Genomic DNA, 188,686 nt, shown 5'->3' on the forward strand with positions numbered 1-188,686 from the left:
GCTGCAGCGCTGGGGTTCAGTCATGTTCCAGTTCACGCCCTTGAGCTGGGCATATCACCGTGAGTTTCTATAGGTGTTTGCCGGTGGGATAGCTCGGTGACCTCGGCACCTCGCACTTCTCCGACGACCAGCCTGTCGGGACGCATCCGAAGGGCCTGACGCACCAGGTCCCGAAGCGTCACCCGCCCGGCACCCTCCTGATTCGCAGGGCGCGATTCGAGGCGCACCACGTGCGGGTGGTCCGGCCGGAGCTCGGCCGAGTCCTCAGCAAGCACGATGCGCTCCCGCTCCCCCACCACGCCGAGCATGCTGGACAGGAGCGTCGTCTTCCCTGCCCCCGTCCCGCCACTGATCAGGTACGAGACCCGGGCCTCCACCAGGGCCCGCAACACCCGGTCGCCACCCGGCGGCACCGTCCCTGCCGCGACCAGTTCCCCCAGCGAGAAGGCCCTCGGCCGGACCACCCGGAGCGACAGGCAGGTCGACCCGACCGAGACCGGCGGCAGCACGGCATGCATCCGGGTCCCGTCCGGGAGCCGGGCGTCCACCCAGGGCCTGGCATCGTCCAGACGCCGCCCCGCGACGGCTGCCAGCCGCTGCGCCAGCCTGCGGACCGCCGCCGCGTCCACGAAGGTCACCGCGGTGAGTTCGAGCCCGCGCCCCCGGTCCACCCACACCCGGTCGGGCGCGGACACCAGCACATCCGTGACCGCCGGATCGGCGAGCAGCGGCTCCAGCACGCCGCTCCCGATCAGCTCACCACGCAACTCATCGGCAACGTCCAGCACTTCGGCGTCCCCGAGCAGCCTTCCCTGCGCTCTCAGCGCGGCCGCCACCCCCGCCGGAGTCGGCGCCGCACCACTCTGCGCCAGCCTCTGCCGTACCGCGTCGAGCAGCTCCTCGGTCATGAGGCACCCCCCATGACCTGACCCCGGGCCGCTTCGCCGGCAAGTGCTCGGTCCCAGAAGGCCGAACAGAACCTGGCCAACGGCCCACGCGGGCTGCCACCAGGCGGCTCCCCCGTGTCCTGCTCGGCCAGCAGCCCTGGCTCCAGGGGGAGTTCACCAACGAGCGGCAACCCCATGGCCTGCGCCACCCATTGGTCGTCGAGCCCGGAGGCGTACGGTCCTCGTGCCACGACACGGAGGTCCCCCAGAACCATTCCGGCCATCGATGCCACCCGTTTCGCCGCCGCGACCGCCCGCAGTTCTCCGGGCACCACCAGGAGCCCGAGGTCCAGCTGCGCCAGAGCCTCGGCCACGGCCTCGTCGACGCGTCGCGGTAGATCCACAACCACCACTCCGCCGAGCCGGCGCGCGGCACCGAGGACTGCTTGCATGGCCTGCGGCGGGATAACCACCCAGTCGTCACGGCCCCAGCTGAGCACCCGCAGCCCGTGCAGGGCGGGCAACGACTCCTCCAGCGCACCGCCACCGACCCGCCCCTTGGAATGGGCGAAATCCGGCCACCGCATGCCCTCGGCCCGCTCGCCGCCCAGGAGCACGTCAATGCCACCGCCCAAGGGATCGCCGTCGATCAGCATCGTCCGCCGTCCGGACCTCGCCGCGGTCACCGCCAGCGCGCAAGCCAGCGTCGACGCTCCGGAACCACCCCTGCCACCGATCACCCCGACGGTCAGCGCGGGCCGGCCGACGCCCTCAGCCGCATTGGCGATCTGATCGACCAGCCAGTTCTCCGCATCGGGCAGACGCAGTACGTACTCGGCCCCGATCTCCACGGCCCTGCGCCACACGTCGGGAGCATCCTGATCCCGGCCGACGAGCATCACCCCGCGCCTGCGGGCCGCCCCGCGGCACCGGACCGCCGCGTCGTCCCCCACGAGGACCATGGGAGCCTGCTCCCATCCCCCTCTGCGATCGGGCATCGTGTGATGGACCTCGGGCTCCGCTCCGGCGGCTGCGCAGAGCCTCAGCAGATCGTCGAGCAGTTCCACATCCTCGGTCACAATCAACGGTCCGCCCTGCCGGGCCTCGCCGGTCGGCAGACCGTCCCGCGCACTGGATTCAGCCACGATCTCCGCCCCCTTCTTCACTCACCTTCACCGCGGTTCGCGGTGATCTCGGAGCCTTCCGAGAACAGTGATTCCGGAACCCGTGGACTTCACGGGTGGAATCACGGTGCAGCGCTTCGGAAAATCGTGTGGATCTTGCTCAAAAACTGTGGACGACTCCGCCGTTGTGAATAACTCCGTCGCCCGAACCGGCGACTTCCAGGAGGAACCCTTCCGTGACGCACCGTGACGGTGCATGCTGATCGGAGTCACTCACACACGCAGGCCATGAGGGCCGAAAAGGAGGAGAAATGCGTCATTCCGAGCAGCAGAACCGAGCCCGGACATGCGACGACCCCCGCCGGGGGGGAGAGCGGGGGTCGTCCCCACGGCCGACTCGGGGGGGGGGGGGGAGGAGTCGGACCGGGTTAGCACGGTCGCGAACGATCCGTGACTTCCATGGTGTACCCGAGAGCCTTCTCAGGCAAACCCACGCGCTGGGGTTTACGCCGAATGGTGGGCCCCTATGCTCTGCCTTGTGGAAAACCGCTTCTTGCCCCGCACAGCCGCCTTCTTCGACCTGGACAAGACGGTCATTGCGAAGTCATCGACGCTGACCTTCAGCAAGTCCTTCTACCAAGGCGGGCTGATCAACCGCCGCGCCGTACTGCGCACTGCGTACGCACAGTTCGTGTTCCTTGCGGGGGGTGCAGATCACGACCAGATGGAGCGGATGCGTGAATATCTCTCGTCGCTCTGCAAGGGCTGGAACGTGCAGCAGGTGAAGGAAATTGTTGCCGAGACCCTGCACGACCTGATCGACCCGATCATCTACGACGAAGCAGCGACCCTCATCGAGGAACATCACACCGCCGGACGCGACGTGGTCATCGTGTCGACCTCCGGGGCCGAGGTGGTGGAGCCGATCGGTGAACTGCTGGGCGCCGACCGCGTCGTCGCCACCCGCATGGTCGTCGGCGACGACGGATGCTTCACCGGGGAGGTGGAGTACTACGCGTACGGACCGACGAAGGCCGAGGCCATCAGGGCCCTCGCCATGTCCGAGGGCTACGACCTCACCCGCTGCTATGCATACAGCGACTCGGCCACCGATGTACCCATGCTGGAATCGGTCGGCCACCCGCACGCCGTCAATCCGGACCGCGCGTTGCGGCGCGAGGCAACCCTGCGGGAATGGCCGATTCTCGTCTTCAACCGCCCGGTCCGCCTCAAGCAACGCCTGCCCACACTCTCGATGCCGCCACGGCCGGCGCTGATGGCCGCCGCCGCGGTGGGCGCAGCAGCCCTCACAGCCGGGGTCGTCTGGTACACCGCCCGGCGTCGAGCCACCACAATGCCGACCCTGCCCGTTTAGACCAACTCGTCCGTAATTGAAGCTAAAAGTAAAGAAGTGCGGCCAGCACTTCCGCTCCACCAGCCCCTGGAGTACAAAGGACTCAACGGCCCGCGAGACCAAGGACATCCGGGAGGATGACCTGTAACGCAGAGAAGGCCCCACGGACCGCGCATGAAAGCCGGGCACCCACGCGACGTCGACCCGTCGATTACGGGCCAGCCGCACCAGGAACGGGCAAAGTACCCGGCCTGATGGGCATATATCGAGGACGCTTGGTAACTGGGCGGACATGCCAGCGGCGGTACCGCATTCGGTACCGCCGCAACCCTTGCCACCCTGGCGCCGAGCGCCCCGTACCGCACCGGGCGCGGCGCACCAAGCCCGGAACAAGACGCCACCGGCCGAGAGGCCTACCACCGCGGAACCCGCCGTCGTGGGACATGCGCGGTCGCGCGGCCTGTCGGTCGCGGCGCTTACCGGCAGTGGGACCGCCGAGCGTGAGGCGATGCCCGCCGACACCGAGCAGCTGTCAACAACGCCGGGAACAGGTCGCCGCCAGGATCCCGGGCCACCCACCCCGGGCCGCCTCCGTGCTGCGCCAGGCCTATGCGGCTCCCCGCTGAAGCGCCTCGCACACGGCTGTCGATTCCCGGACACCCAGTTCCACCGACCGCCCGCAGTGCGTGATCCAGGCGGCCATACCCTCCGGCGTTCCCGTCAGGTATCCCTCGAAGGCGGCGACGTAAGCAGCCCGCCCCTGCTCGGCGTGACCGACCTCGGCCGGGCAGATCGACTTCGGGTCGAGCCCGCTCCCGATCAGCACGATCCGCTCGGCAGTCCGCGCGACCAGGCCGTTGTACGAACCGAACGGGCGCAGCGCGAGCAGCTCGCCGTGCACGACGGCAGCCGTCACCAACGCGGGCGCCGCACTCCCCGAAAGAATGAGCCCACTGAGCCCTTCGAGCCGCCCCGCAACCTCGCCGGCGCTCGGCAGCGGCGCCTCGATCAGAGGCTCATCCACCGGTTCGTCCGCCAGCCGGGGCCGCCCCACCGCGTCCTCGGGTGCCGCACCGCCGGCCGCTACCAGGTGAAGTCGCGCGAGGACCCGCAGAGGCGACTGCCTCCAGATGGAGAGGAGCTGGCCCGCTTCGGCCGTCAGGCGCAGGGCCGCACCGATCACGTGCGCCTCACCGTCGCCACTGAAGTCGGTACGGCAGCGCACCTCCTCGAGATTCCAGTCGGCACCCGAGAGCGCAGCCGACCCGCGGGCGCCCCGCAGGGCCGCCTCAGCGGTCACCTCGTTGCTTCGACGCCGCATGACACGGTGCCCGTAGACCCGGTCGACAGCCTTGCGTACAGAGTCCACCGCATCGGTCACCCCTGGCAGGGCACCCAGAGCGGCGAGCGGGTCCGAGGAAGTCGTACTCATAAGTAGCGAGGCTACGCGCCCCTTGTGCGCCAACCGGACCGGAGTGGTGTTCTTCACGAACTTCGACAGCGCAACGCAATCATGCCGCTACCCTAGGTGAACATGAAGATCGCTTTCGTAGGGAAGGGCGGCAGCGGCAAGACCACGCTGTCCTCGCTCTTCATCCGCCACCTTGCCGCCAATGAGGCTCACGTCGTCGCGGTGGACGCCGACATCAACCAGCATCTCGGGGCCGCACTCGGCCTCGACGAACACCAAGCGGCGGCAATGCCCGCCATGGGAGCGCAGCTGCCGCTGATCAAGGAGTATCTGCGCGGCAGCAATCCCCGCATCGCCTCCGCCGAGACGATGATCAAGACAACGCCGCCGGGCGAGGGGTCCCGGCTGCTTCGGGTGTGCGAGGACAACCCCGTGTACGACGCCTGTGCGCGCACCGTCGCACTCGATGACGGGGACATCCGGCTGATGGTCACCGGGCCGTTCACCGAATCGGACCTGGGGGTGGCCTGCTACCACTCGAAGGTCGGTGCGGTCGAGCTCTGCCTCAACCACCTCGTCGACGGACCCGAGGAGTACGTGGTGGTCGACATGACCGCCGGTTCGGACTCCTTCGCCTCCGGTATGTTCACCCGCTTCGACATGACGTTCCTGGTCGCCGAGCCGACCCGCAAGGGCGTCTCGGTCTACCGCCAGTACAAGGAGTACGCACAGGACTTCGGCGTAGCGCTGAAGGTGGTCGGCAACAAGGTGCAGGGAGAGGACGACCTGGAGTTCCTGCGCGCCGAGGTCGGCGAGGATCTGCTGGTCACTGTCGGCCATTCCGACTGGGTGCGGGCCATGGAGAAGGGCCGCCCTGCCCGCTTCGAGCTGCTGGAGGCGGACAACCGGATGGCCCTGCAGGCCCTGCAGAACGCCGCAGAGGACTCGTACGGGCAGCGTGACTGGGAGCGCTACACGCGCCAGATGGTCCACTTCCACCTGAGGAACGCGGAAAGCTGGGGCAACGAGAAGACGGGGGCCGACCTGGCAGCCCAGATCGACCCCGCGTTCGTACTCGACGAGCGGTTCGCGCGGGCCGGGGCCGCCCAGCCCGCCTGAGCGGCTCCCCCTCCAGCACCTGCCCCTTTCCCGCCCCGAAGCGGCGGTCCTTGGGAGGCCCCGGAAGCGGGTCACCAAGGACCGGGCCTGGACGGGGCACCCCGGGCTACCGTCGGCGCGCTTCGCGGCGCCCTCGGCGCCCCGGACGCCCGCCGACCCTGGAGCGCATGCCGACTGGGCCGGGCCCGGGCCGGGAGCATTTCCGGGCCCGGCCATGAGCCGGACTCCTGGGGCAGGCCATGGGCCGGACACTCCCGGGGCAGACCCTGAAGCAGACGCCATTCAGGGCAGGCACCGGACCGGCCGCCGGATCCCGTCAAGGGGCCCGGCGGCCGAGTGGCCGGCCACAACCGGTGCCGTGCCCGGGGCGGCTCTCCATGAGCGGTCTAGCGCCGTGGCAGGCAACGCTTGCCCCCGTCGCGGCACTAGCGGTCGGCCTGCTTCCCTGCAGACCCGGCAGGCTCCTTCGCCTCGGCCTGTCCCTGCCCCTGCTCCTGCTCCTGCCCCTGTCCCTCGCTCTTGACCGGGCTCGCGGCCCCGCCGAGGAAGGATGCCCAGCCGGCCTTCGGCGCCTTGCCGACCTTCAGCGTGCCGAGTCTGGCAAGCGTGGCCGGGTCCTGAGCGTCCAGCCAGTCCGCGAGCTGCCTGAAGGACACGCACCGCACACCCTCCTTGGTGCACACAGTGGCGATCGTCTCCTCGATGGCGCGCATGTACGTGCCACCGTTCCAGGACTCGAAGTGGTTGCCGATGATCAGCGGGGCACGGTTCCCGTCGTAGGAGCGGTCGAAGGCCTGGATCAGACCGTCGCGCATCTGATCCCCCCAGTACTCGTGCTGGTCCGGATCGCCCTGTGTCGTGCCGGACTGGTTGAACATGAAGTTGTAGTCCATCGACAGGGTTTCGAACTCACGCCCAGGCACCGGGACAAGCTGCATCGAGAGGTCCCAGATGCCGTCCTTCTTCTTCGGCCAGACCTGGTCGTTTACTCCGCTGGAGTCGTAGCGGAAGCCCATCGAGCGCGCTGCCGCGACCATGTTCTTCTGCCCTTCCAGACAGGGGGTCCGGCCGCCGATCAGCTCCTTGTCGTAGTCGAAGGGCAGTGACTTCTCGTCCTTGAGGTCCGGATCATTGCTCTTCCATCCCTTCACGAACGACTTGGCCTGACGGATCTCGCTCTTCCACTCGTCCACCGACCAGGTCCCGACGCCACCGTCCTTGCCGCAGAAGTGACCGTTGAAGTGAGTGCCGATCTCGTTGCCGTCCAGCCAGGCACCACGGATCTGGTCCAGGGTGTCCCTGATGCCTTCGGTGTCGTTGAAGCCGATGTCGGAACTGCCCGCGTTGTGCTTGGGCGGGTCGTAGAGCTCACGCTGCGTCTCCGGCAGCAGGTACACGCCGCTGAGGAAGTACGTCATGCTCGCGCGGTACTTCTTGCCCACCTCGCGGAAGTGCGAGAAGAGCCGCTGGCTGTCCTCTCCGGCCCCGTCCCAGGAGAACACCACGAATTGCGGTGGCTTCTGACCGGGCGCCAGACGGCGTACGGCCGGCTGCTTCGGCTGGGCGCCCGTGAAAGCGGTCGACCCGTCGCCGATGACACGGACCGCGCTCCTGGGAGCTGCCTCGGCCGCCTTCTTCTTCGCCCCCGCGGCGCCGTTCGCGGCACCGGGTCCGGAGTTGTTCGGGCCGGAGCCCGCCCCGGAGCAGCCCGCCACTCCCGCGACCAGCGCAACGGCCATGACACCCAAGGCGAACCTCTTCGCGGCGGCCATCATCCGCCCACCCTCTTCCTCGCAGGAATCTTGCGCTGACGTGCCGAGACGGCCCGGTCAAAGTCGCACGCACTGCACAAAAATTCGGGCGACAGGCCGCATGAAAAGCTGCCTATTCACTAGAACGGGTGCTTCAATGGCCCATTTGCCCTTAATCCTGGACACGCATCTTTACTCTCCATTACGATCTGTTTACCGAGAGTTGAGATATCCCGCCGCTGCACGCCGTGACCCACGGCCGCGTCCCCACGTTCCGCGACCGCGCTGCCCCGGAGGAGACGGGAAACATGTCTGCCTGCGTCCCCACTCGTCATGACCACTCATCCCGCAGTTCGCGCCCTCCCCGGTCCTCGGGAGTCAAGCGACCGCACAGCCCGCCACCGCCGCACCGCGGCGGACGATTCCGTATCGCGGGCGCCGACCTGTCCGCATCGATCACCGTCTTTCTGCTCGCCATCCCCATGTCGCTCGGCCTGGCCGTCGCCATGGACGCGCCACTGGAAGCAGGCCTCATCTCCGCCGCAGTCGGCGGCATCGTCGCCGGTCTGCTCGGCGGAACCCCTCTGCAGGTCTCCGGTCCGTCCGCCGGACTGACCGTGGTGACAGCCGAGTTGATCCAGATCTACGGCTGGCGCACCACCTGCGCGATCACCATCGGTGCAGGTCTTCTTCAGATCGTGCTGGGCTCCCTGCGGGCCGCGCGCAGCGCACTGGCCGTCAGCCCCGCCATCGTCCACGGGACGCTCGCCGGCATCGGTGTGGCGATCGCGCTCGCCCAGCTGCACATCGTGCTCGGCGGCTCACCGGAGAGCTCCGCCGTCTCCAACGCCCTGCATCTGCCGGCCCAGTTGGAGCAGGCAGGCCCGGCAGCGCCGTTGATCGGCGGGCTCACCGTCGCCATCCTGGTGCTCTGGCCCCGGATCCCGGGACGCACCGGACGGAACATGCGGCGGATTCCGGCAGCCTTGGCCTCAGTCGCGATGGCGACTGCGGTGGCCGCTCTCGCAGCCCCTTCCATCGCCCGGGTCGACCTGCCGTCCTGGCGCTCGCACGCCCTGCCGGAAATGCCCCAGGGGCCGTTGCTCGGCCTTGCCACGGCCGTGTTCACGATGATGCTGGTCGCCAGCCTGGAATCCCTGCTCGCCGCCGTCGCGGTGGACAAGCTGGCTGCGGACCGGAGCCGCGAGCAGTCGGCCGGGCCCGCCGTCGGAACGGCCGACATCCGGCTGCCCGGCGAACTCGCTGCCGGAACCAACGCAACCCCGCCCGGCGAGCTCTCCGTCGGAAGCGATGAAACCCCGCCCGGCAAGCTCTCTGCGGGAAGCGAAGAAACCCCGCTCCGCAAGCTCTCCGCCGGAAGCAACGGAACCCCGCCCGGCGAAGCCGCGGCCGATGGCGCGGATGAGTCCCCCGCTGCGGCCGCACCCCCGGTCAAACGCTCCGATCTCGATCGCGAGCTCCGCGCGCAGGGCATCGCCAACACTGTCTCCGGTCTGCTCGGCGGGCTGGCGGTCTCCGGTGGCGCGGTGCGCAGTTCGGCGAATGTGCGGGCCGGAGCGACCGGGCGCGCGTCCACAGTGCTGCACGGCGTCTGGGTCCTCCTGGCCACCGGGTTCCTGGTCACCGCGCTGGAATGGATCCCGCTCGCCGCCCTCGGTGCGCTCGTGATGGTGGTCGGCATCCAGATGGTCAACTTCGCACACATCCGCAATGTCCACAGGCATCGGGAATTCCTGGTGTACGGCGCGACGATCACCGGGGTACTGCTCTTCGGCGTGCTCAAGGGCGTGGCGATCGGGATTGCCGTGGCGGTGGCCGTCGCCCTGCAGCGGCTGGCCCGGACACGGATTACCGCTTCCGAACACAATGGACAGCATCTGGTCGTGGTGCGGGGCCAGTTGACGTTCCTGGCGGTGCCCCGCCTCAGCAGAGCGCTGGGCCAGCTGCCCCAGGACGCGGACGTGGTAGTCGAGTTGGACGGCTTCTTCATGGATCACGCGGCATATGAACTGATCCATGACTGGAGCAACGCCCATGCCGCTCACGGTGGCCGGGTTGCCTTCGCCGGCCGTTCCGGGGGCAGGATCGCCGAGCCCGCCTCTGCGGCGCACTCCTGCTGCCGCCCCTGGACGCCCTGGCGCAACCACCACTGCCACGACGGACCCGAGCACGTACCCGTCGCCGCCGCGGGTAGCAGCGCGCGCCCCCGTACGAGCACGGAGCCGAGCACGCCGACGCCGGCAACTGAGGCTGGGGCCGCCGCCGCGGCGGCGCCTTCCGCTGCGGCCACGACTGCGGCTGGGCCCAAGACCAGTCCCGTCCACTTCACACCCGGAGCACCCGAAGCACCCGAAGCACCCGAAGCAGCATCGCCGGCCTCGCGGCCGAACCGCTCCGTACCGGATACGGGTGAGGCTCAGCCCGGCCCTCTCCTCGCCCCGGAAGCACCCGGCCACGCAGACGGAGACACCCGCCCCTCACCGGATCGCGTCGGCCACTTCGCGCCCGACCACCGGCCCGCGCGCCCGCTCCCGACCGGCAGCCAACGGCTGGTCAGCGGCCTCAGCTCGTTCCAGCGCAACACGGCCCCGCTGGTCCGCGAGGAGCTGGCAAGACTGGCGAGGGAGGGGCAGCGTCCCTCTCAGCTGTTCATCACCTGCGCGGACTCCCGGCTGGTTACGAGCATGATCACGGCGAGCGGCCCCGGCGATCTGTTCACCGTCCGCAACATCGGCAATCTCGTTCCACCGTCCGACTCCGAGACCGGTGACCACTCGGTCGGTGCGGCCATCGAGTACGCAGTGGACGTGCTGGGGGTCGAGTCCATCACCATCTGCGGGCACTCCGGCTGCGGTGCGATGAACGCGCTGCTCAGCACCAGGCCGGAGGGCTCCGAGACGGCGCTCTGGCGCTGGCTGCGGCACGGACTCCCCAGCCTGGAGCGGATGGCCTCGCGCGACCGGGCTTGGGCCCGGATCTCGGGCCGGATGCCCGCCGATGCGGTGGAGCAGCTCTGCCTCACCAACATCGTCCAGCAACTGGACCATCTACGAGCGCACGCATCCGTGGCACGTCGCCTCGCCGAAGGCACCCTCCAGCTCCATGGCATGTACTTCCACGTGGCCGAGGCACAGTCGTATCTGCTGACCGAGGGCACGGGTGCCGGCAACGGGGTGGACAAGGTCTTCGACCCCATCAGCCCGTCCCACTCATCCCCGCCACCATCCCCATCCCTGTCCTCGTCCCTGCCCCCGTCCCCGTCCCCGTCATCTGCATCCTCGCCGCCGTCCGAGTCGGCCGGGGCGTCCGAGTCGGCGGGTTCAACGCCTCCGCCCACCGATCCGGCCGAGTTGGCGCGTACGGGCGCCTGAACCACTTGGCCCCCAGGTCCGTGAGACCTTGTGGTCCCGCTTCCGCACACCAGCACCCCCGCACACCGACACACCGGCACACCGGCACTCACCCACGCACCACGTGGCCGCGTGCGTCACGTGGCCCGCATACGTCACGTGGCCCGCGTGCACCGCGTGCGCCACGTGCGTCATGTGCGCCACCACCCCGCAGCGGAAGCGGGATCATGTCTCCATACACGAAGACACAGGTCTAAACCAATTCCCGGCAGGCACTTGTCACCCGGCCCCTGGCCTGATGAGCTATGCCCCGGGACACAACGGACACCCTGGGACTGGGAGATGTCGTGAGCAACGAAAGCTTGGCCAATCTGCTTCGTGAGGAGCGGCGGTTCGCACCGCCTGCCGATCTGGCCGCGAACGCCAACGTCACCGCGGAGGCGTACGAGCAGGCCAAGGCGGACCGGCTGGGCTTCTGGGCCGAGCAGGCCCGCCGCCTGACCTGGGCCACCGAGCCGACCGAGACGCTCGACTGGAGCAACCCGCCCTTCGCGAAGTGGTTCGCGGACGGCGAGCTCAACGTCGCGTACAACTGCGTGGACCGTCACGTCGAGGCGGGTAACGGCGACCGGGTCGCCATCCACTTCGAGGGCGAGCCCGGCGACAGCCGTGCCATCACCTACGCGGAGCTGAAGGACGAGGTCTCCCGCGCGGCGAACGCGCTGACCGAGCTCGGTGTCGGCAAGGGCGACCGCGTCGCCGTCTACCTGCCGATGATCCCCGAGGCCGCCGTCGCGATGCTGGCCTGCGCCCGCATCGGTGCCGCGCACTCGGTCGTCTTCGGCGGCTTCTCCGCCGACGCCATCGCCGCCCGCATCCAGGACGCGGACGCGAAGGTCGTCATCACCTCCGACGGCGGCTACCGCCGCGGCAAGCCCTCCGCGCTCAAGCCCGCGGTCGACGACGCCGTCTCCCGTATCGACAGCGTCGAGCACGTCCTCGTCGTCCGCCGCACCGGCCAGGACACCGCGTGGACCGAAGGACGCGACGTCTGGTGGCACGAGATCACCGCGCGCCAGTCCGCCGAGCACACCCCCGAGGCGTTCGAGGCCGAGCAGCCCCTGTTCATCCTCTACACCTCGGGCACCACCGGGAAGCCCAAGGGCATCCTGCACACCTCCGGCGGCTACCTCACGCAGGCCGCCTACACGCACCACGCGGTCTTCGACCTCAAGCCCGAGACCGATGTCTACTGGTGCACCGCCGACATCGGCTGGGTCACCGGCCACTCCTACATCGTCTACGGCCCGCTGGCCAACGGCGCGACGCAGGTCATGTACGAGGGCACGCCCGACACCCCGCACCAGGGACGCTTCTGGGAGATCGTCCAGAAGTACGGCGTCACGATCCTCTACACCGCACCGACCGCGATCCGCACGTTCATGAAGTGGGGTGACGACATCCCCGCCAAGTTCGACCTGAGCAGTCTCCGCGTCCTGGGCTCGGTCGGTGAGCCGATCAACCCCGAGGCGTGGATGTGGTATCGCAAGCACATCGGTGCCGACAAGTGCCCCATCGTCGACACCTGGTGGCAGACCGAGACCGGCGCGATGATGATCTCGCCGCTCCCCGGAGTCACCGAGACCAAGCCCGGCAGCGCCCAGCGCGCCCTGCCCGGCATCAGCGCCACCGTCGTCGACGACGAAGCACGTGAGGTCCCGGACGGCGGAGGCGGCTACCTCGTCCTCACCGAGCCGTGGCCCTCCATGCTGCGCACCATCTGGCGCGACGACCAGCGGTTCCTCGACACCTACTGGTCGCGCTTCGAAGGCAAGTACTTCGCGGGCGACGGCGCCAAGAAGGACGAGGACGGCGACATCTGGCTGCTGGGCCGCGTCGACGACGTCATGCTCGTATCCGGGCACAACATCTCGACCACCGAGGTCGAGTCCGCACTCGTGTCGCACCCGGCCGTCGCCGAGGCGGCCGTGGTCGGCGCCGCCGACGAGACCACCGGCCAGGCCATCGTCGCCTTCGTCATCCTGCGCGGTACCGCCACCGCCTCCGACGACCTGGTCGCGGAACTGCGCAACCACGTCGGAACCACTCTCGGCCCCATCGCCAAGCCCAAGCGCATCATGCCGGTCGCCGAACTCCCCAAGACCCGCTCCGGCAAGATCATGCGACGCCTCCTCCGAGACGTCGCGGAGAACCGCGCCCTCGGCGACGTCACCACGCTCACCGACTCATCGGTCATGGATCTCATCCAGACCCAGCTGCCGCAGTCCTCCTCCGAGGACTGATCCCCGGCCCGGACCCCAGGGACCACCAGGGACCAAGGCCCAGAAGCCCACAAGCCCACAGGCCCGGGCCCCCAGGCCCTCAGAAGCAGCGCACGCCCCGAAGGGCATCCGGCTGACGCGCCGGATGCCCTTCGGGCATTTAAGGTGACGATCACCGGTCACCGCCCCGCACGCCCCGGGTACAGTGGCAGCTGATCAATAAAACGATAAGAAATCTCCACAGGGTGTGCCGGGAAGTCTGGTCGGCAAGTGCATCAGCCATGCCGTCGCTGCCGTACCGACCCGGAGGTTTCCCCCCGTGGCCACGCCCGCCCCCGTGCCCCCCTCCCCCCGCCGCACCTTCCTGGGCCGCCTGCCGCTCCCCGAGCGGAACTACCTCACCGACGCCCTGCGCACCGAGACGGTCGGCGGAGTCATACTCCTGGTCGCCGCCGTGGCAGCCCTCGTCTGGGCGAACACCTTCGGGTCGAGCTACTCGCGTGTCAGCCACTTCCACTTCGGGCCCGGGGCACTCGGCCTCCATCTGTCCGTGGCGCACTGGGCGGCCGACGGGCTGCTCGCCGTCTTCTTCTTCGTCGCGGGCGTCGAACTCAAACGCGAACTCGTCGCGGGCGAACTGCGCGACCCCAAGGCCGCCGCGCTCCCGGTCGTCGCCGCCCTGTGCGGCATGGCGGTACCGGCGGTCGTCTACACGCTGGTGAACGTGATCGGCGACGGTTCCACCGGCGGCTGGGCCGTCCCCACGGCCACCGACATCGCCTTCGCGCTCGCCGTCCTCGCGGTCATCGGCACCTCGCTGCCCGCCGCGCTCCGCGCGTTCCTGCTGACCCTCGCCGTGGTCGACGACCTCTTCGCGATCCTGATCATCGCGGTCTTCTTCACCGAGAACATCGACTTCGTCGCACTGATCGGCGCCTTCGCCGGCCTCGTCGTCTTCTACTTCCTGCTGCGGTTCGACGTCCGCGGCTGGTACGTCTACGTACCGCTCGCCCTGGTCATCTGGGGGCTGATGTACAACAGCGGCATCCACGCCACCATCGCCGGTGTCGCCATGGGCCTGATGCTGCGCTGCACCCGCCGCGAGGGCGAGGAGCACTCACCCGGAGAACGCATCGAGCACCTGGTGCGCCCGCTGTCGGCCGGTCTCGCCGTGCCGCTGTTCGCGCTCTTCTCCGCCGGGGTCTCCCTCTCCGGGGGCGCTCTGGCCGGCGTGTTCACCCGGCCCGAGACACTCGGCGTCGTCCTGGGACTGGTCGTCGGCAAGACGATCGGCATCTTCGGCGGTACGTGGCTGGCGACCCGGTTCACCAAGGCGGAGCTGAACAAGGACCTGGCCTGGGCCGATGTCTTCGCGGTCGCCGCACTCGCCGGCATCGGCTTCACCGTCTCGCTCCTGATCGGAGAGCTCGCCTTCGTCGGCGACGACGACATGATCAACGAGATCAAGGCATCGGTTCTCATCGGTTCCGTGATTGCCGCCGTACTCTCCGGTGTACTGCTCAAACTGCGGGTACGCAGATACCGAGCGCTGTACGACGCGGAGGAACTCGACGAGGACGCGTCCGGGATTCCGGACATCTACGAACAGGACGATCCGGAGTACCACCTGCGGATGGCGGCGCTCTACGAGAAGAAGGCAGCCGAGCACCGCCGCCTTGCCCGAGTGGCGGGGGCAGCGAGCAGCAAGCCGGACAGTCCGGCATGATCTGACATCGGATGTGTTGAACAGGAGAGGGAGTCAGGGATGAGCGACCCCGGCAATTACGCGGGCAGCGCCGACCGCAGTCTCGGCCAGCTGGTCGCCTCGGCGACGGCCGAACTGTCGGCGCTGGTGCACGACGAGATTGCCCTGGCCAAGGCCGAGGTGCGACAGGACGTCAAGCGTGGCGTCATCGGCAGCGTGGCGTTCATCGTCACGGGCGTGCTGATTCTGTTCGCGATCCCGGTGCTGAGCTTCGCGGCCGCGTACGGAATCCACAACCTGGGACTCGGTCTCGCCTGGTCGTTCCTGATCGTGGGCGGTGCGTTCATCCTGCTGGGGATCCTGCTCGCGCTCTTCGGCTACGCCAAGTTCAAGAAGGTCAAGCCGCCGGAGAAGTCCATCGCCTCGGCGAAGCAGACAGCCGCCGTCCTTCAGGGTGTCAAGCCGCACCCGCGTGCGAGCGTCGGCGCGGACGCGATCCTGCCGATGGGCGGCAGCACACTTGCGGACAAGGCCATCGAGAACCGTCCGGTCCAGGACAAGGCGTCTGCTGTGGCACGCTCGTCCACATGACGGTCCCCGATTCCAGCGCATTTCGCCCTGTGGGCCCGGAAGGCCGGGCGGGCCACGAGAAGCCGGCCGGCCCGGCGGGCCACACCCCCGGCCCGGCCGCCGGTGGTCAACCACCCGCGTCCGCTTCCGGTGGCCCCGTCCGGCTCGACGGCCCCTGGACCCACCGGGACGTCGCGGCCAACGGCGCCCGCTTCCACATCGCCGAAATGGGCGAAGGACCGCTGGTCCTGCTCCTGCACGGATTCCCGCAGTTCTGGTGGACCTGGCGCCACCAGCTTCCGGCACTCGCCGACGCGGGCTTCCGCGCGGTCGCGATGGACCTGCGCGGAGTCGGCGGGAGCGACCGGACGCCCCGCGGTTACGACCCCGCGAACCTGGCGCTCGACATCACGGGCGTCATCCGCTCACTCGGCGAACCGGATGCCGCGCTCGTCGGTCACGACATGGGCGGCTACCTGGCCTGGACGGCCGCGGTGATGCGCCCCAAGCTGGTGCGCCGGCTGGTGGTCTCCTCGATGCCGCACCCGCGTCGGTGGCGCTCCTCGATGCTCTCCGACTTCGCCCAGTCCCGCGCGGGCTCGTACATCTGGGGCTTCCAGCGGCCGTGGGTACCGGAGCGTCAGCTCGTGGCGGACGACGCGGCGTTGGTGGGACGGCTGATCCACGAGTGGGCGGGCCCGGGGACCGCGGAGTTCCCGGACGACGCGGCGGTGGGCGTGTACCGGCGTGCCATGTCCATCCCGTCGACCGCGCACTGCTCGATCGAGCCCTACCGCTGGATGGTGCGCTCGCTCGCCCGGCCGGACGGCATCCAGTTCAACCGGCGCATGAAGCGGCCGGTGCGGGTGCCGACGCTGCATCTGCACGGTTCACTCGATCCGGCGGTCCGCACCCGGAGTTCGGCGGGGTCGGGCGAGTACGTCGAGGCACCGTACCGTTGGCGACTTTTCGACGGTCTGGGCCACTTCCCCCATGAGGAGGATCCGGCCGGGTTCTCGGCCGAACTCATCAACTGGCTCAAGGATTCCGAGCCCGACCGCTAGCCGGCGGGGCACGCATGTCCGACGAACGGCCACTTGCCTGCCGCATAGGCCAATTGGCTGGCGGATGGGCGGTTACCGACCATGTGTCAGGGGCAGACGTCCGAGTATGGGCTGGACGCACGACTTCGGTGACGCAGCACGCAATCGTCGCTCGACCGCCACGGCGGCACCGGGCACTCATGAGGGGGGCGGCCCCACGGGCCGGGTGCACACTATGCATGTCCTGCATGATCCCCGGCTCGGCATTCCACGTATCCTCCGCCGCCGGGCCCGCTGGGTCTCGGCGCGGCTGCGCCACCCGCGCGGATGATCCGCGGTCCCGCCACCCCGCAGGCGGCGGGACCTTCGCCCCACGCTCCTAAAGCGCGCACCCCTGGCTGTCGACCTCCTGGTTGGCGCTACGGCCCTGCGTGATGTCCTGGCGGATCTCGTCTGCCGTGAGGGCGTAACCGGTGTCGGGGTCGTCGAGCGATTTGGCGAAGACGACTCCGTACACCTTGCCCTCGGGCGTCAGCAGCGGGCCGCCGGAGTTGCCCTGCCGGACCGTCGTGTAGAGCGAGTAGACATCGCGTCGGACGGTACCGCGGTGGTAGATGTCGGGCCCGTTCGCGTCGATACGGGCCCGGACACGCGCGGAGCGCACGTCGTACGAGCCGTTCTCCGGGAACCCCGCGACGATCGCGCTGTTCCCGGTCGCGGCGTCGTGGTCGGTGTCGGTGAACTGCAGCGGCGTCGCGTCGAGATCCGGCACGTCCAGTACGGCGATGTCGCGCTGCCAGTCGTAGAGGACGACCTTCGCGTCGTACAGCCGTCCCTGGCCGCCGATCTGCACGGTCGGTTCGTCGACGCCGCCGACGACGTGGGCGTTGGTCATCACCCGGCGGTCGGAGAAGACGAACCCGGTGCCTTCGAGGACCTTGCCGCAACTCGGGGCCGTACCGACGACCTTGACGATCGACTCCTTGGCGCGGGCCGCCACGGGGCTGCCGGCCAGAGCCGGATCGGGGGCCCTGACCTCGGTGATGGGCTCGTTGGCGAACGGGCTGAAGACCTGCGGGAAGCCGTTCTGTGCGAGGACCGAGGAGAAGTCCGTGAACCAGGTGGAGGCCTGGGGCGGCATCACCCGGGAGACGCCGAGCAGGACGGAGGAGTTACGGACCTCCTTGCCCAGCGTCGGCAGGGACGTGCCTGCCAGCGCGGAGCCGATCAGCCAGGCCACCAGCAGCATCGCGACGACGTTGACGAGAGAGCCGCCGGTCGCGTCGAGGGCGCGCGCGGGCGACCACGTGATGTACCGGCGGAGCTTGTTCCCCAGATGGGTGGTGAAGGCCTGGCCCACCGACGCGCACACGATCACGATCACGACCGCGACGATGGCCGCGGTCGACGAGACCTCCGAGCCGTCCGTCACCTGGTCCCACAGGACGGGGAGCAGATAGACGGCGACGAGACCGCCGCCCAGGAACCCGATCACCGACAGAATGCCGACGACGAACCCCTGGCGGTAGCCGATGACCGCGAACCATACGGCGCCGGCCAGCAGCAGGATGTCCAGCACGTTCACCGTCTATTGCCTCGCAGATTCGTCACCGGGCCCGTACGTCTCCCCGTGACCGGGAGGCCCGGCGGCGGAGCACGGAAGCCAGCCTGTCATGCGCGCCAGTCGAGCGGCACCTGCTTGGCCCTGTCCCAGGGGCGCTCCCAGCCTGCGAAGTGCAGAATCCGGTCGATCACCCCGGCCGTGAACCCCCAGACGAGTGCGGATTCGACCAGGAATGCCGGGCCGCGGTGGCCGCTGGGGTGGCGCGTGGTCACCCGGTTGGCCGGATCCGTGAGATCCGCCACGGGCACCGTGAAGACCCGGGCCGTCTCGGCCGGATCGACGACCCCCACCGGGCTGGGAGAACGCCACCAGCCGAGGACGGGAGTCACCACGAATCTGCTCACGGGGATGTAGAGCCGGGGCAGCACGCCGAAGATCTGCACGCCGTGCGGATCGAGGCCGGTCTCCTCCTCCGCCTCGCGCAACGCGGCACGCAGCGGTCCCGTCGTCTCCTGGTCACCGTCGGCCGGATCCAGCGAGCCGCCGGGGAAGGAGGGCTGGCCCGGATGGGACCGCAGGCTTCCGGCGCGCTCCATCAGCAGCAGTTCCGGCCCGTGTGCGCCCTCGCCGAACAGGACGAGCACCGCGGACTGCCGTCCGGCACCGCTCGCGGGCGGCAGGAAGCGGCTGAGCTGCTGCGGCTCGATGGTCCGCGCGGCTCTGGCGACGGGATCCAGCCACTCGGGCAGGCCCTCGGTCGTGACGTCGATCGCGGCGTCGTCGCGGTCGTCGGCGGCGTCCTGCGCGGCGGCGGCCGCGTCCGTGCTGTCCGTGCTGTGCGTGCTGCGCGTGCTGTGTTCATGCGTCCTCATAGGCACCCCTCGTTTCACAACGCCTGTCCTCACGCATTTCGTTCCGGCGCGCCTCGCCGGGTCAGCCCGTGCCCAGCGCGGGGGCGGGGCTGCCCGGGTAGTCCGACGGCGGTTTCAGCCGCTGGCCCGGCTGACCGCCCATCTCGTACTTCAGCAGCTTCCTGGCCTTCTCGGGGTCCGTCTCGCCTTCCCCGTACGAAGGACAGAGCGGGGCGACCGGACAGGCGCCGCAGGCGGGACGGCGGGCGTGGCAGACACGGCGGCCGTGGAAGACGACGCGGTGGGAGAGCATCGTCCATTCGCTCTTGGGGAAGATCGTCGCGATCTCCGCCTCGACCTTCTCCGGATCCTCCTGCTCGGTCCACTTCCAGCGGCGGACCAGCCGGCCGAAGTGCGTGTCGACGGTGATGCCGGGTACGCCGAAGGCATTGCCGAGAACGACGTTGGCCGTCTTGCGGCCGACGCCGGGCAGGGTCACCAGATCGGCCAGACGTCCAGGCACCTCGCCGCCGAAACGGTCCCGGAGAGCGACGGAGAGCCCTATGAGCGACTTCGTCTTGGCCCGGAAGAAGCCCGTCGGCCGGATGATCTCCTCCATCTCCTCCGGCACGGCCATCGCCATGTCCTCCGGAGTCGGGTACTTCGCGAACAGCGCCGGTGTCGTCTGGTTCACCCTCAGGTCCGTCGTCTGCGCCGACAGCACGGTGGCCACCAGCAGCTCGAACGGCGACTCGAAGTCCAGTTCCGGATGTGCGTACGGATACGTCTCCGCCAGGACACGGTTGATCTTCCGCGCCCGCCGCACCATCGCCAGGCGCGACTCCGGCTTCCCCGGCTTCGCGGCCGCCTTCACCACCGGTCCGGCCGCGGGCTTACGGACCTTGCTCTCTGCCATGCCCGAAGGCTACGCCGAAGGGACGAAGCCACGGGGCCGGTTCTCGCCGGGGCTCTTCGGGTCTCCCCACGTCCCGCGGGGCGCGAACCGGGCGCGAACGGGGCGCGAACCGGGCCGCACACGCTTCAGTGCTGGTGATCCCCGCCGTGCTCCGCGGAAGCGGAAGCCGAGGCCGAAGCCGAAGCCGACAGCGAAGCAGCCGGGGAAGCCGGGTCGGCGGGCGTGGCCTCGTCCGCCGGGCGGTCGGCGGCGGTGACCGTGAAGGCCGCGGTACGGACCACACCCTCGTGCCGGAAGTCCAGGAAGAGGCGGTAGCCGCCCCGGCTCGGCGCGGTGGTGGTGAAGGTGATGTCCGGGCCCGGCGCGGTGTCGCCGTCGCCGGGCTCTCCGTCGGGGTGGACGTGCAGATAGGCGAGGTCACCGGCCCTCAGAGCGACCAGGTGCCCGTACGCGCCGAGATAGGGCTGGAGATCGGTGACGGGCCTGCCGTCCTTCGCCACGGCCAGGCCGAGCCGCGTGGAGCGGCCCGGGATCAGGTCGCCGGTCAGGGTGACGCGGTAGCCGTCGACGGTGACGGTGCGTCCTGTACTGGCCGGCGGTACGGGGCGCAGGTCGCCGGCGGCGTGCAGGTCGGCGCCGAGGGTGAGGCCCTGCGAGGTGCCGGCCGGGGTGAAGTCGGCGAAGACGCGGTACTCACCGGCGGCGGGCAGGGCGGCGGAAGTCCGCCAGGTGCCGTCGGCGGCGCGGGTGGGATGCAGGTGCTGGAACGTGGAGAGGTCGCGCGGGGCGAGGATGAGGTGCAACTCCTTGCCGTGCGCGGTCCGGTAGGCGGTGACGGGCCTGCCGTCCGGGCCGAGGATCCGGAAGCGCAGGTCGGCTGGGGCGCCGGCGGTGACGTAGGGGTCGCCGAGGCTGAGCGTGTAACCGCCTTCGGAGATCTGCAGGCCCCCGGGCAGCGGGCCGTCGCCGCCCGGAGAAGCCTGGTCCGAGGGCGTGGGGGCGGAGGCATGCCCCGCGTGGGCGGCGGTGGCCGGCTTCGGGGACGAGCCGCCGGTGGCGTGACCGATCCCGTACGAGGCGCCGAAGACGGTGGCGAGACCGGCGGTGAAGGCGGTGATCTTCAGGGCGGTGTTCATGGGCGGACTCCTCGGCGGACAGGGCGGGAGAGGGAACCTGCGGGATTCCGGACCCGCGCCAGCAGTACATACCCCCTAGGGGTATGAGTCAACCTCGATAGAGATACTGGGAGGGGGTATACGTTCCAGGCTGCCGCTCCCGAGGGGGCGGACCTCGCGGCCCGCGCCTCCCACCTCACGGAGGACCCGCGCACCAACCCCTTCGCGCACCCTGAAGCCCTGTTCGCCCACAGCGGAATCAGGGCTCGCCGACACCCGGTCAGCCGCCTCGGCCTGCGCTCTCACCGGCGGTTCGCTCACCCGTCCGGCCCAGCGTCCCGCCCCGGCATCCGCCCCGCTCGGGGGAGAGCCGCCCCCAATCGGCCCCCTGCCGTACGCTCCGGGACGCGCGTGCGTCAAACTGGTTTGTGATTGATCGCACTGTTTTACCGTCCGGCATGATGGGGACCACGGTTCCCTGAACAGGCCGACAAGGAGAGAACTCGTGGACGACGTTCTGCGGCGCGCCCCGCTTTTCGCGGCGCTCGATGACGAGCAGGCCGCGGAGCTCCGCGCCTCGATGAGTGAGGTGACCCTCGCGCGCGGCGACGCGCTGTTCCACGAGGGTGACCCGGGCGACCGCCTCTATGTGGTCACCGAGGGCAAGGTGAAGCTCCACCGCACCTCCCCCGACGGGCGCGAGAACATGCTGGCGGTCCTCGGCCCCGGCGAACTGATCGGTGAGCTGTCGCTCTTCGACCCGGGCCCGCGTACCGCCACCGCGACCGCGCTGACCGAGGTCAAGCTCCTCGGCCTCGGCCACGGCGACCTTCAGCCCTGGCTGAACGTACGCCCCGAGGTGGCCACCGCCCTGCTGCGCGCCGTCGCCCGGCGCCTGCGCAAGACCAACGACCAGATGTCCGACCTGGTCTTCTCCGACGTGCCGGGCCGTGTCGCCCGCGCCCTCCTCGACCTGTCGCGCCGCTTCGGCGTCCAGTCGGAGGAAGGCATCCACGTCGTGCACGACCTGACGCAGGAGGAGCTGGCCCAGCTGGTCGGCGCATCCCGCGAGACGGTCAACAAGGCCCTCGCCGACTTCGCCGGCCGCGGCTGGCTGCGGCTGGAGGCCCGTGCGGTGATCCTGCTGGACGTGGAGCGGCTGGCCAAGCGGTCCCGCTGACCCGTCGTCGTACGCAACGCCCGAGGGGCCCCGCCGACACCGGCGGGGCCCCTCGCGTACATGGCGGGGCGGGCCCCTCACGTACACGGCGGGGCCCCTCGCGTACGTGCCCGGGGTGGGCCGTCAGATCAGTCCGTGCTCCCGCAGGTACTCCAGCTGCGCCCGTACCGACAGCTCCGCCGCGGGCCACAGGGACCGGTCCACGTCCGCGTACACGTGGGCCACGACCTGGGACGACGTCAGATACCCGGCCTCCACCGCCGTCTCCACCTGGGCCAGGCGGTGTGCGCGGTGCGCCAGGTAGAACTCGACCGCGCCCTGGGCGTCGTCCAGCACCGGGCCGTGGCCGGGCAGCACCGTGTTCACCCCGTCGTCGACCGTCAGCGAACGCAGCCGCCGCAGCGAGTCGAGGTAGTCCCCCAACCGCCCGTCCGGGTGCGCCACCAGCGTCGTCCCGCGCCCGAGGATCGTGTCGCCCGTCAGCACCGCACGGTCGGCGGGCAGATGGAAGGAGAGCGAGTCCGCGGTGTGGCCCGGGGTCGGCACCACGTACATCTCCAGCCCGCCGGTCGTGATCACGTCCCCCGTGCCCAGGCCCTCGTCGCCGAGCCGGAGTTCCGGGTCCAGGGCCCGCACCTTCGTCCGGGTCAGCTCGGCGAACCGGGCCGCCCCCTCCGCGTGGTCGGGGTGCCCGTGGGTGAGGAGCGTGAGGGCGATCCGCCGGCCCGCGCGCTCGGCCGTGTCGATGACCGCCCGCAGATGGGCGTCGTCCAGCGGGCCCGGGTCGATGACGACGGCGAGGTCCGAGTCGGGCTCGGCGACGATCCAGGTGTTGGTGCCGTCCAGCGTCATCGCCGACCCGTTCGGCGCGAGGACGTTGACCGCACGGGCCGTGGCGGGGCCGGACAGCACCCCGCCGCGCGGCTGTCCGGGCAGCGCTGCCGCCTCGCTCATGCGGAACCACCGCCCGTACCGCTCCCGCCGCCCGCCGGGACGTGTTTGGTGAACTCCTCGTGCCCCGGCCAGCTCAGCACCAGCTCTCCGCCCTCCAGGCGGGCCTGTGCGAGCACGGGGGCGAGATCCTGGTCCGATGCCGCCTCCAACGCCTGCGCGGCGGTGGCGTACGGCCTGAGCGCACGCAGCGTGGCGACCGTCGGCGGCATCATCAGCAGCTCGCCCCGGTCGTATCCGTCGGCCGCCTCGCCCGGGCCGATCCACACCGTGCGGTCGGCCTCCGTCGAGGCGTTGCGGGTGCGCTGGCCGGCCGGGAGCGCGGCGACGAAGAACCAGGTGTCGTAGCGGCGCGGTTCGAACTCCGGAGTGATCCAGCGCGCCCAGGCGCCGAGCAGGTCCGAGCGCAGCACCAGCCCGCGCCGGTCGAGGAACTCCGCGAACGACAGTTCCCGCGCGACCAGCGCCTCGCGGTCGGCCTCCCAGTCCGCGCCGGTGGTGTCCGTGACGACCGTGCCCGCGGTCGGGCCCGCGAGCAGGACACCCGCCTCCTCGTACGTCTCGCGGACCGCGGCGCACACGATCGCCTGGGCCTCGGCCGTCGTGCCGACGCCGAGCCGTTTCGCCCAGTCCTCCAGCGCGGGTCCGGCCCAGCCGACGAGCCGGTCGTCGTCGCGCGGGTCGACCCCGCCACCCGGATAGGCGTACGCACCTCCGGCAAAGGCCATCGAGGTACGCCGGCGCAGCATGTGGACCGTGGGACCGCCCCCGGTACCCGCGGCGGAGTCCCGGAGCAGCATCACGGTGGCGGCCCGCCTGGGGGTCGCCGCCGTCAGTTCGCCTGCGGCGAGGGCCCGGATCCGGTCGGGCCATTCCGGTGGGTACCACTGACCATTGGACATGGCCGGAGGCTATCCGGAACCGGCACGATGTTCGAGGGCGCGGTGATCCGTACATGCCCCGTACACAGATGATCCCGCCCGGTCGTCACGACCGGACGGGATCCACGCACAGCCGGCTTCCGCACGCCGGCGGGGGTACGGCTCAGGCTCCGCTCTCAGCCGGCTTCCGAACGCCCACTGAGGTACGGCTCAGGCTCCGGTCAGCTCGACCTGGACCTCGACCTCGACCGGTGCGTCCAGCGGCAGCACGGCCACGCCGACGGCGCTGCGGGCGTGCACGCCCCTGTCGCCGAGCACCGCGCCGAGCAGTTCGCTCGCGCCGTTGATCACGGCGGGCTGGCCGGTGAAGTCCGTGGCCGAGGCGACGAACCCGACGACCTTCACCACCCGGGCGATCCGGTCCAGGTCACCCGCGACCGACTTCACGGCGGCCAGCGCGTTGAGCGCGCAGGTCTTCGCCAGCTCCTTCGCCTCGTCCGGCGTGACTTCCGCGCCGACCTTGCCGGTGACGGCGAGCTTGCCGTCCACCATCGGCAGCTGGCCCGAGGTGTACACGTACACCCCGGACTGCACGGCGGGCTGGTACGAGGCGAGCGGCGGTACGACGTCCGGCAGGGCAAGGCCGAGTTCGGCGAGCTTCGCCTCGACGGCGCCCGCCATCAGGCCTTCTCCCGCTTGAGGTAGGCCACGAGCTGCTCGGGGTTGTTCGGGCCGGGAACGACCTGGACCAGCTCCCAGCCGTCCTCGCCCCAGGTGTCCAGAATCTGCTTGGTCGCGTGCACGAGAAGGGGCACGGTCGCGTATTCCCACTTGGTCATGGCCCGACTGTAATGCCTGGCCGGTCCACGGGACGCCCAGCCTCGTGCGTAGCCTGCGGCGCGACTGGTTAGGCTCGAATACGTGAGCAGGTTCCAGGTCGTCAGCGGCAAGGGCGGTACCGGTAAGACCACGGTCGCCGCCGCCCTCGCGCTCGCCCTCGCGACCGAGGGCAGGCGCACCCTCCTCGTCGAGGTCGAGGGCAGACAGGGCATCGCCCAGCTCTTCGAGGCGGACTCCCTCCCCTACGAGGAGCGCAAGATCGCCGTCGCGCCGGGCGGCGGCGAGGTGTACGCACTGGCGATCGACGCCGAGCGCGCCCTCCTCGACTACCTCCAGATGTTCTACAAGCTCGGCAGCGCGGGCCGGGCCCTGAAGAAGCTCGGCGCGATCGACTTCGCCACCACCATCGCGCCCGGCGTCCGGGACGTCCTGCTGACGGGCAAGGCGTGCGAGGCGGTGCGGCGCAAGGACAAGCAGAACCGGTTCGTCTACGACTACGTGATCATGGACGCCCCGCCGACCGGCCGGATCACCCGTTTCCTCAACGTGAACGACGAGGTGGCGGGGCTGGCCCGGATCGGCCCGATACACAATCAGGCGCAGGCCGTGATGAGGGTGCTGAAGTCCCCCGAGACCGCGGTGCACCTGGTGACCCTCCTGGAGGAGATGCCGGTCCAGGAGACCGCCGACGGCATCACGGAACTGCGGGCCGCCGAACTGCCGGTGGGCCGGGTCATCGTGAACATGGTGCGCCCGCACCTGCTGGACGAGGACGCGCTGCGCACGGCCGCGGGCGGGCGGCGCAAGGAGATCGCCAAGACCCTCACCCGGGCGGGTGTGACCGGCTCCGCGGGGCTCGTACGCCCGCTGGTCGAGCAGGCGGCAGAGCACGCCCAGCGGGTGGAGCTGGAGCGTGAGCAGCGCGCCGTGCTGACGGGGCTGGGACTGCCGGCGTACGAACTCCCGCTGATCGGCGAGGGCGTGGACCCGGCCGGGCTGTACGAGCTGGCGGTGGAGCTGCGCAAGCAGGGCGTGGGCGAAGGGGCGGCGGAACAAGGGGTGGGTTCATGACATCGGAAACGGCCGCCGGTACGGAGGCGGGTCCCGCGACGGACACCGGCACGGGCTCCGCCCCGGCCCCTGCCCTGGACACCGACGCCCTGCTCGACGACCCGGACATCAGGATCGTGGTGTGCTGCGGCTCGGGCGGCGTCGGCAAGACGACGACGGCGGCGGCCCTCGGCGTACGGGCGGCCGAGCGCGGCCGCAAGGTCGTCGTCCTGACCATCGACCCCGCGCGTCGGCTGGCCCAGTCCATGGGCATCGACTCGCTGGACAACATTCCCCGCCGGGTGAAGGGCGTCGGGTCCGGGGGCGCCGGCGAACTGCACGCCATGATGCTCGACATGAAGCGGACCTTCGACGAGATCGTCGAGGCGCATGCGGACGGGGAGCGGGCCCGGGCGATCCTGGAGAACCCCTTCTACCAGTCCCTGTCGGCCGGCTTCGCCGGCACGCAGGAGTACATGGCGATGGAGAAGCTCGGCCAGCTGCGGGCCCGCGACGAATGGGACCTGATCGTCGTCGACACCCCGCCGTCACGGTCCGCCCTGGATTTCCTGGACGCGCCGAAGCGGCTGGGCTCGTTCCTGGACGGGAAGTTCATCAAGCTGCTGATGGCCCCGGCGAAGATGGGCGGCCGGGCCGGAATGAAGTTCCTCAACGTGGGCATGTCGATGATGACGGGAACGCTGGGCAAGCTGCTCGGTGGCCAGTTCCTGCGGGACGTGCAGACCTTCGTCGCAGCGATGGACACCATGTTCGGCGGATTCCGCACCCGCGCCGACGCCACGTACAGACTCCTCCAGGCGCCGGGCACGGCGTTCCTCGTCGTCGCGACCCCGGAGCGGGACGCGCTCCGCGAGGCGGCGTACTTCGTGGAGCGGCTGGCCGCGGAGGACATGCCGCTGGCCGGCCTGGTGCTCAACCGGGTGCACGGCAGTGACGCCGCGCGGCTCTCCGCGGAGCGCGCGCTGGCCGCCGCAGAAAATCTTGATGCCGACGGCATTGTGGATCAGGGGGCCGGGAAGGCTGGACTTCGTGAGCCCGCCGAATCCCCCGCGGCCGGTTCCGCACCGCCGCCGGACACCGCAGGAGCCGCCACCCCCGAACCGTCCGAGCACGCCTCGGAGCACGATCCCGCCGACATCCCGGACGCCGAAGCGGACACCCGTACCGACGCGGCGACGGACACACCAGCCAAAGACGTGGTGACCACCGACGCCGTGACCGTCGAGCAGCTGACGGCCGGCCTGCTGCGCCTGCATGCCGAACGGATGCAGGTGGTCGCGCGCGAACAGCACACACGCGACCGCTTCACCGCGCTGCATCCCGAGGTGGCCGTGACCGCGGTGGCCGCGCTGCCCGGAGATGTCCATGACCTCGCAGGGCTGCGAGCCATCGGGGACCGGCTCGCGGCCGGTTCCGCCTCGGCCGGAGCTGCGTAGCCTCCCCGTCGTCCGTCCTGCCGCCCGGGGCTATCCCACGGCGGCGAACGTCTCGTGCAGTTCGTCGTCCTCCAGCCCGATCGCCACGGGCAGGATGCCCGTGGACCGCTCGTACTCGCTGCGCGCGGTCTCCAGCAGCCGGCGCCAGGACGTGACCGTCGGGCGCCGGCGCAGCAGTGCGCGGCGCTCCCGCTCGGTCATTCCGCCCCACACGCCGAATTCGACGCGATTGTCGAGCGCATCGGCAAGGCATTCGGTCCGCACCGGACATCCGGTGCACACCGCCTTGGCCCTGTTCTGCGCTGCCCCTTGTACGAACAGTTCATCCGGATCGGTAGTGCGGCAGGCTGCCTGCGCACTCCAGTCGGTTACCCAGCCCATCCCGGCGCCGTCCTCTCCCGAATCGAGGCTCCCCCACGGCGGCAGCGGCATATTCACCGCTGCCAGTTGAGGACGTTACGGAAGGTGGCGACAGCACAACACCCCCTTCGGGCCCAATCTTGAATGGCCCGAACGGACTATGCGTATGCGGCAGATCACCCAGGGGAGTGAGGCGAGGACATGCGCGACTATCCCGACAGAATCGGGATAGACCACCTGAGCCATAACGGACGATCGATGACACACGAGGCGATTTCGGGGGCGCCTGAACTCGTGGCCGGGTCACGCACAGGGTCATGCAGGGGGGTTGATACAAAACCGGACTGCTGTGACAGTTGAGAGCAGCTTAGGCCAAGGCATATACGTGTGTCCGGCGAATGAGAACGTAGGCTGCCCCCATGCCAAAGAAGCGCTCGGGCGGGGGTCTCACGACGACCCAGCAGGCCGCCAAGTTCCTCGGTGTCGCCGCACTCTCCGGAGTGGTCCTGGCGGGCATCGCGCTGCCGGCCGCCGGAGCACTGGGTCTCGCCGCCAAGGGAACGGTCGACGGATTCGACGAGATCCCGGCCAATCTGAAGACTCCGCCGCTGAGCCAGCGCACCACGATCCTCGACAACCAGGGCGGTCAGATCGCCACGGTATACTCACGGGACCGCACCGTCGTGCCGCTGACGAAGATCTCCCCGTACATGCAGAAGGCGATCATCGCGATCGAGGACGCCCGCTTCTACGAGCACGGCGCGGTCGACCTCAAGGGCATCCTGCGTGCGATGAACCGCAACGTACAGGCGGGCGGGACCGCGCAGGGCGCGTCGACCCTCACCCAGCAGTACGTGAAGAACGTCTTCGTCGAGGAGGCCGGCGACGACCCGACGAAGGTCGCCCAGGCCACCCAGCAGACGCTGGGCCGCAAGGTCCAGGAGCTGAAGTACGCGATCCAGGTCGAGGAAGAACTCGGCAAGAAGAAGATCCTGGAGAACTACCTCAACATCACCTTCTTCGGGCAGCAGGCGTACGGCGTCGAGGCGGCCTCCCAGCGGTACTTCTCCAAGTCGGCGAAGGACCTCAAGCTGGAGGAGGCGGCGATGCTGGCCGGCATCGTGCAGTCGCCCAGCCGCTACGACCCCGTCAACGACAAGGAAGAGGCGACCAAGCGTCGCAACACCGTCATCCAGCGAATGGCCGACGTCAAGGACATCTCGCAGGAGGAGGCGGACAAGGCCAAGGCCACCCCGATCCAGCTGAAGGTGAAGCGGCCGAAGAACGGCTGCATCACCGCGGTCAGCGGGTCCGGTTTCTTCTGCGACTACGTACGCCAGATCGTCACGAGCGACCCGGCCTTCGGCAAGACCTCGAAGGACCGCGCCAAGCTCTGGGCGACCGGCGGACTCACCATCAAGACGACCCTGGACCCGCGTTCCCAGGCCGCCTCCAACGAGGCGGCGACCTCCCGGGTCAACGAGACCGACAAGGTCGCGGCCTCGGTCGTCCAGGTGCAGCCCGGTACCGGCCAGATCCTGGCGATGGCCCAGTCCCGTCCCTACGGACTGGACGCGTCCAAGCACCAGACCGTGCTGAACCTCTCCGTCGACCACAGGATGGGCGGCAGCTACGCCGGCTTCCAGGTCGGATCGACCTTCAAGCCGATCACCGCGGCGGCCGCGCTGGAGAAGGGCATCAGTCCGGCGCAGAGCTTCACCACGCCCCACGAGATCTCCCTGCCCGGCGAGAGCTTCCGCACCTGTGAGAACCAGCCGGCGGACGACAAGCCGTGGGAGGTGGGGAACGAGCTCGAGACGGAGAAGGGCATGTTCGACATGACCAGCGCGCTGGGCAAGTCGATCAACACCTACTTCGCGAAGCTGGAGCAGAAGACCGGCCTCTGCGAGACGCTCGCCATGGCGAAGAAGGTCGGCTACAACCGCGGCGACAACAAGCCGCTGTGGCAGGTCGCCAACACCACGCTCGGCGGCCAGGAGTCGACCCCGCTGGCGATGGCCTCGGTCTACGCGACGTTCGCCAACCGGGGCACGTACTGCTCCCCGATCGCGGTCCTCTCGGTGACCAAGCCGGACGGCAAGCAGATCGACGTACCGAAGTCGTCGTGCGACCGGGCCATGAGCGAGCACACGGCCGACACCATCAACCAGATGCTCAAGGGCGTCGTCGCGGACGGCACCGGCAAGTCGGCCGGTCTCAGCGACCGTGACAACGCGGGCAAGACCGGTACGACCGACGAGCGCATCAACGCCTGGTTCGTCGGCTACACGCCGAACCTGTCCACGGCGGTGTGGGTCGGCAGCGACGGGGCCCACCAGATCCCGATGAGCAATATCACCATCGGCGGCCAGTACTACGAGGACGTCTGCGGTGGCTGTCTGCCCGGTCCCATCTGGAAGACGGCGATGACGGGCTCCCTCGACGCCTCCGAGACCCCGGCCTTCAACCCGGTCAACGTGCCGCGGGCGAAGCCGAAGGAGGACAAGGACAAGAAGGACAAGAAGAAGCCGGGCGAGGGCGAGGGCGACGACAAGCCCGGCGACGACAGCCCCTTCCCCGGCATCAGCATCCCGCCGGGCCTGTCCGGCGGGAACGACGGCAACGGCCGCGGCCAGAACGACGGCGGGACGAACGGCCCCTGACCCGGCCGGTCCCCGCGCACGGCGGACATGAAGGTGGGGCGCTCCCGGTCCGGGAGCGCCCCACCTTCATGTCCGCCCGCCGCCGGCCTCGCGGCCTTCCAGCCGTTCGGTCCTTCGGCCTCGCGTGGCTCAGCCCGCGAGGAGCTTCTTCACCGTGGCGGCCACCCGGCCGCCCTCGGCGCGGCCCGCCACCTTCGGGTTCACGATCTTCATCACGGCACCCATCGCACGCGGCCCCTCGGCCCCGGCGGCCTTCGCCTCGTCGACGGCGGACGTCACGATCGCGGTCAGCTCGTCGTCGCTCAGCTGCTGCGGGAGGTAGGCGTCGAGCAGCTCGCCCTCCCTCTTCTCCCGCTCGGCCTGCTCGGTCCGGCCGCCCTTGGCGAAGGCCTCGGCCGCCTCGCGGCGCTTCTTGGCCTCCTTGGCGATCACCTTCTGCACCTCGTCGTCGGAGAGTTCGCGGGCCGTCTTGCCGCCGACCTCCTCCTTGGTGATCGCCGTGAGGGTCAGCCGGAGCGTGGACGAAGTCAGCTCGTCGCGCGCCTTCATGGCCGTGGTGAGGTCTTCCTTGAGCTTGGACTTGAGCGTGGTCATGGGGTGATTGTGGCAGGTGCGGGGTGCCCGCCGCCCGCCGGTTTTCCCGTGGACACGCACCGTCTGCGACGATGGGCGCATGCGCGCACGCTACGGAGTACCCCTGAAAATCACGGCGGTCACCGCCGCGGCCGGCGCCGCCGGTCTCGCCTACGCGGCCGGATTCGAGGCCCGCTCCTTCCGTCTGCGAAGGGTCACGATCCCGGTACTCCCGCACGGAGCACGCCCGTTGCGCGTCCTTCAGGTCTCCGACGTCCACATGGTCAGCGGCCAGCGCAAGAAGCGCGCCTGGCTGCAGTCCCTGGCCGGGCTGCGCCCCGACTTCGTGGTGAACACCGGTGACAACCTCTCCGACCCGGAGGCCGTACCGGAACTGCTCGACGCGCTGGGCCCGCTGATGGAGTACCCGGGTGTGTACGTGTTCGGGTCCAACGACTACTACGGCCCCAAGCTCCGCAACCCCGCCCGCTACCTCTTCGAGAAGGCCGCGGGCAAACACGGCCTCAACGGCAACGCCCCCGCCGTGGGCGTCGTCCACAACCCGTGGGAACCGATGCGCGACGCCTTCGACGAGGCGGGCTGGCTGAACCTCTCCAACACCCGGGGCCGGCTGAAGCTCGACGGCCTGGAGCTGGCCTTCACGGGCCTGGACGACCCGCACATCAAGCGCGACCGCTACGCGGAGGTCTCCGGCGGCCCCGAGACGGGCGCCGACCTCTCCATCGGCGTCGTCCACGCCCCCTACCTGCGCTCGCTCGACGCCTTCACCGCGGACGGCTACCCCCTGATCCTGGCCGGCCACACCCACGGCGGCCAGCTCTGCATCCCCTTCTACGGCGCCCTGGTAACCAACTGCGACCTGGACACGGACCGGGTGAAGGGCCTCTCCAGCCACACGGCCGGCGGCCACCGCTCCTACCTCCACGTCTCGGCGGGATGCGGCACCAACCGCTACACCCCGGTCCGCTTCGCCTGCCCGCCCGAGGCGACCCTGCTGACCCTCACGGCACGAGACATGTGACCGCGGGTGCCCGGCCGCTGACCGTCGGCACCCGCGCGATCGCCGCAAAAAGCGGATTTCGTCTCCGGGCGCCGGTGGGCTAAAGTAATCGATGTCGCCGGGAGACCGGCGGCGATCGGGGTGTAGCGCAGCTTGGCAGCGCGCTTCGTTCGGGACGAAGAGGTCGTGGGTTCAAATCCCGCCACCCCGACAGCTGAAACACCAGGTCAGGGGCCTGATCCACTTAGTGGATCAGGCCCCTGAGTGGTTTCCGGGGCCCTCTTGGGAGCCGTTTGGGAGCCAAGTACGGGGAGGCGGCTCCCAAGGCCCCGGCGCTGGAGGGGGCAGCCACCGCGCAGCAAGACGTTCAGACTCCCCTGTCTCGAAGGGGTCGCGCTGAGCGGGCCCTCGACAGAGAATGCAGTACGGTCGCGCTCATACGGGTAGGCACAGAGAGGAGGGTTCATGTCGTACGAACCGAAGCTCGCAGCGGCGCTGTCCGGCGCGACGATGGCCCAGCTCTCTCACTGGCGTCACGCCTCAGGCGCAGGAGGCGCAGTCCTCGTCCCAGAGATCTCGGCTATACGGCCCATCCTGTACTCCTTCCGAGATGTCGTTGCACTGCGAACCTGCGTGCGCCTCCGGCAGGAGACCTCGCTGCAGCGGATCCGTCGCGCAGTGGACTCCCTCAGGGACGATCTGGGCGAGCGAGAGCACCTCTCGGCCTACCAGCTCGTCACCGACGGGGGCACGGTGTATCTGGCCGATCCTGACCATGCCGTCGACCTGATCGGCCGCAAGGGTGGCAAAAGCAACCTCGTCATCCACCAGCTCGTCGATGTCCTAGCCCCGTTCTACCGGAACGGCCGACACATTCCCGACCTGCTGTCCCCCCGCCCAGATGTCGCCGTGGATCCATCCGTACGCGGCGGTGAGCCGGTAATCCGTGGCACTCGCGTCCCCGCAGCCGAGGTCGCGGCCCTAATCCGAGATGGAATTCCTCCGGAGCAGATCGCCGACTTCTTCCCCGGGGTCAGTGCCGGAGCAGCACTTGAAGCAACCGACTTCACCGATTACGTCGACAGCTACACCGGAACGCCCACCGGTGCAGGCGCAGGTGCGAGCCGAGGCGCCGCTTGAAGCTGCTGCTCGACGAGAACGTGCCGCGTCCTATGGCCGATATCGTCCGCATCCTCCTCAAGGCTCATGACGTCCTACACGTGCATGACCTGCCCGGATGGGCTGGCACCAAAGACATCGAGCTGTTCGAGAAGGCCCGCGCTGAAGGCTTCGACGCAGTCCTCACCAACGACACCAAACAGATGAGCCGGCACCTTGAAGTCGCGGCGATCGCCGCATCCGGGCTCCATCGGATCGAGTACCGCCAGAACAACAAGCACGGCGGGCTGGTCGGCCTCGGCTCGGCCATCGCCACGGTTTGCGCGGGTCTCCCCCACGCTCTGGCCGAGCTATCGGTCTCAGACGGCCAACGTCTGGTCTCCCTCACCTCTGTCGACCCAACTCGCGCCACCCGTGTCCGCACCGTCGATCCTCAGGTGGACGCACCCAAATTCTGGCCCACGGGCTGACCCGCAACGGCTGTTCCGACCGCGCCGCAACCTCCAAGTTTCAGACGGTGCCGTGCTCACGCGAAACCGGCCTTCGCAGCCTCGAGAACCTTCTTGTTCGGGCTGGAGAAAATGGCGTAGATGTTGTCGACCGCAGCGGTCGAGCGAAGCGTCAGTCGCGTGCGTCCCGACTGAGCGCCCGGGACGACCGTGATCGTGAGCTCGCCCCAGGTGGGGAACTTTCTGTACGTGCCCGTCACCTGCCCGAGGTCTGCGAGTGTCCGCACGTCCTTGAACCCTGCGGCAATGAGGCCCTGTTCGCAACGGGTAAGCCACCCCTCGCGCTGCCCGGCGACCACGAGGACCTCCTCCATGCTCTTACGGATAGCCACGTGACTCCTCCAGAGGGCGGAACATTCATTCGACTCAGCGGAGCATGACAGTTTCGAAGCTCGCGTGGGCTTCCTTCTGTGAGCGGTACGCGCAGCTGAGCCGAGTGTCTGGAGGGGGACCGCCACGTACGCTCTGGGTGTCCGGCGCACCGCGCCGGGCGCACGAGGGGGGCACCGTGGATCATCTGTTCACTGTCAACGGCCGGACGGCCACGCCGATATCGCGTACCGGGCTCGCCGCCGAGGGCCTGCTGGAGCGGCAGCATCTCCAGGAGTGGGTGATCGCCCATCCCCAGGTGCTCGGGGAGTCGGTGCTCGTGATCACCGCGGAGTACGACCGGTGGGCCGACACCGATGGGGTTCCGGCCCGTGACCGGCTGGACGTGCTCGGGTTGGATGCGACCGGGCGCCTCGTCGTAGTCGAGCTGAAGCGGGGGACGGCCGACCGGGACGTTCACCTACAGGCGATCACCTACGCCGCCCTGGTGTCCCGGTTCGACCTCGACACCCTCACCCAGGCGCACCGTGGCTTCCTGTTGCGCAGGGGGCAGGCCCTCGACATCGACGCGTGCAGGCAGCGGCTGCTCGACCACGTGGACGGGGAGTGGAGCCCGGAACTGCTCCAACGGCCCCGGCAGGTGATCATCGCCGCCGACTTCCCCAAGCAGGTCACCCACTCCGTGGTCTGGCTGTCGGAGATGGGCATCGACATCGACCTCGTCCAGGTCGGCCTGTGGCGGGTTGAGGGCAGCCTCGTCGCCGGGTTCACCAAGGTCTACCCGACCCCGGAGGTCGAGGAGTTCACGCTCACCCCGGCCCGGGTCGAAGGCGAGGCGGCGGCCAAGAAGCTGCAGGAGCGCTCGCGTTCACGCAACGCCGTCCATGTGCTCATCGGTGCGGGTCTGCTGCCTGACGGGACCAGGCTGCTGATGACACCGCGCCACGGCGTGACGGATGCCATCCGCACCGAGATTCGGTCATGGGTGGCGCAGGACACCGCCCGAGGTGTCGCCACCTGGGCCAATGACACTGCCAAGCCACTGGTCTGGGACGCTGACGGAGTCTCCTACTCCCCTACCGGGCTCGCCAACCACATCTTCACGAGCGTGACCGGACGCAGCGTGGACGGCATACAGGGAACGACGTGGTGGGACGTGGACACCACGCAGGTGCCCGCCGACATCGACCCCGAAGCATGGGCCACGCTGGCAGGATCCGACCTCACCGCTCTGGCCAGGCAGCTCAGCGGCACCCGCAAGGACTGGACCGGGCTGCACACTCTGCTGGGCGGAGTCCCGAGCGGACGGTGGACCACTTACGGGGACCTGGCGGCGGTGGTCGGGAGCCACGCCGTCCCCATAGGCCAGCACCTCAGCACCTGCGGCCGATGTCCCAACCCCTGGCGCGTCCTCACGGCTGCGGGGAAGGTCAGCTCCGGCTTCCGATGGCCTGATCCCTCTCGCACGGACAGTGCCCTGTCCGTGCTGGTTGGGGAAGGCGTGCGCTTCGACGGAGGCACCGCCGACCCGGACCAGCGCCTGCGCGAGGACGAGCTCCGGCAACTCCTCGACGGCTGAGAGCCCTATGCGGCCCTCAGCCCGCCGTGATCGGGGCCCGCCTCAGGCCCCCGCGCCCCCGAAGCGCTCGCGATAGGACTCCAGGTCGTCTTCCGTGATCTTCGCGAACAGGACCGGCGGCACCGTGAACGGCGTACCGGCCGGGACCGCGGCCAGGGACGTGGCCTGCTCGGCGGTCACCCAGGTCACGGTGTCGGCGGGCAGGGCGAAGGCACCGCGCATGGCGGCGGCCGAGGCCGGGATGAACGGCTCGGAGACGATCGCGTAGAGGTGGATGAGGTTCATCGCCGTACGCAGGGTCAGGGCCGCACCCTCCGGGTCGGTCTTGATCTCCAGCCAGGGGGCCTTCTCCTCCAGGTAGGAGTTGCCCGCCGACCACAGGGCCCGCAACGCCGCCCCAGCCTTGCGGTACTGGAGAGCCTCCATGTGCTCCTCGTACTCAGCCAGCAGCCGCGCGATCTCCTCGCCCAGCCGTGCCTCCGCCTCGCCGGCCGCATTGCCCGCAGGGACGTCGTCCCCGAAGCGCTTGCGGGAGAAGGACAGCACCCGGTTGACGAAGTTGCCCAGAGTGTCGGCCAGGTCCTTGTTGACCGTGGCGGCGAAGTGCTCCCAAGTGAAGGAGGAATCGTCGGACTCGGGGGCGTTGGCGATCAGGAAGTAGCGCCAGTAGTCGGCCGGCAGCATCTCCAGAGCGGCGTCGGTGAAGACGCCCCGCTTCTGGGAGGTGGAGAACTTGCCGCCGTAGTACGTGAGCCAGTTGAAGCCCTTGACGACGTCGACCTTCTTCCACGGCTCGCGGACACCGAGCTCCGTGGCCGGGAACATCACCGTGTGGAACGGGACGTTGTCCTTGGCCATGAACTGGGTGTAGCGCACGGTGTCGTCGGCCTCGTACCACCACGACTTCCAGTCGCGGGTCGCCCCATCCGGGCCGGCGTCCGACCACTCCTTCGTCGCACCGATGTACTCGATCGGGGCGTCGAACCAGACGTAGAAGACCTTGCCCTCGGCCGCGAGCTCCGGCCAGGTGTCGGAAGGAACCGGGACGCCCCAGTCCAGGTCACGGGTAATCGCCCGGTCGTGCAGGCCCTCGGTGAGCCACTTGCGGGCGATGGAGGAGGACAGCTGCGGCCACTGCTCCTCGTGCCGCGCGACCCACGCCTCGACCTCATGCTGAAGCTTGGACTGGAGCAGGAACAGGTGCTTGGTCTCGCGGACCTCCAGCTCCGTGGAGCCACTGATCGCCGAACGGGGGTTCAGCAGGTCGGTCGGGTCGAGGACGCGAGTGCAGTTCTCGCACTGGTCGCCGCGGGCCTTGTCGTAGCCGCAGTGCGGGCAGGTGCCCTCGACATACCGGTCCGGCAGAAAACGGCCGTCGACCGGCGAGTACACCTGGCGGATCGCACGTTCCTCGATGAAGCCGTTCTTGTGCAACTGGCGCGCGAAGTGCTGCGTGATCTCGACGTTCTGCTGCGAAGAGCTGCGTCCGAAGTAGTCGAAGGCCAGCTGGAAGCCGTCGTACACGGCCTTCTGCGCGTCGTGGGCCTGCGCGCAGAACTCCGCCACCGACAGTCCAGCCGCCTTTGCCGCCAGCTCGGCCGGTGTCCCATGTTCATCGGTGGCGCAGATGTACAGGACGTCGTGACCGCGCTGGCGGAGGTACCGGGAGTACACATCCGCCGGAAGCATCGACCCGACCATGTTGCCCAGGTGCTTGATCCCGTTGATGTAGGGAAGCGCGCTGGTTACCAGGTGTCGAGCCATCCTTGGATGCTCCATTTCATACGGCGCCGGTGACAGTGCCACGGCGGGCCCAGGTCGGGAGGGTGCAGCAGGTGCGACCGCTCAGGTCGCTCAACCGAGTCACGCGTAGTGAGGTCGGCTCTGCAAGCCGTCGCAATCGTATGGCAGCCGGGTGCTTTCCCGGCGACCGTTTTATCCCTCGGCCAGGCCCGTACGGAAACGCGCTCGGCCGTCCGAGACAGGCGGCCAAGCGAGTCTCGGACGGCCGAGGCGGTCCTCATATTAGGGCCCGTATGTCCGTGGTTGCGCACCCCTTGTCCTCATGCGAGACCGAAGGGTGATTCATATGATCCGAGAAGCCTCTTCCAGCAGGCCAGGCGCTCCGGACCGGCGCCACCCTGCGAACAGCGAAGTCCGGGTGCCTCTCACCGCCCAGACTTCGCCGGTCTGCGCTACCGGCGTACACGCAGGAGGGCGTCGAGCACGTGCACGGGCGACGTGGGACTCATCGCCAAGCGGGCAGCGAGTGCGACCTCCCACTGCTCGGTCAGGCCGAGCATGAGGCGCTTGCGCATGCCAGGGGTGACGTGGGCGTAGCGCGCCGAGACGGAGCCGTCGATGTGTCCCATGCGCTGGTCCATGAGGACCTTCTCTGTGCCGAGGTCCTCCATCACGGTCCTATGGGTGTGGCGCAGTCCGTGAGGGGTGAGGCCCTTGGCAATCGGGAGCCAGCAGGCGTCGGCCCGTTGGCCGGCGCCGCGCCCTCGCGCGGGGACTCCTGGCCACGGTTCGCCGAGTAGCGGCACGGGTCGTGGCTCCTGCGGGGCCTTCTTCGGATACCAGCCCGATACCGCTGGGGTGAACAGCCACGTTGCGAAACCGTTCCTGCGCCAGTGGGCCGCAGGCTCCACCACTGCGCCACCTCGTACGAACCCGAGGTCCGTGATGGCCTCCTCCACCCGTATTCGCGTCGACTCGGCGACGCGATCGCGGTGGTTGAGGACGTTGGACACCGTCCCCGTGGAGACTTCGGCACGGCGGGCAACGTCGACGAGTTTCGCACCGTGGTGGCCGCCTGTACGAGCCGTGCCCTGCCTGCGGAAGACGTAGGTCCTACCGTGGCAGGGGCAGGGCGTCGGCTTCGTGCGGGCGATGTGATTGGCGACCAGGGCGGACAGCCAGTCCATCGAGTCGAGGGTGCGATAGCTGTCGTCCTTGGGCGGGCAGCGCACCATTTCGCCCGAGTCGAGCTCGTACAACTGCCACTCGACACGGACGGAGCCAGGCCGAGCGAACTCGGTCTCCAGGCCGACTATTTCGCCCCAGCGCATGCCGGTGTATCCCTTGAGGACGACGGCGACGAACTCATCATCTCGGCCGGACAGCAGTGCTGCTCGTTCGGCGATCAACAGGATGCCGAGCGGATCGGTGACGACCTTCTCCGGGCCTCGGTCACGGGAGCGGCCCGCGCGCTTGCCCCGCCCACGTCGCCTGGTTGCCGGGTTCGACGTGATCAGCCCTTCGTCGATCGCGTCCTCGTAGATCAGGTGGAACGTCGAGCGCCAGGTCTTGACGCTGGAGGCCGCGTACAGGGCCCTTTCCTTCTTCTCCCACCGGTCGACGTCCGAGCGCAGGATGCCGGCGAGCGCTTGGTCCCCGAAGTCGGGAAGCAGGTGTTCCTCGATGTGGCGCTTGTAGTTCTGCATCGTCGATGCGGCCAGGTCCTGGGTGTCGTACCAGCGGCTCGCGTACTCGCCGAAGGTCTCCTGGCCGAGTGCCGGGTCACGCCAGTCGCCGCGCCGGTACTTGTTCTCGGCCTCGCTCGCGGCGCGCTGAGCCTCGCCCTTGGTGGCGAACTTGATCGCCTTGCCGCCCTCGTCGACGACCGTGAGGTGCTTCCCAGGTGCGGTCTTGTACCGGCCACGCCAGTAGTTCGCACGCTTCTCCGCGAAACCCACGCTCCTCCTCTCCCTTGGTACGCGGTCGTGTCAGGCGACGGTGTTGAACTGGCTTTGCCTGGCGCGGACCGGAGGCCGGGCCCGCAGGCGGGTTGTGGGCGCGGCACGCTGGGCCGTGTTTGCCTGCTGGGCGTCAGCCTTGGCGGCGGTCCGAGCTGTGGCGGGCTGGTGTGCCCGTGCGGGCCGTTCTTCGTGGAGGCGGATGATCTCTGCGAGGTGTTCTGCGGTGAAGCGGTACGCGCGGCCGACCCGCGTGAAGGGGATCAGCCGCCGGCGGGCCCTGTCCTTGACCCACCAGGCAGAGCAGCCGAGAACGGCAGCGATGTCCTCGGGACGGTAGAGGCGGGGCGGCGCTACTCCGGTGCCTGGCTGCTCAGCCATGCGAGATCGCCTCCTTCGCGGTACGGAGGCGGAATGGCAACAGGGCAGGGGGAATGGCCTCTCGGCGCAAGGAGGTTCCTTCTCTGGCGCGGCCGTGCGGAGACGGGTACGCCGGTCTTGGTGGTTCAGGTACGGGCGGGGTGATGCGCGTAGCGGCTGCCGGGTGTTGGCCCACCCGGGGAGCACTGTTGGGGCTCGTTCCGCTAACTCGTCTCGGCGAGCAGGGCGAGCGGGGAGAGGCCGAGAGCGGCGGCGATGGCGACGAGGTCGTCGACATCGCAGCGGCGCTGTCTGCATTCGATGCGGGACAGCATCGTGATGGTCATGGGTCGGCCGAGCGCGGTGACCCGTTCGGCCAGCTGGCGCTGGGCGAATCCGCGTGCTGTGCGGGCACGGGTAATGGCGCGGGCGGTCAGCACGCCGGCCGGGCCAATTCCCAAGGGGCTTTCAGGCATGGGTCAGTTGTAGCTCTGCATTGCCGGTTTGGGTAACCGGCGATGTGCTGCTATGTTGCGCATCTTTTTTGTCAGATCTGGTCCCCAGGCTCTTTGCGAGCGGCGCAACATAGACCGGAATTGGCGGATGACCAAATCACCTGATGCCCTCATGCTGGTAGCACCTACGTGGTGCTCGACGTGGGCACCTTGCATCGCGCGCTCACCAGCGCCGTCCACGGATTCACTTGCCAACTGCCCCATTTATGCAACTTCTTGGTCAACCGGCGATTCGGGTCTACCGTTTTAAGGAGGCCGCGCACGACACGTTCGCCGAGAGCTGTTTGCTTTCCCGGCGGAATGCTGGACTTGTGCGGGGAAGATGTGGCTGTCTTGGCCATGCGCCCGGAAACCCCTGCGGCTCCGAGCACATGAAGAAGCCCCCGGCGGGCCAACGCCGGGGGCCAAGAAGTCCCTACCGATATCGCCCGTACCTGAACGATCAAGACGGTGGCGGTCATAACGCCACCGGGTGAGGAACTGTGCATGCCCCAACAAGCTACTGCCTTCGTGGCCGTAGTCGCATCCCCGTCGCCGAACTCGCCTGCTCGGCCCACGAAGGCGGGGCGATAGACATGGCGCGGATACGCACCATCAAGCCGGAAGCCTTCATCTCCGAGTCGCTCGCCGCGGTGAGCGTCCATGCCGAGCGGACCTTCTTCGGCCTGCTTACGCAGGCGGACGACCATGGCCGCTTCCGCGACCAGGCCGCCGTCATCGCCGGCGCCCTGTGGTCCCTGCGCCCCGAGCACGGCCCGCTGGAGGTCGAGGACGACCTCACGCAGCTCGACAGTGCGGGTCTGATCTGCCGGTACGAAGGCGACGACGGCAAGCGGTACCTGCACATCGTCACCTGGGCCCATCACCAGAAGATCAACCGGCCCAGCGGCAGCCGCTGCCCGGCCTGCCCGCGCCACCAGGGCAGCCGGTCGGACGAGACGGCCCCGCCCGTTCACGGAGCCCTCCATGAACAGGCCGTGAGCCCTCGCGGTGGACACCCTGATGCGTCACGCGGACGCAGCGAGCCCTCCGTGAACCGGGAAGCCGCAGGTCAGGGCAATTTCAGTGAGCCCTCACCGCAACGCTGGGAGACTGCGGTGAGGACTCAGGGTCCGGATCTAGGACCTAGGATCCTGGATCTAGGATCACCTCCGGTGGGGAGCGCAAGCGCCCCCACGCCCCCTGCCGTCTCGGGTTCGGTCTCGGCCAAGGATCTGGTCGCCGAGCACGTCGCCGCATGCCAGTACCGCCCGCCCAGCGACGTCCTCGGCCACCTCGGCAAGGTGGTCAGCAAACTGCTCGGCGAGGGGTTGTACCCCGACCACATCAGGGCCGGGATGGACCGCATGCGTAGCAAGGGGCTGTCCGCTGGGCTGCTGCCGAGCCTGGTCGACGAGGCCATGAACGCTCCACGGGCAGCTGCCGCCCCGCACCGGGCATGGACCAATCCGGCGCCCGCTGACGTCGAGGCGGCCTACGGGGGTCAGCTGTGACCACAGCCACCACCAGCCGGGAGCCGCAGCGCATGAACACCCTCGCCGCCCGCCTCGGCACGATCCTCGCCGAACGGGGCATCGATCCAACTACGTCACCTGCCGAGGCTCCTTCGGAACGGGTGACCGCGCTGGAACTGGCCGCGGCCCGCATCCCGCCCCGTTACCGCCACGCGCTCGCCGGCCACCAGCAGGTTGCCGCCTGGGTCGACGAGGTGGCCCTCGCCGCCCGGCCCGGCCCGAGCGGCACCCGGGGCATCGCACTCGGACCGTCCCTTCTGATCGCCGGGCCCACCGGCACCGGCAAGACGCACCAGGCGTACGGCGCGGTGCGCTCGCTGCTGACCGCCGGGGTACGGCTGCGGTGGGAGGCGGCCACCACGGCCGACCTGTACGCCCGCTTGCGCCCACGTCCCGGCCACGACGCCGAGCGCGACCTCGCCACCCTCAGCAGCTGCCCGCTGCTGATCCTGGACGACCTCGGCGCAGCCAAGCAGTCGGAGTGGACCGAGGAGATCACGTACCGGCTGATCAACCGCCGCTACACCGACCTGCTCCCCACCCTCCTCACGACCAATCTGCCGACCTCCGCGCTCCGTGACGCCGTCGGCGACCGCGTCGCCTCCCGTCTCGCCGAGATGACCACCACCGTCGTCCTCACCGGCGCCGACCGCAGACGCCAGCTCTCCGCCTGACCGCACGGCGCCGCCCCTCACCAGCTCACCTTCACCACACCGCCCGCCCGCGCCCACGCCTGCCCACACGGCGCGGCGGGCCCTTTGGAGACCCCTGCATGACGGAACTTGCCATGCCCGCACTCGGGTACTGGAACGCGATACCTATCGCGCTCGCCGCTCTCCTGGCCGCTCTCCTGGCCATCGGCACAGTGCTGCTGGTCAGGTGGCTGATCTACCGACACGCTCCCCTAAACCACGCCAAGCGACAGTCCGGAACGCCCGCGGTCAGGGTCGCCGCACTGGCCGCGGTCGGATGTACCGCCTACAGCGCCGACACCAGCTGGAGGTTCGCCGCCGACTACCTCGACATGAGCGGCACCACCGAGCGCACCGCGATGTTCGCCGCCGCGGAACTCGCCCTCTTCGCCTCGGCCCTGCTGGCGCGGCAGAACCTGCACGGCCCCAAGCAAGCACCCGGCCTGCCCGGCGTCCTGACCTGGGTGATCACCGCTGTACAGGTGATCCCCGCGTACGCCGAGTCGGGTGTGGTCGGCGGCACGGTGCGGGCCTTCGTGGGACCGGTCATGGCCGCACTGCTCTGGCACCAGGCCATGGGCATCGAACTGCGCATCCGCACGCCCGAGGCGGCCTCCCACAGCCTCCTCGCCCGGATAGGTCGCGAAGCACGCGAACGCGGCCTCTCGCGCCTTGGGGTCGCCGAACACGATCGTGACGCCGCGCAGATCAGCCGCGACCGTGCCACCCGCAGGGCCGTCGCCCTGGCCGCGCACCTTGCGGAGCGAACCCCGAAGCAGCGCGCCGGCTGGCGAGGCCGGCGAACCGCGCGACGGCTTTCCCGCGCCGTCGCCCAAGCCTCTGTGGGAAGCGACCAGTGCCAGCGCGACGTGCTGCTGCACCAGCTTGCCGTCCGCCGTCACGCGACAGCGCTCGCCACGATCGAACTGCCATCGCCTTGGACCGCCTTTACCCCGAGCGAAGACACCCTGCGCCATGTCGAGACGACTCCCCCGCGCAGCCGGTCAGGTGCAGGTTTCGCCTTGACGAGCGAGGAAGCCACGGAACACGCCGACTCCAACCTTCGCCTTGAGTCCCTGCCTCCTCGATCCGTGCAGAACCAACTTCCCCTGCACGATTCGGTCCCCAACCTCGAGACCACCGAGCCGTCCCCCGAGGACGACGTCCCCACGACGCAACGCTACGGACGTCCTCCCGGTGCCGAAATGGACGAACTCCTCGCGATCGGCCGCGCGGCCATCGCCATGCACGGAACAGCCACCCGCGCCGTACTACGGAACGCCATCCGCATGGCCGAACTCCCCATCTCCGAGGACCGGCTCACCGAACTCAAGGCCCTCCTGGCCTCAGAGCAGGGTTCCGAGACCGCCGTCCCCACGGGCTGACCGGATATCCGGTCAGCCCTGAACGCCGCACGGGGGCCGTGGACCAGCAACCCCGTCTGGTCCACGGCCCCGCCCCCTTCGCGCCGCTTGACCAGGCACGCACGGCCCTCCCCTACAGCTCTGCGCTCGAACCAGCGGGAGTCGGGGCTGCTGCCCGTACGTCGACCTGGTCCGCCGCCGTCCCCCCTCAACCAGGAGCTGCTCTCCATGCAGGATTCGTGCACCAACAGCCCAGAGCATCAGAACGTGAACCGAGCCACGCCAGCCCAAAGCGCAGCAAGTTGTCGGGTAAGGAGTCCTTACCCGGCGTCCGCCCCAGGGGAGGCGGAGGCTTCCGGCGCCGAGGCGGCACCGGAATCGGGCGGCCCGGGGGTGCCGACCGAGGTAGGGACCAGCGCCCCGTCGCCGCTCGTCCCGCACAAGCCCGCGCCGCGCCGTCGACTGCGTGATCGACAGCTGCGCAAGCGCCGCGTCCACCCTCGCTACAACGACCACGAGTTCGACCTCGTCCAGCGCGCTGCCGCCGTCAGTCAGATGGCACCCGGCGGCTACGTCGCCGAGAGCTCGCTGGCCGCCGCACGCGCCGACGACCCCACTGCGGCCGTGGCCGACTACCGCGCCACCGTAAAGGCGCTGCTCGCCGCCAACGGGCAGCTCGGCCAGGTCGGCAACAACCTCAACCAGCTCACCGGACACCTGAACAAGGACGGTGACATGCCCGCAGCCGACACCGTCCTGCGGATCCTCCACCGCGTCGAGGCATCCGTTCAAGCGCTGGATGGTGCCGTCGCCCGGGTGATGGAGGGGCGGTGAGACGGTGATACCCAAGATCATCCTCGGTCAGGGCGGCACCCGCGGTCTAATCCGCTACCTCTTCGGCAAGGGGCAGGCCAACGAGCACGTCGATCCACACCTGGTGGCGTCCTGGAACGACTTCGCCCCCGACCCTGGCCGCAGCCCGCATCGCGACCCCAAAGAGGTGGAGAGGCAGCTCGCCACCCAGCTCGACCAGCCCGTGCGGATGCTGGGCGAACGCGCACCGCAAACCACCTTTTGGCACTGCCCCATCCGCGCCGCCCCCGAAGACCCGAACCTCACCGACGCTCAATGGGCGGACATCGCCCGCAGGATCGTGGCCGCCGCCGGCATCGCCCCCGGCGACGACGAGAACGCATGCCGGTGGGTGGCCGTGCGCCACGCGGACGATCACATCCACATCGCCGCCACCCTGGTGCGCCAGGACGGCCGCCGTCCCCAGCGCGACCATGACAAACGGGCTGTGCAGAAGGAAGCCCGGCAGATCGAAGTCGACTACGGGCTTCGGCGGTTGAAAGCGGGCGATGGCACCGCCGCCAAGCGGCCGACCAGCAAGGAACTCTTCAAGGCCAAGCGCCTGGGCCAGGACACCACGGCCCGCGAAGTCCTCCGCATACGTGTGCGCAGGGCGGTCGCCGCCGCAGGTGACGAGGCAGAGTTCTTCACGCTGCTGGAGGCGACTGGCGTGACCGTGCGCCTCAATCGTGCGCCGTCCGGCGACGCACTCGGCTGCAACTTCGCGCTGCCCGGCAACACCAACGAGAACGGCGAACCCGTCTGGTTCGCAGGATCCACCCTGTCCCCCGACCTCTCCCTGCCCCGGATCCGCGAACGTCTCACCACCACCAGCCCTGAACCGGTCACCGTCCGGCCGCGCAACCCGTGGCACCAAGCCACCTCCGCCACCGACCGCATTCCCCACCACCTCTCCGCCGACGACGACCACGCCGCCCAAGGCCAGCTGGTGGCTCTCGGTGCGGCACTCGACCTGTTGCCCATTACCGCACCGACCGCAGCCAGGGCCGAACTGCAACAGGCCGCCGTCCTCTTCGAGCGCGCCACCCGCTCCCGCATCACCGCCGACCTCGACAGCACCCGGGTCCTTCGCCGCAGCATCCAAGCGATCTGGCGCGACCGCCCCCAGGACAAAGACGGTGCCGGGTTCGCCATGCTCCTGGACGCCGCATTCACCGCGGTGGCCTTCGCCGCCCACTGGCACCGCACTCGCCAACACGCCCAGCAAGCAGAGGCCGCCGAGCGGACCCTCCTGCACCTGCGGGCCGCCTACGAACAGGTCGCCGAGCCAGTCCTGGCCGGCCTCGCGCGACGCGCCCCCGCACAGCAGACGAAACACCGCCTCGCCCACCACCTCCAGCAGGCAGTACCGGAGTACGCCGAGCGCATCCTCAACGACCCCGCCTGGGACGCGCTCGCCACCGTCCTGGCCGAAGCAGAAACAACAGGACACAACGCGGCCACCATCCTCAGCCAGGCACTGAGCCAGCGCACCCTGGAGGACGCCCACAACCCCGCCCGAGCACTGACCTGGCGCATACGCCGCCTCAGCCAGCGCCACACACCCAGCCCCCGCGCCCAGGCGGCCAGGGCCCGCAGCGCCACACAACGCTCCGGTGTCCCAGCCCGTTCGCCGGCCGCAACCCCTCCCCCGCAGCGGTCACCGGATCGGCGGCGCTGACCGACAAGCGGGGCAACATAGCCGACGATCGCCGGTTAGCCAAACCGGCGATCGTCCGGAGAGTTGATGCCTCAACCCCCTCTCCGGAAGGACCCCCTGTATGGCCCAGACCGACATCCGACCCCGCGTAATCGTTCTCATCACCGACCTAGACGTCTCCCGCGGCGACGAGCCCGATCGGCTTTTCCATCACGATGGGCGCCCGTTCACCACTGCCGAATGCAATCTGATCACCACCTGCACCCCGGCGGAGATGGACATCGCAGTCGCGTACATGCGGTCGATGGGCGACTGGATGAGTGAACCCCAGACGGTACAAAAGGCCCTCATCGGCCTGTACATGAAGTACGCATACCAAGTCCCCGATGGCTTCTCGGGCAGCGTCTACGACCTGATGACTGACGAGGACTACGCGAAGTTCGAGCGCCTGGTCGAGATCTTCAAGGCCGACGATGCCTTCGAAGACCGCGCCGGACACGAACAGAACTGACCGGCTACACGCCAACGGGCGGCGCTTCAGGGCTCCGTCCGTCGCACAGCCCCCGCAGGGCCACCCGTCAATCTACGTGAACCCTGGCCCCGCACATGCCCGCAGGCCCGGCCGGAAACACCGGCCGGGCCTGCGGCATGCACACACGAACTCAAGTAGTCACACGAGCCGTCGCCACTGCCTTCCCGAGGTGGACATCGACCAGCGCGGAGCAGGACCTACCGACCGGGAGGCCCTGCTTCATAGCGCGGAGTACTGCTCAACTAGCCGGGGCACCCAAGAGCCGGTCCCGCGTGCTCTCCGGCAGCACCCGGCGGAGTACCGGTGCGGTGGAGCTGAGCGAGGAGGCGAACGCGGCAGCAAGGCTGTGGGGCACGCTGGCACTGAACGATGCGGCCCACAAATATCCGGCGTGCACACCGAGTTCAGCCCATGCCTGCCAACCTGTTGCACCTGGTTCTTCCGCCTTGACGCTAAGGGCGCGGGGATCGGCGTCCTGAATGAGCGGTGGGACCTCACCGAAGCTGAGACGGGAAGTGAAGGTGGGGTGCATCGCCACCGAGTCGGGCTGGTCCGCGTCACGGAGCCAGCCGTGCTCCGCGACAACGTCCATAACGAGCTCGGGATCCATGAGCGCCGTAGTGGGCTGTTCGTCGGCGTCGAGCGCGAGGAGAAAGTCGGAGAGGACCTCACCAGGGATGCCGGTGGTGAAGTAGGCCGACCAGCTCGCAAGCGGGCTATCTGGGCACCCCCGGGCGGAAATCTGCCACGCGATCGGCAGTTCACCCAGGTGAAATGGCTCATCCGGCAGCACCCATTGGGCCCATCGGAGGGTGTCGGGGCTGATATGGAGGACCGTGCTGCGCACAACCTGTCGGTCCTCCGGTGCCTCGTTCGGCTCCTGCCTTCCGCGGACGATCACGAGGCTCGTCCAGCCGAGGCCGGCGAGCGTGTCAGCGACAGCATCGTAAAGACGTCCGTCATCGCCGGCCAGGTGCCGGGGCCGACCCAGTACGCAGGCAGGGCACCCCGTTTCGGGGTCGACGGGTCAAGCAGAGGGTCGGGATACAGGAGCGCCTCCAAGGGCTGGGTGCGGGTGTACGTTCCGCCAGCAACGCGGCGAGGGCGGCGCGGCAGCGGACGGGAGCCTGCGGTTCAGAGCTACGGCTACCTCGAGCGGCAGGCGCCCGAGCCAGCTGGCGGCATCTCGCTCTCAGCCAGACAGACGAGCGGAGCAACCGCGGCTAGTGGGAGCCGTGGGCACGCCGACCATCTCTCTGACCTGGGCTTCTGGAAGGTCATCTACGTTGGCATCCCTCTGCACCCGTTGGCCAGTCTTTCGCGACTCCTTCTTGTCTGCCCCCGGCGAACTGGGACGCGCGCGACGCTCCTACGTCGCCCAAAGCGCCGCATAGAAGCCGTCAACACCAGCCACGCCCCTCGGTGGGGCAGCAACGTGAGCCGCGTCAAATGTCATCGCCGACCGAGGCATGGCCACGACCTGAGACCACTCGCCGCCTTCTCGGCCGCAGGCACATGCCCTCCGACCTAGGGCATGCCAAATGCAGCGGCAGCCGACCCCCGGGGGCCAGCCTTGCCGGATCCCCGAAGAAACCCCGTGCGCACGACAAGCAGAGTGCTGAATAGTTACTGCATGGATGCGATCGAGGCTGCGCGGGCCGTTGTAGAGGAACACCACCCTGACGCTCGGGCTGCGTTTCTGGGAGGCAGTGTCTTGACGGGCCGCCGCACGGCGATGTCGGACCTCGACATCGTGGTGCTCCTCCACGGATCCCCGGCGCCGTATCGGGCAAGCCTCCGGCACGGTGAGTGGCCGGTGGAGATGTTCGTGCACACCGAAACGACGTGGCACGCGTTCGTCGAGCGGGAAGTACGCAATCGCCGGTCCCCGCTGCTCTGGATGTGTGCCGACGGACTGCTGCTCTTCGACGCCGATGGTGTCGGGACGCACCTCGCAGCGGAGGCCAGCAAGCTGACTGCCGCGGGACCGCCCACGGTGTCGGCTGAAGAGATCGACGACTGCCGCTACGCGATCACCGACCTCCTCGACGACCTCGCAGGGAGCACCGACCAGAGCGAACGGCTGTTCATTGCCACCGAACTGGCGAGACGAACCGCCGAGTTGGCGCTGGCTGTCGGCGGATCCTGGAACGGAGGCGGGAAATGGTTGGCACGCCGTCTTGAGACCACTGCGCCGGGGCTCAGCATGCGGCTGCACGATGGCCTGCGTGAAGTACTGGAGGGGCGGATTGAGTCCCTCGTGGTAGCCCTGGACGAAGTGCTGGAGCAGGCCGGCGGCCGGTTGTGGGTCGGGTACAAACGCGGTAGAACTCCGTGAACGAGGTCGCCGTAGGACGGCAGGCCCGCGTTGGAGTGGCCGCGCATCGCGCACGCACAGCTCAGCCTCACCGTGTCGAACAGACCCCAAAAAAGGACGGCGCCGACCCACCAACGTGGGCCGGCGCCGGGTTTCAATCTCAGGCGTCGATGCGAGCCACCTTGCGACCTACCTTGAGGTACAGCTCGGCGCCGTCGAGTGCCCCAACCTCGCTCACCACTGCGCCGAGCTCCTGCTGGACGGACGCCTCCGTGAGCTGAGTGGTCTGCTGCTCTCCGTCTGCCTCACGGATAAGGCGCAGGCCCTTCTGCTGAGCGACACGGCGCACGGCGGAGATGCTGGGGGCGAAGTCCAGCGTGCGGCTGATCAGGGCCCCAAGGGTGTCCTCGGAGTGCTCCTTCATGGATACGACGGGGAGGTTCTGGGTGTCCCCGAAGGACCGCTTGGAGAAGCGGGCCGTGAACTCCGCGCGGGCGGCGGCAGCGACATGCGGGCCGTGGAGAGCCGCCACAACCTCGCCGGCGAGGATCCGCTTGACTGCCATCGGATGCGCGGTTCCCTCCTCCAGGCGCTTGGTCACCACGCGGATCTCGTCGTCCGTCCATTCGGTGAGGAGCTGGAGGTACGGCTCGGTCAGGTGGTCGGGGATGGACATCAGCCGACCGTACACATCATCGGGCGTTGCCGTCAGACCCACGTAGTTGCCCTTGCTCTTGCTCATCTTGGAGCCTGTGCCGTCGGTCCCCTCGATGAGCGGGGTGGTGATGACGACCTCCGGCGTCTGCTCCGAGATCTCCATGACCTTGCGGCACATCTGGAGGTTCAGCAGCTGGTCGACTCCGCCCAGTTCGACGTCAGCCGTGATGGCCACCGAGTCCATCGCCATCACGACGGAGTAGACGAACTCGGCGATCGACAGCCCCTGTCCCTCTGCCAGTCGGGTGCGGAAGTCCTCACGCTGGAGCGACATGGAGACGGGTACTCGGGCGAGGATCTCGACGAGCTGCGGCAGGCTGACCTTGTTGAGCCACTCACCGTTGAAGCGCAGATCGGCACGCTCGAAGTCGATGAACGGCGTGACCTGCTGCTGGTACGTGCTCAGGTTGCGGGCGATGTCCTCGTCGGTGAGAGCCGGCCGTTCCGAGGAGCGCCCCGACGGGTCACCGATCTTCGCCGTCACGTCGCCGATGATGAAGACGACGTGGTGGCCCATGCGCTGCAACCGGCTGGCGATGATGATCGGCACCGCGTGGCCGAGGTGAACATCGGGCGAGGTCGGGTCGATGCCGTACTTGATGACGAACTGACGTCCCTCCGACCGCGCGGCCTCGATCTTCTCGGCGAGTACCGCCGCCGACGGGATGAGGTTGATTGCGCGCCCCTCGACCAGCGCGGCCTGCTCCTGGGGGGAAAGGTCGGAGAGGTCCAGGGAGCGCCGGGCTGTTGTCTCGTCGAGCAGCTGCGAGACCGTATAGTCCGCGCCCAGGTCCGCTCCATCGAGGATGTGCATGACACTGGTGACGGACTCACTCAAACGGCTCATGGCGCGTATACGCTCCTGCGTCGGACAACTGGCCTGGCCAGTAGGGATGGGGAGCGGCGATTTTATCACCGCTGCTCTGGGCGCGCGGCTGAAATGATCAAGAATGCCCCGACTCCCCTTGGCCCGTCGTGAGCTGAACCTGCGGCCGTCCCACGATGACACTGGAAAGCGACCGGACCCACAGAGCTAATGGGTCCCGCGCCCAGATGGTGTCCTTGAGCATCCCTGGAATCAGAAACAGGGCGGAAAGTCGTTCCCCTCGCTGCAACGAGGATTCCACTCCGTGCCTTGAAGCGAGTGCTCGAAAATGCCGCGAGATTCTTTCGAGCCGACGGCCATGAGCCCATGGGGGAGGATTTCCACGCATCGCACGGAGCCGGTCCGCAAGCGCGATGCACACCTCAGCCCGATAGTCCTGTGAGACCCCTGGCGTGCTCCGGTCAGTCATGCTGCGCGGGTGGACCCTGTAGAAGGTCACTGGGTCCTGGAGGACGAGACCTCGGCCGGCCTCGCGCAAGGCATGGAAGAAGATCTCGTTGCTCACCGGCAAGAGGCTGAGGGCCGCTTCTCGGTGCACAAGGAGAGTGCTTGTGTTGCCGCCCGGATGCGGTTCTTTCAGCTTCGGGTGGCCGAGGGAGTCGACGACGTTCTCCCAGTGCTCGATGAACAGCGCTTCCCTCGCCGATGCCATCGCCTCCGCGCACGTGCGCAGCTTCGCCGGGTGGAACCAGTCGTCGGCGTCGAGCGGAGCCACCCAGTCGCCGCTACTGAGGAGAGCGGCGTCGGTCAGGGTTCGCCCGAAGCCTTGTCGACTTCTCCGGATTACTTTGATGTCGCCTTTTCGGCGGCGACACACTTCTTCGGTCTCATCGGTAGAGCCGTCGTCGATGACGATGACTTCGTGAAGGATGTATCGCCCGGGCTCCTGTTCCAGGCAGCTGGTTATTGCCTGGTCGAGATACCTGCCGTAGTTGTGGCACAAGATCACGCACGAAATACGTGGCAGGGAGTTCACAAGCCGCTCCCGTACACAAGGGCGTAGTCGTCCAGGATCGTCTTGTGCTCGTGAGCTCGGTACTCCAGGAAGTCACGGTCGAGAAGTCGTGGGCCGCAGCTGAGACGAGCAGTCGCGTTTTCCAGGGCAGTCAGAAATTTCTCGCCGAACAGGTTCGGGTGTCCGTGCGACCAGTCGAACCATTCAGGTTCCTCAACCATGCCCTTGTGCCGCTCGTACTGCTCGGGCAGGTGCCCGGTGCGGGAACAGACCGGAAGCAGGTTCAGGTCGAATGCCAGCTCCAGCTGCCCGGAATGGCTCCCCCAGAGGTACGGAAGAAGGAGGGCGTCCGACGCCAGCCCGGCTTGGGCCACCTCCTCGTCTGTGGGGTAGGGACGCATGGTCAGCCGGATTCGAGGATCGCGCCGGGCAGTCTCCAGGAGTAGCGGGGCACGGCCGCCCTCGGCGAAGTCGGCGGGGCTGAAGGCGCGGAGCAAGAGCTGGAGCGTGCCGCGCGGGTCAGTTGTCCCGAGGCTCCAGTTCGCCATGGTGGACAGCTGGTCGCGGCTGGCTCGTGAGGCTCCGAACATGAGATACCGGCCTGCCGAGCTGGACGGCTCCCGTTCCAGGTCAACCAGCGACTCAGGCGCTGCGACGTACCCGTGCGGGATAACAGCCGCCTCCGGACACTCACCAATCAGCTCCGTCAGTTTCGTGACGGAGCCCTCTGTCAGGCACACCCAACCGACCTCGGCCGAGTGAAGCGTCCGCAGCCGGTCCACGAAGTCGCCGGCGCTACCGACCATGGGACGCGTGTCGTGGGCCGTGCAGACGACGTTGACGCCCTCCTCCAGGCACGCGTCGAGCAGGCGTTCCAGAGTGGTGACGTCTTCGAAATCGATGTGGTGCAGATGCAGGACATCGAGCCAGTTAAGAGGGCGGTGTTCGAGGAGCCACTGGGCACCGACTGCTGCCGGCACCGTCTCACCTCCCCGGATCTCCGTCTCGTTCAGGATGTGGAAGTCCCGACTCCGCAGCTTCCACGCATATGGGGTCCGGGCCGGCAGGTGCACCACTCGCATGCCCTTGCGTCGGGGAGGTGCCATCACGGTCGTCCCCCCTCTGCTCCTTCCGCGCCGACGAGGAGCAGCTGGGTGGACAGCCCGTTGGAGAAGTCGTCGCTTCTGGTGAGGCCGGTGTGACGGATCGCGAACCCCGACGCGCGAAGCAGCGCCTGGAACTCGTCGCTCGCCCACTCACGCACATGGCTGGGGTTACGGGGCGGGCCGGGAGTGTCATAACCGCTACGGCACTCGCGAGCCGGCGTGGACAGTACGGCTTCGGCGCTGCCTTCGTGCAGCAGGCCGCAGATCAAAGACAGAACGGGCATCGGATTCACCAGATGCTCGACCACGTCGGAGCAGATCACTAGGGATCGGCGTACGAGTGAGGGGGCGATGGGCAGCCCCTCGGTCGACTCGAGATCCGCCTCGACCCACTGCCCGAAGGAGTGGTTGTCTCGGCACCAGAGGAGGTTGTCTCCGAAGTCCACTCCGATGAAGGTCCATGCCGGGTACTCACTGGCTAACGACGCCAGCTTGCCCGCCCTCCCGCAGCCGATGTCGATCAGAACGTCGCGGCCGAGTTCCTTCGCCCGGGCGGCGGCGTAGGGGTAGACGTCGGGCTGCCAGGTAATAGCGTCGTCCGCCTCGTCCCGGAAGTACTCCACCTGGTTCCGACTGCGGTAGCCACTCCGGATGAAGAAGGAATCAGCGCCCCCGAGGGGCTGGCGGGAGATCGCGGTGTCAGCGTGCATGGGAAGGCTCCTTGCTTACTTGGGCCAGTGGGAGAACAGGTGGAGCATCCGCTCGACGAGCTGCTCGCGTACGGCATGCCACTCAGTACCTCCGGAGCGGCGCGCGATTGAGGCCCTGTCGTACGCCCGTCCGTCGACCTCCGGCAGGCAGGCGTACATCTGGAGCAGCGCCGAGCCGTCGTCGGTGGGCGCGCCGTCGGTGTCCGCCTCAAGCAGTGCCCGGATGTCCTCGACATACATAGAGGCGTCGATTCCGGATCCGGGGATGCTTTTGCTCATCTTCGGGAGGCCGCCGAGGCCGGGGATCATCTTGGTGTATATGCCGGACAGCCGTTCTGCGGGAAGACCCCAGCGCTCCGCGCCACGCCGGGCGAGGGCCACGTACTTGTGCTCGTCGACGCCGAGGGAGACCAGGACGTGGCGCCCGTCGCGGAGGAGCTGCACGAAGTCCGCGGCCATGAGCAGCGTGGCCTGCTTCATGCCGTAGTTGAGCTGGCCGAAGACACCGTGGTTGCGGTAAAGCCCTGCGAGGTCCTCCTCCGCCCAGTGGAAGTCGTCGTCCTCCAGATAGCGCGACAGCAGAAAGGCAGTCGCCAGGACGTCGGTCTCGCCCTCCTGCCTGCGGAGAACACCGCGCCCGGCGTCGAACCCGAGGCGCAGGACGAACTCCTCGTACTGGTCCGCGAGTCGCCGCACCGAGTCCATTGGCTTGCGTCGCGCGTTGAAGGAGTCGAGATCCCCCAGCACGATCTGTACGTCGAGGCCGCACTGCTGCAGTTTGACCGCGCGCAACAGCTGGAAGAGGGTGCCGGCGTGGGGCGGTCCCCCAAGTCCGATCCCGGTGGTGACGATGGCGGGCTGGTCGGCCGCGACCGCCTCAGCGAACTGGCGCGCTCCGGTGTGGCACACCCATTTCGTCTGCAGGTCGTCAGGGCTCATCCCTGCAAGAGGGAAGTCGATGGCTCCGAGGCCCAGCCGTTCGTAGTGGTGCTGGTCGATAACGTTCTCGTAGTACGCGGCGTCGAACTTCATGCGATTCCTTCCAACTGTGACTGCTCCCGGAGGTCGAAGGCCCGACGGACCAGGGGCTCGAAGCCGTCGACCAGAAGGTTTCCGAGCGCCGCGTTGCGCGGCGCGGACACGCTGCCGAGGTCCGCTGTGACCGTTCCGTCCGCGAGGACCCAGACTCGGAATGGGTAGGGGTCCAGCGGAGCTCGCGTCGGCTGGGCGTAGATCGCCACGCCTTCGACGACGTCACGCACGCCCTCCACAGCCCGTACGAAGTCGTCTCGCTCGTAGCCATAGACCTCCGCCTTGCGTGTGCTGGCGCGGCCGATGGGGCGGTACTGGGAGATGAGCCAGTACTCGACCTCGGTCCGGTGGGCCACCCCGGCTATGAGCTGCGCCAGGCGGGGCAGTTCCTGGATCGAGCCGGCCGTGGTGAAGGTGTTGAACGCGAGCTGGCGCTGGTCGGCGGTGAGGAACTCCACATTGGACTGGAACCGCTCGAAGTAGCCCTTCCCGCGGAACCAGTCGGCCGTCTCCGGGTCCGGACCGTCGACCGCCAGGGAGTAGACGGTCACGTGGTCACGGACACCGGCGTAGCGGTCGCCCAGGAGAAGCCCATTGGTGTGGAGGTTCGTCTCGAAGCCGACCTCCCGGGCGTGCTGGAGGGCGACCTCCAAGTGGTTGTCGTAGGGCATCACGGGGTCACCGCCGGTGAACACGCACCGATGGGCCTCGGACTCGGAACGGACTCGCTCGATAACGCGGCGGACGGTGTCCTCGTCGGTCCTGACCCGGTTGCGCTCGCGGTAGCAGAATCTGCACACGCCCGGTGAGGCACTCGTCGGTTCAAGGTCCCAGGCGTTGCAGTCGGTGTTGAGAACCAGGTGGATGATCGCGAGCTCGCCGTGCGTCAGCATGGAGCCTTCTCCCTCTTCCCAGGGCTGACCAGGACGGCGGCCGGAGCGGCCAAGTGCATGAGTGCACGCAGTCTGTGCGGAGCGCCGCCCGTGAGACGTACGAACTGCCGAAGCGTGTCCAGTCCCGCGCCGGCGTCGATGAGGTCGAGGGCCCTGTCGATGCCGGACTGGATGGTGGGGGCCGCCTCGGACATCACCAGGAGCAGTGCCGCATTGAGGGCGACCGCGTTGCGCGCCTGGCTTCTGTCCTGCCCGGCCAGGACGCGTATGGCAGCGGCGACGTTCTCCCGTGGGTCCTCGTACTGGGCGACAGACGTCAGGTCCTGCGGCATCGAGGCAGCGCCTCTGCGCACGTCATCGTTGAACATCAGGTCCTCCTGGCCGGAGTTGATCCGACAGGCCCGCACCTGGCTCCCAGGGAGCAGTTCGTCGACCTGGGCCGCCCTACCGAGACTGGAGTTCATGACCGTCACGTCGGGCAATCCAAGCTTGGAGAGCAACCGGGCGGAGGCACCCACCGCAGGGTGCGAGAGGCCGTACACGTAGGAGGGACACGTGACCGGGCTGAGGAGCGCGGGAAACGCCAGGCTCAAGGCGTGTACCGCCTGGAACCTGCCTCCGTAGCGGCGGTCGAACTCGGGTACACGGTTCTCGATGGAGAAGAACCCGAAGCCGATCTCCGCCGTGATGTCGACCATCTCCCGGTGCGACACCGTGTCACTCGTCGCACCGATCAGGTCGATGAAGTCGCGCGACCCGGTCTTCGACGACGCACTGCGAGATCCGAGTTTCGCGATGTGTGCTCCGCCGGCAGCCGCCACCAGTGCGGCGGCGGTACTGAGGTTGATCGTCTTGAAGGTCTTCTTTCCGCTGCCGGTGTAGCCGACGAACCGCACGCCGGACGGCGGACGGTGAAAGTCCCATCCCTTCCGGTCCAGGTCTGTCGCGGCCCGGATCGCGGCCTCCACCTCCTCCAGGCGCGGCCCCCGCAGGAGCAGCCCCGTCAGGACGCTCCCCAGCATCACGTCGCGCGTCGGGCCTTCCGGTAACGCGAGGATGCGGGTGATCCCCTCGTGGACGTCCTGGGGTGCGATATCGGCCGGTGAGTTGATCTTGTGGGCCAGCAAGGGCGCTGTGACCGCCACGGCGTGGGCTCCTTTCATCAGAATCCGGATGTGAGCAGGACCTTGAAGGGGCGATGGCGCGATCCATCTCGCAGGGCCGCAAGCCCCTGGGGCAGTTCACCGAGGGGGTACCGGTCCCGGGTCAGCAAGGCAGCCCAGTCGCCGCCCTTGGCGATGACCTCGATGGCGTCCCTGAAGTCGTCGCGGCCGTCCGCGCGGCAGTACGAGAAAGAGCCGCGAAGGGTGATCGAGTGACGGAAGACGTCCCGAAGGGGGACGGAGAGAACGACGCGTGGGGCGTACGCGTTCTGTACGAGGATCGTCCCGCCGTCACGGACGGCGTTCAGTGCCTGCCGTATTGGGGAGTCGCTGTGGCCGGACGCAGCGTCCACGACGGCGTCGCACTGCGGGAGGCCGGCGGTATGGAGGGTTATGCGCGGGTCGAGAGTGTGCCGCAGGTGATACGCCCGCGAGGGCTCCCTCACCATCATGTGGACGTCCCACCCCGCCTCGGCCGCACAGATGGCCGTGCACACGCCAACGACGCCGCCCCCGATGACGCCAAGCCGCCCCACGGGCGTACGAAGCCCGCATCGGACTCCGTGGAGAGCCACCGCCATCGGGTCAGCGAGGACTCCGTGCGCGGGGTCGTGTAGATGGGGAAGCGGGACAACACTGTCGCGCGGCACTCTCACGGTGTCCGCGAGGCCACCCGGAAGATCCCATCCGATACGCCGAAGCCCCGGGCAGAGGTGGGCATGGCCCCGATCGCAGTATTGGCACGAGAGACAGGGCACCAGCGGGTCGACCGCGGCCCAGTTCCCGGTCTCCGTATCGATCCCGACGATCTCGTGCCCGGGGTACCAGGGTTCGGGTAACGGTCCCGGCCACGGGTGGTTGAGCTTCGCGACGTCGCTCCCGCACAGCCCGGCGTAACGGGTCTCAATGATCGTCGTGCCGCGGGCGGGAGACCTGACGTCAGGGGTGGGTACCTTCCGGAGGGAGCCCTTCTCGACAGCCCACGCGTACGTGTCGCTCATCGCGCCCCCCACCCGCCGAGCAATGAGGGGAGGAGCTCCACGGCGGGAATCGTCCTGCCGGACCAGTGAGCCTCGCCGAACGCCAGACCGTCCGGTCCGCCCCGGCGCGCCACGCGTAACGCTCGCATCCCGGCTCGTTCCGCGCCGGCCAGCTCGTCACCGCCGCCGTCTCCGCAGTACAGGACCTGACCGGATTCGGCAGCAAGTTTCCCGAGCACCCGTTGGAAAAGGCGACGATCGGGCTTCACGGCGCCGGCTCGGCAGCTGAATACGACCGCGTCGAAGTGCGATGCGAGCTCGCTACGGTCCCACGCCTCGGCAATGTCAGGAGAGGCGTCGCTGAGGACGGCGAGCCTGCTCCCTCCCTGACGGAGCTCTTTGAGGGCCTGCAGGAGAGTCCTGTCGGCCTGCAACCGTTGGCGTGCCAGCCGAGCCAGGACCGCTTCAACTTCGTTCGTGCAGGCTGCGGAGGCACCACAGCGCTCAATGAGGTGCGTTGCGACGGCGGTACTGGAACGCAGCTGCCCGTCGTGTCGCGGTTGCCAGCTACCGCACAGAGCGGCCTCCGCGATCGCCATTGGCAAGCGCATGGCCCAGGCCAACTGGGCGGACGCAGCGCTCCGTTCTGACGAGTCAGGGGCCGAGACGAGCGTGCCGAAGAGATCAAGAATCACGGCCGTCGGACGCGATTCCACCACTGTCGGGGCCCAGGGTGGGTAAGCGGCGGGCACGGCGTCGCATGCTGCTCCGGTGCCGGGCGAGAGCTCACTCGTCGCCAGGTCAGTGCTCGTCGGCGGACAGCGCATGTCAGAGCTCCATCAGTAGGACGGCGATCCTGTGCGGATCCGAACTTTCTGGCCGAGTGGGCAGCCACCCCCGAACGACTTCCTGGTCATCGCGCAAGCAGGGAGTAGGGGGTGGCTATTTGTGCAACTGGGCTCAGAGCGGCGTGCGTTGTGTACGAACAATCGCAGCGAGGGGGACCAGGGAGCGGACAGACTGTCCTGGCTTTTTCACGCATAAGCCTTGACCAGTCGCGTGCGTATAGGTAATGAGCAGACCTCGTATGCAGCCCTGTCGAGCAGGTGTAAAAGCGGCTTTTATAGTGGTCTCAACACTTTTGGCGACTCGGGCAGCTTGATGTCCGACCCCTCACCTGCTGGCGGCGAGGCCGTTAACAGTTGGCGAGCGCATCCGCGAGGCTGGACATTGTCCGTACGCTGAACTGAGTGCTCCGTCGCGAAGGGATCGATCCACCGATGAGTGAAAACCTGACGCTGGGAGACCGCCTCCGTATAGCCCGCCGGACACGGAAGCTGTCTGCCGCCCAACTGGCGCAAAAGGTCGCGATATCGCCCAGCTACGTCCAGAAGCTCGAGTCCGGCGCCCGCAAGGCTTCTCCATCGCTGGCTCTGGCGCTCGCCAAAGCGCTCCATTTCGGCCCGGAGGTTCTGACCGGCCAGCCGTACTACGGTGAGCCGGAGGCCGAGGACGGAGTGCACGCCGTCGTGCCCGAACTCCGCAGGATCATGCTGTGCTACGACCTCCCGGACGAACTTGAGATCGCCCCGCGAGCACTGCCCGTACTTGCCTCCGAGGTCGACCAGATCGCAGCGCTACGCCGGGATGCTCGCTACGCACCCATGGGACCGCTCCTTCCGTCGATCATCACGGAACTGACGCATCTCGCCCTCGGTGGCCGCAATGGTGACCAGGCACAGGCGTTCTGGCATCTCGCGCGCGCCTACCGAGCTGTTAACTCACTGGCCCACAAGATGGGGCACCACGACCTGTCCAACACCGCTTTGGAACGCGTGCGATGGGCCGCAGAGCGGTCGGGTGATCCGCTGATGAACTTCACTGCGGGCTACCTGGTCGCCGGCGCAATGCTCCGCCAGGGCGCCTACGCTTCGGCGCGCCGCAAGCTCCACGGCCTGCGCCAGGAACTGGAACGACTCCAGCCCGAGCGCTCTTTCACCAACGACGCCCTCGCGGTCGACGGCGCGCTACTGCTAAAGCTCGCTGTCCTGGAATCCAGGGAGAACAACCCGGACCGGGCAGACGACTATCTGCGCGAGGCTGAGGCCGTGGCCGCGATGGCCGGCAACCGTGACTCCCTCGCCTACGAGATGTCCTTCGGGCCAACCAACATTCGTATCCACGAAGTGCACGCCATGATCGACACGGGAGACACGGAGCAGGCCCTGGCGCGCCTCACGGAGTGGTCCGACGCGCCGGGCCAGGAGTGGATGCCCCCGGCGGCAACCGTGGGTGAGAGGTCGAGCCACCACTTCATCGATGTCGCATCCGCGAAACTGGCGATGGCGGACAGGGCGGGTGCATTCGCGGACCTTCGCCGCGCGCGGAAGGTCGCTCCGAATCACACAAGGTTCCACCCGTCCGCCCGCGAGACGACGGCCGCGCTCCTGCGTGCGGGCACCCACCCCTCCAACGAGCTTTCGGCTTTCGGCAGTTGGGCGGGAGTTATCACAAGCTGAGACGGCGTCAAGGGTGTTCGCGAAGGGAACCCACGGACAATCTGTCCGCTCGCGGGCGCCGACTGAATGGAATGGTCTCCTCACCGATGGTTACGAGGAGGCCGTTCTCATGTCCGATGCCAGCCCACGTGTTCCTGCCCTGCCGCCTCGTTGGATGCCCATAGGCGAGGGGCCCGAGCTGTGCTCAGCGGGCCAGTGGTGGGACGCAGTACGCGCCGTTGAGGTCATCGGCCGACGCGCGATCGAGCTCCTCCACGACGGCGGTGTACCAGTCGGCCCGGTCGTCCTTGATCCTGGAGGCCCGGAGCCCCGCCTGTACTTCCTGGTGCCGCCCGGCACGGCCGACGGCTGGGAGGAGCCGGGAACGGTACCGCTGGGTCAGAAGTGCCACGTCGTCGTTCCGCCGTCCAGAGCCACGGAGCCCCCTGGGTTGCACTGGCATGTCTTCCCACGCGGGCCGAGGTCGCTGACACAACCCGGTCCGCTGCGTAAGGCACTCGCCCAAGCGCGCCAAGAGCTGCGCGGACCCGAACAAGCCACGGATTCCGGATGTCTCTGAGAATCTCCCTCGTTCTGCTTCTCGGGATCGTCCTGACGGTCCTGGTCCGAGGCGGCTCCCTGAAGGGCGGCCCTGCGGTCGTGAGCGTGCTCTTCGGGTTCTTCCTGGCCAGCACGTCCGTGGCGCCGAACATCAGCCGGTTCGTCACCGGCGTTGCGGACATGATCGGCCAGATTGGGTTCTAGCAGGCTGGTCGGTTGCAACCTCAGCCCGCTCAGATGACCACGCCAGAGGTACCACCGAACTTTTAAATATGCATCTATGACCTAGGCAGCCAGATTCAGCTACGTGATGTGATTGCTTGTTCGAACTCGACTGGGCTGAGATGGCCGAGGGCAGAATGCCGGCGCCGGTTCTTGTACCAGGCGAGCCAGGAGAACACCGCCATACGGGCCTCAGAAGTCTGCATCCAGCGTTCTCCGTTAAGGCGCTCTCGTTTCGTCGTCCCGGTCGATCGCTAGTGCGGCCGGCAGCGGCAGCCCGTACTTGTCGCACAGGAAGCGCGTCTGGCAGTACCGCTGAGCGTCGGCGGCCACCCTGCCGAGTACCGCCGAATTCATGCCGGCACCGATGAGGACGCCCACGAACGGCACAACCTTGGCGACGTTTTGAACCGGCACCCTGGAGCCGGCCGGGCCTAGCTGCTGCATCAGCTTCTCAAGGGCGGCCAGGAGGCGGTGGTCATGGCGGAGCTTCTCCGACCACCGTATGCGTCCCTTGATCGCGTCCGCCGCCAGTGCGGTCTCACGCAACGGCTGGACTTTGGCCGCCTGTGCCATGAAGGATCGTTGCACCAGGCGTTGGATGAAGATCTGCTCATGGGGGTCTTTGGCGTCGTAGCCGAAGGAGTACGCGATGCGCGCTGCGATCGACGTGCTCAGGACCTGGATGACAAGGATGTCTGCTGTCATCGCGACGGGGATACCGGCGACGGGGACCATGGCCAGCAGGCCCATGGCGCCGCCTTCGAACGCGCCGACGGTCCGCCACCTGAGGGTGTTGCGGGTCAGCAGCCGGTCGCAGACTTTGAGGTCCTGCTGCCGCAGTTCGGTGAAGCTGTTGATTTCCAACCCCTGCTTGCAGGCGAGCTTCTCAACGTTCTTCGGGTCGTTGAGCTCCATGGCCCAGTCGTTGACCAGCTCGAGCAATGCTGCCGCAGCTCCGAGGGCTGGCCGCATGGCCTTGTCGGCGACCGCGTCGCCCGCGCGACGGATCGGCTCCGTGACCGCCTCCGGCACAGCGTCCGTGACACGTCGCACGGCGCTACCCGCGACCTCACCGGTGCGACTGAGCGCAGCGCTCGCCCAATTAGGCAGACCACGGCGGTTGTTGCGGCGCTGCCAGTGCTCGTTGAGCGTGTCCCAAACCTGCGACTCGTATGCGCTCATTGGGGTCGCACCGTCGACGAGCGGGTCGGCGTAAGTGCTCATTATGGTTCTCCAGTTCGACTGTGATCGCGGGGCCCACGATGCTCTGCCGGCCGACACGTGGGTGAATCCGTAGGGCGGGGGCCGACGTGCGAAGTCGGCTGCACCGGCCACCTGCGGGTTGCCGAGGAACGCATGGAGTCGGCGCGCAGCGGGCGCAACGTGGTCGCCGCCGTAGGAGCACCTCACCTGGGACGTCGGGCGGAGCGGAGGCAGAGGCGATTGAGCCGCACGTCAGTTCGTCCTGGCCGCTGCTCATGGCAGTCATAGGTACGGTCCGCCGCCCTCTGCTCCCCGGCGAGGATCTCGTCGCGTGTGGTGGTGCTCACGTACGTCCCCTCCCCCTGCGGCGCCCCGAGAGACACCGCACGCCGGGCATATGCCCAGCCCTCGGCGGAAATACTAATTAAACGCCTGTGGCCGGTGGTTGATGCCTGGTCAATGAGTCAATTCCGTTACCAGTGCGCCGACTTCTGCCCGCCATGTGCGGACCTGGGCCCGGGTGGGACCGATCTCGTACTGGTGGAAGTGGCACCCAAGGCAGAGGTGCGACCAGACGGCGTTGACTCGGCGGGCGGTCGTCGGAGGGGTGTAGCAGTGAAGGCAAAGCATCTTGGCCCGCGTAGTGGTGTCGGCGAGTCCCGGTACCGCGGCGTCGAGCGTACGGTCGACGGCGATCTCCAGGGCCGTCCGCAGTGCGAGGGAGGCTCCGCGGTGGCGGCCGGCCACCGTTGCCGCGACGCTGGGGTCGGAGAGCATCCGGTCGGCCGTCAGCAGCAGCTCTTCGATGGAGGTTCCCGGGACGCTCGTCACTTGGCCACCTCCGCCTTACGCACCTTCCGCGCGAGGTCCTCGATCTCGTCCACGAAGCGGTGAGGGTCGGCGATCCGCGCCCCCGTGGCGTGGGCACCGCTCTGGCACTGCTTGAGGAGGTCCACCGAACGCGGCCCGCAGCGGGTGCGGAGCTCCCGGTAGACGTCGCCGGTGCGGCCGATGTCGCCGAAGAAGGCCAGCGCGGCCATCTCCATGAGCTTGTCCGCATCGGCCACGGCGGACTGCAGCTCGTGTTCGGAAGCTCCGGAGCGGTGGTGTTGGATCCAGGCCACCTCAACGAAGGCATTTTCCAGCGCAATCCGGCACAGGCTGGGAAGTACGTGGGTGCGTGCCGCCTCCGGCAGGTTCTTGGTGCTGGCAAAGGCTCTGGCGTCCTCGATCGCCTGGCGGACCGGGTCATTCACTGCCTTGACGTTCACCTTGGACGACTTGCCCCGCTCGACCTCGAACACCGTGACCGGTAGTTCCTGGGTCGTGAAGGCGCGCTGGAGCCTGGTGTCGTGGGTGAACACGACTACCTGCCGGTGCTCGCCGAGCTCGTGCAGAACCTGGGCAAGCCCGTTGACCTTGGCGGGGTCCATGGACTGCACTGGGTCGTCGATGACGATGAAACCGAACGGGCTGTCGGCGGTCGCGGCCCGGGGCAGGAACAGGGACAGAGCGAGAGAGTGCTGCTCTCCCTGGCTCATCACGCTCAGTGCCGAAGCCTCCTCGCCGTCGACAGTGACGTCCATGACGAGCTTGCGGACGGTGGCCTTCTCGCTGCCCTGAAGGCTCACCGACTGGAGGTCGATATCGCTCTCCTGGCGAAGCTTCTCCCAGATCCGCTGAGAGTGACCAGTGAAGCCCTCCATGCGCTTCTCCCGCAGTTCGGCGGTGAGCGCCTTGACCCAGGCGCGGGCCTTCCTGACGTGACCCAGCCGGGGTTCGCCCTCCGCCGCGGCGCGGGCCTTCTCCGTCCAGCTCGCCAGGCGCGTGACGAGCTGACGCCACCGCTCGTCCCGCTTCTCCAGCTCCCTGGCGGCGTTGTCCTTCACCGCGGCGCAGGCGTCGGCCAGGGTCAGGGCCGTGTCGTGGAGGCGCTGGGCGAGCTCATTTGGGTCGCTGACCGTCCGGCAGGCGAGCCATGCGCTCCACGGATCGGCCAGGGCTGCCGGGACCCGCTGGGGTGTCTGAACGAGGTTCTGTGCCGCCCGTGCCGCCGAGCGCAGTTCACTGCGGGCGTCCTCAGCGGCCTTCGCCTCCTGGCGGAGCATGGCGATCTGAGCACTGGCGCCGGCGGCCCACGCCACGTCAAGGACCTGCTCCGTGCCGCAGACGGGGCAGGACTCCTCGTCGGGGTGGCGGTTGTTGTGGGCCAGGGCCCTATCCAGGAGGTCGGCGCGCTGCAGCGCGTCCTCGGCGCCGGTCAGGCGCACGTCCTCGAATCCGGCAAGTGCCTCGCGCAGCCGGTCCACCGCGTCCCCGACCTCCTCCAGGTCGGGGCCCTGCATGTCGACCGCGGCGCGAAGTTCGGCGAGGAGACCGTCATCGGCGGCGGGCAGTCCCGCCACCAGCCCTTCAAGGGCCTTGAAGTCGGGCCGGCCCTTCGTCTCGATGGCTACAAGCGCCTGGACCGCACGTTCGTCGTCCTGCAGTGCGTACAGCGCATCCTTCAGCTCCGGCACCTCGTTCTTCGCCGCCTTGACGGCGTCGCTGAGTGCCTTCTCCTGCTGCCCGAGGCGGCTGTCCACGGCACTGATGTGGCCCAATCCGAGGATCGTAGCGATGGAGTCGTACATCTGGGCGGGCTTGCCGCTGATCATGCGGCCGAGATCGACGTACGACAGGAAGGGGCGGTAGTCCGTCAGGGCCTGCTTCCAGTCCACCTGGTCGAGGGGGACCGTGCCGTGGCCGGGCCGCCGGAATGTGCCCGCACAGTCGCCGATGTCGTTGCCGGTCCAGGTGCGGGTGAGGGTGCTCCGACCGGTGTCGCCCTCGATGGCGAGCTTGACCTCGACCTCCGTCTTGGAACTCTCGTGTAGGTTCCGCCAGTTGCTGGTGCGTGTCGCGTCCTGTCCCAGCCAGCGCATGTTCGTGCCGGTGAACGCCGTCTCGACGGCCTCGGCAATGCTGGACTTGCCCGAACCGTTGCGGCCCACGACAAGAGTGACACCCGGACGGGGGGTGAGTTTGAGCCAGGCGCGGGGACCGATGCCACGGAAGCCTTCCACGGAGACGGAGTCGAGGTAGATCCGGCCCATCGGAGAGGTCTTCTGGGTCCCCGTGCCGCCGAGTGCCCCTGCCAAGAGCGCCTTTACAGGTTCGCCGAGGTCTGCCTCGGCCAGCCGTGCCTCCACCAGATCAGCGAGGGGTACGGACGTGTCCGGCGTGGGCTGTTCTGAACTGGTCATGAGGGCCTCCTTAGGGCCGGTGCTGTTCGGAGGGGTGGACATCGGCGGGCGCTGGAGACATGGGTGTCTGCCGCGCCGATTGCCGATGAGCCGCAACTTCGGAGACGACGTGGCGGCAAGGCGCCGATCTGTCGCCGGTGAGGCGCACGCGGTGTGCGTATGCCGATGAGCGCTTCTTCGCTCCACGTGGGCGCGAGGCCCAGACACCTCTGGTCAAGGGGGCAGGCAAGGAAACCCCCTGGGCGTCAGCCGACCTTCTTCCAGTCCTGGCAACCGCTGGTCTTGAAGTACTCGCCCTTGCTGACCGTGACGCGGCCCTGCCCCTGGATGTTGTCGTTGGCGATGATCGCGTCGAACTCCCCGGAAGCATTCTTGAGGCGGGCCCAGTAGCAATTGGGGAAGACGCTGTCCTGGTCCGCCCCCGTGCTCCGGTAGGTGCCGGCCTGGATGTCCTCGCCCACGAGGTACTGCCCTTCGCCCGTGAAGCTGCTCGGGGGACCGGACTTCTTCACTTGCTTCGGCTTGGCCGTGACAGTCACCTTGACCGTCTCAGTGACGGTCACCGCCGGCTTCGGTGCCGCGGTCTCGGTGACCCCGGCGGCCGGGGAGGCGCCCGAGGCGTTCGCCGTACCGCCGGACTCGCCGCCGCCTCCGATCGCGGTACCGATGATCAGCGCGACGAGCGCGGTCGCTCCGTGGGTGAGCCAGAGCTTGCGTGGCGACGGCGTGCGTCCGGTGGGCAGCAAGCCCGGCACGAACGGCTGAGTAAACGTGTGCGGCGTCGGCGTCGGCTGCGGAGGCACCGTTCCCCAGCCGGTGCCTCCGCCCGTGCCTCCCGACGGCTGGTGGGCGGGCGGCATCGAGGACATGTCAGTCATGGGGAGACCTCCGGATCGCGACTGCAGTGAGCACCAGGTGCCGGTGCGTCGAACGAGCACCAGAGTGGGACCGACAGGCTTCAAAAACCTTTGGCGAAGCTGATAACCGGGGTTATCAGCTTCCCTCTCCTTGAGTCTTTTCCTTCGCTGTAGGGTTCTGCCTGCCGCTAGCACCCCACCGAGGGCTGCCGGGGCCATGGACGTCCTACCGGGGCCAATACAAAGGGGGCGAGACGAGTGACCAGCACACGCAAAGAGGCCGTGCCGCCCATCGTGCCCGGGTTGCCGGTCTGGCGGATCACATATGCGGAAATCGCCACCCTCGCCAAGGTGCGTCGGCCCGTTCCCACCACATGGAGCCGCAGACACCCGGACTTTCCCGCTCCCGTCTCCCACGAGGACGGGCGACCCCTGTTCGACGCACGCGCGGTCGTCGACTGGTTGACGACGACGGGGCGCGGCAACGCGGATCCCCGCCACCTGCGGGGCGAACTGGCCCTGTACACCCTGGCCGCCTGGCGGACGCCGGCCCTTTCCGCCTCCGTCCTGGTGGGGGCGCTGACCGCGCTGATCTGCTTGCGCCGGCAACTCGACGTCCCCCTCTCGGGCCAGAGCTGGGACGCGGTCCTTACCCAGGCCGACGACCTCGATCCCGAGGACATGTTTCTGTCGGCCGAGCTGAGTGCCGTACCGGAGCCGGATCGCATCGGCCCCGAGCTGACCGCGTTGGCCGACGAGCTGACCGAGGCCGCTTACACCCCCGCCGAGGCTTTCGACTGGGTCCTGGAGGCCCGCCGCCGCCTCGGATCCCACGACCTGGCCGCGGACGAGCCCACCCCGGCGGTGGTACGCGCCCTCGCAGCCCTGTCCGGCGTCGACACCCTCGACGAAGCCTCTGTCGTCGCCACCCCGCACTCACGCTCCGGCGACCTGCTCGCCGCACTGCACGCCCGGGCCGCCGAGGACTCCGGCCACACCTACCTTGCCGCCGACCCCGACCCGGCGCGGGCCCGCCTGGTCCGCCGCCGGATGCTCGTCCGAGGAGTGAACGAGTTCGACCTCGGCGTCACCGAGGGGGAGGATCTGCCCGTCGACGACTGGGGATACCCTCATCTGCTGATCTGTCTCCTCCCCTACGAATCGGCGGAGAACCGCAGCCCGCAGTCCGTGCTGGAGCAGGTGCAGGCGCTCACCGACTACCTCGACGAAGGTTCGACAGCCGTCGTCCTCGGCCCTGCTGACGTGCTCGTCCGCCCGTTCCCCGGGCACAGCGAGGCCGATCGTCTGCGCCGATCCTTCCTCCGGAACGGTTTACTCAAGGCCGCGGTCAGCCTCCCCGACGGCGCGTTCCCCTACCGTCCGGGCTACCGCACCGCCCTCTGGGTACTGGCCCGCACCCCGGCAGAACACCGTACGGGCCTGGTCCTTCTCGCCGACTACTCCGCGCAGCCGCTCACCGACGTGGTCCTCGACGTGCTCGCCGAGGACATCACCATCTGGCGCGCCTCCCGCTGGCGAGGCGACCGTCACCACGAACCCCGCCGCGCGGTGATCGTCCCCGCGAAAGACCTCGACGACCGGCCGGGCGCCGCCTTCACCACCCAGCACCGCCCGCCCATGGCCCGCTACACCCGTGGCGTCATCGAGCGTCCGGTTCGCATCAGCGCCCTGGAGCAGCGCCTGACCGAGCTGCACGAGCAGGTCCGGCAGCGCGTTGACCTGCGCACGGCACTGAGCACACAGGCCGTGCTGCGGCCCGACGATCAGCCGGTGCGACGCACCACTGTCCGCCGGCTCCTCGACGACCGGCGCCTGCGCCGACGCCCCGGGCACCGTTTCGCCGACGAACACCTCACGGCAGACGGCCACTACACCGTGCTCACCCCCGATGAGGTTCTCGGCATCGCACGCCCGGGCGGACGCCGCATCGACCGCGGAGTCCTCCTCACCGGCTACGAACACGCCCTGTTCACCGAGCCGGGCGACATCGTCGTCACCACGAGCCCCCGCTTCGGCACTTACGTCGACGAAGCGGGCCTATCCCTGGTGGCTGCCCCGGCCCGTATCCTCCGCGTCCACCCCGACGCCGACCCGCCGGTGCTGCCACGGGTACTCGCAGCACTGCTGCGGTCGGCCGCCGCCGAGTACGCGCGTACCAGTGGCGCGGTGCGGGCCTCGCGAGGTATCGAAGACCTCCTCATCCCTGACCTGAGCAGGCGCGAGGCCCAGCGCTTCGACTCCGTGCTCGCGGAGATCGAGAGCCGCGCGCACCTCCTGCGGGAGCAGTCCGCCGCTCTCGACGACCTGGTCCGCCTCACCGCCGCCGGCCTCGCCGACGGCACGCTCACCCTCCAGAACCTCCCCGGAACCGACGACTGAAGGAGACGGTCCGCCCCATGGCTACCGCTGCGAAGAAACCCACCGACCAGGCGGAGTTGTTCAGCGCCTCCACTGCCAAGGAGATCCAGGCGATCCTGTGGAAGGCCGCCGACAAGCTGCGCGGCTCCATCGATGCCGCGCAGTACAAGGAGTTCGTCCTCGGACTGATCTTCCTGAAGTACATTTCCGACGCCTTCGACGAGCGCCGCTCCCAGCTGGCCACGGAACTTGCAGATGACGGCATCACCGAGGATCGGATGGACGACTTCCTGGAGGATCGGGACGAGTACACCGGCGCCCACGTCTTCTGGGTGCCAGAGACCGCCCGTTGGACGTGGATCGCCACCCACGCCAAGAGCCAGGGCGTCGGCAAGCTCCTCGACGACGCGATGGACGCGGTCATGCGCGAGAACGCCTCGCTCACGGGCGTCCTGCCAAAGATCTTCAACCGCGACAACGTCGACCAGAAGCGTCTGGGCGAACTCGTCGACCTCATCAGCGACGCCCGCTTCGGCGGCACCGGCGACAAGCCCGCACAGGACGTGCTGGGCGAGGTGTACGAGTACTTCCTCGGCAACTTCGCGCGCGCCGAGGGCAAGCGGGGCGGCGAGTTCTACACGCCGCAGTCTGTCGTCCGGCTGATCGTGGAAATCCTGGAGCCGTACGAGGGACGGGTCTACGACCCAGCATGCGGCTCGGGCGGCATGTTCGTCCAGGCGGCCAAGTTCATCGAGGCGCATCAGGGACGCGGCCACAAAGCGGACATTGCCGTCTACGGCCAGGAACTCAACGAGCGCACCTGGCGCCTGGGCAAGATGAACCTCGCCATCCACGGCATCGATGGCAACCTCGCGCCTCGCTGGGGCGACACGTTCGCCGACGACAAGCACCCCGACCTCAAAGCCGACTTCGTGATGGCCAACCCCCCGTTCAACATCAAGGACTGGGCGAGGGACGAGAGCGACCCGAGGTGGCGGTACGGGGTACCGCCGAAGAGCAACGCCAACTACGCCTGGCTCCAGCACATGATCTCCAAGCTGGGCGAGCGGGGCACGGCTGGCGTCGTCCTGGCCAACGGCTCCGTAAGCTCCCGGCAGAGCGGCGAGGGTGAGATCCGCCAGGCGCTGGTGGAGGCCGACCTGGTGGCGTGCATGGTCGCCATGCCCGCCCAGCTGTTCCGCACGACACAGATCCCTGCGTGTCTGTGGTTCCTGGCCAAGGACAAGTCCCCGCAGGGCGCGAAGAGACTGGACGATCGGCGCGGCGAGATCCTGTTCATCGATGCCCGGAACATGGGCGAGATGGCCGACCGTACTGAGCGTGTGCTGACGGAGGCCAACCTCGCGAAGATCGCCGGTGCGTACCACGCGTGGCGGGGAACGACGTCGGCTCGTGAGGCAGGGCTGACGTACGAGGACGAGCCTGGCTTCTGCTTCTCGGCTGACCTTGCGACTGTTCGGGAACACGGGTACGAACTGACGCCGGGGCGGTATGTGGGGGCTGCCGCGGCGGAGGAAGAGGGGGCGGAGGCGGTGGCGGGTCGGATCGTCGCGCTTACGGAGGAGTTGTACGGGCTTTTCAACAGGTCGGTGGACTTGGAGACGGTGGTTCGGGAGCAGCTGGGGAGGATCGATGTCTGAGTGGATCGAGACTACCGTCGGCGACGTCGCCACCGTTTTCGACGGACCGCATGCCACTCCCAAGAAAATTGAAGAGGGCCCCTGGTTTCTTAGCATTTCCAGCCTGAACAAGGGGCGCCTCAACCTGGCCGAATCAGCGCACGTTTCTGAAGAGGATTTCAGGCAGTGGACCCGCAGAGTGACTCCGCGAGAAGGTGACGTCCTTTTCTCTTACGAGACGCGTCTTGGCGAGGCCGCCGCCATGCCTCCTAAAGTTCAGGCGTGCCTTGGGCGACGTATGGGACTTCTCCGGCCGAAGCCGGGCCGCGTGGATCCGAGGTTTCTACTTTATGCGTACCTGGGGCCTGAGTTTCAGGAGACCATTGCCGCCCGCACAATTCATGGCGCCACGGTGGACAGAATCCCATTGGCCACTATGCCGACATGGCCCATCCACCTTCCCAAACTTGCCGATCAGCGTGCGATTGTGTCGGTACTGGGGGCCCTGGATGACAAGATCGAAGTAAATGAGCGCATCACTGGTACGGCCGAGGCCCTGGCGCTAGCGTTGGCAGCCGAAGGAAAGTGGGAGGGGCGAACTCGCCTTACTGACCTATGCACGCTACGCAAGGATCAAGTATCTCCGCAGGAGATCACCGATGATTTTGTCGACCACTACAGCCTTCCCGCGTTCGATGCCGGTAAACTGCCGGAAAGGGCCGCTCCTCAGTCAATCAAGAGCGGCAAGTTTCTCATTAGCGAACCGGCTGTACTGCTCTCGAAACTGAATCCTGACATCCCCCGCGTCTGGAATGTCACGCCAGAATCAAATGTTCTGTCGCTCGCATCAACTGAGTTCCTAGTCCTGACACCTCGCGGGCAATTGAGCACCCATGAGCTGTGGGCAGTTACTGCACAGCATGCCTTTCTGGATGACCTAGCATCCAAGGTCACTGGAACCTCGAAGAGTCACCAGCGTGTGCGGCCCGCCGAGGTGCTGGAATCGAAGGTAATTGACCCTCGCCAGTTCGGTGAAACTGGATCTGGGATTCGGAGTCTGGCCAACCGGGCGGCACTGGCGCGGCAAGAGTCCCAAGCCCTCGCCGCCCTCCGCGACACCCTCCTCCCCCAGCTCATGTCCGGCCGCCTTCGCGTCAAAGATGCCGAAAAGATTGTCGAGGACCACGCATGACGCACGACAACGGAAGCGGAAGCGGAAGCCAGAACCATCGCCCCATGGAAGCCGACTGGGAACTGCTCGCCCTCAACGAGCTCGCCGAGTTGGCCTGGCTGCCCGCCTCCGGCAACAAGTTCGCGCCCGGCTCCGGGCACCGCGAGTCGTGGGACGACCTGATCCTCTATCCCGACCTCCGGGAGGCGATCGAGCGGCTCAACCCCGAGCTGCCCCAGGATGCCGTACGGGACGCCGTCGCTGCTGCGGCGACTCCGGAGTCGCAGGACACGTACGAGGAAAACCGCACCGCCCACGGCTACCTGACGACCGGCATCCGCTCCGTCGTCTACACCGACGACTTCGGTGCCGAGCACAACCCGACCGTCCGCCTCGTCGATCTGGCGGACCCGGACGGGAACACGTACCGCGCGCTGAACCAGGTCACCGTCGTCGACGGCGAGAAGCGGCGCCGCTTCGACATCGTCCTGTACGTCAACGGGCTCCCACTCGCTGTACTGGAGTTGAAGCGCGCCGGCGACGAGAGCGCCACGCTCCAGGACGCGCACTCCCAAGTCGCCCGTTACGTGAAGGAGTTCCCGACCGCATTCCGTTACAACGCAGTCGTGCTGCTCTCCGACGGCATCACGGCGAAGTACGGCACGCCCTTCACCCCGTACGAGCACTTCGCGCCGTGGAACACGGACGAGTCCGGGGCCCGCATAGACCCGTTCGCCGCGGATGGCCAAGGGGTGGTCGACTCGGGCCAGAATCTCGCGCTGCACGGGCTATTCACCCAGCCCCGGTTCCTCTCCTTGTGCCAGTCCTTCATCAACTTCGTGCCATCCAAACGAATGAAGCGCATCGCGAAGCCGCACCAGTACTTCGCGGTGACCCGGGCCGCAGAGAAGGTGCGGGATGCGGCAGTCGGTGACGGGAAGGCCGGCGTCGTCTGGCACACGCAGGGCTCGGGCAAGTCCGAGGAGATGGTACTCACCACGGCGATGGTCATGGCCGACCCGGCCCTGCTGAACCCGACCGTTGTCGTCATCACCGACCGCAACGACCTCGACGACCAGCTGTACTCCACCTTCCTGGAGAGCGAGATCCTCCCGGGTACGCCTCTCCAGGTCGCGACCCGGGCGAAGCTGCGGGAGGAGCTCGCGGCTAAGCGGACCGGCGGCATCCTCTTCACCACCCTGCAGAAGTTCGGCAGGACGAAGGAGGAGAAGGAGTCGGGGTTCGACCACCCGCTGCTCTCCGACCGGCGCAACATCGTGGTCGTCGTCGACGAGGCCCACCGCAGCCACTACGACAACCTCGACGGCTACGCCCGACACCTCCGCGACGCCCTCCCGCACGCCACGCTCCTCGCCTTCACCGGAACGCCTATCTCCGAGGCCGACCGCAACACCCGGCAGGTCTTCGGCGGTTACATCGACATCTACGACCTCAAGAGGGCGGCCGATGATGGCGCGACGGTCAAAGTCTTCCACGAGGGTCGCGTGATCAAGCTCGTCCTCGACAAGGACGTCGACCCGACGCAGATCGACGAGGAGGCCGACCGCATCACCGACGGTCTCGACGACACCGAACGCCGTCGGGTCGAGACGGCCGTCGCCACGATGAACGCCATGTATGGCTTGCCAGCCCGTGTCAGGGATCTCGCTGAGGACCTGGTGGTGCACTGGGAGGAGCGGCGGGGACGGATGGGACCGTTCGTTGGCGTCTCTGAGAAGGGCGGGGCCGCCGGCAAGGCGATGGTCGTCTGCGCGACCCGTGAGATCTGCGTCCGGGTCTACGATGCCCTGCGCGAGTTGCGGCCGGAGTGGCACAGCAACGAGCCCTCCAAGGGTGCGATGAAAATCGTATTCTCCTCGAACTCCCGCAAGGACGACGACCACCTGCTCGTCCACGCGCTGCCTGACAGCCAGCGCAAGGCGGTCATCAACCGGGCCAAAGACCCTGACGACGAGCTGGAGCTGCTCATCGTCAACAACATGCTGCTGACCGGCTTCGACGCCCCGCCGGTCCACACCATGTACCTGGACCGTCCGCTCAAGGGCGCCAACCTGATGCAGGCCCTCGCCCGCGTCAACCGCCGCTTCCGCGGCAAGGAGGACGGCCTGCTCGTCGGCTACGCGCCGCTGACGGAGAACCTGCAGAAGGCGATCGCCGAGTACACGGACGCCGACCAGGAGGACCGCACCCTCGGCCAGGACCTCGACCGCGCGCTGGACGAGCTGCGCAACGAGTACGACATCCTCAGCGACATCCTGCGCGGCTTCAACTGGCGGGCACGCCTCGAACAGCCGACCACAAAGGCGTTCATCAACGCCGCTGGCGGAGCCGCCGAGTACCTTCGGAACCCGCGTACCCCGGGCAACGACCCGGAGAGGCTCGACGACCCCCACCAGACCGTTGGCCGGCGCTTTCGCGAGCACTCTCACCGTTTGGAGCGCTTCTACGCGCTGTCCGCTAGCGCCACGAACATCGGCGAGCGGTTTCCGGACCACCCGACCTGGCGGCGGGACATCCAGTTCTTCGTCGAGGTCCGCGCCTACATGGCCAAGCTCGACGCGCTGGAACGCGAGGCCCGCGGCATGCCCGTCGCCCGTGATGTCGAGCTGTACCTCGCCCAGCTGACCTCGTCCGTGGTCGAGACCGGCGGAATATCGGACCTGTTCGCCGAGGCCGGCCTGGAGATGGCCGACCTGACGCATCTCAACGACGCGCTCGTCGCCAAGCTCCAGGGCAGCGACACCCCGCACCTGGCGGCGGAGGCACTGCGACGGCTTATCGAGCAGAAGATGCGTGAGGTCACGCGTCACAACATCGTCCGCCGCACGGCCTTCTCCGAGCGTCTGCAGGACCTCATGATCCGGTACACGCGGCAGCAGTATACGAGTGCCGAACTCATCGCCAAGCTCGTCGAGATGGCCAAAGAGGTAGTACAAGACGCTAGTCGTGGCGAGAAGTTCGACCCGCCGCTGAACTGGCGTGAGCTCGCCTTTTACGACGCCGTGGCAGACCACGGCACGGCGCAGGAACTCATGGGCGACGAGGTCCTGGCGAGTATTGCCCGCGATCTCGTCGCGGAGGTCCAGAAGAAGCTCAAGCCGGACTGGATCGCCCGTGAATCGGTCCGCGCGGGTCTCCGCAGCGCTATCAAGCGTCTGCTGGTCCGAAACGACTATCCCCCGGACCGGCGCCGGGAGGCCGTCGACCTGGTGCTGAAGCAGATGGAGCACTTCGCCAACGAGTGGTCCACCACCGGCGTCCCTGACAACTGACGCCGACCGTGGCGCCTCGCGGTCCTAGTGCCGCCTCGGCAGGAGCACCTCCTGGCGAGGCGGCTGATCGGCACCTCCATTTCTGGACGCAGGGTCCCGGGGGGGGCAGGCCAGCGAGAAACCACTGCGCCATCGAGTGGAACCCGGACAGCCCGGCCGTTCTCGCGTGAGCGGACGGGGTGGCACGGGTTGGACTGGGCGTCACCTTGGGAATGGCTTACGTGGTTCTGACCAGCCCTGCGGACAAGTCGTCGCCGTCTGACCCGAGGCGGCAGAAGCGACATTCACGCGAGACGGGCTCCCACTCGGTCTCCGTTGAGGAAGACGTGGTCCCAGGTAGAGGCTTGTCTGCTATTTCTTGGCTAGAGGCGCGGGCGTATGGTCCGCAGCAGCGCTGGGGAGCGCCGCCGGGAGGGGAAGAGCGTGAGCACGTCACCACGGTCAGCTGTTATAGCCACGGAACAAAAGGCAGTCGACCGCGCCTACGCGTGCTACGAAGCATGCCTTGCCGAGATGACGGACGGGTCTTCCGCCCAGGCATCGGCCAGCGGGAAGGACAGCATCGCCAACCGGGCGGGGGCGGAATCCAACGCCTTGAAGTACCGGCTGGACGGGGAAGCGCTCGTTGTCTTGCGGATCGACACACAAGAGTCGGATGAGAACCAGCCCGAGACCTGGTATGTGGGTCGACGCAGTGTCTTCGACGTGGCAACCCGGGATCAGGTCGTCGTGCGCTGGACGAACCCGCAGGCCGTAGCCTGGCGGCAGGCCCATCCCTCGGCGCCTGGGGAGGTGCTGCTCCGTCGACAGCTGAATTGCGACGGGCACACAGTCAAGAACTACCGGGACGAGATCTCCCGGGTCCGGCGAACTCCTGGCAAGGCAGCAGGGAAGACCGCCGCTCGCCCCATCCCCTCTCCAGGTGAGCTGTTCCGGCCTGCCGAAGAGCAGGAGGGAGCGGTTGACGAGTTCCTGCTCCTCGAACTCGATCGCGCTCGAACCGACCGGATGCGGGACATCGTCGAGACCATCCAGCCCGACCAAATGGATCTGGTCGCGGACTCCCCCGAGGGTGTCCTGGTGATCCAAGGTGGACCCGGCACCGGAAAGTCTGCTGTAGGTCTCCATCGGGTGACGTGGCTGATCGACAACAAGCACTTCCGCGCTGAGGAGATCCTTGTCGTCGGCCCGCACAGCCGGTTCCTGGAATACGTGGGCAAGGTACTGCCGACCCTGGGCACCCGTGATGTGACCGCCGTTGAACTGGCGCGCCTCTGGGAAGGACCGATCCGTGGGACAGATACGCCCCAGACACGCCTAGTCAAGTCCGATGACCGGATGGCAGTCGTACTGCGACGGCGTGTGGAAGGGAACTACCGTCCGGATGCCGTGGATGCTTTGGCCTCTGTTCCGAGCATCAAGGACGAGGAACCGGAAGTCACCGTCACGCTTGGTAGCGCCCCCCTTCGGCTGCCGCGCTCGAACGTGATGACCCTCCTCGACCAGGCCCGCAACAGTCCCGGCGGCTATCGAGTACGCCGTGACCGCTTCCGTGACCTGGTGGTTGACCAGCTGCTCGCGGTGCTTGTAGCCGACTTCCCACAGCGCAGCCGGGAACGCACGGTCCGCCGCGATCTCGAGCGGCATCGGGTAGTCACCACACTCGTCGAAAGAACCTGGCCCCAACTCAGCCCGGAAGAAGCACTGCGCAGCCTGCTCAACTCACCGGAGAAGCTGCGCGAGAGCGCCTCCCAGGTGCTGACCGAGGACGAGCAGTCCCTTCTCCTGCGCCCCACCGCCGAGAGCGCGGCCGAGGAGCCGTGGACCATCGACGACCTCGTGTGCCTGGAGGAACTCCGCCTCCTCATCGCCGACGAGTCTCCCAGGCGGTATCCGCACATTGTGATCGACGAAGCCCAGGACCTGACACCGATGCAGGCAAGGTCACTGCGTCGACGCTGTCCCAATGGCTCGATGACCGTGCTGGGTGATCTTGCCCAGGCGACCGGGCCGCACCAGTACGCCAACTGGGAGCGGACGGGGAAGCTGCTGGCTAGCAAGAACGGGTGGCACTTGAAGGAGCTGCGTATTAGCTACCGAGTGCCGGCACAGATCATGGAGTTCGTCGCACCCCTGGCCCGGGCGATTGCTCCTTCCGTCCCCTTCCCCGGATCAGTCAAGTACGCAGATGGCGACGCGGTCCGACTGATACAGACCACGCCATGGCAGCTGCTCGACGAAGCTGTGGCCCAGATGGCGGGCCTCGCCGGCTCGGACGGACGGTCCCAGCGTTCTATCGCTTTGATCGTCCCTGACGACTCAGACTGGCTGGAGCAGGTCCAGCAACGCATCGCGCAGGCGGAGGGCATCCCACGTGATGTGCGTCGAGCCATCTCGGTGATAGCTGCAGCCCAGGCCAAGGGCATGGAGTTCGACCACGTCCTCGTACTGGACCCGACGACCATCGCCGATCGTGGCCCTGCGGGTTTGCGGCAGCTCTACGTAGCCCTGACTCGCAGCACTCAGTCCTTGTCCATCCTGCACACATCACCCCTGCCGGCTGCGCTTCTTCCGGAGGCCGACAGCCCGGACAGCGCAGATGCAGCACCAGCCATGGCACCCGGTGAGCAGATGTGCACGCGATTCCACAGCGGCGGCGATCGGTGCAGACACACGACGTCACATGCAGACGGATGGTGCAGAAAGGAACCCTGCGGCGGGTACCGGACGCAGGATCCGTTGCCGACCAACGGCTACCGTAGATACCCGGCGGTCTCGGGCGACGCGGATCGCGACGCCCGCCTGGAGCTGACGGCAACCCAGATCCGACGCTTGCGTGTCACAACATCTGTGATCAAGTCGTTCGTCGCGTCTCATGGAGGAACCAACCAGGAAGCCGAATGCGAGATCCGCGCAGACATCGAGGAGTTCCTGCAGCGAGCCCAGCACGCCCATCAGACAGATGGCTACTGGCTGCTCGACCTCGACGGATACCGGTTCGTCCTCAGCTCTGACGCCTCGGCCGTCACCGCCTACCAAACCGTGCACGCAGAACGCAGCTACGCGCAATTCAAGGCCGGCATCCCCTCCAGGTACGCAGGTCAGCAACGCAGGCAACGGGAATTGGCCGAGGAGTCCGGAAGACTGACCGACACGGACGCGATCAGAGCTCTCGACGTGGCCAACATCCACGTCAGCGGGCAGAACGTGACGTTCTTCGCCGAGTGCGTTCCAGAAGTCCAAGGGTTCCCTCAGGACGATGTGCGGGCCGCGCTCCTGACGTCGCTCCGGGCCGACCTGGACAGTGGCGCCATCGTGACTGGCCCAAAGCGGATTCTGATCATCGGCACCTCGTTGACCTGGGCGCTTTCCTTGGACGGCCGTGCGCTCAAGTTCATGCGACGACACACCATGCTGGACGCCGAGATCCGAGCCGTCCCCAAACCCCAAGGCGCTCTCGATGCGGACCTGCCGACTATCGGCGACGAGCTACGAGTCCGGGTCGGAGAGCACGGCGACGGGCGTCACTGGCGAGTCATGTCCGTCTCCGGATACGGGAATCACCGGTTTCTGCTCTCCCTGCGCGCTGGTGAACCGGAGCCGAAGGCCGGCGAGAGAATCGACGTCTGGGTCTTCGGTGAGGAATCCGGCGTGTGGCTGGTCTCAGCCGGCTCTTTCGGCCGTGCCCCCATTACGCCTCAGATGGCGCTGCGTTACCAGGCCGCACTTAACGTTCTGCCCGACCTCGTGGTCGGCACAATCGCCGCGAACGCACCCGCCCATCTGTCGGACCTGAAGGGCATGGCGAATCGCTGTCTACGCAGGGACCAAGCTGACTGGCTCCAGGTATGGACGGCGCTGGGCAGGCCCGAGGCGGATCAGTTGTATGCGTTGAGCAGCCTGGCGCGGCGAGCCCATGACGCTGTCACCGCAGCTGATCAGCCAGCGCTCGAACAACTGACATCGGCAGTACGGGACAGCGGCTGGGCGGACGCGTTGGCCGGGGCCAACCAGGCGCTTCTGCCGCCCCCTCCTGCTGTTCCGGAGGCCGCTGCGAAGGGATCAGGCGGCTCACTCCACGACGAGCTGGCCAGTGCGGCGGAAGAGGACCGTGCCTGCGACACCCACGAAGCTGTGCGCTATGAGCTCAAGGCCACTCTCCTCAGAGCTGGCCGTAGATCGCATGAGTCGGCACTCATCGACCTTACGTACACAGGCGACGACGGCCCCGTGCTCTACGAGGTACTCAGCGCCGGATGCACGACACACCCCGACGTGCGTGCCGGGGCTGCCAGGCTCCTGGAGATCAACCACACCTCGCGGCTGCACGCCAAGCATCTGTTTCTCGTCCTGTGCGCCCCGCCTGCCCAGGCGTGGGCTTCGGATGCGGTCCGCCAAGTGCTCGGCGTCTCTCTCATCTGGCGCACATCCGATGGGTGGGACGGGAACGAGGTCAGCCAAGCTCTGGGGGACCGCGGTACTGTCCCTCCCCCGCCGTAGCGTGGAGTCCGTGATTGCAGGGGGAGTTGGGGTTCATAGAGCCTAAGCAACGAACGTACACGCCTGAGTTCCGCGAGGGTGTTGTACGCATCGTGATCGAGGCGGGCAGGCCGATCCCGTGGGTCGCGGAGGAGCTCGGTGGGCACTCAGGCAGGCTGCACAACTGGGTATCGCTGTGGCGGCGCAACGGGTGGGCGTTGTCCGACCATTCGGCTGAGCCCACGCATGGCTAGCGCAGGTCAAGAAACCAGCCGCCTCCAGGCGGCTCTGGCGAAGCTCTCGGAGCTGGAGGCGGCCCTGGAGGAACCCGCCGCAGAGCTGAGCAACGCCGCTCTGGCACGCCGTACGGCTAGGGCGTGTCCGGCGAAGAGCTCAACGGTGCCCAGTCCGACGAGCGCCGTATCAGAGACAGCCTCAAAGACCTCGGGCTCGCCATCGGGTCGGCTGCGGCCGTCGTCAACCTTCTCCAGGACCTCAGCGCTGCCGTCGGCACGCTGCTCGGATAGCACCAGGCGACGCGCTGGGGCTGCTCCCCTACGAGCTGGTCTGGGAGCCGCCTGGGAGCCGAGCTGCTCCCCAGCGCCCTCCCAGAGCCGCCGAGACTAACCGGGACCACTCCCCTGACCTGCGCAAACGCCATCCCTGCAGGCGAGCTCAACGCCCGACCCTCATTCGGGACGAAGAGGTCGTGGGTTCAAATCCCGCCACCCCGACAGCCAAAACAGCAGGTGAGGCACCTACGGATTTTCGTAGGTGCCTCGCCTGTTTTGGTCTGCGTGTCTGTCTGCGTGACTACCTTCCCGGGTCCCGCTTGAAGATGCCGTCCATGACCACGGCACCGGTCTGGATTACGGGCCGGATCTGCTTCCGGTAGACCTCCTCGGTCACGGCCGTGCCGGAGTGACCGACGAGGTGCGAGAAGGGTCGTTCGTACGGTGACGCGCTCCACTTCGGCGACCTGAACCACGCCCGCTCCACGGAGTGTGGGCCGAAGGCGGACGGGATGGGAGCTGGGGCGGGTGGTGGGTTGGCATACGTGGTGAGGATGGGACAATCGGCGCTACAGTCCCGGGCATGAAGCCGGGGAGACTGAGGCAGTTCGGCGCGTCGTCCATGGCGGCGGTCAGGCACATTGTCCGGCGCCCCTTGCTCGTCTTGGTCCTGGTGCTGATCGTCGTGGGGACCAGGTGGCTCCAAACCACGTTGCCACAGCCGTGGGACGGCGTGCCTCCCGGGTTTGGCATGCTCGCTGCCGTGTGGGCCATTCGATCGACCCTCCCCAGAAGTCAAGAAGATCAGCAAGCCGACGATTGAGCGTGAGGCGACGTGTGATGCCTGACATCACCGGCTGACACCGACAAGTACGAACAGCAGAGGTCGGCGTCGGATCTCAATGGACGATAGCCCGGGGTGGAGGCGCGGTTGGTCGAGATTGACGGACCCCAGTGATCGACCTGATAAGGATGAGGCCACAGGCCGGCCGGCAGAGCCGCCCCTGATCCCTCGCTGAGTACAGTGACCGGCAAGGGGGCATCAGGTCTGATCAGCGGTGGGACGGCGAAACCGACTACACCAGGGTTCAGGGATGGGCTCGGTTCATGACCCTGATCGCATCGGTCTGCTCGCTGAGAGTCATCGCACTTGGAATCGTCGCCGTCTTCGGCCTGAAGTTCTTCCTTCTCGGCGTGGAAGCAATCAGCGGGTAGTCCGCTGCTGCTCATGCCTCACCGAAGGCAGTGGGCGATCGAGCCGCCGTCAGGAACGATGGCGCCATGCGCTACTTCAACGGGACCGGCTGGCTCGCGATCTGCAACGGCACCGAGACAATGGTCGGCCGGACCATGGACGTAGACGCCTGGGATGCGGCGACAGGCGTTTGCCCTCGTCGTCGATCCGAAGCAAGGGGCTCGCCGGCCGGTGACGGGCTACCCGGACTTCTCACACCTGGAGCGAGCCGACCAAGTGGTAGCCGCCGTGCCAGGAGGCGGCTGGCGCGCGCACTGGAAGGACGAAGGACCGGACAATGGCCCGCTGACCGAGCAAGTGCTTGCCTGGCTCGTCAATTCCAAGGGACGGCCACTCCAATCACTGTCGATGCACACGGGCACGTGGATGAAGACGAGAGCGCTGACCGGCTCATTCCCCCCGGGGAAGAGTGAGGCATCCTTCTGTCTCCTGAGTGTCCAACCGCGTGACAACCGCGCGGCACACCCACGAACAACCGTGGACGTCAGCGGACCATCAGCACAGTTAAAAGACACAGCAGCCCATGGCCAGCGACCCTCCCGGGTTGCTTCGAAACGAAGAGGTCGTGGGTTCAAATCCCGCCACCCCGACAGCCGGCAAGACCAGGTCAGGGGCCTGATCCGAGAAATCGGATCAGGCCCCTGAGTGGTTCCCGGGGTCCTCCGAGGGTCCGCTGGGAACCGGCCCCGGAGCGACTAGTGCACCGTGAGGGTGAACGCCGTGTCCCCGTAGGCGTTGGCCGTGTTGATGGCGAGCACGGAGATGGTGTTCGGGTCACTGCCGCAGCGGGTGGTGGGCGGGGCCTGGACGATGAACGTGGCCCAGCCGCTGTTGCTCGTGACGTGGACCGCCGCGTCCTTCAGATCGTCGATGTCGGGATCCGACACCTTGACGCAGTACTGCCCGGTGGCGACCTTCCGGGACTCGCCGACGTTCTTCTGTGCCAGAAGCGTGCCGTTCGCCGCCACCTTGGCGGCGGCGCGGGCGTAGGGGGCGTACATGTCGATGGGCGCCGCCACTGACGTACCGGCCAGGAGGGGGACCGACACCAGGGCGGCGACGGTCAGGGCGACGGCGTGAGTGCGCCCGGTGGTGCGAGACATGGGGTCTTCCTTCTTCTCGGCCGCGTCACCCGTGTACCGGGGCGGCCGGGTCATGCCGGCGAGCGGGCTGTCCCGCCCACCGGGCTTCGAGGCGGGAAGGTCAGGGGACGAGCAGCATGAAGGGCGCGTCGGCCATCAGATTGCGCTCGCCGGTGTAGACGGTCAACGTGTCTGCCGCGTCGCCGCATTCGGGCGACGGGGTGGTGCGCAGGTTGATCGCGTACTCGGGGCCGCCGGTCGTGATGAGGGTGGCGACCGGGGTGCTGCGGCTCACGTCGATCCTGGTGGCGTCGTCGAACGTCACGCAGTAGATGCCGGTGCCCGCCCTGGTGGACGACTTGATCCCCTTGGACTGTGCACGGCTTCCGTCCGCGTTGATCTGAGCGGACGCCATCGCGTACGGCGCCTTGGCCGCCACGGCCGCGTCATCCGCGATGGCGACACCCGCGACCGCTCCCGCGGCCAGGAGGCTCAGCGCGGCGGCCGTCCCGATGATTCCCCGGCGCGCCTTGATGGTCTTGAACATGGTTTCCTTCCCTGGGCGTGACCCGCCGAACTGGCACGATCACGAAGAGTATGCAAGCGGATACACAGGGTGACGGGCAAGGTGGAAGTGGATCACTCACTCGAACGCATCAGCAATGACTCTCTGCGCGAGCCGGATCGACCGGCGGAAGCCGCGCATGCGGGAGGAAGAGGCCGCGGGTTGGGATTCCGCCGCCGCGACAGCCGGCAGGGCCGGGGCAAGGACGGTGTACTCACCCGGGAGGCGCGCCTCGCCGGGCGGAGTCCGCGAGCCGTGCGGCGAGGGACTCGACCAGGCCGCGGAGTTCGTCCGGGTACTCGATGACGAAGGGCCGGTCCAGCGAGGCGAGTACGGCAGGCAGCCAGTCGAGCCGCTCCACACGGAGGTCGACGCGTGCCCAGCGTTCGGTTTCCGGGCCGGCGCCGTCCGGGGGCGGCGGTTCCTCCACGATCGCGATGCCGGCGGGGAGCCGGGCGTGGATCTGCTCGGCCGTGCCCAGCACCCGCAGCCTCACCTCGTGCCGGTACGGAGCCGTGGCGAGCCCGGTCAGTACGCGCTGGGCCGGGTCCGCCCCCGCGGGTGGTTCGAACGTGCCGGGCAGAGTCCTCACGCCGCTGACGCGGTCCAGCCGGAAGGTCCGGTCCTCGCCGATCGCGGGGTCCACGGCCGTGACGTACCACTTCCCCGAGTGGGCGACGATCCCGTGCGGGTGCACGGTGCGTTCGCTGCGTCTGCCGTCGGCGGCGGTGTACCGCATCGAGATCGGCCGGTGACGGGTGACCGCGTCGGCGACCGGGAGCAGCACCGCGGAGTCCGGGATGTCCGCCTCGCGGGTCGGAGCCGTGAAGGCGAGGGTCGCGAGAACGGCGTCGAGCCGGACCCGCAGGCGTTCGGGCAGTACCCGCCGGATCTTGGCCGTCGCCGTCTCCCCCGCCGCGCCCACGGCCGTGGTCGAGCCGGACCGCCGGCCCGCGGCCAGGCCGAGCAGCACGGCGAGCGCCTCGTCGTCGGTCAGCATGAGCGGCGGCATCCGGTAGCCGGGGGCGAGCCGGTAGCCGCCGTAGCGGCCCCGCACCGACTCGACGGGCACGTCGAGGTCGATGAGGTGGCCGGCGTAGCGCCGCACGGTGCGTTCGTCGACGCCGAGCCGGTCGGCCAGTTCGGCCACGGTGCGGATGCCACCCGACTGAAGGAGTTCCAGCAGGGTGAGGACGCGGGCGATGGGGCGGGTCATGCACGAAGTCTCCCGCGCATACCGGGCGGATCCTGTCCGGTATGCGTCGTAGCGTGCGTTCCGGAAGCACCGACCGACCAGGAGAAGATCATGGATTTCGTCTCTGTCCGCATCATCACGGGCGACGTCGCCCGGCTCGTCGCCTTCTACGAGCGCGCCACCGGCGTCCCGGCCCACTGGGCCAACGAGGACTTCGCCGAGCTCAGGACCGCCTCGGCCACGCTCGCGATCGGCAGTACCCGCACCGTCCCCCTCTTCGCGCCCGGCTCGGCGCGGCCGGGCGAGAACCGCAGTGTCATCCTCGAGTTCCGCGTCGACGACGTGGACGGCGTGTACGCGAACCTGACCGGCTTCGTGGAGGACTTCGTGAACGAGCCCACCACGATGCCCTGGGGAAACCGCGCGCTCCTCTTCCGCGACCCCGACGGCAACCTCGTCAACTTCTTCACTCCCGTCACGCCGTCCGCCATCGAGAGGTCCGCCCGCCGATGAGCATCCGCACCGGCGGAGAACACCGCCTCGTTACTAAACGTTGACCTAAACTAAACTGGCTACTAGACAACGTTGTCACCACCCGTCAGAGTGTGATCCGGAGCGAAGGCAACCCGCTTCCTTCCCGAAAGGTGTGGTGACGTGACGGTGTACGGAGCACTGGACATCGGCGGCACGAAGATCGCCGGAGCGCTCGTGGACGATGCGGGCACGCTGCTCGTACGCGCACAGAGGCCAACCCCCGCGCGGGAGTCCGCCGACGAGCTCATGGCGGCGGTGACCTCGGTGCTCGACGAACTGACCCTCCACCCGATGTGGGACGAGCTGGCCTGCCTCGGCATCGCCAGTGCGGGGCCGGTCGACACCGCCGAGGGCACGGTCAGCCCGGTCAACATTCCCGCGTGGCGGCGCTTCCCGCTGACCGAGCGAGTGGCGGCTCACCCGCGACTGCCCGCCGGGCTGCGGCCCGTACTGGTCGGTGACGCGGTCGCCATGGCCGCCGCGGAGCACTGGCTGGGGGCGGCGCGGGGGTTCGGGAACGCGCTGTGCATGGTGGTGTCCACCGGGGTGGGGGGCGGCCTGGTCCTCGGCGGCCGGCTGCACACCGGCCGGACCGGGAACGCGGGGCACATCGGGCACATCACCGTCGACCTGGACGGTTCGCTGTGCCCGTGCGGGGCTCCCGGCTGCGTCGAGGGGTTCGCCAGCGGAACCGCCATCGCGGCGCACGCGCAGGCGGCCGGGTGGTCCGCACCGGCCGGGGTGGCACCGACGGCCGCGGCGGTCGCGGAAGCGGCGCGGGCCGGGGATCCCAGGGCGGCGGAAGCATACGAGCGGGCGGCACAGGCGCTGGCGGCCGCCATCTCCGCGACAGCGGCTCTCGTCGAGCTCGACCTCGTGGTCATCGGCGGCGGGGTGGCGCAGGCCGGAGACACGCTCTTCGCTCCCCTGCGACGGCACATGGCCGACTACGCCGTTCTCGACTTCACCCGCGGGCTGCCCGTCGTGCCCGCCGTCCTCGCCCTGGACGCCGGTCTCATCGGGGCAGCCGCCGTCGCCTCCTCACGGCTCGGCGCCCGCGCACTCGCTGCGGGGGCCCGCTCGTAACCCGCCTGCGCATTCCGTCGCGCCTGCCCGCCGGTCAAGGCCGGGCGCAGGCCCGCGGCGGCCCTTCCTCCGCACCGCCATGGACACGCGCTCTCCATGACGCGGCGGCCAAGGACGCTGCGCCGAGGGGCACTTGCCCACGCCAGGGACGCCGTTTCCCCGCGCCGCAAAGCGCTGCGGCCTCCCCGGGCGGGGAGGCCGCAGCGCTGCGCGTACGCCGTCCTCAGTTCCGGGCGGGTGCCTGTGCGGTGGAACCGCGCGGGGTGAGGGACGGGGTCGGTACCTGTACGGAACCGGTGTGTTCGCCCGCTATGACGGCGAACAGGGTACGGGCCACCTGGGCCCCGAAGCTGTGCACGTCGTGGCTCATGGCCGACAGGGTGGGATGCGTGATCCGGCACAGCTGCGAGTCGTCCCAGGCGAGCAGCGACACGTCGTCGGGGACCACGAAGCCCATCTCCGCGGCGACCCCCGCTCCCGCCACGGCCATGATGTCGTTGTCGTAGACGATGGCCGTCGGGCGGTCGGCGGACATCAGGAGCGAGCGGGTGGCCCTGGCCCCCTCGCTGCCGTCGAAGCCGGTCGCGATCTGGCGGCCCTCCTCCAGCCCCAGCTCCCGCATCGTGGACGCGAACGCGGAGGCCCGGATGGCGCTGTGGCCGAGCCCGACCGGGCCGCCGACCCGGGCGATGCGCCGGTGGCCGAGCGCCGCCAGATAGCGGACGGCCTCGGCCGCGGCCGTGGCGTCGTCGGTCCACACCGCGGGGAACGAGCCGGTGAGGGACGGATGACCGACGGCCACCGCAGGCAGCCCGATGGGCTGCAGCGACGGGACCCTCGGATCGTTCTCGTGGAAGTCGACCAGGATGGCGCCGGCGATCGTCTGGCTGCGCCACCAGGACTTGTACAGCTCGGTCTCCTCGTCGAGATCCCGTACCAGCCTCAGGAGCAGCGAGTACGACCGTTCGGCGAGGACGCTCTCGATGCCGGAGATGAAGTCCATGTAGAACGGTTCGAGGCCGAGCAGCCGGGCGGGACGGCACAGGGCCAGGCCGATGATGTCGACCTTCTGGCTGGAGAGGCTGCGCGCGGTCAGGTTCGGCGCCCAGCCCAGCTCCTTCGCGGCCTCGAAGATCCGCCGTCGGGTGACTTCCGAGACGCCCGGCTTCTGGTTGAACGCCAGCGAGACGGCACCCTTGGACACGCCGGCGCGGGCGGCGACGTCCTTGATCGTCACACGTGCGGGACTGTTCACCTCGCGTCCGCGCAGAAGAGGGCGGCCCGCGCCCTCTTCGCGTCCACGGAACCGCAGCCGGTCACACGGAACCGGGCCTGCTCGCCGGGCAGCAGCGTCCGCAGGCCCTGATCGGCTGCGGCGTGCGGGTCGAGGCGGTCGGCCTGGAGGAGAAGGTCTCTCAGCAGAGTGTGCGCGCTTACCACGACGTCGACTGTATCGCTCTTGCCTGCCACTGCCTCCACCGTGACGTCGTACTCCGGCCGCGGGCAGGCGAAATCCTTGTCCGCTACGGGGAAGTGGAGGGCGCGCAGACCATCGGCGTCGGCGACGAGGAACTCCTTGGCCGACTGCTCGGCGGGAACCAGCTCCGCGGGGACCGGGAGGCGGACGACCGAGCGGGGACCTGCCGTCACCTCGTGGACGCCGCGGTGGACGGTGGTGCCGTCCGCCTCCAGGCGCCGCAGGGTCACCGTGGTCCGCCACGCGGTGGCGGACTGGTTGATCACGGCCAGGACGAGGCCGCCCCCGTCATCGCCGTCGTCCGGCTGCAGGGTCAGCAGCCGGTCCGCGTAGACCCGGCGCAGCTCGTGGTGGAGCGGCTTGAGCCGGCCGTCGCCGTCGATGGCCGCCCACGAGCTGACCGGCCAGCAGTCGTTCAGCTGCCAGACGACCGTGCCGGCACAGACGGGCCAGTGGGAGCGCCAGTGCTCGATTCCCGCGGCCACGGCGCGGGCCTGGACGACCTGGGTGAGGTAGTGCCAGCGGTCGAAGTCGTTCCCGGGAGACTCGAAGTGCCGTGCGACGCCTCGGTCGAGCTTGCCGTTGCCGTCCTCCGCCTTCTGGTGGTGGAGCATGCCCGGGGAGTCCGGAGCCAGGTCCTCGCCGGGCAGGGCCCGCCGCAGCGTCGCCATGGCCGGAGGTGCCTGCCAGCCGAACTCCGCGACGAACCGCGGCACGTTGGCCCGGTACTCGGCGTAGTCCTGGCGGTTCCACACCTCCCAGGAGTGGTGGGTGCCGTGCGCGGGGTCGTTGGGGTGGTGGTCCCAGGAACCGGACCACGGGCTGCCGGCGGTGTAGGGGCGGGTGGGGTCGAGTTCCGCGACGATGCGCGGCAGCAGGCCGAGGTAGTAGCCCTCGCCCCAGGAGTCGCCGGCCAGTTCGGGCTCCCACTCCCAGTCGCGGAAGCCCCAGAGGTTCTCGTTGTTGCCGTTCCAGAGGACCAGACTCGGGTGCGGCATCAGGCGGACAACGTTGTCACGCGCCTCGGCCTCGACCTCACCGCGCAGCGGCTGTTCCTCGGGATAGGCGGAGCAGGCGAAGAGGAAGTCCTGCCAGACCATCAGTCCGAGCTCGTCACAGGCGTCGTAGAAGGCGTCGTCCTCGTAGATGCCGCCGCCCCAGACCCTGACCAGGTCGATGTTCGCGTCGGCGGCCTGCTGGAGGCGGGTGCGGTAGCGCTCGGGGGTGATCCGCGAAGGAAAGGTGTCGTCGGGGATCCAGTTGACGCCGCGGGCGAAGATCCGTACCCCGTTCACCACCAGCGTGAAGCCGGAGCCGTGCTCGTCGGCCGAGCGGTCGAGCTCCACGCCGCGGAAGCCGATCCGGCGCTCCCAGGCGTCAAGTACCCCCTGCTCGTCGCGGAGTTCGACCTCCAGCCGGTAGAGGGGCTGCTCACCGTAGCCGCGGGGCCACCACAGGCGGGGGTCCTCGACGTCCAGCCGCAGGACGGCCTCGTCGCCCTCGAAGGCAGCCTCGGCCCGCGCCCCGCCCACCGTCGCGGCGGCCACCAGACCACGCCCCCGGCCGCCCTCGGTCCGCTCCACCAGGACCCGCACCTCGACCCGGCCCGTGCCGTCCTCGACAGTCACGAGGGGCCGCGCCGAAGCGATGCGCGCGGTGGACCAGTGCTCCAGCCGGACCGGCCGCCAGATTCCGGCGGTCACCAGCGTGGGACCCCAGTCCCAGCCGAAGCTGCACGCCATCTTGCGGATGTACTGGAAGGGTTCCGGGTAGACGTTGGGCCGGTTTCCGGTCAGCGCGCGGACCGACTCGGCCTCGTCGTAGGCGGAGGCGAAGTCGACCTCCAGCACGCCGTTCGCGCCCGTGACGTCGAACCGGTGGCCGCGGTGCATGTTGCGGGTGCTGCCCAGCCTCCGGCCGTCCAGGGTGATCGTCGCGGCGGTGTCCAGGCCGTCGAAGACCAGGTCCGTCCGCTCGTGGCCGCTGTCGTGGGCGAGGTCCGTGACGTACGTCCAGGAGCGCCTGCCCACCCAGGCCACCTCGGTCTCGTTGCGGCCGAGGCAGGGGTCCGGGACGATCCCGGCGGCGTACAGGTCGGTGTGCACGCAGCCGGGGACCTGAGCGGGGAGCGACGCCTCGTCGTGGCGCAGGGTCCAGCCGTCGGTGAGCGGGGTGACGTCCTTCATGGGTGCGGCTCCAATCGCCTGACTCAGGCCGGTAGATGTACGACGCCGACAACCTAACCCTCCCGACACGACCTGTCCATAAACCGGTCTAGTACCGCATTCGTTACCCTGCGCACACACAGCGCAGGCCAGAAGGGCATAAATCAACCCTGCGGTAACGATTGAGCATCACGATCGAAATGGGAGCTTTACCGGTTCACCACCGGACTGCCATAGTGCCGCTATCCCACCGCAGACCTTGAGCCGCCATCTTGAAGGAGTTGGGCACATGGGCAAGACCAAGACCCTCGCCGGTGCGTTGCTGGCCGTCGCCACGCTGACCGCGACGGGCTGCAGCGGCGGAGGAACGGCCTCCACGGAGACCGCGTCGGCGCCCACCGACGCGAGCGAGGTGTCCGGCACCATCACCGTCCTCACCCAGCGCACCGACCTCGTCAAGAGCGGCGCGATGGACGGCTACGCGGAGCGGTTCCGCACGATCTACCCCAAGGTCACGGTGAAGTTCGAGGGCCTCACGGACTACGAGGGCGAGGCCCGGATCCGTATGAACACCAAGCACTACGGTGACGTCCTCATGATCCCCGGCGCCGTGGCCAAGAACGACTACCCGCGGTTCTTCGCGCCCCTGGGCTCCACCGAGGAGCTGAGCAAGAAGTACCGCTTCAGCGACAAGACGGCGGTCGGCGGCAAGGTCTACGGCGTCGCGCAGTTCGGCACGGCCAACGGCTTCGTCTACAACAAGGCCGTCTGGAAGAAGGCCGGCGTCACCGCGTGGCCGAAGACCTCCGCGGAGTTCATCGCCGCACTCGGCGCGATCAAGGACAAGACCGACGCCGTCCCCTACTACACCAACTTCGGCGACGGCTGGCCGCTGGTGCAGTGGACCAGCAACGTCGGCTCGGTCACCTGCGACAAGGACGCGAGCAACAAGCTCGCCGGGGCGGTCTCGCCCTGGAAGGCCGGCAGCGAGCTCAACACGGCCGACTCGCTGCTCCACGACATCGTCAAGGGCGGCCTGTCCGAGAAGGACCCCAACACCACCAACTGGGAGGAGTCCAAGAACCTCATCGCCAAGGGCAGGATCGGCTCGATGATGCTCGGCTCCTGGTCGATCACGCAGATGCAGGCGGCGGCCGAAGCGGCGGGCGGCAAGAAGGACGACATCGGCTTCATGCCCTTCCCGGCCCAGAGGAACGGCACGTTCTGCGCCACGCTGGTATCCGACTACCAGCAGGCCGTCAACATCAACTCCGAGCACAAGGAAGCCGCCCGGGCGTGGATCGACTGGTTCACGGAGAAGTCCGGCTACTCCGCCAAGGAGGGCGCCGTCCCGACGGTGAAGGCCGCGGCCATGCCGGACACCCTCAAGGACTTCGTTGACAACGATGTCACGTTCACGGAACGGTCCGAATCGGACACCGCGAAGGTCAACGACATCGACAAGGCCTCCGAGATCGGGCTCAACACCCCCGACTACCGCCAGAAGCTGATCGACATCGCCCGCGGCGCGGAGGACGGCAACCTCAAGGACTACTTCGCCGGCCTCGACAAGCGGTGGGACGAGGCCGCGAAGACCGCCGGCTCCTGACAACGGCGGTGGCCGGCCCCGGCCGCCCGGCAGCGGCCGGGGCCGACAGCCTGACGCGCAAGCGGAAGAGAGAAGGCCCTGACATGACCGAAACCACCGACCTGGCCCCGGTGAAACCGCCGCCCGCCACGGCCCGCCGCGACGCCGCGGGCAGCCGGCGACGCCCGCCGGGACGGGCCTCGCGCGGGCGGCTGCTGCGCCGCCTGACCCCGTGGATGTTCCTCGTCGTACCGCTCGCCCTGCTGATCACGTTCACCTACGTGCCCGTGGCCAACATGGTCTACTACAGCTTCACCGACTGGGACGGCATCAGCCCGGAGCGCTCCTTCACGGGCACCGACAACTACGTCCAGATCTTCACCCGGCCCGAGCTCTTCCGGGTGTTCTTCGTCAGCTTCTACTACCTCGCCGCATCCGTCGTGCAGATCTCGATCGCGCTCTTCTTCGCGACCGTGCTCAGCTTCGACCTCAGGTTCCGCAACCTGTTCAAGGGGATCCTCTTCTTCCCCTACCTGGTCAACGGCGTGGCCATCGGCTTCATCTTCCTGTACTTCTTCAAGGACGGCGGCACCCTCGACTCCGTACTGTCCTGGGTCGGCGTGGGCTCCGACCACGCCTGGCTGGGTGATCCCGAGTCCGCGAACACCTCGCTGGCCGGCGTCTCCGTCTGGCGCTACACCGGTCTGAACTTCGTGCTGTTCCTCGGCGCGATCCAGTCCGTTCCCGGCGAGCTCTACGAGGCCGCGCAGCTCGACGGCGCGACCCGGTGGCAGCAGTTCCGGCACATCATCGCCCCGGGCATCCGGCCCGTACTGAGCCTCAGCATCATCCTGGCGATCTCGGGGTCGCTCTCGGTCTTCGAGATCCCGTGGATCATGACCGGCGGCTCGACCGGCACCTCGACGTTCGTCATCCAGACCGTCAAGCTCGCGTTCCAGTTCAACAAGACCGGGCTGGCCTCGGCCGCCGCGGTGGTGCTGTTGCTGATCATCCTGCTGATCACCTGGATCCAGCGCCGTCTCGTGCCCGATGAGAAGGTGGATCTCGTATGAGCACGGCCCGACGGACCGCAGCAACTGCCCGGACACGCGGCCTCATCGGCCGGACCTTCGTCTATCTGACCCTGGTGCTCGCCTCGCTGGTCGTCCTGATCCCGCTGGCCGTGGTCTTCCTGACCTCGCTGAAGACCTCGGACGAGATGGCCGGCAGCGGACCGCTGTCCCTTCCCTCGAACTGGTTCAACTTCGCCAACTACGCGACCGCGTTCAGCGACGGCAAGATGATCACCGCGTTCGGCAACACCGCGTTCATCCTGCTGTTCTCCATCACGGGCACGGTGGTCATCGGCTCCATGACGGCATACGCCATCGACCGCTTCCGCTTCCCGGCCAGGAAGCTCGTCATGGGGCTCTTCCTGATCGCGACGCTGGTGCCGGCGGTGACCACCCAGGTGGCCACGTTCCAGGTGGTGAACAGCTTCGGACTGTTCGACAGCCGATGGGCCCCGATCCTGCTGTACATGGGGACCGACATCGTCTCCATCTACATCTTCCTGCAGTTCATCCGGGGCATCCCGGTCTCGCTGGACGAAGCGGCCCGCCTGGACGGCGCCAACTCGTTCACCGTCTACCGGAAGGTCATCTTTCCCCTGCTCAAGCCGGCCATCGCCACGGTGGTCATCATCAAGGGGATCACCGTCTACAACGACTTCTACATCCCGTTCCTCTACATGCCGTCGGAGGACCTGGGCACCGTCTCCACCGCGCTCTTCCGGTTCAAGGGGCCCTTCGGAGCGCACTGGGAGAACATCTCGGCGGGCGCGATCCTGGTCATCCTGCCCACGCTGCTGATCTTCCTGTTCCTCCAGCGCTACATCTACAACGGCTTCGCCCAGGGCGCGACCAAGTAGACCTGCCGGGCCCGCCGTCGCGGCACGGGCACGGTGAAGGCCCCCGCGCGTGCGGGGGCCTTCACCGTGCTGCGGGCCGTCAGGTCAGCCGACGCGCCTGCGGCGGCTGAGCGTGCGGGCCGTCACTCCTCCCACGAGCGCCAGCGCGGCGGCCAGGATGCCGAGGACGGTCCACGTCCGGGCACCGGTGTCGGCCAGGTGGCCGTCGCCGTGCTCCGGCCGGCCGCCGTCGCCGTTCTGGCCCGGGTGGTCCCCACCGCCGTGGCCGCCGCCACCGTGGTGACCGCCGTCGTGGTCCCCGCCGCCGTGGTGACCGCCGTCCTCGTCCTTCTCGAAGGTGTTGGTCACCTCGACCGACGCCTCACCGGCGACGACGACCGTGCCGTCGGTCCCGCCGTCGGACGCCGTGACGGTGACCGTGTCGCCCTCGGGGACGTTCAGCTCGGTCACGGTGCACTCCGCGCCCTCGGGCACGCTGATCTCGCGCTGCTCGCCGTCCTTCAGGGAGAACGCGCTGTCGTCCGCCGCCAGGGCGACATCACCCTGGTCGGTGGTGCAGGCGAGACCGAAGTCGTACGGTCCCGAACCGCCGTTGACCACGTGCTTGCTGACGGTCAGCTTCGCCGCCGGGAAGGTGTTGGTCACGGTGATGACCGCGCCCTCGCCCTCCGAGCCGTCCGCCGTGACCACGGCCGGGTTGTCGGACGAACCGTGGTCGACGACCGCCTTGGCGGCGCCGCCCGTGTCCACTTCCTCGGCCCAGCAACGGCTGTTGGCCGGGAGGGGCTTCACCGTGACGGGCTCACCCGTCTTCACCTCGTACGTCTTGTGCAGCACACGGTCACCGGCCGCACCCGAGGCGTCCGGGAGCGTGCAGGAGACGTCGACCTTGAACGTGCGGTCCGTGGCGTAGTCCGCCGCGTCGCCCTCCAGGTCCTTCCTGAGAGTCAGCGCGCCGAACCGGAACGTGTTGGTGATCTCCGCCGTCTGCACCGGCTCGTTGCCGATGCCCGGCTCGATGGTCACCAGGACCGGGTCGGCGGCGGTGTGGTCGGCGCTGCCGCCACGGGCCGACGTCTCCCACACGGAGCACTGTGCGCCCGCAGGCAGGCCGTCGACGGTGACGGGCCTGTTCACGGACACCCGGTAGTCCTTGTCGAGGACCGTCCGGGGCTCACCGCCCTGCGGCTCGATGACGCAGGTGACGTGGTACGGGAACGGCAGCCGCTTCAGGGCGCCGTCCAGCTGGTCGGGGTGGTCGCCGAGCTGCTTGACCAGCTTCAGGCCGCCGTAGGAAAGGGCGACGCCGACCCGGATGGGCTCGTTGGCCTGGAGCACCCGGGGAGATCCGGCGCGGTCGGTGGTCTCGTTGTGCGCGAAGGAGTTCCAGGCGATCGTCGGGTCACCGTTCTTGGCGACGTCGACCGGGGTGTCCATCGCGTACGTGATGTCGACGGTGCCGCCCGGGGCCAGTGCCGGGCTGAACGTGAGCTCCATCCGGGCGCCGGCCGCCGCGGCGCTGTAGGGGTCGTTCCAGGTGGAGGACGGGCACGGGTCGGCGTTCGAACCGGCGCCGCCCATGTCGAGGTCGTCGGTGCACAGCGGCTCGTCGTTCTCGTAGGCGACGGCCATGGTGCCGGGACCGTCCAGCGCCGGCTCCGAGGCGAGCGTGGGCCGCTTGTCCCACGCGGTGCCCCGCTGCTCGTCGAGGATGACGCCCTTGTCGCCCTGGACGGGGAAGCGGTCCACGATGCGCATGGCGGTACCGGACTCGGTACCGGCGTTCTGGACGCGCATCAGGTAGTGGTACTGGTCACCGGGGTTGACCAGGGCGATGCACGGGTTGGCGGTGTACCGGCGGCCGGTGGCGTCGGTGGCGGTGAGGCAGGAGTCGTCGCCCACCTCGACGATCTCGCCGGAGCGGGTGTTGTACCAGCCCAGTCCGTCGTTGCCGGAGACCCACTTGCGGGCCACGAAGGCGGCACCGGACTTGGCCGTGAGAGTGGCTTCGGCGACGCAGTACAGGCCGTCCCCGAAGGCGCCGTCGCTCTGCGAGGTGCCCTCGCAGGTCGTGTCCGGGTCGGAGGAGGTGGCGCCCATCGTGTTGGTGACGACGTCACCGGCGTTGATGCCGGCCTCCAGCCGCACGTGGATCTCGATGGTCAGGGTGGCGCCGGGGGCCAGCACCCATGCCGAGCCGTCCGCGTTCTTCGAGAAGTCCCAGCTGAGCGCGGAGACGCGGCCGTCACCGGTGGTCTCGTCGAACACGGGGGCCGGGACGGGCGGCGTGCCGTCGGGCACCTTGGTGTCGATGACCTTGTAGGGCTCGCCGTTGTCGCCCTCGAAGGTGTCGACGAACGCGATGCCTTCGGGAAGCGCGTCCTTCACCACGAGGTTCGGCACGTTCGCCGTACCGGTGTTGGTGACCTTCAGGTAGAACGGCGCGTCCTCGCCGGGCGCGAGCGCGGTGTTGGGCGTCTTGCTGACGTCCAGCACCGGGTCGCCCTTGACCAGGTCCAGGGTGGCGCCGACCGGGTCGATGTCCTTGGGGGCGTCCTCGTCCTCGATCTTGGTGAGGAAGCTGCCGCCCAGGGTGTCCTCCAGGTGGCTGGGGACGGGGCCGCCGCCGTCACGCAGGGCCGGGCGGGGGCTGACGTCGAGCACCAGCACGCCGGAGCAGGCGGTCCCGGCGCACGGGGTGATCGTGTATCCGTCGTTGAATCCGCTGGTCGAGGAGTACGTGGCACGGATGCCGGTGACATCCGCGGCGTTCACACCCGGGGGCAGGGCGGCGGAGGCCGACGGCGTCCCGTTGACCCAGGCACCGTCGACGTAGGCGTCGATCCGCACCCGGTCGGCACCGGCCGGCATGGTGTTCGACTCGATCGACACGAGGTCGACGGCGTCGAAGAAGTCGCTGTCCTGGTCGGTCATCTGCAGGTACTTGGCCGACATGTTGCCGGTGTTGCGCACGGTGAGCGAGGCGTCCGCGTGCTGCCGGGGCAGTCCGGGTACGTACTCCGGGAGCTGACCGGGGCTGATCGACTTGTTGAGGGAGGCCGAGTCGTCGGCGGGCCCCGTGGTCAGCTCGGGAGAGCACACCGGGTCGCCCGCCGCATAGTCTCCACCCGCGGAGATCGAGTAGCAGTTGGTGAACGTCCCGCCGTCCTCGACGCCTTCGCGACGTTCGGTGACGAGATCGACCGTGAAGCTCGACTGGGGCGGCATGTCCCCGTCGTAGGACGCGCGTACGCCCGTGGCACGGTGCAGCAGCGCGGTGTCGGAGGCGTCGTACGCGACCCAGGCGCCCGCACCGCCGCCCGCCGTCGGGTCCCAGAGCTCGATGGTGACCGGGGCGGAGGACGGGGAGACCGACACGGAGTCGATCTGGAGCACGTCGAAGGGGCTCGGACCGGCCGGCTTGCCGTCCGCGTCGGCGGGCGGGTCGGTGAGGACCGGGTCCACCAGCACCTTGTTGCCGTTGTTGCTGAGCTTGAGGTGCATCGGAATGGGCTGGCCGGGCGGCACGTCGGTCTGGTCGACGGTCTTGGACCCGGAACCGGAGGTGTTCGGCGACTCGACGACCAGGTCCTGGCAGGCGGTGCCCGCCGCCGTTCCGCTGCCGTCCGTGCGGCCGGCGTCGCCCTTGAAGGCCGCGCAGTTGGCGATTCCCGGACTGCTGCCGGAAGGCAGGTCGTCCGCGGTGACGGCATCGGTCAGGGTGCCGTGGAGGTCCAGGCCCGCGTCGGCGCCCGACTCGATGGTGGGGTTCCCGTCGCCGTCGACGCCGGTGTACACGACCTCGACCCGGGTGACGGAAGTGCCGTCCTTGGCGACGTCGACGGTCTGGTTCTCCGTGTACGTCTGCGTGCTGCTGGTGCCGTCGGCGTAGGTGACGGTCAGCTTCGCCTCGGTGGCACCCGCGGGAAGGCGCAGCCGGACCTGGTCCACGGCGACCTTGTCGAACTCACTGTCCGTGTCCGCGCCCGGTTCGGTGACCGTGATCGACTTCACCGGGAACGGGGAGTTGTTCGTGACGTCGACCATCATGCTGACCGGCGAGTTCACACCGAGCACGGCGTGCTCGCCGTTGTCCTGAGCGAAGTTGCCGTTGGTGTCCGGGAAGAACTTCTTGGACCCGCCCAGCACGAGGACGTCCGGCAGGATGTCGTACGTGTCGCAGGCCTGCGTACCGACGACCTTGCCGTCAGTGGTCTCCTGGGCGGAGGGGACCGCGCAGTTGTCGACGGTGATCTTGTCGGTCGGCCGCAGCGGCGACCCGTCCGAGCGCTCGGTCTCGCGGAGCTTCAGCCCCACCTCGACGGTGCCGCCGGTCGCGTCGTACGGCAGCGGGTCGCCGCCGCTGTTGGTGAACACGACCTCGAATCCGGTGACATCACCCGCGGCGACACCGCCGGGCAGCGGCAGCTCACCCGGCTCGGAGATGACGTCCCCGGTGTGGGTGGCCCCGTCCGCCGTGGTCACCACCAGGTGCGCCTGGTCGGCGCCCTCGGGGAACGCGGTCACGGAGGCTGAGGTGAAGTCGAAGTACTCGAACGTCTCCGCGCCGGTGTCGGACACGGCCAGCTCGGTGACCTCGGCCGACGAGGAGGAGTTGTTACGGACCCCGAGCGTGAGCGTGGACTCCTCGCCGGTGCCGGCGACCGCGGAACCGTCCTCCCAGGTCTTCGTCGCCACCGGCTTGACGGCCCGCGGGATGGAGACCGTCACGTCGGTGCTGGAGGACTTCGGGTCGGCGTTCCCGGCCGTCACCTCCGCGGTGTTGCCGATGGTGGTGCCGTCCGCCGCCTGGGTGTCGGCCGGGAGCCGCATGCCGATCTCGACGGCGCCCGCCTGGCCCGCCCGCAGGCCGGTCTTGCCCTCGGGGTTCTGCAGCGGCTGCTTGTAGACGACGGTCAGCTTCCGCGTCGACTCGTCGTACGTGACGTCACGGGTGGTCGTGGCCTGGGGAAGGCTGGTGACGTCCAGGCCCTCGGGCAGTGTGTCGGTGACGGTGAAGTCCACACAGTCGACCGTGAGCCCCGAGCACTGCCCGTTGAGCGTGTAGAGGAACTCGTCCCCGGGCTCCAGCGGATCACCGCCCGTGCTGTTGGTCTTGGTGATCCCGACGGAGCTCATGGGGTCGTCCGCCGCCGCCTCGACCGGCATCGCGGCCGCCTGGGAGACGAACAACAGGGTCAGTACTGCCGTGATGCCCACCGGCAGGCGGGCGAACCTATGCCGAAGTCCGGACATGAACCAGTCCCTCTTCCCTTCACACCGGCGCCGTCCTCGACAGCCCCACCGGTTCCGACCTCAGACAGTTACCGTGGGTGAACGTAGGCACAGGGCACCCGGACGGCCGAGCGGACCGCACCAATGATCTGATGATCAGTCATGAATTTCAGCCATCTGGGTGTCCCGGGCGGCTGTGCGGGGGCCGTCGGCCCACTGGATAGCCTCGGTCGGGCCCGTACGGCCGCCCCCGCGTCCGCGCGGGGGCCGAGAAGGCAGCCACGCGAAGAGAGCGAAGCACTGTGCACCAGTACGAGAAGGACGGACCGGCCATCTATCGCCAGTCCTTCGCCACCATCCGGGCCGAGGCCGATCTGACGGGGCTGCCGGCCGATGTGAGCCAGGTCGCGGTCCGGATGATCCACGCCTGCGGCATGGTCGACCTGGTCCGTGACCTCGCCTTCACCCCGGACGTGGTGAGCCGCGCCCGTGCGGCGCTGCGGGACGGCGCGCCGGTCCTGTGCGACGTGGCGATGGTGGCCAGCGGCATCACCCGGCGACGGCTGCCCGCGGACAACGAGGTGGTGTGCACCCTGTCCGACCCGGCCGTTCCCGGTCTCGCGGCGAAGCTCGGCACGACCCGCAGCGCCGCCGCGCTGGAGCTGTGGCGGGACCGGCTGGACGGGGCGGTCGTCGCCGTCGGGAACGCGCCCACCGCGCTCTTCCGGCTGCTCGAACTGATCGAGGAGGGGGCACCGCGGCCCGCCGCCGTCATCGGTGTGCCGGTCGGGTTCGTCGGAGCGGCCGAGTCCAAGGACGCCCTGGCCGCGCACCCGTCGGGCCTGGCCCACCTGATCGTGCGGGGCCGGCGGGGCGGCAGTGCGATGGCGGCCTCGGCGGTCAACGCCCTGGCCTCCGAGGAGGAGTGAGCCGGCGGCCGCTCAGCCGGACCGGCCGAACCGTACGCGCAGCCAGGTGACGGCCTCCTCCGGCGTGCCCGCCACCGCCACGCCCTCCGGGACCGGCGGCCGGCGCACCACGACCACCGGGATCCGGGCCTCGCGGGCCGCGGCGAGTTTGGGGGCCGTGGCGGCGCCTCCGCTGTCCTTGGTGACGAGGACGTCGATGCGGTGGCGGCGGATCAGCTCGCGCTCACCGTCGAGGGTGAACGGCCCGCGGTCCCGCAGCGTCTCCATGCCGGCGGGGTACGGCGGTTCGGGGGCGTCCACCGACCGCGACAGGAACCACAGGCCGCCCGGCCCGGCGAAGGCCGCCAGGCCGAGGCGCCCCGTCGTGAGGAACACCCGCCGCCCGAGGCCCGGGAGCGCCGCCGCGGCCTCCTCCAGGGAGGCGACCGGGTGCCAGTCGTCGCCCGCGCCGGGCACCCAGCCGGGGCGGCGCAGAGCGAGGAGAGGAACATGGGCGGCAGCGGCACCGGCGGCCGCGTGGAAACTGATCGTCCCGGCGAAAGGATGGGTGGCGTCGATGAGCGCATCCACCCGGTGCGTACGCAGCCATGCGGCCAGGCCCCCGGCTCCGCCGAAACCCCCGATGCGCACCTCCCCGGGCGGCAGCCTCGGTCCGGACACGCGGCCGGCCAGCGAACTCGTCACCCGGGCCCCCTCGGGCAGCTCCGCCACCAGCAGCCCGGCCAGCCGACGGGCCTCCGTCGTGCCGCCGAGTACGAGCACGTGCATCGGATCCCTCCATGGGTGAGGCGTCGGGCGGACGCGGCGCGGGTGAGGCATCGGGCGGGCACGGGACGGATGAAGCATCGGGCGGGCACGGGACGGTTGAGGCATCGGGCGGGCGCAGCGCCCAACTCAAGCACACGGGTCTGCGGCCCGGCTGGACCACCGGTGCCTGCGCGACAGCGGCCACCACGGCCGCGTACACGGCCCTGCTGACCGGCGACTTCCCGGACCCGGTGACCATCACCCTGCCCGGCGGGCAGACCCCCGCCTTCGCGCTCGCGGTCGAGGAGCTGCACGACGGCCGGGCCACGGCCGGCATCGTCAAGGACGCGGGCGACGACCCCGATGTCACGCACGGGGCGCTCGTCCGGGCCACCGTGCGACTGCTGCCGCCCGGCTCGGGTGTGGTGTTCCGGGCCGGTCCGGGCGTGGGCACGGTGACGCTGCCCGGCCTTCCGCTCGATGTCGGCGAGCCCGCGGTCAACCCCGTGCCGCGCCGGATGATGCGCGAGCACGTGGCGCGGGCGGCATCCGGGCACGGGGGCTCGGGGGACGTGGAGATCACGCTCTCCGTGGACGACGGCGAGGAGATCGCCCGCTCCACCTGGAATCCGCGTCTGGGCATCCTGGGCGGACTCTCGATCCTCGGCACGACCGGTGTCGTGGTGCCCTACTCCTGCTCGGCGTGGATCGACTCGATCCGGCGAGGGGTGGATGTGGCGCTGGCCGACGGGCAGACCCATGTGGCGGGCTGCACCGGTTCCACCTCGGAGAAGACCGTGGTGGCGGAGTACGGGCTGCCGGAGATCGCCCTGCTGGACATGGGCGACTTCGCGGGCGCGGTACTCAAGTACGTACGCCGTCATCCGGTGGAGCGGCTCACCGTCTGCGGAGGGTTCGCCAAGCTGTCGAAGCTCGCCGCCGGCCATCTGGACCTGCACTCCGCACGCTCCCAGGTGGATCCGTCGTTCCTGGCCGGACTGGCCCGTCGGGGCGGGGCGGACGAGGCCCTGGCCGCCGAGGTGGCCGCGGCGAACACCGGTCTCGCGGCGCTCCGTTCCTGTCTGGCGCGCGGCGTCCCGCTCGGGGACCTGGTGGCCTCGGCGGCGCGGGACGAGGCGCTGCGGGTGCTGCGGGGGGCGCCGGTCGCCGTCGACGTCATCTGCATCGACCGGGCGGGCGCGGTGGTCGGGCGCAGCACGGTGCGCTGAGGCGCCGCCCGGCGTTCCCGCAGGGTCCTTCCGCTCGGAGGACCCTTCCGTCGCCACCTCCGAAGTGATGAGTGGATGGTCCTGAAACCTTTGTTTCAGGGCCAGTTGCAGGTTTATCTACGCGCGGAGCTACGACTACCGAATGATCATTCGGGCAAATCCGGCACGTTCTCGCGCAGCCATTACCGACGGGTACCCGAAACTGCTACAACAGGTGACGCTTCATCAATCCCCCACCCACCCCCCACACTTCGGAGGGCTGACAGCTATGTCAGTACGGAGATTCTGGGTATCCGCATCCACGCTGCTCCTCGCCGCAGCCGCCGCTCTCGGCGTGGCCCAGCCGGCCTCGGCCGCCGCCGGCGGGTACGTCGCCCTGGGCGACTCGTACTCGTCCGGTGTCGGCGCCGGAAGCTATCTGTCCGACAGCGGTGACTGCCGCCGCAGCACCAAGTCCTACCCCTACCTGTGGGCGGCGGCGAACTCCCCGTCCTCGTTCGCCTTCGTCGCCTGTTCGGGCGCCACCACGAGCTCCGTGGCGAGCAGCCAGCTCGGCTCGCTGAGCTCGTCCACCGCGCTGGTCAGCGTCACCGCGGGCGGCAATGACGTCGGCTTCGCCGATGTCATGCAGGACTGCGTGCTGTCCGGCGAGGCCGCCTGCCTCTCCGGGGTCAGCACGGCCGTCGGCAAGATGAACAACACGCTGCCGTCCCGGCTGGGTTCGCTCTACTCGTCGATCCACTCCAAGGCCCCGCAGGCCCACGTCGTGGTGCTGGGCTACCCGCGCTTCTACAAGATCGGCGGCAACTGCATCGCCGGTCTCACGGAGAAGGAGCGCACCGCCATCAACAACGCGTCCGACGTGCTGAACGGCGTCATCGCCAAGCAGGCGGCGAACGCCGGATTCACGTTCTCCAGCGTCGTCGACGAGTTCACCGGGCACGAGCTGTGCTCCGGCAGCCCGTGGCTCCACAGCGTCACGATCCCCGTCTACAACTCCTACCACCCCAGGGACTCCGGCCAGCTGGGCGGCTATCTGCCCGCCTTCCGTTCGGTCGCCTAGGGATCTTCCGCCGGGATCGGGCCGGACATGGAAGCGGGGTCGGACGCGCGTGCCGGACCCCGCGAGCCGGCACGGTCCGGACGAGAGGTCCCGGGGAGTGTCCGCGAAGTATCGCCGTCCGCCGCCCGGCGGGCGGGGACCGCGGGAGTGCGTGACAGGCGTCGCGGGCCGGACGGGACTTCGCGGACACGGCCCGGGGCCGGCACGTGTGTAGCGGGCGCGGTATCGCTTCGGAGTTCCCGGCTCCGGAGCGGTACCGCGTCCGTGCGTTCCGGTCGCTTCCCGGCCCGCCGTACCGCTCGTCAGTACCGCTCCACCAGATGCTCCCGGCCCGCCGGGGGCTCGTACGGCTCGGGCCAGAAGTCGGTGATCCCGCTGATCCGCCCCTGCGCGTCGAAGGTGAAGAAGTGGATGGCGTGCGACTCCTGGCCGCCGTCGGTGACCAGCGTCCGGACGGCGGCCTGCCGCCCGCCGCCGTCGGCCACGACCCGCTCGACACGCACCCGCCAGTTCCCCGGGTACTCCCGGTTGAACGCCATGTACCGCTCCTTGCCGCGGATGCGCTCGCGGGTCTGCGGCAGGTCGTACAGCACCTCGTCGGCGAGTGTCGCCGCGAAGGTGTCCCAGTCACGGAGGTCGGCCGCGGTCCAGTACCTCTCGACCGTGGCACGCAGATCAGCCGTCGAATCAGCAGTCGTGGTCATGTTCCGAGTCTGGACCCGGCCACTGACAATCGGCCCGGGCCCCGGCGAAAGCCCCCGCCCGGCCGTCCCGTTGCGCCGTCACCGGCTGCCCGGTCCGTCCGGCCGGCTCGCCTTGACCGAGTACATCAGCGGAATCCGCGGCCGTTCCGCCGGGAAGCGGTAGTAGCCGTCCGATCCGTGCTCCAGCACCGGGAACCGCGCGAAGAGCGAGGCGTCGTGCTCGTGCAGGAACTCGATCCGCAGACCGGCCGCGGCCAGCGCGGAGACCACACTGCCCACCGGGTGCTGCCACTCGACGCTGCGGTTGTGGACCGTCGGCGCGTCGAAGTCCGCGTACGTGCCCGGCGTCTCGTCCACCCAGGCGTCGCGGGAGAAGTAGTCGTGCACGATCCGCGCACCCGTCTCGTCGTCGAGGCAGTCGGTGAGCGGATGGAACTCCGCCAGGTAGAGGAACCCGCCGGGCGCGACGAGGGAGGCCGCCGTCTCGGCCCAGCGGTCGATGTCGGGCAGCCAGTTCAGCGCGCCGATGCCCGTGTAGACGATGTCGTACGCGTCGTCCGGCACCGCCTGTGCCGCGTCGTGGACGTCTGCGGCGACGAACGCCGCCCGGTCCGGGCCCATGCCCAGCTCCCGGGCGAGCCCGCGGGCGGTCTCGACGGCCGGTTCGGAGAAGTCGAGGCCGACGACCTGCGCGGCGCCGTGCCGGGCCCAGGACAGGGTGTCGAGACCGATGTGGCACTGCAGGTGCAGCAGCGTCCGGCCGGTCACGTCCCCGACCTCCGCCAGCTCGAAGTCCCGCAGGGCGTCCTTGCCCGCGCGGAAGGAGTCCAGGTCGTAGAAGTCGCTCTCGGCGTGGATGGGCACACGCTCATCCCACATCGCGCGGTTGGCCTCGCGCCAGTCGGCGGGTATCGGAGCAGGCATGTCGGCGAGGTTATCCACAGGCTGCGGACGACGCGAACGGTTTGTCGGCCGTCCGGAGCAGAATGGTGGGCATGACTGAGACCACTGGTTCGAGAGACGATTCCGTCCCCGCGTGGGAGCAGCGCTTCCGGGCTCCCCGGGTGTCGCTGCCCGACTGGGCGCAGGACGCGCCGGACCGCGCGCTGTTCGTCTCCAACGCGACGGGGACCTACGAGCTGTACGCGTGGGACCGGTCGACGGGCGGGCAGCGCCAGGTGACCGACCGGCCGAACGGGACGACGGACGGCGTGCTGACGCCGGACGGCGAGGCCGTGTGGTGGTTCAGCGACACCGACGGGGACGAGTTCGGGGTGTGGATGCGCCAGCCGTTCGGCGCCGGGGGCGAGGCGGCGGTGGACGAACCCGCCGCTCCCGGCCTCGGCCCCTCCTACCCGGCCGGGCTCGCCATCGGACGCGACGGCACCGCGGTGATCGGCCGTTCGACGGACGAGGACGGCACGACGGTCCATGTCGTACGGCCCGGGGCGGCGCCCGCGGAGATCTACCGCCACCGCGAGTCGGCGGGGGTGGGCGACCTGTCGCACGACGGCTCGCTGATCGCGCTGGAGCACACCGAGCACGGCGACGCGATGCACTCCGCGCTGCGCGTGGTGCGGCCCGACGGCACCGCGGTCGCGGAGCTGGACGACACCGAGGGCGGCACGAAGGAGCTCGGCCTCACGGTCCTCGGCTTCGCACCGGTGGCCGGGGACACCCGGCTGCTGGTCGGGCACCAGCGGCGCGGCCGCTGGGAGCCGATGATCTGGGACCCGGTGGCGGGCACGGAGACCGACCTCGCCATCGATCTGCCCGGCGACGTCGGCGCCGAGTGGTATCCGGACGGCTCCGCGCTGCTCGTCGAGCACGGCTTCGAGGCCCGCAGCGAGCTGTGGCGGTACGGGCCGGCCGCGGCCGACGGGACCCTGGAGCGGGTGGAGACGCCCGCGGGTTCGGTCTCGGGCGCCACGGCCCGGCCGGACGGCACGGTGGAGTACCTGTGGTCGTCGGCCGCCGAGCCGCCCGTCGTCCGCTCCACCACCGGCGCGGTGGTGCTCGATCCGCCCGGCGCGAAGGCCCCGGTGTCCGTCCCGGTCGAGGACGTGTGGGTGGACGGGCCCGGGGGCCGCATCCACGCGCTCGTCCAGCGCCCGGCCGCTCCGGCCGAGGGCCCGTTCCCGACCGTCTTCGAGATCCACGGCGGACCGACCTGGCACGACAGCGACGCCTTCGCGGCCGGCCCCGCCGCCTGGGTGGACCACGGTTACGCGGTCGTCCGGGTCAACTACCGCGGCTCGACCGGTTACGGGCGGGCCTGGACGGACGCGCTCAAGCACCGGGTCGGCCTGATCGAGCTGGAGGACATCGCGGCGGTGCGGGAGTGGGCGGTGAAGTCCGGCCTCGCGGACCCGGCGAAGCTGGTCCTGGCCGGCGGCTCCTGGGGCGGCTATCTGACACTGCTCGGCCTCGGCACCCAGCCCGGCGACTGGGCCGTGGGCCTGGCCGCGGTCCCGGTCGCGGACTATGTCACGGCGTACCACGACGAGATGGAGGCCCTGAAGGCCATGGACCGCACCCTGCTGGGCGGTACGCCGGAAGAGGTGCCCGAGCGTTTCGAGGCCTCCTCGCCCCTCACCTACGTCGACGCCGTGCGGGCCCCCGTCTACATCTCGGCGGGCGTCAACGACCCGCGCTGCCCGATCCGCCAGGTGGAGAACTACGTGGACCGGCTGAAGGGCCGCGACGCCGTGCACGAGGTCTACCGGTACGACGCGGGCCACGGCTCGCTCGTGGTGGAGGAGCGCATCAAGCAGGTGCGGCTGGAACTCGACTTCGCCCAGCGCCACCTGGGAGACCCGGCCGGGGCTTCCCAAGGGCTGTAGGGAGCGCATAAAGGGCGGTGTACGAGGTGCCCCCGCTCCGGAGGGCCGGAGCGGGGACCGTACCGTGGAGGGGTGTACCGGTTCCTGCTGACCCCGCGATGGTGGGGGATCAACCTCTTCGTCGCGCTGGCCATCCCGTTCTGCGTGTTCATGGGCACCTGGCAGCTCGGCCGCTTCGAGGACCGCGTGCAGACGCACGAGGCCGCCGAGAAGCAGCCCGCACCCGGCTCGATGACCGCCGAGCCGCTCGACGAGCTGCTGCCCGTCGACACGGTGACCTCCGGCCGCCCCGCGACCGCGAGCGGCACGTACGCCGATCAGTTCCTGGTGCCCGGCCGGAAGCTGGGCGACCGCAGCGGCTTCTACGTGCTGGACATGCTGCGCACCGACAGCGGCAAGGCCCTGCCGGTGGTACGCGGCTGGCTGCCCGGGAAGGCCGGACAGACCCCGGTGCCGGCCGCACCGACCGGACGGGTCACCGTGACCGGCGACCTCCAGGCCTCGGAGAACACGGGGACGGAGGGCGTCGACGCGAAGGGCGGCCTCCCCGACGGCCAGGTCGGCATGATCAGTGCCGCGTCCCTGGTCAACCTCGTGCGGTACGACGTCTACGACGCCTGGGTGACCCTCCAGGACACCGGCGCCGGCACGGGTGCGGCCGGGACCGGCGCGTCCGGGACCTCCGACGCCGCCCTCACCGACACGCCGGGAAAGAGCGGCGCCGAGCTGCGTCCCGTCCCGGCCGCCGCGCCCGAGGGCAGCGGCCTCGACCTGAAGGCGTTCCAGAATCTCGGGTACACGGGTGAGTGGTTCGTCTTCGCCGCGTTCGTCGTCTTCATGTGGTTCCGGCTGCTGCGGCGTGAGGCCGAAGCAGCCCGGGACCTGAAGCTCGGCCTCGTCGCCGACGAGGACACCCCGGCAGGCTGAGCCGGCCTCCGGCGCCCGCACAGCTTGACCGAAGAGATAGAGGCACCCCTGCCTACGACGGGGGTGCCAGCACGCCCGTCCGGTAGATCGTGCCCGCGCAGGCGTTGGCGATCGTCGTCTCGGCGACCGGCGCCCCCGGCTCCGGTGTGTGCATCACGGACACGGTGCCCTTGGCCGCCGCACCGTCGCCCTCGTCACCACCGAGCTGCGTCTCCGTACCCGCCTCGCCCTCCCCGGTCCCGGTGCCCGTCGTGGACCCGGCCGCGACCCCGGTGCTGCCGGCCGCTCCGTCCGTGGGCGTCGGGGAGGGTGAGCCGCCGGTGGTCGGACAGGTCTCCTGGGGCACCCAGGCGAACTGCACCTCATAGACCATGGCCGGCTTCAGCAGCACGGTCGTCTCCTCCTGCGCGGGATCGGGCAGTCCGGATGCCGGGTCGCCCTCCGTGTGCCGCACGACCACGATCCTGGCCGGGTCGGCCGCGCCCGTCGCCGCGAAGTCCACCGTGCCGCCGCTGCTCACCGAGCAGTTCGTGCCGGACACGTTGGCGATGCGGAAGGTCCCGTAGACCGTGCCGTCGGCACCGGCCGCGCCGGTGCTCGCCGAGGCGACCCCGAGCTGGTCCGGGGAACAGGCCGGCATGTCGGCCTGCGCGCTGGCGGACGGATCGTCCGCGGAGCCGCCGTTCGTGTCCTCGTCCGCGCCCTGACCGCTGCTGTCGGACGGGGTCGCGGTGCTGTCCGGGAGGCCCTGGGTACCGCTCTGCTGCCCGTCGCCGCCGCCGGTGCCGCCCCCGTTGCCGGACTCCGCGCCGGGCTCCTCACCGTTGCCGCCCTGAGCCTGCTCACTGTGACCGGCGATGGCGGGGCTGGCCTTGTCCGACCCCTCGGAGCCGGCCACATGGACGAAGGCGGGGACCGCGGTGCCGATGAGCAGGGCGGCCGCGGCCACCCCGACGAGCGCCTGACGGCGCCGCGCACGACGGGCGGGCACCGCGCGGTACAGATGGTCGAGAGAGCCGTCGCTCGGTTCGAGGCCCTGCACGGCACCACGCATCATCAGGCGCAGCGCCGCCTCGTCGAACAGGTCACCGCCGGGCGATCCGGACCCCGGACCGGACAGGGCGGCCGCGCCACCACCGGTCCCCGGAGGCACCCCCCGGCCCGTGTCGCCGTCCCTGTGCGGAGCGCTCTCCGGCCCGTGGTTCACAATCCCGTTTCCAGTCCGGTCATTCCGATGTGCGCGGGCAGACCGGCGCCTGTTCCCGTCCTCGTTCACGTTCGCGTTCTCGTCGCCGCGCAGGTGGTCGTCGTCGTGGCGCCCGCTCATGCCTGCGCCTCCATCACCACGCGCAGCGCCGCGATGCCGCGGGAGCCGTACGCCTTCACCGAGCCCAGGGAAATCCCCAGCGTCTCGGCGACCTGCGCCTCGGTCATGTCCGCGAAGTAGCGCAGCACCAGCACCTCCCGCTGGCGCCGTTGCAGCCCCCGCATCGCCTTGATCAGCGCGTCCCGCTCCAGCTGGTCGTACGCCCCCTCCTCCGCGCTCGCCATGTCCGGCATGGGCTTGGAGAGCAGCTTCAGCCCGAGGATGCGCCGGCGCAGCGCGGAGCGGGAGAGGTTCACGACGGTCTGACGCAGGTACGCGAGCGTCTTCTCGGGCTCACGTACCCGGTTGCGTGCCGAATGCACGCGGATGAACGCCTCCTGCACGACGTCCTCACAGGACGCCGTGTCGTCCAGCAGCAGGGCGGCGAGACCGAGGAGCGAACGGTAGTGGGCGCGGTAGGTCTCGGTGAGATGGTCGACGGTGGTTCCGGCTGCCACGCTCTCCTCAGCGCCCTCGCGCTGCGTCGGCAGCCCCGCCGCCCGCGCCGCGGGCATGGGCGCGATCACCGGCATACCACCGGACGCGCGGGGCTGCCTGAGCGGTCGCACCGAAGCTCCGCGCAGGGGGCCCACCACTGTGATATCGAGAACCTCTGCCACGCCAGTTGGACACGTTTCCCCCCGTCAGGGTTGTACGCATACGGCACCGCGTTTGACTCCATGCGATAAGCCCTCATACGCACCCGCTCTTCCCCAAATACCCCGAATATGCGCCCCGCCGCGCAAGAAGTGACCGCAGAGACGCCTGCCGGCCGGCCGGCGGTTGCGACGGGCCGAAAGGTCATCGTCGGCCACCGCGACACCCCAGCTCAAGGGGTTCCGAACGGCAAGTTGCTCACAGGGCATTCACAGAGCGTACAAAACAGGTTCGATCAGGACCGGGGAAATTCGGCAGCCACCGTTTCGGCGATCTGCGCCACGTTCAGCGCCGCTCCCTTACGGAGGTTGTCGCCGCAGACGAAGAGTTCCAGCGCTCTGGGGTCGTCCAGCGAGCGGCGGACCCGGCCGACCCACGTGGGATCGGTGCCCACCACATCGGACGGGGTCGGGAAATCACCGGATCCGGGGTTGTCGTAGAGCACCACGCCCGGCGCGGTGGCCAGGATCTCGTGGGCCCGGTCGACCGCGACCTCGTTCTCGAACCGGACGTGCACGGACATCGAGTGCGTGGCGATCACGGGCACGTACACACAGGTCGCCGAGACCTTCAGCGCGGGCAGATCGAGGATCTTGCGGCACTCGTCGCGGATCGCCAGTTCCTCGGACGACCAGCCGTCGCCCGCGTCCGTACCGGCCCACGGCACGACGTTGAGGGCCACGGGTGCGGCGAAGGGGCCGCCGTCCGTGTCGCCCACGACCCGGCGCACGTCGCCCGGCTTCGTACCGAGTTCGGTGCCGGCCACCATCGAGAGCTGTTCCCGCAGGACGGTGACGCCGTCGCGCCCGGCCCCGCTCACGGCCTGGTAGGACGAGACGACGAGTTCCCGCAGCCCGAACTCGGCGTGCAGGGCACCGACCGCGACGATCAGCGACAGCGTCGTGCAGTTCGGGCTCGCGACGATGCCGCGCGGTCTGATCCGTACGGCATGCGGGTTGATCTCGGGTACGACCAGCGGGACCTCGCCGTCCATCCGGAAGGCCGCCGATCCGTCGATGACGACCGTGCCCTTGGACGCGGCGAGCGGCGCCCAGTGCGCGGACACCTCGTCGGGCACCAGGAAGAGCGCCACGTCGACATCGTCGAAGACGTCCTCGGTGAGTCCGAGGACCTCGGCCTCCTCACCGCGGACGACCAGCTTGCGGCCGGCCGGACGCGGTGAGGCGATCAGTTTCACCTCGCCCCAGACATCCGCGTGTTCCGAGAGGATCTGGAGCATGACGCCGCCGATCGCCCCGGTCGCGCCGACGACCGCGAGCGAAGGGCGGCGTGCGGTCATCGGCCGGTGCCCCCGTACACGACTGCCTCGTCGGAGTCGCTGTCGAGACCGAAGGCGGTGTGCACGGCGCGCACGGCCTCGTTGACGTCGTCGGCGCGGGTGACCACCGAGATACGGATCTCGGACGTCGAGATCAGCTCGATGTTCACGCCGACCTCGGACAGCGCCTCGAAGAAGCCCGCGGTGACCCCCGGGTTGGTCTTCATACCGGCGCCGACCAGGGAGATCTTGGCGATCTGGTCGTCGTAGCGCAGCGACTCGAAGCCGATGCCGGCCCGGCTGCGCTCCAGGGCGTCGATGGCCTTGCGGCCCTCCGCCTTGGGGAGCGTGAAGGTGATGTCGGTCAGGCCGGTCGACGCGGCGGAGACGTTCTGCACCACCATGTCCATGTTGATCTCGGCGTCCGCGATCGCGCGGAAGATCGCTGCGGCCTCACCCGGCTTGTCGGGCACGCCGACGACCGTGACCTTGGCCTCGGAGACGTCGTGGGCGACTCCGGAGATGATGGCGTGCTCCACCTGCTGGTCCCCTTGCGGCTCGTTGCTGACCCAGGTTCCGCGCAGCCCCGAGAAGGACGAGCGGACGTGGATCGGGATGTTGTAGCGGCGTGCGTACTCCACACAGCGGTGCAGCAGCACCTTGGAACCGGACGCGGCCAGTTCCAGCATGTCCTCGAAGGAGATCCAGTCGATCTTCCGGGCCTTCTTCACGACCCGCGGGTCGGCGGTGAAGACACCGTCCACATCGGTGTAGATCTCACAGACCTCGGCGTCCAGTGCCGCCGCGAGCGCCACCGCGGTGGTGTCCGACCCGCCGCGGCCGAGGGTCGTGATGTTCTTGCCCTCCTGGCTGACTCCCTGGAACCCGGCGACGATGGCGATGTTGCCCTCGTCGATCGAGGTCCGGATGCGGCCGGGCGTGACATCGATGATGCGCGCTTTGTTGTGGACCGAGTCGGTGATGACGCCGGCCTGGCTGCCCGTGAAGGACTGGGCCTCGTGGCCCAGGTTTTTGATCGCCATGGCCAGCAGGGCCATGGAGATCCGCTCCCCGGCGGTCAGCAGCATGTCGAACTCACGCCCGGCCGGCATCGGGGATACCTGCTCGGCGAGATCGATCAACTCGTCCGTCGTGTCACCCATCGCGGACACCACGACAACCACCTGGTTGCCGTTCTTCTTGGCGTCGACGACTCGCTTGGCGACCCGCTTGATGCCCTCGGCATCGGCTACGGAGGAGCCTCCGTACTTCTGCACGACAAGGCCCACGTGCGCTCCTCGCTCAATCCATTTATCGCGGTCGGCTCAGTTTAACGAGCAGTCCGGAAACGCCCCGTTCATACCACATGCTGAGATGTCCCGCTCACCACGTGATCGTCGGCGTGTCGCTCCGAACTGCTCGTACGAGGCTGCTGCCCGCTGATCACCGCACCACTCCCCCATGTGGCCCAGCCCACACGGCGTACGTCCGAATGCCCCGTCCCGTCCCGTCGGCGCCCGCCGCACGCCGCCGCCCCCGATCCGGGAGCCGTACCGGTTGCGGTTCACGGCCGCCCCCTCAGGATCGAGCGGGGGGACGGAAACCTCGTCGGGCTTCCGGCGGGCGCGGGCGAACGCCCGGCGCCGCCCCACTCACCGAAAGGACCGATCATGCCTGTGTGCACCACCCGCGACGGTGTCGAGATCTTCTACAAGGACTGGGGCCGGGGCCGGCCCGTGGTGTTCATCCACGGCTGGCCGCTGAACGGCGACGCCTGGCACGACCAGCTCAAAGCGGTGGCGGACGCCGGGTTCCGCGGCATCGCGCACGACCGGCGCGGCCACGGACGCTCCACCCCGGTCTGGGACGGCTACGACTTCGACACCTTCGCCGACGACCTCGACGACCTGATCACGGGCCTGGACCTGCGGGACGTCACGCTCGTCGCGCACTCCATGGGCGGCGGCGAACTCGCGCGCTACATCGGGCGTCACGGCACCGAGCGCATCCATTCCGCGGTCCTGCTGTCCGCGGTGCCGCCGCTCATGCTCAAGTCCGCGACCAATCCGGAGGGCGTGCCGCAGGAGGTCTTCGACCAGATCAAGGCCGGCATCCTCAAGGAGCGCTCGCAGTTCTGGAAGGACACCGCGGAAGGTTTCTTCGGCGCCAACCGGCCGGGCAACAAGGTCACCCAGGGCAACAAGGACGCGTTCTGGTACATGGCGATGGCGCAGACCATCGAGGGCGGTGTCCGCTGCGTCGACGCGTTCGCCTGCACCGACTTCACCGAGGACCTGAAGAAGTTCGACATCCCCACCCTCGTCGTCCACGGCGACGACGACCAGGTCGTGCCCATCGACGCCACCGGCCGCAAGTCGGCGCAGATCATCCCCGACGCCGAGCTGAGGGTCTACGAGGGCGGCTCCCACGGCATCGCGCTGGTCCCCGGCGACAAGGAGAAGTTCAACAAGGACCTCCTGGACTTCCTCAAGAAGTAGCCCGCGCGAACCCGGCCGGGCCGGAACCACCCGCGGGCCCCGGCCGGACGAGGTGACTCACGCAGAAACCGGCCGGACGCAACGACCCGCGGGAAGCCGGCCGGGGCGCGGTTCGGGGCGTCCTCAGGCCGCCGCGCCGGCGGCCCACTCCTCGCGCAGCATCGCGAACAGCACCGTGTCGTACCGCCTGCCCGCCACCCGTACGGTCTCCCGGCGCCGGCCCTCCTCGCGGAAGCCCGCCCGGGTGAACGCGCGGACGGCCCGCTCGTTGCCGCTCCATGTGTCGAGCTCGACCCGGTGCAGCCCGAAGGCCCCGAACAGATGCCCCACCAGCAGCCTCAGCGCCTCCGAGCCGTACCCGCGGCCCCAGTGGTCCCGGCTGCCCACCGTGACGCCCACCGTGACCACGCCGGCGAACGGGTCCAGGTCCCGGTAGTCCGCCATGCCGATCACCGTGCCGTCGGCGAGGTCCTCGACCGTGAGGACGGCCGACTCCCTCGGCGGCAGCCGCAGCATCGTCTCGAAGGCGAGCGCGAGCGCCTCCTCCGTGACCGGCCCGAAGCACGGGTCACCGGCCGTGGCCCAGTGCACGACCTCCGGGTCGTTGCGCCACCGGAGGTGGTGCGCCGCGTCGTCCGCGCGCAACGCGCGGAGCCTTACTGATGTGCCTTCGATCATCCGGTGATCATATTCCGGGCCCGGCCCGTGATGATCTTGAAAAGCGGACGCCCCGGAGCTTCCCGGAACTACTTCACCGGCCGCAGGCCCAACGGGCCCGCGATCTCCTCGGCCATCACCCGGCCGGCTTCCTCGGCCAGGTCGTCGTCGCCCGCGTCCTGGTCGGTGTCCAGGCCGTCGAGCTCCTGGAGCGGCTGGTTCAGCCGGATGTGCGCGATCAGGGACTGGAGCGCGCGCAGGGCGGCGGAGGCCGTGGAACCCCAGTTGGAGAAGTAGGAGAACTGCCACCACCACAGCGCCTCGGTGGTGCGGTCCTCCTCGTAGTGGGCCAGGCCGTGGCGCAGGTCCGTGACCAGGTCGGCCAGGTCGTCGGAGATCCGCGCCGGGACCGGGGCCTTGCGGGGCTCGTACGGGTCGAAGACCTCGGAGTAGACGTCGATCGGCTCCAGCAGGGTCGCGAACCGCTCGCGCAGCCCGTCCGCGTCCGGCTCGGCGCCCAGGTCCGGCTCGTAGAGCTCGTCGGGAAGGATGTCCTCGTACGCGCCCAGCCGGCCGCCGGCCAGCAGGAGCTGGGAGACCTGGAGGAGCAGGACCGGAACGGCCTCCTCCGGCTCCTCGACGTGGGACACCTCGGTGACCGCGACGATGAACGTCTTGATCTGGTCGGCGATCTGGACGGCGAAGTCGTCCGGGTCCTGAGTGACAGTGTTCAGCGTGGCGTCAGACATCGAGGAGACCTCCCGTGGGCACGGTCGCAGACGGTGGGAAGAAGATAACGGCGCTGAACGTAAAGCCGTCGTGAGACCGCCGGTCGACGGCCGGAAAGCGATCAGACATCGAGCAGGCGCCTCCCCTCGAAGGCGCGGCCGAGGGTGACCTCGTCCGCGTACTCCAGGTCGCCGCCCACCGGCAGGCCGCTGGCCAGCCGGGTGACGCGCAGCCCCATCGGCTTGACCATCCGCGCCAGGTACGTCGCGGTGGCCTCGCCCTCCAGGTTGGGGTCGGTCGCCAGGATCAGTTCGGTGATGGAGCCGTCGGCGAGCCGGGCCAGCAGCTCGCGGATGCGCAGATCGTCCGGACCGACGCCCTCGATGGGGCTGATCGCCCCGCCCAGAACGTGGTAGCGGCCCCGGAACTCACGGGTCCGCTCGATCGCCACGACGTCCTTCGGCTCCTCGACCACGCAGATGACCGTCCGGTCGCGGCGCGCGTCACGGCAGATGCCGCACTCCTCCTGCTGGGCCACGTTGCCGCAGACGGCGCAGAAGCGGACCTTGTCCTTGACCTCCAGGAGGGCATGGGCGAGACGGCGCACATCAGTGGGCTCGGCCTGCAGGATGTGGAAGGCGATCCGCTGCGCGCTCTTGGGACCGACGCCGGGCAGCCTGCCCAACTCGTCGATGAGGTCCTGAACCACGCCTTCGTACAACGGAACGCCTTTCGGGCCGGGTCGTCGTGGTACGTACCGTAGGGGGTACGTACCGTCTTGGGTATGTCCGCGGTCGTGTGCCGTATGTCCGCGGACGCTCGCGGTACGCCTGCGGTCAGAAGGGGAGGCCGGGCATGCCGCCCAGGCCCTGGGTGAGCGGGCCCAGCTTCTGCTGCTGGAGCTGCTGGGCGTTCTCGTTCGCCGCCTGGACCGCGGCCACGACGAGGTCCGCCAGCGTCTCGGTGTCCTCCGGGTCCACCGCCTTCGGGTCGATCACCAGGCCGCGCAGTTCACCGGAGCCGTTGACCGTCGCCTTCACCAGGCCACCGCCCGCCTGGCCGTCGACCTCGGTCCTGGCCAGCTCCTCCTGGGCCTGGGCGAGGTCCTGCTGCATCTTCTGAGCCTGCTGCAGCAGCTGCTGCATGTTGGGCTGACCACCACCGGGAATCACGGTCACTCCAGGCATTTCGACGACAAATGTTTCGGTAAGCCGAGCCTACGTGCTCCCCGGGCAGCGCGCCCCACCCACTGGTCAGCAACTCTTTCGAGTGAGTTCTCGGAAACCGTGGCGGGGCTCCTATACCTGACCAGAGGCCCTGTGTACCCGGGAATACCGCGATTTCGACCCCACGGCCCACCATTCGGCGGTAGGAAGGGGTGCGTCCCGGTACGCGCACGCGCATCTCCCGTCACGCATGGTTACGCACGGGGGAACGCGGGTCGCACCGGGCCGGTGAGCAGCGAGTGCACAGAGAACAGAGATCCGCCCATCGTCGAGTACGCGGTCGAGAAACACGCGTCGCTATACAGCATGCAGAGGAGTACCCCGGTGAGTCAGCCGGAGATGCAGCCCGAAGGGCCGCCCCGCAACGAATCCGGTGTGCCCGGTCCGGTCACTCCTTCCGGTGCGGGCTCCGGCGCTCGGAACCGTGAGGCACAGGGCAGGGACCTGACCGGAACGCCGTTCCCGCTCGGCGACTGGGGCGAACCCGCTCAGCGGCTCGACGAGCTGTACCGATGGGTCGAGTCCGACGCGCTGCGCACCGCCGACTGGTACCTGGGTGACCGGGTGTGGAAGCGGCGCGGCGCCAGGGCGCTGCGGCTGGGCACGGCGGCCGGGGCGGTCGCGGGAGCCGCGCTGCCGCTGCTGGACCTGACGGGGGCGCTGCACGGCGCGGCGGGCTGGGGGTATCTGTCGCTGCTGCTGGGCGCCGCCTGCATGGCCTGCGACCGGTACTTCGGCCTGACCTCGGGCTGGATAAGGAATCTCGCCACGGCCCAGGCCGTACAGCGCAGGCTCCAGGTGCTCCAGTTCGACTGGGCTTCGGAGTGCGTGCGGGAGGTGCTCGGCCCGACCGAGGGCACGGCGAGCGAGGCGGCCGAACGGTGCCTGGGGGTGCTGCGGCGCTTCTCGGAGGACATCACGGAACTCGTACGGTCGGAGACCGCGGACTGGATGGTGGAGTTCCGGGCCGGTCCCGCCCCGATGGGCATGCAGGCGCTGGTCTCCGGCGGCTCGGCCGGCGGGCGCGCGGAGCCCGGGGTTCAGCCGGGCAGGTTCCCGCTGCAGTCGATGGGCCGGCCGAACATGCCGCGGCAGCGGCCGCCGGAGTCCCCGCGGTGACCGGTCACCGGTGAGCACCGCGGGGAGCGGCAGGGTCCGCACCCTCAGCTGAAGATGATCATCGAGCCCTGCGCGAGACTGCGGGTGACCGCCGCGTGCAGGCCGAGCCAGACATGGCGCTCCCGGGCGAACGGGTTGTTGTCGTACGGGAACGGCATCGCCGGCTCCTCCAGCGAGGTGGGCCCGGCGGGCGGCAGCGGGGCCGGCGGCGGGTTGGCGGGGTCGATGCCGATGGACGGGGCGACGAACTGCAGCTCGCGCAGCAGTCCGTACGCCGAGCCGAGCGGACCGCCGCCCTCCAGAAGGGCATCGGTGGACAGGGGCACGGCGAAGTCCACAGGAACGTAGGCGCCCGCGTGGTCGTAGTGCCACACCAGATGTGACTGCTGGGCGGTCGGCTCGAACATCTCCAGCAACTGCTCGTAGTCCCCGCCCAGTTCGTCGACGGGGGTGACGGCGAGTCCGCTGAGCTGGAGCAGGTAGGCGCGGCGCAGGAAGTGCAGCGCGTCGTAGTCGAAGCCCGCGACCGGGGCCACGTCGCCGGTCAGCCCGGGCATGTACGCGTAGACGGGCACGGGCGGCAGCCCTGCCTCGCCGAGCGCGTTGTCGTAGACGGCTATCTCTTCGGCGAAGGGGTTGTCGGGGCTGTGGCACAGCACGTCGACGAGGGGGACCAGCCACAGGTCACAGGCCACGAAGTCTCGCTCTCATGCGGGGATGTGTGCGGTGGTGCGATGGTCGGGACAGCGTAATGCGGTCGACGCGTCGCGGACAGTGGCCCATCGGTACCGGCTCGCGCCCGGTTCACGCCCGCCCCTGCCCCGCCTGACCGGACGGGTCAGCGCGGCGGGTGTGCGCGGTCCTCGGGACCGGCCGGACCGTCGGGCCGCGGCGCGTCTCCCGGCCGGGCGTCCCGGTCCCCGGCCTCCAGCCGGTCCGCCCAGCGCAGGGCGTGCTCGGTGTGGTCCTCGACGGCGCGGCGCAGAGCCTCACGGTCGCGGTGCGAGATCGCGGCGACGAGCTCGGAGTGCCCCTGCCACAGCCAGTTCCGCACCTCGCCGTCGGCGCGCAGGTACGGCACGGCGAACACCCATGCCTGGACGCGCAGCCGGTGGAGGAAGTCGGTGATGTAGATGTTGCCGACGAGGGCGCCCAGTTCGCGCCAGAAGCGCAGGTCGTAGCCGATCAGGATGTCCAGGTCACCGCCGCGCGCGGCACGGGAGGCCTCCTCGGCCCGGCGGCGTACGGAGACGAGCGCGTCCCGGTGGACGGCCTGGCGCGCGGGGCCGGGGAGCGGTCCCGAGAACACGTCCCGGATGACCCCGTCCATGACCAGCGCGCGGGCCTCCACCATCGCGCGGTAGTCCGCGACGGTGAACTCGTAGACCCGGAAGCCCCGGTGCTGGTCGGATTCGAGCAGGCCCTGCGCGGAGAGGTCGAAGAGCGCCTCGCGGACGGGCGTCGCGGAGACCCCGTACTGCTCGGCGATCTGCTTGACGGTGAACTCCCGCCCCGGCTGCAGACGCCCGGCGATCACCTCGTCACGCAGCGCGTCCGCGATCTGCTGCCGCAGCGTACTGCGTGTGACAGCTCCGCTCGCGCGCATGGCGCCCCTCCCCGCTTTCGGCCTCGGGTCACCTTAGACGAGGGGGGCGGGAAGGGGCGCGGCAAGCGTTACGCGGTGTGCCGGTCGGCCACGGACAGCGCGGCGTCGAGAGCGGCCAGGCCCTCCTTGGCCTCGGCCTCCGTGACGTTGCAGGCGGGTACGGCGTGCGTGCGGTTCATGTTGATGAAGGGCCAGAGGCCGTTCTTCTTCGCGGCGGCGCCGAAGGCCGCCATCGGCGCGTTGGCCTCGCCCGTCGCGTTGTACGGGACCAGCGGCTCGCGGGTCTCCTTGTTGCGGACCAGGTCCAGCGCCCAGAACGCTCCCAGGCCGCGGACCTCACCGACCGAAGGGTGGATCTCGGCGAGTTCGCGCAGACCGGGGCCGAGGACGTTCTCGCCGATGTGGGCGGCGTTCTCGATGACCTTCTCGTCCTCCATCACGTGGATGGTGGCGACCGCGGCGGCGCAGGCCAGCGGGTGGCCGGAGTAGGTGAGGCCGCCCGGGTAGGGGCGGGTCTCGAACGTGGCGGCGATCTCGGCGGAGATGGCGACGCCGCCGAGCGGGACGTACCCGGAGTTGACGCCCTTGGCGAAGGTCATCAGGTCGGGCGTGACGTCGAAGTGGTCGGCGGCGAACCACTTGCCGGTGCGGCCGAAGCCGGCCATGACCTCGTCGAGGACGAAGACGATGCCGTACCGGTCGCAGATCTCGCGGACACCGGCGAGATAGCCGGGCGGCGGCGTCATGATGCCGGCGGTGCCCGGAATGGTCTCCAGGATGATCGCGGCGATGGTCGACGGGCCCTCGTAGGCGAGCGTGTCCTCCAGGTGCTGGAGCGCGCGGGCGCACTCCTCCGCCTCGGTCTGCGCGTAGAACGGCGAACGGTAGAGGAACGGGGCCCAGAACCGGACGACGCCCGCCGAGCCGTTGTCGGACGCCCAGCGGCGCGGGTCGCCGGTCAGGTTGATCGCGGTGGAGGTGGCGCCGTGGTACGAGCGGTAGGCGGAGAGCACCTTCGTACGGCCGGTGTGCAGCCGGGCCATCCGGACGGCGTTCTCGACCGCCTCGGCACCGCCGTTGGTGAAGAAGATCTTGTCCAGGTCGCCGGGGGTGCGCTCGGCGATGAGGCGGGCGGCCTCGGAGCGCGACTCGATCGCGAAGGCGGGCGCGAAGGTCGTCATCCTCGCCGCCTGCTCCTGGATCGCGGCGACGACGGTGGGGTGCTGGTAACCGATGTTGGTGAAGACGAGGCCGCTGGTGAAGTCCAGGTAGCGGTTGCCGTCGTAGTCCCAGAAGTACGCCCCCTCGGCGCCGGCGACGGCGAGCGGGTCGATCAGGCCCTGGGCGGACCATGAGTGGAACACGTGCGCGCGGTCGGCGGCCTTGACGGCCGCTCCGGCAGCGGAGTCGGCAGGGAGATGAGGGGTCATGCGAGGAGCGTAGGCGTCGGCGGCGGGCGTCCGGTATGGCCACCTTGTATGCCGTGGGCCGCCTGGTTCGGCAGGGTGTCGGGGCGCGCCGCACCCTCGCGAGCAATTGACAACATGCTGTCGAAGCGACAACATGTTGTCATCAACGTTCATCCTGTCGAGGAGGCCGTCATGACCCGCGGAACCGCATACCTGGCCGTGTACGACACCTACGCCGACTGGGAGACCGGGCACACGACCGCCCACCTCGCCCAGAACGGCTTCACCGTCCGGACGGTCGGCCCCACCACCGCCCCCGTCACCAGCATGGGCGGACTGACCGTCCACCCCGATCTGCCGCTCGCCGGGCTGCGCCCCGAGGACGGTGCGCTGCTGATCCTGCCGGGCGCGGCGCTGTGGGACTCCGGCGACGCGCTCGCCCCCTTCGCCCGCACCGCGCGCACCTTCCTGGACGCGGGCGTGCCGGTCGCCGCGATCTGCGGGGCGACGGCGGGACTGGCCCGCGAGGGACTGCTCGACGAGCGGGCGCACACGAGCGCGGTCTCCTTCTACCTGGCGGCCACCGGATACGCGGGCGGCGCGCACTACACGGAGGCCGATGCCGTGACCGACGGCGACCTGATCACCGCCGGACCCACCGAACCGGTCGCGTTCGCCCGCGAGGTCTTCGCCCGTCTCGGGGTGTACGACGGGAAGAAGCTCGACGCCTGGTACCGGCTCTTCCACGATTCGGACCCGAGCGCGTACGAGGTGCTGCAGGGATGAGCCACGCGGACCAGGACCGGCTGAGCCGGACCGCCCTCGGGATCTTCCATCTCAACGGCCGGTTCCTCTCCGTGGCGGACAAGCTGGCCGCTCCGGCCGGGCTGACCGCCGCGTGGTGGCAGGTGCTCGGCGCGGTGATCAGCGAGCCGCTGCCGGTCTCCGGTATCGCCCGCTCGATGGGCATCACCCGGCAGGGCGTGCAGCGCATCGCCGATCTGCTGGTGGGCAAGGGCCTCGCGGAGTACCTCCCCAACCCGGCCCACCGCCGCGCGAAGCTGCTCCGCCCCACGGAGGAGGGCAGGGCCGCGATGTCCCGGATCAACCCGGGACATGCCCAGTTCGCGGCACGCCTGGCGCGGGAGCTGGGGGACGAGGGCTTCACGGAGACGGTACGGGTACTGGAGCGCCTGACCCGGGCGCTGGAGACCCTCGGGCCCCCGGACCCGCCCGACGCCCCCGGCGGTCCCGGTCACCCGGGCGGTCCTGGATCGCTCGCCGGGCCCGACTCCCCCGGCCCGTCCGGCGATTGAGGGCACGGTCGGCGCCCGCCCCGGCCGGCTTCCCCGCGGACAAGCCCCGCCCACCGGCCCCCGCCGGGGCGACGCGCGCCGCTATTCTCGTCCCCGTCCGGCGTGTCGCCGTACGGGGGAGGACTGCACACCATGGAGAAGCTCGGGTCCGCCGATCCGCAACGCATCGGCGCCTACCGCCTGCTGGGCCGGCTCGGCGCGGGCGGCATGGGCCAGGTCTATCTGGCCCGTTCCGACCGCGGGCGCGTGGTCGCGATCAAACTGGTCCGCGAGGAACTCGCCGCGCAGCACGAGTTCCGCGACCGGTTCCGGCAGGAGGTGCGGGCCGCCCGCCGGGTCGGCTCCACCTGGACCGCTCCCGTCCTGGACGCCGACACCGAGGCCGTCGTTCCCTGGGTCGCCACCGGCTATGTCGCCGGCCCCTCCCTCCAGACCACCGTCACCGGGCGCGCGTACACCGCGGCCGGACCGGCGCCCGGGGCGTACGGCCCGCTGCCGGACCGCTCCGTCCACATCCTGGGCACCGGGCTCGCCCACGCCCTGCGGGCCATCCACGGCGCCGATCTCATCCACCGCGACCTCAAGCCGTCCAACATCCTGCTGACGATCGACGGCCCGCGCGTCATCGACTTCGGCATAGCCAGGGCGCTCGACACCGTCACCGACGGCGGCCTCACCCGCACCGGCGCCCTGGTCGGCTCGCCCGGCTTCATGTCGCCCGAGCAGGTGCGCGGCGAGCGTGTGACCCCGGCGTGCGACGTGTTCTGCCTGGGGGCTGTGCTCGCGTACGCCTCGACCGGACGTCTTCCGTTCGGCGCGGCGGCCAGCGGGGTGCACGCGCTGCTGTTCCGGATCGCGCAGGAGGACCCGGACCTGACCGGGGTCCCGGTCGACCTCGTGGAACTGATCCAGGACTGCCTGCGCAAGGACCCGGCGACGCGTCCGTCGCCGGACGAGATCCTGGACCGGCTGGACGAGGGCGACTCCGCCGAGCCCTGGCTGCCGGGCGCCCTCATCGCCCAACTCGGCCGCCACGCCGTGGGTCTGCTGGACTCGGAGGACCCGATGGACGCGGGGCCCAAGGACAACGAACCGTCCGACGCCGTCCCGTCCGACGCCGTCCCGTCCGACGCCGTCCCGTCCGACGCCGTCCCCACCGCCCCTGTCCCGGCCGATGCCGTGCCCACCGACACGGCCACCGTCCCCGCGCCACCGCAGGAAGCCACGCCGCACACGCCACCGGAGGGAACGCCGGGCCGGGAACCGGCACCGGCCCCCGCCGAAGCCGCGCCGCCCACACCCCCCGTGGCACCCGCACCACCCGCAGCCGCCCACGCCCCCGGACCGTCCACCATGGTCGGGCCTCCCACACCCGCCGTCCCCCCGGCCGAACCCCCACAGCCCGCGCCGCCCTCTCCCGCGTACGGTTACCCGCAACTGCCGGCCCAGCCGCACCCGGGCCAGGGATACGGCTATCCGCAGCAGCAGGCGCCCAACCAGGGCTACGGCTATCCACAGCAGCAGGCGCCCAACCAGGGCTACGCGTACGGCTACCCGCAGCAGCCGGGATTCGGGCCCACACCCCCGTACGGCCCGGTCCACCCGGCCGGTGCCCAGCCGCCGCCCCCGCGCCGCAGTGCCGGGTCGACCATCGCCCTCGTCGCGGTCGCCGTGCTCGTCGCCATCGGGGCGGGCGGCTCCGTCTACGCGCTCATGAGCGACCGCGGCACGGGCACCACCGCCTCCCCCACCGAATCGGCCGACCCCTCCCCGGCGGACGACTCGTCCAACTCGCCCTCGCCGGACGGCCCGCAGGACCCCTCGCCCAGCGACGACGGGCAGAACGGGGACGACCAGGGGGTCATCCCGCAGGAGTACGTGGGCACCTGGTCCGGCTCCATCGACAACGCCGCCGGCCACTCCACGCGCGAACTCGTGATCCAGCAAGGACAGGTGGGCGATTCCGTGCTCACTCTCACCGCCGAGGGTCCGCTGGACACCGGCGGCACCTACCGCTGTGTCTTCCAGGCGGATCTCGCGACGGAGCCGTCCGAGGGCGAGCCGGTCAGTATCGGCCCGTCCGCGGTGACGGAGGGCGAGCCGATGACGTCCTGCACCCCGGGCAGCTCCACCACGCTCACCCTGCTCCCCGACGGCACCCTGAGCCGCACGAACACGGACTCCGGCGAGAAGCTCACGTACACGAAGTCCGGCTGACTCAGCTCAGGCCGCGCACCACGAGACCGATGCCGACGGCGAGGACGGCCGAGGCGGTGACGACACTCGCGTACGGGAGGCAGCGCCGCAGCGCGGGCAGCCGACGCTCGGCCAGGGCCGCGGCCCTGTTGCCGCTGCTGGAGAGCAACAGTCCGGCGGAGGTGAGGGTCAGGGCCATTCCCACGCCGTATCCGACGACCAGCAGGACGCCGAAGAACGTACGGCTGAGCGCGACGGCACCCAGCAGGACGACGAGCGCGGACGGACTGGGCACCAGACCACCAGCCAGCCCGACCCCCAGCAGCGCGGGCAGGCCCTTGCCGCGGGTGGGCCCTGTTCCGGCCGACTGCCCGTGCACGTGGTCGTCACCCCCGCGCCCATGGCTGTGACCGTGGCTGTGGCTGTGAGTGTGGCTGTGTCCATGGCCGTGGTGGTGGCCGTGCGACGCCGGGTTGCGCGTCTTCAGCTCCCGTACCGCCGTGACCGCAAGTCCCGCCCCCAGCACCGCGATCACCGCCCCGCTCACCGCACCCAGCCACCCCAGCAGCCGCTCGCCGAGGAACCCGCCTCCCGCGGTCAGCGCCAGCCCCACGGCCAGCACCCCCGCGGTGTGCGTCGCCGTCACCGTCGCGCCGACGGCGAACGCGGCCCGTACGCCGCCCTCCCGCCGTGCCAGGCACGCGGCGACCGCCAGCTTGGCGTGCCCCGGCAGCGCCGCGTGACCGGCGCCGAGCAGCATCGTCAGCAGGATCGCGAGAAGACCCACCGGAACCGTCAGGTCCCGGCTGGACGTCAGTCCGGTGAGCCGCTCCTCCAGCGCCGGGAAGAGGACCGCACCCCGGTCGACGGCCGGGGCCGCACCGGGACGGCCGGGTCCTGCGGCGGCGCCCGTTCCCGGCTCCGTGCGGAGCTCCGCACGCACCACGTCGGAGGCCTGACCGTCGGACGGGTACCGGCGCAGCACCTCGCTCGCGCTCCGCGCCGGAACGGACGACCCGATCAGGCGAACGCCGTCACCGGCCGCCGTGATCTCCTTCCAGCCCGTCCGGCCGGCCTCGGCCGCCGAGGTGAACACCACATGGGCGGTCCGGGAAAGACGGGCCTCGGCGCTCAGCGAGCAGGTCAGCCTGGCAAGCGGCATTCCGGCCGCCCCTCTGCCGTACGTCAGCGCGCTGCGTCCGACCCGCCACATCAGCGCCTCGCCATCCACCGAGAGCCGGGTCCGCCCGGCGAGCGCCGTGCACCGCTCCTTCGCACGGGTGGCCGCCTCCTCGTCGGAGACGGTCCCGTCCCGGTTCCGGTCGGTCGCGCCCTCGTCCTGGGCCGTGGGAATCTCCGCGCTGTCGACCACGGCGGTGTCCGTGATCCCGTCCCGTGCGAGCCGGAGCCCGTCGTAGTGGTTCATGCTGAAATTGCCCAGCGGATGCGCAGGCTGTGCCGCGCCGGCCACCGGCGCCGCGGACAGGCAGATCAGCAACGCGGCAGGCAGCGTGCGGGCGGTTCGCATCATCAACTCGGTGACTCGGTCCTCTTCAGGTCGGTTTCAACAGCCGTCGTGCCAAGGGCGCGTGGTACGGGGAGAAGTGCGGGTTCAGTGCGAGCGCCTCGCGCAGGTGCCGTGGACCCTCCGGCAGCCCGAGCGCCCGCTCGATCGCCCCCCGGTGGTACCGGAAGAGCGCGTTGTCCCAGCCCGTCCTGGCGGCCCTGCGGGCGTATCCGACGGCTTCGGAGTCGTGGCCCGCCCGGTGCAGTGCCCAGCCCAGCGCGTCCGCGACGATGACGCTCCGCGCCCGCTTCCACTCGCCCCGCATGAGCTCCACCGCGACGTCCGGGTCACCGTGATCGGCGACGTACAGCGCGAGATGCGGATCGACCGCTCCACCCGACGCCCGCAGCAGCCGTACCTGTGCGTCCAGCGCCGCCGTCTCCGTTCGTACCCGGGCACCGCCGCCCAACTCCACGGCCTCGGCGAGGAACTGAGGCAGCGGGGTCCGTCCGGTGAGCTCCCGGTACATGCCCAGGGCCTTCGCCGTGTCGCCCCGCGACGCCGACACCCTGGCCAGCCCGGCTTCCCCGTACGGATGGCCGGGTACCGCGTCCAGCGCGAGCCGGTAGTGCCGCTCCGCCCGGTCCACCGCGCCCCGCGACCAGGCCAGGTCCCCCAGCCTGGCCTCGGCGAAGGCGCGTTCGTCGGCTGTCGAGGCGCTGTCCACGGCACGTTGCAGAGCGATCGCGGCGTCCGCCGGTCTGCCGTTGGTCTCCAGGTCGTACGCCGCCCTGCTGTACGCCGCACCGGCGGGCGCGATGTCCAGCAGCCGTTGGACGGCGGCCCGGGCCGCCGGGTAGTCGCCGAGCTGGATCTGCGCGTCGGCCAGTACGGCGTAGCCGTCCGCCCGGTCCGGTGCCATCCGGGTCGCGCGGAGGCCGAAGTCACGGCCCTCGGCGAACTCGTGGCGGGCGTTGGCCACCAGCCCCTGGCCCGTGACGGCGGCGTAGTTGTCCTTCTCACGCAGGGCCAGGGAGGTGCGCAGTGCCTTGTCGGCCGCGTCGAGACGGCTCGCGTCCAGCGTGACCCTGGCCTGTTCGACTTCGGCGCGTGCCAGGTCCGACCAGACCGCCGCCTCCCGCGGATAGCGTTCCGTGCGTTCGCGGGCGGTGGCGAGCGCGAGGTCCGCGGCGCCGGGCGCCGCCGCGGTCTGCGGAGCGGCGGCCCCCGGGTGCGTCTCGTGCCGGGGACCGAGAGACAGCAGTCCCGCCAGGCACCCGGCGACGGCCGCCGCTCCGCCGACCGCGCAGAGCAGACGCCTCACGGGCCCGCGTGCGGCAGGTTGAGGTAGGGGAAGGTGCGCTGCGCGTCGGCGACTTCCAGGGCGGCCACCGGCTCGGGCAGCAGCCCGGGCGGCGCCGGACGGGCGGGCTCGCCCTCCAGCATGCGCAGCAGCGGTCCGTCGATGTTGTCGTTGGGGCGGCGCCCGTTGGGATACCCCTGCAGGTCCCCGTCGAGCACACCCATGGCGCGCGGCGCGGCGGTGACCGGCGTCATCAGGTTCAGCCGCAGTTCCTCGGCCATCACGATGCGGCTCGGGTCGGCGTCCGCGTTCATGGTGTGGGTGTTCAGATCGAAGCCGAACTTCGAGCCGTTGTCCTTGCCGATCCCCTTCAGGAAGAGGGCCTGGATGTCCGTGCGGGGCGTCGCCGGCGCCTTGAACCCCTGCGCGGCCTCGATGCGATGGGGCGGTACGGGGTCGAGGGTGTCGGCCAGGAACTCGGCCTCCAGATGGTCGTCCTCGGGCGCCCGCGCCTGGAACCGGTCCTCGGGGCCGCCCGGCTCGGAGAGCCCGATGGTGGAGCCGTACACGGTGAACGCCACATGGGGGTTGCCGTGGCGCGCGACCTGCCGGAAGACGGGCGCCTGACCGGCCAGGCCGCGGCCGAGATCCGCTCCCTCCCGGGAGACGGCGCCCCACACCCCGATCACCGGATTGCGTGCCGCATCACCCTTCAACGCCACCTCGCGCTTGGGCACCTGGATGATCAGGCTGTTCACGTTGAGGGCGGACAGCGGCTGGGCATCCGGCAGCCATCCGGGGACGGGCCCCCGTGTACCGACGGTGTAGAGGCCGAAGACCTGGGTGTCCGCCTTGAACGAATCCGCGACCTGGCCCGCCAGGGTCCGTCCGCCACCCGGAAGGTCACGGGTCGCCTGCGTGCGCAGCCTGCGGTAGTCGGGCATCAGGAACCGGCCGGCGTGGGTGGGTGCCGCGATCGCGTCGTTCAGCAAAGTCTGGGTACCGGCGGCCGTGACCCGTTCGAGCGTGTACTTCTGGCGCACCCCCAGCGATCGGTCGTCCAGCGAAGTCACCGGCTCCGGGCCGACCTTGGGGCCGAGCCCGAAGGGCCGGCGGTCGTCGTCGCGGAACGTCCAGCGGTACGTGGTGTCGGGCGCCCCGTCCCCGTCGGCGTCGGTGTGGATCTCGTACCGCGCACCGGTCGCGAACGGGTAGTCGACCAAGGCGTTCGCCGCGGTCCCCGGCATCTCGAACGGACGGACATTGGCGATGAGCGTGACCATGTCCGGATTATCCGGGCTGCTGAACGCGTAGACGTCGGTGAGGTCGGCGGCCGTGTCCAGCACGGACGACGGAGCGTCGATGTGTCCGCCCGCCTCGCCGGTTCCGGTCAGCGGCCCCCAGAGGGAGGTGACGGTCAGTGCGACGGCCGTGGCGGTGAGAACGGCCGTGCGGCCTCGGGGGATTCGCCGGGGCAGCCTCGGTGGCCGGACGTCAGTTGCGGGCATGCTGCGCTCCAGTGCTCGGCGTACGGGGGTAGGCCCAGAGTGGTGCGTTGTTGATCATGACGGGCGTTCACCGCGCCGCTCAGACCCGATCGCGTGGTCGTTTCCACCTAATAGGTGAGGCGCAGTTTGATCATGCGCACATGTATGCATTGATGGGCACATCCACCAGGCGTTCGCACTGCGGGGCATTGATCTGCCGCTCCGTCAATTCGTGCTTTGTTGAATCCTGTTGGACTTCCGCGGGCTCTCTCGCCCGACACCCCCCACGCTTCATCCGACCGGAAGGCTTCATGAGCATGCGCGCAATCCGCCGTCTCTCCGTCCTCGCCGCCATCGCCGCCCTGACCGTGCCGTTCGGCATGGCTTCCGCCGGAGCCACCGACGCCCAGGCCCCTGCCGCGCGGTCGGCTGCCGCCGACCCGTTCCCGGGCGTGTACATCTCCCCGTGGGGCGATGCCGACGTGGAGCTCAGCGACGAACTGCTGGACTGGATGCGGGACCGCGACATCACGCTGGAGGCCATCAGCCCCTTCGTGATGGCCCCGGACGGCCGGAGCTTCTCCATGCCGATCGGCTCCACGGCAGGGGACGGCCTCGACTCCCGGGGCCGCATCTTCTACCCCGGCGGGCTGAACTTCCGCCACCCTGCCTCCGGTAAGACCATCACGCTGAAGCCGACCTACATCCGCGTGATGCCGACGCCCGGTTACTCCGCGGGCGTCACGGTGAACGGCGTGCCGCGCGCCGATGAACTGATGGTCGCGGACACGACCCCCGCCGAGGCCCTGCTCGGCGCCCGCCCCAGCCCCACGGGCTTCCGCCTGGAGAAGGTGCCGTTCCGCATCACGGCCGAGGCGTCGCAGATGTTCTCCGAGGTGACCGGCGTCGAGGGGCCGCGCGTCGGCAGCCTGCTCGGCACGCTCACCCCGAACTTCGACTACATCCCGGGCCAGTCCTCGCCCACCGGCTTCCCGAGCTTCTGATTTCCCGCCCCCGGCCGGTCCTTCGCGGGCCCGGCCGGGTGCGTCGTGGGCGTGGACCCGCCTTCGTCCCAGCCCTACACAAGCGGCTTGACCGACATCAGCAGATGCTGATGGGCCCCTTCCGCCGGACCTGCCGCCTCGTCCCGTGACGCGTGCCCGGTGACCAGGGCGCGCTGCCCCGGCCCCATCAGCCGGAACCTGACCACCGGGTCGTCGAAGGAGGCCAGCGCGTCCATCAGGTAGGACGGGTTGAAGGCGACCGTCAGTTCATCCCTGTCCATCAGCTCCGCGGGCAGCCGCTGGGACGCCACATCGTCCTCGTACCCCGCCTGGAGAAGCACCGAGCCGTCACGGAAGGCGAGTTGCAGCGGTGAGCCCCCGTCCGCGACCACCGAGACGCGCTTCACCGCCTCGGCCAGCGGCGCACGGTCGGCGACCGCCGTGACCGGGTCCTTCATCGTGAACAGCTTGTCGTGGCGCGGCAGTCGGCCGTCCAGGAGCCGCACCGTCGTGCGCATCCCGTCCAGCTCGAAGCCGGCCGAGCCGCCGTCCAGTGCGAGGCTGACCGGGCCGGCCCCGCCGAAGGAACGGGCGATCTCCGTGAGTCTGCGGGACGGAACGACGACATCGGCCGAGACGTCCCCCGCCGCGGGCTTCCACGCGAGCTTGCGGACCGCGAAGCGGTACCGGTCCGTGGCCGCCAGGGTCATCCGGTCCCCGTCGAGGGCCAGCCGGATCCCGGTCAGCGTCGGCAGGGTGTCGTCCCTTCCCGCGGCCACCACCACATCGGCGACGGCTGCCGCGAACTCCTGGCCGTCCACCGCTCCGAGCACATCAGGCAGCGGCGGCAGGGACGGGTAGTCGTCGAGCGGCAGGACCGACAGGCCGAAGCCGGCGCCGCTGCCCGTCACAGTAAACCGGGAGCCCTCGACCGCGCACTCCACCGCACCCTCGGGCAGCACCCGGCACACGTCCAGCAGCCGGCGGCCCATGACCAGCACCTTGCCGGGCCGTGCGGTCCCGGCCGCTACGTCGATGCGGGCGGACGCCTCGTAGTCGAGGCCGGAGATGCGGAGCCTGCCGCCCGCCGCTTCCAGCAGCAGTCCGCCCAGCACGGGGACGGGCGATCTCGCCGGCAGCACCCGGGCCGCCCAGGCCACGGCGTCCGCGAGCTCGCCGCGTTCGATCCGGAACTCCATGGTGGTGACCTCTCCTCGCGCGCCGGCTGTCTCCGGTCTCCGACGCTAAGGGGCACCACTGACAACGCGACGAGAAGGCGGCTGCGGCCGACGACAGCGGCCACCCCCGTGAGCCGCTGCCGTCGTCCCCCGCACCTTTCCCCCGAAAGGCCCGCAACCGCGTTCGGACTCTAGGGCGTGGGGTAGGCGAGGGAAAGGTTCAGTTCGCACGGTGTGACCGGCCGGAGGTATCAGTTCGCACAGCCGAACCGGTACGCTGCACTCCGGTTTTCTGCCGGGGGTACGGGAGACGGGGACGGGAGCGGCGCAGAAATGCACGCGCGAAGGCGGGCCGACGACGTCATACAGATGCACGGACTCGCCCGGTCGGGCGGCTCCCGGGAGTTGCTGCGCTGGGTGTCGGGGCGCGCGGACGGCTGGGCGGGGCTGCTCGGCGGTGACGGAACCGTTCTGCACGGCGTCGCCAGGGTCCCCGACTCCTCGGCCGTCGGGGCGGCCGCCCTCGCCTCCCAGGGTGCCCGGGAGTTGACCGCGCTCGGTGCCCGCTCCCTCTCCTTCGACCAGGATGCCCACACCGCTCTGCTCTACTCGCTGGACGCGCCGCCGGACGTTCCCGCGCCGGTGCTCGCCGTGGTCGGCCGGCGTCCGCTGTCCGAGGGCCTGTCCACGCTCCTCGCCGACGCGGCCCTGCCGCTGGCCCTGTGCTGGGCGGCCGAGACCGTCGAGCGCAAGCGCCGTCGCGTCGACCTGGCGGAGTCCCGCGGCCGGGAAGCGGTCCTGCACCTGCTGATGACCGGCCAGTTGTCGATCGCGCACCAGGTCGCCGGCGCCCTGAAGCCCAGCCTGCCCGACCCGGTCCGGGTCTGCGTCGTCGAGTGCGCGGGCCGCGACCGGGACGAGGTGGCCCGTATCTGTGCGGACCTCTCCGGCGGCCGGTCCTGGATCGTGCGCTGCCCGGTGTACGCACGCCACCTGATCCTCATCGTGCCCGCGCACCCCGGGCAGGCGGACGGGCGGCTCGGCCCGCAGGTCGCCTCGGTGGTGGACGGCTGCGTCGTCGGCGTCAGCGAGGACGTGACGCTGGCCGACACGGCGACCGCGTACCGCCAGGCGTTCCACGCGCTCGCCGTCGCCCGCGGACTGCCGGAGCGCCACGCCCACTTCGGCGCGGCTCCCGAACTCGCCCTGGTGACCGGCGCGGAGGGCGCCCGGTGGGCGGACGCGCTGCTGGCCCCGCTGCTCGCCCATCTGCCGCGCCGCGGCCAGGACCCGGGCAGCCAGGAACTCGCGGCGACCCTGGCCTCCTGGCTGGCGTTCTCCTCGCACGCGACCGAGCACCTGAAGATCCACCGCAACACTCTGGCCGCACGGCTGCGGCTGATCGGCGAGCTGCTGGGCATGGACCTGAACAGGGTCGCCGACCAGTCCGCGCTCGACCTGGCCCTGCGCATCCGCGCCACGCCGGCCCTGCCGAGGCCCGCGTCCCGGCAGGCCGGCGCCGCCCCGGAGTCCGTACGCTCGCTGGACGAGATCCTGCGCCTGCCCGCGGTCCGTGCCTGGACGGCACAGCAGTTGCAGCCGCTCGGCGCCCCGGGAACGGTCCACGGCTCCGCGGATCCGCACACCACCCTGCGTACCTGGCTGGAGCACGAGGCACAGCTCGGCCCGGCGGCCGCGGCGCTGCGCATCTCCGTGCCCGGGGCGCGCAAGCGGCTGACCCGGCTGGAGACCGTGCTCCAGCGCTCGCTCCTGCGGACCCCGAGCGCCCGCTACGACCTGTGGCTGGCGTTCCGGGCGCTGGACCTCGCGGGTCCCGGATGACCGGAACGGGGGGTGCACCGGGCCGTCGGGCCCGGCACACCCCCCGTTCCCGGGGAGTCCGACCGGTCAGCAGCCGAGGTTCGACCCGGCCGTGGTGCCGAGGATCTGCACGAAGGCCTGGTACTTGGCGATGCGGCTCTGGACCTGGGCGGGGTTGCCGCCGTTGCACTCCAGGGAGCCGTTGATGGAGCGGATCGTCTCGCCGAATCCGGCGCCGTTCACCATGGCGTTGTGGGCCGTCATGGTGCCGGGTCCGTTCTGGGTGTTCCAGTACCAGAGGCCGGTCTTCCAGGCCACGGCGGCGTTCTGCTCGACCAGGTAGGGGTTGCCCAGCAGGTCGATGCCGAGTGCGTCCCCGGCAGCCTTGTAGTTGAAGTTCCAGCTGAGCTGGATCGGACCGCGCCCGTAGTACGCGGCCTGGCCCGCGGGACAGCCGTAGGACTGGCTGGTGTCGCAGTAGTGCGGGTAGTTGGCCGTGTTCTGCTCGACCACGTACACCAGGCCGCCCGTCTCATGGCTGACGTTGGCGAGGAAGGCAGCGGCCTCCTGCTTCTTCACCGTGTCGCTGCCGGTGTTGGCGAAGCCCGGGTAGGCACTGAGTGCGGCGGTCAGGCCGCTGTACGTGTAGAAGGAACTGCGGCCCGGGAACATCTGGTTGAACTGCGCCTCGCTGACGACGAAGCCGTCGGACGAACCCGGGTCACCGGGGTCCGTGCCGCCGCCTCCGCAGCTGCCCTGGTCGGCCCAGACGTCGGAGCTGCCGGGCTTCTCGTTCTGGGTCCACCACTTGGCGGTCCAGTTGTGCCCGTTGTACGAGGCGGAGCCGCCGCCCGTATAGACGGAGGAGGAGTTCCAGGCGGCCGCGCACGCGGCCGCCGAGGCGGTGGTGGCGGGGAGGATGACGACCGTCGCGACGACCGCGACCAGCGCGGCGAGCAGGCCCATGATGCGTTTGATCATGTGATCACTCCTTCGGCGCGGCGCACCGGCTTCGTCGGTGCGCCGCCATGGGGGGTGCGGCCACTCAAGCGGTATTGGTCTGGACCTGTCAAGGTCTAGACCAGAATCCGCAAGCTTTCGTCCGCGGGAGCGTCAACAGGCAAGCCGTGCACCGGGGTTCGTACCGATGATCCCGGTGATCCGCTCGTACCCGGCGACCCGCGCCCGCACCGACGCGGGGTTGCCGCCGTCGCATTCCAGCGCCCCGTTGAGCGACCGGATCGTCTCGCCGAAGCCCGCGCCGCCGACCATGGCGTCGTGCGAGGTCATGGTGCCGGGGCCGTTCTGGGTGTTCCAGTACCAGAGCGCGGTCTGCCAGGCGACGGACGGATCCCGCTCCACCAGCCAGGGGTCGTTCAGCAGATCGAGGCCGAGCGCGTCGCCGGCCGCCTTGTAGTTGAAGTTCCAGCTGAACATGATCGGCCCGCGTCCGTAGTAGGCGGTCTGGCCGGCCGGGCACCCGAACGGCTGGCTGTAGTCGCACTTGCGCCAGTAGTTGGCCTCGTTGATCTCCTTCACGTACTGGAGGCCGACCGATTCGAAGTCGGCGTGCGTCAGGAACGCGGCGGCCTCCCGGCTCCGCATCGCCTCGGTCCCGGTGTTCGCGAAGCGCGGGTAGGCGTGCAGGGCGTCGATCAGGCCCTGGTACGTGTAGAACGGGGCGCGTTCCGGGAAGATCTCGTCGAACTCCGCCTCGCTGACGACGAAGTCGGAGACCCCGCCCGCACAGGCCCCGAGGTCGGACCAGACGGTGGCGGCGCCCGGGTTCTCGTTGCGCGTCCACCACTTCGCCGTCCAGTTGCGGCCGTGGTGCGCGACGGTGCCACCGGCCGCGTAGGCGGTCGAGGAGTCCCAGAGGGACGCGCACGCGGCCGGACCGGCGGGCGCGGCGTGCGCGGGCACGGGGAGGAGGACCGCCGTCGCGACGACGGCACTCAGTGCGGTCAGAAGGCTCCTGATGCGGTTCAAGCGCTGCTCACTCCTTCGACAGGGCGCCCGAACGGGCTCCGCATGCCGTCCGGGCATCCCGACACCCAATCCCGGTTGGTCTGGACCTGTCAAGGTCTGGACCAATCCCTCCTGTCCGAACGGCGGGCGAACACCTGGCGACGGGACCCGGTACTCACCACCACCCGCACCCCACGCCCCCTACGGTGACCCGCACTCGTACAGACGTCCGGCAGCCGAGGAGGAACGGGCCGTGGAGTGGTTCAGCGCCGAGAACATCGTGGCCGTGCTCACCGCCGTGCTGGGCGTCCTCGCCTCCGTGGGCGTGCTCTGGTACGAGCGCCGCGTCCCCCGCCGCAAACGCATCGGCTACCGCGTCCAGATGGACACGCCCATCGGCAGCGACGCCGGCCAGGCGCGGGCCAACGTGCGGCTCGGCCTGTTCGACGAGACGCCGGACATGGCCGACGCCACGCTCGTCCTGCTCCGCATCGAGAACGACGGATCGCAGTCCCTCGACCGCGGCGACTACACCGGCCCGGACGGGCAGCTCCACGGGCTCGTCGTCGAGTTCACCGACCGGCGCGTACGCGGCATCGCCGTCACCCACTCCCCGGGCGCCGACCACCTCATGGACCACTTCACCCCGTCCGAGGGCCTCCGCGGCAGCGGGTCCCTGATCCGGCTGCCCCGCGTCCCGCTCAACCGGGGCGAGCACTTCAAACTCCTGGTCCTGCTGACCGGTTCACGCGTGGGCAGCCCCGTCCGCGTCACCGGCGGCATCCGGGACGGCGAGGTCAGGACGAACACCGCCGCCCGCCCGGACGAGAAACCCCCGCTGTTCGGCAGGGCCGCCCGCTTCATCACCGTGGCCCTGACCGTCTGCGTCGTCACGCTCGCCTCCATCATCCTGATGCGGGACGACACCCCGCCGCCGATCGGCTGCGCCCGCGGCGAGCTGACCGTGACCGGCTCCACCGCCTTCAAACCCGTCCTGGACGAACTGGCGGAGAAGTACGGCAAGGCGTGCGACGGGGCCACCGTCACCGTGGACCCGCACGGCAGCACCGCCGGGATCAGAGAGCTGGCCGAACGGGGCGCCGCGGCCGGGAAGTCCGGCTCGCCCGCCCTCGTGGCCCTCTCCGACGGCCCGAAGCCGAGCGGCTTCCCGCAACTGCGCGAGAACCGCGTCGCCGTCTCGCTCTTCCGTCTGGTCGTCAACGACAAGGTCCCGCTGAAGAACCTCGGCCTGGACGCGATCCGCTCCGTCTACCGCGGCGACATCCGCAACTGGAAGCAGCTCGGCGGCCCCGACCTGCCCGTCCTGCTGGTCAGCCGCGACGCCAACTCCGGCACCCGCGAGGTCTTCCAGCGCCGCGTCCTGGGCCGCAACGAACCCGCCCAGTCCTCCCGCGACTGCGCGACGAAGGACGACCCCGAGGCCCTCGTCATCCGCTGCGAACTCGACTCCACCGACCAGGTCCTGACCGAGGTCGGCCGCCTCGACGGCGCGATCGGCTACAGCGAACTGCGTACGGGCACCAAGCCGGCCGGGGCCCACCAGATCGCCATCGACGGCGCCGCCCCGTCCGTCGACACGATCGGCACCAGCGCCTATCCGTACCGGGAGATCGAGTACGCGTACACGTACGGCAGCCCGCCCGCCGACTCGCTGGCCTCCAGCTTCCTCTCCTACCTCAGCCGGGGCAGCGGCCAGGACGTCATCCGCACCCACGGCCACCTGCCGTGCGCGACTCCGGAAGGGCTGCGGATCTGCGGGGAGGACTGAGTCCGCGCACGAGAAAGGCCGGGGCGCTGAGCGCCCCGGCCTTTCTCTGTTCCCGTATGCCTACGGGAACACCTACGCCTACAGGAACGAGTTGATCTCGATGGTCTCGGTGCGGCCGGGGCCGACACCGATCGCGGAGATCGGGGCGCCGGACATGTCCTCCAGCGCCTTCACGTACGCCTGCGCGTTCTTCGGCAGGTCACCGAAGGTCTTCGCCTTGGTGATGTCCTCGGACCAGCCCGGCAGCATCTCGTAGATCGGCTTCGCGTGGTGGAAGTCGGTCTGGTTGTACGGGAGCTCCTCGACGCGCTTGCCGTCGATCTCGTACGCCACACACACCGGGATCTGCTCCCAGCCGGTCAGCACGTCCAGCTTGGTGAGGAAGAAGTCGGTCAGGCCGTTGACCCGGGTCGCGTACCGCGCGATCGGGGCGTCGAACCAGCCGCAGCGGCGGTCACGGCCGGTGGTGACACCGCGCTCGCCACCGATCCTGCGCAGCGCCTCGCCGTCCTCGTCGAGCAGCTCCGTCGGGAACGGACCGGCGCCCACACGCGTCGTATAGGCCTTGAGGATGCCGATGACCCGGCTGATCTTCGTCGGACCCACACCGGAACCGGTGCAGGCGCCGCCCGCGGTCGGGTTCGACGAGGTGACGAAGGGGTAGGTGCCGTGGTCGACGTCGAGCAGGGTGCCCTGACCGCCCTCGAAGAGGACGACCTTGCCCTCGTCGATGGCGTTGTTCAGGATCAGCGTCGTGTCGGCGACGTAGGGCTTGATCTGCTCCGCGTACTGGAGCATGTCCTCGACGACCTTGCCGGCCTCGATGGCGCGCCGGTTGAAGACCTTGGCCAGAAGCTGGTTCTTCTGCTCCAGGGCCGCCTCGACCTTCTGCTCCAGGATCGACTCGTCGTAGAGGTCCTGGACGCGGATGCCGACCCGGTTGATCTTGTCCGCGTACGTCGGGCCGATACCGCGCCCGGTCGTACCGATCTTGCGCTTGCCGAGGAACCGTTCCGTCACCTTGTCGACGGTGACGTTGTACGGAGTGATCAAATGGGCATTGCCGCTGATCAGCAGCTTGGACGTGTCCACGCCGCGGTCGTTCAGCCCACTCAGCTCGGAGAGCAGGACCGCAGGGTCGACGACGACACCGTTACCGATGACCGGGGTACACCCCGGTGACAGGATTCCGGAGGGGAGGAGATGCAGTGCGTACTTCTGGTCACCGACGACCACCGTGTGGCCGGCATTGTTGCCGCCCTGGTAGCGCACCACATAGTCCACGGATCCACCGAGGAGGTCGGTGGCCTTTCCCTTGCCCTCGTCACCCCACTGAGCACCGAGCAGCACAAGTGCGGGCACAGGCGTACACCCCTTCCGGGCGGGGCATGTCCAAGGTCAGGGGGCGTACGTAAACGCCGTACATGCCGTACGACGTTGTACGACAAGGCCTGAACCGTCGAACCGGGTGCCCCGGAATAGACGAAGCCCCTGGCGCAATAGCGCAAGGGGCTCTTGCACCAAGATGCTACCCGAGGAAGGACCGAGGTGTCGGCTGCCCAGCCCCCCGGTAACGGTGCGCCCCATCTGCTGGTGGTGATCGATCCGGTCGCCCGCCGCACGGACGGTGAGTCCGTCCGGATCGCAAAAGACGTGTTGAGCGCCGGTTCGCACGCCAAGATCTGCCTCCCCGACGGGCCCGAGGAGTTCGCCCGGGCCCTGTCCCGGCGCGGTGCCCGCAGGCCTGTGGTGATCGGCGACGACCGGGCGCTGCGGCGCGCCGTGGCCCTCCTCCACCGGGAGCGAGAACCGGCCACGAGCGCCCTTTCGCTCATCCCGGTCGGGGCCGCGGCGGCGCTGGAACTCGCGCACTCGCTCGGCGTGCCGACGGGCGCGGTGGCGGCGGCGCGCACGGCGCTGGACGGCGCGGTGCGCCGGCTGGACCTGCTGGTCGACGACAGCGACGGCGTCGTCCTCGACGCGCTTCGGATCCCGGCCCTGACCGGTGCACCGGGCACACAACCGGACCGCACGGGCGTCACCGCGGTCTGGGACACCTGCCGCTCCCTGGTCCGCACCCTCGTACGCCCCGCACCCTCGGCCCCGCCCGGACCGCCGGCCACGCACCGGCTGCGCGTCGAGGCGGACGGCGTCGTGCTGAACGATCTGGGCCGCCCGGTCGAGTCGGTGACGCTGACCTCGGGCTGCCGCGGCGGCCGGGCCGAGGTCACGATCCACGCGCCCGGCGGCGACCCGATGACCACGGAGGCCAGGGCCGTCACGGTCTCCGGCGCGGACTTCCGCTACCGCGCGGACATACAGGTGGCCGGCCCGGTGCGGACCCGGACGTGGACCGTACGGGCGGGGGCCTGGGGGCTGATGCTGCCGGTGGCGGAGGGATAACTCCGCCCGTGGGGCGGAGCCGGATGGGTTCCGGCACTTCGGAGGAGTCGGGTCGGTCGGACCGTTCGGGTGAGTGCGGCTGACCTCAGGCGGACGCGGAGCCGGCGATGTCCGTGTCCGGGCCCGTTCGGACGGCTGCGGCGGCGCCCGGCCTCCGGGTACCGCGGCCGGGCCGGGGCGGGACCGGGCATCGACCCGGTGCCGGTGCGCGCCCGGCGCCGTTCAGGCGTCCGGCAGGTCCTCGGCCGTCGGCAGGCCGAGGGTCTTGCGGTGCTCCTCCCAGCGGTCCATCATCGCGCCCAGCTCCGACTGCATGAACTCGAAGAACGCCGCCGTCTCGGCGATCCGGGCGCCGGCCGGGGTGTGTTCCCCGAGCGTGCGGGCGCCGTCCCTGAGGGTGTTCTCCCAGCGGGTGAGCACGCGGTCGCGGCCGGCGAAGGTGGTGTACCAGATCTCGTTGTGCAGGCGGTAGCGGTCGCGGCGCGAGCCCGGATCCCGTTCGCGGCCGACCATGCTGACCTGGGTGAGGTAGGTGATCGCGCCGGAGACGGCGGCGGGGCTGATCTGCAGGGCCAGGGCGAGCTCGGCCGAGGTCATCGAGGCGTCGTCGTCGGCGAGCAGCGCGGCGAAGACGCGGGAGGCCATCCGCTGCATGCCCGCCTCGGTCATCTCCGACGCGAACCGCTCGACGAACCGCGCGACCGCCTCCGCGTCACGGTCCTCGCGCCCCTGGGCGGCGCCATCCGGCTCGCGTGTGTCCGCGGTCTCGCTGCTCATCGACCCCTCGTCCTTCCGACATCATCGGGCCCTTGTCACCCGTACTGAGTTTATACGGTTCCTTAACTTCACAAGTTTGTGAACGTAGCGTACGTTCAGAATCATGACGAAGGCAATCACCGTGGCCGGGCTGCACAAGGCGTTCGGCCGGACGCATGCGCTGGACGGGCTCGACCTGACCGTCGAGTCCGGTGAGGTCCACGGCTTCCTCGGGCCGAACGGATCGGGGAAGTCCACCACCATCCGGGTCCTGCTGGGCCTGCTGCGGCCCGATTCCGGCGCCGCCCAGCTGCTCGGCCGCGACCCCTGGCGCGACGCGGTGGAGCTGCACCGGCGCGTGGCGTACGTCCCCGGGGACGTCACGCTGTGGCGCAACCTCTCGGGCGGCGAGGTGATCGATCTGTACGGGCGACTGCGCGGCGGCCTCGACGACACCCGGCGCGCGGACCTCGTCGAACGGTTCGAGCTCGACCCGACGAAGAAGGGGCGGACGTACTCGAAGGGCAACCGGCAGAAGGTGGCCCTGGTGGCCGCGTTCGCCTCCGATGCGGACCTGCTGATCCTCGACGAGCCGACCAGCGGGCTCGACCCGCTGATGGAGGAGGTCTTCCAGAGCTGCGTCACCGAAGCACGCGACCGCGGACGGACAGTGCTGCTCTCCAGCCACATCCTCAGCGAGGTCGAGTCCCTCTGCGACCGCGTCAGCATCATCCGGGCGGGCCGCACGGTGGAGACCGGCTCCCTGGCCGGCATGCGCCATCTGACCCGGACGAACATCACCGCCGAGCTGGCGGAAGCCCCCGGCGGCCTGGGGCAGCTGCCCGGGGTGCACGACCTCGACATCCGGGGGCATCAGGTCTCGCTCCAGGTCGACACGGACAAGCTGGACGCCGTCCTCAAGTCACTCTCCGCGTCCGGGGTCCGGTCCCTGACCAGCACACCGCCCACCCTGGAGGAGCTCTTCCTCCGTCACTACACGGCGGACGCGGAACAGGACGCGGGGCAGAGTGCCGGTCAGGGCACGGGGGTGGCGGCGCGATGACTGCCCTGACCATGACCGCGACGGGCCGCACGGGACGCCGGGCCGGGACCGGGCAGCTCGCGGGGACCTGGCCCCTGCTGCAGCTCGCCCTGCGGCGCGACCGCGTCATCATGCCCCTCTGGGTGCTGGTGCTGGGCGGCTCGTTCTCGTCCGTCGGGCGGTCCATAGCCTCGCTCTACGGGACGGCCGCCCAACGCACCGAGCTCGCCGCCTCGATGAACGGCAACAGCTCGTTGCGCGCGATGTACGGGCCGGCGTTCGGCGACTCCGTGGGCGCGCTCGTCAGCTGGCGCATGATCGCCTTCGGCGCCGCGCTGGCCGGGGTGATGAGCCTGGTCGTCGTCGTGCGCCATACCCGGGAGGAAGAGGAGACCGGCCGTCAGGAGATGCTCTCCTCCGCCATGGTGGGGCGGCGGGCACCGCTCACCGCCGCTCTGCTCGCCGCCCTGATCGCCAACGCCGCGCTGGGGCTGGTGATCGTGGCGGGGATGGCCGCGTCGGGCACGGGCGGTGCCGGCGCGGTGGCGCTCGCCTCGGCCGTCGCCGGTGTCGGTGCGCTGTTCGCGTGCACCGCCGCGATCGCCGCCCAGTTCACCGAGAGCGCGCGGCTCGCGAAAGGGCTGACGGCTGCGGTGATCGGTGCCGCGTTCGTCCTGAAGGCGGCGGGCGACTCCGCGACGGACGACGGCTCGTCCGTCCTCACGTGGCTCTCCCCACTCGGATGGGCCGAGAACGTCCGGCCCTACGCGGACGACCGGTGGTGGGTGCTTCTCGTGACGGCCGGCGCCGTGGCCGTGCAGTGCGCCGTGGCGTACGCGCTGACCGGCCGGCGCGATGTCGGCATGAGCTTCCTGGCGACGCGGCCGGGGCCCGCCCGGGGCCGGATCTCCACCGCCCTCGGCCTCGCGGTGCGCCTCCAGCGCGGTGCGCTCCTGGGATGGACGGCGTCGTTCGCCGCGGTCGGCGTCGTCTTCGGCGGGCTGACCGGCGGCGCGGCGGATCTCGTCGGGGACAACGAGAAGACGAAGCAGATCTTCGAGCGCATGGGCGGCCAGTCCGGTCTGACCGATGCGTTCCTCGCCTCGATGGTCTCCGTACTCGGCACGGTGGCGGCGCTGTACATCGTCTCCTCGGTGCTGCGGCTGCACGGCGAGGAGACCGCCGGGCGGGCGGAACCGGTGCTCGCGGGCGCCGTCGGCCGGACGGGCTGGGCCGTCGGCCATCTGCTGCTCGCCTTCGGCGGCGCCGCCCTGATCATGACGGTCGGCGGCCTCGGACTGGCGGTGGGCTACGGACACGAACTCCCCGCCGTGCTGGGCGCCTCGCTGGTGCAACTGCCCGCCGTCTGGCTGCTGGGCGGGGTGACGGTCCTGTTGTACGGGGTGCTGCCGAAAGCCGCAGCGGCGGGCTGGGGCCTGGTAGGTCTCTGCCTGGCGCTGGGCTGGATAGGCCCTGCCATGGATCTGCCGCAGCCCGTGATGGACGTGTCGCCGTTCACGCACCTGCCCAAGCTGCCGGGGGCGGCGGCCATGGAGTGGGGGCCGGTGGTGTTCCTCACCGCGGGCGCGATGGTGCTGGTGGCGGCCGGCCTGGCGGCACTGCGCCGGCGCGACATGCTGACCTGAGGGGGTTGCCGGGACGCGGGGACGAAAACCGGGGGGACGAGGGCGGGGGCGGAGGGAGACGGGGCCCGCCCCTCGGCCGCCCAGGCCCCCGCCGCGCCCGTGCGTCAGAGCTCGACGCGGAGTTCCTTCACTCCCCGGATCACGTAACCCGGGTTCCACTCCGGTTCCGCGACCAGCCGCATGCCGGGCGCCCGGCGCAGCAACTCACCGAAGGAGGTGACCAGTTCCACCCGGGCCAGGGGCGCCCCGAGACAGAAGTGGATGCCCGCGCCGAAGGTGATGTGCGGGTTCTCCCGCCGGGCGAGGTCCAGTGTGTCCGGGTCCGGGAAGCGGGCCGGGTCGCGGTTGGCCGAGCCGAAGAGGAGGGCCACCTCCGAGCCGCGCGGAATGACCGTGCCGCCGATCTCGATGTCGTCGAGCACCCAGCGTTCGAACATCTGCAACGGGGTGTCGTAGCGCATGAGCTCCTCCACCGCAGTGGGCAGCAGGCCGTGGTCCGCCCGCAGAGCGGCCAGCTGCTCCGGGTGCCGAAGCAGCGTCCACCAGCCGTTCACGGTGGTGTTGACGGTCGCCTCGTGGCCCGCGTTCAGCAGCAGCACGCAGGTGGAGACCATCTCCTGTTCGGTCAGCCGCTCGCCCTCGTCATGGGCGGCGATGAGCGCGGAGATCAGGTCCGTCCCCGGGTTGCCGCGCCGCTCGGCGATCAGTTCCCGCAGGTACGAGGAGAAGTCGAGGGAGGCGCGGACGGCGGCCCGGGCGGTCTCCTCGGACGGGTTGAGCTCGAACATTCCGCAGATCGCCGCCGACCAGGGCCGCAACGGGGCGCGGTCGGACTCCGGAATGCCGAGCATCTCCGCGATGACGGCGACGGGCAGCGGCTCGGCGACCGCCGTCAGCAGATCGCCGCCGCCCTGCGCGACGAAATCGTCGACGAGCCCGGCGGCGAGCCGCTGAACGGTCGGAACGAGCTGTTCGACCGTGCGCGGGGTGAACGCCTTGGAGACGAGTCGCCGGATCCGTGTGTGGTCCGGCGGTTCGAGGTCCAGCAGCCCCTGCCCGTTCAGCGTCTCGAACGGCTCGTGCGCGGCGGGCGGCGGCGTCCGGCCGAACTCCTCGTGCGTGAACCGGTGCAGGTACGTCCGGCCCAGCCGTCGGTCGCGCAGCAGAGCCGACACGTCGGCGTAGTGCGGGACGAGCCACTGATCGGTCGGCTCGAAATAGTGCGCCCGGCCGGTGGCACGCAGCTCGGCGTAGGCGGGGTACGGATCGGCGACGAACGCCGCCGACCAGGGATCGAACGGGGCGGCGGGGCCGGAGTCGGCGCGCGAGGGCTGGTCCATGGACCGACGCTAACCGGCCACCTGCCCCCGGGCCAGCCCTGCTCGCGGACCGGCACCCGCCCCCGCCCGGGGCCGCGGACCGGCACCCGTCCCCGCCCGGGGCTGCGGACCGGCACCCATCCCCGCCCGGGGTCGCTGCCCCCGCGGACCGGCATCCACCCCCGCCGAGCCCCCGACGCCCGCCCCCGCCGAGCCCCCCTTGCCCGCGGACCGACGCGCACCCCCACCCAGACCCTTGCCTGCGGACGGACGCGCCCCGCCCCCACCGGACCCCGTCCGCGGACCGGCTCCCGGCCGCATGCCCTCCGAGGGCCCCCCGGGGGCCGGCCCTGGCCCCGGGACGGGCCGCCTCAGGACGGGGTGACCAGTCGGGCCTCGTAGGCGAAGACGGCCGCCTGGGTGCGGTCGCGCAGGCCCAGCTTCACCAGGATGCGGCTCACATGGGTCTTGATCGTCGACTCGGCGACCACCAGATGCGAGGCGATCTCCGCGTTCGAAAGGCCCTGGGCGATCAGGACGAGCACTTCCGTCTCGCGCTCCGTGAGGTCACCGATCTGGGCGAGGGCCGGCGGTCGCGGGGCCGCCGCGAGTTTGGAGAACTCGGTGATCAGGCGGCGGGTGACCGTGGGGGCGAGGAGGGCCTCGCCGGACGCCACCACGCGTACCCCGTCCGCGAGTTGCCGGGCCGAGGCGTCCTTGAGGAGGAAGCCTGAGGCACCGGCACGCAGCGCCTGGTAGACGTACTCGTCGAGGTCGAACGTGGTGAGGACCAGTACCTTCGCGTCCGCGTCCGCCGCGACGATCTCGCGGGTCGCCTCGATGCCGTTGAGCTCCGGCATCCGGATGTCCATCAGCACCACGTCGGGACGGAGCGCCGCGACCTGGGCGACGGCCTCCCGCCCGTTGACGGCCTCGCCGGCGACCTCGATGCCCGGCATCGCGTTGAGCAGCACCGAGAAGCCCTCGCGGACCATCATCTGGTCGTCGACGATCAGGACCCGGATCGGCGTACCGGCGGGGCCCGTCACGACTGCTCCTCGGCGGGCGCGTCGGACGGGGCGGCCTGCACGGGGATGAAGGCGGTGACCTCGTAACCGCCTTCCGCGGTCGTCTCGGCCGTCATCTCACCGTTCAGCATCGCGACCCGCTCCCGCATGCCCGTGATGCCGTGCCCGGCACCGGGTGAGGGCTTCGCCGGAGCGGTCGGCGGACCGTTGACGACGCGCAGCCCCAGACCGCCCAGCACATAGCCGATCTCGACCTTGGCAGTGGCGCCCGGTGCGTGCCGCAGGCTGTTGCTGAGGGCTTCCTGAATGATCCGGTACGCCGAGAGCTCGACGCCCTGCGGCAGCTCGCGGACCGCACCGGTCACGGTCTTCTCCGTCGGCAGTCCGGCCTCGCCGACATTGGCGAGGAGCCCGTCGAGCTCGGACAGGGTGGGCTGCGGGGCGTCCGGCGCCTCGTAGTCCTCGGCCCGTACGACGCCGAGGACCCGGCGCAGTTCGGTGAGGGCGGCGACGGCGTTCTCCCGGATCGTGAGGAAGGCCTGCTCCAGCTCGGGCGGCGGGTTCTCGACCCGGTAGGGGGCGGCCTCGGCCTGGATCGCGACGACCGACATGTGGTGGGCGACCACGTCATGCAGCTCGCGGGCGATGGTGGTGCGCTCCTCCAGCAGGGTGCGCCGGTCGCGCTCCACGGCGGTGACGGTGCGCTGCACGGTGACCTCGCGCTCCGCCTCGCGACGGATCTGCACCACGCTCACCAGAAGCAGCGCGAGCGCCGACGGCACCGCCATGGCGGTTGTGGGCGGCCCGGAGTTCCATCCGCCGGCGTTCTCCATGAGCGTGCCGAACAGCACGGTCAGACCCCACATCCAGGCCGCGGCACGCGGCCTGGTCCGCGCCGCGACGACGACCAGCACCACCAGGTGGGCGAAGTACGTGCTCGCCACCCACGGCCCGTCGGAAGTACCGGCGACCATGCTCACCGGCACGAGCGCCATCGACATCCAGAACGCCCCGACCGGCCGCACCAGCGTCATGCCGATACACACGGCGGGCAGCAGCCCGGACACGAGGACGCCGGCGTTTCCGCTCATGGAGAACCCCACCATGAAGGCGAACAGCGCGGCCGTCAGGACCACCGCGTGCGGCGTCCACTCGGCACGTGCCCGGAGCCGCTCGGGCAGCCTCCGCGTCAGTACCCCGTCGGTCCGCATCGGCCCCAGCGGGCGGTAGGCGAACGCGTCATGGATGAGGTCCTGGCGCAGGCCGCCTATCGCCCCTGCGGCCACCCGGTACTCCGGGCTTCTGGTCTTGGTCTCGGTCACGCTTCCACGGTAGGGGGAGCGGCGCCCCGGGTCGTCAGCAGTGATACGGATCCTGGGCCGTCCGTCGCAAGTACTACCGGGGTCCGCCGCGGCGCAGCCGGCACTGGTCCTACCAGGCCAGCTGGGCGATCTCCTCGGCGACCACCGCGCACGCGTCCGCCGCCGGGTCGATCAGCGGGAAGTGCCCGACGTCCGGCAGCAGCGTCAGCCCCACCGTCTCGCCCTCCTTCGCCGCGGCGTCCACGAACGCCTCCGAGACGGCCTGCGGCACGGTCAGGTCGGTGGTGCCCTGCACCACGGCCGTGGCGATCCCGGTGGGCAGCAGCAGGGCCGGATCGGCGTGTGCGGCGCGCTCGGTGAAGTCCTCCGCGCGCCCCAGGAACTGCCCGACCGCGCCGGAGCAGACATCGAGTCCGACGGCCGAGGCGAAGTCCGCGATCGGGGCGAGCGCGACCACTCCGCGCAGCGCGGGCGCACGCGGCAGCCGCCACGGCGAGCCCTCCGGCAGAACGTGCCGGGCAGCCGCCCACAGGGCCAGCTGCCCGCCCGCCGAGTGCCCCGTCACGACGGTCCGCCGGGCGTCCGCCGCGGGCATGTGCCGTCCCAGGAGCTCGGGCAGCGCGTCCATGGCCGCCGCGACGTCGTCGAAGGTCTCCGGCCAGCGCCCGGCGACGGGGCCGGAGCCGCGTTGCTGCGGGAGCTCGCTCCCGCGCCGGTACTCGACACTGGCGACGGCGAAACCGCGCCGGGCCAGGAAGTCCGCGAACGGCGACACATGGAGCCGGTCGTACGGTGCCCGCCAGGCCCCGCCGTGCAGGACGACCACGACGGGGGCGCCGGCCCGCCCGTCGCGCGGGGCGTAGAAGTCGATCACCTGGTCCGGGTGGCTGCCGTAGGCGGCGGACACATCGGGGGCGACCGCCGGATGCGAGAACGCGGACTCGGTCTCGGCCGCGTCCTGATCACGTGCGGCCTGATCACGCGCGGCCTGATCACGCGCGGCGGAATCCGACATGCTGCTCCAACCGTCCCTGTGCCCTGGCCAACTGGCTTGACCTGCGGGGACGGTATCAGTACCGGGGTGCCCGTTTCCCGGCGGCGGGTGATCCTGCGTCAGGCCCGGTCGGAGCAGTGGTAGTACGTGCCGTACAGCCCTCCCCTGAGATCACCGAAGAAGGGGACCCAGGGGCTCAGCCCGGACTCCTCCGCGGAGAAGGCCACCGGGTCGACGCGCGCGTACTCGTCCTGGATCCCGTCGGCGAAGCGGGCGAGCTCGGTGTACGGAGCGGGACCGGGGTACGGAGCGAGCTCGGGGTACGGAGCGGACCGGTCGACACCGGTCGCCTCGCGGGCCACCTCCAGCACCCGCCGGTGCAGCAGTTCCAGCAGGTGCCGGAGCGAGGAGAGGTCGGTGTGCACCGGGCGCAGATCACCCTCGAAGAGCTCCGTCTCGCCGGGGAGGGCGTGCACCGTGCCGTCGTCGAGGCCGAGGAAGAGGTACCAGCCCTGCACCGCGCCGAAGAGCAGAATGCTGCCGAACTCCTCCTCGATGATCACTACCTCGTCATCCAGGTCCACGATGGGCCGGCCGGCCACCACCGCGCAGCCGTCCGCGGCAAGAACCGGGGCCATCCAGAAGGGGCGTTGCGGAAAGCCGATGTCGCACAGCGCACGAAGATCCTCCGGGCGGTGCACCACGTCGTCGAGGACCTCGCGCGAGGCCCGAACATGGCCCGAACGGTCGTACCCGTCCTCGCCGCCACCGTCCTCGACATCGAAGAGCATCCGGTGCCACCCCCTGGCCGTCGACCGTCGTCGCGGCCTCTGTGTCAGTCCGGCGACCGGGGCGAGCCGGTCGCCGGACTGATCCGGCAGCCTACGCCGCCGGAGCGGCGGAAGCGGTCAACACGTCCGCAAGCACCCGCGCCGCGCGTTCCGCGTCGGCGAACCCCACGTACAGCGGAGTGAAGCCGAACCGCAGCACGTCCGGCCGCCGCAGGTCCCCGACGACGCCGCGCGCGATGAGCGCGGCCATCACGGCTTCGGCGTCCTCGCACCGCAGTGCGACCTGGCTGCCGCGTTCCCCGTGGGCGGCCGGGGTGACGGAGGTGACCCGGCCCTCGGGGGCGTACGCGGCGACGCACTCCAGGAAGAAGTCCGTCAGCGCCAGCGACTTGGCCCGCACCGCGTCGATCCCGACCCCGTCCCAGACGTCGAGGGACGCCTCCAGGGCCAGCATGGACAGGATGTCGGGGGTCCCGACCCGGCCCCGTACGGCACCGTCCGCGGGTGTGTACCCGGGGGTCATCGCGAACGGGTCGGCGTGCGACGTCCATCCCGGCAGGGGCGAGTCGAAGGCTGCCTGATGCCGTGCGGCGACGTACAGGTACGCGGGCGAACCGGGGCCGCCGTTGAGGTACTTGTACGTGCAGCCGACCGCCAGGTCCACCCCGTGCTCGTCCAGTCCGACGGGCAGCGCGCCCGCGCTGTGGCACAGGTCCCAGACGACGACCGCGCCCGCGGCGTGCACCGCGGCGGTGAGACCGGGCAGGTCGTGGAGCCGGCCGGAGCGGTAGTCGACGTGGTTGAGCAGCACGGCGGCGGTACGCGGGCCGAGCGCGCCCGGTACGTCGGCGGGGGCGACCGGCACGATCCGGTGGCCGGTCATGCGCGCCGCCGATGTGGCGATGTACCCGTCGGTGGGGAACGTGGAGGCGTCGACCAGGATCTCGTCGCGGCCCTCCGGAGCCAGCCGGGTCGCGGCGACGACGGCCTTGAAGACGTTCACGCTCGTCGAGTCGCCGACGACGATCTGGCCGGCCGCCGCACCGACGAGCGGGGCGATGCGGTCGCCGATCCGCTCCGGGGCGGTCCACCAGCCGCTCTCGTCCCAGGACCGGATGCGCAGCTCGCCCCACTCGCGGGTGAGGACCTCCTGCACCCGGGCGGGCACATGCCGGGGCAGCGCGCCGAGCGAGTTCCCGTCCAGGTAGACGGTGTCGTCGAGGGTGAAGAGCTTCCGCAGCGGCGCCAGCGCGTCCGCGGTGTCGAGCGCGTGTGCGCGCTCCTGGAGGTCAGACATGGCTGCGGGCCGTCCAGAGCTCGGGGAACACGTTCTTCGTGGCGCGCTTCTCCAGCCAGGCGACCCCGGCGGACCCACCGGTCCCGGTCTTGGAGCCCATCGCCCGCCGGGTGGCGACGAGGTGGTCGTTGCGCCAGCGCCACACGAGTTCGCCCACGTCGGTGAGCGCCTCGCCGAGCCGGACCAGTTCGTCGTTCTGGTCGGGGTTGGCGTAGATCTCCGCCCAGACGGCCTCGACCTCGGGCGACGGCTCGTACTTCTGGGTGAGGTCGCGGCCGAGCACGGCCCGGGGCACCGCGTGGCCGCGCCGGGCGAGCAGGGCGAGCGTCTCGTCGTACAGACCGGGCTCGGCGAGCGCCTTCTCCAGCTCGGCGTGGACGCGGGGCGCGCCCCGGTGCGGCACGAGCATGGACGCGGACTTGTCTCCGAGCAGGAACTCCATCCGCCGGTACATGGCCGACTGGAAGCCGGAGCCCTCGCCAAGCGCGGACCGGTAGGAGTTGAACTGGGCGGGGGTGAGCTGGGCGAGCGGCGTCCAGGAGGCGTTCAGCGCCTCCAGCTCCCGCAACGATCGTTTCAGCGCGTCGCGCGCGACATCCAGCCGGTCCTCGCGCAAGGCGTGCGCGGCGGTCTCCCACTCGTGGACGATGACGGTGAACCACAGTTCCATGACCTGGGTGGTGACCAGGAAGACCATCTCGCCGGGATCGTCCGAGCGGAGGTGCTGGAGGTGGGTCAGGACATCCGCCTGGACATAGTCCTCGTACGGAGTCGTTCCCGCGAAGTCGAGGTGCGGGGTCTGCGCACCGGTGGCTTCGGGGTCGGGGTGAATCGTAGACATTGCTGTCTCCTCGACACGAGCTTCCGGGTAGCGGTCCGCCCCCACCGTGAGGTGGTGGAGCTCCGGTCCCCTGCTCGCATCCTAAGCGGAGATCCGCAGGCCGCGACAGCCGCACGGGCCCCGCGGACGGCGATCGTCCACAGGGCCCGCAGGTGGGAGCGTCGGCTAGCCGAGGGTCTCGGCGGCGGTCGGCGAGGAGTCGCGCAGGAACGTCGAGCAGCGCTCGTACTCGTCCTGCTCGCCGATCGACTGCGCGGCGCGCGCGAGGCCGTGCAGGGCCCGCAGGAAGCCGCGGTTCGGCTCGTGCTCGAACGGTACGGGGCCGTGGCCCTTCCACCCGGCGCGGCGCAGGGCGTCCAGGCCGCGGTGGTAGCCGGTGCGGGCGTAGGCGTACGACTCGATGACCCGGCCGCCCTCGAACGCCTCGTCTGCGAGCTGCGCCCAGGCCAGCGAGGAGGTCGGGTACTTCGCCGCGACATCGGCGGGCGCGGTGCCGGCGGCGAGCAGCTCGCGCGGCTCCGGGTCGTCGGGCAGGTGGGTCGGGGCGGGGCCCCCGAGCAGGTTCTCGTGGATCGACATGGGTTCAAGTGTGCCTGCCGGCGCCGCCGCCCGGGGCACGCGGTGCGCACAATGCCGCGAAACGAGCGCCTCTAAGGCCTGTCGTGGGCTGGTTCCAGCGGAGGGCTCGTGACGCCGCAGTGCACGGTGCACTCCGGCTGTGCGGTGTCCTGCACCGCGGCCGGCGGCGTGCGCACGGTCGTCCACGCGATGAGGGCGCCGAGGACCAGCAGTCCGGCGCACATCGGCATGGCCCGCCGGAAGGCCGCGGCGAACTCCCCCGCGTCCTGGTAGGCCTCGGGCCCCATTCCGGCGAGCAGGGGCAGGGCGGCCACGGCGATCAGTCCGGCGGCACGGGCGGCGGCGTTGTTGATGCCGCTGGCGAGGCCGGCCCGGCCGGTGTCCACGGAGGCCAGGACGGTCGCGGTGAGGGGCGCCACCAGGGTGACCAGGCCGACGCCGAGGACCGCGACGGCGGGGAGCACGTCGCTCAGGTATCCGGTCACGGAACCGGACCCCGGACCCACGCGCAGCATCAGCAGCATTCCGGTGGCGGCGATCAGCGGACCGGCGGTGAGCGGGATGCGGGGACCGATCCGCCGGCCCAGTTCGCCGGAGGAGGCCGAGAACAGCAGCATCAGGACGGTGGTCGGCAGCAGGGCGGTGCCGGCCCCGAGCGCGGAGTAGCCCGCCACGACCTGGAGCTGGATGGCGGAGAGGAAGAAGAATCCGCCGAGCGCCGCGTACACGCAGAGGGTGACGATGTTGACGGCCGTGAACTGCCGGGACGCGAACACCGAAGGCGGCAGCATGGGGTCCGCCCGCCTTCGTTCGACCTGGACGAACAGGGCGCCGAGGAGCACTCCGCCGACCGCCGCACCGATCACGGCCGGGGAGGCTGCCTTCCCCGGCGCCTCGATCAGCGCGTACGTGACCAGCGCCAGCGCGAGGGCGGCCAGTGCGGCCCCCAGGACGTCGAAGCGGCCGTGCTCGTACGGATCCCGGGACTCCGGTACGTGGCGCAGGGCGACGGGCACACAGATCGCGGCGAGCGGCAGATTGAGCAGGAACACCCACCGCCAGCCCGGCCCGTCGACGAGCCATCCCCCGACGAACGGCCCGACGGCGGCGCCGACCCCGCCGAACCCCGACCACAGCCCGACCGCGCGGGCCCGGTCGTCCGGGTGGAAGCTCGCCTGGATCAGGGCCAGCGATCCGGGGGTGAGCAGGGCGCCGCCGACACCCTGGAGCGCGCGGGCGGCGATCAGCACCTCCGCGCTCGGCGCGAGGCCGCAGAGCAGCGAGGCGGCGGCGAACCACACCACGCCGACGACGAAGACCCGCCGCCGCCCGTACCGGTCACCGAGCGCGCCCCCGAGGAGGATCAGCCCGGCCAGGGTCAGCATGTAGGCGTTGACGGTCCACTGGAGCGCGGCCAGGCCGGTGCCGAAGTCCTCGCCGATGCGGGGCAGGGCGACGTTGATGACGGTGGAGTCGAGCATGGCCATGCTCGACCCGAGCACGGTGGTGAGGACGACCCAGCGCCCGGCGGTGGAGGCGACACGGATGCCGCCGGATTCAGCTGATCTCTCCGCCATGGCTTCAGCATCGTTGCCGGTCGGGCGCGTGGCCACTCGGCACACCCAAGCGGCCATGCAAGCCCTTCGTGCCCGTTCAGCCGCGGCCGGGCAGTTCAAGCCCCTCCGGCCCGTCCAGCCGCGGCCAGGCAGCTCAAGCCCCTCCGGCCCGTCCAGCCGCGGCCAGGCAGCTCAAGCCCCTCCGGCGATTGAGGAGCGGGGTCCGGGGCAGCGCCCCGAAACCTCCCGCGCCACTGCGCCCCCGTGCCCCCGAGACCCCCCGCGCCACTGCGCCCCCGCTCCCCCACGGCCGCTACGCGGCCCCCCGCACCGCCTCCACTCCCCGGATCAGCGCCTCCACCCCCGCCACCACCTTGCTCCGCGCGCACCCCACGTTCAGCCGTACGAAGCCCTCCGCCCCGTACACACCCCCCGGCATCACCGCGACGCGCTCCCGTTCGACCAGCACCCGCTGGAGCGCCTCGTCGTCCTTCACGCCCGCCCGGCGCAGGTCGATCCAGGCCAGGTACCCGGCCTGCGGCGGCTCCCACTCCAGACCCGGGAACGCCGCGTTCAGCCGCTCCGCGACCAGCGCCAGGTTCCCGGCGACATACGCGCGTACGGCATCCAGCCATGCCGCGCCGTCCCGGTACGCCGCGATGTGCGCGGTCAGCGAGAGCACCGCCGGTGAGGCGAGACCCTCCGCGGTCTCCATCCGGCGCAGGTACTCCGTCCGGTCCTCCGCGCGGCCGACGATCCCGTACGAGCCGGTCAGCGCCGGGAAGTTGAACGCCTTCGAGGCCGAGGAGATCAGCGCCCAGCGCCCGTCACCCCCCACCCGCGTCCACGGCACGTGAACGCGGCCCTCGTGCACGAAGTCCGCGTGGATCTCGTCGCTGATCACGGCGACCCCGTGCCGTGCCGCGAGCGAGGCCATCTCCGCGAGCTCCGCCTCCGTCCACACCCGCCCCGACGGGTTGTGCGGCGAACAGACCACGAGGACCTTGCTGTCCTGACGCGCGAGCTCCCGCTCCAGCGCCTCCGTGTCCCCGAGGCCCACACCGCGCAGCTCGCGGCCGAGTCCGGTGACCGCCTTGCGGAAGCCGTCGTACGTCGGGGTGTGGACGACCACGCCGTCGCCCTCGGCCGTCCACATCTGGAGCAGTTGCGACAGCTGGCTCAGCACGGAGGGCCCGTACACCAGCCGGCCGGTGTCGATCACGGTGTCGTACCGGGTCGCGAACCAGTGGGCCACCGCCGGGCGGAAGTCGCCCAGCCGCCAGTCGGTGTAGCCGAACACGCCGTGGTCGAGCCGGGCCCGCAGGGCGGCCAGCACCTCGGGGGCCGTCTCGAAGTCCATGTCCGAGATGGTGAACGGCAGCAGCCCGTCCACCCCGAACCTGTCCGCGACCCCGTCCCACTGCACACTCCACGTGCCGCGGCGGTCGATGACGGTGTCGAAGTCGTAGGACGTGCTCACAGCTGCTCCCTCAGATCATTCCTGCCGGGTACGGACACGCCATGGGCCCGGCACCCCAAGGGGTACCGGGCCCGGGCAGACATCCGTACGGGATTACTTCAGCTTGGTGCCGGTGGACCGCAGGTTGACGCAGGCCTCCGTGACGCGCTTGGCCATGCCGCCCTCGGCGGACTTGCCCCAGCTGCGCGGGTCGTAGACCTTCTTGTTGCCGACCTCGCCGTCGACCTTCAGCACGCCGTCGTAGTTGCGGAACACGTGGTCCACGATCGGGCGGGTGAAGGCGTACTGGGTGTCGGTGTCGAGGTTCATCTTCACGACGCCGTTCTCCAGCGCGGTGGCGATCTCCTCGGCGGTGGAGCCGGAGCCGCCGTGGAAGACGAAGTCGAACGGGGAGGTCTTGCCGTACTTGGCGCCAACACCCTCCTGGAGGTCCTTGAGGAGCTCGGGGCGCAGGACGACGTTGCCCGGCTTGTAGACGCCGTGCACGTTGCCGAAGGACGCGGCCAGCAGGTAGCGGCCCTTCTCGCCCAGGCCGAGCGCCTCGGCGGTACGCAGCGCGTCGTCGACGGTCGTGTAGAGCTCGTCGTTGATCTCGTGCGTGACGCCGTCCTCCTCGCCACCGGTCGGGGTGATCTCGACCTCAAGGATGATCTTGGCGGCGGCGGCCTTGGCCAGCAGCTCCTGGCCGATGGCCAGGTTGTCGGCCAGCGTCTCGGCCGAGCCGTCCCACATGTGGGACTGGAACAGCGGGTTCAGACCCTTGGCGACGCGCTCCGCGGAGACGTCGATCAGCGGACGGACGTACGTGTCCAGCTTGTCCTTGGGGCAGTGGTCGGTGTGCAGCGCGACCGTGATGTCGTACTTGGCGGCGACGATGTGCGCGAACTCGGCGAGGGCAACGGCGCCCGTGACCATGTCCTTGTTGTACTGGCCGCCCAGGAACTCCGCCCCACCGGTGGAGATCTGAACGATGCCGTCGCTCTCGGCCTCGGCGAAACCGCGCAGCGCAGCGTGCAGGGTCTGCGTCGACGTCACATTGATGGCCGGGTAGGCGAACTTGCCTGCCTTCGCCCGGTCGAGCATCTCGGCGTAGACCTCGGGGGTTGCGATGGGCATCTGTCCGCTCCTTGGGATGTGCGGGTGTGCGTTGCTGGTTCCCTGACCTGGGGGCGACGTCATCGTCGCCCCCATCTTCCCAGACTCTCGTCCCGGCTCCACCCCGCGTACTCCCCCAGCGTTCCGGGTGCCCCGCGCCGGACAGACGACAAGGGGGGTCGGTTTCACGTGAAACCGACCCCCCTTGAGGGAAACCGCAGGTCAGGCCAGGTCGAGGTCCGGGACCGAGTAGACGTGGACGTACGGGAGGCCCGCCTCGGCGATGGCCGGAGCCGCGCCCCGCTCCACGATCACGGCGACGGCGACGACCTCGCCGCCCGCCTCGCGCACCGCCTCGACGGCGGTCAGCGGCGAACCGCCGGTCGTCGAGGTGTCCTCGACGACCAGGCAGCGGCGGCCCTTGACCTCCGTGCCCTCGATCCGGCGCTGCATGCCGTGGGCCTTCTGCGCCTTGCGCACCACGAACGCGTCCAGCTCCTGCCCGCGGGCGGCGGCGGCGTGCAGCATCGAAGTGGCGACCGGGTCGGCACCCAGCGTCAGCCCGCCCACGCAGTCGTAGTCCAGCTCCGCGGTCGCGTCGAGCATGACCTGACCGACCATCGGAGCGGCCTTGCCGTCCAGCGTGATGCGGCGCAGATCGATGTACCAGTCGGCCTCGAGACCGGAGGAGAGAGTCACCTTGCCGTGAACCACGGCCTTGCCCTTGATCTGCTGCAACAGCTCAGCGCGTACGTCAGTCATGGCTACGAGGATAAGGCCGACCGGCCCCGCACCCGCTCGGGACCACCGCGCTCAGAGCGTGCGCCAGCTCCACGTCGTCGCGATCTCCAGGGGTTCGATCGGGGTGACGTAGCGGGGAGCGGTGTTCAGGCCGTTCGGCGGACCCGACTGCGGCTCCACACAGACCGCCTCGTCCTGCTCGTCGTAGACCACGACCCACTCGGTACGGCTCTTCACCGTGAGCTCCAGCCGCTCCGGCCAGGTGAGGGTCACGTCGACGCCGTCGGGCATGCCGAAGCAGTCGTCCCACGGTCCGGCCAGGGGAGGGATCCGTCGACCGGTCGGCAGATGGTTCTCCTGCCACGCGGCGTCGAAGTCGATCCGGACGTCCCCGCCGGCCCCGAGGTTGCGCCGGAACCACGGATGCCAGCCGGCCTGGGCCGGGAAGGAGTCCCCGTACGTCTCGACGCCGAAGGCCAACGTCAGTGAGGACTCCGTCAGTTCGAAGGTCTGCGTCACCCGGCCCTGGTACGGCCAGGGGTCGGTCAGGTCGTAGTAGAACGCGGCGTCCGTCCCGCTCCGCCGCGCCGTGCGCCAGGCCGTGTCACGGCCCGTGCCGTGGATGGCGTGCGGCGGGGCGGTCAGCGGCAGCTGATGCAGCACGCCGCCGTCCCGGAACTGCCCGTTCTCGGTCCGCCCGCACCACGGCACCATCGGGAAGCAGCCGTAGCGCTCCCCCTGCCGCAGCAGTTCGGTACCGCCGATCCGCAGGCTGCTGATACGACAGCCGTTGGCGGGGTTCACGGTCAACTCTGCCTCGCCGACGGACAGCCGGACGTCCTTCTCGCTGCTGCTCACACGACGACCCTACTGGCGCGGCTACCTCCGGCGCCGCAGCGCCCGGCCCACCACCACCGCGGAGGCGAGGGCGAGTGCGGCCGCGGGGGCCACCCAGCGGAGCGTGGCGCCCGCACCGCTCGCATCGGGTGACGGGACGGGGGCGTACCGGCCGCGCGGCGGCGCGTGGTCGACCTCCTCCGCACTGCGGCCGATCATGGTGCGCCGGGCATGGGCGGCCTCGGCGGGCGGCCCGTCCGGGACGGTGAACTCGATCCCGGCCACCGGGTCCATCGACGACGGCGGCACCGGGGTGTCGAAGACGGAGGCCCGCTCCGGCGGCTGCTCCCCGGCCGGCGGCTCGTCCGCAGCCGCGTCGTGCGGGGCCGGGGCGTCACCGGCCCGCGAGGTGTCCGCTTCCTCGGCGGCCTCCTCCAGCGCCTGCTCCACGGCTTCGCCGACGGCCTGCTCCTCGGCGGTGACAGCTGCGGCGGCGGCCTCGCCCGCGTCCTGCACGGCGTCCCGCACCTCATCGCCCGAAGACCCCGCGTCCCCGCCCTCGGCCCCCGCGTCCCCGGAGAGGGACTCCGTGACCAGCTGCTGGGCGAACCGGTCCAGCAGTCGGTGCGCCGCCGACAGCGCCGCTGCCGGGTCCAGCTCCAGCAGCCGGCCGTCGCCGCCCACCGTGCCCTCGAAGACGATCGCCGTACCGCCGTCGCGCGCGGTGAGGCGGATGGCCAGGGCCAGCTTCGCCGAACCGCTGCCGCGCGCCTCCGTGCCCTCGCCCGCCACGGCCACCCCGTGCGCGGCACCGGGCAACGGGGTGAGCCGCAGCGCGCCCCGGTACGTGATGGTGTGGCCGCCGGCCCGGACCTTGAGCCGGCCGGCCAGCGGGCCCGCGGACGCGTCGGCGTCCTGCTGGAGCCCGGGCACACAGCGCGCGACCCGGGCAGGATCGCCCAGCGTCCGCCGAAGGGCCGGGACCGGAACCGGAACGAACACCTCATGCTCCATGGAAACCGAGCCTACTCAGCCCCGGCCACCGCGTCAGCGCTTCCGCATCCCCGAAGGCCCCGCCACCGGCCTGCCGCGCACCGTTCACCGTTCCTCCCAGTACCGCGGATGGACCAGCGTCGACGGCGCCCGGCCCCGCAGCCGCCCGGCCTCCGCACGCCGCCCCGCGTCCCGCAGCGCGGAGCCGGTCAGGAACCGCAACGGCGGCGCCCCGGCGTCCAGACCCAGGGCGGGTGACTCGGCCGGTCCGGCCAGCACGAACCCCCAGCCGTGGACCTCGGCCTTCCGGCCCGTGGCCCGGTCGGGACCGGCCGCGGATCCGGCGTACCGCCCGCTGATCCGATAGGGGCGCGTGTGCAGTCCGGCCGCCCGCATGGACGCCTCGACCGTCCAGTACGTGCGCGGCCGGCTCACCGCCGGCCCTCCGTGCACCACCAGCCGGCCGTCCGGTGCCAGGGCCCGGGCGACCAGTCCGTAGAACTCCGCCGAATAGAGCTTCGCGCTGGCCGAGATCCCCGGGTCCGGCAGGTCCGCGATCACCACGTCGTAGCGGTCGTGCGCCGTCCGCAGCCAGCTGAACGCGTCCCCGGTCACCGCCCTCGTCCGCGGATCCCGGTACGCGTGTGCGTTCAGCTCGGACAGCGCCCGGTCGGTACGGGCCAAGCGGGTGACGGCGGGGTCCAGCTCCACCACGGTCACGCTCCGCGCGTCCGGGTAGCGCAGCACCTCGCGGGCCGCCAGGCCGTCCCCGCCGCCGAGGACCAGGACCCGGGCGTGCGGCCCGTTCATCGCCGGGTGCACCAGCGCCTCGTGGTAGCGGTACTCGTCGCGGGAACTGACCCGCAGCCGCCCGTCCAGGTAGAGGTCCAGCGAGCCGCGGTCCGATCCGGTCAGCACCACTTCCTGGACCTCGGTCTGCATCGCGACCCGCACCTGATCGCCGTAGACCGCCCGCCGCGCCGCCCGCTCGAAGTCGTCGGCCAGCACGGCGGCCGTGGCGAGCACGGCGATCACCAGCACGTTGGCGGTGACCAGCAGCCACCGGGAGCGGGCGGTGAGATCCCGCCGGAACAGCCACAGGACCAGGGCCCCGCCGGCCGCCGCGTTGACCGTCCCGGTGAACAGCGCGCCCGACAGCTGGCCGAGCATCGGCAGCAGCAGGAACGGGAACGCCAGCCCTCCGACCAGCGCGCCCACGTAGTCGGCGGCGAAGAGATCGGCGACCGCCCCGCCCGCGTCCTGCCGGTCCACCCGCTGGATCAGCGTCATCAGCAGCGGGATCTCCGCGCCGATCAGAATGCCGATCGCCAGCGAGAACCCGACCAGGGCGTACCGCGACTCCCCGATCCAGGCGAACGACGCGTAGAGCACCAGTGCGGAGGAGCCGCCGACCAGGGCGAGCGCCGCCTCGATCAGCCCGAAGCCGACCGCCGCACGGCTGCGCAGCCGTTTCGCGAGCAGCGAGCCGATGCCCATGGCGAACACCATCACGGACAGCACGACGGATGCCTGGGTGACGGAGTCACCGATCAGGTAGGAGGCGAGTGCGACCAGTTCGAGCTCGTACACCAGCCCGCAGGCGGCGCAGATGAAGACAGTGGCCAGCACGAGGTACCGGCCGGTCCTCGGTCGCACGGGAAGCCGCGCCGCGCCCCCACGCAGCGGCACCTGCTGGTCGATCATGCCGCGAACGCTACGTCACTGAAACGTCGCCGCTTGTCACCCACAAGGGTGTAATCGGCGTATTTCCAACGGAGTTGGCGCCGGTCACAGCACCGCCGCCGCCGGCATCCGCACACCCACCCGGGTCCGCGTCACCACCAGCCGGCCCTCCTGCGGGTACGCGTGCCAGGTGCGCCACCGCACCTGGCCCTCGGTCCGCTGGGCCAGCATCGCGGTGAAGGCGTGCGGGCTCCCCGGGAACGTCCCGGCCAGGCCGTGGGGATGGTCGGCGACGAGCGCCAGCAGTTCCTGCGCCCGGCCCGCGAAGGAGCCCGCGCTGAGCGTCTCGACGCGCGCCGCGAACTCGTACTCCCAGTCCCCCAGCCGCTTGGAGACGCCTAAGGGCAGCGGGGTGCTGCTGCCGGGCATACAGGCGACGGTTTCGGAGCAGCTGCCCTCTTCCTCCTCCAGAAGTACCTGATGGGAGGCGCCGAGCAGCCGCAACTGCAGTTGTGCGCCGGCGAGCCCGAGATCGAGGACGGCCAGCGCCGGGAGCGGTTCACGCCCCAGCGCCCAGGCCAGATCGGCGGCACGGGTGTCGGAATAGGCCGTATGAAGGGTCGTGAGCATGGGTCGGCTCCGCAAAACACACATGGACACGTGGACAGGGGGCGCCCCGACGTGGTGCACGTGGGAGGTGGGAGGCGCCCGATCAGGCCCAACTGGGGTCCGAGGGCTGAATGTTCTCTCCACCGAGGGAATCACGAACTACGCCGCACTCGCAGCGTTTTTACCCAACTTGGCGTGGTTTCCATCCCCTCGGGGGCCTGCCGGTTCAGGTGTTCACCGGGAATGCGCCGCACGGCCCAACAAAAAGGCGCCCGGCGGGACTTAGAGGCTCCTCCTCATCCCGCCGGGCGCCCGGGCCGGCCACCCCGGCCCGGCCGCGGACCAGCTGCCCCGTGTCAGCTGCCTCCGCCGCATCCACCCCCGCCGCCACCGCACGACGAACCGCCGCCGCACGAGTGACCGCCCGAGTCGCCGCCACCGTCTCCGCCCGCCCACGAGCTGCCGCCACCACCGCCACCCGCGCCGCCGGACCTGCGCCGCCCGGCCGTCGACCGGCCGCGGTTGCCCGCACTCACCAGCGCCGAAACGAGGATCACGACCACGGCCACGAACACCGCTATGCCCACACTCATCACGGACCCCACGTCCTTCCGTCCCCCGAAGCGAAAGTCCCCCGCTCCGTACCGATTCCCGCGTGTCAGGGGGATGCCCCCGTCCCCGTACGGCCAAAGCAGACTTGAGCAACTCCAGAGCTTCCGCGCAGGATGGCGGTCATGACACAGGGACGACCGCTGCTCAACCGCCGCCTCGCCGAGTTCGGCACGACGATCTTCGCGGAGATGTCCGCGCTGGCCGTCCGCACCGGCGCCATCAACCTCGGCCAGGGCTTCCCCGACACCGACGGTCCCGAGGAGATCCGCGAGGCCGCGGTCCGTGCCCTGCGCGCCGGGCACGGCAACCAGTACCCACCGGGGCCCGGCGTACCCGAACTGCGCACCGCGATCACGGCCCACCAACAGCGCCGCTACGCCCTGGCGTACGACCCCGACACCGAGGTCCTCGTCACCGCGGGCGCCACCGAGGCCATCGCGGCCACGCTGCTGGCGCTCCTGGAGCCGGGGGACGAGGTCGTCGCCCTGGAGCCCTACTACGACTCGTACGCCGCCTGCATCGCCATGGCGGGCGCCACCCGCGTCCCCGTAACCCTGCACTCCGAGCCGTCCACCGGCACCTACCGGCTGGACCTCGACGAACTGCGCGCCGCCGTCACCCCCCGCACCCGGCTGCTGCTGATCAACACCCCGCACAACCCCACCGGCACCGTCCTGACCCGCGAGGAACTCGGCGCGATCGCCGGGCTGGCGTGCGAACGCGATCTCCTCGTCGTCACCGACGAGGTCTACGAACACCTGGTCTTCGAGGGCGAACACCTGCCGCTCGCCGGCTTCCCGGGGATGCGCGAGCGGACGGTCACCATCAGCTCGGCCGGCAAGACGTTCTCCTTCACCGGCTGGAAGGTCGGCTGAGTCAAGGCTTCTTCGCCTGCCTATTCAGATTGTGGGGCGGAAACCCAGGTACACCCTCTAGCCGACTCACTATTCTGAATCCCAAACGACGTGCACTTGCCGAAAGCGCTTGATTCCCGAGCGCGCGCCCTAGGAAATTCCAAACACCGTGCATCCCCCAGCATGTGGCCTACGTCTTCTACTGTCCTACCTGCAACCGGGGATCACGCGGCTCACTCGCCCACTTGGAGATCCCCCGACCCCAGGAAGGAACCACGTGCAGCAGACGCTGATGTACGTGATCATCGCGGTCCTCGCGGCGCTTGTCACCGCTCTTGCCGGCAGCTTCGTGGCAGTAGTCGAGGGAGGGCGCCCCACGTCGGCCCTCAAGGCAGGAGCATTCACCTTCGCCGGCTCCCTGACGCTGCTCATCGTGGTCATGGACGCCCTGGGGGTGGTGGGCTCATGAGCGACACGGGTGCCCGTCCAAGGCGCGTGCAGGCCGAGGATCTCCCCTCTCTCAACAAGGTGCTCCTACACCGCAGACACCTCTCGCGGCCGATGAACGCCCACGACGCGACTCGCTTGGTCCTCGGGCTGCTGTTCCTGAGCCGGAAGGCACACGCCGCTCCAGGCACCGGCGTCCCGACATGGTCGTGGTTGATGAGTCAGTCGGCAGCGGGCGATTCGGGAATCCGCGCTGCCGTGAGCAAGTGTCTGGCCCACTGGCTCCCCACAATCGACGCTCAGGGCACCGACGCTGGCACGCGGACTCTTATGCCCATTCCGCCCCCTCGTTCCGATGAGCACCTGCACGCTCTCATCCAAGCCATTGGCTCCACCCAGCGGGTCGGCCCCCTGCTCGACCAGTGCCTGCGGGACCTCTCGGCGGACCAAGCAGACGGCAGCCGCTACTTCACGCCCATTGACATGGCACGTCTCATGGTCGGCGCAGCCGTACCCCGCGACAGGCACCGAGTGCTGGACCCTGTCTGCGGTTCAGGGGGCCTGCTCGTCGAGAGTCACCGCTACGTCCACGACCGCGTCGAGGCGGACCCGGCCATGTCGTTGCAGGGAAAGGAGCAACACGCCGACACCTCGCAGGTGGCTCGCATGAACTTCGCCGTACGAGGGATCAACGCCGACGTCTCTCCGCCCGGGGACAGCCTCGCGGAGCCCGAACGCGAGCCCCATGACATCATCCTGGCCAACCTCCCCTTCAACCAGCGCGACTGGGCGCCGGAGGACCAGACGAAGCAGAGCGCCCGCCGGTCAGCTTCCCGGGTTCCTACCGATCCCCGGTGGCCGGAGGAACCGCCGTCCCGCGGATCCGCCAACTCCGCGTGGATTCAACACATCGCGCACGCACTGGCTCCGGCCGGACGCGCCGCCTTCCTGATGGCCGACATCGTGGCCAACACCCGGCAGCCCATCACCCGAAGGCTCCGCGAGCGCCTCCTGCGAGACGACCTCGTCGAGTGCGTGATCGCTCTGCCGCCCCGCGTGTTCGGTCACACCGAGACAACCGCCTGCTTGTGGGTACTCAACAAGGACAAGAGGTCGCGTGCTGGCTGGGGCATCACGGACCGCCGCCGACAAGTGCTCTTCATCAATGCGCGGCGAGCCTTCGAGCAGGTCCCCAACTCAAGAGCGCGCAGGCTGGGCGAGAAGAACGTTGCACTGATTCTGGACACCCTCGCAGCGTGGCGTGGCCTTTCCGAGGACGGCACCGCGGTCCCGCCGTACAAAGACGAGACCGGATGGTCCCGAAGCTGCTCCATCAAGGAGATCGCCGACCACGAGTACAGCTTGATGCCAACCTCGTACGCCGTGGAGCCTCCCAGCCCCGAACGCGACACGCGGAGCCGGATCGACGAACTCAAGCTGGAACTGGCTGATTCCTTCGACCGGATGCGTGATCTGGAACTCCGGCTGCTGGACGTCTTGGAGGAGATCTGATGGAAGCCGACACTCACCAGACCGACTCGGATACGGCGGCTTGGCCGACCACCTCCATCGCGATGGAGCAATTCCGCAGGGATATCTACACGACCTGTGGCGCCGTCGACGACAAGGCATCCGACCAAGCGCCAGGAGTAGTCGGCTCCGAGTTCGTCCGAGATGGCAGGATCCTCTCACCTCGCATGAATCAGTACGTGTCGGGCGGCCCTCCGGCCACCCGCGCCCTCAGGCAGGGCGACTTGGCCGTCGTACTCGTCAGGCGGGTGGGCGAGTCCGCGCTGGTCACCTCGGAGCACGCAGGATGGCCGGCGACCAGGTCGATCGGTATCCTCCGCGCTGAGCCGTACATCGTGCGATGGCTGCGCATCTGGCTGCAGACGTCCACGGCTAAGGCCCGGATCGACGAGGACGTGACGGCACACGTCGAGCCCACCATCAGCCTCGACACCCTCCGCCGCATGCTGTTTCCGCTCCCCCCGCCGGACGTTGTCGCCGCATATGACCGAGCCTTCGGCCTCATCGAGGAGATGGCCTCCCTCTACGAGAGGAGCGCGCGCCAGGCTGTGGCACTGGCCGACGCCCTCCACGACGACTGGGCGTCGGCGGAACCTTCCTGGGAAACACGGCTACTGGCCGAGGTCGCCAAATCGAAGACAGGCAAAGGCGCCGAAAGCTCGCTCCCTCCTCTGCAGCCAGGGCCCACAGTCGATGCGATCGCTCCGACCGACCTCTTCGACCTCCCCGTGCCCCACGTGGAAAATTTTCGCCTGCTGAGCCCAGCAGACGCCGGCCAGGCGCATCCTTCCGGCACCTTCATGCTGAGCACCCGTCCCGACGGCGCGCACATCGCTGTGACGCGCCGCCCGGCGACAGCTCTCAGGAGCGTCGTCGCGGTGCGCCCCATCGAGGACACGGACAGTTGGTGGCTGCTTCACGAACTCAGAAGCAGGAGCGGCGAGATCATGCAGACTGCGCAGGGCCGGAACGCACGGGAGATCTCCGCCCTCGCCCTCAAGCGCCTGAGAGTCACCTGGCCAGACCAGTACACGCGCACCGCCTTTCACAGGATGGCCGAGCCCCTGCACGCCACGGCGCGGCTCCTTGTCTCCAAAATCGCGACGGTGCACAACCTGCGGGACGCGCTCCTACGCGATATCTCGGCCAAGGCCGGTGTTCTCCGGGAGCCGGCAGCACGGCAGCCGGGAGAGGAGGGCGCTCTCGCTCCTCTCCCCACTGCCGTCCCCGCACCACGCGGGGGGGGTAGGAGCGGCCATGAGTCAGGATGGGCCCCAGAGACTCGACGGGTACCCGAGTGAGAACGGTGGAGACATGAGCACCAGGCCACTGATGAACCGAAGGCTGGACGGACTCGGGACAACGATCTTCGCGGAGATGTCGGCACTGGCCACCGCGATGGGCGCGATCAACCTGGGCCAGGGCTTCCCCGACACCGACGGCCCCGAGGAGATCCGCGAGGCCGCCGTCCGCGCCTTGCGGGACGGCAAGGGAAACCAGTACCCACCCGGCCCGGGGGTTCCGGAACTGCGCGCTGCGATCTCCGAGCACCAGCAGCGCTTCTACGATCTCCCCTTCGACCCCGATACCGAGGTCCTGGTCACCGCCGGCGCCACCGAGGCCATCGCCGCGACCATGCTGGCCCTCTTGGAGCCGGGCGACGAGGTGATCGCCTTCGAACCCTTCTATGACTCCTACGCCGCCTGTATCGCCATGGCTGGCGCGAAGCGCGTGCCGCTCACCCTGCGCGCCCCATCCTTCCGCCCGGATCTGGATGAGCTCCGGGCCAAGATCACGCCGCAGACCCGTCTGCTGCTCCTCAACACCCCGCACAACCCGACCGGGATGGTCCTCTCCGCCGAAGAGCAGGACGCCATCGCCGCACTCGCCGTCGAGCACGAACTGCTCGTTGTTACCGACGAGGTGTACGAGCACTTGGTCTACGAGGACACGCATCGCCCCATCGCGGCCTTGCCCGGCATGCGCGAGCGAACCGTCTCCATCTCATCCGCTGGCAAGACCTTCTCGTTCACCGGATGGAAGGTTGGCTGGGTCACGGCGAACGGCCCGCTCGTCTCAGCGGTCCGGACCGCCAAGCAGTACCTGACCTACGTCACCTCGGGTCCTTTCCAGTACGCGATCGCCAAGGCCCTCCGACTGCCTGACTCGTACTTCGACGGCTTCCGCGCCGACCTGCGACGCAAGCGCGACCTGCTCGGCAACGGGCTGCGCGCGGTCGGGTTCGAGGTCTACCAGCCTCAGGGCACGTACTTCATCACCACCGACATCACGCCCTTGGGCGAGAAGGACGCCTACGCCTTCTGCCGCGCCCTTCCCGAACGCTGTGGCGTAGTGGCCATCCCCAACTCCGTGTTCTACGACGCCCCGGACGTCGGCCGTAGCCAAGTCCGGTTTACCTTCTGTAAGAGGGACGACGTCCTCCACGAGGCTGCCAGCCGACTCCAACGCTTGGCATCCTGAACTCACGACTCCTTTGTCCCGGATGAGGGTGGACCGCCGGTCCAGTCGGCACGGATGGTGTTTGTTCCAGGCCGGAGCGTCGGGCTGACGTGGCTTCGGGCGGTCGCAACAGGGCCCAGGGGGGGATTATCGACTCCCTGATTACTCCCGGCGAGATACCGGTCGCTGACCGTGGAGTTCTCTGGCACTGGGCGCGAAAGGTCGCGATTAGCCCCATAGCCCCCATGGGAATATGCGTTCGGTCAATTCTGGCTGATGAGGTGAGAAAACAGGCCACATTCCGACCTTTCTGCTCGCCAGCACTCAACTCGACAGCAGCATGGGCAGGCTCGAACAGCGCACCGCGCTGCGGAATGGCAGCGCCTGGGGAGGGAGGGTTGGTGATTCACGAGTGGCCACCGTCCACATTTCTTGGCCGGCTGCGGGGCACGACGCGGGAAGAACTCCTGAGCCAGGGCACCCCGATGAACTATCCCCCTCATCGCGCCCTACTTCAGCAGGGCGAGGAGAGTCGCCACGTCCTGCTAATCACGAGCGGTGTCGTGAAGGTCGTGGCCAGTGCGGAGAGCGGTTACGACATGCTGCTCGCCATCCGGATAGAAGGCGACCTGGTCGGTGAGATGGCGGCCTTCGAGGAGCGCCCCAGGTCCGGCACGGTGGTCGCGTGCAGTGACGTGACCGCGCGGATCATCCAGGTGCGGGCGCTGGAGACCTTCCTCTCCCGACATCCGGACGCCATGAGGGCCGTCCTCCACATGCTGTGCGCCCGGCTGCGCGGGGCCAACCGACGCCGGATCGACTTCCAAGCCTACGACTCGCTGACCCGGCTGGCCCGGGTTCTGGCCGAGTTGTGCCAGTCCTACGCCCAGCCCGTGCCGGGCAGCGACGGCAAGCGGTGCGACCTCGGCGTGACGCTGACACAGAAGGAACTCGCGTCACTGGCCGGCCTGAAGCTCAACACGGCTGAGAAGAGTCTCGCCATGCTGACAGCTCAGGGACTGGTGGAACGCAGTTACCGAAACATAACCATCTGTGACGTTCCGAAGCTGCTCGAATTCGCCAAAGTCGTTGCTGACAACCCGTACTGATACGGAATCACTTCGAGCTATCCCTCCTAGCCTCTGGGTCAGCACTTCGTGGGCATTCTCTGCCCATCGCCTGCCCAGAGAGGAACTGATCGGGTGGCTGCGTGGCCTGACTTCTATCCCTGCACCTGCATAGCCGTGGACGCACAAGCCTACGGAAGCAACAACGACCGCAGGCAGTCCGAAATCCAGCACGATCTGCCGCGGCTTCTCGACCGCGCCGCCAGGGGTGCCGGCCTGGACCGCGCGCAGTGGCAAATCCAGCGTAAGGGCGACGAGCAGCTGGCGGTGCGGCCCGTCGATGGCAAGGAACCGCGTCTGGTCGACGACTACATCCGCCATCTCGTTGCCGAGCTGCGCGAGTACAACGCTCAGCGAGTTCCCGAGGCCCGCATGCGGCTACGGGCTGTCATCCACCAGGGACTGGTGGAGCTGGCCGACAATGGTTTCGCCGGCACGGCCGTGGTGGCCACGGCGCGCCTGCTGAACGCGCGTCCGCTCTACGACGCCCTGGCCACCCACCCCGGGGCCGACCTGGCACTGCTGTTGTCCGACGAAATCTTCCGGTCCACGGTGGCGGGTAGCCACACGACCCTGACTCCCGAGGACTTCACCCGCGTCACCGTCCAGGTGAAGGAGTACGAGGCCACGGCCTGGCTGCGCGTGCCCGTCCTCGGCGCACCCGCCGTCACCGCACACGAGCTCAGGACCGCGGAGACGAGGAAGCCCGCGGACCCGGCGGCGGGGGAACCCACGACGATCCGGCCCGAACCGGCCGCCACGGGCGGATCCAGCGGGATGGGGATCAGCAACGAGTACCGGGCCGACAAGATCAATGTCACTAATGTCGCCGGCCCCGTGGATGCCCGGGGCGCCGTCTTCGGCTTCGGGAGCGCCGGTGGCTGACGAACCGGGCCCGGACGACGGGCTGACCGAACCGCCCGTGCTCGCTCCTGACAAGGACGTCGTGCCGCCCACGCCGGTCGATGCCGACGGGGCGCCGGAGGCCGGAGAGGACGCCCTCGGTCTAGGTGCCGGACCTGACGTGGCTCGCGAGCAGCGTCGGGAGGCGGACGAACGCGAGGAGGACGATCGGGGTTACAACGATCTGAGTCGCGTACACCAGCTCGTCAACAACAACTTCTACGGCGTCGTCGACGCCTCCGGAGCGGCGTTCGGCTTCGACGGCGTCTCATCCCCTGGTCTCGCCCCCGGCACCATCGAGCCCGAGGAGACGATCCGCGCCCTGCGGTTCTATGTCCCCCCGCAGCCCTGCTTCGACGAGGCGCTCGGCAAACTGCGCGAGGACGCTCTCGTCGTGCTGACCGGTGAGGGCAACTGCGGCCGGGGCGCAGGCTCCCTCGCTCTGCTCAGGGAGATCCTGGGCAAGGAGGCCAGACTGCGCAGCCTGTCGCCCGCCAACGCTCTCGCCGAGCTGGCCGTGTCGCGGGACCTCAAGCCGGGGCAGGGGTACGTCATCCTCGACTACGTCGGCGAGCTGCATGTCGAGGCCGTGCAGACGTACGCGATCGGGCGGCTGAGCGAGGAACTGCGCCGCAAGGGGTCGTACCTGGTGATCACGGCGGGCGGCACGACCCATCGGCGGCTGGCGCTGCGGGACCACTGTGTGACGTGGCGGGCCCCGGATCCCCTGGAGTTGTTCGAGCGTTGCAGGGGCCTGTTGCCGCACGCCGGCCTCGCGCCGGACACCGAGCAGGAGCTGCGGAAGCGAGTCAGCGAACAGCGGCGGCCGGCGGACGTCGTCGCGGCAGCCGTGGTCTTGTCCCGGGAGGGCACGGAGAAGGCGCTGGACACCTTGCGGGACCGGTGCCGGGAGGTGGTCCAGGAGTTGTTCCGCAAACAGCCGTCCTCGGACGACCTGATCCCGCTCGCGGCCCTGGCCTTTCTGGAAGGCATCCCGGAGCGGACCTTCGAGAAGGAGTGTGCCGCACTCGCCGCCCACGTGCGCAACTGGGAGCAGAGCGGTGGGACACCGGTCGCGGAGTCGGACGACGAGACCAGGACGGCGTTGAGCGGTGCGGTGGCCCAGCAGTCCAGGGCCCGGTGGAAAGAGCGGGCGATGGGGCTCGTGACGATCGAGCACCGGCCCGGGCCGGACCGGAACGCCGGGCGCAGCGAGCGCCGCCTGGTCTTCACCGAGCCGCGGGTCCGCGAGTTCGTTATCGCGGAATTGCACGACCTGTACGGCTACGAGCTCTGGTACCCGCTGCGTCAATGGCTGGGTGAGCTGGCCTTGCTTGGTGACCTGGACACCCGCACGGAAGTGGCTCGCAGCGTCGCGCTTCTAGCCCGGCACGCGCTCGTCGATGTCGACGAGAACATGTTGAAAGCGTGGTCCGAAGGGCTTACCAACCAGCGGGTGACCGCCGCGCTGGCACTGCATTTCATGTGCGACATCGATCATCTCGCGCCGCAGGCCCTGAACATTGCCTTGAGCTGGACGGACAACAGGGGGCCGGGCCGGGCCGTGACGGCGGCCATGGCATTGACGGGCCGCCTGGGCTCCCTCTATCGCCTAGAGGCGCTCAACTGGCTCTGCTTCCTGACGCAGCGCGGGGAGCGAATCGCGTTCTCGGCCTACCGTTCGCTGGTCCTGCTGCTGCAAACCGCCGAGCAGGACCCAGAACGCGTGCTATTCATCCTCCGGTACGTACGGACCGTGATCGCCAAGGCGGCGCAGGGGTCCCGAGAGCGGTCGATCGCGCTGCGGATCGCTGTTCAGTTCCTGGAAGCCGCCCGGCTGGAGGCCCCTGAACCCGTCACTGCAGGGCTCCTGCGCACCGTCCCGGACAGCGCCCGTCACCTCGGGTTTCTGTGGGCGGATGTCCTGCGCAGCGGTAACCGGAGCAGGGCAGTCAGCGCGTTGTGCCGGACGCTGGTACAGCTGCGGGACGATCCGTCCGTCACCGGTGCCGTACGCGAACTCGGCGAGGCCATGCGGCACGCCATGAACGGGCGCCAGTGGGCCGCGCTGTGCCACCACCTGTCCATCGCCCTGAAGCACCCCGACTATGCGATCCCCGGTGCCCGGGAACTGGCGCAGGTGCTCCTCGGATCGCTGCGCGGCCGACCGCTGGCGGACTCCCGGCGCAGCGCGTCCCTCGTATCCACTCCGCCCTTCCCTTCCGTTCAAGGAGGCCGAAGCAAGTGAACTACCCGGTCATTGCCGAGCACATTCTGCCCACGGCCCAGAGCGCCTGGTGGTCTCGGCGTCGCCGTCGCGACGACGTGCCGCATCTGCCGCCCGGCGCGGTTTACGTCTTCAGGGTCGGCGGGAGCTACCGCCTATTTCCCGAGGGCATGGTGTTCGATCCATCTCACCCCGACGTGTTCGACGCCTCCTCGGTCAGCCTGGTCGACACCCGGGCGCGCCTGGTCGAGGTGCAGCGCACGCTCCCGTCGGTGAGTGAGGCGGACAAGTTCACGTTGCGGGCGTCCTTCACCTGCCAGGTGACCGACCCGACCGTGATCGCCCGGCAGGGCATCATCGACGTCACCGTTCCGTTGCGCGCCTACCTGATGGGCGACGGTGACCTGCCAAGGGTGAGCGCCGGGCACCGCGTGGAGGAGGTGAACGCGGTACGGACCGAGGTCAACCACCGTATGACCGCCTACAGCGTGATTGTGCCGCCGCGGGTTGCAGGCATGAGCGTGGAGTTCGTCAGCGCCGAGGCGCACGCGTCGGACGACCTGCGGGACTGGGAGCAGAAGCTGCGCGACGAGCGGCGCTCCTGGGAGCTCCAGCGTGGGCAGCGAGACTTCGAGACCCAGGACGCACTCCGGATCGCGGAGCTGCTCTCACAGGGATCCGACCACGTGGACGCCTTCGGCATCGCCCGGAAGGAGATCGACGTCATCGAGGCGGCGGCCCGTATCCACCGGACCACTGAGAAGAATTCTGCCCGCCGTCACGAAGCCGAGACATCGGACCGGGACCACGCGCAGGCGCGGGAGATGACGGAAGCGCAGATGCGCCGCGACATGCTGCTGACGCTGTTGCGCCAGATGGGCGGCAGCGAGTACGGCGTCGACTATCACCAGGTGCTGGAACAGGTCCTGCGGGAGACCGGCGGCCAATCCGCATCCGGGGTCGGAACCGCTGCCGACACCGCCCGCATGGTCGAGCCGGGACCGGCGCGTCCCGGGCGCATGGAAACGGGCCGGGACGGCTCGCGCGACCCGCAGGGTGGTTTCGTCAAGGATGAGGGCGATCTCGTTGACTGACTTCTTGACGAACCATGTGACGACTCCAGGCACGGCGGATGACCGGGTCACCAGCGATGATCCTGATGCGCATTCTGCGAACGGCCGCGCCGACGGCCGCATTTCGGAGGAAGGGCGCGCTACTCGCTTCGCCACGGGCGACAGGGCCCCTGCCCGTACCACTCACCGCCCCTTCGACTGCGCACGACGACTGCGTGCCCTGACCGGCGTCGACGAGGAATTGCTGGCCAGGATCAGGTACGAGCGGAGCAAGTACACGGCCCTCGGCGGAGTTGTGCTCGGGACCTCGGTCATAGCGGCGTTCTCGATGTGGAATTTCGCGACCGAGGCGCTCGGCAGAGTCTCCCTCCTGGCCCTAGTCCCGACGGTCATCTGGATGCTGTTCGTGCTCAACCTCGACCGCTGGCTGGTCACTCCACAGCCGAACGCGCGGCGACGGGTCGGCCCCCTCTTCACGCGCCTGCTGATTGCCCTGATGCTCGGCGCGGTGATCGCCGAGCCCTTGGTACTGCGCATCTTCCAGACGGCCATCGAGGAACACGTAGCAGACGAACGTACCGACGCTGTAGACCGGTTGCGCACGAACCTGGTCCGCTGTAACCCCGTGCCGTCCACGACGCAGACAGTCCTTCCGGAGGGTTGCGGCGGGACGTACGTCCTCTCCTTCGGCAAGACGCCCGGCGAACGGGCCGGGGAACTGTCGGCCCTGCGCTCGGACACCGCCGCCCTGCAGAAGCGGACGGATCGGGATACCGCCAGGCTGGAAACTATCGACTCCCAGGTACGGGACGAGTGCCGCCAACTGATCCGTATGGCCGCCACCGGCTTGTACCAGCGGACGTCCGAGTGCCTGCGCCTGCGCGCCAAGGCACAGGACTACCGGACCACCCACCACACCGATGAGAACGAGAAGCGACTGGTCCGCATGAACAGCCGCATCTCGAAGATCGAGGCTGAGCAGACCGTGTCACGCGGCGCCTTCCTCAAGGCCCGGGCCAACGGCATCGAACAGCGGCTGAACGAGGAGCGTGCCAAGCAGAACGAGATCGGTGTCTTGGAACGGATGCGGGCACTCGAGCAACTCGCGACCGGGAACCCGGTGCTGTTCGTGGGCATCTGGCTGGTCCGCCTGCTGTTCGTCTTCCTCGATGTACTCCCCGTGCTGGTGAAGTACCTGAGCGGCGAGTCGGCGTACGACCGGATGCTCACCAGCGCGAGCAACAGCGCGGTCAAGATTCACGACGAGGAGGTCCGGTTCACCGAGCGTCGGACCATGGCGGACCTCGAAATCGCCCAGGTCGCCATCGAACAGGAGGTCCGACGTCACCGCGCCGAGTCGGACGCGGCGTTCCGGGAACACACGGCGGCGATGAACATCCGGGTCCGGCAGGCGGTGAACGCGCTGGAGGACGAGATCCGCCGCTCGTCAACGGTCTGACGCTCCTGCCTACACCAGGAACAAGGCACCACGGCCGCCCCGCACGCCGGGGCGGCCGCCTGGCACAGACGGAACGGAGGGGAAGCGTGACCACACCCGGAGACGACGCCGACAGGGACCCTGATATCGACTCCGCAAACAACCGCAGCGCCGAACTCGCCAGAGTCCTGCTGTCCGAGACCCGTGAAGAGCTCACGAAGGCCGACACCAAGGCCGGCCTCATGCTGGCTTCCTTGGGCGCGGCCCTGTCCGCCCTGCTCGGTGCGATCGGCAGCGGCGCTATCGCCCCACGACAGTACGCCGTCGTCCCGCAGCTCCTCCTCTGGGCGGGCTGCGCCGCCTGCGTACCGGCACTCGTCCTGCTGGGCCTAGCGTTGACTCCACGGCTAGGAAACCCCCGCCACTCCCGCACCCACTACTTCGGCGACGCAAGGCTCCCAATGTCAGCTGCGCACCTGGAGCAAACGGTCCGCCGCACCGACCTCGTGTCCCGGGACCTGGGCCAACTGGTGACCTTGTCCCAGATCGCCTGGACCAAATACCGCTGCATACGCCACGCACTGGCCTGGGCCACGGTTTTCTTTGCGTTCACGCTACTGGGCATAGTGACGGGAGCGTCGACTTAGCGGCGTCCCGGGTAAGGAATAGCGGACCATCCGATCGCAAAGCGTCGGCATAAACCGCCCGGCAGATGCGTTCCTGACGGTCGACGCCGGTCTGGTTGTCGTCGTCCGCCTGGGATATCCGGCAGTAGATGGCGGCCGGCTCACCGACGGCACTGGAGACGCCCCTGATGGGCTTGTTGCGCGACACGCGAATGAGTGCACGAACAAGGGGTGGCCTGGATCACCGCGACCCCGGAACTGGTGAGCGCGGTCCGCTCGGCGAAGCAGTTCCTGACCTATGTCTCCGCCGGCCCGTTCCAGTACGCGGTCGCGGAGGCACTGAACCTGCCCGACAGCTACTTCGACACCCTGCGCGCGGACCTGCGGGCCAAACGCGATCTGCTGAGCGGCGGGCTCGCCGAGGCCGGGTTCGAGGTCTACCGGCCGGCGGGCACGTACTTCGTCACCACCGACATCCGCCCGCTCGACGGCGGCGGCGACGGCTTCGCGTTCTGCCGGGCGCTTCCGGAGCGGTGCGGGGTCGTGGCCGTCCCGAACGCGGTCTTCTACGACCACCGGGAGCAGGGCGCGTCCTTCGTCCGCTTCGCCTTCTGCAAGCGGACGGAGGTGCTGGAGGAGGCCGTCTCCCGGCTCAAGGGCCTGTGAAACGACGCGGCGCGGGGAACGGTCCCGGGAAGGGGCCGTTCCCCGCGCCGTGTGCGCGTCGCGGGTGGCTCAGGCGTCCGGAGCGGCCTGCTCCGTGCCCTCGGCCGGCTTCTCGTCGGCCGGTGCCAGGCCGAGGCGCTCCAGCAGCCACTTGTCGAACTCGATGGAGGCGCGCACCCAGCTGACCGTCGAGGAGACGAAGTGCTCCAGGGAGACGCCGGTGCCGATGAGCATCTGCGCCTCACCGATCAGCCGGACCGAGGTGCCGGTGTCCTCGGAGCCCTCCTCGGGCTCGTGGGTGTGCGTGTAGACCTTGGGCCACAGGGTGCGGCGGTTCCAGTCGTCGATCGCGTCGAGGAGGACCGGGCGCTGGTCCGTGTCGTGCGGGCGGTCGTAGAACGTGCGGACCGAGAAGACCTGCTGCTCGCCCTCGCCACGGAACATGAAGTACGTGCGGAAGTCTTCCCACGGCGCCGCGAGGTCGCCCTCGTCGTCGACGACGTACTTCAGCTCCATCTGCTCCAGGAGCTGCTTGACGAGGTCCTGGTCAGGGACGACGGGGCCCTCCGGTCCTGCCGCCTGCGGTTCGGGCTGGCCCCCGAAGTTAGGAATCGAGGACGGATCGATGCTCACCGTAATTTCCCTTCGTGCGGTTGGCTGCCATCCTCTCCCATGGCGGGCGGGGCATGGCAAGCCCGGACGGCCCCGATCCGCCACAAGCTGATATCCAGCCGTGGGGACCGGGGCCGCCGGTTACTCCACATGCGCTCCGGTCAGGCCGCCGCGCCGACGGTCAGACCGTCGCCCTCCCGGTCGACGCGGACCGTGTCGCCGTCCGCGATCCCGCCCGCGAGGATCTCCTTCGCGAGCCGGTCGCCGATCGCCGTCTGGATGAGGCGGCGCAGCGGCCGGGCACCGTAGGCCGGGTCGTTGCCCTCCTCGGCCAGCCAGGCCAGGGCGGCCGGGGTGACGTCGAGGGTGAGCCTGCGGTCCGCCAGCCGCTTGGCGAGGCGGTCGATCTGGAGCCCCGCGATGTGCGCGAGCTCGTCCCCGGACAGGGCGGAGAAGACCACCAGGTCGTCGAGCCGGTTGAGGAACTCCGGCTTGAAGGAGGCCCGCACGACCTCCAGGACCTGCCGCTTCTTCTCCTCGGGCTTGGTCAGCGGGTCGACCAGGTACTGGCTGCCGAGGTTCGACGTCAGGATCAGGATGGTGTTCCGGAAGTCCACCGTCCGGCCCTGTCCGTCGGTGAGCCGGCCGTCGTCGAGGACCTGGAGCAGGATGTCGAAGACCTCGGGGTGCGCCTTCTCCACCTCGTCCAGCAGGACGACGCTGTACGGGCGGCGGCGGACGGCCTCCGTGAGCTGGCCGCCCTCCTCGTAGCCGACGTACCCGGGCGGGGCGCCGACCAGCCGGGCCACGCTGTGCTTCTCGCTGTACTCGCTCATGTCGATGCGGACCATGGCCCGCTCGTCGTCGAAGAGGAAGTCGGCGAGCGCCTTCGCCAGCTCGGTCTTGCCGACACCGGTCGGGCCGAGGAAGAGGAACGATCCGGTGGGCCGGTCGGGGTCGGCGATACCGGCCCGGGTGCGGCGTACCGCGTCCGAGACGGCCTGCACGGCCTCGCTCTGCCCGATGAGGCGCCGGCCCAGCTCCTGCTCCATGCGCAGCAGCTTCTGGGTCTCGCCCTCCAGCAGGCGGCCGGCCGGGATGCCGGTCCAGGCGCCGACGACATCGGCGATGTCGTCCGGGCCGACCTCTTCCTTGACCAGCGTCTCCTTGGGCTCCTTGGCCGCTTCCTCCTCGGCCTCGGCGGCCTCGGCCAGCTCCCGCTCGAGTCCGGGGATCTCCCCGTACAGCAGCTTGGAGGCGGTGTCGAAGTCGCCGTCGCGCTGGGCGCGTTCGGCCTGTCCGCGCAGGTCGTCGAGGCGTTCCTTCAGCTCACCGACGCGGTTGAGGCCCTGCTTCTCCTTCTCCCAGCGGGCGTTGAGACCGCGCAGCTCCTCCTCCTTGTCGGCGAGGTCGCGGCGCAGCTTCTCCAGCCGCTGCCTGGACGCGGGGTCCGTCTCGTTCTTGAGAGCCAGCTCCTCCATGTGCAACCGGTCGACGGAGCGCTGGAGTTCGTCGATCTCGACGGGCGAGGAGTCGATCTCCATGCGCAGCCGGGAGGCCGCCTCGTCGACGAGGTCGATGGCCTTGTCGGGGAGGAAGCGGGAGGTGATGTAGCGGTCGGAGAGCGTGGCTGCGGCGACCAGGGAGGCGTCCGCGATCTGCACCTTGTGGTGGGCCTCGTAGCGGCCCTTGAGCCCGCGCAGAATCGCGATGGTGTCCTCGACGGTCGGCTCGGCGACGAGCACCTGCTGGAAGCGGCGCTCCAGGGCGGGGTCCTTCTCGATCCGCTCGCGGTACTCGTCGAGCGTGGTGGCACCGACCATCCGCAGCTCGCCGCGGGCCAGCATGGGCTTGAGCATGTTGCCCGCGTCCATCGCGGAGTCGCCTCCGGCGCCCGCGCCGACGACGGTGTGCAGCTCGTCGATGAACGTGATGATCTGGCCGTCGCTCTCCTTGATCTCGGAGAGGACGGTCTTCAGGCGCTCCTCGAACTCGCCGCGGTACTTCGCGCCCGCGACCATGGCCCCCAGGTCCAGCGAGACGAGCCGCTTGTTCTTCAGGGATTCGGGGACGTCGCCCTTGACGATGCGCTGGGCGAGCCCTTCGACGACGGCGGTCTTGCCGACGCCGGGCTCACCGATGAGCACCGGGTTGTTCTTGGTCCGGCGCGACAGCACCTGGACGACGCGGCGGATCTCCTGGTCGCGCCCGATGACCGGGTCGAGCTTGCCCTCGCGCGCGGCCGCGGTGAAGTCCGTACCGAATTTCTCCAGGGCCTTGTACTGGCCCTCCGGGTCCGGTGTGCTCACCCGGCGCCCTCCCCTGCTCTTCTCGAACGCGTCCAGCAGCCTCTTCGCGCTGGCACCCTGCCCGTCGAGGATCTCACCGGCACGGCCGCCCTTCGCCGCGATGCCGATGAGCAGGTGCTCGGTGGAGATGTAGTCGTCGCCGAGCTCCTTCGCCCGCTGGGCGGCGTCGTTGATGACGGCGAGCAGCTCGCGGTTGGGCTGCGGCGGCGCGACGGTCGACCCGGTCACGCTGGGCTGCGCGCCCAGGAGGCGCTCGGTCTCGGTACGTACGGCGATCTGGTCCGCCTCGACGGCGGCGAGCAGATCGACGAGGTTCTCGTTGTCCTCACCCGCGAGCAGCGCGAGCAGCAGATGCCCCGGGGTCAGATCGGGATGCCCGTCCTTCACGGCCCTGCTGGTGGCCGCGTTGATGGCGTCCCGGCTCCTGTTGGTCAGCTCGGCGTCCACGTGCGCGCTCTCCTCTCTGCGATGACTGGCCCGTTCTCACTACTGACACGATCAACGTGCACAAAGTTGAGTCTATTCCACTCAAGGCAAAAACGGATGACTTCCCGGCTCCCTCTCCGGTACCGAGTGAACCGGCCGCTCCACCGCCCCGCCACCGCGGCGCCGGCTCCGGACTGCTTACGCTGGCGCCATGGCAGTCGACGTACGCGATCCCGGCCCGGAGTACCTCGCCTTCTGGCGCGAGTCCCATCTGTGCACCCTCACGACACTCCGCCCGGACGGCACCCCGCACGTGGTCCCGGTGTGCGTGACGTACGACCCCGAGGCCGGCCTCGCCCGCATCATCACCAACAGGAACAGCCGCAAGGTCGCCCACATCCTGGCCGCGGGCCCGGACGGCGCCCGCGTCGCGGCCTGCCAGGTGCACCGGGCCCGCTGGGCGACCCTGGAGGGCGTCGCCAGGGTGCGTACGGAGCAGGACAGGGTCGACGAGGCCGTACGCCGCCACATGGAGCGCTACGCGCGCACGCCCTCGCCCAACCCGGACCGCGTCGCCATCGAGATCACCCTGGACCGGGCGCTCGGCCACGGGTGACCGCACCCGCCCGCCGGTCCCGCGCCTGCCGTCAGCTGCCGCCCTCCGCCCAGGGCCGGCGGGGCGGCACGGGCGGCGGCGCCATGGGCGCGGGCGCCTGCGCCTGAGCCGGGAGGGACGCCGCGGCCTCCTCCTCGATCTGCGGGAGACCGTGCGGGAAGGCCGGTTCGACGGCGACCGCGCGGCGCTCGACGGCGGCGTGCATCCCCTGCCGGGCGGCGGCGTGCAGCGCCTCCCGCAGGGCGCGCGGCGGTTCGGTCCGCATCATGGCCTTCTCCATGTCGGCGCCGCCGAAGCCCCGGACGAAGTCGGAGACGAACTGCCCGAGGAGTTCGGTGCCGCGCCGATTGCGCCACATCACCCAGCCCAGGTAGAGGCTGGTGCCGTAGGCGAACACCGAGAGGTACGCGACGTAACTCCCGTCCTGGAGCACCATCCGGTGAGTCACCCGCCCGTGCTCGCCACCGCCGCGAATGCGGCGGAACACCGGCTCCACCGGCAGCCGGCGCTCCTGCACGACCCTGGCGATCTCGGCGTACGCGGATTCGGCGTGGCCCTCCCGGTCGGCCAGCAGGACCCGCCACTCCCCGACCGGCTCGGTGATCCTCGACGCCAGGAAGACGGCGACGAAGGCGATCACGGCGATCTGCAGGCCGATGCCCATGACCCCGAGGCCGCTCTCCGGATCGCCGGCCAGGGTGATGAGCCCGGCGAAGCCGAAGAGGAGAAGCACGCCGAACGCCACACCGGCGGCCCTCAGCCACACCGCGAGAAAGGCCTTCCCGTTCGCCGAGTCGTCGAAGGAGACCTCCACCTCGCGGTGGAGCAACGTCTTGTCGAGGTAGGCGGCATCGCCGTCACCTCCGCGCCGGCCGGGCTGCTTGTCGACCTTGTGTCCGCTCATGAATGACCCTTGAGGTGGAAGGGCGGAGCATGGAGGACCGTGTCCCCACCCACACAGAGGCGAATTTCGACACCTTCTGTGCCGCTCCGACCGGAATGTCTCCGGGAGAAGCACAACGGCGCCACCGTGTTCAGGTCACGGTGGCGCCGTTGTGTGGGGGAGTGTCTGAGCGACGTGGAACGACGGGGGATCGCTCAGGCACTGCGGGGGGTGGCGGAGATGGTTTCGGGCTCGAACAGCTGGTGGTCACGCTGAGCGAGGTTCACAAAGATCATGTCGTACCGAATGGCACAGCGCACGGGCTGCGGCGCTCCGCGGGGCTTGCGGAGGCACCGGTAGGCGCGGAGTTCCCCGTCGTCCTCGCGGGCGACGACGACCGGGTCACCGAACAGAGTGACCATCAACGAATCACCACGGTGGGGGAGTGCCGTGACGAGGTCGATGAAATGCCACCCTGAGCGATAGGCGGTTGCCATCTCGCGCCGGAAGGTCCGGTCGTCCGGCGGCGTAGTCATGTCAGGCGCCCACGCGATCGGAACCGGGTCCCCAACTGATCTCACCAGTCACCGTCGGCGTCTGAGCGAACCAGCTGATCTCACCGGGTGAGCTCGCAGCCTCGATGCTCCAGCTGATCTCGCCGGGCCCGGCAGCCGCCTCGGCGCTCCAGCTGATCTCATCGCCACTCGCCAGGGCGGCAAAGCCCAGTGCGGCGACGAACGAGACGGCAAGCGCCGAGCGAAGCATTCGCTTATACATAGTCGGCTTCGTCCTCACTTGTGGATTCTTCTCCCCCGCACCTAAGACGATGTCTCACCTGGGCACACGAACACCACCGAGTCGATGCATCATGTTCCTGCATGTTCAGGAACCTGGGGGGTGCGGATATGGCAACAAACGAGGCAGAAGAGACACACCGTCACGGGATCACCGAACTGTGCGCCGACGGAGCACACCTCTACGCCAGCGCGCTGCGTTCAGGGCGCATATCCCGAGCCGAAGTAGCTCCAGCCCCCTGCCTGATGGACTTCGCCCTCCTGCATCCGGATCCTGACGACCCCGACTGGCTGCGTCCTCTCCCGCCGTCCGCCGCACTCGCGCAGCGTCTCCACCCCATCGAGCGCGAGATCCAGGAACGCCGACGACGCTCCCTCGAACTGGCCGAATCATTCGAACCGTTCATGGACATCAGCGCACAGGATCCACCCATCACCCACGCCATCACCGTGCTGGAGGGGAAGCATCGCATCAACGCGGCACTGGATCTGGCCACCGCCGAATGCCGCACCGAGGTCCTCACCGTCCAGCCGGGAGGAGATCGTGGTGAGGACCGTCTGCGCGAAGGCCTGGAGCGCGGACTGCTGGTGGTGGACCGGGGGGTCGGAATGCGCACCCTGTACCAGCACACCGTCCGGCACAGCCAGGGCACTCTCGCCTACGCGGAACGCATGGCCGAGGGCAAAGTCGAGATCCGGACGCTCGAAGAACTCATCGCGCGCCTGATCGTCTTCGACCGCACCGTGGCCTTCATTCCTGCCAGCAACGACGACCAGATCGCCCTGGAACTGCGCCATCCCGGACTCGTCGAGTACTTGATCACCGTGTTCGAGCAGCTCTGGAATCGCGCATCGCCCCTGCTGGGCGCGGGGCCGTACGACCCGGCACCCAAGGGCATCAGCGGCGTCCAGCGCTCCATCGCCCAGCTTCTCGTCGAGGGCCATGTGGACGATTCGATAGCCCGCCGGCTCGGCATGAACGTCCGAACCTGCCGAGCCCACGTCGCCAAGCTGTCCGCCGTGCTGGGCAGCACCAGCCGCGCCCAACTCGGCTATCTGATAGCCCGGTCAGGAATCCTTGATCAGGACTCCTGACCGGGAACGGCCCCGGCGGTCCCCCGTCCCCGGGCCCGGGGCGCAGCCACGTAACGGGGGAGAAACGTGGCCGCGCCCTTCTGATCAGCCGGGAGAGTTCCCGGCTCCCCCGACGGGTCCACACTGATCCGAGGGCTACGCTTCCACCACCGTCATCTTGATGCACTGCACAAAGTGGGGGGTCACGAATGGGCAGGGATGAGGACACACCGGCGCACGCGCACGGGGACCGCCACCTGTGCGACGCGGCAGTCACGGTGTACACCGAAGCCCTGCGCGCAGGACGAATACCCCGGACGGCACTGCGCCCCGCACCGTGCCTGCTCGAGTTGGCACTCGTGCACCCGGACCCCCAGGACAACGACTGGATCCGGCCGGTGCCGCCGTCCGCGGCCCTCGCCCACCTGCTGCAGCCCGTCATGCGGGAGATTCACGAGCGCGTCAGGCTCTCCGCCGCGCTCGCGGATTCGCTGGCTCCCCTGGCTTCTGTCGCCAGCACCGACCCCAACCTCGCCATCACCGTCCTCGAAGGCATCCCGCTCATCGAGACGGCCGTTCAGAACGCCCTGGACGGTGCGCAGGAAGAGATCCTCACCCTGCAGCCGGGAAGCAGCCGCCCGGCGGACCAGCTCAAGAGGGCGCTGGCACGCGCCCTGTCCACGGTGGACCGCGGCGCCACCCTGCGCCACATCTACCAGCACCCGGCGCGCTACAGCCCGACGCTCAAGACCTATCTGGCCGAGGTGCCACCCGGTCACATCGAGGTCCGCACCATCGAGCAGACCGTCGAGCGGCTCTTCATCTTCGACCGCACCGTGGCCTTCATCCCCCGCCAACCCCACGCGCGACGTGGCCCTGGAGATCCGTCACCCGGCGCTCGTCCGCTATCTGATCCAGGTGTACGAGGTCCTGTGGGCCCAGGCCACCCCACTCACCGAACCGCTCCAGCCGACCCCTGCGGGCGCCACCGTCACCGCGGTCCAGCTCAGCATCGCGCGCCTCCTCGTCGAAGGTCACATCGATCAGGTGGTGGCCCGCAAGCTCGGCATCAGCGTCCGCACCTGCCGCACCCACATCGCCAAACTCATGCAGACCTTCAACGCCACCAGCCGCACCCACCTCGGCGCCCTCCTCGTCCGCTCCGGCATCGCCGAGCCCGCGGCGTCCCGTACGGCTGAAGGGCCCGCGGCGTCCCGTACGGCTGAGGAGCCCGCGGCGCCACAGACAGCGGCCCCGCACACGGCAGAGGAGCCCGTCACCCCCGACGTTCCGGGGTGACGGGCTCCTGTCACGGGCTTCCCCAGAGGGATCTCCGCTGAGTCCTGCGGTCCTTCAGTCCTTCGGCCGCTTCGGCCGCCAGACCACCAACGCACTGGTCTGCTGCACGTCCTGATACGGCACCAGGTCGCGCCGGTACGAGGCGTGCACCTGGGCCTCGCGCTGCTGCATGGCCACCGCCGCCCCGTCCACGGCCGCCGAGAGCTCGGCGACGCGCTGCTGGAGCGCTGCGACCTGATTCTCCAGTTCGATGATGCGCTTGATGCCGGCCAGGTTGATGCCCTCGTCCTGCGACAGCTGCTGCACGGTGCGCAGCAGCTCGATGTCGCGGGCCGAGTAGCGCCGTCCGCGTCCGGCCGTACGGTCGGGCGAGACGAGGCCGAGGCGGTCGTACTGGCGCAGCGTCTGCGGATGGAGGCCCGAGAGCTGGGCCGCGATCGAGATCACGTACACCGGCGATTCATCGGTGAGTTCGTACGGATTGCGTCGTCGGCCGTCCACCTCAAGCTCCCTTCGCTGCCTGGAACAGCTCCGCCCGCGGGTCCTGGTCCGCGGTCGCCTTCCGGTAGGCCTCCAGCGCGTCCCGGGCGTCGGTGCCCAGGTCCGTGGGGACCGCCACCTCGACGGTGACCAGCAGGTCGCCGCGGGTGCCGTCCTTGCGGACCGCGCCCTTGCCCCGGGCCCGCATGGTACGCCCGCCCGGTGTGCCGGCCGGAAGCTTCAGGGTGACCGGCGGTCCGCCGAGCGTGGGGACCTTCACCTCGCCGCCGAGCGCCGCCTCCGTGAAGGTGACGGGCACGGTGACCGTGAGGTTGTCGCCCTTGCGCCCGAAGACCGGGTGGGCGTCGACGTGGACGACGACGTAGAGGTCGCCGGCCGGTCCGCCGCGCTCGCCCGGGGCGCCCTTGCCGCGCAGCCGGATCCGCTGGCCGTCGAGGACGCCCGCCGGGATCCTGACCTGCATGGTGCGGGACGACTTCGCCCGTCCGCTGCCCTTGCAGACCTCGCAGGGGTCCTGGGCGATGAGGCCCCGGCCCTTGCAGTCCACGCAGGGATCGGTGAGCGAGAACCCGCCGCCGCTGCCGCGCGAGACCTGGCCGGTGCCGACGCAGGTCGGGCAGACCCGGGGGGTGCCGTTCTTGTCGCCGGTGCCGGAGCAGGCCTTGCAGGGCGCCTGGCTGGACATCCGCAGCGGGACCGTGGCCCCGTCGACCGCCTCGGTGAAGCTGAGCGTCACCTCGGACTCGATGTCCTGGCCGCGGCGCGGCTGCACCCGGGTGCCGGCGCCGGCACCCGCGCCACCCCGGTTGAAGAGGCCGCCGAAGACATCTCCCAGGCCGCCGCCGCCGAACCCGCCGGCGCCGCCCTGCTGGCCCCCGCCCGGGGCACCTCCGAAGAGGTCCCCCAGGTCGAAGTTGAAGTTGCCCTGGGCGCCGCCGGGTCCGGCGCGGAAGCCACCGTTGCCGAAGAGGGCGCGCGCCTCGTCGTACTCCTTGCGCTTCTTGGCGTCGCCGAGGACGTCGTTCGCCTCGGAGATCTCCTTGAAGCGCCCTTCCGCCTTGTCGTCGCCCTTGTTGGCGTCCGGGTGGAACTCGCGGGCGAGCTTCCGGTACGCCTTCTTGATCTCGGCGTCGGTGGCGTCCTTCGGGACGCCGAGAACCTTGTAGTAGTCCTTCTCGACGAAGTCCTTCGTACTCATCGACGTCCCTCCTTCCGGACGCCCGGCCGGGTGGCCGGGTGGTGTGCTGCCAGGTGGTCGGACGGAATGTCAGACCTCCTCGCCGCCACCGCTCTCCTCGTCGTCTGCCTTCTCTTCCTTCGCCGCGGGGGTCGCCCCCGGCTGGGGTTCGGCCACCGCCACCCGCGCGGGGCGGATGGTGCGCTCGCCGATGCGATACCCGGGCTGCAGGATCGCCACGCAGGTCGTCTCCGTGACGTCCGGCGCGTACGAGTGCATCAGGGCCTCGTGGATCGTCGGGTCGAAGGGCTCGCCCTCCTTGCCGAACTGCTGCAGTCCGAGCTTGGCGACGACCGTCTCCAGCGATTCGGCCACCGACTTGAACCCGCCCACGAGCTCACCGTGCTCACGGGCCCGGCCGACGTCGTCGAGCACGGGCAGGAGCTCGGACAGGAGACCCGCGACGGCGATCTCCTTGACCGTGACCCGGTCCCGCTCCACGCGGCGGCGGTAGTTCTGGTACTCGGCCTGGAGCCGCTGGAGGTCGCCCGTGCGCTCGGAGAGCGCGGTGCGGACCTGGTCCAGCTGAGCGGTCAGGGCCGTCGTCCGGTTCGCGTCCGTACGGTTCTCGTCCGTCTGGTTCGCGTCCCCGGCCGGGGCCGCCGCCTCCTCCGAAGAGGGGGTGGCGGCCTTCGGCTCGGCGTCGTCAGGGGTGGCGCCGGAGGGGACGTCGGGCTTCTCCTCGAAGCCCGGAGTCTCCTCGGTCACGCCGCACCGCCCTTGGAGTCCTTCTCGTCGTCGACGATCTCGGCGTCCACGACATCGTCATCGGCCTTGGCCTGCTCGGCACCCGGCTGCGCGTCGGCCTGCGGGCCGCCCTCGGCCTGGGCGTTGGCGTACATCGCCTGGCCCAGCTTCTGGGAGACGGCCGCGACCTTCTCGGTGGCCGTGCGGATCTCGGCGGTGTCCTCGCCCTTGAGCTTCTCCTTCAGCTCGGTGAGCGCGGTCTCCACCTCCGTCTTCACGTCACCGGGGACCTTGTCCTCGTTGTCCTTGAGGAACTTCTCCGTCTGGTAGACGAGCTGCTCGCCCTGGTTGCGGGACTCGGCGGCCTCGCGACGGCGGTGGTCCTCGTCCGCGTACTGCTCGGCCTCTTCACGCATCCGGTTGACCTCGTCCTTCGGCAGCGAGGAGCCACCGGTGACGGTCATCTTCTGCTCCTTGCCGGTGCCGAGGTCCTTGGCAGCGACGTGCATGATGCCGTTGGCGTCGATGTCGAAGGCGACCTCGATCTGCGGCACACCGCGCGGGGCCGGCGGCAGACCGGTCAGCTCGAACATCCCGAGCTTCTTGTTGTACGCCGCGATCTCGCGCTCGCCCTGGTAGACCTGGATCTGCACGGACGGCTGGTTGTCCTCGGCCGTCGTGAAGATCTCGGAACGCTTGGTCGGGATCGTGGTGTTGCGCTCGATGAGCTTGGTCATGATCCCTCCCTTGGTCTCGATACCGAGGGACAGCGGGGTGACGTCGAGAAGCAGGACGTCCTTGACCTCGCCCTTGAGGACACCGGCCTGGAGCGAGGCGCCGATGGCGACGACCTCGTCCGGGTTCACACCCTTGTTGGCGTCCTGGCCGCCCGTGAGCTCCTTGACGAGCTCGGCGACGGCCGGCATACGGGTCGAGCCACCGACGAGAACGACGTGGTCGATCTCGGAGAGCTGGATGCCCGCGTCCTTGATGACGTTCTGGAACGGGTTCTTGCAGCGGTCCAGGAGGTCCGCGGTGAGCTGCTGGAACTGCGAGCGCGTGAGCTTCTCGTCCAGGTGCAGCGGGCCCTCGGCCGACGCCGTGATGTACGGCAGGTTGATCGAGGTCTCCGTCGAGGACGACAGCTCGATCTTCGCCTTCTCCGCGGCCTCGCGCAGACGCTGGAGAGCCATCTTGTCCTTGGACAGGTCCACGCCGTGCCCGTTGGCGAACTGCTTCACCAGGTAGTCGACGACGCGCTGGTCCCAGTCGTCACCACCGAGGTGGTTGTCACCGTTGGTGGCCTTCACCTCGACGACGCCGTCGCCGATCTCCAGGAGCGACACGTCGAAGGTGCCGCCACCGAGGTCGAAGACGAGGATCGTCTGGTCGTCCTTGTCGAGCCCGTACGCCAGCGCGGCGGCCGTCGGCTCGTTGACGATACGCAGGACGTTCAGGCCCGCGATCTCGCCGGCCTCCTTCGTCGCCTGACGCTCGGAGTCGTTGAAGTACGCCGGGACGGTGATGACCGCGTCGGCCACCTTCTCGCCCAGGTACGCCTCGGCGTCACGCTTGAGCTTCTGCAGGATGAAGGCGCTCATCTGCTGCGGGTTGAAGCTCTTGCCGTCGATCTCGATCTTCCAGTCAGTGCCCATGTGGCGCTTGACCGAACGGATCGTCCTGTCGACGTTCGTCACTGCCTGGCGCTTGGCGACCTCGCCGACCAGAACCTCGCCGTTCTTCGCGAAGGCGACGACGGACGGCGTGGTCCTGGCGCCTTCGGCGTTGGTGATGACGGTGGGCTCGCCGCCTTCGAGAACGCTGACGACGGAGTTAGTCGTGCCCAGGTCGATGCCGACCGCACGTGCCATTTCAATTCCTCCAACTGACTACTTGAGTGGATCTGACTCAAGGATGCATGACACCCGCCCCGGAGTCAACAGACCTGAGTCGAGTCGACTCAACTAACGTGCACACCCCCCGTGCCACCAGCAGAAACACCGATGCCCACCCCTGAGGGACACAGCTCGCATACCGGCGATCAGCGGCAATCCGCCCCACGCATGGGCGACACCCGCCCGCCCCCCTGGGTCACACACCCCTCCTCATCATCGCCTCATGGGATCGTTCTGTCACAAAATGCCGTGAGCCGCGCAAAACCGGCACCCGATCGACCCCGTCAGCCGACCCAGGCAGGTGCGAACGATGCAGACGCAGTGGCAAGGACAGCGCCACGCCCCCCGCCGGCGCCCCGGGCCCGCCAGGCGCACCTGGCAGCCGCCGCGGCCGCCCCGCCTCCCGGCCGCCCGCAGGGCCCTGCGGACACTGACGCCCGCCCGCCTGCCCCGCCCCACCGCGAAACGCGCCCTGGACCTGGCACTCGGCTCGGTCCTCCTGCTCCTGGCCTGCCCCCTGCTCGCCACGGCCGCCCTGGCCCTCGCCGCCCAGCGCGGCTCCGGGGGCGTACTGACGCGCTCGACCCGGCTGGGGGCGGACGGCAGACCGTTCGTCCTGCGGTCGCTGCGCACCCGGCGGCTCCGGCTGCACGTGATCTCCCGGCTCCCCCACGTGGTGCGGGGCGAGCTCTCCCTCGTCGGGCCGGCCCCGCTCGCGCCGGGCGACGTACGAGGCAGGCCGGCCGGTGCGAGAGACTGGCGGCGGGAACTGAAGCCCGGCCTGACCGGCCTGGCCCAGATCCGTCACCGCTCGGCCATGCCGTGGGACGAGCCGGACCTCCTCGACCAGCACTACGCCGAGCACCACCGGCCGGGCCTGGACCTGGCGATCCTCGCGGAGGCCGTCGGCGCACCCCTGTACCGGGCGGCCCGGAGCCTCGCCGGGCACGGCAAGGCAGACCTGAGCGACACAGATCACCGCCTGCCCGGCTACAGGACGGCGGAATAAGTGGATAGTGTCAGCACAGACTGATTAAGTTACTGCTTAGTAATCGTTTAGCCCTCATCCGAGTCACCACCTGAGTAATCAGCGATCCTCGCTGGATCCCACCCTCGCAGGCCCGAGGAGCCCCCAAATGCAACTCGCCGCGATCATCGTGTCGCTGGTGCTGACCGTCGTCGGCGTTGCGCTCATCGCCCGAGCGGTCGCGCAGATCTACCGGTTCGTCCGCCTCGGACAGCCGGTACCGGCAGGCAGCCGCACCGACGACCCCAAGCAGCGCACGATCACCCTGGTCAAGGAGTTCCTCGGCCACACCCGGATGAACCGGTGGGGCATCGTGGGCTTCGCGCACTGGTTCGTCGCGATCGGCTTCCTGACGCTGCCGCCGACGCTGCTCCAGGCGTACGGACAGCTCTTCAAGGCCGACTGGGTGCTGCCGGTCATCGGCGAGTGGCTGCCGTTCGAGCTGTACATCGAGTTCATCGGCCTGATGACGACGGTCGGCATCCTCGTGCTGATCGCCATCCGGCTGCTGAACCTTCCCTCCCGGGCCGGCCGCAAGTCGCGCTTCGCGGGCTCCAAGGCCTGGCAGGCGTACTTCGTCGAGTACGTCATCCTCGTCATCGGCCTGGCGATCCTGACCCTGCGCGGCCTCGAGGGCGCGATCCACCACGTCGACGGCTACGAGGCCGCGTACTTCGTCTCGTACCCGCTGGTCCTCGCCTTCAAGGGACTCGCGCTCGGCACGCTGCAGAACCTCATCTACTTCACCGCGATGGTCAAGATCGGCGTCTCGCTGATCTGGATGATCACGGTCTCGCTCAACACCAACATGGGTGTCGCCTGGCACCGCTTCCTCGGCTTCCCGAACATCTGGTTCAAGCGGAACGCCGACGGCGAGGTCGCGCTGGGAGCACTCCAGCCGATGACCTCGGGCGGCCAGGAGATCGACTGGGAGGACCCGGCCGAGGACGCCGTCTTCGGTGTCTCCCAGGTCGAGCAGTTCTCCTGGAAGGGCATCCTCGACTTCTCCACGTGCACCGAGTGCGGCCGCTGCCAGTCGCAGTGCCCCGCCTGGAACACGGGCAAGCCGCTCTCCCCGAAGCTCCTGATCATGTCCCTGCGCGACCACGCGCACGCCAAGGCCCCGTACCTGCTGGCCGGCGGCGGCAAGGACATGGAGGGCAACGAGAAGGCGACCGAGGAGCAGCTCAAGGACGTCCCGGCCGCGGCTCTCGCCGAGGCCGAGCGCCCGCTGATCGGCACGGTCGAGGAGAACGGCGTCATCGACCCGGACGTCCTCTGGTCCTGCACCACCTGCGGTGCGTGCGTGGAGCAGTGCCCGGTCGACATCGAGCACATCGACCACATCGTCGACATGCGCCGCTACCAGGTGATGATCGAGTCCGCGTTCCCGTCCGAGGCGGGCACGATGCTCAAGAACCTGGAGAAGAAGGGCAACCCCTGGGGGCTCGCCAAGAAGCAGCGCGTCGAGTGGACCAAGGAGGTCGACTTCGAGGTCCCGATCGTCGGCAAGGACGTCGAGGACCTCACCGAGGTCGACTACCTCTACTGGGTCGGCTGCGCCGGCGCCCTGGAGGACCGCGCGAAGAAGACCACCAAGGCCTTCGCCGAGCTCCTCCACATCGCGGGCGTCAAGTTCGCGATCATGGGCGGCGACGAGAAGTGCACGGGTGACTCGGCCCGCCGCCTGGGCAACGAGCCGCTGTTCCAGCAGCTCGGCCAGGAGAACGTCGCGATGCTGAACATGGCGTTCGGCGAGGACGACGAGGACGACTCGACGAAGAAGGCCAAGGCGACGAAGAAGATCGTCGCGACCTGCCCGCACTGCTTCAACACCATCGCGAACGAGTACCCGCAGCTCGGCGGCGAGTACGAGGTCATCCACCACACGCAGCTGCTCCAGCACCTGGTGGACGAGGGCAAGCTGATCCCCGTGACCCCGGTCGAGGGCCTGATCACGTACCACGACCCCTGCTACCTGGGCCGTCACAACAAGATCTACACGCCCCCGCGCGAGATCATCGCGAAGGTCCCGGGTCTGCGGAACGAGGAGATGCACCGCCACAAGGAGCGCGGCTTCTGCTGCGGCGCCGGTGGTGCCCGGATGTGGATGGAGGAGCGGATCGGCAAGCGCATCAACAACGAGCGCGTCGACGAAGCCCTCTCCCTCAACCCGGACATCGTCTCCACCGCCTGCCCGTTCTGCCTCGTCATGCTGACCGACTCGGTCAACGGCAAGAAGAACGACGGCAAGGCGAAGGAGTCGATCCAGGTGGTCGACGTGTCGCAGCTGCTGCTCGACTCCGTGAAGACCCCGGCCGACCCGGCGGGCGAACCGGAACCGGCTGACGCGCCGGAGCCGGAACCGGCGAAGTGACGGGTAACCGGTAACGCGCCACCGCGTTGCACAAGCGGCCGGACCTGCCTCGGGGGCAGGACCGGCCGCTTCTGCTTCTCGGCTCCGGTGGCGCATGATGTGGGGCGGCCGGGCCGGAAGAGCCGGCCGGGACGGCCACAACGTACGAGGTATTCCTGCGGGGATACGTATTCGGAGGTATCCCGTGCGGATACGCATCGCCGGGGCGGCAGCGAGAGCGACCACACGCCCCGCACGAACCACCGGCCGCCCGACACCCCCGGCCCGACCCGCACGCCCCGCCCTCACGGCGACTGCAACAGCACGACCTGCCCTCGCGGAAGCGACAGGGACAGGGACAGAAGCACGACCTGTACGAACCGCCCTCGCGACAGCGGCAACAGCACGACCCGCACGAACCACCCTCGCGACAGCGGCAACAGCACGACCCGCACGCCCCTCCGCCCTCGCACCGAACGCCCACCCCACCCGAACCACCGGCCGCTCGGCAGCCGCCGCGGCGCTCGGCGGCCTCTGTGCCTGCGTCCTCCTGCTGACGGCCTGCACGGGCTCCCCCGCCTCCTCGGCCCCCAAGAACGGCGACGTCCCTCCCACCGCCCTCTCGGGCCTGGCGGGAGCCGAGCGCCACGCCGTCCCGCACGGCACCGGCAGCCGCGTCCCCGACGACTTCAACGGCGACGGCCACCGCGACCTCGTCCTGGACGACCTGGTGAAGCCGGCGGCCGACAGCCACGGCGACGACGCCGGGATCGGCATCGTGTACGGCTCCGCCGCCCGCGGCCTCGACCCTTCGGTACGCCAGCTGCTCAGCGCACGCACGAACGCCGCCAAGATCGGCGACACGCTTCCCGCGGCCTTCGACGCCGAGGCCTCGTGCGACCTGGACCACGACGGTTTCACCGATCTGATCGTGGCCACGGACCCCCCGTACAACGGCATCGGCCGCCCGCCCGTCCCGCTGCAGATCCTCTTCGGCTCGCCCGCGGGCCTCACCGGCAAGGCGGTCACGCTCCGCATCCCGGACCGGGCCCGCTTCGGCAACGCCTGGCCGGACCACCCCGTCTGCGGCGACTTCGACGGAGACGGGAAGCCGGACCTGGCCGTGACGGCGAGCTCGGGCCGGTTCAGCTTCCTGCGGGGCCCGTTCACCCGCGACGGCCGCCCGCACGCCGCCGGCGGCACCATCCCGGGAGCCGGACCCGTCCTGTCCGCCCCCGAGCCCCGGACGGACACGAACGGCGACGGGTACGACGACCTGGTGTACACCGCGCTCCCTCATGAACCCGGAACCGCCGCCACGGGCACGCTGCTGCTCGGCAGCCCCGACGGACCGGGCCGCCCGGGCGGCCCGTACCGCTTCGGCGCCCCGGCCACGGACCTCCCGACTGCCCCGCTGCGCACGACCGCGGGCAGCAAGGCCACACCCCGTGCGGAAACGACCCTCCTCCAGCGGTACGCGGACTTCGACGGCGACGGGAAACCGGACACGGTGGTCCGCACGCACCGGGGCGAGACGGCCGACCTGATCGCGCTGTACCCGGCGGCGACACCGGACCGCCCGCTGATCACGTTCACCAGCGCCCTGTTCACAGCGGGCTGAGGACAGCACCCCAGGGTTCCCTTAGCTTGATCTTTAACCTGTGCGGCGTGGACGTGGAGTCGTTGACTTCTTCGTTCGTCGCTTGGCGGAGCCTGGTTTGCCGACTGTGTGCACGTC

154 protein-coding genes, 1 tRNA gene and 6 pseudogenes are annotated in these 188,686 nt (G+C 69.7%); 72 read left to right on the plus strand and 89 right to left on the minus strand.

Features of this window, described 5'->3' with window-relative positions; translation table 11 throughout:
• Positions 1-89: 89 nt before the first annotated feature.
• Positions 90-908 (minus strand): annotated as a pseudogene (locus tag ACIQMX_RS35035) (TadA family conjugal transfer-associated ATPase); the annotation flags it as partial.
• Positions 905-1,966, minus strand: a complete 1,062-nt coding sequence (gene ssd / locus ACIQMX_RS35040) for a septum site-determining protein Ssd (RefSeq protein WP_363071748.1) — start codon at positions 1,964-1,966, stop codon at positions 905-907. The gene ssd and the pseudogene ACIQMX_RS35035, both read right to left, overlap by 4 nt.
• A gap of 571 nt (positions 1,967-2,537) precedes the next feature.
• Between ssd and ACIQMX_RS35045 the strand changes: the two genes are divergently transcribed.
• A complete protein-coding gene (locus tag ACIQMX_RS35045) occupies positions 2,538-3,386 on the plus strand; it encodes an HAD-IB family hydrolase (RefSeq protein WP_363071698.1) in 849 nt (282 codons plus the stop codon).
• A gap of 586 nt (positions 3,387-3,972) precedes the next feature.
• Here the strand turns inward: ACIQMX_RS35045 and ACIQMX_RS35050 are convergent.
• Positions 3,973-4,797: an oxidoreductase gene (locus tag ACIQMX_RS35050; RefSeq protein ID WP_402484183.1), complete on the minus strand. Its 825-nt coding sequence runs from the start codon at positions 4,795-4,797 to the stop codon at positions 3,973-3,975.
• Positions 4,798-4,899: 102 nt separating this feature from the next.
• Here ACIQMX_RS35050 and ACIQMX_RS35055 point away from each other — a divergent pair, with 102 nt between their 5' ends.
• Complete coding sequence (locus ACIQMX_RS35055) at positions 4,900-5,895, plus strand: ATP-binding protein (RefSeq protein WP_363071702.1); 996 nt, start codon at positions 4,900-4,902, stop codon at positions 5,893-5,895.
• A 425-nt stretch (positions 5,896-6,320) separates the two neighbouring features.
• On the opposite strand, the gene ACIQMX_RS35060 is transcribed toward ACIQMX_RS35055, so the two are convergent.
• Positions 6,321-7,670 (minus strand): hypothetical protein, encoded by a 1,350-nt coding sequence (locus ACIQMX_RS35060; protein WP_363071704.1) that lies wholly within the window; start codon positions 7,668-7,670, stop codon positions 6,321-6,323.
• 284 nt (positions 7,671-7,954) lie between these two features.
• Between ACIQMX_RS35060 and ACIQMX_RS35065 the strand changes: the two genes are divergently transcribed.
• From ACIQMX_RS35065 to ACIQMX_RS35090, 6 genes are all read left to right on the plus strand, one after another.
• Positions 7,955-11,038: a bifunctional SulP family inorganic anion transporter/carbonic anhydrase gene (locus ACIQMX_RS35065; protein WP_402484185.1), complete on the plus strand. Its 3,084-nt coding sequence runs from the start codon at positions 7,955-7,957 to the stop codon at positions 11,036-11,038.
• A 284-nt stretch (positions 11,039-11,322) separates the two neighbouring features.
• Positions 11,323-13,320, plus strand: a complete 1,998-nt coding sequence (gene acs / locus ACIQMX_RS35070) for an acetate--CoA ligase (protein ID WP_363071708.1) — start codon at positions 11,323-11,325, stop codon at positions 13,318-13,320.
• Positions 13,321-13,618: 298 nt separating this feature from the next.
• Positions 13,619-15,025 carry a Na+/H+ antiporter NhaA gene (gene nhaA / locus ACIQMX_RS35075; protein WP_402484187.1) on the plus strand — a complete coding sequence of 469 codons (1,407 nt, stop codon included), beginning with the start codon at positions 13,619-13,621 and terminating at the stop codon, positions 15,023-15,025.
• 39 nt (positions 15,026-15,064) lie between these two features.
• Positions 15,065-15,595 (plus strand): phage holin family protein, encoded by a 531-nt coding sequence (locus ACIQMX_RS35080; RefSeq protein ID WP_363071712.1) that lies wholly within the window; start codon positions 15,065-15,067, stop codon positions 15,593-15,595.
• The gene (locus tag ACIQMX_RS35085; RefSeq protein WP_363071714.1) at positions 15,592-16,638 is read left to right on the plus strand and encodes an alpha/beta hydrolase; all 1,047 of its coding nucleotides are present in this window, start codon (positions 15,592-15,594) and stop codon (positions 16,636-16,638) included. The genes ACIQMX_RS35080 and ACIQMX_RS35085 overlap by 4 nt, the downstream gene beginning before the upstream one ends.
• Positions 16,639-16,744: 106 nt before the next feature.
• Positions 16,745-16,948, plus strand: a complete 204-nt coding sequence (locus tag ACIQMX_RS35090) for a hypothetical protein (RefSeq protein ID WP_363071716.1) — start codon at positions 16,745-16,747, stop codon at positions 16,946-16,948.
• Between the two features lie 48 nt (positions 16,949-16,996).
• Here the strand turns inward: ACIQMX_RS35090 and ACIQMX_RS35095 are convergent, their stop codons facing one another.
• The 4 genes from ACIQMX_RS35095 to ACIQMX_RS35110 all read right to left on the minus strand — a co-directional run bounded on the left by ACIQMX_RS35095 (position 16,997) and on the right by ACIQMX_RS35110 (position 21,084).
• The gene (locus ACIQMX_RS35095; RefSeq protein WP_363071718.1) at positions 16,997-18,202 is read right to left on the minus strand and encodes a MarP family serine protease; all 1,206 of its coding nucleotides are present in this window, start codon (positions 18,200-18,202) and stop codon (positions 16,997-16,999) included.
• Between the two features lie 86 nt (positions 18,203-18,288).
• Positions 18,289-19,053 carry an NUDIX hydrolase gene (locus ACIQMX_RS35100; RefSeq protein ID WP_402484191.1) on the minus strand — a complete coding sequence of 255 codons (765 nt, stop codon included), beginning with the start codon at positions 19,051-19,053 and terminating at the stop codon, positions 18,289-18,291.
• Between the two features lie 61 nt (positions 19,054-19,114).
• Complete coding sequence (nth, locus tag ACIQMX_RS35105) at positions 19,115-19,948, minus strand: endonuclease III (protein ID WP_402484193.1); 834 nt, start codon at positions 19,946-19,948, stop codon at positions 19,115-19,117.
• 125 nt (positions 19,949-20,073) lie between these two features.
• On the minus strand, positions 20,074-21,084 hold the full coding sequence (locus ACIQMX_RS35110; protein ID WP_402484194.1) for a hypothetical protein: 1,011 nt from the start codon (positions 21,082-21,084) through the stop codon (positions 20,074-20,076).
• A 484-nt stretch (positions 21,085-21,568) separates the two neighbouring features.
• Here ACIQMX_RS35110 and ACIQMX_RS35115 point away from each other — a divergent pair, with 484 nt between their 5' ends.
• A complete protein-coding gene (locus ACIQMX_RS35115) occupies positions 21,569-22,243 on the plus strand; it encodes a Crp/Fnr family transcriptional regulator (RefSeq protein ID WP_123460131.1) in 675 nt (224 codons plus the stop codon).
• A gap of 123 nt (positions 22,244-22,366) precedes the next feature.
• Here the strand turns inward: ACIQMX_RS35115 and ACIQMX_RS35120 are convergent, their stop codons facing one another.
• From ACIQMX_RS35120 to ACIQMX_RS35135, 4 genes are all read right to left on the minus strand, one after another.
• Positions 22,367-23,197 (minus strand): MBL fold metallo-hydrolase, encoded by an 831-nt coding sequence (locus tag ACIQMX_RS35120; protein WP_402484196.1) that lies wholly within the window; start codon positions 23,195-23,197, stop codon positions 22,367-22,369.
• The gene (locus ACIQMX_RS35125; RefSeq protein ID WP_402484198.1) at positions 23,194-24,096 is read right to left on the minus strand and encodes an NUDIX hydrolase; all 903 of its coding nucleotides are present in this window, start codon (positions 24,094-24,096) and stop codon (positions 23,194-23,196) included. Before ACIQMX_RS35125 ends, ACIQMX_RS35120 begins: the two co-directional genes overlap by 4 nt.
• A 189-nt stretch (positions 24,097-24,285) precedes the next feature.
• Positions 24,286-24,756, minus strand: coding sequence for a RidA family protein (locus ACIQMX_RS35130; protein WP_123460134.1), 471 nt, complete (start codon positions 24,754-24,756; stop codon positions 24,286-24,288).
• Entirely contained in the window at positions 24,756-24,914 is a 159-nt protein-coding gene (locus ACIQMX_RS35135) for a DUF4177 domain-containing protein (RefSeq protein ID WP_003967454.1), read from the minus strand. The genes ACIQMX_RS35130 and ACIQMX_RS35135 overlap by 1 nt, the downstream gene beginning before the upstream one ends.
• 82 nt (positions 24,915-24,996) lie before the next feature.
• Here ACIQMX_RS35135 and ACIQMX_RS35140 point away from each other — a divergent pair, with 82 nt between their 5' ends.
• Together ACIQMX_RS35140 and ACIQMX_RS35145 are read left to right on the plus strand one after the other, a co-directional pair.
• Complete coding sequence (locus tag ACIQMX_RS35140; RefSeq protein WP_363071730.1) at positions 24,997-25,986, plus strand: ArsA-related P-loop ATPase; 990 nt, start codon at positions 24,997-24,999, stop codon at positions 25,984-25,986.
• A complete protein-coding gene (locus ACIQMX_RS35145; RefSeq protein WP_402484200.1) occupies positions 25,983-27,422 on the plus strand; it encodes an ArsA-related P-loop ATPase in 1,440 nt (479 codons plus the stop codon). Before ACIQMX_RS35140 ends, ACIQMX_RS35145 begins: the two co-directional genes overlap by 4 nt.
• A 30-nt stretch (positions 27,423-27,452) precedes the next feature.
• Here the strand turns inward: ACIQMX_RS35145 and ACIQMX_RS35150 are convergent, their stop codons facing one another.
• Positions 27,453-27,803: a WhiB family transcriptional regulator gene (locus ACIQMX_RS35150; RefSeq protein ID WP_018551136.1), complete on the minus strand. Its 351-nt coding sequence runs from the start codon at positions 27,801-27,803 to the stop codon at positions 27,453-27,455.
• Positions 27,804-28,201: 398 nt separating this feature from the next.
• Here ACIQMX_RS35150 and ACIQMX_RS35155 point away from each other — a divergent pair, with 398 nt between their 5' ends.
• A complete protein-coding gene (locus tag ACIQMX_RS35155; protein WP_363071734.1) occupies positions 28,202-30,445 on the plus strand; it encodes a transglycosylase domain-containing protein in 2,244 nt (747 codons plus the stop codon).
• A 129-nt stretch (positions 30,446-30,574) separates the two neighbouring features.
• On the opposite strand, the gene ACIQMX_RS35160 is transcribed toward ACIQMX_RS35155, so the two are convergent.
• Complete coding sequence (locus tag ACIQMX_RS35160) at positions 30,575-31,039, minus strand: GatB/YqeY domain-containing protein (RefSeq protein ID WP_326737134.1); 465 nt, start codon at positions 31,037-31,039, stop codon at positions 30,575-30,577.
• A gap of 79 nt (positions 31,040-31,118) precedes the next feature.
• Here ACIQMX_RS35160 and ACIQMX_RS35165 point away from each other — a divergent pair, with 79 nt between their 5' ends.
• From ACIQMX_RS35165 to ACIQMX_RS35180, 4 genes are all read left to right on the plus strand, one after another.
• Positions 31,119-32,060: a metallophosphoesterase gene (locus ACIQMX_RS35165; protein ID WP_402484203.1), complete on the plus strand. Its 942-nt coding sequence runs from the start codon at positions 31,119-31,121 to the stop codon at positions 32,058-32,060.
• Between the two features lie 116 nt (positions 32,061-32,176).
• Positions 32,177-32,250, plus strand: a tRNA-Pro gene (locus ACIQMX_RS35170).
• Positions 32,251-32,504: 254 nt separating this feature from the next.
• Positions 32,505-33,179: a DUF433 domain-containing protein gene (locus ACIQMX_RS35175; RefSeq protein ID WP_366820444.1), complete on the plus strand. Its 675-nt coding sequence runs from the start codon at positions 32,505-32,507 to the stop codon at positions 33,177-33,179.
• The gene (locus ACIQMX_RS35180; protein ID WP_402484205.1) at positions 33,176-33,628 is read left to right on the plus strand and encodes a DUF5615 family PIN-like protein; all 453 of its coding nucleotides are present in this window, start codon (positions 33,176-33,178) and stop codon (positions 33,626-33,628) included. The genes ACIQMX_RS35175 and ACIQMX_RS35180 overlap by 4 nt, the downstream gene beginning before the upstream one ends.
• A 56-nt stretch (positions 33,629-33,684) precedes the next feature.
• Here the strand turns inward: ACIQMX_RS35180 and ACIQMX_RS35185 are convergent, their stop codons facing one another.
• Entirely contained in the window at positions 33,685-33,999 is a 315-nt protein-coding gene (locus ACIQMX_RS35185) for a hypothetical protein (protein WP_402484207.1), read from the minus strand.
• A gap of 176 nt (positions 34,000-34,175) precedes the next feature.
• Here ACIQMX_RS35185 and ACIQMX_RS35190 point away from each other — a divergent pair, with 176 nt between their 5' ends.
• Positions 34,176-35,576, plus strand: a complete 1,401-nt coding sequence (locus ACIQMX_RS35190) for a DNA-binding protein (RefSeq protein ID WP_402484209.1) — start codon at positions 34,176-34,178, stop codon at positions 35,574-35,576.
• Positions 35,577-35,618: 42 nt separating this feature from the next.
• Here ACIQMX_RS35190 and metG read toward each other — a convergent pair whose 3' ends face one another.
• The 4 genes from metG to ACIQMX_RS35210 all read right to left on the minus strand — a co-directional run bounded on the left by metG (position 35,619) and on the right by ACIQMX_RS35210 (position 40,113).
• Positions 35,619-37,340, minus strand: coding sequence for a methionine--tRNA ligase (gene metG / locus ACIQMX_RS35195; protein WP_402484211.1), 1,722 nt, complete (start codon positions 37,338-37,340; stop codon positions 35,619-35,621).
• Positions 37,341-37,771: 431 nt separating this feature from the next.
• Positions 37,772-39,277 carry a LacI family DNA-binding transcriptional regulator gene (locus ACIQMX_RS35200; RefSeq protein WP_402484213.1) on the minus strand — a complete coding sequence of 502 codons (1,506 nt, stop codon included), beginning with the start codon at positions 39,275-39,277 and terminating at the stop codon, positions 37,772-37,774.
• Positions 39,278-39,307: 30 nt separating this feature from the next.
• Positions 39,308-39,658, minus strand: a complete 351-nt coding sequence (locus ACIQMX_RS35205) for a helix-turn-helix domain-containing protein (RefSeq protein ID WP_402484215.1) — start codon at positions 39,656-39,658, stop codon at positions 39,308-39,310.
• Between the two features lie 203 nt (positions 39,659-39,861).
• Complete coding sequence (locus ACIQMX_RS35210) at positions 39,862-40,113, minus strand: helix-turn-helix domain-containing protein (RefSeq protein ID WP_073733580.1); 252 nt, start codon at positions 40,111-40,113, stop codon at positions 39,862-39,864.
• 614 nt (positions 40,114-40,727) lie between these two features.
• Here ACIQMX_RS35210 and ACIQMX_RS35215 point away from each other — a divergent pair.
• The 6 genes from ACIQMX_RS35215 (at position 40,728) to ACIQMX_RS35240 (ending at position 46,745) form a co-directional block, all read left to right on the plus strand.
• The gene (locus tag ACIQMX_RS35215) at positions 40,728-41,645 is read left to right on the plus strand and encodes a hypothetical protein (RefSeq protein ID WP_402484217.1); all 918 of its coding nucleotides are present in this window, start codon (positions 40,728-40,730) and stop codon (positions 41,643-41,645) included.
• A complete protein-coding gene (locus tag ACIQMX_RS35220; protein WP_402484219.1) occupies positions 41,642-42,340 on the plus strand; it encodes an ATP-binding protein in 699 nt (232 codons plus the stop codon). Before ACIQMX_RS35215 ends, ACIQMX_RS35220 begins: the two co-directional genes overlap by 4 nt.
• A gap of 98 nt (positions 42,341-42,438) precedes the next feature.
• On the plus strand, positions 42,439-43,743 hold the full coding sequence (locus ACIQMX_RS35225) for a hypothetical protein (protein WP_402484221.1): 1,305 nt from the start codon (positions 42,439-42,441) through the stop codon (positions 43,741-43,743).
• A gap of 372 nt (positions 43,744-44,115) precedes the next feature.
• Positions 44,116-44,556 carry a plasmid mobilization relaxosome protein MobC gene (locus tag ACIQMX_RS35230; protein WP_402484223.1) on the plus strand — a complete coding sequence of 147 codons (441 nt, stop codon included), beginning with the start codon at positions 44,116-44,118 and terminating at the stop codon, positions 44,554-44,556.
• Positions 44,557-44,560: 4 nt separating this feature from the next.
• Entirely contained in the window at positions 44,561-46,255 is a 1,695-nt protein-coding gene (locus tag ACIQMX_RS35235) for a relaxase/mobilization nuclease domain-containing protein (protein WP_402484225.1), read from the plus strand.
• Positions 46,256-46,355: 100 nt separating this feature from the next.
• The gene (locus ACIQMX_RS35240; RefSeq protein WP_402484227.1) at positions 46,356-46,745 is read left to right on the plus strand and encodes a hypothetical protein; all 390 of its coding nucleotides are present in this window, start codon (positions 46,356-46,358) and stop codon (positions 46,743-46,745) included.
• A 259-nt stretch (positions 46,746-47,004) separates the two neighbouring features.
• Here the strand turns inward: ACIQMX_RS35240 and ACIQMX_RS35245 are convergent.
• Positions 47,005-47,828 (minus strand): annotated as a pseudogene (locus ACIQMX_RS35245) (DUF317 domain-containing protein).
• A gap of 571 nt (positions 47,829-48,399) precedes the next feature.
• On the opposite strand from ACIQMX_RS35245, the gene ACIQMX_RS35250 reads away from it, so the two are divergent.
• On the plus strand, positions 48,400-49,104 hold the full coding sequence (locus tag ACIQMX_RS35250; RefSeq protein ID WP_402484229.1) for a nucleotidyltransferase domain-containing protein: 705 nt from the start codon (positions 48,400-48,402) through the stop codon (positions 49,102-49,104).
• A 139-nt stretch (positions 49,105-49,243) separates the two neighbouring features.
• Here ACIQMX_RS35250 and tyrS read toward each other — a convergent pair whose 3' ends face one another.
• The 9 genes from tyrS to ACIQMX_RS35295 form a co-directional block, all read right to left on the minus strand.
• Positions 49,244-50,647: a tyrosine--tRNA ligase gene (tyrS, locus tag ACIQMX_RS35255; RefSeq protein ID WP_402484231.1), complete on the minus strand. Its 1,404-nt coding sequence runs from the start codon at positions 50,645-50,647 to the stop codon at positions 49,244-49,246.
• A 97-nt stretch (positions 50,648-50,744) separates the two neighbouring features.
• Positions 50,745-51,662 (minus strand): glycosyltransferase family 2 protein, encoded by a 918-nt coding sequence (locus ACIQMX_RS35260; RefSeq protein WP_402484233.1) that lies wholly within the window; start codon positions 51,660-51,662, stop codon positions 50,745-50,747.
• Positions 51,659-52,621, minus strand: a complete 963-nt coding sequence (locus ACIQMX_RS35265; RefSeq protein WP_402484235.1) for a hypothetical protein — start codon at positions 52,619-52,621, stop codon at positions 51,659-51,661. The genes ACIQMX_RS35260 and ACIQMX_RS35265 overlap by 4 nt, the downstream gene beginning before the upstream one ends.
• Positions 52,622-52,746: 125 nt before the next feature.
• Positions 52,747-53,457: a class I SAM-dependent methyltransferase gene (locus ACIQMX_RS35270; protein WP_402484237.1), complete on the minus strand. Its 711-nt coding sequence runs from the start codon at positions 53,455-53,457 to the stop codon at positions 52,747-52,749.
• 15 nt (positions 53,458-53,472) lie between these two features.
• Entirely contained in the window at positions 53,473-54,489 is a 1,017-nt protein-coding gene (locus ACIQMX_RS35275) for a hypothetical protein (RefSeq protein ID WP_402484239.1), read from the minus strand.
• Positions 54,486-55,382: a radical SAM protein gene (locus ACIQMX_RS35280; protein WP_402484241.1), complete on the minus strand. Its 897-nt coding sequence runs from the start codon at positions 55,380-55,382 to the stop codon at positions 54,486-54,488. Before ACIQMX_RS35280 ends, ACIQMX_RS35275 begins: the two co-directional genes overlap by 4 nt.
• A complete protein-coding gene (locus ACIQMX_RS35285) occupies positions 55,376-56,527 on the minus strand; it encodes a hypothetical protein (RefSeq protein ID WP_402484243.1) in 1,152 nt (383 codons plus the stop codon). The genes ACIQMX_RS35280 and ACIQMX_RS35285 overlap by 7 nt, the downstream gene beginning before the upstream one ends.
• A gap of 17 nt (positions 56,528-56,544) precedes the next feature.
• Positions 56,545-57,546 carry a zinc-binding dehydrogenase gene (locus ACIQMX_RS35290; RefSeq protein ID WP_402484245.1) on the minus strand — a complete coding sequence of 334 codons (1,002 nt, stop codon included), beginning with the start codon at positions 57,544-57,546 and terminating at the stop codon, positions 56,545-56,547.
• Positions 57,543-58,352: an HAD family hydrolase gene (locus ACIQMX_RS35295; protein WP_402484247.1), complete on the minus strand. Its 810-nt coding sequence runs from the start codon at positions 58,350-58,352 to the stop codon at positions 57,543-57,545. The genes ACIQMX_RS35290 and ACIQMX_RS35295 overlap by 4 nt, the downstream gene beginning before the upstream one ends.
• Positions 58,353-58,805: 453 nt before the next feature.
• Here ACIQMX_RS35295 and ACIQMX_RS35300 point away from each other — a divergent pair, with 453 nt between their 5' ends.
• On the plus strand, positions 58,806-60,044 hold the full coding sequence (locus ACIQMX_RS35300) for a helix-turn-helix domain-containing protein (RefSeq protein WP_402484249.1): 1,239 nt from the start codon (positions 58,806-58,808) through the stop codon (positions 60,042-60,044).
• A 184-nt stretch (positions 60,045-60,228) separates the two neighbouring features.
• On the opposite strand, the gene ACIQMX_RS35305 is transcribed toward ACIQMX_RS35300, so the two are convergent.
• A complete protein-coding gene (locus ACIQMX_RS35305; protein ID WP_402484251.1) occupies positions 60,229-60,435 on the minus strand; it encodes a hypothetical protein in 207 nt (68 codons plus the stop codon).
• Between the two features lie 158 nt (positions 60,436-60,593).
• On the opposite strand from ACIQMX_RS35305, the gene ACIQMX_RS35310 reads away from it, so the two are divergent.
• Entirely contained in the window at positions 60,594-60,788 is a 195-nt protein-coding gene (locus ACIQMX_RS35310) for a hypothetical protein (RefSeq protein ID WP_402484253.1), read from the plus strand.
• A 95-nt stretch (positions 60,789-60,883) separates the two neighbouring features.
• On the opposite strand, the gene ACIQMX_RS35315 is transcribed toward ACIQMX_RS35310, so the two are convergent.
• The 5 genes from ACIQMX_RS35315 to ACIQMX_RS35335 all read right to left on the minus strand — a co-directional run bounded on the left by ACIQMX_RS35315 (position 60,884) and on the right by ACIQMX_RS35335 (position 66,135).
• Entirely contained in the window at positions 60,884-61,012 is a 129-nt protein-coding gene (locus tag ACIQMX_RS35315; protein ID WP_402484255.1) for an integrase core domain-containing protein, read from the minus strand.
• A 13-nt stretch (positions 61,013-61,025) separates the two neighbouring features.
• Positions 61,026-62,033 (minus strand): EcsC family protein, encoded by a 1,008-nt coding sequence (locus ACIQMX_RS35320; RefSeq protein ID WP_402484257.1) that lies wholly within the window; start codon positions 62,031-62,033, stop codon positions 61,026-61,028.
• 435 nt (positions 62,034-62,468) lie between these two features.
• A complete protein-coding gene (locus tag ACIQMX_RS35325) occupies positions 62,469-62,843 on the minus strand; it encodes a hypothetical protein (protein WP_402484259.1) in 375 nt (124 codons plus the stop codon).
• Positions 62,840-65,257, minus strand: coding sequence for an AAA family ATPase (locus ACIQMX_RS35330; protein WP_402484261.1), 2,418 nt, complete (start codon positions 65,255-65,257; stop codon positions 62,840-62,842). Before ACIQMX_RS35330 ends, ACIQMX_RS35325 begins: the two co-directional genes overlap by 4 nt.
• A 245-nt stretch (positions 65,258-65,502) precedes the next feature.
• Positions 65,503-66,135: a hypothetical protein gene (locus ACIQMX_RS35335; protein ID WP_402484263.1), complete on the minus strand. Its 633-nt coding sequence runs from the start codon at positions 66,133-66,135 to the stop codon at positions 65,503-65,505.
• Positions 66,136-66,372: 237 nt separating this feature from the next.
• Between ACIQMX_RS35335 and ACIQMX_RS35340 the strand changes: the two genes are divergently transcribed.
• The 7 genes from ACIQMX_RS35340 (at position 66,373) to ACIQMX_RS35370 (ending at position 79,603) form a co-directional block, all read left to right on the plus strand.
• Positions 66,373-68,514: a hypothetical protein gene (locus ACIQMX_RS35340; RefSeq protein WP_402484265.1), complete on the plus strand. Its 2,142-nt coding sequence runs from the start codon at positions 66,373-66,375 to the stop codon at positions 68,512-68,514.
• A gap of 17 nt (positions 68,515-68,531) precedes the next feature.
• Positions 68,532-70,154 carry a type I restriction-modification system subunit M gene (locus ACIQMX_RS35345; RefSeq protein ID WP_402484267.1) on the plus strand — a complete coding sequence of 541 codons (1,623 nt, stop codon included), beginning with the start codon at positions 68,532-68,534 and terminating at the stop codon, positions 70,152-70,154.
• The gene (locus tag ACIQMX_RS35350; RefSeq protein WP_402484269.1) at positions 70,147-71,325 is read left to right on the plus strand and encodes a restriction endonuclease subunit S; all 1,179 of its coding nucleotides are present in this window, start codon (positions 70,147-70,149) and stop codon (positions 71,323-71,325) included. Before ACIQMX_RS35345 ends, ACIQMX_RS35350 begins: the two co-directional genes overlap by 8 nt.
• A 44-nt stretch (positions 71,326-71,369) precedes the next feature.
• Positions 71,370-74,597 carry a type I restriction endonuclease subunit R gene (locus tag ACIQMX_RS35355; RefSeq protein ID WP_402484271.1) on the plus strand — a complete coding sequence of 1,076 codons (3,228 nt, stop codon included), beginning with the start codon at positions 71,370-71,372 and terminating at the stop codon, positions 74,595-74,597.
• Between the two features lie 423 nt (positions 74,598-75,020).
• A complete protein-coding gene (locus ACIQMX_RS35360; RefSeq protein ID WP_402484273.1) occupies positions 75,021-79,097 on the plus strand; it encodes a UvrD-helicase domain-containing protein in 4,077 nt (1,358 codons plus the stop codon).
• Between the two features lie 26 nt (positions 79,098-79,123).
• Positions 79,124-79,330, plus strand: coding sequence for a transposase (locus tag ACIQMX_RS35365; RefSeq protein WP_402484372.1), 207 nt, complete (start codon positions 79,124-79,126; stop codon positions 79,328-79,330).
• Positions 79,331-79,453: 123 nt separating this feature from the next.
• Complete coding sequence (locus tag ACIQMX_RS35370) at positions 79,454-79,603, plus strand: hypothetical protein (protein ID WP_402484275.1); 150 nt, start codon at positions 79,454-79,456, stop codon at positions 79,601-79,603.
• Positions 79,604-79,889: 286 nt separating this feature from the next.
• Here ACIQMX_RS35370 and ACIQMX_RS35375 read toward each other — a convergent pair.
• From ACIQMX_RS35375 to ACIQMX_RS35390, 4 genes and pseudogenes are all read right to left on the minus strand, one after another.
• Positions 79,890-80,015: pseudogene (locus tag ACIQMX_RS35375) on the minus strand (site-specific integrase); the annotation flags it as partial.
• A gap of 1,523 nt (positions 80,016-81,538) precedes the next feature.
• Positions 81,539-81,946 carry a hypothetical protein gene (locus tag ACIQMX_RS35380; protein WP_363075219.1) on the minus strand — a complete coding sequence of 136 codons (408 nt, stop codon included), beginning with the start codon at positions 81,944-81,946 and terminating at the stop codon, positions 81,539-81,541.
• 100 nt (positions 81,947-82,046) lie between these two features.
• Positions 82,047-82,472, minus strand: coding sequence for a hypothetical protein (locus ACIQMX_RS35385; RefSeq protein ID WP_363075217.1), 426 nt, complete (start codon positions 82,470-82,472; stop codon positions 82,047-82,049).
• Between the two features lie 232 nt (positions 82,473-82,704).
• Positions 82,705-83,706 (minus strand): helix-turn-helix transcriptional regulator, encoded by a 1,002-nt coding sequence (locus tag ACIQMX_RS35390; protein ID WP_402484277.1) that lies wholly within the window; start codon positions 83,704-83,706, stop codon positions 82,705-82,707.
• Between the two features lie 90 nt (positions 83,707-83,796).
• Between ACIQMX_RS35390 and ACIQMX_RS35395 the strand changes: the two genes are divergently transcribed.
• The gene (locus ACIQMX_RS35395) at positions 83,797-84,198 is read left to right on the plus strand and encodes a VOC family protein (RefSeq protein WP_402484279.1); all 402 of its coding nucleotides are present in this window, start codon (positions 83,797-83,799) and stop codon (positions 84,196-84,198) included.
• Between the two features lie 141 nt (positions 84,199-84,339).
• Positions 84,340-85,305, plus strand: a complete 966-nt coding sequence (locus ACIQMX_RS35400; protein WP_402484281.1) for an ROK family protein — start codon at positions 84,340-84,342, stop codon at positions 85,303-85,305.
• 223 nt (positions 85,306-85,528) lie between these two features.
• Here ACIQMX_RS35400 and ACIQMX_RS35405 read toward each other — a convergent pair whose 3' ends face one another.
• Both ACIQMX_RS35405 and ACIQMX_RS35410 read right to left on the minus strand, forming a co-directional pair.
• Positions 85,529-86,560, minus strand: coding sequence for a LacI family DNA-binding transcriptional regulator (locus ACIQMX_RS35405; protein ID WP_363075209.1), 1,032 nt, complete (start codon positions 86,558-86,560; stop codon positions 85,529-85,531).
• Positions 86,557-88,968 carry a glycoside hydrolase family 2 protein gene (locus tag ACIQMX_RS35410; protein WP_402484283.1) on the minus strand — a complete coding sequence of 804 codons (2,412 nt, stop codon included), beginning with the start codon at positions 88,966-88,968 and terminating at the stop codon, positions 86,557-86,559. The genes ACIQMX_RS35405 and ACIQMX_RS35410 overlap by 4 nt, the downstream gene beginning before the upstream one ends.
• Before the next feature lie 268 nt (positions 88,969-89,236).
• Here ACIQMX_RS35410 and ACIQMX_RS35415 point away from each other — a divergent pair, with 268 nt between their 5' ends.
• From ACIQMX_RS35415 to ACIQMX_RS35425, 3 genes are all read left to right on the plus strand, one after another.
• Entirely contained in the window at positions 89,237-90,556 is a 1,320-nt protein-coding gene (locus ACIQMX_RS35415; RefSeq protein WP_402484285.1) for an ABC transporter substrate-binding protein, read from the plus strand.
• An 83-nt stretch (positions 90,557-90,639) separates the two neighbouring features.
• Positions 90,640-91,608 (plus strand): carbohydrate ABC transporter permease, encoded by a 969-nt coding sequence (locus ACIQMX_RS35420; protein WP_402484287.1) that lies wholly within the window; start codon positions 90,640-90,642, stop codon positions 91,606-91,608.
• Positions 91,605-92,465 (plus strand): carbohydrate ABC transporter permease, encoded by an 861-nt coding sequence (locus ACIQMX_RS35425; protein ID WP_363075201.1) that lies wholly within the window; start codon positions 91,605-91,607, stop codon positions 92,463-92,465. Before ACIQMX_RS35420 ends, ACIQMX_RS35425 begins: the two co-directional genes overlap by 4 nt.
• An 84-nt stretch (positions 92,466-92,549) precedes the next feature.
• On the opposite strand, the gene ACIQMX_RS35430 is transcribed toward ACIQMX_RS35425, so the two are convergent.
• On the minus strand, positions 92,550-97,721 hold the full coding sequence (locus tag ACIQMX_RS35430) for a DUF5979 domain-containing protein (protein ID WP_402484290.1): 5,172 nt from the start codon (positions 97,719-97,721) through the stop codon (positions 92,550-92,552).
• A 281-nt stretch (positions 97,722-98,002) separates the two neighbouring features.
• Here ACIQMX_RS35430 and ACIQMX_RS35435 point away from each other — a divergent pair, with 281 nt between their 5' ends.
• A complete protein-coding gene (locus tag ACIQMX_RS35435; protein ID WP_363075197.1) occupies positions 98,003-98,629 on the plus strand; it encodes a precorrin-8X methylmutase in 627 nt (208 codons plus the stop codon).
• 12 nt (positions 98,630-98,641) lie between these two features.
• Here ACIQMX_RS35435 and ACIQMX_RS35440 read toward each other — a convergent pair whose 3' ends face one another.
• The gene (locus tag ACIQMX_RS35440; RefSeq protein WP_363075195.1) at positions 98,642-99,397 is read right to left on the minus strand and encodes a cobalt-precorrin-6A reductase; all 756 of its coding nucleotides are present in this window, start codon (positions 99,395-99,397) and stop codon (positions 98,642-98,644) included.
• A gap of 11 nt (positions 99,398-99,408) precedes the next feature.
• Between ACIQMX_RS35440 and ACIQMX_RS35445 the strand changes: the two genes are divergently transcribed.
• Together ACIQMX_RS35445 and ACIQMX_RS35450 are read left to right on the plus strand one after the other, a co-directional pair.
• Positions 99,409-100,605 (plus strand): cobalt-precorrin-5B (C(1))-methyltransferase, encoded by a 1,197-nt coding sequence (locus ACIQMX_RS35445; RefSeq protein WP_402484293.1) that lies wholly within the window; start codon positions 99,409-99,411, stop codon positions 100,603-100,605.
• 268 nt (positions 100,606-100,873) lie between these two features.
• Positions 100,874-101,668, plus strand: a complete 795-nt coding sequence (locus ACIQMX_RS35450; protein WP_363075191.1) for an SGNH/GDSL hydrolase family protein — start codon at positions 100,874-100,876, stop codon at positions 101,666-101,668.
• Between the two features lie 302 nt (positions 101,669-101,970).
• Here ACIQMX_RS35450 and ACIQMX_RS35455 read toward each other — a convergent pair whose 3' ends face one another.
• Entirely contained in the window at positions 101,971-102,372 is a 402-nt protein-coding gene (locus tag ACIQMX_RS35455; RefSeq protein ID WP_363075189.1) for a nuclear transport factor 2 family protein, read from the minus strand.
• Positions 102,373-102,450: 78 nt separating this feature from the next.
• On the minus strand, positions 102,451-103,296 hold the full coding sequence (locus ACIQMX_RS35460; RefSeq protein ID WP_363075187.1) for a methyltransferase domain-containing protein: 846 nt from the start codon (positions 103,294-103,296) through the stop codon (positions 102,451-102,453).
• A 71-nt stretch (positions 103,297-103,367) separates the two neighbouring features.
• Between ACIQMX_RS35460 and ACIQMX_RS35465 the strand changes: the two genes are divergently transcribed.
• Together ACIQMX_RS35465 and ACIQMX_RS35470 are read left to right on the plus strand one after the other, a co-directional pair.
• Positions 103,368-105,215: a S9 family peptidase gene (locus ACIQMX_RS35465; protein ID WP_402484296.1), complete on the plus strand. Its 1,848-nt coding sequence runs from the start codon at positions 103,368-103,370 to the stop codon at positions 105,213-105,215.
• A 72-nt stretch (positions 105,216-105,287) separates the two neighbouring features.
• Positions 105,288-106,142, plus strand: a complete 855-nt coding sequence (locus ACIQMX_RS35470; RefSeq protein ID WP_363075183.1) for an SURF1 family protein — start codon at positions 105,288-105,290, stop codon at positions 106,140-106,142.
• A gap of 52 nt (positions 106,143-106,194) precedes the next feature.
• On the opposite strand, the gene ACIQMX_RS35475 is transcribed toward ACIQMX_RS35470, so the two are convergent.
• From ACIQMX_RS35475 to ACIQMX_RS35490, 4 genes are all read right to left on the minus strand, one after another.
• A complete protein-coding gene (locus ACIQMX_RS35475) occupies positions 106,195-107,349 on the minus strand; it encodes a hypothetical protein (RefSeq protein WP_402484374.1) in 1,155 nt (384 codons plus the stop codon).
• A gap of 116 nt (positions 107,350-107,465) precedes the next feature.
• Positions 107,466-108,041, minus strand: coding sequence for a SigE family RNA polymerase sigma factor (locus tag ACIQMX_RS35480; RefSeq protein ID WP_363075259.1), 576 nt, complete (start codon positions 108,039-108,041; stop codon positions 107,466-107,468).
• 359 nt (positions 108,042-108,400) lie between these two features.
• Positions 108,401-109,465, minus strand: coding sequence for an aspartate-semialdehyde dehydrogenase (locus ACIQMX_RS35485; RefSeq protein WP_363075181.1), 1,065 nt, complete (start codon positions 109,463-109,465; stop codon positions 108,401-108,403).
• Positions 109,462-110,733 (minus strand): aspartate kinase, encoded by a 1,272-nt coding sequence (locus ACIQMX_RS35490; RefSeq protein WP_363075179.1) that lies wholly within the window; start codon positions 110,731-110,733, stop codon positions 109,462-109,464. Before ACIQMX_RS35490 ends, ACIQMX_RS35485 begins: the two co-directional genes overlap by 4 nt.
• 381 nt (positions 110,734-111,114) lie before the next feature.
• Here ACIQMX_RS35490 and ACIQMX_RS35495 point away from each other — a divergent pair, with 381 nt between their 5' ends.
• Positions 111,115-111,942, plus strand: a complete 828-nt coding sequence (locus ACIQMX_RS35495; protein ID WP_363075177.1) for an alpha/beta hydrolase — start codon at positions 111,115-111,117, stop codon at positions 111,940-111,942.
• 123 nt (positions 111,943-112,065) lie between these two features.
• Here ACIQMX_RS35495 and ACIQMX_RS35500 read toward each other — a convergent pair whose 3' ends face one another.
• The 4 genes from ACIQMX_RS35500 to ACIQMX_RS35515 form a co-directional block, all read right to left on the minus strand.
• Positions 112,066-112,620, minus strand: a complete 555-nt coding sequence (locus tag ACIQMX_RS35500) for a GNAT family N-acetyltransferase (RefSeq protein WP_402484299.1) — start codon at positions 112,618-112,620, stop codon at positions 112,066-112,068.
• Between the two features lie 68 nt (positions 112,621-112,688).
• Positions 112,689-113,348, minus strand: coding sequence for a DUF5063 domain-containing protein (locus ACIQMX_RS35505; RefSeq protein ID WP_402484301.1), 660 nt, complete (start codon positions 113,346-113,348; stop codon positions 112,689-112,691).
• A gap of 101 nt (positions 113,349-113,449) precedes the next feature.
• On the minus strand, positions 113,450-114,049 hold the full coding sequence (gene recR, locus ACIQMX_RS35510; RefSeq protein ID WP_148019920.1) for a recombination mediator RecR: 600 nt from the start codon (positions 114,047-114,049) through the stop codon (positions 113,450-113,452).
• Positions 114,050-114,164: 115 nt separating this feature from the next.
• The gene (locus ACIQMX_RS35515) at positions 114,165-114,500 is read right to left on the minus strand and encodes a YbaB/EbfC family nucleoid-associated protein (protein ID WP_148022075.1); all 336 of its coding nucleotides are present in this window, start codon (positions 114,498-114,500) and stop codon (positions 114,165-114,167) included.
• Between the two features lie 378 nt (positions 114,501-114,878).
• Between ACIQMX_RS35515 and ACIQMX_RS35520 the strand changes: the two genes are divergently transcribed.
• Positions 114,879-115,673, plus strand: coding sequence for an SLATT domain-containing protein (locus ACIQMX_RS35520; protein WP_402484304.1), 795 nt, complete (start codon positions 114,879-114,881; stop codon positions 115,671-115,673).
• Between the two features lie 44 nt (positions 115,674-115,717).
• On the opposite strand, the gene ACIQMX_RS35525 is transcribed toward ACIQMX_RS35520, so the two are convergent.
• From ACIQMX_RS35525 to ACIQMX_RS35535, 3 genes are all read right to left on the minus strand, one after another.
• Positions 115,718-116,368 carry a hypothetical protein gene (locus tag ACIQMX_RS35525; protein ID WP_363075169.1) on the minus strand — a complete coding sequence of 217 codons (651 nt, stop codon included), beginning with the start codon at positions 116,366-116,368 and terminating at the stop codon, positions 115,718-115,720.
• A 143-nt stretch (positions 116,369-116,511) separates the two neighbouring features.
• Positions 116,512-117,279 carry a GntR family transcriptional regulator gene (locus ACIQMX_RS35530; protein ID WP_363075167.1) on the minus strand — a complete coding sequence of 256 codons (768 nt, stop codon included), beginning with the start codon at positions 117,277-117,279 and terminating at the stop codon, positions 116,512-116,514.
• Between the two features lie 68 nt (positions 117,280-117,347).
• Positions 117,348-118,709: an aspartate aminotransferase family protein gene (locus ACIQMX_RS35535; RefSeq protein ID WP_363075165.1), complete on the minus strand. Its 1,362-nt coding sequence runs from the start codon at positions 118,707-118,709 to the stop codon at positions 117,348-117,350.
• Positions 118,710-118,880: 171 nt separating this feature from the next.
• On the opposite strand from ACIQMX_RS35535, the gene ACIQMX_RS35540 reads away from it, so the two are divergent.
• From ACIQMX_RS35540 to ACIQMX_RS35550, 3 genes are all read left to right on the plus strand, one after another.
• Positions 118,881-119,474, plus strand: a complete 594-nt coding sequence (locus ACIQMX_RS35540) for a DJ-1/PfpI family protein (RefSeq protein WP_363075163.1) — start codon at positions 118,881-118,883, stop codon at positions 119,472-119,474.
• Positions 119,471-120,004, plus strand: a complete 534-nt coding sequence (locus tag ACIQMX_RS35545) for a MarR family winged helix-turn-helix transcriptional regulator (RefSeq protein ID WP_363075161.1) — start codon at positions 119,471-119,473, stop codon at positions 120,002-120,004. Before ACIQMX_RS35540 ends, ACIQMX_RS35545 begins: the two co-directional genes overlap by 4 nt.
• A gap of 132 nt (positions 120,005-120,136) precedes the next feature.
• On the plus strand, positions 120,137-122,221 hold the full coding sequence (locus ACIQMX_RS35550; protein ID WP_402484307.1) for a protein kinase: 2,085 nt from the start codon (positions 120,137-120,139) through the stop codon (positions 122,219-122,221).
• A 1-nt stretch (position 122,222) separates the two neighbouring features.
• Here the strand turns inward: ACIQMX_RS35550 and ACIQMX_RS35555 are convergent, their stop codons facing one another.
• From ACIQMX_RS35555 to ACIQMX_RS35565, 3 genes are read right to left on the minus strand one after another with little or no spacing between them, the layout of a single operon-like run.
• Positions 122,223-123,734, minus strand: coding sequence for a nickel transporter (locus tag ACIQMX_RS35555; protein ID WP_402484309.1), 1,512 nt, complete (start codon positions 123,732-123,734; stop codon positions 122,223-122,225).
• A gap of 19 nt (positions 123,735-123,753) precedes the next feature.
• A complete protein-coding gene (locus ACIQMX_RS35560) occupies positions 123,754-125,031 on the minus strand; it encodes a tetratricopeptide repeat protein (protein WP_402484311.1) in 1,278 nt (425 codons plus the stop codon).
• A complete protein-coding gene (locus ACIQMX_RS35565; protein WP_363075155.1) occupies positions 125,028-126,518 on the minus strand; it encodes a DUF4331 domain-containing protein in 1,491 nt (496 codons plus the stop codon). The genes ACIQMX_RS35560 and ACIQMX_RS35565 overlap by 4 nt, the downstream gene beginning before the upstream one ends.
• Positions 126,519-126,808: 290 nt before the next feature.
• Between ACIQMX_RS35565 and ACIQMX_RS35570 the strand changes: the two genes are divergently transcribed.
• Entirely contained in the window at positions 126,809-127,501 is a 693-nt protein-coding gene (locus tag ACIQMX_RS35570) for a hypothetical protein (RefSeq protein ID WP_363075153.1), read from the plus strand.
• A 74-nt stretch (positions 127,502-127,575) separates the two neighbouring features.
• Here ACIQMX_RS35570 and dnaN read toward each other — a convergent pair whose 3' ends face one another.
• On the minus strand, positions 127,576-128,700 hold the full coding sequence (gene dnaN / locus ACIQMX_RS35575) for a DNA polymerase III subunit beta (protein WP_402484314.1): 1,125 nt from the start codon (positions 128,698-128,700) through the stop codon (positions 127,576-127,578).
• 312 nt (positions 128,701-129,012) lie between these two features.
• Between dnaN and ACIQMX_RS35580 the strand changes: the two genes are divergently transcribed.
• Entirely contained in the window at positions 129,013-130,521 is a 1,509-nt protein-coding gene (locus tag ACIQMX_RS35580; protein ID WP_402484316.1) for a helix-turn-helix domain-containing protein, read from the plus strand.
• 66 nt (positions 130,522-130,587) lie between these two features.
• Here ACIQMX_RS35580 and ACIQMX_RS35585 read toward each other — a convergent pair whose 3' ends face one another.
• Positions 130,588-131,481 carry a glycoside hydrolase family 19 protein gene (locus ACIQMX_RS35585; RefSeq protein WP_363075147.1) on the minus strand — a complete coding sequence of 298 codons (894 nt, stop codon included), beginning with the start codon at positions 131,479-131,481 and terminating at the stop codon, positions 130,588-130,590.
• Positions 131,482-131,613: 132 nt separating this feature from the next.
• Positions 131,614-132,546: a glycoside hydrolase family 19 protein gene (locus ACIQMX_RS35590; RefSeq protein ID WP_402484318.1), complete on the minus strand. Its 933-nt coding sequence runs from the start codon at positions 132,544-132,546 to the stop codon at positions 131,614-131,616.
• A 175-nt stretch (positions 132,547-132,721) separates the two neighbouring features.
• Between ACIQMX_RS35590 and ACIQMX_RS35595 the strand changes: the two genes are divergently transcribed.
• A complete protein-coding gene (locus ACIQMX_RS35595) occupies positions 132,722-134,257 on the plus strand; it encodes a substrate-binding domain-containing protein (RefSeq protein ID WP_402484320.1) in 1,536 nt (511 codons plus the stop codon).
• Between the two features lie 78 nt (positions 134,258-134,335).
• Here ACIQMX_RS35595 and ACIQMX_RS35600 read toward each other — a convergent pair whose 3' ends face one another.
• On the minus strand, positions 134,336-135,619 hold the full coding sequence (locus tag ACIQMX_RS35600; RefSeq protein WP_148019912.1) for an adenylosuccinate synthase: 1,284 nt from the start codon (positions 135,617-135,619) through the stop codon (positions 134,336-134,338).
• A gap of 186 nt (positions 135,620-135,805) precedes the next feature.
• Between ACIQMX_RS35600 and ACIQMX_RS35605 the strand changes: the two genes are divergently transcribed.
• Complete coding sequence (locus ACIQMX_RS35605) at positions 135,806-136,660, plus strand: diacylglycerol kinase (RefSeq protein ID WP_363075141.1); 855 nt, start codon at positions 135,806-135,808, stop codon at positions 136,658-136,660.
• A 222-nt stretch (positions 136,661-136,882) separates the two neighbouring features.
• Here the strand turns inward: ACIQMX_RS35605 and ACIQMX_RS35610 are convergent, their stop codons facing one another.
• Complete coding sequence (locus ACIQMX_RS35610) at positions 136,883-137,437, minus strand: MarR family transcriptional regulator (RefSeq protein WP_363075139.1); 555 nt, start codon at positions 137,435-137,437, stop codon at positions 136,883-136,885.
• Between the two features lie 103 nt (positions 137,438-137,540).
• Between ACIQMX_RS35610 and ACIQMX_RS35615 the strand changes: the two genes are divergently transcribed.
• Both ACIQMX_RS35615 and ACIQMX_RS35620 read left to right on the plus strand, forming a co-directional pair.
• Positions 137,541-138,479, plus strand: coding sequence for an ATP-binding cassette domain-containing protein (locus tag ACIQMX_RS35615; protein ID WP_402484323.1), 939 nt, complete (start codon positions 137,541-137,543; stop codon positions 138,477-138,479).
• The gene (locus ACIQMX_RS35620; protein ID WP_402484325.1) at positions 138,476-140,104 is read left to right on the plus strand and encodes an ABC transporter permease; all 1,629 of its coding nucleotides are present in this window, start codon (positions 138,476-138,478) and stop codon (positions 140,102-140,104) included. Before ACIQMX_RS35615 ends, ACIQMX_RS35620 begins: the two co-directional genes overlap by 4 nt.
• A 104-nt stretch (positions 140,105-140,208) precedes the next feature.
• Here ACIQMX_RS35620 and ACIQMX_RS35625 read toward each other — a convergent pair whose 3' ends face one another.
• The 16 genes from ACIQMX_RS35625 to ACIQMX_RS35700 all read right to left on the minus strand — a co-directional run bounded on the left by ACIQMX_RS35625 (position 140,209) and on the right by ACIQMX_RS35700 (position 157,290).
• Positions 140,209-141,444, minus strand: coding sequence for a cytochrome P450 (locus tag ACIQMX_RS35625; protein WP_363075133.1), 1,236 nt, complete (start codon positions 141,442-141,444; stop codon positions 140,209-140,211).
• Between the two features lie 350 nt (positions 141,445-141,794).
• The gene (locus ACIQMX_RS35630; protein WP_363075131.1) at positions 141,795-142,472 is read right to left on the minus strand and encodes a response regulator transcription factor; all 678 of its coding nucleotides are present in this window, start codon (positions 142,470-142,472) and stop codon (positions 141,795-141,797) included.
• The gene (locus ACIQMX_RS35635; RefSeq protein WP_402484328.1) at positions 142,469-143,773 is read right to left on the minus strand and encodes a sensor histidine kinase; all 1,305 of its coding nucleotides are present in this window, start codon (positions 143,771-143,773) and stop codon (positions 142,469-142,471) included. The genes ACIQMX_RS35630 and ACIQMX_RS35635 overlap by 4 nt, the downstream gene beginning before the upstream one ends.
• 109 nt (positions 143,774-143,882) lie before the next feature.
• Positions 143,883-144,788: an alpha/beta hydrolase family protein gene (locus tag ACIQMX_RS35640; RefSeq protein WP_402484329.1), complete on the minus strand. Its 906-nt coding sequence runs from the start codon at positions 144,786-144,788 to the stop codon at positions 143,883-143,885.
• Positions 144,789-144,886: 98 nt separating this feature from the next.
• Positions 144,887-145,558, minus strand: a complete 672-nt coding sequence (locus ACIQMX_RS35645) for an SUKH-4 family immunity protein (protein WP_402484331.1) — start codon at positions 145,556-145,558, stop codon at positions 144,887-144,889.
• A 91-nt stretch (positions 145,559-145,649) separates the two neighbouring features.
• A complete protein-coding gene (gene kynU / locus ACIQMX_RS35650; RefSeq protein ID WP_402484333.1) occupies positions 145,650-146,855 on the minus strand; it encodes a kynureninase in 1,206 nt (401 codons plus the stop codon).
• Positions 146,848-147,696: a tryptophan 2,3-dioxygenase family protein gene (locus ACIQMX_RS35655; protein WP_363075121.1), complete on the minus strand. Its 849-nt coding sequence runs from the start codon at positions 147,694-147,696 to the stop codon at positions 146,848-146,850. The genes kynU and ACIQMX_RS35655 overlap by 8 nt, the downstream gene beginning before the upstream one ends.
• 165 nt (positions 147,697-147,861) lie before the next feature.
• Positions 147,862-148,275 (minus strand): DUF3151 domain-containing protein, encoded by a 414-nt coding sequence (locus ACIQMX_RS35660; RefSeq protein ID WP_328894897.1) that lies wholly within the window; start codon positions 148,273-148,275, stop codon positions 147,862-147,864.
• A gap of 71 nt (positions 148,276-148,346) precedes the next feature.
• A complete protein-coding gene (locus ACIQMX_RS35665; protein ID WP_363075119.1) occupies positions 148,347-149,852 on the minus strand; it encodes an MFS transporter in 1,506 nt (501 codons plus the stop codon).
• A gap of 292 nt (positions 149,853-150,144) precedes the next feature.
• A complete protein-coding gene (locus tag ACIQMX_RS35670) occupies positions 150,145-151,311 on the minus strand; it encodes a MalY/PatB family protein (RefSeq protein ID WP_402484336.1) in 1,167 nt (388 codons plus the stop codon).
• A 93-nt stretch (positions 151,312-151,404) separates the two neighbouring features.
• On the minus strand, positions 151,405-152,427 hold the full coding sequence (gene fbaA, locus ACIQMX_RS35675; protein WP_402484337.1) for a class II fructose-bisphosphate aldolase: 1,023 nt from the start codon (positions 152,425-152,427) through the stop codon (positions 151,405-151,407).
• 201 nt (positions 152,428-152,628) lie between these two features.
• The gene (pyrE, locus tag ACIQMX_RS35680) at positions 152,629-153,168 is read right to left on the minus strand and encodes an orotate phosphoribosyltransferase (protein WP_402484339.1); all 540 of its coding nucleotides are present in this window, start codon (positions 153,166-153,168) and stop codon (positions 152,629-152,631) included.
• A gap of 51 nt (positions 153,169-153,219) precedes the next feature.
• Positions 153,220-154,005, minus strand: coding sequence for an aldose 1-epimerase (locus ACIQMX_RS35685; RefSeq protein ID WP_402484341.1), 786 nt, complete (start codon positions 154,003-154,005; stop codon positions 153,220-153,222).
• 21 nt (positions 154,006-154,026) lie between these two features.
• The gene (locus tag ACIQMX_RS35690) at positions 154,027-154,998 is read right to left on the minus strand and encodes an SRPBCC domain-containing protein (RefSeq protein WP_363075111.1); all 972 of its coding nucleotides are present in this window, start codon (positions 154,996-154,998) and stop codon (positions 154,027-154,029) included.
• An 84-nt stretch (positions 154,999-155,082) separates the two neighbouring features.
• Positions 155,083-156,681 carry a polyamine aminopropyltransferase gene (locus tag ACIQMX_RS35695; protein WP_363075109.1) on the minus strand — a complete coding sequence of 533 codons (1,599 nt, stop codon included), beginning with the start codon at positions 156,679-156,681 and terminating at the stop codon, positions 155,083-155,085.
• 84 nt (positions 156,682-156,765) lie between these two features.
• Positions 156,766-157,290, minus strand: coding sequence for a DUF2617 family protein (locus ACIQMX_RS35700; protein WP_363075107.1), 525 nt, complete (start codon positions 157,288-157,290; stop codon positions 156,766-156,768).
• 713 nt (positions 157,291-158,003) lie between these two features.
• Here ACIQMX_RS35700 and ACIQMX_RS35705 point away from each other — a divergent pair.
• From ACIQMX_RS35705 to ACIQMX_RS35760, 12 genes and pseudogenes are all read left to right on the plus strand, one after another.
• Positions 158,004-158,753, plus strand: a pseudogene (locus ACIQMX_RS35705) (aminotransferase class I/II-fold pyridoxal phosphate-dependent enzyme); the annotation flags it as partial.
• A gap of 259 nt (positions 158,754-159,012) precedes the next feature.
• Entirely contained in the window at positions 159,013-159,204 is a 192-nt protein-coding gene (locus ACIQMX_RS35710) for a hypothetical protein (protein WP_402484343.1), read from the plus strand.
• Entirely contained in the window at positions 159,201-160,694 is a 1,494-nt protein-coding gene (locus ACIQMX_RS35715; RefSeq protein WP_402484345.1) for an N-6 DNA methylase, read from the plus strand. The genes ACIQMX_RS35710 and ACIQMX_RS35715 overlap by 4 nt, the downstream gene beginning before the upstream one ends.
• Positions 160,694-162,013 carry a hypothetical protein gene (locus ACIQMX_RS35720; protein ID WP_402484347.1) on the plus strand — a complete coding sequence of 440 codons (1,320 nt, stop codon included), beginning with the start codon at positions 160,694-160,696 and terminating at the stop codon, positions 162,011-162,013. Before ACIQMX_RS35715 ends, ACIQMX_RS35720 begins: the two co-directional genes overlap by 1 nt.
• A 13-nt stretch (positions 162,014-162,026) precedes the next feature.
• Positions 162,027-163,193, plus strand: a complete 1,167-nt coding sequence (locus ACIQMX_RS35725) for a pyridoxal phosphate-dependent aminotransferase (protein WP_402484349.1) — start codon at positions 162,027-162,029, stop codon at positions 163,191-163,193.
• Between the two features lie 464 nt (positions 163,194-163,657).
• A complete protein-coding gene (locus ACIQMX_RS35730) occupies positions 163,658-164,281 on the plus strand; it encodes a Crp/Fnr family transcriptional regulator (RefSeq protein WP_402484351.1) in 624 nt (207 codons plus the stop codon).
• A gap of 93 nt (positions 164,282-164,374) precedes the next feature.
• On the plus strand, positions 164,375-165,184 hold the full coding sequence (locus tag ACIQMX_RS35735) for a hypothetical protein (RefSeq protein ID WP_402484353.1): 810 nt from the start codon (positions 164,375-164,377) through the stop codon (positions 165,182-165,184).
• Positions 165,177-167,450: a hypothetical protein gene (locus tag ACIQMX_RS35740; RefSeq protein ID WP_402484355.1), complete on the plus strand. Its 2,274-nt coding sequence runs from the start codon at positions 165,177-165,179 to the stop codon at positions 167,448-167,450. The genes ACIQMX_RS35735 and ACIQMX_RS35740 overlap by 8 nt, the downstream gene beginning before the upstream one ends.
• On the plus strand, positions 167,447-168,523 hold the full coding sequence (locus tag ACIQMX_RS35745; protein ID WP_402484357.1) for a hypothetical protein: 1,077 nt from the start codon (positions 167,447-167,449) through the stop codon (positions 168,521-168,523). Before ACIQMX_RS35740 ends, ACIQMX_RS35745 begins: the two co-directional genes overlap by 4 nt.
• 4 nt (positions 168,524-168,527) lie before the next feature.
• On the plus strand, positions 168,528-169,961 hold the full coding sequence (locus ACIQMX_RS35750) for a DUF4407 domain-containing protein (RefSeq protein ID WP_402484359.1): 1,434 nt from the start codon (positions 168,528-168,530) through the stop codon (positions 169,959-169,961).
• Positions 169,962-170,047: 86 nt separating this feature from the next.
• Positions 170,048-170,587, plus strand: a complete 540-nt coding sequence (locus ACIQMX_RS35755) for a Pycsar system effector family protein (protein ID WP_402484361.1) — start codon at positions 170,048-170,050, stop codon at positions 170,585-170,587.
• Between the two features lie 210 nt (positions 170,588-170,797).
• Positions 170,798-171,232: pseudogene (locus ACIQMX_RS35760) on the plus strand (aminotransferase class I/II-fold pyridoxal phosphate-dependent enzyme); the annotation flags it as partial.
• 69 nt (positions 171,233-171,301) lie between these two features.
• Here the strand turns inward: ACIQMX_RS35760 and ACIQMX_RS35765 are convergent.
• Positions 171,302-171,865: a YbjN domain-containing protein gene (locus ACIQMX_RS35765; RefSeq protein ID WP_326660345.1), complete on the minus strand. Its 564-nt coding sequence runs from the start codon at positions 171,863-171,865 to the stop codon at positions 171,302-171,304.
• 140 nt (positions 171,866-172,005) lie between these two features.
• The gene (clpB, locus tag ACIQMX_RS35770) at positions 172,006-174,600 is read right to left on the minus strand and encodes an ATP-dependent chaperone ClpB (RefSeq protein WP_363075101.1); all 2,595 of its coding nucleotides are present in this window, start codon (positions 174,598-174,600) and stop codon (positions 172,006-172,008) included.
• A gap of 190 nt (positions 174,601-174,790) precedes the next feature.
• Here clpB and ACIQMX_RS35775 point away from each other — a divergent pair, with 190 nt between their 5' ends.
• A complete protein-coding gene (locus ACIQMX_RS35775) occupies positions 174,791-175,195 on the plus strand; it encodes a TIGR03618 family F420-dependent PPOX class oxidoreductase (RefSeq protein WP_363075099.1) in 405 nt (134 codons plus the stop codon).
• 31 nt (positions 175,196-175,226) lie between these two features.
• Here ACIQMX_RS35775 and ACIQMX_RS35780 read toward each other — a convergent pair whose 3' ends face one another.
• From ACIQMX_RS35780 to ACIQMX_RS35790, 3 genes are all read right to left on the minus strand, one after another.
• A complete protein-coding gene (locus tag ACIQMX_RS35780) occupies positions 175,227-176,099 on the minus strand; it encodes a hypothetical protein (protein WP_402484364.1) in 873 nt (290 codons plus the stop codon).
• 194 nt (positions 176,100-176,293) lie between these two features.
• Entirely contained in the window at positions 176,294-176,614 is a 321-nt protein-coding gene (locus tag ACIQMX_RS35785) for a (2Fe-2S)-binding protein (RefSeq protein ID WP_136326604.1), read from the minus strand.
• Position 176,615: 1 nt separating this feature from the next.
• A complete protein-coding gene (locus tag ACIQMX_RS35790) occupies positions 176,616-176,855 on the minus strand; it encodes a hypothetical protein (RefSeq protein WP_363075095.1) in 240 nt (79 codons plus the stop codon).
• A gap of 101 nt (positions 176,856-176,956) precedes the next feature.
• Here ACIQMX_RS35790 and ACIQMX_RS35795 point away from each other — a divergent pair, with 101 nt between their 5' ends.
• Together ACIQMX_RS35795 and ACIQMX_RS35800 are read left to right on the plus strand one after the other, a co-directional pair.
• Complete coding sequence (locus tag ACIQMX_RS35795; protein WP_402484367.1) at positions 176,957-177,967, plus strand: helix-turn-helix transcriptional regulator; 1,011 nt, start codon at positions 176,957-176,959, stop codon at positions 177,965-177,967.
• Positions 177,968-178,155: 188 nt separating this feature from the next.
• Positions 178,156-179,245: pseudogene (locus tag ACIQMX_RS35800) on the plus strand (LuxR C-terminal-related transcriptional regulator).
• 54 nt (positions 179,246-179,299) lie between these two features.
• On the opposite strand, the gene ACIQMX_RS35805 reads toward ACIQMX_RS35800, so the two are convergent.
• From ACIQMX_RS35805 to dnaK, 4 genes are all read right to left on the minus strand, one after another.
• Positions 179,300-179,746 (minus strand): heat shock protein transcriptional repressor HspR, encoded by a 447-nt coding sequence (locus ACIQMX_RS35805; protein ID WP_093899393.1) that lies wholly within the window; start codon positions 179,744-179,746, stop codon positions 179,300-179,302.
• A gap of 1 nt (position 179,747) precedes the next feature.
• Positions 179,748-180,944: a molecular chaperone DnaJ gene (gene dnaJ, locus ACIQMX_RS35810; RefSeq protein WP_363078734.1), complete on the minus strand. Its 1,197-nt coding sequence runs from the start codon at positions 180,942-180,944 to the stop codon at positions 179,748-179,750.
• 69 nt (positions 180,945-181,013) lie between these two features.
• Positions 181,014-181,691 (minus strand): nucleotide exchange factor GrpE, encoded by a 678-nt coding sequence (grpE, locus tag ACIQMX_RS35815; RefSeq protein WP_363078732.1) that lies wholly within the window; start codon positions 181,689-181,691, stop codon positions 181,014-181,016.
• Positions 181,688-183,541 (minus strand): molecular chaperone DnaK, encoded by a 1,854-nt coding sequence (gene dnaK, locus ACIQMX_RS35820; RefSeq protein ID WP_148019884.1) that lies wholly within the window; start codon positions 183,539-183,541, stop codon positions 181,688-181,690. Before dnaK ends, grpE begins: the two co-directional genes overlap by 4 nt.
• Positions 183,542-183,875: 334 nt before the next feature.
• Here dnaK and ACIQMX_RS35825 point away from each other — a divergent pair, with 334 nt between their 5' ends.
• From ACIQMX_RS35825 to ACIQMX_RS35835, 3 genes are all read left to right on the plus strand, one after another.
• Positions 183,876-184,574 (plus strand): sugar transferase, encoded by a 699-nt coding sequence (locus ACIQMX_RS35825; RefSeq protein WP_402484369.1) that lies wholly within the window; start codon positions 183,876-183,878, stop codon positions 184,572-184,574.
• A 127-nt stretch (positions 184,575-184,701) separates the two neighbouring features.
• Positions 184,702-186,969 (plus strand): (Fe-S)-binding protein, encoded by a 2,268-nt coding sequence (locus ACIQMX_RS35830; protein ID WP_363078728.1) that lies wholly within the window; start codon positions 184,702-184,704, stop codon positions 186,967-186,969.
• 529 nt (positions 186,970-187,498) lie between these two features.
• Positions 187,499-188,569, plus strand: a complete 1,071-nt coding sequence (locus ACIQMX_RS35835) for an FG-GAP repeat domain-containing protein (protein ID WP_402484377.1) — start codon at positions 187,499-187,501, stop codon at positions 188,567-188,569.
• Positions 188,570-188,686 lie beyond the last annotated feature (117 nt).

It is taken from the genome of Streptomyces sp. NPDC091416 (assembly GCF_044756845.1).
Taxonomy (GTDB): Bacteria; Actinomycetota; Actinomycetes; order Streptomycetales; family Streptomycetaceae; genus Streptomyces.

Excerpts from the sequence above, each read along its gene's own strand:
- ACIQMX_RS35150 (WP_018551136.1), bottom strand. The coding sequence starts at position 27,803 with ATGGGCTGGGTAACCGACTGGAGTGCGCAGGCAGCCTGCCGCACTACC.
- ACIQMX_RS35280 (WP_402484241.1), bottom strand. The coding sequence starts at position 55,382 with ATGCTGACGCACGGCGAGCTCGCGATCATCCACCTGGTTCTCAACACC.
- ACIQMX_RS35420 (WP_402484287.1), top strand. The coding sequence starts at position 90,640 with ATGACCGAAACCACCGACCTGGCCCCGGTGAAACCGCCGCCCGCCACG.
- pyrE (WP_402484339.1), bottom strand. The coding sequence starts at position 153,168 with ATGACTGACGTACGCGCTGAGCTGTTGCAGCAGATCAAGGGCAAGGCC.
- ACIQMX_RS35775 (WP_363075099.1), top strand. The coding sequence starts at position 174,791 with ATGGCAGTCGACGTACGCGATCCCGGCCCGGAGTACCTCGCCTTCTGG.
- ACIQMX_RS35665 (WP_363075119.1), bottom strand. The coding sequence starts at position 149,852 with ATGGCGGAGAGATCAGCTGAATCCGGCGGCATCCGTGTCGCCTCCACC.
- ACIQMX_RS35565 (WP_363075155.1), bottom strand. The coding sequence starts at position 126,518 with ATGCCCGCAACTGACGTCCGGCCACCGAGGCTGCCCCGGCGAATCCCC.
- ACIQMX_RS35535 (WP_363075165.1), bottom strand. The coding sequence starts at position 118,709 with ATGACCCCTCATCTCCCTGCCGACTCCGCTGCCGGAGCGGCCGTCAAG.
- ACIQMX_RS35720 (WP_402484347.1), top strand. The coding sequence starts at position 160,694 with ATGGAAGCCGACACTCACCAGACCGACTCGGATACGGCGGCTTGGCCG.
- tyrS (WP_402484231.1), bottom strand. The coding sequence starts at position 50,647 with ATGAGCCGTTTGAGTGAGTCCGTCACCAGTGTCATGCACATCCTCGAT.
- metG (WP_402484211.1), bottom strand. The coding sequence starts at position 37,340 with ATGGCTCGACACCTGGTAACCAGCGCGCTTCCCTACATCAACGGGATC.
- ACIQMX_RS35085 (WP_363071714.1), top strand. The coding sequence starts at position 15,592 with ATGACGGTCCCCGATTCCAGCGCATTTCGCCCTGTGGGCCCGGAAGGC.
- ACIQMX_RS35415 (WP_402484285.1), top strand. The coding sequence starts at position 89,237 with ATGGGCAAGACCAAGACCCTCGCCGGTGCGTTGCTGGCCGTCGCCACG.
- ACIQMX_RS35465 (WP_402484296.1), top strand. The coding sequence starts at position 103,368 with ATGACTGAGACCACTGGTTCGAGAGACGATTCCGTCCCCGCGTGGGAG.
- ACIQMX_RS35480 (WP_363075259.1), bottom strand. The coding sequence starts at position 108,041 with ATGCCGGTGATCGCGCCCATGCCCGCGGCGCGGGCGGCGGGGCTGCCG.
- ACIQMX_RS35390 (WP_402484277.1), bottom strand. The coding sequence starts at position 83,706 with ATGACCCGCCCCATCGCCCGCGTCCTCACCCTGCTGGAACTCCTTCAG.
- ACIQMX_RS35780 (WP_402484364.1), bottom strand. The coding sequence starts at position 176,099 with ATGAGCGGACACAAGGTCGACAAGCAGCCCGGCCGGCGCGGAGGTGAC.
- ACIQMX_RS35330 (WP_402484261.1), bottom strand. The coding sequence starts at position 65,257 with ATGACCAGTTCAGAACAGCCCACGCCGGACACGTCCGTACCCCTCGCT.
- ACIQMX_RS35225 (WP_402484221.1), top strand. The coding sequence starts at position 42,439 with ATGACGGAACTTGCCATGCCCGCACTCGGGTACTGGAACGCGATACCT.
- ACIQMX_RS35385 (WP_363075217.1), bottom strand. The coding sequence starts at position 82,472 with ATGTTCAAGACCATCAAGGCGCGCCGGGGAATCATCGGGACGGCCGCC.
- ACIQMX_RS35590 (WP_402484318.1), bottom strand. The coding sequence starts at position 132,546 with ATGCCCGGACGGCATGCGGAGCCCGTTCGGGCGCCCTGTCGAAGGAGT.
- ACIQMX_RS35700 (WP_363075107.1), bottom strand. The coding sequence starts at position 157,290 with ATGCTCACGACCCTTCATACGGCCTATTCCGACACCCGTGCCGCCGAT.
- ACIQMX_RS35080 (WP_363071712.1), top strand. The coding sequence starts at position 15,065 with ATGAGCGACCCCGGCAATTACGCGGGCAGCGCCGACCGCAGTCTCGGC.
- ACIQMX_RS35045 (WP_363071698.1), top strand. The coding sequence starts at position 2,538 with ATGCTCTGCCTTGTGGAAAACCGCTTCTTGCCCCGCACAGCCGCCTTC.
- ACIQMX_RS35090 (WP_363071716.1), top strand. The coding sequence starts at position 16,745 with ATGGGCTGGACGCACGACTTCGGTGACGCAGCACGCAATCGTCGCTCG.
- ACIQMX_RS35500 (WP_402484299.1), bottom strand. The coding sequence starts at position 112,620 with ATGATCGAAGGCACATCAGTAAGGCTCCGCGCGTTGCGCGCGGACGAC.
- dnaK (WP_148019884.1), bottom strand. The coding sequence starts at position 183,541 with ATGGCACGTGCGGTCGGCATCGACCTGGGCACGACTAACTCCGTCGTC.
- ACIQMX_RS35550 (WP_402484307.1), top strand. The coding sequence starts at position 120,137 with ATGGAGAAGCTCGGGTCCGCCGATCCGCAACGCATCGGCGCCTACCGC.
- ACIQMX_RS35640 (WP_402484329.1), bottom strand. The coding sequence starts at position 144,788 with ATGTCGGATTCCGCCGCGCGTGATCAGGCCGCGCGTGATCAGGCCGCA.
- ACIQMX_RS35655 (WP_363075121.1), bottom strand. The coding sequence starts at position 147,696 with ATGTCTACGATTCACCCCGACCCCGAAGCCACCGGTGCGCAGACCCCG.
- ACIQMX_RS35695 (WP_363075109.1), bottom strand. The coding sequence starts at position 156,681 with ATGATCGACCAGCAGGTGCCGCTGCGTGGGGGCGCGGCGCGGCTTCCC.
- ACIQMX_RS35725 (WP_402484349.1), top strand. The coding sequence starts at position 162,027 with ATGAGCACCAGGCCACTGATGAACCGAAGGCTGGACGGACTCGGGACA.
- ACIQMX_RS35455 (WP_363075189.1), bottom strand. The coding sequence starts at position 102,372 with ATGACCACGACTGCTGATTCGACGGCTGATCTGCGTGCCACGGTCGAG.
- ACIQMX_RS35690 (WP_363075111.1), bottom strand. The coding sequence starts at position 154,998 with ATGGAGCATGAGGTGTTCGTTCCGGTTCCGGTCCCGGCCCTTCGGCGG.
- ACIQMX_RS35275 (WP_402484239.1), bottom strand. The coding sequence starts at position 54,489 with ATGAAGTTCGACGCCGCGTACTACGAGAACGTTATCGACCAGCACCAC.
- dnaN (WP_402484314.1), bottom strand. The coding sequence starts at position 128,700 with ATGGAGTTCCGGATCGAACGCGGCGAGCTCGCGGACGCCGTGGCCTGG.
- ACIQMX_RS35315 (WP_402484255.1), bottom strand. The coding sequence starts at position 61,012 with ATGCAGACTTCTGAGGCCCGTATGGCGGTGTTCTCCTGGCTCGCCTGG.
- ACIQMX_RS35445 (WP_402484293.1), top strand. The coding sequence starts at position 99,409 with ATGGGTGAGGCGTCGGGCGGACGCGGCGCGGGTGAGGCATCGGGCGGG.
- ACIQMX_RS35175 (WP_366820444.1), top strand. The coding sequence starts at position 32,505 with ATGTCGTACGAACCGAAGCTCGCAGCGGCGCTGTCCGGCGCGACGATG.
- ACIQMX_RS35050 (WP_402484183.1), bottom strand. The coding sequence starts at position 4,797 with ATGAGTACGACTTCCTCGGACCCGCTCGCCGCTCTGGGTGCCCTGCCA.
- ACIQMX_RS35570 (WP_363075153.1), top strand. The coding sequence starts at position 126,809 with ATGAGCATGCGCGCAATCCGCCGTCTCTCCGTCCTCGCCGCCATCGCC.
- ACIQMX_RS35610 (WP_363075139.1), bottom strand. The coding sequence starts at position 137,437 with ATGAGCAGCGAGACCGCGGACACACGCGAGCCGGATGGCGCCGCCCAG.
- ACIQMX_RS35785 (WP_136326604.1), bottom strand. The coding sequence starts at position 176,614 with ATGACTACGCCGCCGGACGACCGGACCTTCCGGCGCGAGATGGCAACC.
- ACIQMX_RS35135 (WP_003967454.1), bottom strand. The coding sequence starts at position 24,914 with ATGACCAAGTGGGAATACGCGACCGTGCCCCTTCTCGTGCACGCGACC.
- ACIQMX_RS35250 (WP_402484229.1), top strand. The coding sequence starts at position 48,400 with ATGGATGCGATCGAGGCTGCGCGGGCCGTTGTAGAGGAACACCACCCT.
- ACIQMX_RS35460 (WP_363075187.1), bottom strand. The coding sequence starts at position 103,296 with ATGCCTGCTCCGATACCCGCCGACTGGCGCGAGGCCAACCGCGCGATG.
- ACIQMX_RS35795 (WP_402484367.1), top strand. The coding sequence starts at position 176,957 with ATGTTCAGGAACCTGGGGGGTGCGGATATGGCAACAAACGAGGCAGAA.
- ACIQMX_RS35165 (WP_402484203.1), top strand. The coding sequence starts at position 31,119 with ATGCGCGCACGCTACGGAGTACCCCTGAAAATCACGGCGGTCACCGCC.
- ACIQMX_RS35620 (WP_402484325.1), top strand. The coding sequence starts at position 138,476 with ATGACTGCCCTGACCATGACCGCGACGGGCCGCACGGGACGCCGGGCC.
- ACIQMX_RS35345 (WP_402484267.1), top strand. The coding sequence starts at position 68,532 with ATGGCTACCGCTGCGAAGAAACCCACCGACCAGGCGGAGTTGTTCAGC.
- ACIQMX_RS35205 (WP_402484215.1), bottom strand. The coding sequence starts at position 39,658 with ATGGCTGAGCAGCCAGGCACCGGAGTAGCGCCGCCCCGCCTCTACCGT.
- ACIQMX_RS35440 (WP_363075195.1), bottom strand. The coding sequence starts at position 99,397 with ATGCACGTGCTCGTACTCGGCGGCACGACGGAGGCCCGTCGGCTGGCC.
- ACIQMX_RS35335 (WP_402484263.1), bottom strand. The coding sequence starts at position 66,135 with ATGACTGACATGTCCTCGATGCCGCCCGCCCACCAGCCGTCGGGAGGC.
- dnaJ (WP_363078734.1), bottom strand. The coding sequence starts at position 180,944 with ATGAGTACGAAGGACTTCGTCGAGAAGGACTACTACAAGGTTCTCGGC.
- ACIQMX_RS35065 (WP_402484185.1), top strand. The coding sequence starts at position 7,955 with ATGTCTGCCTGCGTCCCCACTCGTCATGACCACTCATCCCGCAGTTCG.
- ACIQMX_RS35485 (WP_363075181.1), bottom strand. The coding sequence starts at position 109,465 with ATGACCGCACGCCGCCCTTCGCTCGCGGTCGTCGGCGCGACCGGGGCG.
- ACIQMX_RS35430 (WP_402484290.1), bottom strand. The coding sequence starts at position 97,721 with ATGTCCGGACTTCGGCATAGGTTCGCCCGCCTGCCGGTGGGCATCACG.
- fbaA (WP_402484337.1), bottom strand. The coding sequence starts at position 152,427 with ATGCCCATCGCAACCCCCGAGGTCTACGCCGAGATGCTCGACCGGGCG.
- ACIQMX_RS35120 (WP_402484196.1), bottom strand. The coding sequence starts at position 23,197 with ATGAGCGAGGCGGCAGCGCTGCCCGGACAGCCGCGCGGCGGGGTGCTG.
- kynU (WP_402484333.1), bottom strand. The coding sequence starts at position 146,855 with ATGTCTGACCTCCAGGAGCGCGCACACGCGCTCGACACCGCGGACGCG.
- ACIQMX_RS35410 (WP_402484283.1), bottom strand. The coding sequence starts at position 88,968 with ATGAAGGACGTCACCCCGCTCACCGACGGCTGGACCCTGCGCCACGAC.
- ACIQMX_RS35110 (WP_402484194.1), bottom strand. The coding sequence starts at position 21,084 with ATGAACACCGCCCTGAAGATCACCGCCTTCACCGCCGGTCTCGCCACC.
- ACIQMX_RS35310 (WP_402484253.1), top strand. The coding sequence starts at position 60,594 with ATGTCTCTGAGAATCTCCCTCGTTCTGCTTCTCGGGATCGTCCTGACG.
- ACIQMX_RS35495 (WP_363075177.1), top strand. The coding sequence starts at position 111,115 with ATGCCTGTGTGCACCACCCGCGACGGTGTCGAGATCTTCTACAAGGAC.
- ACIQMX_RS35715 (WP_402484345.1), top strand. The coding sequence starts at position 159,201 with ATGAGCGACACGGGTGCCCGTCCAAGGCGCGTGCAGGCCGAGGATCTC.
- ACIQMX_RS35545 (WP_363075161.1), top strand. The coding sequence starts at position 119,471 with ATGAGCCACGCGGACCAGGACCGGCTGAGCCGGACCGCCCTCGGGATC.
- ACIQMX_RS35830 (WP_363078728.1), top strand. The coding sequence starts at position 184,702 with ATGCAACTCGCCGCGATCATCGTGTCGCTGGTGCTGACCGTCGTCGGC.
- ACIQMX_RS35450 (WP_363075191.1), top strand. The coding sequence starts at position 100,874 with ATGTCAGTACGGAGATTCTGGGTATCCGCATCCACGCTGCTCCTCGCC.
- ACIQMX_RS35530 (WP_363075167.1), bottom strand. The coding sequence starts at position 117,279 with ATGCGCGCGAGCGGAGCTGTCACACGCAGTACGCTGCGGCAGCAGATC.
- ACIQMX_RS35825 (WP_402484369.1), top strand. The coding sequence starts at position 183,876 with ATGCAGACGCAGTGGCAAGGACAGCGCCACGCCCCCCGCCGGCGCCCC.
- ACIQMX_RS35145 (WP_402484200.1), top strand. The coding sequence starts at position 25,983 with ATGACATCGGAAACGGCCGCCGGTACGGAGGCGGGTCCCGCGACGGAC.
- ACIQMX_RS35580 (WP_402484316.1), top strand. The coding sequence starts at position 129,013 with ATGCACGCGCGAAGGCGGGCCGACGACGTCATACAGATGCACGGACTC.
- ACIQMX_RS35100 (WP_402484191.1), bottom strand. The coding sequence starts at position 19,053 with ATGAGGACGCATGAACACAGCACGCGCAGCACGCACAGCACGGACAGC.
- ACIQMX_RS35215 (WP_402484217.1), top strand. The coding sequence starts at position 40,728 with ATGGCGCGGATACGCACCATCAAGCCGGAAGCCTTCATCTCCGAGTCG.
- ACIQMX_RS35210 (WP_073733580.1), bottom strand. The coding sequence starts at position 40,113 with ATGCCTGAAAGCCCCTTGGGAATTGGCCCGGCCGGCGTGCTGACCGCC.
- nth (WP_402484193.1), bottom strand. The coding sequence starts at position 19,948 with ATGGCAGAGAGCAAGGTCCGTAAGCCCGCGGCCGGACCGGTGGTGAAG.
- ACIQMX_RS35355 (WP_402484271.1), top strand. The coding sequence starts at position 71,370 with ATGGAAGCCGACTGGGAACTGCTCGCCCTCAACGAGCTCGCCGAGTTG.
- ACIQMX_RS35270 (WP_402484237.1), bottom strand. The coding sequence starts at position 53,457 with ATGCACGCTGACACCGCGATCTCCCGCCAGCCCCTCGGGGGCGCTGAT.
- ACIQMX_RS35125 (WP_402484198.1), bottom strand. The coding sequence starts at position 24,096 with ATGTCCAATGGTCAGTGGTACCCACCGGAATGGCCCGACCGGATCCGG.
- ACIQMX_RS35505 (WP_402484301.1), bottom strand. The coding sequence starts at position 113,348 with ATGTCTGACGCCACGCTGAACACTGTCACTCAGGACCCGGACGACTTC.
- ACIQMX_RS35380 (WP_363075219.1), bottom strand. The coding sequence starts at position 81,946 with ATGTCTCGCACCACCGGGCGCACTCACGCCGTCGCCCTGACCGTCGCC.
- ACIQMX_RS35240 (WP_402484227.1), top strand. The coding sequence starts at position 46,356 with ATGGCCCAGACCGACATCCGACCCCGCGTAATCGTTCTCATCACCGAC.
- ACIQMX_RS35055 (WP_363071702.1), top strand. The coding sequence starts at position 4,900 with ATGAAGATCGCTTTCGTAGGGAAGGGCGGCAGCGGCAAGACCACGCTG.
- ACIQMX_RS35625 (WP_363075133.1), bottom strand. The coding sequence starts at position 141,444 with ATGGACCAGCCCTCGCGCGCCGACTCCGGCCCCGCCGCCCCGTTCGAT.
- ACIQMX_RS35290 (WP_402484245.1), bottom strand. The coding sequence starts at position 57,546 with ATGAGCGACACGTACGCGTGGGCTGTCGAGAAGGGCTCCCTCCGGAAG.
- ACIQMX_RS35540 (WP_363075163.1), top strand. The coding sequence starts at position 118,881 with ATGACCCGCGGAACCGCATACCTGGCCGTGTACGACACCTACGCCGAC.
- ACIQMX_RS35130 (WP_123460134.1), bottom strand. The coding sequence starts at position 24,756 with ATGGCGGGCGCCGTCGAGGCGAAGCTCGCCGAACTCGGCCTTGCCCTG.
- ACIQMX_RS35615 (WP_402484323.1), top strand. The coding sequence starts at position 137,541 with ATGACGAAGGCAATCACCGTGGCCGGGCTGCACAAGGCGTTCGGCCGG.
- ACIQMX_RS35645 (WP_402484331.1), bottom strand. The coding sequence starts at position 145,558 with ATGCTCTTCGATGTCGAGGACGGTGGCGGCGAGGACGGGTACGACCGT.
- ACIQMX_RS35395 (WP_402484279.1), top strand. The coding sequence starts at position 83,797 with ATGGATTTCGTCTCTGTCCGCATCATCACGGGCGACGTCGCCCGGCTC.
- ACIQMX_RS35425 (WP_363075201.1), top strand. The coding sequence starts at position 91,605 with ATGAGCACGGCCCGACGGACCGCAGCAACTGCCCGGACACGCGGCCTC.
- ACIQMX_RS35585 (WP_363075147.1), bottom strand. The coding sequence starts at position 131,481 with ATGATCAAACGCATCATGGGCCTGCTCGCCGCGCTGGTCGCGGTCGTC.
- ACIQMX_RS35730 (WP_402484351.1), top strand. The coding sequence starts at position 163,658 with ATGAACTATCCCCCTCATCGCGCCCTACTTCAGCAGGGCGAGGAGAGT.
- ACIQMX_RS35060 (WP_363071704.1), bottom strand. The coding sequence starts at position 7,670 with ATGATGGCCGCCGCGAAGAGGTTCGCCTTGGGTGTCATGGCCGTTGCG.
- ACIQMX_RS35660 (WP_328894897.1), bottom strand. The coding sequence starts at position 148,275 with ATGTCGATCCACGAGAACCTGCTCGGGGGCCCCGCCCCGACCCACCTG.
- ACIQMX_RS35790 (WP_363075095.1), bottom strand. The coding sequence starts at position 176,855 with ATGTATAAGCGAATGCTTCGCTCGGCGCTTGCCGTCTCGTTCGTCGCC.
- acs (WP_363071708.1), top strand. The coding sequence starts at position 11,323 with ATGCCCCGGGACACAACGGACACCCTGGGACTGGGAGATGTCGTGAGC.
- ACIQMX_RS35320 (WP_402484257.1), bottom strand. The coding sequence starts at position 62,033 with ATGAGCACTTACGCCGACCCGCTCGTCGACGGTGCGACCCCAATGAGC.
- ACIQMX_RS35160 (WP_326737134.1), bottom strand. The coding sequence starts at position 31,039 with ATGACCACGCTCAAGTCCAAGCTCAAGGAAGACCTCACCACGGCCATG.
- ACIQMX_RS35300 (WP_402484249.1), top strand. The coding sequence starts at position 58,806 with ATGAGTGAAAACCTGACGCTGGGAGACCGCCTCCGTATAGCCCGCCGG.
- ACIQMX_RS35350 (WP_402484269.1), top strand. The coding sequence starts at position 70,147 with ATGTCTGAGTGGATCGAGACTACCGTCGGCGACGTCGCCACCGTTTTC.
- ACIQMX_RS35295 (WP_402484247.1), bottom strand. The coding sequence starts at position 58,352 with ATGCGCTGTCCGCCGACGAGCACTGACCTGGCGACGAGTGAGCTCTCG.
- ACIQMX_RS35155 (WP_363071734.1), top strand. The coding sequence starts at position 28,202 with ATGCCAAAGAAGCGCTCGGGCGGGGGTCTCACGACGACCCAGCAGGCC.